The 223,191-nt window shown below is 64.8% G+C and carries 218 protein-coding genes, 4 tRNA genes and 2 pseudogenes (1 of these 224 only partly in view); 91 read left to right on the top strand and 133 right to left on the bottom strand.

Features of this window, described 5'->3' with window-relative positions:
* Positions 1-401, top strand: partial view of a penicillin-insensitive murein endopeptidase gene (gene mepA / locus P0652_RS13335; RefSeq protein WP_284179319.1) — the final stretch only. 574 nt of this gene lie to the left of the window's left edge; the window shows 401 of its 975 coding nt (coding positions 575-975); the start codon falls outside the window, past its left edge; the stop codon is at positions 399-401.
* A gap of 16 nt (positions 402-417) precedes the next feature.
* On the opposite strand, the gene P0652_RS13330 is transcribed toward mepA, so the two are convergent.
* Complete coding sequence (locus P0652_RS13330; protein WP_284179549.1) at positions 418-1,569, bottom strand: aminotransferase; 1,152 nt, start codon at positions 1,567-1,569, stop codon at positions 418-420.
* Between the two features lie 202 nt (positions 1,570-1,771).
* Here P0652_RS13330 and P0652_RS13325 point away from each other — a divergent pair, with 202 nt between their 5' ends.
* The 5 genes from P0652_RS13325 to P0652_RS13305 all read left to right on the top strand — a co-directional run bounded on the left by P0652_RS13325 (position 1,772) and on the right by P0652_RS13305 (position 8,888).
* The gene (locus tag P0652_RS13325) at positions 1,772-2,368 is read left to right on the top strand and encodes a TetR/AcrR family transcriptional regulator (protein WP_284179318.1); all 597 of its coding nucleotides are present in this window, start codon (positions 1,772-1,774) and stop codon (positions 2,366-2,368) included.
* 15 nt (positions 2,369-2,383) lie between these two features.
* On the top strand, positions 2,384-3,571 hold the full coding sequence (locus tag P0652_RS13320) for an efflux RND transporter periplasmic adaptor subunit (protein ID WP_284179317.1): 1,188 nt from the start codon (positions 2,384-2,386) through the stop codon (positions 3,569-3,571).
* Between the two features lie 4 nt (positions 3,572-3,575).
* Complete coding sequence (locus P0652_RS13315) at positions 3,576-6,716, top strand: efflux RND transporter permease subunit (RefSeq protein WP_284179316.1); 3,141 nt, start codon at positions 3,576-3,578, stop codon at positions 6,714-6,716.
* Positions 6,717-6,807: 91 nt separating this feature from the next.
* On the top strand, positions 6,808-8,433 hold the full coding sequence (locus tag P0652_RS13310; protein WP_284179315.1) for a GMC family oxidoreductase: 1,626 nt from the start codon (positions 6,808-6,810) through the stop codon (positions 8,431-8,433).
* Complete coding sequence (locus P0652_RS13305) at positions 8,430-8,888, top strand: MmcB family DNA repair protein (RefSeq protein ID WP_284179314.1); 459 nt, start codon at positions 8,430-8,432, stop codon at positions 8,886-8,888. The genes P0652_RS13310 and P0652_RS13305 overlap by 4 nt, the downstream gene beginning before the upstream one ends.
* On the opposite strand, the gene P0652_RS13300 is transcribed toward P0652_RS13305, so the two are convergent.
* A complete protein-coding gene (locus P0652_RS13300) occupies positions 8,842-10,365 on the bottom strand; it encodes an AMP-binding protein (RefSeq protein ID WP_284179313.1) in 1,524 nt (507 codons plus the stop codon). The two genes, P0652_RS13305 and P0652_RS13300, sit on opposite strands and share 47 nt — an antisense overlap.
* A gap of 542 nt (positions 10,366-10,907) precedes the next feature.
* Positions 10,908-11,444, bottom strand: coding sequence for an ActR/PrrA/RegA family redox response regulator transcription factor (locus tag P0652_RS13295; protein ID WP_284179548.1), 537 nt, complete (start codon positions 11,442-11,444; stop codon positions 10,908-10,910).
* Between the two features lie 381 nt (positions 11,445-11,825).
* Here P0652_RS13295 and P0652_RS13290 point away from each other — a divergent pair, with 381 nt between their 5' ends.
* The 5 genes from P0652_RS13290 (at position 11,826) to P0652_RS13270 (ending at position 17,064) form a co-directional block, all read left to right on the top strand.
* On the top strand, positions 11,826-13,439 hold the full coding sequence (locus P0652_RS13290; protein WP_284179312.1) for an ABC transporter substrate-binding protein: 1,614 nt from the start codon (positions 11,826-11,828) through the stop codon (positions 13,437-13,439).
* A gap of 89 nt (positions 13,440-13,528) precedes the next feature.
* Complete coding sequence (locus P0652_RS13285) at positions 13,529-14,554, top strand: ABC transporter permease (RefSeq protein ID WP_284179311.1); 1,026 nt, start codon at positions 13,529-13,531, stop codon at positions 14,552-14,554.
* A gap of 3 nt (positions 14,555-14,557) precedes the next feature.
* The gene (gene nikC, locus P0652_RS13280) at positions 14,558-15,448 is read left to right on the top strand and encodes a nickel transporter permease (RefSeq protein WP_284179310.1); all 891 of its coding nucleotides are present in this window, start codon (positions 14,558-14,560) and stop codon (positions 15,446-15,448) included.
* A 10-nt stretch (positions 15,449-15,458) separates the two neighbouring features.
* The gene (locus tag P0652_RS13275; protein WP_284179309.1) at positions 15,459-16,307 is read left to right on the top strand and encodes an ABC transporter ATP-binding protein; all 849 of its coding nucleotides are present in this window, start codon (positions 15,459-15,461) and stop codon (positions 16,305-16,307) included.
* A 1-nt stretch (position 16,308) separates the two neighbouring features.
* On the top strand, positions 16,309-17,064 hold the full coding sequence (locus tag P0652_RS13270) for an ABC transporter ATP-binding protein (RefSeq protein WP_284179308.1): 756 nt from the start codon (positions 16,309-16,311) through the stop codon (positions 17,062-17,064).
* A gap of 3 nt (positions 17,065-17,067) precedes the next feature.
* Here P0652_RS13270 and dgcA read toward each other — a convergent pair whose 3' ends face one another.
* Together dgcA and dgcN are read right to left on the bottom strand one after the other, a co-directional pair.
* On the bottom strand, positions 17,068-18,057 hold the full coding sequence (dgcA, locus tag P0652_RS13265) for an N-acetyl-D-Glu racemase DgcA (RefSeq protein ID WP_284179307.1): 990 nt from the start codon (positions 18,055-18,057) through the stop codon (positions 17,068-17,070).
* Positions 18,057-19,088 carry an N-acetyltransferase DgcN gene (dgcN, locus tag P0652_RS13260; protein WP_284179306.1) on the bottom strand — a complete coding sequence of 344 codons (1,032 nt, stop codon included), beginning with the start codon at positions 19,086-19,088 and terminating at the stop codon, positions 18,057-18,059. Before dgcN ends, dgcA begins: the two co-directional genes overlap by 1 nt.
* Before the next feature lie 251 nt (positions 19,089-19,339).
* Here dgcN and P0652_RS13255 point away from each other — a divergent pair, with 251 nt between their 5' ends.
* Complete coding sequence (locus P0652_RS13255) at positions 19,340-20,305, top strand: LysR family transcriptional regulator (protein WP_284179305.1); 966 nt, start codon at positions 19,340-19,342, stop codon at positions 20,303-20,305.
* Positions 20,306-20,363: 58 nt separating this feature from the next.
* Entirely contained in the window at positions 20,364-21,245 is an 882-nt protein-coding gene (locus P0652_RS13250) for a D-amino-acid transaminase (RefSeq protein WP_284179304.1), read from the top strand.
* Here P0652_RS13250 and tkt read toward each other — a convergent pair.
* Positions 21,242-23,242 carry a transketolase gene (gene tkt / locus P0652_RS13245; RefSeq protein ID WP_284179303.1) on the bottom strand — a complete coding sequence of 667 codons (2,001 nt, stop codon included), beginning with the start codon at positions 23,240-23,242 and terminating at the stop codon, positions 21,242-21,244. The genes P0652_RS13250 and tkt overlap by 4 nt on opposite strands.
* 487 nt (positions 23,243-23,729) lie before the next feature.
* Positions 23,730-24,368, bottom strand: coding sequence for a TetR/AcrR family transcriptional regulator (locus P0652_RS13240; protein WP_284179302.1), 639 nt, complete (start codon positions 24,366-24,368; stop codon positions 23,730-23,732).
* A gap of 191 nt (positions 24,369-24,559) precedes the next feature.
* Here P0652_RS13240 and P0652_RS13235 point away from each other — a divergent pair, with 191 nt between their 5' ends.
* On the top strand, positions 24,560-25,300 hold the full coding sequence (locus P0652_RS13235; RefSeq protein ID WP_284179301.1) for a DUF4386 family protein: 741 nt from the start codon (positions 24,560-24,562) through the stop codon (positions 25,298-25,300).
* Between the two features lie 104 nt (positions 25,301-25,404).
* Here P0652_RS13235 and P0652_RS13230 read toward each other — a convergent pair whose 3' ends face one another.
* Together P0652_RS13230 and P0652_RS13225 are read right to left on the bottom strand one after the other, a co-directional pair.
* On the bottom strand, positions 25,405-26,028 hold the full coding sequence (locus P0652_RS13230) for a GNAT family N-acetyltransferase (RefSeq protein ID WP_284179300.1): 624 nt from the start codon (positions 26,026-26,028) through the stop codon (positions 25,405-25,407).
* 49 nt (positions 26,029-26,077) lie between these two features.
* Entirely contained in the window at positions 26,078-26,806 is a 729-nt protein-coding gene (locus P0652_RS13225; protein WP_284179299.1) for an outer membrane protein, read from the bottom strand.
* Positions 26,807-27,045: 239 nt separating this feature from the next.
* Between P0652_RS13225 and P0652_RS13220 the strand changes: the two genes are divergently transcribed.
* Positions 27,046-28,242 (top strand): helix-turn-helix domain-containing protein, encoded by a 1,197-nt coding sequence (locus tag P0652_RS13220; RefSeq protein WP_284179298.1) that lies wholly within the window; start codon positions 27,046-27,048, stop codon positions 28,240-28,242.
* Positions 28,243-28,439: 197 nt separating this feature from the next.
* Here P0652_RS13220 and P0652_RS13215 read toward each other — a convergent pair.
* A tRNA-Leu gene (locus tag P0652_RS13215) sits at positions 28,440-28,524 on the bottom strand.
* A gap of 133 nt (positions 28,525-28,657) precedes the next feature.
* On the opposite strand from P0652_RS13215, the gene P0652_RS13210 reads away from it, so the two are divergent.
* Positions 28,658-29,629, top strand: a complete 972-nt coding sequence (locus P0652_RS13210) for a complex I NDUFA9 subunit family protein (protein ID WP_284179297.1) — start codon at positions 28,658-28,660, stop codon at positions 29,627-29,629.
* On the opposite strand, the gene P0652_RS13205 is transcribed toward P0652_RS13210, so the two are convergent.
* Positions 29,630-30,625 (bottom strand): 2-hydroxyacid dehydrogenase, encoded by a 996-nt coding sequence (locus P0652_RS13205; protein WP_284179296.1) that lies wholly within the window; start codon positions 30,623-30,625, stop codon positions 29,630-29,632.
* 169 nt (positions 30,626-30,794) lie between these two features.
* Here P0652_RS13205 and P0652_RS13200 point away from each other — a divergent pair, with 169 nt between their 5' ends.
* A complete protein-coding gene (locus P0652_RS13200; protein ID WP_284179295.1) occupies positions 30,795-31,337 on the top strand; it encodes an SH3 domain-containing protein in 543 nt (180 codons plus the stop codon).
* Positions 31,338-31,360: 23 nt separating this feature from the next.
* Here the strand turns inward: P0652_RS13200 and irrA are convergent, their stop codons facing one another.
* On the bottom strand, positions 31,361-31,870 hold the full coding sequence (gene irrA, locus P0652_RS13195) for an iron response transcriptional regulator IrrA (protein WP_284179294.1): 510 nt from the start codon (positions 31,868-31,870) through the stop codon (positions 31,361-31,363).
* A 228-nt stretch (positions 31,871-32,098) separates the two neighbouring features.
* Between irrA and fabA the strand changes: the two genes are divergently transcribed.
* The 5 genes from fabA (at position 32,099) to P0652_RS13170 (ending at position 35,739) form a co-directional block, all read left to right on the top strand.
* On the top strand, positions 32,099-32,620 hold the full coding sequence (fabA, locus tag P0652_RS13190; protein ID WP_284179293.1) for a 3-hydroxyacyl-[acyl-carrier-protein] dehydratase FabA: 522 nt from the start codon (positions 32,099-32,101) through the stop codon (positions 32,618-32,620).
* Between the two features lie 90 nt (positions 32,621-32,710).
* A complete protein-coding gene (fabB, locus tag P0652_RS13185; protein ID WP_284179292.1) occupies positions 32,711-33,931 on the top strand; it encodes a beta-ketoacyl-ACP synthase I in 1,221 nt (406 codons plus the stop codon).
* Between the two features lie 34 nt (positions 33,932-33,965).
* Positions 33,966-34,238, top strand: coding sequence for a DUF3303 domain-containing protein (locus P0652_RS13180; RefSeq protein ID WP_284179291.1), 273 nt, complete (start codon positions 33,966-33,968; stop codon positions 34,236-34,238).
* Between the two features lie 30 nt (positions 34,239-34,268).
* Positions 34,269-35,078: an enoyl-ACP reductase FabI gene (fabI, locus tag P0652_RS13175; RefSeq protein WP_284179290.1), complete on the top strand. Its 810-nt coding sequence runs from the start codon at positions 34,269-34,271 to the stop codon at positions 35,076-35,078.
* Positions 35,079-35,100: 22 nt separating this feature from the next.
* A complete protein-coding gene (locus P0652_RS13170) occupies positions 35,101-35,739 on the top strand; it encodes a DsbA family protein (RefSeq protein WP_284179289.1) in 639 nt (212 codons plus the stop codon).
* Here the strand turns inward: P0652_RS13170 and P0652_RS13165 are convergent, their stop codons facing one another.
* From P0652_RS13165 to P0652_RS13150, 4 genes are all read right to left on the bottom strand, one after another.
* Positions 35,740-36,501, bottom strand: coding sequence for a sulfite exporter TauE/SafE family protein (locus P0652_RS13165; protein WP_284179288.1), 762 nt, complete (start codon positions 36,499-36,501; stop codon positions 35,740-35,742).
* The gene (locus P0652_RS13160) at positions 36,498-37,829 is read right to left on the bottom strand and encodes an NAD(P)H-dependent oxidoreductase (RefSeq protein WP_284179547.1); all 1,332 of its coding nucleotides are present in this window, start codon (positions 37,827-37,829) and stop codon (positions 36,498-36,500) included. Before P0652_RS13160 ends, P0652_RS13165 begins: the two co-directional genes overlap by 4 nt.
* A gap of 92 nt (positions 37,830-37,921) precedes the next feature.
* On the bottom strand, positions 37,922-41,395 hold the full coding sequence (gene pyc / locus P0652_RS13155) for a pyruvate carboxylase (RefSeq protein WP_284179287.1): 3,474 nt from the start codon (positions 41,393-41,395) through the stop codon (positions 37,922-37,924).
* Between the two features lie 152 nt (positions 41,396-41,547).
* Positions 41,548-42,732: an NAD(P)/FAD-dependent oxidoreductase gene (locus P0652_RS13150; RefSeq protein WP_284179286.1), complete on the bottom strand. Its 1,185-nt coding sequence runs from the start codon at positions 42,730-42,732 to the stop codon at positions 41,548-41,550.
* Positions 42,733-42,996: 264 nt separating this feature from the next.
* Between P0652_RS13150 and amaB the strand changes: the two genes are divergently transcribed.
* Positions 42,997-44,529: an L-piperidine-6-carboxylate dehydrogenase gene (gene amaB / locus P0652_RS13145; protein ID WP_284179546.1), complete on the top strand. Its 1,533-nt coding sequence runs from the start codon at positions 42,997-42,999 to the stop codon at positions 44,527-44,529.
* A gap of 12 nt (positions 44,530-44,541) precedes the next feature.
* On the opposite strand, the gene P0652_RS13140 is transcribed toward amaB, so the two are convergent.
* Entirely contained in the window at positions 44,542-45,180 is a 639-nt protein-coding gene (locus P0652_RS13140) for a hypothetical protein (protein ID WP_284179285.1), read from the bottom strand.
* A 184-nt stretch (positions 45,181-45,364) separates the two neighbouring features.
* Here P0652_RS13140 and P0652_RS13135 point away from each other — a divergent pair, with 184 nt between their 5' ends.
* The 3 genes from P0652_RS13135 to P0652_RS13125 all read left to right on the top strand — a co-directional run bounded on the left by P0652_RS13135 (position 45,365) and on the right by P0652_RS13125 (position 50,462).
* Positions 45,365-46,552 (top strand): CaiB/BaiF CoA transferase family protein, encoded by a 1,188-nt coding sequence (locus tag P0652_RS13135; RefSeq protein WP_284179284.1) that lies wholly within the window; start codon positions 45,365-45,367, stop codon positions 46,550-46,552.
* A complete protein-coding gene (locus P0652_RS13130) occupies positions 46,552-48,213 on the top strand; it encodes a thiamine pyrophosphate-binding protein (protein ID WP_284179545.1) in 1,662 nt (553 codons plus the stop codon). Before P0652_RS13135 ends, P0652_RS13130 begins: the two co-directional genes overlap by 1 nt.
* Before the next feature lie 161 nt (positions 48,214-48,374).
* Entirely contained in the window at positions 48,375-50,462 is a 2,088-nt protein-coding gene (locus P0652_RS13125) for a transglycosylase domain-containing protein (protein WP_284179283.1), read from the top strand.
* On the opposite strand, the gene P0652_RS13120 is transcribed toward P0652_RS13125, so the two are convergent.
* The 4 genes from P0652_RS13120 to P0652_RS13105 all read right to left on the bottom strand — a co-directional run bounded on the left by P0652_RS13120 (position 50,463) and on the right by P0652_RS13105 (position 54,589).
* The gene (locus tag P0652_RS13120) at positions 50,463-51,644 is read right to left on the bottom strand and encodes a multidrug effflux MFS transporter (protein ID WP_284179282.1); all 1,182 of its coding nucleotides are present in this window, start codon (positions 51,642-51,644) and stop codon (positions 50,463-50,465) included. It abuts the gene before it with no gap.
* 20 nt (positions 51,645-51,664) lie between these two features.
* A complete protein-coding gene (locus P0652_RS13115) occupies positions 51,665-52,429 on the bottom strand; it encodes a M48 family metallopeptidase (RefSeq protein ID WP_284179281.1) in 765 nt (254 codons plus the stop codon).
* Between the two features lie 59 nt (positions 52,430-52,488).
* Positions 52,489-53,766 carry a polyhydroxyalkanoate depolymerase gene (locus tag P0652_RS13110; protein WP_284179280.1) on the bottom strand — a complete coding sequence of 426 codons (1,278 nt, stop codon included), beginning with the start codon at positions 53,764-53,766 and terminating at the stop codon, positions 52,489-52,491.
* 202 nt (positions 53,767-53,968) lie between these two features.
* Positions 53,969-54,589: a DNA-3-methyladenine glycosylase I gene (locus P0652_RS13105; protein WP_284179279.1), complete on the bottom strand. Its 621-nt coding sequence runs from the start codon at positions 54,587-54,589 to the stop codon at positions 53,969-53,971.
* A gap of 174 nt (positions 54,590-54,763) precedes the next feature.
* On the opposite strand from P0652_RS13105, the gene P0652_RS13100 reads away from it, so the two are divergent.
* Positions 54,764-55,285, top strand: a complete 522-nt coding sequence (locus P0652_RS13100) for an NUDIX hydrolase (RefSeq protein ID WP_284179278.1) — start codon at positions 54,764-54,766, stop codon at positions 55,283-55,285.
* 83 nt (positions 55,286-55,368) lie between these two features.
* Complete coding sequence (locus P0652_RS13095) at positions 55,369-56,094, top strand: 2-keto-4-pentenoate hydratase (RefSeq protein ID WP_284179277.1); 726 nt, start codon at positions 55,369-55,371, stop codon at positions 56,092-56,094.
* 6 nt (positions 56,095-56,100) lie between these two features.
* Here P0652_RS13095 and P0652_RS13090 read toward each other — a convergent pair whose 3' ends face one another.
* Positions 56,101-56,547, bottom strand: coding sequence for an Lrp/AsnC family transcriptional regulator (locus P0652_RS13090; protein WP_284179276.1), 447 nt, complete (start codon positions 56,545-56,547; stop codon positions 56,101-56,103).
* 135 nt (positions 56,548-56,682) lie between these two features.
* Between P0652_RS13090 and ocd the strand changes: the two genes are divergently transcribed.
* On the top strand, positions 56,683-57,726 hold the full coding sequence (gene ocd, locus P0652_RS13085) for an ornithine cyclodeaminase (protein ID WP_284179275.1): 1,044 nt from the start codon (positions 56,683-56,685) through the stop codon (positions 57,724-57,726).
* 1 nt (position 57,727) lies between these two features.
* Here ocd and P0652_RS13080 read toward each other — a convergent pair whose 3' ends face one another.
* On the bottom strand, positions 57,728-58,603 hold the full coding sequence (locus P0652_RS13080; RefSeq protein WP_284179274.1) for a MurR/RpiR family transcriptional regulator: 876 nt from the start codon (positions 58,601-58,603) through the stop codon (positions 57,728-57,730).
* Positions 58,604-58,732: 129 nt separating this feature from the next.
* On the opposite strand from P0652_RS13080, the gene P0652_RS13075 reads away from it, so the two are divergent.
* Genes P0652_RS13075 through P0652_RS13055 form a run of 5 tightly spaced genes read left to right on the top strand, consistent with a single transcriptional unit; the run spans position 58,733 to position 62,872 of the window.
* On the top strand, positions 58,733-59,509 hold the full coding sequence (locus P0652_RS13075) for a transporter substrate-binding domain-containing protein (RefSeq protein WP_284179273.1): 777 nt from the start codon (positions 58,733-58,735) through the stop codon (positions 59,507-59,509).
* 42 nt (positions 59,510-59,551) lie between these two features.
* On the top strand, positions 59,552-60,241 hold the full coding sequence (locus tag P0652_RS13070) for an ABC transporter permease (RefSeq protein WP_284179272.1): 690 nt from the start codon (positions 59,552-59,554) through the stop codon (positions 60,239-60,241).
* On the top strand, positions 60,241-60,951 hold the full coding sequence (locus tag P0652_RS13065; RefSeq protein WP_284179271.1) for an ABC transporter permease: 711 nt from the start codon (positions 60,241-60,243) through the stop codon (positions 60,949-60,951). The genes P0652_RS13070 and P0652_RS13065 overlap by 1 nt, the downstream gene beginning before the upstream one ends.
* Before the next feature lie 2 nt (positions 60,952-60,953).
* Complete coding sequence (locus P0652_RS13060) at positions 60,954-62,069, top strand: succinylglutamate desuccinylase/aspartoacylase family protein (protein ID WP_284179270.1); 1,116 nt, start codon at positions 60,954-60,956, stop codon at positions 62,067-62,069.
* Between the two features lie 11 nt (positions 62,070-62,080).
* A complete protein-coding gene (locus P0652_RS13055) occupies positions 62,081-62,872 on the top strand; it encodes an ABC transporter ATP-binding protein (RefSeq protein WP_284179269.1) in 792 nt (263 codons plus the stop codon).
* A 13-nt stretch (positions 62,873-62,885) separates the two neighbouring features.
* Here the strand turns inward: P0652_RS13055 and P0652_RS13050 are convergent, their stop codons facing one another.
* Both P0652_RS13050 and nhaA read right to left on the bottom strand, forming a co-directional pair.
* A complete protein-coding gene (locus P0652_RS13050) occupies positions 62,886-63,575 on the bottom strand; it encodes a L,D-transpeptidase (RefSeq protein WP_284179268.1) in 690 nt (229 codons plus the stop codon).
* A 147-nt stretch (positions 63,576-63,722) separates the two neighbouring features.
* Positions 63,723-64,886, bottom strand: a complete 1,164-nt coding sequence (gene nhaA / locus P0652_RS13045; protein ID WP_284179267.1) for a Na+/H+ antiporter NhaA — start codon at positions 64,884-64,886, stop codon at positions 63,723-63,725.
* 334 nt (positions 64,887-65,220) lie between these two features.
* Here nhaA and P0652_RS13040 point away from each other — a divergent pair, with 334 nt between their 5' ends.
* Positions 65,221-66,057 carry a CPBP family intramembrane glutamic endopeptidase gene (locus tag P0652_RS13040; RefSeq protein ID WP_284179266.1) on the top strand — a complete coding sequence of 279 codons (837 nt, stop codon included), beginning with the start codon at positions 65,221-65,223 and terminating at the stop codon, positions 66,055-66,057.
* Between the two features lie 30 nt (positions 66,058-66,087).
* Here P0652_RS13040 and P0652_RS13035 read toward each other — a convergent pair.
* A tRNA-Ser gene (locus P0652_RS13035) sits at positions 66,088-66,177 on the bottom strand.
* A 380-nt stretch (positions 66,178-66,557) separates the two neighbouring features.
* Between P0652_RS13035 and msrA the strand changes: the two genes are divergently transcribed.
* Complete coding sequence (msrA, locus tag P0652_RS13030; protein WP_284179265.1) at positions 66,558-67,214, top strand: peptide-methionine (S)-S-oxide reductase MsrA; 657 nt, start codon at positions 66,558-66,560, stop codon at positions 67,212-67,214.
* A gap of 82 nt (positions 67,215-67,296) precedes the next feature.
* On the top strand, positions 67,297-67,800 hold the full coding sequence (locus tag P0652_RS13025) for a TIGR00645 family protein (RefSeq protein WP_284179264.1): 504 nt from the start codon (positions 67,297-67,299) through the stop codon (positions 67,798-67,800).
* Positions 67,801-67,885: 85 nt separating this feature from the next.
* Here P0652_RS13025 and ptsN read toward each other — a convergent pair whose 3' ends face one another.
* From ptsN to P0652_RS12990, 8 genes are all read right to left on the bottom strand, one after another.
* A complete protein-coding gene (gene ptsN / locus P0652_RS13020; protein WP_284179263.1) occupies positions 67,886-68,350 on the bottom strand; it encodes a PTS IIA-like nitrogen regulatory protein PtsN in 465 nt (154 codons plus the stop codon).
* Between the two features lie 70 nt (positions 68,351-68,420).
* Positions 68,421-68,993: a ribosome hibernation-promoting factor, HPF/YfiA family gene (gene hpf / locus P0652_RS13015; protein ID WP_284179262.1), complete on the bottom strand. Its 573-nt coding sequence runs from the start codon at positions 68,991-68,993 to the stop codon at positions 68,421-68,423.
* A 132-nt stretch (positions 68,994-69,125) separates the two neighbouring features.
* A complete protein-coding gene (locus tag P0652_RS18800; protein ID WP_502947531.1) occupies positions 69,126-69,221 on the bottom strand; it encodes an iron-sulfur binding domain-containing protein in 96 nt (31 codons plus the stop codon).
* 3 nt (positions 69,222-69,224) lie between these two features.
* Positions 69,225-70,763, bottom strand: a complete 1,539-nt coding sequence (rpoN, locus tag P0652_RS13010) for an RNA polymerase factor sigma-54 (protein WP_284179261.1) — start codon at positions 70,761-70,763, stop codon at positions 69,225-69,227.
* 162 nt (positions 70,764-70,925) lie between these two features.
* Positions 70,926-71,777, bottom strand: a complete 852-nt coding sequence (lptB, locus tag P0652_RS13005) for an LPS export ABC transporter ATP-binding protein (RefSeq protein ID WP_502947526.1) — start codon at positions 71,775-71,777, stop codon at positions 70,926-70,928.
* A gap of 76 nt (positions 71,778-71,853) precedes the next feature.
* Positions 71,854-72,459: a lipopolysaccharide transport periplasmic protein LptA gene (gene lptA, locus P0652_RS13000; protein WP_284179260.1), complete on the bottom strand. Its 606-nt coding sequence runs from the start codon at positions 72,457-72,459 to the stop codon at positions 71,854-71,856.
* Positions 72,459-73,214: an LPS export ABC transporter periplasmic protein LptC gene (lptC, locus tag P0652_RS12995; RefSeq protein ID WP_284179259.1), complete on the bottom strand. Its 756-nt coding sequence runs from the start codon at positions 73,212-73,214 to the stop codon at positions 72,459-72,461. Before lptC ends, lptA begins: the two co-directional genes overlap by 1 nt.
* A gap of 78 nt (positions 73,215-73,292) precedes the next feature.
* Complete coding sequence (locus tag P0652_RS12990) at positions 73,293-73,907, bottom strand: ribonuclease D (protein WP_284179258.1); 615 nt, start codon at positions 73,905-73,907, stop codon at positions 73,293-73,295.
* Between the two features lie 188 nt (positions 73,908-74,095).
* On the opposite strand from P0652_RS12990, the gene P0652_RS12985 reads away from it, so the two are divergent.
* Entirely contained in the window at positions 74,096-75,043 is a 948-nt protein-coding gene (locus tag P0652_RS12985) for a ring-cleaving dioxygenase (RefSeq protein ID WP_284179257.1), read from the top strand.
* A 3-nt stretch (positions 75,044-75,046) separates the two neighbouring features.
* Here the strand turns inward: P0652_RS12985 and P0652_RS12980 are convergent, their stop codons facing one another.
* The 4 genes from P0652_RS12980 to pcaC are packed head-to-tail and all read right to left on the bottom strand — an operon-like array spanning position 75,047 to position 78,122.
* Complete coding sequence (locus P0652_RS12980; RefSeq protein ID WP_284179256.1) at positions 75,047-76,369, bottom strand: lyase family protein; 1,323 nt, start codon at positions 76,367-76,369, stop codon at positions 75,047-75,049.
* 38 nt (positions 76,370-76,407) lie between these two features.
* Entirely contained in the window at positions 76,408-76,974 is a 567-nt protein-coding gene (pcaG, locus tag P0652_RS12975; RefSeq protein ID WP_284179255.1) for a protocatechuate 3,4-dioxygenase subunit alpha, read from the bottom strand.
* A complete protein-coding gene (gene pcaH / locus P0652_RS12970) occupies positions 76,974-77,702 on the bottom strand; it encodes a protocatechuate 3,4-dioxygenase subunit beta (protein WP_284179254.1) in 729 nt (242 codons plus the stop codon). The genes pcaG and pcaH overlap by 1 nt, the downstream gene beginning before the upstream one ends.
* A gap of 33 nt (positions 77,703-77,735) precedes the next feature.
* Complete coding sequence (pcaC, locus tag P0652_RS12965; RefSeq protein WP_284179253.1) at positions 77,736-78,122, bottom strand: 4-carboxymuconolactone decarboxylase; 387 nt, start codon at positions 78,120-78,122, stop codon at positions 77,736-77,738.
* Between the two features lie 175 nt (positions 78,123-78,297).
* Here pcaC and uraH point away from each other — a divergent pair, with 175 nt between their 5' ends.
* The 5 genes from uraH to P0652_RS12940 all read left to right on the top strand — a co-directional run bounded on the left by uraH (position 78,298) and on the right by P0652_RS12940 (position 82,859).
* On the top strand, positions 78,298-78,654 hold the full coding sequence (gene uraH, locus P0652_RS12960) for a hydroxyisourate hydrolase (RefSeq protein ID WP_284179252.1): 357 nt from the start codon (positions 78,298-78,300) through the stop codon (positions 78,652-78,654).
* A gap of 4 nt (positions 78,655-78,658) precedes the next feature.
* Entirely contained in the window at positions 78,659-80,101 is a 1,443-nt protein-coding gene (puuE, locus tag P0652_RS12955; protein WP_284179251.1) for an allantoinase PuuE, read from the top strand.
* A 2-nt stretch (positions 80,102-80,103) separates the two neighbouring features.
* Positions 80,104-81,690 (top strand): glucose-6-phosphate isomerase, encoded by a 1,587-nt coding sequence (gene pgi / locus P0652_RS12950; protein WP_284179250.1) that lies wholly within the window; start codon positions 80,104-80,106, stop codon positions 81,688-81,690.
* 15 nt (positions 81,691-81,705) lie between these two features.
* Positions 81,706-82,293, top strand: coding sequence for a cysteine hydrolase family protein (locus P0652_RS12945; RefSeq protein ID WP_284179249.1), 588 nt, complete (start codon positions 81,706-81,708; stop codon positions 82,291-82,293).
* A 374-nt stretch (positions 82,294-82,667) separates the two neighbouring features.
* Positions 82,668-82,859 carry a hypothetical protein gene (locus P0652_RS12940; protein WP_284179248.1) on the top strand — a complete coding sequence of 64 codons (192 nt, stop codon included), beginning with the start codon at positions 82,668-82,670 and terminating at the stop codon, positions 82,857-82,859.
* Between the two features lie 58 nt (positions 82,860-82,917).
* Here P0652_RS12940 and pnp read toward each other — a convergent pair whose 3' ends face one another.
* From pnp to hslV, 26 genes are all read right to left on the bottom strand, one after another.
* Positions 82,918-85,080: a polyribonucleotide nucleotidyltransferase gene (gene pnp / locus P0652_RS12935; RefSeq protein WP_284179247.1), complete on the bottom strand. Its 2,163-nt coding sequence runs from the start codon at positions 85,078-85,080 to the stop codon at positions 82,918-82,920.
* 264 nt (positions 85,081-85,344) lie between these two features.
* Positions 85,345-85,614, bottom strand: coding sequence for a 30S ribosomal protein S15 (gene rpsO / locus P0652_RS12930; RefSeq protein WP_284179246.1), 270 nt, complete (start codon positions 85,612-85,614; stop codon positions 85,345-85,347).
* Positions 85,615-85,775: 161 nt separating this feature from the next.
* Positions 85,776-86,720, bottom strand: coding sequence for a tRNA pseudouridine(55) synthase TruB (gene truB, locus P0652_RS12925; RefSeq protein ID WP_284179245.1), 945 nt, complete (start codon positions 86,718-86,720; stop codon positions 85,776-85,778).
* Entirely contained in the window at positions 86,717-87,157 is a 441-nt protein-coding gene (gene rbfA / locus P0652_RS12920; protein WP_284179244.1) for a 30S ribosome-binding factor RbfA, read from the bottom strand. Before rbfA ends, truB begins: the two co-directional genes overlap by 4 nt.
* A 65-nt stretch (positions 87,158-87,222) precedes the next feature.
* Positions 87,223-90,297, bottom strand: a complete 3,075-nt coding sequence (gene infB, locus P0652_RS12915) for a translation initiation factor IF-2 (protein ID WP_284179243.1) — start codon at positions 90,295-90,297, stop codon at positions 87,223-87,225.
* 47 nt (positions 90,298-90,344) lie between these two features.
* Entirely contained in the window at positions 90,345-91,097 is a 753-nt protein-coding gene (locus P0652_RS12910; RefSeq protein WP_284179242.1) for an RNA-binding protein, read from the bottom strand.
* Positions 91,098-91,115: 18 nt separating this feature from the next.
* The gene (gene nusA, locus P0652_RS12905; protein WP_284179543.1) at positions 91,116-92,696 is read right to left on the bottom strand and encodes a transcription termination factor NusA; all 1,581 of its coding nucleotides are present in this window, start codon (positions 92,694-92,696) and stop codon (positions 91,116-91,118) included.
* Between the two features lie 42 nt (positions 92,697-92,738).
* Positions 92,739-93,428, bottom strand: coding sequence for a ribosome maturation factor RimP (rimP, locus tag P0652_RS12900; protein ID WP_284179241.1), 690 nt, complete (start codon positions 93,426-93,428; stop codon positions 92,739-92,741).
* Positions 93,429-93,582: 154 nt separating this feature from the next.
* Positions 93,583-94,305 (bottom strand): tRNA (guanosine(46)-N7)-methyltransferase TrmB, encoded by a 723-nt coding sequence (trmB, locus tag P0652_RS12895; RefSeq protein WP_284179240.1) that lies wholly within the window; start codon positions 94,303-94,305, stop codon positions 93,583-93,585.
* Between the two features lie 11 nt (positions 94,306-94,316).
* Complete coding sequence (gene metK, locus P0652_RS12890; protein WP_284179239.1) at positions 94,317-95,528, bottom strand: methionine adenosyltransferase; 1,212 nt, start codon at positions 95,526-95,528, stop codon at positions 94,317-94,319.
* 178 nt (positions 95,529-95,706) lie between these two features.
* Positions 95,707-96,171, bottom strand: coding sequence for a helix-turn-helix domain-containing protein (locus tag P0652_RS12885; RefSeq protein WP_284179238.1), 465 nt, complete (start codon positions 96,169-96,171; stop codon positions 95,707-95,709).
* 21 nt (positions 96,172-96,192) lie between these two features.
* Positions 96,193-97,836 (bottom strand): apolipoprotein N-acyltransferase, encoded by a 1,644-nt coding sequence (lnt, locus tag P0652_RS12880; protein WP_284179237.1) that lies wholly within the window; start codon positions 97,834-97,836, stop codon positions 96,193-96,195.
* Between the two features lie 111 nt (positions 97,837-97,947).
* On the bottom strand, positions 97,948-98,856 hold the full coding sequence (locus P0652_RS12875) for a hemolysin family protein (protein ID WP_284179236.1): 909 nt from the start codon (positions 98,854-98,856) through the stop codon (positions 97,948-97,950).
* Entirely contained in the window at positions 98,853-99,329 is a 477-nt protein-coding gene (gene ybeY / locus P0652_RS12870) for an rRNA maturation RNase YbeY (protein ID WP_284179235.1), read from the bottom strand. The genes P0652_RS12875 and ybeY overlap by 4 nt, the downstream gene beginning before the upstream one ends.
* Positions 99,329-100,399: a PhoH family protein gene (locus P0652_RS12865; RefSeq protein WP_284179542.1), complete on the bottom strand. Its 1,071-nt coding sequence runs from the start codon at positions 100,397-100,399 to the stop codon at positions 99,329-99,331. The genes ybeY and P0652_RS12865 overlap by 1 nt, the downstream gene beginning before the upstream one ends.
* A 2-nt stretch (positions 100,400-100,401) precedes the next feature.
* Positions 100,402-101,832 (bottom strand): tRNA (N6-isopentenyl adenosine(37)-C2)-methylthiotransferase MiaB, encoded by a 1,431-nt coding sequence (gene miaB, locus P0652_RS12860; protein ID WP_284179234.1) that lies wholly within the window; start codon positions 101,830-101,832, stop codon positions 100,402-100,404.
* A 47-nt stretch (positions 101,833-101,879) separates the two neighbouring features.
* Positions 101,880-102,686: a lyso-ornithine lipid O-acyltransferase gene (gene olsA, locus P0652_RS12855; RefSeq protein WP_284179233.1), complete on the bottom strand. Its 807-nt coding sequence runs from the start codon at positions 102,684-102,686 to the stop codon at positions 101,880-101,882.
* A gap of 65 nt (positions 102,687-102,751) precedes the next feature.
* Positions 102,752-103,282, bottom strand: coding sequence for a GNAT family N-acetyltransferase (locus P0652_RS12850; protein WP_284179232.1), 531 nt, complete (start codon positions 103,280-103,282; stop codon positions 102,752-102,754).
* Between the two features lie 9 nt (positions 103,283-103,291).
* Positions 103,292-103,990 carry a tRNA (adenosine(37)-N6)-threonylcarbamoyltransferase complex dimerization subunit type 1 TsaB gene (gene tsaB, locus P0652_RS12845; protein WP_284179231.1) on the bottom strand — a complete coding sequence of 233 codons (699 nt, stop codon included), beginning with the start codon at positions 103,988-103,990 and terminating at the stop codon, positions 103,292-103,294.
* Positions 103,991-104,008: 18 nt separating this feature from the next.
* The gene (locus tag P0652_RS12840; RefSeq protein WP_284179230.1) at positions 104,009-104,566 is read right to left on the bottom strand and encodes a NifU family protein; all 558 of its coding nucleotides are present in this window, start codon (positions 104,564-104,566) and stop codon (positions 104,009-104,011) included.
* Between the two features lie 106 nt (positions 104,567-104,672).
* Complete coding sequence (locus tag P0652_RS12835) at positions 104,673-105,167, bottom strand: universal stress protein (RefSeq protein ID WP_284179229.1); 495 nt, start codon at positions 105,165-105,167, stop codon at positions 104,673-104,675.
* A 68-nt stretch (positions 105,168-105,235) separates the two neighbouring features.
* The gene (gene trpS, locus P0652_RS12830) at positions 105,236-106,297 is read right to left on the bottom strand and encodes a tryptophan--tRNA ligase (RefSeq protein WP_284179228.1); all 1,062 of its coding nucleotides are present in this window, start codon (positions 106,295-106,297) and stop codon (positions 105,236-105,238) included.
* A gap of 68 nt (positions 106,298-106,365) precedes the next feature.
* Positions 106,366-107,934 (bottom strand): murein biosynthesis integral membrane protein MurJ, encoded by a 1,569-nt coding sequence (murJ, locus tag P0652_RS12825; protein WP_284179227.1) that lies wholly within the window; start codon positions 107,932-107,934, stop codon positions 106,366-106,368.
* 32 nt (positions 107,935-107,966) lie between these two features.
* Positions 107,967-108,731 (bottom strand): metallophosphoesterase family protein, encoded by a 765-nt coding sequence (locus tag P0652_RS12820; RefSeq protein WP_284179226.1) that lies wholly within the window; start codon positions 108,729-108,731, stop codon positions 107,967-107,969.
* A 10-nt stretch (positions 108,732-108,741) separates the two neighbouring features.
* Positions 108,742-110,052, bottom strand: a complete 1,311-nt coding sequence (gene hslU, locus P0652_RS12815; RefSeq protein ID WP_284179225.1) for an ATP-dependent protease ATPase subunit HslU — start codon at positions 110,050-110,052, stop codon at positions 108,742-108,744.
* Between the two features lie 79 nt (positions 110,053-110,131).
* Complete coding sequence (gene hslV, locus P0652_RS12810) at positions 110,132-110,689, bottom strand: ATP-dependent protease subunit HslV (protein ID WP_284179224.1); 558 nt, start codon at positions 110,687-110,689, stop codon at positions 110,132-110,134.
* Positions 110,690-110,882: 193 nt separating this feature from the next.
* On the opposite strand from hslV, the gene hisB reads away from it, so the two are divergent.
* The 7 genes from hisB to coaA are packed head-to-tail and all read left to right on the top strand — an operon-like array spanning position 110,883 to position 115,491.
* Complete coding sequence (hisB, locus tag P0652_RS12805; RefSeq protein ID WP_284179223.1) at positions 110,883-111,476, top strand: imidazoleglycerol-phosphate dehydratase HisB; 594 nt, start codon at positions 110,883-110,885, stop codon at positions 111,474-111,476.
* Entirely contained in the window at positions 111,476-111,958 is a 483-nt protein-coding gene (locus tag P0652_RS12800; RefSeq protein WP_284179222.1) for a DUF2628 domain-containing protein, read from the top strand. Before hisB ends, P0652_RS12800 begins: the two co-directional genes overlap by 1 nt.
* Positions 111,955-112,605, top strand: coding sequence for an imidazole glycerol phosphate synthase subunit HisH (gene hisH, locus P0652_RS12795; protein ID WP_284179221.1), 651 nt, complete (start codon positions 111,955-111,957; stop codon positions 112,603-112,605). The genes P0652_RS12800 and hisH overlap by 4 nt, the downstream gene beginning before the upstream one ends.
* A gap of 23 nt (positions 112,606-112,628) precedes the next feature.
* Entirely contained in the window at positions 112,629-113,366 is a 738-nt protein-coding gene (gene hisA, locus P0652_RS12790) for a 1-(5-phosphoribosyl)-5-[(5-phosphoribosylamino)methylideneamino]imidazole-4-carboxamide isomerase (RefSeq protein WP_284179220.1), read from the top strand.
* Entirely contained in the window at positions 113,366-114,157 is a 792-nt protein-coding gene (hisF, locus tag P0652_RS12785; RefSeq protein WP_284179219.1) for an imidazole glycerol phosphate synthase subunit HisF, read from the top strand. Before hisA ends, hisF begins: the two co-directional genes overlap by 1 nt.
* Complete coding sequence (locus P0652_RS12780) at positions 114,154-114,483, top strand: phosphoribosyl-ATP diphosphatase (RefSeq protein ID WP_284179218.1); 330 nt, start codon at positions 114,154-114,156, stop codon at positions 114,481-114,483. Before hisF ends, P0652_RS12780 begins: the two co-directional genes overlap by 4 nt.
* A gap of 36 nt (positions 114,484-114,519) precedes the next feature.
* A complete protein-coding gene (gene coaA, locus P0652_RS12775) occupies positions 114,520-115,491 on the top strand; it encodes a type I pantothenate kinase (RefSeq protein WP_284179217.1) in 972 nt (323 codons plus the stop codon).
* A gap of 15 nt (positions 115,492-115,506) precedes the next feature.
* Here coaA and P0652_RS12770 read toward each other — a convergent pair whose 3' ends face one another.
* The 4 genes from P0652_RS12770 to P0652_RS12755 form a co-directional block, all read right to left on the bottom strand.
* Positions 115,507-116,505 carry an adenosine kinase gene (locus tag P0652_RS12770; RefSeq protein ID WP_284179541.1) on the bottom strand — a complete coding sequence of 333 codons (999 nt, stop codon included), beginning with the start codon at positions 116,503-116,505 and terminating at the stop codon, positions 115,507-115,509.
* A gap of 73 nt (positions 116,506-116,578) precedes the next feature.
* Complete coding sequence (locus P0652_RS12765) at positions 116,579-117,157, bottom strand: Smr/MutS family protein (RefSeq protein ID WP_284179216.1); 579 nt, start codon at positions 117,155-117,157, stop codon at positions 116,579-116,581.
* Positions 117,154-118,359, bottom strand: coding sequence for a murein transglycosylase A (gene mltA / locus P0652_RS12760; RefSeq protein ID WP_284179215.1), 1,206 nt, complete (start codon positions 118,357-118,359; stop codon positions 117,154-117,156). The genes P0652_RS12765 and mltA overlap by 4 nt, the downstream gene beginning before the upstream one ends.
* The gene (locus tag P0652_RS12755) at positions 118,356-119,084 is read right to left on the bottom strand and encodes a Tim44/TimA family putative adaptor protein (protein ID WP_284179214.1); all 729 of its coding nucleotides are present in this window, start codon (positions 119,082-119,084) and stop codon (positions 118,356-118,358) included. The genes mltA and P0652_RS12755 overlap by 4 nt, the downstream gene beginning before the upstream one ends.
* A 156-nt stretch (positions 119,085-119,240) precedes the next feature.
* Between P0652_RS12755 and P0652_RS12750 the strand changes: the two genes are divergently transcribed.
* Both P0652_RS12750 and secB read left to right on the top strand, forming a co-directional pair.
* Positions 119,241-119,723: an FxsA family protein gene (locus P0652_RS12750; RefSeq protein ID WP_284179213.1), complete on the top strand. Its 483-nt coding sequence runs from the start codon at positions 119,241-119,243 to the stop codon at positions 119,721-119,723.
* 73 nt (positions 119,724-119,796) lie between these two features.
* A complete protein-coding gene (gene secB / locus P0652_RS12745; protein ID WP_284179211.1) occupies positions 119,797-120,255 on the top strand; it encodes a protein-export chaperone SecB in 459 nt (152 codons plus the stop codon).
* A gap of 15 nt (positions 120,256-120,270) precedes the next feature.
* On the opposite strand, the gene dnaQ is transcribed toward secB, so the two are convergent.
* Genes dnaQ through P0652_RS12720 form a run of 5 tightly spaced genes read right to left on the bottom strand, consistent with a single transcriptional unit; the run spans position 120,271 to position 123,977 of the window.
* The gene (gene dnaQ, locus P0652_RS12740; protein WP_284179210.1) at positions 120,271-121,011 is read right to left on the bottom strand and encodes a DNA polymerase III subunit epsilon; all 741 of its coding nucleotides are present in this window, start codon (positions 121,009-121,011) and stop codon (positions 120,271-120,273) included.
* 11 nt (positions 121,012-121,022) lie between these two features.
* Positions 121,023-121,613: a dephospho-CoA kinase gene (gene coaE, locus P0652_RS12735; RefSeq protein WP_284179209.1), complete on the bottom strand. Its 591-nt coding sequence runs from the start codon at positions 121,611-121,613 to the stop codon at positions 121,023-121,025.
* Between the two features lie 19 nt (positions 121,614-121,632).
* Positions 121,633-122,511, bottom strand: a complete 879-nt coding sequence (locus tag P0652_RS12730; protein ID WP_284179208.1) for a shikimate dehydrogenase — start codon at positions 122,509-122,511, stop codon at positions 121,633-121,635.
* 12 nt (positions 122,512-122,523) lie between these two features.
* Positions 122,524-123,147 (bottom strand): Maf family protein, encoded by a 624-nt coding sequence (locus tag P0652_RS12725; protein WP_284179207.1) that lies wholly within the window; start codon positions 123,145-123,147, stop codon positions 122,524-122,526.
* Positions 123,144-123,977 carry a pyruvate, water dikinase regulatory protein gene (locus P0652_RS12720; RefSeq protein ID WP_284179206.1) on the bottom strand — a complete coding sequence of 278 codons (834 nt, stop codon included), beginning with the start codon at positions 123,975-123,977 and terminating at the stop codon, positions 123,144-123,146. Before P0652_RS12720 ends, P0652_RS12725 begins: the two co-directional genes overlap by 4 nt.
* A 392-nt stretch (positions 123,978-124,369) precedes the next feature.
* Between P0652_RS12720 and hemE the strand changes: the two genes are divergently transcribed.
* From hemE to P0652_RS12680, 8 genes and pseudogenes are all read left to right on the top strand, one after another.
* Positions 124,370-125,389 carry a uroporphyrinogen decarboxylase gene (gene hemE / locus P0652_RS12715; RefSeq protein WP_284179205.1) on the top strand — a complete coding sequence of 340 codons (1,020 nt, stop codon included), beginning with the start codon at positions 124,370-124,372 and terminating at the stop codon, positions 125,387-125,389.
* A 5-nt stretch (positions 125,390-125,394) separates the two neighbouring features.
* Positions 125,395-125,811, top strand: a pseudogene (hemJ, locus tag P0652_RS12710) (protoporphyrinogen oxidase HemJ); the annotation flags it as partial.
* Between the two features lie 213 nt (positions 125,812-126,024).
* Entirely contained in the window at positions 126,025-127,290 is a 1,266-nt protein-coding gene (rho, locus tag P0652_RS12705) for a transcription termination factor Rho (protein WP_284179204.1), read from the top strand.
* Between the two features lie 36 nt (positions 127,291-127,326).
* On the top strand, positions 127,327-128,637 hold the full coding sequence (mnmE, locus tag P0652_RS12700) for a tRNA uridine-5-carboxymethylaminomethyl(34) synthesis GTPase MnmE (protein ID WP_284179203.1): 1,311 nt from the start codon (positions 127,327-127,329) through the stop codon (positions 128,635-128,637).
* 29 nt (positions 128,638-128,666) lie between these two features.
* The gene (gene mnmG, locus P0652_RS12695) at positions 128,667-130,523 is read left to right on the top strand and encodes a tRNA uridine-5-carboxymethylaminomethyl(34) synthesis enzyme MnmG (protein ID WP_284179202.1); all 1,857 of its coding nucleotides are present in this window, start codon (positions 128,667-128,669) and stop codon (positions 130,521-130,523) included.
* Positions 130,520-131,176 (top strand): 16S rRNA (guanine(527)-N(7))-methyltransferase RsmG, encoded by a 657-nt coding sequence (rsmG, locus tag P0652_RS12690; protein WP_284179201.1) that lies wholly within the window; start codon positions 130,520-130,522, stop codon positions 131,174-131,176. Before mnmG ends, rsmG begins: the two co-directional genes overlap by 4 nt.
* Positions 131,177-131,208: 32 nt before the next feature.
* Positions 131,209-132,009 carry a ParA family protein gene (locus tag P0652_RS12685; RefSeq protein WP_284179200.1) on the top strand — a complete coding sequence of 267 codons (801 nt, stop codon included), beginning with the start codon at positions 131,209-131,211 and terminating at the stop codon, positions 132,007-132,009.
* 12 nt (positions 132,010-132,021) lie between these two features.
* Positions 132,022-132,921, top strand: coding sequence for a ParB/RepB/Spo0J family partition protein (locus P0652_RS12680; RefSeq protein ID WP_284179199.1), 900 nt, complete (start codon positions 132,022-132,024; stop codon positions 132,919-132,921).
* On the opposite strand, the gene holA is transcribed toward P0652_RS12680, so the two are convergent.
* Genes holA through leuS form a run of 3 tightly spaced genes read right to left on the bottom strand, consistent with a single transcriptional unit; the run spans position 132,907 to position 137,127 of the window.
* A complete protein-coding gene (gene holA / locus P0652_RS12675; protein WP_284179198.1) occupies positions 132,907-133,917 on the bottom strand; it encodes a DNA polymerase III subunit delta in 1,011 nt (336 codons plus the stop codon). The genes P0652_RS12680 and holA overlap by 15 nt on opposite strands.
* An 8-nt stretch (positions 133,918-133,925) precedes the next feature.
* On the bottom strand, positions 133,926-134,528 hold the full coding sequence (locus P0652_RS12670) for a hypothetical protein (RefSeq protein WP_284179197.1): 603 nt from the start codon (positions 134,526-134,528) through the stop codon (positions 133,926-133,928).
* A 10-nt stretch (positions 134,529-134,538) separates the two neighbouring features.
* The gene (leuS, locus tag P0652_RS12665) at positions 134,539-137,127 is read right to left on the bottom strand and encodes a leucine--tRNA ligase (protein WP_284179196.1); all 2,589 of its coding nucleotides are present in this window, start codon (positions 137,125-137,127) and stop codon (positions 134,539-134,541) included.
* A gap of 142 nt (positions 137,128-137,269) precedes the next feature.
* On the opposite strand from leuS, the gene P0652_RS12660 reads away from it, so the two are divergent.
* Positions 137,270-137,944, top strand: a complete 675-nt coding sequence (locus tag P0652_RS12660) for a YggS family pyridoxal phosphate-dependent enzyme (RefSeq protein ID WP_284179195.1) — start codon at positions 137,270-137,272, stop codon at positions 137,942-137,944.
* Between the two features lie 7 nt (positions 137,945-137,951).
* Here the strand turns inward: P0652_RS12660 and P0652_RS12655 are convergent, their stop codons facing one another.
* Entirely contained in the window at positions 137,952-138,497 is a 546-nt protein-coding gene (locus P0652_RS12655; RefSeq protein WP_284179194.1) for a L,D-transpeptidase family protein, read from the bottom strand.
* A gap of 158 nt (positions 138,498-138,655) precedes the next feature.
* Here P0652_RS12655 and P0652_RS12650 point away from each other — a divergent pair, with 158 nt between their 5' ends.
* Together P0652_RS12650 and P0652_RS12645 are read left to right on the top strand one after the other, a co-directional pair.
* On the top strand, positions 138,656-139,342 hold the full coding sequence (locus P0652_RS12650; RefSeq protein ID WP_284179193.1) for a response regulator transcription factor: 687 nt from the start codon (positions 138,656-138,658) through the stop codon (positions 139,340-139,342).
* An 8-nt stretch (positions 139,343-139,350) separates the two neighbouring features.
* Positions 139,351-139,794, top strand: coding sequence for a Crp/Fnr family transcriptional regulator (locus tag P0652_RS12645; protein ID WP_284179192.1), 444 nt, complete (start codon positions 139,351-139,353; stop codon positions 139,792-139,794).
* A 3-nt stretch (positions 139,795-139,797) separates the two neighbouring features.
* Here the strand turns inward: P0652_RS12645 and xth are convergent, their stop codons facing one another.
* The 6 genes from xth to P0652_RS12615 form a co-directional block, all read right to left on the bottom strand.
* Positions 139,798-140,613, bottom strand: a complete 816-nt coding sequence (gene xth, locus P0652_RS12640) for an exodeoxyribonuclease III (protein ID WP_284179191.1) — start codon at positions 140,611-140,613, stop codon at positions 139,798-139,800.
* Positions 140,614-140,742: 129 nt separating this feature from the next.
* Positions 140,743-141,426, bottom strand: coding sequence for an outer membrane lipoprotein carrier protein LolA (locus P0652_RS12635; protein WP_284179190.1), 684 nt, complete (start codon positions 141,424-141,426; stop codon positions 140,743-140,745).
* Positions 141,427-141,521: 95 nt separating this feature from the next.
* Positions 141,522-144,104, bottom strand: a complete 2,583-nt coding sequence (locus P0652_RS12630) for a DNA translocase FtsK (protein WP_284179189.1) — start codon at positions 144,102-144,104, stop codon at positions 141,522-141,524.
* A 232-nt stretch (positions 144,105-144,336) separates the two neighbouring features.
* Positions 144,337-145,806 (bottom strand): ammonium transporter, encoded by a 1,470-nt coding sequence (locus tag P0652_RS12625; protein ID WP_502947525.1) that lies wholly within the window; start codon positions 145,804-145,806, stop codon positions 144,337-144,339.
* A 28-nt stretch (positions 145,807-145,834) separates the two neighbouring features.
* Positions 145,835-146,173: a P-II family nitrogen regulator gene (locus P0652_RS12620; protein ID WP_284179188.1), complete on the bottom strand. Its 339-nt coding sequence runs from the start codon at positions 146,171-146,173 to the stop codon at positions 145,835-145,837.
* Positions 146,174-146,487: 314 nt separating this feature from the next.
* On the bottom strand, positions 146,488-147,360 hold the full coding sequence (locus P0652_RS12615; RefSeq protein ID WP_284179187.1) for an acyl-CoA thioesterase: 873 nt from the start codon (positions 147,358-147,360) through the stop codon (positions 146,488-146,490).
* 148 nt (positions 147,361-147,508) lie between these two features.
* Between P0652_RS12615 and P0652_RS12610 the strand changes: the two genes are divergently transcribed.
* Positions 147,509-148,741 (top strand): FAD-dependent monooxygenase, encoded by a 1,233-nt coding sequence (locus tag P0652_RS12610; RefSeq protein WP_284179186.1) that lies wholly within the window; start codon positions 147,509-147,511, stop codon positions 148,739-148,741.
* A gap of 6 nt (positions 148,742-148,747) precedes the next feature.
* Here the strand turns inward: P0652_RS12610 and P0652_RS12605 are convergent, their stop codons facing one another.
* The 4 genes from P0652_RS12605 to P0652_RS12590 all read right to left on the bottom strand — a co-directional run bounded on the left by P0652_RS12605 (position 148,748) and on the right by P0652_RS12590 (position 151,180).
* Entirely contained in the window at positions 148,748-148,957 is a 210-nt protein-coding gene (locus P0652_RS12605) for a Trm112 family protein (protein ID WP_284179185.1), read from the bottom strand.
* A gap of 43 nt (positions 148,958-149,000) precedes the next feature.
* Positions 149,001-149,672 carry an LON peptidase substrate-binding domain-containing protein gene (locus P0652_RS12600; RefSeq protein WP_284179184.1) on the bottom strand — a complete coding sequence of 224 codons (672 nt, stop codon included), beginning with the start codon at positions 149,670-149,672 and terminating at the stop codon, positions 149,001-149,003.
* Between the two features lie 13 nt (positions 149,673-149,685).
* Positions 149,686-150,564, bottom strand: a complete 879-nt coding sequence (gene trxA, locus P0652_RS12595; RefSeq protein WP_284179183.1) for a thioredoxin — start codon at positions 150,562-150,564, stop codon at positions 149,686-149,688.
* A gap of 79 nt (positions 150,565-150,643) precedes the next feature.
* Positions 150,644-151,180: a prolyl-tRNA synthetase associated domain-containing protein gene (locus P0652_RS12590; RefSeq protein WP_284179182.1), complete on the bottom strand. Its 537-nt coding sequence runs from the start codon at positions 151,178-151,180 to the stop codon at positions 150,644-150,646.
* A 100-nt stretch (positions 151,181-151,280) separates the two neighbouring features.
* Here P0652_RS12590 and P0652_RS12585 point away from each other — a divergent pair.
* Positions 151,281-151,355: transfer RNA gene (locus P0652_RS12585), tRNA-Gly, on the top strand.
* Positions 151,356-151,394: 39 nt separating this feature from the next.
* On the opposite strand, the gene P0652_RS12580 is transcribed toward P0652_RS12585, so the two are convergent.
* Entirely contained in the window at positions 151,395-152,117 is a 723-nt protein-coding gene (locus P0652_RS12580) for a fused DSP-PTPase phosphatase/NAD kinase-like protein (protein ID WP_284179181.1), read from the bottom strand.
* A 118-nt stretch (positions 152,118-152,235) separates the two neighbouring features.
* On the opposite strand from P0652_RS12580, the gene ppa reads away from it, so the two are divergent.
* Positions 152,236-152,766, top strand: a complete 531-nt coding sequence (gene ppa / locus P0652_RS12575) for an inorganic diphosphatase (RefSeq protein ID WP_284179180.1) — start codon at positions 152,236-152,238, stop codon at positions 152,764-152,766.
* A gap of 9 nt (positions 152,767-152,775) precedes the next feature.
* On the opposite strand, the gene mtgA is transcribed toward ppa, so the two are convergent.
* Together mtgA and P0652_RS12565 are read right to left on the bottom strand one after the other, a co-directional pair.
* A complete protein-coding gene (gene mtgA, locus P0652_RS12570; RefSeq protein WP_284179179.1) occupies positions 152,776-153,441 on the bottom strand; it encodes a monofunctional biosynthetic peptidoglycan transglycosylase in 666 nt (221 codons plus the stop codon).
* Positions 153,442-153,496: 55 nt separating this feature from the next.
* Positions 153,497-154,384, bottom strand: a complete 888-nt coding sequence (locus P0652_RS12565) for an HpcH/HpaI aldolase/citrate lyase family protein (RefSeq protein WP_284179178.1) — start codon at positions 154,382-154,384, stop codon at positions 153,497-153,499.
* A gap of 54 nt (positions 154,385-154,438) precedes the next feature.
* On the opposite strand from P0652_RS12565, the gene P0652_RS12560 reads away from it, so the two are divergent.
* The 4 genes from P0652_RS12560 to P0652_RS12545 all read left to right on the top strand — a co-directional run bounded on the left by P0652_RS12560 (position 154,439) and on the right by P0652_RS12545 (position 157,235).
* Positions 154,439-155,161, top strand: coding sequence for a DUF429 domain-containing protein (locus P0652_RS12560; protein ID WP_284179177.1), 723 nt, complete (start codon positions 154,439-154,441; stop codon positions 155,159-155,161).
* Between the two features lie 36 nt (positions 155,162-155,197).
* Positions 155,198-156,181, top strand: coding sequence for a sodium-dependent bicarbonate transport family permease (locus P0652_RS12555; RefSeq protein ID WP_284179176.1), 984 nt, complete (start codon positions 155,198-155,200; stop codon positions 156,179-156,181).
* Positions 156,181-156,492, top strand: coding sequence for a P-II family nitrogen regulator (locus tag P0652_RS12550; RefSeq protein ID WP_284179175.1), 312 nt, complete (start codon positions 156,181-156,183; stop codon positions 156,490-156,492). The genes P0652_RS12555 and P0652_RS12550 overlap by 1 nt, the downstream gene beginning before the upstream one ends.
* Positions 156,493-156,596: 104 nt before the next feature.
* Positions 156,597-157,235, top strand: a complete 639-nt coding sequence (locus P0652_RS12545) for a carbonic anhydrase (RefSeq protein ID WP_284179174.1) — start codon at positions 156,597-156,599, stop codon at positions 157,233-157,235.
* Between the two features lie 6 nt (positions 157,236-157,241).
* Here the strand turns inward: P0652_RS12545 and P0652_RS12540 are convergent, their stop codons facing one another.
* Positions 157,242-158,186, bottom strand: coding sequence for a 2-hydroxyacid dehydrogenase (locus tag P0652_RS12540; protein ID WP_284179173.1), 945 nt, complete (start codon positions 158,184-158,186; stop codon positions 157,242-157,244).
* A 163-nt stretch (positions 158,187-158,349) separates the two neighbouring features.
* On the opposite strand from P0652_RS12540, the gene P0652_RS12535 reads away from it, so the two are divergent.
* Positions 158,350-159,543 carry an O-succinylhomoserine sulfhydrylase gene (locus P0652_RS12535; RefSeq protein ID WP_284179172.1) on the top strand — a complete coding sequence of 398 codons (1,194 nt, stop codon included), beginning with the start codon at positions 158,350-158,352 and terminating at the stop codon, positions 159,541-159,543.
* 13 nt (positions 159,544-159,556) lie between these two features.
* Here P0652_RS12535 and P0652_RS12530 read toward each other — a convergent pair whose 3' ends face one another.
* The 5 genes from P0652_RS12530 to P0652_RS12510 are packed head-to-tail and all read right to left on the bottom strand — an operon-like array spanning position 159,557 to position 162,876.
* Positions 159,557-160,402 carry a sulfurtransferase gene (locus tag P0652_RS12530; protein ID WP_284179171.1) on the bottom strand — a complete coding sequence of 282 codons (846 nt, stop codon included), beginning with the start codon at positions 160,400-160,402 and terminating at the stop codon, positions 159,557-159,559.
* The gene (locus P0652_RS12525) at positions 160,399-160,818 is read right to left on the bottom strand and encodes an OsmC family protein (protein ID WP_284179170.1); all 420 of its coding nucleotides are present in this window, start codon (positions 160,816-160,818) and stop codon (positions 160,399-160,401) included. Before P0652_RS12525 ends, P0652_RS12530 begins: the two co-directional genes overlap by 4 nt.
* A gap of 42 nt (positions 160,819-160,860) precedes the next feature.
* The gene (locus P0652_RS12520; RefSeq protein WP_284179169.1) at positions 160,861-161,391 is read right to left on the bottom strand and encodes a 2,4'-dihydroxyacetophenone dioxygenase family protein; all 531 of its coding nucleotides are present in this window, start codon (positions 161,389-161,391) and stop codon (positions 160,861-160,863) included.
* 17 nt (positions 161,392-161,408) lie between these two features.
* The gene (locus P0652_RS12515) at positions 161,409-162,122 is read right to left on the bottom strand and encodes an SDR family NAD(P)-dependent oxidoreductase (protein ID WP_284179168.1); all 714 of its coding nucleotides are present in this window, start codon (positions 162,120-162,122) and stop codon (positions 161,409-161,411) included.
* A 1-nt stretch (position 162,123) separates the two neighbouring features.
* The gene (locus tag P0652_RS12510; RefSeq protein ID WP_284179167.1) at positions 162,124-162,876 is read right to left on the bottom strand and encodes an SDR family NAD(P)-dependent oxidoreductase; all 753 of its coding nucleotides are present in this window, start codon (positions 162,874-162,876) and stop codon (positions 162,124-162,126) included.
* Between the two features lie 215 nt (positions 162,877-163,091).
* On the opposite strand from P0652_RS12510, the gene P0652_RS12505 reads away from it, so the two are divergent.
* Positions 163,092-164,597: a vWA domain-containing protein gene (locus tag P0652_RS12505; protein ID WP_349774986.1), complete on the top strand. Its 1,506-nt coding sequence runs from the start codon at positions 163,092-163,094 to the stop codon at positions 164,595-164,597.
* Between the two features lie 72 nt (positions 164,598-164,669).
* Here P0652_RS12505 and hmgA read toward each other — a convergent pair whose 3' ends face one another.
* From hmgA to ffh, 7 genes are all read right to left on the bottom strand, one after another.
* Positions 164,670-166,004 (bottom strand): homogentisate 1,2-dioxygenase, encoded by a 1,335-nt coding sequence (hmgA, locus tag P0652_RS12500; protein WP_284179539.1) that lies wholly within the window; start codon positions 166,002-166,004, stop codon positions 164,670-164,672.
* 165 nt (positions 166,005-166,169) lie between these two features.
* A complete protein-coding gene (locus P0652_RS12495; RefSeq protein WP_284179165.1) occupies positions 166,170-167,072 on the bottom strand; it encodes a dienelactone hydrolase family protein in 903 nt (300 codons plus the stop codon).
* 150 nt (positions 167,073-167,222) lie between these two features.
* Positions 167,223-167,603, bottom strand: coding sequence for a 50S ribosomal protein L19 (gene rplS, locus P0652_RS12490; protein ID WP_284179164.1), 381 nt, complete (start codon positions 167,601-167,603; stop codon positions 167,223-167,225).
* A 123-nt stretch (positions 167,604-167,726) separates the two neighbouring features.
* Entirely contained in the window at positions 167,727-168,425 is a 699-nt protein-coding gene (gene trmD, locus P0652_RS12485) for a tRNA (guanosine(37)-N1)-methyltransferase TrmD (protein WP_284179163.1), read from the bottom strand.
* Complete coding sequence (gene rimM, locus P0652_RS12480) at positions 168,422-169,006, bottom strand: ribosome maturation factor RimM (protein WP_284179162.1); 585 nt, start codon at positions 169,004-169,006, stop codon at positions 168,422-168,424. The genes trmD and rimM overlap by 4 nt, the downstream gene beginning before the upstream one ends.
* Positions 169,007-169,123: 117 nt before the next feature.
* Positions 169,124-169,465 carry a 30S ribosomal protein S16 gene (rpsP, locus tag P0652_RS12475; RefSeq protein ID WP_284179161.1) on the bottom strand — a complete coding sequence of 114 codons (342 nt, stop codon included), beginning with the start codon at positions 169,463-169,465 and terminating at the stop codon, positions 169,124-169,126.
* 41 nt (positions 169,466-169,506) lie between these two features.
* Positions 169,507-171,063, bottom strand: a complete 1,557-nt coding sequence (gene ffh / locus P0652_RS12470) for a signal recognition particle protein (protein WP_284179160.1) — start codon at positions 171,061-171,063, stop codon at positions 169,507-169,509.
* Between the two features lie 255 nt (positions 171,064-171,318).
* Here ffh and P0652_RS12465 point away from each other — a divergent pair, with 255 nt between their 5' ends.
* A complete protein-coding gene (locus P0652_RS12465; RefSeq protein WP_284179158.1) occupies positions 171,319-171,936 on the top strand; it encodes a LysE family translocator in 618 nt (205 codons plus the stop codon).
* A gap of 12 nt (positions 171,937-171,948) precedes the next feature.
* On the opposite strand, the gene P0652_RS12460 is transcribed toward P0652_RS12465, so the two are convergent.
* Both P0652_RS12460 and P0652_RS12455 read right to left on the bottom strand, forming a co-directional pair.
* Positions 171,949-172,644, bottom strand: a complete 696-nt coding sequence (locus tag P0652_RS12460; RefSeq protein WP_284179157.1) for a GyrI-like domain-containing protein — start codon at positions 172,642-172,644, stop codon at positions 171,949-171,951.
* 55 nt (positions 172,645-172,699) lie between these two features.
* Positions 172,700-174,094, bottom strand: a complete 1,395-nt coding sequence (locus tag P0652_RS12455) for an esterase-like activity of phytase family protein (protein ID WP_284179156.1) — start codon at positions 174,092-174,094, stop codon at positions 172,700-172,702.
* A 161-nt stretch (positions 174,095-174,255) separates the two neighbouring features.
* Here P0652_RS12455 and dapF point away from each other — a divergent pair, with 161 nt between their 5' ends.
* The 3 genes and pseudogenes from dapF to ftsY all read left to right on the top strand — a co-directional run.
* Positions 174,256-175,131, top strand: coding sequence for a diaminopimelate epimerase (gene dapF, locus P0652_RS12450; RefSeq protein WP_284179155.1), 876 nt, complete (start codon positions 174,256-174,258; stop codon positions 175,129-175,131).
* 3 nt (positions 175,132-175,134) lie between these two features.
* Complete coding sequence (gene mtaB, locus P0652_RS12445) at positions 175,135-176,412, top strand: tRNA (N(6)-L-threonylcarbamoyladenosine(37)-C(2))-methylthiotransferase MtaB (protein WP_284179154.1); 1,278 nt, start codon at positions 175,135-175,137, stop codon at positions 176,410-176,412.
* A gap of 72 nt (positions 176,413-176,484) precedes the next feature.
* Positions 176,485-177,450 (top strand): annotated as a pseudogene (gene ftsY / locus P0652_RS12440) (signal recognition particle-docking protein FtsY); the annotation flags it as partial.
* Here the strand turns inward: ftsY and P0652_RS12435 are convergent.
* The gene (locus P0652_RS12435) at positions 177,451-178,146 is read right to left on the bottom strand and encodes a fumarylacetoacetate hydrolase family protein (RefSeq protein WP_284179153.1); all 696 of its coding nucleotides are present in this window, start codon (positions 178,144-178,146) and stop codon (positions 177,451-177,453) included.
* A 164-nt stretch (positions 178,147-178,310) separates the two neighbouring features.
* Here P0652_RS12435 and P0652_RS12430 point away from each other — a divergent pair, with 164 nt between their 5' ends.
* The gene (locus P0652_RS12430; protein ID WP_284179152.1) at positions 178,311-178,949 is read left to right on the top strand and encodes a septation protein A; all 639 of its coding nucleotides are present in this window, start codon (positions 178,311-178,313) and stop codon (positions 178,947-178,949) included.
* Between the two features lie 24 nt (positions 178,950-178,973).
* Here P0652_RS12430 and P0652_RS12425 read toward each other — a convergent pair whose 3' ends face one another.
* Genes P0652_RS12425 through ccmA form a run of 5 tightly spaced genes read right to left on the bottom strand, consistent with a single transcriptional unit; the run spans position 178,974 to position 181,779 of the window.
* Positions 178,974-179,543, bottom strand: coding sequence for a DsbE family thiol:disulfide interchange protein (locus P0652_RS12425; RefSeq protein ID WP_284179151.1), 570 nt, complete (start codon positions 179,541-179,543; stop codon positions 178,974-178,976).
* On the bottom strand, positions 179,540-179,707 hold the full coding sequence (gene ccmD, locus P0652_RS12420; protein WP_284179150.1) for a heme exporter protein CcmD: 168 nt from the start codon (positions 179,705-179,707) through the stop codon (positions 179,540-179,542). Before ccmD ends, P0652_RS12425 begins: the two co-directional genes overlap by 4 nt.
* Complete coding sequence (locus P0652_RS12415; protein ID WP_284179149.1) at positions 179,704-180,462, bottom strand: heme ABC transporter permease; 759 nt, start codon at positions 180,460-180,462, stop codon at positions 179,704-179,706. The genes ccmD and P0652_RS12415 overlap by 4 nt, the downstream gene beginning before the upstream one ends.
* Positions 180,463-180,472: 10 nt before the next feature.
* Positions 180,473-181,138, bottom strand: a complete 666-nt coding sequence (ccmB, locus tag P0652_RS12410; protein ID WP_284179148.1) for a heme exporter protein CcmB — start codon at positions 181,136-181,138, stop codon at positions 180,473-180,475.
* A complete protein-coding gene (ccmA, locus tag P0652_RS12405) occupies positions 181,135-181,779 on the bottom strand; it encodes a heme ABC exporter ATP-binding protein CcmA (protein WP_284179147.1) in 645 nt (214 codons plus the stop codon). Before ccmA ends, ccmB begins: the two co-directional genes overlap by 4 nt.
* Positions 181,780-182,044: 265 nt before the next feature.
* Here ccmA and acnA point away from each other — a divergent pair, with 265 nt between their 5' ends.
* Positions 182,045-184,741: an aconitate hydratase AcnA gene (gene acnA / locus P0652_RS12400; protein WP_284179146.1), complete on the top strand. Its 2,697-nt coding sequence runs from the start codon at positions 182,045-182,047 to the stop codon at positions 184,739-184,741.
* Between the two features lie 181 nt (positions 184,742-184,922).
* Positions 184,923-185,669 carry a DUF1223 domain-containing protein gene (locus tag P0652_RS12395; protein ID WP_284179145.1) on the top strand — a complete coding sequence of 249 codons (747 nt, stop codon included), beginning with the start codon at positions 184,923-184,925 and terminating at the stop codon, positions 185,667-185,669.
* Between the two features lie 16 nt (positions 185,670-185,685).
* Here the strand turns inward: P0652_RS12395 and ggt are convergent, their stop codons facing one another.
* The 4 genes from ggt to P0652_RS12375 form a co-directional block, all read right to left on the bottom strand.
* Complete coding sequence (gene ggt, locus P0652_RS12390) at positions 185,686-187,443, bottom strand: gamma-glutamyltransferase (protein WP_284179144.1); 1,758 nt, start codon at positions 187,441-187,443, stop codon at positions 185,686-185,688.
* 89 nt (positions 187,444-187,532) lie between these two features.
* Positions 187,533-188,357 carry a C40 family peptidase gene (locus P0652_RS12385; protein WP_284179143.1) on the bottom strand — a complete coding sequence of 275 codons (825 nt, stop codon included), beginning with the start codon at positions 188,355-188,357 and terminating at the stop codon, positions 187,533-187,535.
* Positions 188,358-188,492: 135 nt separating this feature from the next.
* Complete coding sequence (rlmN, locus tag P0652_RS12380; protein WP_284179142.1) at positions 188,493-189,719, bottom strand: dual-specificity RNA methyltransferase RlmN; 1,227 nt, start codon at positions 189,717-189,719, stop codon at positions 188,493-188,495.
* A gap of 10 nt (positions 189,720-189,729) precedes the next feature.
* Positions 189,730-190,335: an invasion associated locus B family protein gene (locus P0652_RS12375; protein WP_284179141.1), complete on the bottom strand. Its 606-nt coding sequence runs from the start codon at positions 190,333-190,335 to the stop codon at positions 189,730-189,732.
* A 340-nt stretch (positions 190,336-190,675) separates the two neighbouring features.
* Between P0652_RS12375 and P0652_RS12370 the strand changes: the two genes are divergently transcribed.
* On the top strand, positions 190,676-191,215 hold the full coding sequence (locus tag P0652_RS12370; RefSeq protein ID WP_284179538.1) for a sigma-70 family RNA polymerase sigma factor: 540 nt from the start codon (positions 190,676-190,678) through the stop codon (positions 191,213-191,215).
* Between the two features lie 13 nt (positions 191,216-191,228).
* On the opposite strand, the gene P0652_RS12365 is transcribed toward P0652_RS12370, so the two are convergent.
* Positions 191,229-191,570, bottom strand: a complete 342-nt coding sequence (locus P0652_RS12365) for a YkvA family protein (protein WP_284179138.1) — start codon at positions 191,568-191,570, stop codon at positions 191,229-191,231.
* Positions 191,571-191,734: 164 nt separating this feature from the next.
* On the opposite strand from P0652_RS12365, the gene P0652_RS12360 reads away from it, so the two are divergent.
* The gene (locus P0652_RS12360; RefSeq protein WP_284179137.1) at positions 191,735-192,520 is read left to right on the top strand and encodes an SDR family NAD(P)-dependent oxidoreductase; all 786 of its coding nucleotides are present in this window, start codon (positions 191,735-191,737) and stop codon (positions 192,518-192,520) included.
* A gap of 7 nt (positions 192,521-192,527) precedes the next feature.
* Here the strand turns inward: P0652_RS12360 and P0652_RS12355 are convergent, their stop codons facing one another.
* The 4 genes from P0652_RS12355 to P0652_RS12340 form a co-directional block, all read right to left on the bottom strand.
* Positions 192,528-192,833, bottom strand: coding sequence for a 4a-hydroxytetrahydrobiopterin dehydratase (locus P0652_RS12355; protein WP_284179136.1), 306 nt, complete (start codon positions 192,831-192,833; stop codon positions 192,528-192,530).
* Between the two features lie 32 nt (positions 192,834-192,865).
* The gene (gene thpR, locus P0652_RS12350; protein WP_284179135.1) at positions 192,866-193,399 is read right to left on the bottom strand and encodes an RNA 2',3'-cyclic phosphodiesterase; all 534 of its coding nucleotides are present in this window, start codon (positions 193,397-193,399) and stop codon (positions 192,866-192,868) included.
* 107 nt (positions 193,400-193,506) lie between these two features.
* Positions 193,507-194,073: a hypothetical protein gene (locus P0652_RS12345; protein WP_284179134.1), complete on the bottom strand. Its 567-nt coding sequence runs from the start codon at positions 194,071-194,073 to the stop codon at positions 193,507-193,509.
* Between the two features lie 91 nt (positions 194,074-194,164).
* A complete protein-coding gene (locus P0652_RS12340) occupies positions 194,165-194,824 on the bottom strand; it encodes an arylesterase (RefSeq protein WP_284179133.1) in 660 nt (219 codons plus the stop codon).
* Positions 194,825-194,974: 150 nt separating this feature from the next.
* Here P0652_RS12340 and P0652_RS12335 point away from each other — a divergent pair, with 150 nt between their 5' ends.
* The 3 genes from P0652_RS12335 to P0652_RS12325 all read left to right on the top strand — a co-directional run bounded on the left by P0652_RS12335 (position 194,975) and on the right by P0652_RS12325 (position 199,213).
* A complete protein-coding gene (locus P0652_RS12335) occupies positions 194,975-195,649 on the top strand; it encodes an ABC transporter ATP-binding protein (RefSeq protein ID WP_502947530.1) in 675 nt (224 codons plus the stop codon).
* A 2-nt stretch (positions 195,650-195,651) separates the two neighbouring features.
* Positions 195,652-198,213 carry an ABC transporter permease gene (locus P0652_RS12330; RefSeq protein ID WP_284179131.1) on the top strand — a complete coding sequence of 854 codons (2,562 nt, stop codon included), beginning with the start codon at positions 195,652-195,654 and terminating at the stop codon, positions 198,211-198,213.
* 205 nt (positions 198,214-198,418) lie between these two features.
* Positions 198,419-199,213, top strand: coding sequence for a Bax inhibitor-1/YccA family protein (locus P0652_RS12325; protein ID WP_284179130.1), 795 nt, complete (start codon positions 198,419-198,421; stop codon positions 199,211-199,213).
* 54 nt (positions 199,214-199,267) lie between these two features.
* Here the strand turns inward: P0652_RS12325 and P0652_RS12320 are convergent, their stop codons facing one another.
* Positions 199,268-199,639 (bottom strand): DUF2794 domain-containing protein, encoded by a 372-nt coding sequence (locus tag P0652_RS12320; protein ID WP_284179129.1) that lies wholly within the window; start codon positions 199,637-199,639, stop codon positions 199,268-199,270.
* 324 nt (positions 199,640-199,963) lie between these two features.
* Positions 199,964-200,572, bottom strand: coding sequence for a peroxidase-related enzyme (locus tag P0652_RS12315; protein ID WP_284179128.1), 609 nt, complete (start codon positions 200,570-200,572; stop codon positions 199,964-199,966).
* A 160-nt stretch (positions 200,573-200,732) separates the two neighbouring features.
* Here P0652_RS12315 and P0652_RS12310 point away from each other — a divergent pair, with 160 nt between their 5' ends.
* Entirely contained in the window at positions 200,733-205,499 is a 4,767-nt protein-coding gene (locus P0652_RS12310; protein ID WP_284179127.1) for an NAD-glutamate dehydrogenase, read from the top strand.
* A gap of 93 nt (positions 205,500-205,592) precedes the next feature.
* On the opposite strand, the gene purH is transcribed toward P0652_RS12310, so the two are convergent.
* The 4 genes from purH to P0652_RS12290 all read right to left on the bottom strand — a co-directional run bounded on the left by purH (position 205,593) and on the right by P0652_RS12290 (position 211,111).
* Positions 205,593-207,185, bottom strand: a complete 1,593-nt coding sequence (purH, locus tag P0652_RS12305) for a bifunctional phosphoribosylaminoimidazolecarboxamide formyltransferase/IMP cyclohydrolase (protein WP_284179126.1) — start codon at positions 207,183-207,185, stop codon at positions 205,593-205,595.
* A gap of 99 nt (positions 207,186-207,284) precedes the next feature.
* A complete protein-coding gene (locus P0652_RS12300) occupies positions 207,285-209,033 on the bottom strand; it encodes a heparinase II/III family protein (protein WP_284179125.1) in 1,749 nt (582 codons plus the stop codon).
* A complete protein-coding gene (locus P0652_RS12295) occupies positions 209,030-210,370 on the bottom strand; it encodes an RsmB/NOP family class I SAM-dependent RNA methyltransferase (RefSeq protein ID WP_284179124.1) in 1,341 nt (446 codons plus the stop codon). Before P0652_RS12295 ends, P0652_RS12300 begins: the two co-directional genes overlap by 4 nt.
* A gap of 27 nt (positions 210,371-210,397) precedes the next feature.
* Positions 210,398-211,111, bottom strand: coding sequence for an RluA family pseudouridine synthase (locus P0652_RS12290; protein ID WP_284179537.1), 714 nt, complete (start codon positions 211,109-211,111; stop codon positions 210,398-210,400).
* 66 nt (positions 211,112-211,177) lie between these two features.
* On the opposite strand from P0652_RS12290, the gene P0652_RS12285 reads away from it, so the two are divergent.
* Entirely contained in the window at positions 211,178-211,387 is a 210-nt protein-coding gene (locus tag P0652_RS12285) for a DUF1674 domain-containing protein (RefSeq protein WP_502947524.1), read from the top strand.
* Positions 211,388-211,401: 14 nt separating this feature from the next.
* Here P0652_RS12285 and P0652_RS12280 read toward each other — a convergent pair whose 3' ends face one another.
* The 6 genes from P0652_RS12280 to tsaD form a co-directional block, all read right to left on the bottom strand.
* On the bottom strand, positions 211,402-211,938 hold the full coding sequence (locus P0652_RS12280; protein WP_284179122.1) for a L,D-transpeptidase: 537 nt from the start codon (positions 211,936-211,938) through the stop codon (positions 211,402-211,404).
* A 147-nt stretch (positions 211,939-212,085) separates the two neighbouring features.
* Complete coding sequence (acs, locus tag P0652_RS12275) at positions 212,086-214,032, bottom strand: acetate--CoA ligase (RefSeq protein WP_284179121.1); 1,947 nt, start codon at positions 214,030-214,032, stop codon at positions 212,086-212,088.
* 147 nt (positions 214,033-214,179) lie between these two features.
* Positions 214,180-214,596 (bottom strand): EVE domain-containing protein, encoded by a 417-nt coding sequence (locus P0652_RS12270; protein WP_284179120.1) that lies wholly within the window; start codon positions 214,594-214,596, stop codon positions 214,180-214,182.
* 12 nt (positions 214,597-214,608) lie between these two features.
* Entirely contained in the window at positions 214,609-215,136 is a 528-nt protein-coding gene (locus P0652_RS12265) for a L,D-transpeptidase family protein (RefSeq protein WP_284179119.1), read from the bottom strand.
* Between the two features lies 1 nt (position 215,137).
* The gene (locus tag P0652_RS12260; protein ID WP_284179118.1) at positions 215,138-216,127 is read right to left on the bottom strand and encodes an NAD(P)H-dependent glycerol-3-phosphate dehydrogenase; all 990 of its coding nucleotides are present in this window, start codon (positions 216,125-216,127) and stop codon (positions 215,138-215,140) included.
* Complete coding sequence (tsaD, locus tag P0652_RS12255) at positions 216,124-217,179, bottom strand: tRNA (adenosine(37)-N6)-threonylcarbamoyltransferase complex transferase subunit TsaD (RefSeq protein ID WP_284179536.1); 1,056 nt, start codon at positions 217,177-217,179, stop codon at positions 216,124-216,126. Before tsaD ends, P0652_RS12260 begins: the two co-directional genes overlap by 4 nt.
* A 208-nt stretch (positions 217,180-217,387) precedes the next feature.
* Between tsaD and hemC the strand changes: the two genes are divergently transcribed.
* The 5 genes from hemC (at position 217,388) to P0652_RS12230 (ending at position 222,191) form a co-directional block, all read left to right on the top strand.
* Positions 217,388-218,317: a hydroxymethylbilane synthase gene (gene hemC, locus P0652_RS12250; RefSeq protein WP_284179117.1), complete on the top strand. Its 930-nt coding sequence runs from the start codon at positions 217,388-217,390 to the stop codon at positions 218,315-218,317.
* A 2-nt stretch (positions 218,318-218,319) separates the two neighbouring features.
* Positions 218,320-219,036 (top strand): uroporphyrinogen-III synthase, encoded by a 717-nt coding sequence (locus P0652_RS12245; protein ID WP_284179116.1) that lies wholly within the window; start codon positions 218,320-218,322, stop codon positions 219,034-219,036.
* 134 nt (positions 219,037-219,170) lie between these two features.
* Positions 219,171-220,463, top strand: coding sequence for a hypothetical protein (locus P0652_RS12240; protein WP_284179115.1), 1,293 nt, complete (start codon positions 219,171-219,173; stop codon positions 220,461-220,463).
* 9 nt (positions 220,464-220,472) lie between these two features.
* Positions 220,473-222,047: a heme biosynthesis protein HemY gene (locus tag P0652_RS12235; protein ID WP_284179114.1), complete on the top strand. Its 1,575-nt coding sequence runs from the start codon at positions 220,473-220,475 to the stop codon at positions 222,045-222,047.
* 68 nt (positions 222,048-222,115) lie between these two features.
* Positions 222,116-222,191 (top strand) — tRNA-Thr (locus tag P0652_RS12230).
* Here the strand turns inward: P0652_RS12230 and P0652_RS18795 are convergent.
* Complete coding sequence (locus P0652_RS18795; RefSeq protein WP_502947529.1) at positions 222,144-223,151, bottom strand: recombinase family protein; 1,008 nt, start codon at positions 223,149-223,151, stop codon at positions 222,144-222,146. The two genes, P0652_RS12230 and P0652_RS18795, sit on opposite strands and share 48 nt — an antisense overlap.
* Between the last annotated feature and the right edge of the window lie 40 nt (positions 223,152-223,191).

Here is a 223,191-nt window from a genome sequence, read left to right as displayed (position 1 = left end):
CCGTCTATACGCGCAGCCATCTCGCGCTGATCCGCCTGGCAGCGCGTGAAGGCAAGGTGAGCCGGATCTTTGTCAACCCCGCCATCAAGGTCGCCCTGTGCCGCGATGCCGGGGCCGACAGGGCCTGGCTCTCCAAGGTGCGGCCAATGTGGGGGCATAATTTCCATTTCCACATCCGCATGGCCTGCCCGAAGGGCGATGCCTCCTGTGTCGACCAGCCGCTTCCGGCAGACGGGGATGGCTGCGGCACGGAACTGCAGGACTGGCTGAAAAAGCAATATGCGGCGATGAACAAGCCCAAGCGGCCACCGGGACCGGCCAGCAAGCCCAAGCCGCCGCCGAAGCCATGGACGCTGGACGACCTCCCGGATGAGTGCCGGCAGGTTGCCGTATCGCGCTAGCGAACAGCCCAGACGATCAGCCCTTGCGCAGCACGCCGGCGAGCCGCTCGAGCGCGGCATCGAGCGTCGACTGGCGTTTGGCAAAGCAGAGCCGCACCACTGTCCGGACCGGATCCTCGGCGTAGAAGGCCGAGACCGGGATCGCCGCGACGCCGTGTTCGGCAACCAGCCTCTGGCAGAAGGCGGCATCGTCGGTCTCGCCAAGCGGGGCGATGTCGATATTGAGGAAATAGGTCCCGCGCGAATTCAGGACCGGAAAGCCGAGATCCTGCAGGCCGCCGGCCAGATAATCCCGTGCCTGCTGGAAATCGGTACGCATCGCGTGGAAGAAGCTGTCCTCCTTGCCGAGGCCGTAAGCTACCGCAGCCTGCAGGTTCGGTGGCGTCGTGAAGGTGAGGAACTGGTGCGCCTTGGCAAGCACCCGCATCAGTGCGGGCGCGGCCATGACCAGCCCGACCTTCCAGCCGGTCAGGGAGAAGATCTTGCCCGCCGAGCTGATCTTCACGACGCGCTCGCGCATGCCCGGCAGGCCGATCAGCGACTGGTGGCGGATGCCGTCGAAAACAACATGCTCCCAGACCTCGTCGCAGACGGCGATGGCATCATTCGCCATGCAGAAATGCGCGAGCATCGAGAGATCCTCGAGCGGGCAGACCGTGCCGGCGGGATTGAGCGGGTCATTGAACAGCACGAGCTTGGTCCGCGGCGAGAACGCGGCTGCCAGATCTTCGGCCGTGAACCGCCAGTGCGGGGGCCTGAGCGTCACGAATTTCGGCACGCCGCCTGCCCGGAGCACGAGCGGCAGATAGGCATCGTACATCGGCTGGAAGAGTACGACCTCGTCGCCCGGGTTGATCAGCGAGAAGAGCGCGCCAGCCAGAGCCTCGGTCGCACCCGATGTCACCATGATCTCGCTGTCAGGATCGAAAGCGAGGCCCTGATGGCGGGCGAAATGGGCGGCGGTGGCCTGCCGCAATTCGGGGATGCCCATCATAGGGGGATACTGGTTCCAGCCCGAGACCAGTGCTTCCGCCGCTTTCGCGCGGATATCCTCGGCGCCGGGATCATCCGGGAAGCCTTGCCCGAGATTCACCGCCTGATGCTCGCGGGCCAGGCGCGACATGGTCTCGAAGATCGTGGTCGGCAGTCCGGCATAGACCGGATTCATGGGTTTGGACACGCGGCACCCTCTTCGGCAGCAGGCTCTGGTGCGGTTCTTTAGCCGCAGCCCCGGGACTTGGCCAGCCCGCCCCGCCGGAGGGGCACCATCATCGGGCGCACTCGCCCAGCACGACCGCACTCATGGCTTGACTGACACATGATTCCTGATAAAATTCGAAAATCATCAGTTATCAATCATAATCTGTGCAATGAACATCCGTCATCGCCTCTCTGCAGAAGCCACGCGGGAACGCATTATCGCTGTCGCGGAGGAGCATTTCCGGCGCGTCGGCTATGCCAAGACCGCTGTAGCCGACATTGCCGCCGCGCTCGGCATGTCACCGGCCAATATCTATCGCTTCTTTCCGTCGAAGAGCGCCATCAACGACGCGATCTGCGCCAAGATGATGCACGAGGTGGACGACATGGCACGGGAGATTCTGGCCCGTCCACTGCCGGCGCCGGAAAAGCTCCGCATCTTCCTGCTCGAACTGCACCGGCACAACAAGTCAACGCTGACGCATGAACACCGCATCCACGACATGGTCGAGGTCGCAATGGCCGAGAACTGGCCCGCCATTAAGGCCCATATCGATTCCATGGTTGGCGTCATGGCCGAGATCATCGGCGAAGGCATCCTCTCGGGACATTTCCGCACCGTGCTGCTGCCGGAATTCGCGCAGACCGCTTTAGAGGCGTCCGCGAAGATCATTCACCCCACTCTGATCGCCCATAGCGCGGATGAGGATCAGGAGGAGCAGACCGGCCGCCTGACCGACCTGATCCTTGCTGCCCTGCGCCCGTAACCCATCGAGCCCCCCATGACCGATCCGACCCCCGCCGCCGAGACCCCGCCCGCCGCCGAACCGCACCAGCCGAAAACCCGGCTCGGCGCCAGGGCACGCCGCTTCATTCCGCTTGCCGTGATCCTTTTGGCCGGGGCCGGTGCCGCCGGCTGGGCCCTGACCGGGAAGCCGCCCGAAAAAACGGTTGCGGCATCCCCCGATCTCCTTGTCCGCCCGGTTCAGGTGCAGGCCGTCCGGCTGCAGGAAATCGTGCAGCCGAAGGTCCTCGTCGGAACGGTCCGGGCGCGGATCGAGACGGACCAGGGCTTCCGCGTCGCCGGAAAGATCGCCGCACGCAAGGTGCAGGTTGGCGACCGGATTTCCGCCGGCACCGTGCTGGCCAGTCTCGACGACACCGATTTCCGGCTGAACCGCGAGAGCGCCGAGGCCGACCTTACGGCAGCCCGATCGGCAGCCCGGCAGGCCGAGCTGGAACTCGAGCGGATCCTCGATCTTCGCGCCCGAGGCTGGTCCACCGAGCAGGCCAGCGACCGCCAGCGCACGACGCGCGACGAGGCGATCGGCCGGGTCCGGCGTGCCGAAAGGCAGGTCGAACTGACCACCAATTCGCAATCCTATGCCGATCTTCGGGCGGAATCCGACGGCATCGTCATCAGCGTCGCGGCGGAAGTCGGCCAGGTGGTTGCCGCCGGCCAGACCATCGTCCGCATCGCCCGCGATGGCGATCGCGAGGCGCTGGTCGCGCTGCCGGAACAGGAACTGGCGCTGGCCCGGCAGGGCCGCGCCGAGGCGGAACTCTGGTCGGAACCCGGCAAGCGCTACCCCGCCACCTTGCGGGAATTGTCGCCCAGCGCCGATGCGGGAACGCGCACCTTCGCGGCGCGGTTCACGCTTTCCGGAATCGCGCCCGATGCCCCGCTCGGCATGACGGCCACGATCACGCTCGCACCGCCGGAATCGGTCCGTATGGCCCGGATCCCGCTTTCCGCAGTGCTGAACGAAGGCCAGGGAACCGAGGTCTTCGTGGTCGAGGCCGGAACCGGCCAGCTGGTCCGCCGGAAGGTGGAGCTGCTGGCAACAGATGGCCGGCTGGCCACAATCCGCTCGGGCCTCTCCGAAGGCGACCAGGTGGTCACGATGGGGGTCCATACCTTGCGCGCCGGCCAGAAGGTCCGGGTGCTGACGGACGCACGGCAGGGGTAATCACATGCGCGGCATCAATCTCTCGGCCTGGGCCGTCCGGCACCAGACGCTTGTGCTTTTCCTGATCCTGCTGATCGGCGCGGTCGGAACCCTGTCCTACATGCGCCTCGGCCGGGCCGAGGACCCGTCCTTCACGATCAAGGTCAGCGTGATCACCGTGGCCTGGCCGGGCGCAACCGCGTTCGAGATGCAGAACCAGGTGACCGACCGGATCGAGAAGAAATTGCAGGAACTGCCCTATTTCAACCGCGTCCTGACCTACAACAAGCCGGGCTTCGCTGCCTTGCAGATGGAGTTCAAGGATTACACGCCCGCGCGGCAGGTGCCCGAACTCTTCTACCAGATGCGGAAGAAGCTGGGCGATCTGAAACCCGAGCTGCCCTCGGGCGTGATCGGGCCGAATGTCAATGACGAGTTCGGCGATGTCGATTCCATCCTCACCATGATCACCGGCGACGGCGCTGACTATGCCCAGCTCAAGCGGATTGGCGAGGACCTGAAGCGGGCCTTGCTGAAGGTGCCGAACGTCACCAAGGTGACGCTCTACGGCGCACAGGACGAGCAGATCTTTGTCGAGTTCAGCCATACCAAGCTGGCAACCCTCGGCATTCCCGCCAGCGCGATCTTCGACGCAATCGCCCGGCAGAATGCCGTCACGCCCGCAGGCACGTTCGAGACGCAGGCCCAACGAATCCCCGTCCGCGTGACCGGTGCGCTCACCGGCACGGAGGCCGTGGCAGCGATCCCGGTCGAGGCGAATGGCCGGACGATCCGGCTTGGCGATATCGCCAATGTGACACGCGGCTTCGAGGACCCGAGCGATTTCCTGATCCGACAGGATGGCAAGCCCGCGATCGGCGTCGGCGTCGTCATGCTCAAGGGCGCGAATATCCTGACCCTCGGGAAGGATATCGAGAAGGCGCTGTCCGAATTCCAGGAAACGGTGCCGGTCGGGTTCCAGATCGACCGGATCGCCAACCAGCCGAAGGTGGTCGGCGATTCCGTCTACGAATTCGTCAAGGCCTTCGTCGAGGCGCTTGTGATTGTCCTTGGCGTCTCTTTCCTGACTTTGGGCTGGCGGACCGGAATCGTGGTGGCCACCTCGGTGCCGCTCGTGCTCGGCATCGTGTTCACCGTGATGGATTTCGCCGGGATCGACCTGCACCGCATCTCGCTCGGCGCCCTGATCATCGCGCTTGGCCTTCTCGTTGATGACGCCATCATCGCGGTCGAGATGATGATCGTCAAAATGGAGGAGGGCTGGGACCGGATGAAGGCGGCCGCCTATGCGTGGGATTCCACGGCCTTCCCGATGCTGACCGGCACCCTGATCACTGCAGCGGGCTTCCTCCCCGTGGGGCTCGCGAGCTCGGCGGTCGGCGAATATACGGGCAGCATCCTGTATATTGTCGGAATCGCGCTCGTCGCCTCGTGGTTTGTCGCCGTGATCTTCACCCCCTATCTCGGCGTGAAGATCCTGCCCGATTTCAAGAAGGGCCATGGTGAAGGCCATGCCTCCCTGTACGAAGGGCGCTGGTACATGCTGCTCCGCCGGATCGTCACCTGGTGCGTCACGCACCGGATCAAGGCGCTCGGGGCCACGGCTGCCGTCTTCGCGATCGCCGTTGCCGGCTTCTCGCGGGTGCCGCAGCAATTCTTCCCGCTGTCGGAGCGGCCGGAACTGTTCCTCGAGATGCGCCTGCCGGAGGGGTCGTCGATCACCGCGACCAACGCCGTCGCCCGCGAGGCCGAAGCTTTGCTCAAGGGCGATCCCGATATCATCCATGCCACGACCTATATCGGGCAAGGCTCGCCGCGGTTCTGGCTCGGGCTGAACCAAGTCCTGCCGAACGAGGCCTTCTCGCAGATCGTCATCCTCTCGAAGGATGTCCCGGCGCGGGAGCGGATCAAGACCCGGCTCGAAACCCGGGTCCGGGAAGGGGCGCTCTCGGCCGCCCGGGTGCGCGTCGACCGGTTCAATTTCGGCCCGCCAGTCGGGTTCCCGGTACAGTTCCGCGTTGTCGGCACAGATCCGGCCGAGGTGCGCCGCATCGCCTATCAGGTCCGGGATACGATGCTCCGGAACAACAAGGCGATCGACCCGCATCTCGACTGGAACGAGCTGATGCCGGCCATCCGCCTTGTGGTCGATCAGGACCGGGCCCGCGCCTTCGGGCTCGATCCGAGCGCGATCGCGCAGACCCTGCAGACGCTGATCTCGGGTGTCACGGTGACGACGATCCGCGACGGCACCGAACAGGTGCAGGTCGTCGCCCGCGCCGTGCCGGGCGAGCGGCTTGATCCGACCCGGTTGGGCGATTTCACCCTCACCGCCCGCAATGGCGTGCCGGTGCCGCTCGCCCAAGTGGCGCGGATCACGCAGGATTACGAGGAACCGATCCTCTGGCGCCGCAGCCGCGACATGTCGATCACTGTCCGGGCGGACATTATCGACGGCGTCCAGGCGCCGGATGTCACCACCGAGATCTGGACCGCGCTGAAGCCGATCCGCGATGCGGTTCCGCTGGGCTACCAGATCCAGATCGGCGGGGCGATCGAGGAATCGGCCAAAGCCAACGAATCGATCTTCAAGCTGTTCCCGGTCATGTTCATGGTGATGCTGCTGCTGCTGATGGTGCAGCTGCAGAGTTTCACCAAGGTCTTCCTGGTGCTGATGAGCGTGCCGCTCGGCGTGATCGGTGCTTCGCTGGCGCTGAACCTGTCGGGCATGCCCTTCGGCTTCGTGGCGCTGCTCGGCCTGATCGCGCTCGGCGGGATGGACATGCGCAACTCGATCATCCTTGTCGACCAGGTGCAGCATGACATGGATCGTGGCCTGCCTATGCGGGAAGCCATCGTTGAATCGGTGATCCGGCGGGCGCGGCCGGTCATCCTGACGGCCATGACGGCTATCCTGGCGATGATCCCGCTCTCACGCAGCGCCTTCTGGGGACCAATGGCCGTCACGGTGATGGGGGGGCTTTTCGTGGCCACCTTCATGACGCTGCTCTTCCTGCCTGCCCTCTACTCCTTCTGGTTCCGGAAGCGGATCCGGGACGAGGAAAAGGCCAGCCGGCGCGCGGCCGACATCACGCCGGCCAATGACAGCGAAGGATCGGAGCCAAGCACGCAGGCTGCGGCCTGACGGTCTCAAACGATGCAGAACGGGGCGGCAAAATCGAACCTTGCCGCCTTCCCGGGGCCTGCCTAAACCTGTTCCCCGGGGAGAACGAGCAATGGGCACAATCCCGGCAGATCCGGCAGGGGAATTCGACGACATCATCGTGGGCGCCGGTACGGCCGGCTGCCTGCTGGCGAACCGGCTGAGCGCCGATCCCGCGCGCCGGGTTCTCCTGCTCGAGGCGGGTGGAAACGATCGCTACATCTGGTTCCACATTCCGGTCGGCTATCTCTTCCTGATCGGGAATCCGCGGGCCGACTGGCTGTTCAAGACAGCGCCGGTGGCCGGGCTCAACGGCCGCTCGCTGCTCTACCCGAGGGGCAAGGTGCTGGGCGGCTGCTCGGCCATCAACGGCATGATCTACATGCGTGGCCAGTCAACGGATTACGATGGCTGGGCGCAATTCGGCCTGTCGGGCTGGAGCTGGGACGATGTGCTGCCCTATTTCCGCCAGCACGAGGATTTCTTCGCCGGGGCCGATGCCCTGCATGGCGCGGGCGGCGAATGGCGCGTCGAGCCGCCCCGCGTGCGCTGGGAGATCCTCGACCGCTTCCGCGATGCCGCGGAGCAATGCGGCATCCCCAAGGTCGAGGATTTCAACCGCGGCTCGAACGAGGGCTCGGCCTATTTTCAGGTCAACCAGAAGAAGGGCCTGCGCTGGAGCGCCGCGCGGGGTTTCCTCGATCCGGTCCGGAGCCGGCCGAACCTTACCATCCTGACCGGGGCCGAGGCTGAGCGGATCCTGTTTGACGGGAACCGGGCTTCCGGCCTGGCCTTCCGCCAGGATGGCCAAAGTCGGATCGTCCGGGCGCGGCGGAGCGTCGTGCTGGCGGCCGGCGCCGTCGCCTCGCCGAAACTGCTGATGCTCAGCGGGATCGGGCGCGGCGAAACCCTGCGCGGCTTCGGCCTCGATGTCGTGGCGGATCGGCCCGGCGTCGGGCAGAACCTGCAGGACCATCTCCAGATCCGGCCGATCTACAAGGTCCGCAATGTCCGGACGCTCAATGCTGATTATGCCAACCTGATGAAGCGCGCCTGGATGGGCGTGGAATTCGCATTGTTCCGCAGCGGGCCGATGACCATGGCGCCCTCGCAACTCGGCGTGTTCACCCGGTCGGATGCCCGCTATGCCATGCCGAACCTGCAATTCCATGTCCAGCCGCTCTCGCTCGACAAGTTCGGCGAGGGGCTGCATCCCTTCCCGGCCTTCACGGCCTCGGTCTGCAACCTGCGGCCTACGAGCCGGGGCGAGATCCGGCTGGCCAGCGCCGACCCGTTCGAGGCGCCGGTAATCGACCCGAATTATCTGGCCACCGAGGAAGACCGGCAGGTGGCGGCGGATTCGCTGCGGCTGGTGCGGCGAATTGTGACCTCCGAGGCTTTGCGCCCCTATGAGCCGGAGGAATACCGCCCCGGCCCGGAGATCCGGAGCGAGGCAGACCTGATCCGCGCGGCGGGTGATCTCGGCACGACGATCTTTCACCCGGTCGGAACGGCCCGGATGGGCCGACGGGACGACCCGTTGGCCGTGGTCGATGAACGCCTCGCGGTGATCGGCGTCGAGGGCCTGCGCGTGATCGACGCTTCCGTGATGCCGACGATCACCTCCGGCAATACGAATTCGCCCACATTGATGATCGCCGAGAAGGGCGCGGCCATGCTGATGGCCGACACGCGATGAGCGGCGGGCCGGCCCGTGACGGGCTCGCCCGGCTGCTGGCGCGAGGCCTTGCCCGGCATTTTGCCCAGAGGGGGCTGTCGGTCTTTCCGGAATTGTCCCTGCCGAACGGGCGCCGGGCCGATCTCGTTGCCCTGTCGGAACGCGGGGCCATTCACATCATCGAGATCAAGTCGTCGGTGGAAGATTTCCGGGCCGACACCAAGTGGCGGGACTACCTGCCCTATTGCGAGCATTTCTACTTCGCGACCCATCCCGATATGCCGCTGGCGATCTTCCCGGAGGAGACAGGCCTGATCCTCGCCGACGGATTCGGCGCGGAAATCCTGCGCGAGGCTCCGCCCCGGCCGCTGGCTGCCGCGACCCGGAAGGCACTCACGATCCGGCTGGCGCGCGTGGCATCCGCCCGCCTCAGCAGCCTGCTCGACCCGGAGGGTCGTTACCCGGACATGATGTAGCGGCCTGGCCATAGAGGCCCGCATAGCGAAGCCGAAAATGGTGCCTGCCCGATTGGGCCAGCGCCTCGGCCGGCAGACGGGCATGCAGCTCGATCCGGTGCGGCACCATAAAGTCCGGAAGCGTCTGGCGGCAGAATTCGCGCAGCAGGTGCGGCGTCACGCGCGGACGTGCCACCGCGACAAGCACGACGGCCTCTTCGAGAAGCGGGTGCGGAACACCGAAGGCGAAAGCCTCGTCAACAAGCCCGCTATCAAGGACCTGCTGCTCGAGATCCTCCGGCGCGAGGATGCGCCCGGCCGTGCGGATGAGATCCTTCGGGGAGGGCAACCGGAACAGCCGCCCGTCTGCCTCCCGCCAGCCGATCTCGCCCTGGTCGAACGGCGGATCCGTTGCCGGCTCGCTGCCACAAGGCCGGCAGGGGATGCCGCTGTCGCCGGAATGCACCAGATACCCGGCCTGCCCGGGCCGAGCCTCCCCCCGCGGCCGGCGCATGACACGGATTTCGGTCCCTGGCAGGGGATAGCCGATGCAGCCGGGGGGCGGGAGTTCCGAGCCGATGCGAAGCCGTGCCGCAGCGAGGTGAAAAGATGTTCCGTAGACGCAATCGATCGGTGCAGCATCGATCCGGCTGCGGGTCTGGCCAAGCATGGCCCGGCCGAGGCTTCCGGACGTGGCGACCAGATGCCGGATGGAGCCGCTTTCCCCGGCTCCGTCCGGCCGGGCGAGCCAGCGCCGCCATGCCTGCACGGTCGTGAAGCAGGCCACGGGGCCGCATTCTTCGGGGATAACTCGGGCATTCTCCGGATCGGCCAGCCAGACGGGCCGGCCTGCATCGAGGAGGCCCAGACCGACGACGAGGCCGGCCCAATGCGTCATCGGCATGGCGAGGAGGCCGGAGAGAGCTGGGGCCAGATCAAGGGACCTCACCAGACGCCGCGCATTGGCCAGGACCGGCCCGATCCCATGCAGGTAGCCCGCCTCGCCCGTCAGGGACCCTGACGCCATCAGGACCTGCCCGCGCATTGCGAAGCGCAACGGGCTTTCCCGACCGGCTTCCCCCGGAGGCCGGCTCCGGGGCCATTTCCGTGGGAGTGTTTCGATGAAATGGATGCGCTCCGGCGACAGCCCGACCTCCTTGCCGCCGGCCATGGACGGCTCAAAGGTCAGGCAGGCGGAGGGACGCCAGAGACGGACGATATGACAGAGATCGGCCGTAGACAGATCGGGCGGGAAGGGCATGGCGGTTGCCCCCAGCGCGAGGACCGCCAGCAAGGCGACCCAGCCGTCCATGCCTTGCGGAAGAAGAAGGAGGATGCGATCGCCCGGCAGGACACTTCGCCTCGCGAGGATCGTCGCCCAGAGCTTGACCCGGGCATCGAGATCCGCGCGGGACAGATCGCCCGAGGCATCCGCGAGCGCCAGCTCAGCGCCGGTTGTGGCGAGATCACGGGAGAGCAAGGCAGGCCATTCGGCCATGAACCCCTCCGGCTATCGGACTCTTTGGGATGACGGGAGAGAAGAGCGCCCTGCCTGTCAGCAGGGGGTGACAGGCAGGGCGCGAGGCGCCATGGAGGGGCAGGAAACCCGCCATGCACCTACATTCCGGCTCGTCCTGTAGCGGGGGCGAAGTGAGCGAGCCGAAACGGGAAAGCAAGCCACCGGACCATCCGGGCGCAGCCTGCAGAAAAGGGGCGGTCAGTCCCGCGGATAGGGTGAACCGGAACCGGGCAAAACCCCTGCCCGCAGATGGGCAAGCCGGCGGCGCCGATCGGGAAGATTGCGGTACTCATGGATTGCAAAGGCCTGCGCCATTACGCCCTCCCCGGGGCTTGGAAACATGCAATGGAAACGCGTGATCAAACAAAGAGCAGAAAAACAGACGTCGAACTTGTCCTATGGTTGTCCTATCTTTCTAAAGCTGTCAAGCCTCCCTGCGACGACTGCGTCAAATCAGTCGCCACGCATGGATCCAGGCAGGAAAGAAGGGCAGGCCGGGCCGGATTCCCGGCCCCGATCACTCAACGCGGCGCGCGTTTCGCAAGGATGCGCTGGAGCGTCCGTCGATGCATGTTCAGCCGGCGCGCGGTTTCGGAGACATTCCGGTCGCACAATTCGAAAATCCGCTGGATATGCTCCCAACGCACGCGATCAGCCGACATGGGGTTTTCCGGCACGGCAACGCGGACCCGTTCCTCGCCGACAAGGACGGCAAAGACATCCTCGATATCGGCCGGCTTCGGCAGATAATCAGCCGCGCCGCGCTTGATGGCCGCCACGGCGGTCGCGATATTACCGTAGCCGGTCAGGACCACGGCCCGCGCATCCGGACGATGCCGCTTCAGCGCGACGATAACATCCAGCCCGTTGCCATCGGGCAGGCGTGATTCCACGACAAGGCAATCGGGTGCATTCCGGCTGATCACGGCGATAGCCTCGCCGATCGATTCGATGACCTCGACATCGAAGCCGCGGGGCTCCAGCCCCCGCAGCAGCCGCGACACGGCAAGCCGGTCATTGTCGACGATGACGAGGGTCCGGCGGCCCGCTGCCGCCATACCGCCAGTGCTTCCGCCTATTCCGGTCGGATCGGTTCCAATGCGCAACGACATCACGCCTCCACGTCGATGTCCCGGTGCCTTCAGGGCAAGATTCCGGTGTTCAACGCGGTTTACGGCAAATGGTCCGGTTTGGATGAGTCCCGCGGCCAGAAAGGCGCGAATTCTTGTCAGCCGCCCGCCGGTCACAGGCAGTTCAGGCCCGATCCCGCCGCTGCGCAGAAAAAACAAGAGGCCGTCCCCATGGCGGAAGCGGCCCTTGCCGGCCCAAAATCGGGGCTGGCGCCGTCAACAGCCATTGACAATGGCGTCAACAGATTCTCCGATCCGCAGATAAGCCGAACGCGCTCAAGCGCCCGGCCCAATTCGGGAGCGTCTGTCATGAAAATCAACCTGTCCCGCCGCCATGCGCTGGGCCTTTCCGCTGCCCTGATGGCGGCTTCTTCCCTGACCGCCATGGGCCCGGCCCTCGGCCAGACGCCGAAGGACACGGTCGTCATGGCCAAGCAGATCGACGATATCATCTCGCTCGATCCGGCCGAAGCCTTCGAGTTCTCGGGCGTCGAGGTCGGCGCGAATGTCTATGACAAGCTGATCGGCGTGGACATCAAGAACGGCAATGCGCTGGTCGGCGATCTCGCCCAGAGCTGGACCGTTTCGGATGACAACCTGACCTATACGTTCAAGCTGCGCCCGGGCGTGAAGTTCCATTCCGGCAACCCGCTGACCGCGGCCGATGTGGTCTATTCCTTCCAGCGGGCGATCGTGCTCAACAAGTCTCCGGGCTTCATCCTGGCGCAGTTCGGCTTCACCAAGGAAAACGTGCTCGAGAAGGTGAAGGCGGTGGATGACAGCACCGTGAGCATCACGGTGTCGAAGCCCTTCGCGCCGACCTTCTTCCTGAACTGCCTGACCTCGGGCGTCGCCTCGATCGTCGATTCGAAGACGGTAAAGGCCAACGAGAAGGACGGCGATTTCGGCAATGCCTGGATGAAGGCCAATTCGGCCGGCACCGGTGCCTATATCGTCCGCGCCTGGCGGCCGAACGAGCAATATGCGCTCGAGGCCAATCCGAACTGGTTCAAGGGCGCGCCGAAGAACCGCCGTGTCATCGTCCGCCATGTCGCGGAGCCGGCCTCCCAGCGCCTGCTGCTCGAAAAGGGCGATATCGATTTCGCCCGCAACCTTTCGAAAGACCAGCTGGCGGCCGTCAAGGGCAACCCGCAGATCACGACCGTGCAGGGCGACAAGGGCTATATCCTCTATCTCGGGCTGAACACGAAAAACCCGAATTTCGCCAAGCCGGAAGTGCGTGAGGCGGTGAAATGGCTCGTCGATTACGAAGCCATCGAGAAGAACATCGTGCAGGGCACGTTCCAGCAGCACCAGAGCTTCCTGCCGAAAGGCTTCCTCGGGGCGATCACCGACAAGCCGTACAAGTTCGACGTCGCCAAGGCGAAGGAGCTGCTCGCCAAGGCCGGCCTGCCGAACGGCTTCACCGTGACGATGGATGTCCGCTCGACCTCGCCGATCACCGATATCGCGCAGGCGATCCAGGCGGGATGGGCACAGGCTGGCATCAAGCTGGAGCTGATCCCCGGCGATGGCCGCGCCACGCTGACCAAGTATCGCGCCCGTCAGCACGACATCTATATCGGCCAGTGGGGCCCGGATTATCTCGATCCGCATACCAATGCCGAGACTTTCGCGATCAATGTCGACAACACGGATAACGCGAAGTCGAAGACGCTGGCCTGGCGCAATGCATGGGACATCCCCGAAATGACCAAGACCACGCAGGCCAACGTGCTCGAGCGCGATGCCAACAAGCGCAAGGCGGTCTACGAGGCCCTGCAGCGCGAGCACCAGAAGACCTCGCCCTTCGTGATCATGTTCCAGCAGATCGAAGTGGCGGCGGCGCGGTCCAACGCGAAGGGCTTCGTCGTGGGTCCGACATCGGACACGAACTTCTACCATACGATCTCGAAGGAATGAGCGGGCGCCTGATGGCGTGACGCTCCCCGAATCGCCGCCCGGCCCCGTGCCGGGCGGCGATTTCCCTTCCGCCCATCGCGAGACATCCCATGTCCCATGCCCTCAGCCGGGGTGCCCGAACTGTCGCCAGGGAGCTGATCACCGTGCTGGTGACGATCCTCGGCCTGCTCGCTGTCACCTTCTTCATCGCCCGGGTCATGCCGGTCGATCCGGTCCTCGCGGTCGTGGGGGACAATGCAAGACCGGATGTCTACGAAAAGGCGCGCCAGGATATGGGGCTCGACAAGCCCGTCCTCGTGCAGTTCTGGCTTTATCTCCAGAAAGTGGTGCAGGGTGATTTCGGCAAGTCGGTCCTGACCTCGAACCTCGTCATCGAGGATATCAAGCGGGTCTTCCCGGCCACACTGGAACTGGCGACGCTGGGCACGTTGATCGGCATTTGCCTCGGCATCCCGCTCGGCGTGCTGGCGGCGACGAAACAGGGGCGATGGCCCGACCATATCGCCCGGTTCATCGGGCTTTTCGGCTATTCCATCCCGATCTTCTGGCTTGGCCTGATGGGCCTGCTGATCTTCTATGCCAAGCTGGGCTGGGTTTCCGGCCCCGGGCGGATTGCGGTGTCCTACCAGGATTTCGTGCAGCCCATTACCGGGGTTCTCCTGCTGGATTGCGCGTTGCAGGGCGAATGGGATGCGTTCCGGAACGCCGTCTCGCATCTCGTCCTGCCCTCGGCCGTGCTGGGCCTGTTCTCGACGGCCTATATCAGCCGCATGACACGCTCCTTCATGATCACCGAGCTGCAGCAGCCCTATGTCATGACGGCGCGGGTCAAGGGGCTGAGCGAGCGCCGCGTGGTCTGGGGCCATGCGCTGCGCAACGCGATCGTGCCGCTGCTGACTGTGATCGCATTGTCCTATGCCAACCTGCTCGAAGGCTCGGTGCTGACCGAAACTGTCTTCGCCTGGCCGGGCCTCGGCCGCTACATCACCAATTCCCTGCTCAATGCGGACATGAATGCCGTGCTGGGAGGAACCATCGTCGTCGGGCTGATCTTCGTCGGCATCAACCTGCTGAGCGACATGATCGGGCGGGCCTTCGACCCGCGGGCGAGGTAAGTCATGGCCGGTCTCTATGCCTACTTGACGACAGAAACCCCGGCCTCGCGGCGGCAGGCCCGGATCGGGCAGGCCTACCGGCAATGGCTGGCGCTGCGGAAAAACCCGCTTGCGCTGATCGGGCTGATCATTGTGGTGGCATTACTGCTGATCGCGGCCTTCGCGCCGCTGATCGCGCCTTATGACCCGCTGGCCCAGAACCTGTCGCAGCGCCTGCTGCCGCCCTCAGCGACGCACTGGTTCGGCACGGATGCGCTGGGGCGCGACATTTTCAGCCGGATCATCCATGGCGCGCGGATCACCCTCGCCATCGTCGTGCTGGTCGTGATCTCGGTCGGACCTGTCGGGCTGATGATCGGTACCGTGGCCGGCTATTTCGGTGGCTGGGTGGATACCGTGCTGATGCGCGTGACCGATGTGTTCCTGGCCTTTCCGCGCCTGGTGCTGGCTTTGGCCTTTGTGGCCGTGCTGGGGCCGGGCATCGAGAATGCCGTGATCGCCATTGCCTGCACGGCCTGGCCTCCCTATGCCCGGGTGGCCCGGGCGGAGACGCTGGTCATCCGCAATGCCGATTACATCGCCGCGGTCCGGCTGCAGGGCGCAGGGCATGGACGGATCATTCTCAAGCATGTCGTGCCGATGTGCCTTTCGTCGGTCATTGTCCGGACCACGCTGGACATGGCCGGCATCATCCTCACGGCGGCCGGTCTCGGCTTTCTCGGCCTCGGCGCGCAGCCGCCCTTGCCGGAATGGGGCGCGATGATCGCCACCGGGCGCGAGTTCATCTTCGACCAATGGTGGGTCGCGGCCTTTCCGGGCCTCGCCATCTGCCTTGTCGCGCTCGGCTTCAACCTGCTCGGGGATGGCCTGCGGGACGTTCTCGATGCCCAGTGAGGAGCGGCGAATGACCGAAGAACCGCCTCTCGTCGAGGTCAGCAATCTCCGGGTCCGGTTCCATACGCCAACCCGCATTGTCGAGGCTGTGCGCGGCCTGTCCTTCAGCCTTGGCCGCGAGAAGCTGGCAATTGTCGGCGAATCCGGTTCCGGCAAGTCGATGACCGGCCGGGCCCTGCTTGATCTCGTGCCATGGCCCGGCGAAGTGCAGGCCGATGCGATGCGCTTCAAGGGGCAGGACCTCATCGGCATGTCGGGCGAGGCCCGGCGGCGCCTGCGCGGGCGCCATCTCTCCATGGTGATGCAGGATCCGAAATTCTCGCTCAACCCGGTGATGAGTGTGGGCCGGCAGATCGCCGAGGCGTACCAGCTGCATCGCCGGGCCGGCAAGAGCGAGGCCCGGGACCGGGCGCTGGCGATGCTCGAGGATGTGCTGATCCGGGAGCCCGCGCGCGTCTTCGATCTTTACCCGCATGAAGTGTCGGGCGGGATGGGACAGCGCGTGATGATCGCGATGATGCTGATCGGCGAACCGGATGTCCTGATCGCCGACGAACCGACCTCGGCGCTCGATGTGACGGTGCAGGCGCAGATCCTCGACATTCTCGAAAAACTGGTGACCGATCGCGGCATGGGGCTGATCTTCATCAGCCATGACCTGCCGCTGGTCTCCGCCTTCTGCGATCGGGTGATCGTAATGTATGGCGGCCGGGTTATGGAAAGCCTGCCGGCGCGGGAACTGGCGAAGGGCCAGCATGCCTATACGCGCGGGCTGCTGGGCTGCCTGCCCGATCTCGACCGGCCGGTCCGGCGGCTGGCGACCCTGCAGCGCGATGAGTCCTGGCTGCGGGGAGGCTGAGATGGGACCCGGTTCGATTATCGTCCGCAACCTCAACGTGCGCTTCGGCGAGGCGCATGTTCTCAAGGACGTGTCCTTCATGGTCGGATCCGGAGAAAGCTTCGGCCTTGTCGGCGAATCCGGCTCGGGAAAATCCACCGTCCTGCGCGTCCTGTCAGGCCTCAACCGGAACTGGGACGGTGTGGTGGAGATCGACGGGAATCCCCTGCCGCAGCGGCCAGACAAGGCGTTCTTCCGCTCGGTGCAGATGGTGTTCCAGGACCCGTTCGCCAGCCTCCATCCCCGCATGACGATCGATGCGATCCTTGCCGAGCCGCTGGCCATCCACGGGCTCGACCAGCCGGACCGGCGGATCGAACGCGCGCTGGCGGAGGTTGGGCTGGATGGCGGCTTCCGCTTCCGGTTTCCGCATCAATTGTCGGGCGGGCAACGCCAACGTGTGGCGATTGCGCGGGCGCTGATCCTCGAGCCGCGGATCCTGCTGCTGGACGAGCCGACCTCGGCGCTGGATGTCTCGATCCAGGCCGAAGTGCTGAACCTGCTCCAGGACCTCAAGCTTCGGCTCGGCCTGACCATGCTGCTGGTCAGCCACAACCTCGCCGTGGTTGGCCATATGTGCAGCCGCGTGGCGGTGATGAAGCTTGGCCGGATTGTCGAGGAAGCCGATATCGAGTCCCTGCGCAAGCAGGGCGGGCAGGATGCCTATACGCAGGAACTGATCGCTGCTTCACGGCGTGTCGCCCTCGCCTCCGCCTGAGGCTCAGGGCGGGTTGGCACCCACGGCGCCCAGCGGCGGCACGAGTTCGCTGCCCTGATAGATCAGGCCGGGCTCACGGTCCTTCGCCAGCAGGAGCGGGCCGTCAAGATCGACGAATTCCGCGCCCTGCGCGAGAAGGATGGCCGGCGCCATGGCGAGCGATGTGCCGAGCATGCAGCCGACCATGATCTTCAGACCCCGCGCCCGGGCGGCATCGCGCAATTCCAGCGCGTCGGTCAGGCCGCCGGTCTTGTCGAGCTTGATGTTGATCGCATCATACCAGGGCGGAAGATGGCCGAGGCTGGCGGCATCATGGATGCTTTCATCGGCGCAGATGACAATCGGCGTGCGGATATCCGCCAGCGCGGCATCCTCTCCCGCCGGCATGGGCTGCTCGATCAGCGCAACGCCGGCCCTCTCGCAGGCCGCGAGATTGGCGCCAAGCGTTTCCCGGTGCCAGGCCTCGTTCGCATCGACAACAAGCGTCGAAGCCGGCGCGCCGGCACGCACGGCAGCGAGCCGCTCGGCATCGCCCTCGCCGCCGAGCTTGATCTTCAGCAGCGGGCGTGCAGAAGCCTTGCGTGCCGCCTCGAACATGGTGTCCGGCGTCCCGAGGCTCAGCGTGTAGGCGGTGGTGACGGGCCGGGGCGGCGGCAGGCCGGCAAGCTGATGCAGCGGCAGGCCGGCCCGGCTCGCCTCGAGCTGCCAGAGCGCACAATCCAGCGCATTGCGGGCGGCGCCGGCGGGCAGGAGCGTGCGGATCCCGGCGCGGCTCACGCCGGCCTCGATCTGCGGGCGCAAGGCCTCCAGGGCTGCGACGACCCCCTCGATGCTCTCGCCATAGCGCGCATAGGGCACGCATTCGCCATGGCCGATGGCCGGCCCCTCCTGCAACGCGACCACCACGACCACCGCTTCGGTGCGGCTACCGCGCGAAATGGTGAATGTGCCGGCGATCGGCCAGCGTTCAACGCGGATATCGAGCTTCGGCATCAGCGGGCCTTCCCGTTTTCAGAATGCGGAAACTCCGCAAGAACCTGATCGATGATCGATTCCACGCCGAAGCGGATCGGATCGGTCGCGGGCAGTTTATGGCGGTCGGCGGTTTCCGCAATCAGGGCGCGGGCCTCCGCTTCGCCAAGCTTCTCGGTGTTTATGGCGATGCCAACCGGGCGGATGCCCGGATTGGTGAGCGACCCGCAGCGGATTGTCAGGTCGATCACGTCGGCAATGCCTGGCAGCGTTTGCTTGACGCCGCGCATCGTGGTGCGGGTCGGTTCATGGCAGACCACGAAGGCATCCGGCTGGGCCCCATGCAGCAGGCCGAGGCTGACGCCGGCGAAGGACGGGTGGAACAGAGAACCCTGACCCTCGACCAGGTCCCAATGGGTCTCGGCAGCCGCCGGGCAGATCCATTCAACCGCGCCGGAGATGAAATCCGCCACCACGGCATCAATGGCCACGCCACGGCCGGAGATGAAAACGCCGGTCTGGCCGGTCGCCCGGAAATCGGCATCCATGCCGCGTGCGCGCATGCCGCGCTCGAGCGCCAGCGCGGTGTATTTCTTGCCGACCGAGCAATCCGTGCCGACGGTGAGCAGGCGCAGGCCGGGCCGCTTCGTGCCCTTGCCGGTATCGAAGCGCTGGTCCGAATGCCGGACATCCAGCAATTGTCGTCCGTGACGGGACGCCGCCTCGCGGATCTCCGGCTTCGAGCCGAGCCGGGTATGCAGGCCGCTGGCCACATCCATCCCGGCCTCGATGGCGGCGACGATCTCGGCCGTCCAGTGATCCGGCAGGATGCCGCCCGCATTGGCCACGCCGACGATCAGCGTCCGGGCCCCCTTGCCCGCTGCTTCGGCAATCGACATCTCCGCGATGCCGAGATCGGCCTTGCAGCCCGGCAGGCGCCGCTGGCCCAGGCACCATTCGGGTCGCCAGTCGACAATGCCATGAGCCGTCTTGGCGGCAAGCTGATCTCCGACATCGCCGAGGAACATCAGATAGGGAGGGGTAACGAGCATGGGTCCGGTCCTTGCTGGAACATGGCCGGATCATGCTCGCGAGACGCCTCCGAGGCCAATGCAAGTTTCGCAAGGCCCCGGGAGCAGAAGGCCCACGTAGCTGCCCGGTCCGGCGCCGTCGAGACCGGCGAGGCGATGACGGCTCCGTTGTCGATGCAAAATTTGCATTGGCCATGGCGAGGCCCGCGCCCCTACGATAGAGAGCACAGGACAGGGCCGGTCCCGCCCGGTCGAACGTGGAGACAACACGGATGGAGATCCGGTGGCTTCAGGATTTTCTGGCGGTCGCGGAAACCGGGAACTTCACCCGGGCGGCCGCCTTGCGGAACACGTCGCAGGCGGCCTTCAGCCGGCGGATCCAGCAGCTTGAATCCTGGTTCGGCGTGCCGCTCATCGACCGCTCGATCCTGCCGACGCAACTCACCCGCGAGGGCGAGCAGTTCCGCGTCATGGCGAGCCGGCTGCTGGCCGAGATCCTCGATGCCCGGGCCGACCTGCAGGGTATGCCGGACCAGCGGCCGGACCATCTCCGGATCGGGCTGCCTTTCGCGCTGGCCACGGCGCGGTTCCCGGCCTGGTGGTCGGAATGGGGCCGCGATCTCCGGCTCACCGCCGCGCTGACCGTTGGCAATGTGCATGATCTCGGAATCGGGCTTCTCTCGGGCGCGACCGAGTTGATGATCTGCTTCCATGCCGCGCAGCAGCCGATCCATCCCGAACCGGAACGGGTCGATGCCATCGAGATCGAGACCGACTTCCTGCGCCCCTTCATCAGCCCGGCCTTGCTGCGCCGCGAGGGTTATGCCCTGCCGGGCGAGAAACAGACGCCTTTACCGCTGCTGATGTATTCGAGCGGGGTCTATTTCTCGCGCCTGGTTGATCTGATCATCGAGAATGCCGGCGGCCTTCCCAACGGGCACCGCGTTATCGAGAACGACATGGCTGATGTGCTCCGGGACATGGCGATTGCCGGGCATGGTATTGCCTGGTTGACGGAAAGCACCGTGGCCGCCGGCCCGGCAGATTCGCTGGTGCCGATCGGCGGGGCGCGCTGGTCGATGCCGCTCTCGGTGATGGCCTTCCGGGACCGGGCAAACCCGAATGCCGCCGTGGCCCGGCTCTGGAGCCTGCTGAGCCGGAAGCGGGCGGGCCCGGCCCAGACACGGTCTCGGCCAAATCTCGTTGCCGCACGCCCCAGGCCGGGGCCGTCACCATGACCGGCACCGCATTCCGGACTGCCTGCCCCACCATTCCCGTCTGCCCGAAGGACCTGCCATGACCCGCCTGCATGCTCCCCGCATCGTCTATGTCAACGGGGCGTTCCTGCCCTTCGAGGAAGCCCGGATCCCGATCATGGATCGCGGCTTCCTGTTCGGTGACGGCATCTACGAGGTAACTGCTGTGCTGGAGGGGCGGCTGATCGACAACGACCCGCATCTCCTCCGGCTGGACCGCTCCCTTGCCGGGATCGGCATCCGCAACCCCTATTCCCTCGCGGAATGGACGGCGATCCAGCGCCAATTGATGCGCGACAACGCGCTGGAAGAGGGGCTGATCTATATCGAGGTGACACGGGGCGTCTACGAACGCGAGTTCACCTGCCCGCCGGATATTCCACCGACTGTGGTGATGTTCACGCAGGTCAAGCCTGTCCGGGACAATCCCAACCTGACGCGAGGCGCGGCGATCATCACCGTGCCGGATCTCCGCTGGGCCCGGCGGGACATCAAGTCCACTGCCCTGCTCGCGCAGGTGCTGGCCAAGCAGGAGGCCAAGGCCGCCGGCGTGGCCGAGGCCTGGATGGTGGAAGATGGCTTCGTCACGGAGGGCGCCTCCTCGACGGCCTTCCTCGTGACCGAGAATGACGAGATCATCACCCGACCCCTGTCACAGGCTGTGCTGCCCGGAATCACCCGGATGGCCATCATCGACGTAGCCAAGGCGATTGGGCTGCGGCTTGTCGAGCGACCCTTCTCGGTCGAAGAGATCGCGACAGCACGCGAGGCTTTCTTCACCAGCGCCTCGACCATTGCGATGCCGGTGGTGCAGGTCGACGGCCGGCAGGTCGGCGGCGGCCAGCCGGGACCGGTGGTGCGGGCCTTGCGCGAACGCTACCTCGCCGCAGTGATGGAGCAGCCGCGCGAGGACGCCCGCTAGGCGAGGCGTTCCCGCGCCTCCTTGGCCACGGCCTCGGCCGTGATCCCGAAATGGCGATAGAGTTCATCCGCCGGGCCTGAGGCGCCGAAGCCCGTCATGCCGACAAAGCCGCCCTCCTCGCCGATCCAGCGTTCCCAGCCGAATTTCACGGCCGCCTCGACGGCGACGCGCACAGTGCCGGGGCCGAGCACCGCCTGCCGGTACGCGCGGTCCTGCGCCTCGAACAGGCTCCAGCAGGGCATGGATATCGCAGCGGTGCCGATGCCTTCCGCCTCGAGGATGGCCCGGGCCGCCAGCGCGATCTGCACTTCCGAGCCGGTCGAGAGCAGGGTGACGCGGCGCGGGCCAGCTTCCGCCTCGGCCAGGATATAGGCCCCGCGTGCCGAGCGGTTCTCGGCGCCGCCATCCCGCCGCAGCTGCGGCAGGCTCTGCCGGGCGAAGACAAGCGAGACCGGGCCAGTGCGGTGTTCCAGGGCGATTTCCCACGCCTCCGCCGCCTCGACCGCATCGCAGGGGCGGAGGACCAGCATGTTCGGCATGGCCCGCAGCGAGGCGATAATCTCGACCGGCTGGTGGGTCGGCCCGTTCTTGCCGATGCCGATGGAATCATGGCTGAAGACGAAACGGACCGGCAGGCCCATCAGCGCCGCCATCCGCATGGCCGGCCGCTCGTAATCCGAGAAGGGCAGATAAGTGACCGCCACCGGGATGAAGCCGCCATGTGCCGCCATTCCATTGGCCAGCGCGCCCATCGCATGTTCCCGCACGCCGCAATGGATGTATCGTCCGGCCGGATGCTCCGCCGTGAAGGCGGCGAGCTGGCGTTTGTGGTTGGTCGGCGCCTCGAGATCGGCGCAGCCTGTCATCATCTCGGGCAGGATTTCATAGAGCGCGCCGGCGATGGTGCCGGAAGCAGCGATCGAGAATTCCGGCTGACCGGCTGCGGCTGACTCGGCCTTGAGCCGGTGCAGCGCATCGCGCCAGCCCGATTGCAACCGACCCTCGACGCGGCGGGTGAATTCCTCCCGCAGCGCCGCAGGGGCGGCATCAAGCCGGGCCTGCCACAGGCGGGATGCCTCGGCGCCACGAAGCCCGGTTGCGCGCCAGGCCGAAGCGACCGGGGCGGGAATGTCGAAGCTGCCGCCGGTCCAGCCGAACCGGGCAGCCATGGCGGCGCGATCCTCGGGGAAAAGCTTGCCGGAATGCCCGCCACGCTGGCCCTCCAGCCGCGGCACGCCGCGGGCAATCACCGTGCGGCAAGCGATCATCGAGGGGCGGGGGTCAGCCTTGGCTGCCGCAATGGCGGCGTCGATCGCTGCCATGTCGTGGCCGTCGATCTCCACGACGTGCCAACCGGCCACGCGGAAGCGCTCCGCCACATTCTCGGAAATCGAGAGCGTGGTCGCCCCGTCATCGGTGATGGCGTTGTCATCCCAGAAGAAGGTGAGATGACCGAGCCGGAGATGGCCGGCCAGCTGGATCACCTCCTGCCCCACGCCTTCCTGCAGGCAGCCGTCGCCGACAAAGGCCCAGGTCCGGTGGTTGACGAGATCCTCGCCGAAACTGGCGCGAAGATGGGCCTCGGCGATCGCCATGCCGAGGGCATTGGCAATGCCCTGGCCGAGCGGGCCGGTCGTCGTCTCGATCCCGGCCGGCGGGTCATATTCCGGATGGCCGGCACAGGGCGAGCCGAGCTCGCGGAAGCGCTTTACCGCGTCCAGCGAGATGTGGTGGTAGCCCGAGAGATGGAGCAATGCGTAAAGCAGCATCGAGCCATGGCCGTTCGACAGGACCACGCGGTCGCGGTCCGGCCAGAGCGGGTTGGCGGGGTCGAAACGCAGATGCCGGGCATAAAGTACCGTCGCGATCTCGGCCATGCCGAGCGGTACGCCCTGATGCCCCTCGCCCGCCGCGAGAATGGCATCGACCGCGAGGAAGCGGATGGCATGCGCCATGGCCTCGGCGGGGAGGGAGCGGGCATCCGGCTGGGTGTTCATAGGTTTCCTCGGCGCGAAGGCCAGTGATCGGACCCCCGCCGGGCGGCAGGGCCATGGCCTTTCCTGTTGCCGCATCGTGCAATCCGTCTTCGCCGAGAACAAGGGTCTTCGAAAGCCAGCCATACGATGATTCATCACGTGGCTCTCCGGGCTGGTTCTTCACTGGCCGCCTTGTGCTGCCGTGACCCCGGCTTTTCATCCGGTTGTGGCAGAGGATCACGGCCGCTTCGCGCCGCCATGGCGGTCGCTCAGATTCAACGAGGCAATGCCCTGAAGCGGACATGCACAAACGATCGGCGCGGTATCGCCTGCGTTCCCGTGCTCCGTTAGGCTCAAGGAACAACGCTGCTGACAGGGGGATCGCAACCGCACCTATATGGCGGGCACGTGTCCTATCTGCGCACTGCGAGCCGTTCCGAAATGGCGAAGGATGTCCGTAGCTTCTTCGATACCGCGCCGTGAACTCACAGCACAGCACGTTGCGAAGCTAGACTTCCCGATAAATGCTTCGAACGAGCTGGACCAAGGATCTCTCGATGCGATCCCATGTCGACGGGACATGAGCGGGCAGTCCGATGACGGTGTCCGTGTTTCGGCCGGCAAGGACGATCTGGCTGCTGGCGGCGATCAGAAGCGCGTTCACAGCGGACGCATCGATGCCAGCGGGTGGCACAAGATTGCCCCGCATGCGTGCCATCCAATCGCCCAGCATGCGTGTACGGGATGCCGAGAGGGATCTTGCAAAGTTTTCGGAACCGGTGAGTTCCCAGAGCAGGGATTGCTGCGCAAGCGGTTCCGTTCGCATGATGTGAAGCAATCGCAGGGCAAGTCGTTCGATGAGGTCGGCATAGCTCGTCGCGGGCTGTTCCGGCAACGTCTCGAGGAGCTTCTCCTGCCACCATTGCGCCAGTCGGATACCAAGCGCTTCCAGCAGCCCATCCAGACCGCCAAAATAGCGATAGATCAGCTGCTTATCGACACCTGCCTCTCGCGCGACCACATTGACGCCAAAGCCGCCCGGCCCGGCAGCGAGCAAGATGGCCTGAGCCGCCTCGAGGATCCGCGCCTCTGTCGCCCGCCGATCGCGGCTACGCCCGGTGTCTTCGCCTGGGTTCCGCTCGGTCAATGTTGTTGTCCCCCTCACGTCACCAACCAGTGATATTCGAGCTCAACCGAAACGGCAATCAGGCCTGCAGTCACATCACCGATTGGTGACTTGACGTATCACCAGTCGGTGACTTACAGATGTCACCGAACAGAGACATTTGCCGCCGTCACATCTGGCTGGCCTGACATTCATGACATGAGGGACTCATCGTGACTCACAAAGCGCGCATTCTCGGCCTTTCCACCATTGCCCTGGCCATCGGCTTCAACCTGCCGTATGCGCATCTCGCGACGGTCTTCGACTATCCCGACATCCTTCGGCGTCCGGCGGGCGAGGTCCTGGCCCGCTTTGCTGACGGCGGAGCATCCCTGGTCCTGACCTGGCACGCCTTCGCCTGGGCTGCCCTGTTGTTGACGCCGCTGACGGTCGCGCTCGCCTTGACAGCCGAGAACAGGGCCTCGTCCGAGCGCCTTGCGTTTCTCGCGGCCATCACGGGCGCATTGTCCGGAATAGCCCAGGCCATGGGGCTTTGGCGGTGGGTCTTCGTGGTGCCCGGCCTTGCACGAAACCATCAGGGTGGTGATGCGTCGGCGCGGGCCAGCGCCGAATCCACCTTTGCAACCCTGAATGCCTATGGCGGTGTCGCAATCGGCGAGCATCTGGGCCAATGGCTGCTCGTCTTCTTTGTTCTGGCTCTGTCGACGATCCAGTGGCGGCAGCAACGACGCCTGTCCGGCGGCACGGGGTTTCTCACCGCTTCGGCGATTGCGATCGGCACGACCGAAGGGCTTGCGATCGCACTCGGCCGAGATGGAGATCTGTTTTCCCTCTTCACCATCGCCGGGTTCCTCGGCCTGACGGCCTGGCTCATGCTGATTGGCATCCGTCTTTTGCCAGGCACACGCAACGATTCCGCGCCAGTTTCGGAGAACCGGGATCACGGAGGCTGAATGTCGTGTTTCTGTTCCCGCACCGGCAGCTTCGCGCGCGGCCACGCACCGGACGATTGACCGAATCCTGATGGCGTAAGGGGTTTGCAGGTCTCAGCGGGAGGTCACGATCCCTGGTCACTCCTGGCGATCATCGTCGTCGCGCTTCCAAACCCGAAGATGTGGCGGAATGGCCCAAGCTTTCGAACGGCGACGGCGCGAAAGCCCTCGCGTTCGTACAGTTGCCGGGCCCGCGGGTTCGTATCGATGACATCGAGACGCACCGACGAACATCCGTGGGCCCTGGCTTTTTGTTTGATCGCGTTCAGGAGGAAGGTGCCCACGCCTTGCCCTCTCGCGCGCTCTGTCACAAAGATTCCGTCCATCAGCAGCGTGCCAGCCTGGGGCTTCCGCATCAGAAGGGAAAGAATCGCCCCGCGCCAGACAGCCCCGACAAATCCAAAATGCCGCCTCAGGACCTTGAAATCGATGCTGAAGAATGCCCCCATCGGCGTCTTGTAGCCAGCGACGCCAAGCAGTTCTCCATCCCTTCCGCGTGCGACAATCGATGAAGCGGGGTTGAGCAGCTCTGACAGCAGGGCAATCGCCTTGTCGGGCGGGCCGATGGCAACACCCAACTTTGGGCCGAATGCAGCCCAGTACATCCGGGCGATCTCGTTTCTGTCTTGATCCGGGAACCCGTCAAATACAGCAAGAGATGGCTCGACTTCGTTGTTGGCAGAGTTCATGGGGCAACCTTGGTGCTTCAATCTCGCGGATATGCGGAATCGGCACGCTTCAGAAATGGTAGTTGAGGCCGACCTTTGCCGTCAGGTTGCCCGAACGGACCTTGGTCGCTCCGCCGGGGAGCGTCACGCGGGACTCGCCGAAGGCGGCGTAATCGACCTCGCCCTTGAGAGAAATCGCCCGGGTCAGTTTCTGCTCGATGCCGACGCCAACCAGAAACCCGGCGCGCGTGAGGTCCTTGCGGCCCCGCGGTGTCAGGCCCACTGCCGGGCTATGCAGCCGGGTCTGGGCGATTGCCACGCCCGTCATTGCATAGACAAGCGTCGAGCCGAAGGCATAGCCCGCCCGGACCTTGACCGCATGCCGGGCATTCTGCTCGGCGGACAGATGGGTCGTCGACTTCTTCCGGTCGGTCGTGCCAAGGCTGCTTTCTGCTTCGACACCGTAGACGACATTGCCGGACTGAAAGTTGTAGCCAGCCTGGATTCCGAAGGTGGCACCGGAGAGCGATTGTGTGTTGTTCTTGCCAGAAAAATTGAGTGCGGGGATATTCGGGGTCGCACCCGAGCTCTTGAACCCCCGACCGATCAGACCACCATGAATGCCGAGATAGGCCCCGGACCAGTCGGTTGCGCGCGTGGGGTTGGCAGCCATGGCCGGATCGACACGCCGGCTTGCGGTCACGGGATCCGCGGCATGGGCCGGCATCTGGAAAACGGGAGAGCCTGCGCAACACGCGCCGAGAAGCGCAGCGGCAACAGCTTTGGCTTGGGTGGTCATCAATCATTCCTAACATGTGTTCGGGTGGCCTGAATGGCGACCCGGCTCCGAGGAGGACGCTGCCCGCCACCTGCATCGCTTCCGTGGAAATCTCGACCGAACGCGTTTGTTCGGACACCCATCATGTCCGAGCCGGCCCGCTCGGACATGCGAGCCCGATGGAATGCCGGTGTTCGATTGACCCAAAGGACCGGGACTGTGCTAGGAGCCTGCCGCCGGACCATACGAGACGAGAACCGATGCCTCCGCAGAACACGCTGATCGGTCAGATCTTCATTGGCGCACTCATTCTCCACCAGATCTTCGTCGTTGTGCTGCTGCTGGTGCGAAGGGAAGACCGGAAAGACCACTCGCTGGCCATGGCCGTCTTTTTCGGGGCCAACCTCCAGACGAGCATCCCGGTTTTCCTTGGCTATTTCTGGCCGGGGCTACCGCCGATCGTCATTGGCAACATAGCCTTTCCGTTCGTCATGCTGCTGGGCCCTGCTGTCTTCTTCTATGCCCGCGCGCTGGTCAGCCCGAGCATCGTGCAATTGCAGCGGAAGGACTGGCGGCACCTGCTCCCGTTCTTCATCTCGATTCCAACCGTTCTCCTGCTCATGATCTTCGCGAGCAATGGTTCCATCGAGCAAGGAAGCCCCGCATTCTCGCAGGGTGCCGTCATCATCTATGCGTCGCTCAGCCTCACGTTGATCGCGCTCTTCATTGTTGCGACAAGCTGGTACGTGATCCGCATCGTACGGTTGCTGGCCCGGTATCGACGCAGCCGTTTCGACTATTTCTCATCGTTGCAGGGGCGGAGCCTGACCTGGTTCGAATGGATGATCGGGGCCCTGACCGTGATCTGGGTCATCAATGTTGTTATTCTGCTCGACGACACATTGATCGGAGCGCTCGGGTTCTCGAATGACCTCGAGGCGGGGATCGAGGCAGCATGGGTCTACGTGTTTTCGTTGATGGTGCTCTGGCAGCCGGCCATTTTCACGCCACGACCGGCCAAGGAATTCGATCCTCAGGACTCCGCTGATCAATTGGACGATCGGCAAAGTGGTGCGACCAAATATAGTCGATCGGGTCTCGACAAAGAACGAATTCAGCGGATCAGACAAAAACTTGATCGATCCATGAGCGACGAAAAACTCTATCGGAATCACAACATCACGTTGAGAAATTTGTCAGATATTACAATAATACCAGAAAATTATATCAGTCAAACGCTCAATATGGAACTGAATTCCAATTTTTATGACTATATAAATTCCTGGCGGGTCAAAGAGGCTTGTGAATTGCTCATCGGGACGAGCAAGAGCATCATCGAGATTGGTGAGGATGTTGGCTTCAATTCAAGATCAACATTCAACCTTGCCTTCAAGAAGCAAACCGGTTTTGCGCCGTCCGAATACCGGGCCACGCAAAAAAGAGAGCAGGTCTCTTGATGAATGACCCGTCGGGAGACGCGATGCCCCGAAAGAATGCAGGCACATTGCATGTCGCCTCAAGCCGAGGCCAACAAGGCGCGCGGCAATCAACAATTGGCGATGGCGGCCGGTGAAGCAAAGCGAACCCCAAACAGCAAAAAACCGGCCTTTCGGGCCGGTTTTTGGGTACTTGCGGTTGGTGCCGAAAGTCAATTTGGTGCCCAGGAGAGGACTCGAACCTCCACGGCTTTCACCACTGGTACCTGAAACCAGCGCGTCTACCAATTCCGCCACCTGGGCAACGGCGCCTCAATGCCGGCCCGCGCGGCGATTGTCAACCGGCTCTGTTCTTCTTGATAAGGTCGTTGTGATTGATCGACGACGACGAAAGGACTAGAGCAGCGGAGCACCCGGGAGAATGAGGTTGGCATCCATGACGCACGGTTCGCGGCTCGTCACGATTTTCGGTGGTTCCGGCTTTGTCGGCCGGCATCTGGTCCGGGCGCTGGCCCGCGAGGGCTGGAGGATCCGCGTTGCTGTGCGCCGGCCGGACCTTGCCGGCCATCTCCAGCCGCTGGGCGCCGTCGGGCAGATCCATGCCGTGCAGGCCAACCTGCGCTACCGTGATTCGGTTGCGCGGGCTTTGCAGGGCGCGGATGCGGCGGTGAACCTTGTCGGCATCCTCGCGGAGAGCGGCCGGCAGAGTTTCAATGCCGTGCAGGCGCAGGGTGCGCGAGCCGTGGCGGAAGAGGCGGCGAAAGCCGGCATCGCCCGGTTCGTCCAGCTGTCCGCCATTGGCGCCGATGCTGATTCGGCCGCGGCCTATGCGCGCACCAAGGCGCAGGGCGAGGCCTTCGTCCGGGCTGCCATCCCGGAGGCCGTGATCCTGCGGCCCTCGATCGTGTTCGGTCCGGAGGACCAGTTCTTCAACCGCTTTGCGCGGATGGCGCAGTTCCTGCCGTTCCTGCCGCTGATCGGCGGCGGAGAGACGCGGTTCCAGCCCGTCTTTGTGGGCGATGTGGCCCTGGCGGCGGCGAAGGCGCTGGATGGCAGCGCCCGTGCCGGCACGACCTACGAACTGGGCGGGCCGGATATCCGCAGCTTCAAGGCGCTGCTCGAATACATCCTCACCGTGACGCATCGCCGCCGCCTGCTTCTGCCGGTGCCGTTCCCGCTGGCGCGGCTGCAGGCCAGCGTGCTGGAAGCGCTGCCCGGCAAGATGCTGACGGTCGATCAGGTGACGATGCTCGAGACCGACAATGTCGTCAGCTCGGTGGCGGAAGCCGAGGGCCGCACGCTGGCCGGTCTCGGCATCAGCCCGGCATCCTTCGAGGCGATTGTCCCGACCTATCTCTATTCGTTCCGGCCGCATGGCCAGTTCGACCGGCCCGAATCCGCAGGCTGATCAGCCCGGCAGGGCCAGCACGCGATCCGGCGGGGTATGGCCGTCGATGAAGGTCTTGATATTGATGATGACCTTCTCGCCCATCTCGTTCCGGCTTTCGACCGTGGACGACCCCATATGCGGCATCAGCGCGACCTTGCCCAGTTCTGCGAGCCGGATCAGCCGCGCCGAAACAGCGGGCTCGCTCTCGTAGACATCCAGCGCGGCGCCGGCGAGCAGGTCCTGCTCGAGCATGTCCGTCAGCGCCTCGGTATCGACGATCTCGCCGCGCGCCGTGTTCACGAGAATCGCATCCGGCTTGAGCAGGCGCAGGCGGCGGCCGGAAAGCAGGTGAAAGCTTGCCGGCGTGTGCGGACAATGGACAGTGACAATGTCCATCCGCGCGAGCATGCGGTCGAGCGAGTCCCAATAGGTGGCCTGCAACTCCTCCTCGACGCGTTTCGCGGCCGGGCGGCGGTTGTGGTAATGCACCTGCAGCCCGAAGGCGCGGGCGCGCCGGGCCACCGCAAGGCCGATGCGGCCCATGCCGATGATGCCCAGCCGCTTGCCATGGATGCGATGGCCGAGCATCCAGCCAGGCGACCAGCCATGCCATTGCCCGCCGGGAATGACGCGCACGCCCTCGACAAAGCGGCGCGCAACCGCCACGATCAGCGCCATCGTGAAATCGGCCATGTCCTCGGTGAGGACGCCGGGCGTATTGGTAACAGTGATGTGCCGCTTCATGGCTGCAGCGACATCGATATTGTCGGTGCCGTTGCCGAAATTGGCGATCAGCTTCAGCTGGGGCCCTGCCTCGGCAAGCAGCTCGGCATCGATCCGGTCGGTGATGGTCGGCACGAGGACCTTCGCCCGCCGGACAGCCGCCACGAGCGCCTCGCGCGACATCGGCTCGTCGGTTTCATTCCGGACGAGATCAAACAGCTCGGCCATCCGCGTTTCGATGCCCTCGGGCAATCGGCGGGTCAGGATGACAAGCGGTTTCTCCCGGTTCATGAGCGCTCCCGTCCAGTGGCGGCCCATGGGGCACGCTGCCGTTTCGATCTGATTAGCGTGCAATAAACGGGACGTTAACGCGCGTCGACAAAAAACGAAGGGTGACAGGCGGCGCATGCCCCGGACTTGCCGTATTGGCGGGCGAAGCAGGCGCAGAATGAGGAACGGGATGATGCGTCATATGGGGTCAGGATCGGTCCGGCTTGCCTTCAGCCTCGGAATTGCCGCGCTCGCTTTCGCCGCCGCGCCGGTGCAGGCCGAGGATCCCGCGACGACAGGCTCGGTGACCAAGCTGCCGATCCCGCGCTTTGTCAGCCTGAAGCCGTCCGATACCCCGATGCGGGAGGGGCCGAGCAAGGACCACCGGATCAAATGGGTTTTCAAGCGCGAGGGCCTGCCGGTGGAAGTGATCGGCGAGCACGATCACTGGCGCCGCGTGCGGGATTCCGAAAGCACGGATGGCTGGGTGTATTTCGGCCGGCTGTCCAACCGCCGCACGGTGATCATCCGGGCGGGCAAGAGCTCGGCCGAGCAGAACCTCTATCGTGACGACCGCGAGACCAGCGCTGTGGTCGCGCGGCTGCAGCCGGGCGTGATCGCGAATGTGCAGAACTGCTCGCGGGACTGGTGCAAGGTCGGCGTCGAAAGCTATTCGGGCTATGTGCGGAAGGATGCCGTCTGGGGTGTCTATCCGGACGAAACCATCAAGTGACGGTCAGGATGCCCTGAAAGCAATCAGGAGGCCTTGCGTCGCAGCCGGACAACGACTTCCACGCGGGCGATTTCCATGCCTTCCGGCGGTTCCGGCAAGTTGTTGACCGCGAGATCGTGGCCGGGAATATCCACCAGCGTATCACCGCCCTCGACGAAGAAATGATGGTGGTCGGAGGTGTTGGTGTCGAAATAGGTCCGGCCGCCATCCACCGCGATCTCGCGCAGCAACCCGGCCTGGGTGAACTGGTTCAGCGTGTTGTAGACTGTGGCGAGGGAAACCGGCACGCGGGCGCGCTGGGCCTCTTCGAACAGGGTTTCTGCCGCGAGATGCCGATCGCCGCGGCCGAAGAGCAGCCAGCCAAGCGCCACGCGCTGGCGCGTCGGGCGCAGGCCCGCATCGCGCAGGCGCTCCTTCAGGTCATGGACAGGGCATCCGGCAAGGCTCGCCGGCAGGCGTGCCGCCTCTGACGCCGCCCTTGCGCCGTCCAGACCCCGGATCACATTGACCATCCGCGCCACAGGTCGCTCCATCTGATTGCCACTCCTACCTATCGCTTTAACCCCGTCGAAACAAGGTCGTCCGGTTCATCCTGCCCCAAAGGCCTAACGAACCCGTATTCCTGCGCGCCTTCGGGGCAAAAATGCAGCGAACATCAAAAATCGATTCAGTGCGGCACGGATTTGGACTAGACGGGAACGGATTTGACCGATTTATGACGTCAAAGGCCTCGCATGGCCGGGACGCATCGAAGGGCGACAATGAGCAACGAGACTGGCGAACGGCAATCCAGCTTTTCCTACGAAGAGCTTCTGGCATGCGGGCGTGGCGAGTTGTTCGGCATGGGCAATGCCCAGCTTCCGGCGCCGCCCATGCTGATGTTCGACCGGATTGCCCTGATCTCGGAGACCGGCGGCGCCTATGGCAAGGGCGAGATCCGTGCCGAACTCGATGTCCGGCCTGATCTCTGGTTCTTCCCGTGCCATTTCAAGGGTGATCCGGTCATGCCGGGCTGCCTCGGCCTCGACGCACTCTGGCAGCTGACCGGATTTTTCCTCGGCTGGCTCGGCCTGCCGGGCCGGGGCCGCGCTTTGGGCGTCGGCGAAGTGAAATTCGCCGACCAGGTCCTGCCGAGCGTGAAGAAGGTCGTCTATGGTGTCGACGTGAAGCGGGTCTTCAAGGGCAAGCTGGTTCTCGGCATCGCCGATGGCTGGCTTGAAGCCGATGGCAAGCGCATCTACACGACGACCGACATGCGGGTCGGGCTATTCCAGCCGACCTGACCGCCTCTTGCGGAACGGCACCAGACAGGCCACTTGAACCGGGGCGGCACACGGATAGCGGCCCCGATGGCGAAAGACGGAGTGAGCAGAATGAGACGCGTTGTCGTCACGGGCATGGGCATCGTTTCGTCCATCGGCAACAATACGCAAGAAGTCCTCGCCTCGCTGCACGAGGCGAAGTCGGGCATCACGCCGGCCGCCGAATTCACCGAGCATGGATTCCGCAGCCAGGTCTATGGCAAGCCGACGCTTGATCCCTCGACCATCCTCGACCGCCGCGCGATGCGCTTCCATGGCGGCGGCACCGCCTGGAACCAGGTCGCGATGGAACAGGCGATCCGCGATGCCGGGCTTGAGGAGAAAGAAGTCTCGAACGAGCGCACAGGCATCATTATGGGGTCGGGCGGGCCGTCGACGCGGACCCTGATGGAAGCGATCGACAAGGCGCGTGAAAGCGGCAATTCGAAGCGCGTCGGCCCGTTCGCCGTGCCGAAGGCAATGTCCTCTACAGCCTCCGCCACTTTGGCGACCTGGTTCAAGATCAAGGGCGTGAATTATTCGATCTCCTCCGCCTGCGCGACCTCGAACCATTGCATCGGCAATGCCTACGAGATGATCCAGTGGGGCAAACAGGACCGTGTCTTCGCGGGCGGCTGCGAGGAACTCGACTGGTCGCTCTCGGTCCTGTTCGACGCGATGGGCGCGATGTCCTCGACCTACAACGATTCCACGGCCTCGCGCGCCTATGACAAGAACCGCGACGGGTTCGTCATTGCCGGCGGTGCGGGCGTGCTGGTGCTTGAGGAATACGAGGTGGCCAAGGCCCGCGGGGCACGGATCCTCGCCGAGATTGTCGGCTACGGCGCGACCTCGGACGGCTATGACATGGTTGCCCCATCTGGCGAGGGCGCTGTGCGCTGCATGCGCCTGGCGCTTGGCGATCTCAAGGCGCCGATCGACTATATCAACCCGCATGGCACCTCGACCCCGGTCGGCGACATCAAGGAAATCGAGGCAGTCCGCACGGTCTTCGGCGCGAAGGCCCAGTCGATTCCGATTTCCTCGACCAAGTCGCTGACCGGGCACAGCCTCGGCGCGACAGGCGTGCAGGAAGCGATCTATTCGGTTCTCATGATGCGGAACGGCTTCGTCTGCGAGAGCGCGCATATTACCGAACTCGACCCGGACATGGCTGACATGAACATCGTCCGGAAGCGGATCGACAATGCCAAGCTGGGCCACGTGATGTCGAATTCCTTCGGGTTCGGCGGCACGAACGCGACCATCATCCTGAAACATCCGGAGGCGTGAGGCCCGTCCGCCTCGGCCAGCAGGGGAGACGCCGATGCTGTTCATGGTGATCGAGCATTTCGACCAGGCCCGGGTAAGGGAAATCTATGCCCGCTTCCACGAGAAGGGACGGATGATCCCGGATGGCCTTTCCTATGTCAGCAGCTGGATCTCTGCGGATTTCTCGCGCTGCTTCCAGGTCATGGAAACCGACGATGTGACCAAGCTGCAGGAATGGGTTCTCGCATGGGGCGATCTCGCCCGGTTCGAAATCGTGCCGCTGGCCGGGTCGAAGGAGACCTATGCCGCGGTGCAGAAACATCTCTGATCCTCGTCAAGAACAAGGAGCCGGGCGCGCATGACGTCGCTGATGGCAGGAAAGCGCGGCCTCATCATGGGGGTCGCCAACCAGAATTCGATTGCCTGGGGCATTGCCCGCACGCTCGCCGAACACGGCGCCAGCCTGGCCTTCACCTATCAGGGCGAAGCGCTTGGCAAGCGGGTGAAGCCGCTGGCGGAAAGTCTTGGCTCGAGCCTCGTGCTGCCTTGCGATGTCGAGGACATTGCCTCGGTCGATGCGGTGTTCGACACGCTCAAAGCGGAATGGGGCGGGCTTGATTTCGTCGTCCATGCCATCGGTTTCTCGGACAAGAACGAGCTGAAAGGCCGCTATGCCGACACGACGCGCGAGAATTTCGTACGGACGATGGTGATTTCCTGCTTCTCCTTCACCGAGATCGCCCGGCGGGCGGCGGCCATGATGCCGCCGGAAGGCGGCACCTTGCTGACGCTGACCTATGGCGGCGCGAATCGCGTCTCGCCCAATTACAACGTGATGGGCGTGGCAAAAGCGGCGCTGGAAAGCTCGGTGCGCTATCTCGCCGCCGATCTCGGTCGGGACAATATCCGCGTCAATGCGATCTCGGCGGGCCCGGTCCGGACGCTGGCGGGCGCCGGCATCACCGATGCCCGATTCACCTTCTCCTACCAGACGAAGCATTCGCCGCTGCGGCGGCCGATCACGCTCGAGGAGCTGGGCGGCTCGGCGCTCTACCTGCTCTCGTCGCTGTCGGGCGGGGTGACAGGCGAGATCCATTATGTCGATTCCGGCTATTCGATCATGAAAATGCCAAGGGCCGACGACATGAAGGCCGAAGCCGAGGGCTGAGCCCGGCCCAGAGGAGCAGAGCATGATCTCCCGTCGACTCATCCTGGCCGGGCTTGCCGGTATGCCAGCCATGGCGATCGCACAGGCGAACGAACCGGAATTCTACCCCGTTCCGGTCGAGTTGATCGCGAATCTCGAGCGCCTGCAGGGGGCCGTCACGCTGGGCCCGCGCAATGCCGAAATCCGGCTGTATGAATTCTTCGACTATAATTGCGGCTGGTGCCGCCGGACATCGGTCGATTCCCGCGCCCTGATCAAGGCGAACAAGGACCTTGCGGTCGTGCTGGTCAATTATGCCGTACTCGGCATTCCCTCGATCAGCGCGACGCGGGTCGCCCTCGCCTTCTCGCGCCAGAAGGCGGACCGCTATCTCGATTTCCACGAGGCGCTGTTCAGGCGCCGTGGCACGATCGACGGCCAGATTGCAATGGATGTCGCCGGCACGTTCGGAATCGACCGGAAGCGCTTGCTCGACGATGCCGATTCCGATGCCGTGACCGCCGCCATGCGCGCGGCGTCGCAGCTTGGCTCGACGCTCGGCTTCCAGGCGACGCCGTCTTATCTCGTCGGAACGGAAGGGTTCACGGGCTTCCTCGATCGTGCGGCCAAGCAGAAGGCCGTCGAAGCCTGGCGGCGTTGCGAGAAGACGCGCTGCGCCTGATCAGAAACCGGGGATGCGCAAACCGGCGGCCCGGCGGAGCAGATCCAGCGCGATCAGCGTCAGTACGACCTTCAGGATGGTCTGAAACAGGCGCTCCGGCATTTTTTCCAGCAGCCGCGTGCCCATCACCGTGCCGATGAAGCCGCTGACGATCATCGCCGCGATCAGGGGCAGCCACGGCATGAGCGCCACGCCGATCAGGCTGAAGGCGATCACCTTGAGCAGGTGCTGCGCCGTCATCATCACCGCATGGGTGGCGATCAGGCCCTTGCGGTCGAGCTTGAGCGGCAGCAGCAGCGCCTGCGCGAAGGAGCCCGTCGCCCCGACGAACATCGTCAGGATCGAGGCGAAGGCACCGCCGACCACCAGACCCGCCGAGGAAAGGCCCGGAATCTGCGGCTTCGGCACCCAGACCATCACCAGAATGAAAACCCCGAGCGTGCCCAGCAGGAAGCGCTCGGGCAGGCTGACGAAGAGCCACGCGCCGAGCGCCACGCCGATCAGGGCGCCGACAAGGAACCGGGCAATGGCCGGCCAATGGGCATGCTTGCGCTGGAGAATGGCCCGGCCGAGATTCGAGCCGACCTGCACCACGCCATGGACAGCAATCACGACATTCGGCGCGACCGTGCCGGCCAACGCACCCAGCATCGCCACCCCGCCGCCAATGCCGAACGCCGCCGTGAGCGCGGAGGTGAAGAACGAGACGCCGATCAGCAGCAGGGCCGTCGCCAGATCGATCCCCGGCGGCAGGAAGATCATGCGTCCCCCCAGATCAGGGCGTCCATCTCGGAACGCATCTGCACAAGCACGGAATCCGCGGGCAGGCTGACCTTATCCCGCGTGATCAGCTCGCCCTTGGCGATCGGCGCCAGCACCGTGCCGCCATGGAGCATGCCGACCGGCCAGGCCCTGGCGGCACGGGCATCGGCAACGGTCAGCGTGAAGGAGCGGTAGCAGGTCTCGCCAATCGCATCGAGCTGCTCGCCCGGCGCCAAAGCCCGCTTGGCCCGGGCACAGACTTCGGCGCTGGGCGTGGGCAGGGGAAACATCTCCGCCTCGCCATAGAGCACAGCCCGCGCGGCCGAGAGCGGCACTTCGAGGCTGGTCAGGTGGTGCGGCCGGTAGAAGGTGTAGTAGGGGCCCTCGCCGCCCATCCGGAGGTCATGCATCCGTTCGCAAAGGCGCGGATGGTCCATCTCGACGACGATGAAGACGCCGGGTGCAACACCCTTGCCCACCGTGTAGTCCACCACGCCCTTGCGCGTCAGGATGCCGCCATCGGCCTTGGGCACCAGCACCTTCTCGAGCATGGCGAGCGTGGCTTCCGGCCCATGCATGCCCGGCACGTCGACGGTGAGTCCGGTAGCGTTGGCGATGGCCGCCATTTCCACCATCGTCTTGGAGCCGTCGATGAACTCCACCAGCATGCGGGGATTCATGTTCCGCCGCTCGGCCTCGGCCCGGTAATCATCCGGCACCGCATCCGGGTTGAACGGGTTGTTCTTGCCCTTGCCGGCGGCAATGACCGGATAGCCGAGGGCGGTAGCGAAATTGATCAGTTCCATCGTCGCGGTAGGTTCATCCCCCGCGCCGATTGTGTAGACGATGCCGGCCTGATCGGCCTCGCGCTTGAGAAGGGGGCCGATCGTGACATCGGCCTCGACATTCATCATCACCAGATGCTTGCCCTGGCGGATCGTGGCCCGGCCCAGCTCCGCCCCGGCGGCCGGGCGGCCGGTTGCATCGATGACGACATCGATCAGGCCGCTGCGCAGCATCGTATGGGCATCGTCGATAATCGCGATGCCCCCGGCCTCGATGGCACGGTCAAGCGCCGGCAGGCCATCGACGGGAATGCCCAGGGTTTCCGGAAGCCGGGCGATGCGGATCGCCTCCTGCGCGTTCCGGCCAGACCGATCGACGATCGCTCCGATCCGCATGCCCTGCATCCGGGCGATCTGGGTGACGAGATCCGTCCCCATCTCGCCACAGCCGATCACCCCGACGCGGATCGGCTGGCCGGATTGCTCCCGGGCCGCGAGATCCGCCGCCAGCCCGCGCGCCGCGATTGCCGGCGCCTGTCGCATCGTCATGATATCCCCAAGCGTCCCCGGGCGTTGTCTTCGCCCTTTCCTGCCGAGGGACGGTTTTTTGCCAGCGCTGTCAATCGCAAAAAGGTTCAGGCCATCACAATCAGGAGGTCCTTGGCATCCACCTGGCCGTGTGGCTTGATCAGCACCTCGGCGATCGTTCCATCAGCGGCGGCATGGATCGCTGTCTCCATTTTCATCGCCTCGAGCGTGAGCAGGATATCACCTGCCTTGACGCTCTGCCCCGGCTCGACTGCCACCGAGGAGACCGAACCCGGCATCGGCGCGGAGACATGCTTCACGTTGCCATCCTCAGCCTTGCGGCGGGCGGTGACCTTCGCGGCGGCGGAGCGGTCCGGCACCTTGATGATGCGCGGCTGGCCGTTGAGTTCGAAGAAGACCTTGACCTGCCCCTCGTCATCCGTGGCGCCGATCGTCTGGAGCCTGACCACGAGGGTCTTGCCCCGCTCGATCTCGATCGTCGCATCGTCATTCGGCTTCATGCCGTAGAAATAGGTCCCGGTCGGCAGCACCGAAACCGGCCCATAGCGCTCCTGCAGATTGGCAAAATCCACGAAGACCTTGGGATACATCAGGTAGGAGGCCAGCTCGTCATCATTGACGGGTCGGCCGATCTTCGCCTCGACCTCGGCCTTGGCGGCATCAAGGTCCTTGGGTTCGAGCAGCGAGCCTGGCCGGACAGTGATCGGCTTTTCGGCCTTGAGCGCCTTCTTCTGGAGCGCGGGCGGCCAGCCTCCGGGCGGCTGGCCGAGATCACCGCGCAGCATCTCGATCACGGAGGCGGGGAAAGCGACCTCCCGGGCCGGATCGAGGATATCGGCCGGGGTCAGGCCCTGGCTGACCATCATCAGCGCGAGATCACCGACGACTTTCGACGAGGGCGTGACCTTGACGATATCGCCGAAAAGATCATTCGCCGCGCGATAGGCCTTGGCCACCTCGTGCCAGCGCGTTTCGAGGCCCAGCGAGCGCGCCTGTTCCTTCAGGTTGGTGAACTGGCCGCCGGGCATCTCGTGCAGGTAGACCTCCGAGGCGCCACATTTCAGGTCGCTCTCGAAGGCGGCATATTGGGTGCGCACGGCCTCCCAGTAGAAGCTGATCTGGCGGATCGCCTCCGGGTCGAGCCCGGTGCCCCGCGTTGTCATGGCGAGCGCCTCGACGATCGAGCCGAGGCACGGCTGCGACGTCGTGCCGCTCATCGCATCCATCGCACAATCGACGATATCGACACCGGCATCCACCGCCGCGAGGATCGACGCCGCAGCGATGCCGGATGTGTCATGCGTGTGGAAATGGATCGGCAGGCCGACCTCTTCCTTGAGCGCCTTGATCAGGATGCGCGCCGCAGCGGGCTTGAGCAGGCCCGCCATGTCCTTGAGCCCGAGAATGTGGCAGCCCGCTTTCTCGAGCTGCTTGGCAAGATCGACATAGTACTTGATCGGATATTTGGCCCGGGCCGGATCGAGGATATCGCCGGTATAGCAGATCGCGCCCTCCGCCAGCTTGCCGGACCTAAGCACCGCATCGATCGAGACACGCATGTTCTCGACCCAGTTGAGGCAGTCGAAGATGCGGAACAGGTCCATGCCGGCCTCGGCGGCGCGGTCGACAAAATCACGGACCACGTTGTCGGGGTAGTTCGTGTAGCCGACACCGTTGGCGCCGCGCAGCAGCATCTGCGTCAGGATGTTCGGCACGCGCTCGCGGACCATTCGCAGCCGCTCCCACGGATCTTCCTGCAGGAAGCGCATCGCCACATCGAAAGTGGCGCCGCCCCAGCATTCCAGACTGAAAAGCTGCGGCAGGCCTCCTGCATAGGCGGGCGCGATGGCCGCAATGTCGAAGGTGCGCATCCGCGTGGCCAGCAGCGACTGGTGACCGTCGCGCATCGTCGTGTCGGTGATCAGGACGCGCCGTTCGCCGCGGATCCATTCGGCGAAACCGCGCGGGCCGAGCTGGTCGAGCTTCTGGCGGGTGCCGAACACGACTTCGCCGGCGAAGGTCGGCGGCACCGGCACGCGGGCATCGGCGGGCGGGCGCGGGCGATCGCGGGTTTCGGGATGCCCGTTGACCGAGACATCGGCGATATAGGTCAGCAGCTTGGTCGCCCGGTCCTTGCGGCGCTCCTGGCGGAAGAGTTCCGGCGTCTCGTCGATGAAACGGGTCGTGTATTCGTTGGCAAGGAACTTCGGATGCGCCAGCACGGCTTCGAGGAAGGTGAGATTGGTCGCCACGCCGCGGATCCGGTATTCGCGGAGGGCTCTGTCCATGCGCATCACGGCCTCGCGCGGTGTCGGCGCCCAGGCGGTGACCTTTTCCAGCATCGGATCATAGTACCGGGTGACGATGGCGCCCGAATAGGCGGTGCCGCCATCGATGCGGATGCCGAAGCCCATCGCCCCGCGATAGGCGGTGATGCGACCGTAATCCGGAATGAAGTTGTTCTCCGGGTTCTCGGTGGTGATCCGGCATTGCAGGGCATGGCCATCGAGCCGGATACCGGCCTGATCGGGCACGCCGGTCTTGAGCGTGCCTTCGGCATCACGGGCGCCGATGGCATGACCCTCGAGGATGCGGATCTGCGCCTTCACGATGTCGAGCCCGGTCACGACCTCGGTGACGGTATGCTCGACCTGAATACGCGGATTGACCTCGATGAAGTAGAATTTGCCCGTCTCGGCATCGAGCAGGAACTCGACAGTTCCTGCCGCGACATATTCGGTGGCCCGGCCAATCCGGAGGGCGGCCGCGCAGAGAGCCTGCCGCGTGGCCTCGTCGAGATAGGGCGCCGGTGCGCGTTCGATCACCTTCTGATTCCGGCGCTGGATCGAGCAATCCCGCTCGAAGAGATGGACGAGGTTGCCGTGCCGGTCTCCGAGGATCTGGACCTCGACATGCCGGGCGCGGCGCACGAGCTTCTCGAGATAGACCTCGTCCTTGCCGAAGGCTGCGCGCGCCTCGCGCTTGGCGGTGAAGACGGCATCGAGCAGACCGTCCTCGCTCTCGATCGGGCGCATGCCCCGGCCACCGCCACCCCAGCTGGCCTTGAGCATGACGGGATAGCCGATCTCGGCCGCCAGCCGCTTGATCTCGGCCGGATCATCCGGCAGGGGCGGCGTCGCCGGCATGACCGGCACCTCGACCGATTGCGCGAGATTGCGCGCATCGACCTTGTTGCCGAGCTGGCGCAAGGTCTCGGGCGATGGCCCGATGAAAATGATGCCCGCCTCGGCGCAGGCCTCGGCGAATTCGGGGCTTTCCGACAGGAACCCGTAGCCGGGATGGATCGCGTCGGCGCCGGATTCCCGTGCCACGCGGATCACCTCGGTGATGGAGAGATAGGCCTCCAGCGGGCCGAGAGGCTTCGCGAGATGCGGGCCACGGCCGACAAGATAGGCCTCGTCCGCCTTGAAGCGGTGCAGGGCGAGTTTGTCTTCCTCGGCATAGATGGCGATGGTCCGGATGCCGAGTTCGGTGGCGGCCCGGAACACGCGGATCGCAATTTCGCTGCGATTGGCGACGAGAAGACGACGGATCGGCATGAGCAACTCCCCCGGGACGCGCAGCATGATTGCGCGTTTTTTGCAGCGCGTCATGCCTCTTCGCGAAGGAAAGGGGCGAAGTCGACCCGGTCAGCCTTGCAGTTTCGGCATGCAATGCATGCAAAAACCCGATGGCTTCGGACAAAACCGGATCAGATCACGTTGCGCTCGAGCAGCGGGCGATTCGCCGTGAGACGGGCAAAACCGAGATCGCCGAGATCGAGGCTGCGATAGGCGCCCTCGACGATCAGCTCCGCCAGACCACGCCCGACCGCCGGCGATTGCTGGAGCCCGTGGCCGGAAAAGCCGCAGGCGAGATAGGCATTGGCGAGGTCACCCAGCCGGCCAACCACGGCATTGTGATCCAGCAGGTTCATATCGTAATGCCCAGCCCAGGCCCGGCCGGGCCGGATCGCCTCGAAAGCCGGGATGCGCGTTGCCAAGGCCGGCCAGATCACGTCCTCGAAGAGCGGCCAATCCACCTCGAAATCATGGGCGAAATCAATGGGCTCCGGCTCATCGGGCGAATAGCCGGTGATGAATCCGGTGCCTTCCGGCCGCCACCAGACACCGCTCGTATCGATGACCAGTGGATGGGCCGGAAACTCGCCTTTTGCGGCGAAGGAGAAGACCGAGCGCTTCTTGGCATAGACCGGTACTGGACATCCGGCCTGCTCGCACAGGAAGCGCGCGCCGGAAGCGCCGGCCGCGTTGACAAAGGCGCCGCAGGTGATGGCCTCACCGGAATCGAGTGTCACCCCTTCGATCCGTTCGCCCTTACGCAAAAGGCTGACCACGCGGGCCTTGCGGTATTCAACACCGGCGGCGCGGGCCGCCTTGCGGAAGGCCTGCATCAGGCCGTAGCCATCGAACCAGCCCTCGCCAGCAAGGCCCAACGAGCCAATGGTGATATCTTCGGTCGAGAGATAGGGAAAACGCGCCGCCAAAGCCGCCGGGTCGAGCAGGGCGATCCGGGCGCCAAGGCGGGTCTGGTCGACATTGTTGGCCTCGAAGACCGGGCGTGTTTCCTCGGTGCCGAGATAGAGATAACCGCCCTCGTGCAGGCCGATCTCGGGGCGTTCGCCTTCCACGGCGAGCCGCTCGCCGATCCCGCGCAGGAAATCGATGCCATAGAGCGAGATCGCAATGTTCACAGGTTGCGAGAATTGCTGCCGGATAGACCCGGCCGAAAGCGCCGAGGCCGAGAACTGGTAGGTCGGGTCGGGCTCGACCACGAGGATCCGGCCCCGGAAACCGGGATGGGTGGCGAGGTGCCAGGCAATGGAGGAGCCGATCACGGCACCCCCGGCAATCACGATATCGGCTGTATCCGTCATGGGAATTTCTGCCCGGGACATTTCGCCCGGCTGGGCCGGGCCAATCGGGATGGAGGGATGATTCCCCGTTTCTTCGCGTGTTTCGCCGGGGTTTCAAAGTGAATTCTCCCGTTGCGGTGCGAAAATCCGCGAAAGAAGGCATTCCCCTGCCGGAGGGCTTGGTTTAGCGTCGGGCCAAATCACGATCTGCCGGAAGCGCCGAACCGCACCGGCCATTCAGGGAAAACCCGCATGTCCAATTTTCTGGCCCAGGAATTCGCTTCCATGGTCTCCGCCCCGAAACAGGAAGCGGAGATCCTGCTTGAGGGTTTCGGCATTCCCGCAGCCCGGCTGCATGGCGGGACCCTGAAGGTCCGTTCGCCGATCAATGGCGACACCCTCGCGGAGATCGCGGAGAATTCGGCCGAGGATGTCCGCGCCGCGATCGGGCGGGCGAGCCAGGCCTTCCTCGCGTGGCGGCAGGTGCCGGCACCGAAGCGCGGTGAATTTGTGCGGCTGATTGGCGAGGAATTGCGGAAGGCCAAGACGCAGCTCGGCCTGCTCGTCACGCTCGAGGCGGGGAAGATCACCTCCGAAGGCCTCGGCGAGGTGCAGGAAATGATCGATATCTGCGATTTCGCCGTCGGGCTGTCGCGCCAGCTCTACGGTCTGACCATTGCCACCGAGCGGCCCAACCACCGGATGATGGAGACCTGGCACCCGCTGGGCCCGGTCGGGGTGATCACCGCGTTCAATTTCCCCGTCGCGGTCTGGGCCTGGAACGCGGCGCTCGCCTTTGTCTGTGGCGATCCGGTGATCTGGAAACCCTCGGAAAAGACCCCGCTCACGGCACTGGCTGTCGGCGAAATCGTCAAACGGGCTGCACAGCGGTTCGAAGATGAGGGCAACGGCACGATTCCGGCCGGCCTGTCGGAAATCGTGATCGGCGCCGCCCCGGTGGGCGAGGCCCTGGTTTCGGATGCGCGGGTGCCGCTGGTCTCGGCGACCGGCTCGACGGCGATGGGCCGCAAGGTCGGCCCGAAACTGGCCGAGCGCTTCGCGCGGGCCCTGCTGGAACTCGGCGGCAACAATGCCGCCATTGTCACGCCGAGCGCCGAACTCGATCTCGCGTTGCGCGGCATTGCCTTCGCGGCGATGGGCACGGCCGGCCAGCGCTGCACCACCTTGCGGCGCCTGTTCCTGCATCGCTCCGTCGCCGATGCGCTGCTGCCGCGGCTGATCAAGGTCTGGGCTTCGGCGAAAATCGGGGATCCGCGGGTTGCCGGCACGCTGATCGGCCCGCTGATCGACGAGGCGGCCTTCCAGGGCATGGAAAGGGCGCTGGCCGAGGCGCGGGCCCTCGGGGCCACCGTGCATGGCGGTGGCAGGGCCGAGGGCGTGGCCGGCGGCGTCTATGTGAAACCCGCGCTGGTGGAGATGGCCGGTCAGGCCGGGCCGATGCTGCACGAGACCTTCGCGCCGATCCTTTATGTGACACGCTATGACACGATCGAGGAAGCCATCGCACTCAACAATGCCGTGGGGGCGGGCCTGTCCTCGTCGATCTTCACCCGCGACATGCGCGAAGCGGAACTCTTTGTCTCGGCTGCCGGCTCGGATTGCGGGATTGCCAACGTCAATATCGGGCCTTCCGGCGCCGAGATTGGCGGGGCCTTCGGCGGCGAGAAGGAAACCGGGGGCGGGCGCGAGGCCGGCTCCGATTCATGGAAAGCCTATATGCGGCGGGCCACGAACACGATCAATTACGGCAACGCCCTGCCTTTGGCGCAGGGCGTCAAGTTCGACGTGGATGGCTGACCCCGCCGGGGGTCAGGCCCGGGATTCGCGGACCTCGAAGATCCACGCCGCTACGGCGCCGTAGATCACATGGCCTGCGAAGCTCATGAAGGACAATTCGCCGCCCTCGCCGAGCAGGTAGAAGGACAACCCGCCCAAAGGTGCCATCAGGCCGAGCGCGTTAAGCCAGGTGAAGGTGCCCCAGGCGATCGAGTCGCGCAGCCGCTCGTTGCGGTTGATGAAGCGCGTTGCGATGAAGAGGCTTACAATGACCCAGAACACAAGGTGCCAAGCTGTTCCCGCACCCTTCGCAAAGTAATAGGCCACACCGAGGCTGAAGGTCAGGAAGACAACGGCATCCAGAACAAGGCTCCAGTTCTTCAAGTGGCGCGAGATCACGAAATAGAGGATCGGGTATCCAAGGATGCCGACGGCGTAATGCAGGACCTCGCGCACATAGTAATTCACCGAGAGACCGAAATTGTGCTGGAAGATCGCATCGATCAGACCCGCCGGCTCGAGCGGATAGCCGAGGACAGCCTTGGTCAGGACACGCGCCCAGACTTCCCAGATCAAAAGGCCGACAAGGCCCCCGAGGGCCAGGTTCACGATGGTGCGGGTCCCCGGGATGGTGATGGTCCGCGTGTTGGCTGGCATGGTCGAAGCGTTCATAAGTTCCCCCGTTCCGGGCCCCCATGGCCCTTGCAGTCCGTAATGCTCCTATGCATGTGCCGGCGCAAAAAGGGAAAACACAGTTGTTCACGCCTTGGCGAGAATGGCGTGACAGCCATGCCCTCCGAGTGGACAAGCGGTTCGAGGCTTGCGGGCGCGAGCGGAGTGTGATCCTCCTTCAGTCATGACACAGATTGCTGCTTCCCGCCCCCTCGAGGGGCTTCGCGTCCTCGAACTGGCGCGGATCCTGGCCGGCCCGTGGATCGGCCAGCTTCTGGCCGATCTCGGCGCCGATGTCGTCAAGGTCGAGCGCAAGGGCGCCGGCGACGATACCCGTAGCTGGGGGCCGCCCTTCGTGGCGGCGAAGGATGGCGGTGATCTCGGCGCGGCTTATTTCCACTCTTGCAACCGCGGCAAGCGCTCGATCGAGGCCGATTTCGAGAACCCGGACGATATCGCCATGATCCGCCAGCTGGCGGGTGCGGCGGATGTCGTGGTCGAGAATTTCAAGGTTGGCGGGCTGAAGAAATACGGCCTCGATGCGGATTCACTCCGGGCGATGAAGCCGTCATTGATCTATTGCTCGATCACGGGGTTCGGGCAGGACGGGCCCTATGCGCCGCGCGCCGGCTACGATTTTCTGATTCAGGGCATGGCCGGGGCGATGGACATTACCGGCCAGCCGGACGGGCAACCGACCAAGGCCGGCTATGCAACGGCGGATATCTTCACCGGCATGTATGCGACGGTGGCGATTCTCTCGGCCCTGCGGCGGCGCGATGCCGGCGGCGGCGGCGCGCATATCGACTGCGCATTGCTCGACAGCCAGATCGCGGTTCTGGGCAACCAGGCCATGAATTATCTCGTCGGAGGCAGGGCGCCCACGCGGCTCGGCAATGCGCATCCCAACATCGTGCCCTACGAGGTCTTCCCGGTGGCTGATGGCTACATCATCATCGCCAGTGGCAATGACGGGCAATATCGCAAGCTTTGCGAGGCGCTCGGCGCGCATGATCTTGCCAGCCACCCCGATTATGCGACCAATCGCGGCCGGGTGGCCAATCGGGCCGTGCTGGTGCCGATGCTTTCCGCGCATACCGCCCGGTTCGGCAAGGCGGAATTGCTGGCGGCGCTGGAGCGTGCCGGCGTGCCTGCCGGACCGATCAACCGGCTCGACGAGGTCTTCGCCGATCCGCAGGTGCTGGCCCGCGGCATGAAGATCGACCTGCCCCGCACGGAAGCCGAGGCCGGCCATGTGCCGACCGTGCGCACGCCGATCCTGATCGATGGCGTGCCGCAGGTTTCACGCCGTCCCTCCCCGATCCTGGGCGAACATACCCGGGAAGTTCTCGAAGACCCGAACTGGACATGATGACCATGCCGCGCACCGGAGCCCAAATCCTCGTCGATCAACTGGCCAGGCAGCAGGTCACCGACATTTTCTGCGTGCCCGGCGAGAGCTATCTCGCCGTGCTCGATTCGCTGCATGACGCCGCGATCCGCGTGACTGTCTGCCGGCAGGAAGGTTCGGCGGCGATGATGGCCGACACCGTCGGCCGGCTGACCGGGCGGCCGGGCATCTGCTTCGTTACGCGGGGGCCGGGTGCGACCAATGCGAGCCCGGGCGTGCATATCGCGCATCAGGATTCGGTGCCGATGATCCTCTTTGTCGGCCAGATCGAGCGCGGCGCCCGCGAGCGCGGCGCGTTCCAGGAGTTGGATTACCGCGCTGTCTTCGGCAGCATGACCAAGTGGACGACCGAGATCGACGATGCCGCGCGTATCCCGGAAATCCTCTCGCGCGCCTTTCATGTGGCGATGTCCGGCCGGCCGGGGCCGGTGGTGATCGCGCTGCCGGAGGATATGCTGGTCGAGCCCGCCGAGGTCGCGGATGCGCCATTCGTGAAGCCGGCGGAGACTGCCCCGTCGCTTTCGGCCATGGCCGAACTCCAGAAGCGGCTCTGGGCCTCGAAGTCGCCGGTGATGCTGCTGGGTGGCACGCGCTGGACGGAGGCCGCCGTCCGGACCGTGACCCGCTTCGCCGAACGATTCGAGCTGCCCGTGGCGGTCAGCTTCCGGCGGCAGATGCTGTTTCCGGCGGATCACGCGAATTTCGCCGGGGATCTCGGGATCGGGCCCAATCCGGCTTTGCTGAAGCGGATCCGCGAGTCGGACCTCGTGCTCGCCGTGGGGGCGCGGATCGGGGAAATGCCGAGCCAGGGCTACACGCTGTTCGGCATTCCCGGCGATGGAAGCCGGCTCGTCCATGTCCATCCCGGGGCGGAGGAACTCGGCCGCGTCTATGCGCCGGCCCAGGCCATCCATGCCGACCCGGCGAGTTTCGCGGCGGCCCTCGAGGGCGTGCATCCGCCGCGGGTGATCCCGTGGAAGGGGCAGGCGGAGGAGGCCCATGCCAGCTTCCTGGGCTGGACCACGCCGAAGCCGATTCCCGGCCGGTTGCAGATGGGCGATGTCATGCTCCATCTACGGGAGGCCCTGCCGCAGGACACGATCCTCTGCAATGGCGCCGGCAACTACGCCACATGGCTGCATCGCTATTACCGGTTCAACCGGTACCAGACCCAATCCGCCCCGACCTCGGGCTCGATGGGCTATGGCGTGCCGGCGGCGGTCGGCGCGAAGCGCCTCTTCCCGGAGCGTACCGTCGTGGCTTTTGCCGGCGATGGCTGCTTCCTGATGAACGGACAGGATTTCGCCACTGCCGTGCAATATGGCCTGCCGATTATCGTGCTGGTCATCGACAATGGCATGTACGGGACGATCCGGATGCACCAGGAGCGCGAATATCCGGGTCGTGTCTCGGCAACGGCGCTGAAAAACCCGGATTTCGCTGCCTATGCGCGGGCTTTCGGCGGCCATGGCGAGCGCGTGGAGACGACAGCGGAATTCGCTCCGGCCTTCGAGCGAGCGCGCGCTTCTGGCAAGCCTGCCATCCTGCATTGCCTGATCGATCCGGAAGCGATCACCCCGACCACGACAATCACCGCTTTGCGGGAAGCGGCCAAGGCCTGATCCTGAGCCCATCGCCTGACCTGCCGTTCCGCCCTGCTTCTGCCGGAATCTCCGCGCATCCCCCGGAAAGGCGAGGATACTAACCTCGCCTTAAGGGCGCGCGGGCACGATGGCGCGCGGGAAGGCTGGCTTTCGGGCCGGCAAGGGAGATCCGGGACGGTATGGGACGGGCAGGCGGCCCCAGGGAGCGGCGTGAGCCGCGCTTCGATGATGGCGGGTTCGGCAGCGAAGGCGGGTTGCGCCTGTCTGCCGAGGATCGGCCCGTGAAGCGCGCGCGCGGCAAGGGCCCGGCCCCGAAGCGTAGCCGGCGCCGCGGTCGCGGTTTCTTCGGCACGCTGTTCTACTGGAGTTTCGTGATGGGCCTCTGGGCCCTGCTCGCTTTGGGCGGTGTCGTGGCCTATTTCGCGATGAAATTGCCGCCGATCGACCAGCTCAGCGTGCCGAAACGGCCACCGAACATCGCCATCCTTGCCAGCGACGGCACGCTGATCGCCAATCGCGGCGAGACCGGTGGCTCGACCGTGCCGATCGCCGAATTACCGCCCTATGTCGGCAAGGCTTTTGTTGCGATCGAGGATCGCCGCTTCTACCAGCATTTCGGGATCGACCTCGCCGGTCTCGCGCGGGCCGTGGTCAAGAATGTCGCGGCCCGGCGCGCCGAGCAAGGCGGATCAACCCTGACACAGCAGCTCGCCAAGAACATCTTCCTCACGCAGGAGCGGACCTTGTCCCGCAAGGCTCAGGAAGCCTTGCTCGCCTTGTGGCTGGAGCGGAACTACACGAAGGACCAGATCCTCGAACTCTATATGAACCGGGTGTATTTCGGCGCCGGAGCCTATGGCATCGAGGCGGCCAGCCAGAAATTCTTCGGCAAGAGCGCGCGGGCCGTCACCCTCGGCGAGGCCGCCGTGCTGGCGGGTCTGGTGCAATCCCCCTCGCGGCTTGCGCCAAACAAGAACCCCGAAGGCGCGGCAGACCGTGCCGCGCTCGTCATGGCCAAGATGGTCGAAGCCGGCTTTGCGACGCCGGAACAGGCGAAGAGCTCGAAATTCAACACGGCCGATGCCCGCAAGCGTGCCAAACCCGGCCAGGGCAATTATGCGGCGGACTGGATCATGGATATCCTCGACGACCATATCGGTGCGGTCGAGACCGATATCATTGTCCGCACAACGATCGACCCGAAACTGCAGGCCATGGGCGAGCGCGCCTTCGCCACGGCCTTCGAGCCAAAGCGCGGCAAGCTCAATGTCGAGCAGGCGGCCCTGGTGGCGATGGCTCCGGATGGCGCCGTCCGCGCCATGCTGGGCGGCCGGGATTATGCCGAGAGCCAGTTCAACAGGGCCATCGCCGCCAAGCGCCAGCCGGGCTCGTCCTTCAAGCCGTTTGTCTATCTCGCGGCTCTTGAAAAGGGGATGACGCCGGAGACCGTGCGCGAGGATGCGCCGATCAATATCCGCGGATGGCGGCCCGAGAACTACACGCAGGAATATTTCGGGCAGGTCAGCCTGACGCAGGCTCTGGCCATGTCGCTCAACACCATCGCCGTGAAGCTCAATGTCGAGGTCGGGCCGCGGCAAGTGGTGCGGACGGCACAAAGGCTTGGCATCAATTCGGCGCTCAAGGCCAATGAATCGCTCGCGCTCGGCACATCCGAGGTCACGCCGCTGGAAATCACCGGCGCCTATGCCGTCCTGGCCAATGGCGGCACTGGCGTCGTGCCCCATGTCATCCTCGAGGTGAAATCAACCGCCGGGCAGATCATCTATCGCCGGCCGCCACCGGCGCTCGGGCAGGTCGTCGATCCGGCCCATATCAGCATGATGAACCGGATGATGCGGGAAACGCTCGTCAGCGGCACCGCCCGCAAATCCGACATTCCCGGCCATCCCGCCGCCGGCAAGACCGGAACAACGCAGGATCACCGCGATGCCTGGTTTGTTGGCTATACTGGCCAGCTGGTTGCCTCCGTCTGGGTAGGCAATGATGACAGCCAGCCGATGAAAAAGGTCACCGGCTCGGGGCTTCCGGCCGAGATCTGGGCAGAATTCATGCGGCAGGCCCATCGCGGGTTGCCTTCACAGCCCCTGCCGGGCGCCCGCGATTCCGACCCGCTGGGCAGCCTGCTTCAGGCGAATGCCACACCCGCCGCACCGCCAGCTCCTGTGCGGGAGAACCCCGGCGCCTGGCAGAACCAGGGCCCGACGGCCAAGGAGCGGAGCCTGCTCAGCCGGCTTTTCGGGCCGTAATCAGCTCCGCCGCACCAGCGGCAGCAGGGCGACGGAGGCGAGGCCGAGAACGGCAACCGCACCAGCCAGCACCATCGGCCCCTTGTCGATCCAGGCGCCCACCTGCGCCCCGACCACGGCTGCAAAGCCCATCTGGATGACACCGAGCAGCGACGAGGCCGCGCCCGCCCTTTCCGGAAAATGCATCATGGCGCCGGCATGGCTTTGCGGCAGCGTGAAGCCGACGCCGGCCGCATAGGCCACCATCGGCAGGGTGATTGCGGCGGGGCCGAAACCGAGCAGCAGGCCGGCCACCATGGCGAGGCCCCCGCCGGATTGCAGCAGGGCGCCGGTCAGCAGCATGCGGCGCTGGTCATAGCGGAGGGCCAGCCGCTGCGCGAGGAAAGCCCCGGCCATGTAGCCCAGCACCATGACCACGAAGGAAACGGCGAAGAGGAAGGGCGTCAGCCGGAAATGCTGCTGATAGACGAAGCTTGAGCCTGAAATGAAGGCGAAGAGCCCGGAATAGCAGGCAGCGGCTAGCAGCGCGAAGGGCAGGAACCGCCGGTCACGCAGCAAAGCGCCGAACCCGCCGACCACGGTGAAGATGGTCAGCGGCGTGGTGGCGCGCTGGCGCAGGGTTTCCGGCAGGGCGGATACAACCACAGCGGCGAGGCCCGCAGCGAGCAGCGCAGTGGCCACGAAATTGGACCGCCAGCCGAAGCCGAGTTCGAGCCCGACACCGAGGATCGGGGCAATGGCAGGGACAACGCCCATGATCGTGCCCATCCGGGCGAGTTCCTGCGCCGCCCGCCGGCCTTCATGCAGGTCGCGCACCATGGCGCGCGCCACGACCAGTGGCGCGGCGGCGCCGAGGCCCTGCAACCCGCGCGAGGCGATCAGAACTTCGAGCGAGGGCGCCATGGCCGAAATCAGATTGGCACAGCCGTAGAGAGCGAGGCCGAAGAGCACGACCTTCTTGCGGCCGATCCGGTCGGAAACCGGGCCGTAAAGCGGGAGGCCTGTCGCGAAGCCGATCAGATAGGCCGAGAGCGTCAGCTGCGCCTGGCCGCTGGCCACATCGAAATGCCGGGCAATCGAGGGCAGCGAGGGGAGATAGAGATCGGTCGACAGGGGGCCGAGCGCGGTCAGGAAGCCGAGCAGGATGGTCAGCGCGAAGCGGTCGGTGGAAAGGGTGGCCAAGGCAGATCCGGATGGGGCGCTCAGGCGCCGTAGAGATGAAGCTGGGCGCCATGCCGGTTGAGCCAGGTCTCGGCGCGTCGGAAGTCGGGATAGAGGAAGGCGACATGCCGCCAGTAGCGGATGGAATGGTTCATTTCCATCCGATGCGCAACCTCATGCGCGGCGAGATAATCGAGAATGTCCGACGGCGCGAAGATCAGGCGCCAGGAAAACGCAAGGTCGCCCCGTGATGAACAGGAACCCCAGCGAGACCGTGTATCCTTGATGGTAATCCGTCCCACAGAGACCTCCAGCCGTGTGGCATGGCGGTGGACGGCGGCACGGAGGTCAGCCTCGGCAAGGCCTCTGAGGAAACGCTCGGTGCGGGTGGCGAGATGGGCCGGATCGCCATGGACCAGCAGGCGAGGCTCCGCGCCGGACCCGTCCAGCCGGGTCTCGCCGCGGAAGGGCAGGCAGTGTTCGATCCGGTGCGGCACACCGCGCACGGGCAGAAGCGCGCCGGACTCAAAAGGGATGCGGGCGGGCTGGCTCCGCAGGCGGGCCTCAAGCCAGCCGCGATGATCCTGAAGAAACTGCTCGGCGCGGCCCTTGCCGACCGAATAGGGCAGGGTGAGCGCCGGCGTGCCGGTCCTCCGGTCAATCTTCAGGATCATCCGACGGGCATCCGGCCGGTAGCGCACCGGAACCGTGACGATTTCACCGCCGATCCGCACCTGCAGGTCCGGCAGCGTCCTGGTGCGCCGGGCTGGGCGCAAGCCGAAAAAATCCTTGAGCGAGGGGGCCATGAGCACTCCGAACCGGCCGAAGCTGGCCGATTCGGACGCTGGCATCAATGCCTGCCGGCTCAGCGGGCGTTGACCACGCGCTTGAGCGGCTGGATCTGGGCGGAGCCATGCTCGCGGGTAAACTCCACGATGCGCGGCGCGATGAACTTGCGGAAGCGCGAGCCGTTGAAGACGCCGTAATGGCCGACATCCTTCTGGAGATGGTAGAGATGTTTCTCCTTCGGGAGGTTCACGCAGAGATCATGCGTGGCCCGCGTCTGTCCGACACCGGAAATGTCGTCCTTCTCGCCCTCGACCGTCATCAGCGCGCAGTTGCGGATGGCGCCGAGATCGATCCGCTCCTCGCGGTGGAACATCTCGCCCTTCGGCAGCGCATGCCGGACGAAGACTGTATCGACCGTCTGGAGATAGAATTCGGCAGTAAGGTCCATCACCGCCATGTATTCGTCGTAGAATTCGCGGTGCTTCTCTGCGGAATCACCGTCGCCATCGACCAGATGGTTGAACATGTCCCAATGGGCGGTGAGATGGCGGTCGAAATTCATCGCCATGAAACCCGAAAGCTGCAGATAGCCGGGATAGACCTCGCGCATCACGCCGGGATGCGGGAACGGCACGCGGGAAATGCAGTTGTCGCGGAACCATTGCATGCCCCGGCGCTGGGCCAGCTTGTTGACCTCGGTCGGACTCTCGCGGGTATCGATCGGTCCGCCCATGAGAATCATCGAGCGGGGCGAATGAGGGTCCTGCTCGGCCTCGAGCCGGGCGATCGCCGCCACGACCGGCACCGAAGGCTGGCAGACAGCGAGAACATGCACATCCGGCCCAAGGAACCGGATCATCGCCTTCACATAGTCGATGTAATCGTTGAGATCGAAGGTCCCGGCGGCCAGCGGCACAAGGCGTGCGTCGACCCAGTCGGTGATATAGACCTCGAAATGCGGCAGGAACGCTTCCACCGTGCCGCGGAGCAGCGTGGCGAAATGGCCCGACATCGGGGCGACGATCAGGAGCTTGGGCTGCCGGCCGGCGTTGGCGGGCAGGGCACGATCGAAATGGATCAAGTTGCAGAACGTATTCCGCCAGACAGCCCGTTCGATCACCTCGATGGTCTGGCCCTCGAACTGGGTCGTGGGCAGGTCGAAGGCCGGCTTGCCGTAGCGGCGCGTCGTCCGCTCAAACAATTCGCAGGCGGCTGCCATCGAGCGACCATAAGGCGTATGGGTCAGCGGGTTGATCGGATTGCGGTAAAAAAGCCGCATTGCATCGCTGGCCGCGCGCGCCGGACCGAGGATCGCATGTGCGGCCTCGTAGAAGAAATATCCGCTCTTTTTCATGGGCCTGCACCCCTCAGGTGGTGGCCATGACCTGCATGACCAGGAGAGAAATGTCGCATTCTCCGGTAAAGGTTCCAATGCGACTTTGGGAAGGTTCGCCTCTCCGGGCGTTTCTTTCGTTCTATTGTGAACAATCCGTCACGGCAACCCGCTTCAATGCGACCCCGCCCTGCGAAAATGCGGGAGCTCCGGGGTCGAAGGTTCAGCCCGGACGGATAAAGGCGCCGCGGGCACGCTCCGCTTCCGCCCGGATCACACATTCCGCAGCGTGATCATTGATCAGCCCCATAGCCTGCATGAAGGCGAAAACCGTGGTTGGCCCGACAAAGGCCCAGCCACGCCGCTTCAGATCCTTCGACAGCGCGATGGAGGCGGGCGAAACGGAAACGGTCTGCGGCGGGGTCGTTTCGTCCGGTCGAGGCTCGAACTGCCAGAAATAGGCTGCGAGCGAGCCGCATTCGGCGGCCAGATCGACCGCACGGCGGGCATTGTTGATGACGGCCTCGATCTTGCCGCGATGGCGGACGATGCCCGGATCGGCGAGAAGCCGGGCGAGATCAGCCTCGCCATAACGGGCGACAAGGTGGAAATCGAACCCGTCGAAGGCGGCACGGAAATTTTCCCGCTTGGCGAGAATCGTGCGCCAGCTCAGCCCGGACTGAAAGGATTCGAGACAGAGCTTTTCGAAGAGGCGGATATCGTCTCCTACAGGAAAGCCCCATTCCGAATCATGATAAGCAAAGAATTCCGGCGCGGCGCCACACCAACGACAGCGCGGCCGGCCATCGGGGCCGGAGATGGTCCTGGCGGGAGAGTCAGGCATCGGAACCTCGCTTGGCCATGACCTTGTCTTCTTCTTATCGCGTCGTGGATCGCGAAAGAGCAAGGCTTGAAACAGCGCCGCCAACGGGATACCTGCCTGTTGTGACAAATGTGACATTGACATGACAGTCGCGCCGGGAAAGGCCGGCTTTCGCCGCTGACCGGAAAAGGGCTGATGGAGCCGAAACGCGATCCGCATTCCCAGGAACCGCCCTCGCCCGGCTCCATGCCCGAACTGGCCATGCCCGATATCGAGACGGCTTCGCTCCGGCTGCGGTTGCAATATGCGGCCCTGCCCTACCGGTTCCGCAAGGACGGACAGATCGAGATCTTGCTCGTCACCTCCATCAGCACGCGGCGCTGGATCATTCCGAAGGGATGGCCGATGGGCAAGCGGCCACCGCACAAGGTGGCGGCGCAGGAAGCCGCCGAGGAGGCCGGCGTCGAAGGCCGGATCGGCAAGAACTCGATCGGCCATTACACTTACGAGAAGATGCTCTCGAATGGCGCGTTCGTGCCCTGCAGGGTCGATATCTTCGCCCTCGAGGTCTGCAAGCAGAAATCGGCCTGGCCCGAACGGAAGCGCCGGGACCGGAGATGGCTCGTGCCGGAAGAAGCGGCGAGCCTTGTCGGCGATGCCGAACTGGCGCCGATCCTGCGCAACTTCGCACCGGTGCCAGGCGCCGCCGGGAGCTAGACGCCGGGCCCCGCCGGGTCCTACGCTGACGCGAAGCCTGAAGGGGCGGATGGTCGAAGCCAAATACCGGAAGGAAATGCGACGTGAACGCTACCGAATTCACCCGTTGGCTGGTCGAAGCGCGGCAGAAGGGCATCCTGCTCGGGCCAAGCCCCGAACCGGCCTCGCTGGAGGAGGCCTATACCGTCCAGAGGCTGACCTGCGAGGCCCTCGGCGAAAGCGTGGCGGGCTGGAAGGTTGCTGACCATCCGCGGCTCGGGCCGATTGCCGCGCCGATCTTCGCCGGAATGTCGAAGGCCGAAGGGGCGTCGTGGCCCTTCGGGCCGGGCCTCGGTGTCGAGATCGAGATCGCGCTCCGGCTGAACCGGGATCTGGCGCCGGGCGATTACAGCCGTGCGATGATCGCGGAGGCGATCGAGGGTTATTCCATCGGCGTCGAACTGGTGGGGGCGCGGCTCGCAGAGCCGGACCGCAACCTCTACGCCTTTCTCGGCGACCTCATGGCCAATCGCGGCTATGTCATGGGCGCCGAATTCAAGCCCTGGCAGGAACTGGCTGTGCCGGGCCGTGCCTGCCGGTTCCGGATCGACGGAAAGCTGGTCCATGACGCGCCTGCCGCGCCGCCGGCTTTGGACCCGCTGGGCGCGACGGCTGCCTGGCTTTCGCGCGGGAATGATACGCTGGGCGGGCTGAAGGCCGGGCAATTCGTGACCACCGGCTCCGTCTGCGGCATCATTCCGGTGCCGGGGCCAGGCGTGGCAGTCGCGGAGATCGAAGGGCTCGGCGCCGTGCGGCTCACCCTGGCCTGATCGCGTTCAGGCGGAAGCAAGTCCCGCCTGGCTGCTGCGCGGCGTCGCCAGCAGCAGATGGGTTTCCGAGGCTGCGATGCCGGGCGTCATCCGCATTCGGTTGAGCACGTCGTCGAGCGCGGTCAGGCTTTCCGTGCTGATCTCGGCGATCAGGTCCCATTTGCCGCTGGTCGTATGGATGGCCGTCACCTCAGCGAGACCGGTCAGCGCCGCGACGACACGATCCTTCGCGCGGCCTTCGACCTCGATCAGCGTGATGCCGCGGACCGGGGCGGAATGGACATCGGCCCGGAGGATCACCGTGTAGCCGACGATATCGCCCTGCTGCTCCAGCCGCTCGATCCGGGCCCGGACCGTTGCCCGCGAGACATCGAGCTCAAGAGCGAGATCGGAAATGCCCCGGCGACCATTCTGGCGCAGCAGGGTGATGAGGCGGCGGTCCAGCACATCCATGGCAGGCCTGCATGATCATAATGGCAAACAGTATATGCCATTATGATAGCTTATTTTGACGCGACTGCCAATCTGGCCTGTTCATTCCGCCGGAACCTGCGGCTAGGCTCGGGGGAAACAAGGGGAGTGCCGGCCATGGATCGCAAGCTCAATCTCGTCCGTTTCGTCAGCGTCGAGCGGATGATGCGCATCATCCTCGCACGCGGTGTCGAGTCGGTCCTGCGCGCGCTTGCAGCCTCAATCGAGGAGGATTTCCGGCGCTGGGAGCATTTCGACAAGACCGCCCGCGTCGCGTCGCACAGCCGGGAGGGCGTGATAGAACTGATGCCGACCAGCGATGGCGGGCAATATGCGTTCAAATATGTCAATGGCCACCCGCGAAACACCCGCGACGGGCTGCAGACCGTGACGGCCTTCGGAATGCTCGCCGATGTGGCGACCGGCTATCCGGTCCTGCTGAGCGAGATGACCATCCTGACGGCCCTGCGCACCGCAGCGACATCAGCCATGGCTGCCCGCCACCTCGCCCCGGCGGGGGCGCGCGTCATGGCGCTGATCGGCAACGGTGCGCAATCCGAGTTCCAGGCGCTGGCCTTCAAGGCCGTGCTCGGCATCGACCGGCTACGCCTGCATGATATCGACCCGACCGCCAGCCGGCGTTGTGCCGCCAACCTCGCCCGCTATGGCTTCGTGATCGAGATCTGCGACACGCCCGAGAGCGCGGTACTCGGCGCCGATATCATCACCACCGCCACGGCCGACAAGGCCAACGCGACGATCCTGACCGATAACATGGTCGGAGCCGGGGTCCATATCAACGCTGTGGGCGGGGATTGCCCTGGCAAGACCGAGTTGCATGCCGATATCCTGCGGCGTTCCTCGATCTTCGTGGAATATCCGCCGCAGACGCGGATCGAGGGCGAGATCCAGCAATTGCCAGAGGATCATCCGGTCACGGAATTATGGCGCGTCGTGGCCGGGCTGGAACCGGGCCGGCGCGAGGCACGCGAGATCACGCTGTTCGACTCGGTCGGCTTCGCGATCGAGGATTTCTCTGCCCTGCGTTGGCTGGCCCGGGCGGCGGACGAGAGCGGGGAGTATGACGAACTCGACCTGCTCGCCGACCCGGACGAACCGCGCGACCTCTTCGGCATGCTGCTCCGGGCGGAGGCAGCCTGAACTAACGCGCCTTCGGCGGCTGCGAAACGAGGTAGGCCGAGATGGCGTCGGTCAGCCGTGCGGCCTTGGCGAGATTGTCAGCGTTCGAGACCATCAACGCCGCGACCAAAGCCTCGATCACCAGCAGGGCGGCCACATTGCTAGAGGACAGGACGGGATGCGTCGCCTGGGCGATCAGCGTCTCGCTCGCCAGGGGCACGAGCGGCGAGGCTGCCGAATCCGTGATCGCGAAGATTGTCACGCCCTGATCCGCAGCATACCGGGTGAGATGGACGACATCCGTTGCGTAGCGCGGAAACGAGATCGCGACGAGCGCGTCCTCCGGACCGAGATTCATCAGACGTCCGGCCGCATTTTCCGTGCCGCCATATTCGACCACATTGACGATATGGTGGCAGAAGGGCTGAAGGCCGAGCGCAAGAAAGCCGGCGAGATGCGCCGAGAGCCCGAAACCCATCACATAGACGCAGCGTGCTGTTGTCAGCCTTTCGACGATCCGCGCGATCGTGCCTGGCACAAGGCCCTCGGCCGTGCCGCGCAGGTTGGCCAGCGTATCCTCGAGGCCCTCGCGCATGGGCGCGGCGCCCTCGGCGCGATCAAGCGCGCCGCGCAGCTTCTCCACCGGGCGGAGGACGGATTGCAGCGTATCGGCAAGCGCCGCCCGCAGGTCAGGGAAACCGCCATAGCCGAGATGGCGGGCAAAGCGTGACAGGGTCGCCGTCGAGACGCCGCTCGCCGCCGCCAGATCCTCGATCGACAGGGATGCGCCCCGGACTGGATTGCGGAGCAGGTGTTCGGCAATGGCCCGGTTCGAGACCGAGCCGGAAGCCTGCTGCTCCAGCAATTGCTGGCCAAGCGGGGAGGCGGCGAAGGCCATGTCGCTGACACCCTGGGCGTCATTTTGTGAATGAAGAGATTTTTTCATGTGTTGACTGTATGAAAATTATTCGCCACAGTGAAGCCGGATCGGACAAGCAATCCACTGCATTCCAACGGGAGATCCTGCATGCTGAAGCGTACCTTCCTGTCGGCCGCCGGCGCGGCCGCCCTCGCCCTCATTCTGGCCCCGTCGGCCATCGCCCAGGCCCCGAAGCTGCGCATCGGCGTCGAAGGCAATTACCCGCCCTTCTCGATGATCGCGCCGGACGGCAAGCTCGGCGGCTTCGACATCGATATTGCCAACGCGATCTGCGCCGAGATGAAGGCGGAATGCGTGTTTGTCCAGCAGGAGTTCGACGGGATGATCCCGGCGCTCAACGCGAAGAAGTTCGACATGATCGTCGCTTCGATGACAATCACCGAAGCACGCAAGAAGTCGGTCAATTTCTCGGACCCCTATTATGACGTGCCCTCGCGCTTCGTGGCCAAGACCGGCGCCTTTGCCGACCATTCCCCGGCCTCGCTCAAGGGCAAGAAGATCGTCGTGCTGCGCAATTCGCCGCGCGCCGCCTATCTGGCCGAGAACTACAAGGGCAGCGAGATCGTTCTCGCCGGCAAGGAAACCGAAGTCTATATGGAGCTCGCTGTCGGCCGCGCCGACGTGGCCTTCGGTTCGTCGGTGGTCTCGGCAGAGGCCTTCCTGAAGAAGCCGGAAGGCAAGGGCTTCGCGCAGCTCGGCCCGGCGATCCGGATCGGCGCCGGCTCGGGCGTCGGGATCGCCGTCCGCAAGGATGACGAGGCCTTGCGCACCCGCATCAATGCGGCCCTCGCGGCCCTGAAATCGAGCGGGCGCTACAAGGCGCTGGCCGACAAGTATTTCGATTTCGACATCTCGGGCTCCTGATCCCGAATTCCGGCGACCCTCGCGCGAAGGCGGGACGTTCTCATGTTCCTCCATGGCTATTTTCCCGCCATCCTCGAGGGTCTCCGCTCGACCCTGCTGATCTCGGCCACGTCGCTGTCGATCGCCTGCCTGTTCGGGCTGATCGGCGCGGGGGCGAAGCTCTCCGGCTCGCGCATGGCCGGGCTGGCAGCGGATGTCTACACGACGCTGATCCGCGGCCTGCCCGAACTCGTGCTCCTGCTGCTGATCTTCTATGGCGGGCAGATCATGGTGAATGCGCTGGCCGACCGGGCGGGCCTCGGCTATTTCGACATCAATCCCTTCCTGGCCGGCACCCTGACGCTCGGCTTCATCTTCGGCGCCTACCTGACCGAGACGTTCCGCGGCGCGATCCTTGCCATCCCCCGGGGGCAGATGGAGGCCGGCAAGGCCTATGGCATGACCCAGGGCCAGATCCTGCGCCGGATCATCCTGCCACAGATGGTCCGCCACGCCATTCCCGGCTTCACGAATAACTGGCTCGTCATGATCAAGGCGACGGCCTTGCTCTCGATCATCGGGCTCGATGACATGGTCCACCGCGCCAATCTCGCCTCCGCCACGACGCGGGCGCCCTTCACCTTCTATGCGACGATTGCCGGGCTCTATCTGGCCGTGACCACGATCTCCATCCTGCTGCTCGGCTGGCTGGAACGGCGCTTCTCGCTCGGCGTGAGAAAGGTCGAATTCTGATGATCGACTGGGCCCTCATCGCCGAATCCTGGCCGCTCTATCTCAACGGGCTGAAAATCAGCCTGATCCTGATGGCGATCTCTGTCTCGGCCTCGTTCCTGCTCTCGGTGCCTTTGGCCATTGCCCGCGTGTCGCGCAATCCCTGGCTGTCGAAGCCGGTCTTCCTCTACACCTATGTGATCCGGGGAACGCCGCTGCTGGTGCAGCTCTACATGATCTATTTCGGCCTCGCGCAGTTCGAGTGGCTGCGCGAGAGCATGGCCTGGCCGCTTTTCCGGAATGCGTGGTTTTGCGCCTGGCTCGCCTTTGCGCTCAACAGCACGGCCTACACAACCGAAATCCTTGCCGGCGCCCTGCGCCAGACGCCCAGCGGCGAGCTGGAAGCCGCCCGGAGCCTCGGCATGTCGACCGCGACGATCTATACCCGGATCCTGCTGCCGAGCGCGATCCGCCGGGCGCTGCCGCAATATGGCAACGAGCTGGTCATGGTCATGCATGCCACCTCGATCGCCAGCGCGGTGACGATTGTCGAGCTCACCCGTACCGCGCGTGACGTCTACTACAACCATCTCGCACCGTTCGAGGCCTTCGGGCTCGTCGCCGTGTTCTATTTCGTCATCACCTTCGCCCTTGTCGGGCTGGTCAAGCTGCTCGAGGGACGCTTCCTCCGGCATCTCCGGCCAATGTCCATTCCGTCGAAAGCAGCCTGACCATGCCCACCGAAACAATCGCCATCCCCTCGGGGAGCCCGGGCACCGAATACAGCCTCACCGTGCACCGGTTCGGCCGCCGCAATGCCCGGCCGCATGTCTACATCCAGGCGGCGCTGCATGCGGACGAAATCCCCGGCATGATCTGCGCGCAGGTGCTGCGGCGCGAACTGGCCGCGCTCGATGCGGCCGGCGCGCTGGTCGGGCAGGTGACGCTCGTGCCGGTCGCCAACCCGATCGGTCTCGCCCAGCAGGTTCTCGGCCTGCCGGTCGGCCGCTTCTCGCTGTCCGATGGCGGCAATTTCAACCGCGACTTTCCGGATCTTGCGGCACTGCTTGTCGCTCGCGTGGGCGACCGGCTGACCATGGACGAGACCCTGAACGGACGCACGGTGCGCGAGGCCTTTGCCGAAGCCCTGTGGCAGCAGCCGCGGAGCAGCGCTCCGCAGCATCTGAAGGCGGCCTTGCTCCGGCTTGCGCTGGATGCCGATCTTGTCCTTGACCTGCATTGCGATGCCGATGCCGCCCTCCATCTCTACACACAACCGCGTTCACTGCTCGCTTTCACCCCGCTCGCCGCGCTTCTGGGCGCCAAGGCGATCCTGCTGGCGGATGTTTCCGGCGGTGATCCGTTCGACGAAGCGCTGAGCCGCCCCTGGGCGGAACTGGCCAAGGCCAGGCCGGACCGGCCATTGCCGGACGGCTGCCATGCCGTGACGGTGGAGTTGCGCGGCCAGTCGGATGTCGCCCAGGATCTGGCCGAGGCCGATGCCCACGCAATCCTGGGTTTCCTCTGCCATGCGGGCGTGCTCGACGGCGAAAAGCCCGATCTGCCGCCCCTGCTGTGCCGGCCGACGCGGCTTGAGGCCTCGGAGCCGATCATCGCGCCGGCTGGCGGCATCCTCACCTATCGCCGGAAGGCCGGTGAAACAGTGAAGGCCGGAGAGATCCTGGCGGATATCATCGATCCGATCACCGGTGCCCTGACTCCGGTCACGACGCTTTCGGCCGGCATGTTCTACGCACGCTCCGCCGAGACTTTCGTGACGCCGGGAAAACGTCTCGGCAAGGTTGCCGGAGACAGCCTCCGGCGCAGCGGCCGCCTCCTGAGCCCATGAAGGAGTTCCCCATGTCCAAGGAGATGGCCGCCGGGCCGGTCGAGAAGCTGCGCGCGGAGGAGCTCCGGAAGAGCTTCGGCACGGTCGAGGTGCTGAAAGGCGTGTCCCTTGCCGCCAAATCGGGCGATGTCATCGCGATGATCGGCTCATCCGGTTCGGGCAAGAGCACGGTTCTGCGCTGCCTGAACCTGCTCGAGAAGCCGAATGCCGGGCGGATCATCGTCAGCGGCGAGGAGTTACGCCTTGTCCCTGATCGCCGGGGCGAGCTTGATGCCGAGGATCCGCTGCAACTCCAGCGCATGCGGGCGCGCCTCGCCATGGTGTTCCAGCAATTCAACCTCTGGGGGCATATGACGGCCCTCGAGAATGTCATCGAAGCGCCGATCCGGGTGCTCGGCCTTTCGCGGGCGGAGGCTGTCGCCCGCGCAGAGCATTATCTGGCGCGGGTCGGCGTCAGCCATCGCAAGGATGCCTATCCCTCGCATATGTCGGGTGGCGAGCAGCAGCGCGTGGCGATCGCCCGGGCCCTCGCGATGGAGCCGGAGGTCATGCTGTTCGACGAGCCGACCTCCGCGCTCGATCCCGAACTGGTGGGCGAGGTTCTCCGCGTGATGCGCTCGCTCGCGGAAGAAGGCCGGACCATGCTGGTGGTCACGCACGAGATGGGCTTTGCGCGCGAGGTGGCGAGCCGGGTGATCTTCCTCCATCGCGGGGTGATCGAGGAAGAAGGGCCACCTGCCGAGATCCTGTCGAACCCGCGCAGCGAAAGGCTGCAGAGCTTCCTGGCCAACAGCCTCAAATGATGGCTGGCCTCACTCAGGCCGGCAGGACAATCACCTTCGTCTTGACCGGCGTCCGGTCATAAAGGTCGATCATGTCCTGCGTCAGCAGGCCTGTGCAACCGCTGGTCACGCCGCTGCCGATCGATTCCGGATCGCTGGTGCTGTAGAGCGTGTACAGCGTGTAGACGCCATTCTGATACAGATACAGCGTGCGCGCACCGAGCGGGTTTTCGGGGCCGCCCGGCATGCCGCGGGCATATTTCGCGACTTCCGGCTGGCGCTTGATCATTTCCCTCGGCGGCGTCCAGGTCGGCCATTCGGCCTTCCGCCCGACATAGGCTTCACCACTCCAGAGGAAGCCTTCGCGTCCGACATTGGCGCCATAGCGCGTGGCATTGCCCTCGCCCTCGATCCGATAGACGTAGAAGTTCTTGGGATCGACGATGATCGTGCCCGGCGCCTCGTCGGTCTCCATACGCACGGTGCGGCGGAAGTATTTCGGATCAACCTGGCTGATATCGACCGCCGGGATCGGAAATTTCTTGTCCGGCACCGCGCCGTAAAGTTTTTCCGCCTCGGCGAGGCTCATGCCGTCATTCGTGACGCAACCGCCCAGAGCCAGCGCGCCCAGACCGGCCGTCGCGCCAAGGAGGAACGAGCGGCGGTGGAGGTTGCCGGCGGGCTGCAGGCCCGCATCCTTGCTGTCCTTGCCCGTGATAATCATCGCGGAATTTCCCCTGTCCTGCCTTCCGACCAGAGAAAACTCCGGTACACACGCCTGAACCCGACATTTCTGCCTGAGATTGGCGCTTTATGCCACAATTGGCAAGTTGATCAAGCAGGGATCCTTCCCGGACCGCTCCGGCCCGGCTCAGTCTCGCCTGTCGGCGGGAGCCAGCCGCAGGACCAGCCAGCCGATCGTTCCCGCCAAGAGCGAACCCGCGAGAACGCCGATCTTGGTCTGATCCTGAAAGCCCGGCGAGCCGGGGAAGGCCAGCAGGCCGATGAAAAGGCTCATCGTGAAGCCGATCCCGCAGAGGAGCGAGATGCCGTAGAGCTGCAGCCAGGTCGCCCTGGCCGGCAGGTCGGCAAGACCGGTCCGGATGGCGATCCAGGCGAAGCCGAACACGCCGATCTGCTTGCCGACAAACAGCCCAAGCATGATGCCCAGCGGGACGGAGGCGAGCAGGGCCGACGGACCGACCCCCGCCAGCGAGACGCCGGCATTGGCAAATCCGAAGACCGGAATGATCAGGAATGCGACCCAGGGATGAAGCGCATGTTCAAGCCGGTTCAGCGGTGGCTCCTCCTCGTCAACCCCACCCGGTGGCGGCGTCAGCGGGATCGTCAGGGCGAGCATGACACCCGCCAGCGTCGCGTGGACGCCCGATTTGAGGACGAACGCCCAGAGCAGCCCGCCAAGCAGGAGATAGGCAGGCAGTTTCCGATGCCCGAAGCGGTTGAGGGCCACGAGCGCCACAAGCACGCCCAGCGCGCCCAGCAGGGCGAGCAGGTTCAGTTTGGCCGTATAGAACAGGGCGATGATGATGACGGCGCCGAGGTCATCGAGAATGGCCAGCGCGGTCAGGAATACCTTGAGTGAAATCGGAACGCGCGATCCCAGCAGCGAAAGCACGCCGAGGGCGAAGGCAATGTCGGTCGCCGCCGGGATGGCCCAGCCGCGCAATGTTTCCGGCGATTGGACATTGAACGCCACGTAGATCAGCCCGGGGACCACCATGCCGCCCAAGGCCGCGAGACCGGGCAAGGCGCGGCTTGGCCAGGTCGAGAGCTGGCCGACAAGAAACTCGCGTTTGATTTCCAGCCCGACCAGCAGGAAAAACACCGCCATCAGCGCGTCGTTGATCCAGTGCAGGACCGACAGCCCGCCAATGTAGCGGCCGAGGGTCGAGAAATAGACCGGCGCAAGGGGAGAATTCGCGATGACGATGGCAAGGAAGGCAACACCCATCAGGATGATGCCGCCTGCGGCTTCACTCTTCAGGAAATGACGGATGGCGAAAGGCTGGCGCATGGATACGGGTTCCCTGCGAAGGCGGCCCGACCTCCGTAAACCCTGCCTGCCCGACGCCCGGACAATGCACCCGGGACGGGTTCTAGCGTGCAATCGTTAAATTTCAACTGCCTGGGGCAAGCATCGATCCCCGATGAACAACAAGCCCGGAAAGCGCCCGCTTGCTTGCCAGCCTCATTCCCGCTCGGGACTTTGGCGGAGAATCGGAAGCCCGGCGAGGACTTTCCGGTTGCGTTGGCGGACACACTTCATGAAGTATAGGGCCACCCGCTGAAGATCGCCGCCGAGGAAATTCTCCATGTCCGGAGCAGAAAACATCGACCGGCCTCTCTGGTTGCGTATCCTGCAATCCCCGCTCGCCCGTCTCTTGCTGCTCGGCGGCCCGATCTTTGTCATGATGGGCCTCAGCAGTGGCTTCATGGCCTATTTCAAGGGAGACCCGCTGAAAGCGATTGCGGCTGTGATGGGTATGGCGAGCGCGGCGATCGCCTTCTATGCCGGCTGGACCCGTTTCATCGAGCGGCGCCCGCTGAGCGAGCTTTCCCTTTCAGGCGCAGGCCGGGAATGGGGAACGGGAATGTTGATCGGCGCCGGGCTCTACACCGCTTGTATTCTCGTCTTGATGGCGCTCGGGATGTACCGCATCGACGGTCTGAACCCCTGGACCTTCGTGATTCCTGCAATCGCGATGGCGCTGAGTTCCGGATTTTTCGAGGAACTTTTCTTTCGTGGTATTCTCTTCCGCTCGGTCGAAGACATGGCTGGCAGCTGGATCTCGCTCGCTGTTTCTGCGCTCGTGTTCGGATTTGTGCACCTGGCAAACCCGGCTGGCACGATAACCGGCGCAATCTACATCAGCATTGAAGCGGGCATCCTGCTTGCCGCCGCCTTTATGCTGACCCGCCGACTTTGGCTCAGCATCGGCTTCCACATGGCCTGGAACTACACGCAGTCAGCCATTTTCTCCGGCATCGTTTCCGGTTCGATTTCCGAGCCGGGATTGATCCGCTCCAACATCCGCGGGCCGGAAGTCTTGACCGGAGGCAGTTTCGGGCTGGAATCGTCGGTCCTTGCCTTCGCGTTCTGCACCATAACGGGCCTTGTGCTGCTGTTCATGGCGATCAAGCGCGGGCGGATCGTGCCGCCGAGCTGGAAACGCAGCGCTTCTTAGCTGCGCGCAATTTCCCAATTTTATGAATGATGGCGGACAGGGAGGGATTCGAACCCTCGATAGAGTTGCCCCTATACACGCGTTCCAGGCGTGCGCCTTCAACCACTCGGCCACCTGTCCGTACGCGCGCCGGGAAGGCGCACGCAATTTCCTTTGCTTCGGACGCGATGCCCCGGGGCATCGCTGGTGCGCCTTCAACCACTCGGCCACCTGTCCGTACGCGCGCCGGAAAGGCGCACGCAATTTCCTTTGCTTCGGACGCGATGCCCTCGGGCATCGCTGGTGCGCCTTCAACCACTCGGCCACCTGTCCGTACGCGCGCCGGGAAGGCGCGGGTATCACGCCGCTGGGCGACGCAAGCCCGGCCTTATGGCGGGGTGCGGCGGAAAATGCAAGGCTTGCGAAGCGCATGCTCGCGATGGTTTCACGTTTGGTTGACAGGGGTTGCACGGCTGCATGCGAGGCCCCAGCTTGCAACAAGCCAGCGAAAGGGAAATCCGATGTTTTTCCGCAAGAAATCCGAAATGCCGAGCGCCGCCACCGCCCTGCCGGGTCGGGAGGCTCCGATCGCCACCGCCAGCCGGCACCATGTGCTGGGCCACCCGCTCAAGGGACCCTATCCCGAGGGTCTGGAAACGGCCATTTTCGGGCTGGGCTGCTTCTGGGGCGCGGAACGCAAGTTCTGGCAGCTCGGTGCCGGCATCTGGACAACCGCGGTCGGCTATGCCGCCGGCTACACGCCGAACCCGACCTATGAAGAGGTCTGTTCCGGCCTGACCGGCCATAACGAGGTGGTTCTCGTGGTCCATGATCCGGCTCAGATCAGCTACGACATGCTCCTGAAGACGTTCTGGGAGAATCATGACCCCACCCAGGGCATGCGGCAGGGCAATGATATCGGCACGCAATACCGTTCCGGGATCTATGTGGCCAGTCCGGCCCAAAGACAGGCAGCGGAAGCCTCGATGGCCGCATTCCAGACGGCGCTGGATGCCCGCGGCTACGGCCGGATCACGACCGAGATCCGCGAGGCGGGGCCGTTCTATTTCGCCGAAGAATATCACCAGCAATACCTGGCCAAGAACCCGGCCGGCTATTGCGGCCTCGGCGGCACCGGCGTGTCCTGCCCAATCGGACTGGCTCAAGCTGCAGGGTGAGCCTGCCGGAACAGGCATGCCGCTTCTCATCGGCCGCGCCGGATGCTAAGGGCTGCCTGTCTTTTCCCGGCCAGGTGCCCCCATGATCGAACGTGTGCTCGAACAATTCCTTTTCCGGAGCCGCTGGCTGCTGGCGCCTTTCTACGTGATGCTTGTCGTCTCGCTCTGCGTGCTGCTGCTCAAGGCCGGCCAGGAGACGGTGCATTTCGTCGTTCACGCCCTGAGCGCAACCGAATCCGATGTCATTCTGGGCGTTCTTGCGCTGGTCGACCTGACGCTGACCGGATCGCTGATCATCATCGTCATTTTCTCGGGCTACGAGAATTTCGTGTCCAAGATCGAGGTTGATGATGCGAAGGACTGGCCGGAATGGATGGGCAAGATCGATTTCTCGGGACTGAAACTCAAGCTCCTGTCGTCGATCGTGGCGATTTCCGGGATCCAGGTGCTCAAGGCCTTCATGAATGTGAAGAACATCAGCGACCGCGACCTGATCTGGCTCGTGGTCATCCACATGGTCTTCGTGGGTTCGGGCCTGCTGATGGCGCTGACCGACAAGATCTCCGGCGAAGCCAAGAGCCCCTGACGATCAGGGGCCGGTGGAGACCTGAACCACCGGCGAGGCCGGCTTCGGCGCGTGCTCCGGGGCCGATGCCCTATCGAGGCCACGCTCAGGCGGCGCGGGACGTCGTCTCGGAGGTCAGGATCGCATAGATCGCCGCAGCATCATCGGTCTGTCGCAGTTTCTGCGGCACGCCGGGCGCCCGGAACAGCCGGGCAATCCGCGCCAGCGCCTGGAGATGGTCCGCGCCGGCATCTTCGGGTGCAAGAAGCACGAAGACGAGATCCACCGGCTCACCGTCCAAAGCCTCGAAATCGACCGGCCGTGCGAGCTGGGCGAAGAACCCGACCAGCCGGCCGAGGCCGGCCATGCGGCCATGCGGAATGGCAATGCCCTGTCCGATCGCCGTCGTGCCCAGCCGCTCACGCTGGAGCAGCGTCTCGAAGACGAGGCGCTCGTTCAGGCCGGCCACGCGCGCGATATGGCCGGCAAGATCCTGGAGGATCTGCTTCTTGCCGTTCCCCTTGAGGCCGGCCAGCACCGATTCGGGCGTGATCAGAGAGGTGATCGTCATGGGCACCCTCTAAGCAGAATGCGTGCCGGAAGGCCAGAGCCAACTCGACCCTGGCCCCGGCGGGGCAAGTTCAACCGATATCAACCCAGCCGTAATGCCCGTCCTCGCGCCGGTACAGCACGTTGATCCGCTCGGTGCCGGCATTGCGGAAGACGAGGACTGGCGCCGTTCCCTTTTCGAAGGCGGCAACGGCACCGGTGATCGAGAGCCGCATCGCGCCGGCCAGAGGCTCGGCGATGATGGCCGCGCCGCCACCGGTGACTTCGATCACGTCATCCTCGGCATCATCATGGCCATTGACCATCGGAGCCGGCATCCCGGCAAAATCCGCCGCGTTGAGGCGGTCGGTGCCGTGCCGGTCGCGCTTGCGCTTGAAGCGGCGAAGCTGCTTGGCAATCCGCTCCACCGCGATTCCGACGCTCTGATAGGCATCCGTGGCCTCGCCCGTGACATGCATGACCGGGCCGTGATCGAAATGGACTGCACATTCGGTCTTGAAGCCGATCCCGTCCTTCGCGACGGTGACATGACCCGAATAGCCGGCATCGACATATTTGCGCACCGCATCGTTGAGCCGAGTCTCTGCCTGTGCCCTGAGCACATCACCGAGATCGATATTCTTGCCGGAAACACGTATCGCCATGGATTAGACCTCAAATAAGAGCCTGGCCACCCGGGAGAGGGAGGCCGATTCGGGTGCGATGTGGCCAAGCCGGCCACAGGGTTCCGTGAGGGATGCTGCGCCTGATTCCTCCTCTGGTTCTGAAAGGAGAGGCTACGTCCGGGCTTCGCGCAAAGTCAACGACAGCCCGTGCTGCCCTGCAACAGGGCACTGCCCGCAAGCCGGGCGGGATGCAGCAAAATTCGGCAGGATTCAGCCGGCGCGGCTGCGCGGCAGGGCGGCCATCTTCTCGCGGCGACGTACGGAGGACGACGCTATGCCGAGGCCTTCCCGGTACTTGGCCACGGTGCGCCGGGCGATATCGATGCCCATCTCGCGCAGCCTGTCGACGATCGCGTCATCGGAGAGCACGGCCTGCGCCTCTTCCTGATCGATCAGCTGCTTGATCCGATATCGCACGGCCTCGGAGGAAACCGAGGCGCCGCCATCGGAAGAAGCGATCGCCGTGGTAAAGAAATACTTCATCTCGAACAGGCCACGTGGCGTCGACATGAACTTGTTGGCCGTTACGCGGCTGATGGTCGATTCGTGCAGGGACACGGCATCGGCGATCATCTTCAGGTTGAGCGGCCGGAGATGGGCGACACCATAGGTGAAGAACGCATCCTGCTGACGGACGATCTCGCTCGCCACCTTGAGAATGGTGCGGGCCCGCTGCTCGAGGCTGCGGACGATCCAGTTGGCATTGGTCCAGGCCTCGTCGATAAAGGCCCGCACTTCCTTCTCGGCACCCTTGCCGGCCACGCGGGCATAGAAGGTCTTGTTGGCGACGACGCGGGGCAGCGCATCGGAATTCAGATCGACCTGCCAGCCGCCATCCGGGGTCGCGCGGACAAACACATCCGGCGTGACGGGATCCACCGGGTTGGCGCCGAAGATCAGGCCCGGCTTGGGATCAAGACGGCGGATCTCGGCGATCATGTCCGCCAGATCTTCCTCGTCGACGCCACAGACGCGCCGGAGCTGGCCGAATTCACGCTTGGCCAGGAGGTCGAGATGGTCGACCAAGGCCGCCATGGCGGGGTCCAGCCGGTCCTTCTCGCGCAGCTGGATCCGGAGGCATTCGGCCAGATTTCGGGCCCCGACCCCGACCGGATCGAAACCCTGCACGATTTCCAGCGCCAGCTGGCAGCGCGATTCGGGCACGCCGAGGCGCTGGCTGATATCACCGAGCGATTCGAGCAGATAGCCGGTCTGGTCGATCTGGTCGATCATCTGCGCCGCGATCACGCGGGTCAGATCATCGGTGTCGGTGCAGCCGAGCTGGTTTTCGAGATGCTGGTGCAAGGTCGTTGCGCTGGCGCAATACGCCTCGAGATTGTGATCATCATCATCCAGCGATGCCCCCTTCCCGCTGCCACCGGAGAGATTCCAGAAGGGGGAATCCGGCTGGGGCAAGGCCTGGTCGGGCACCGCCTCGTCCGGGAAGGCGTTCTCGAAATCGGTTCCGGTCTCGCGCTCCAGCGTGGCGCGGTCGGCGGGCAGGTCCTCGCGGGCCCAGTCTCCGGGCTCGGCCGTGGTGGCGGTCGAATCCGGCCGCTCCTCCTGGCTGATCGGCGCCTCGTCGGCCCGGGCATCCCGTTCGAGCAGCGGGTTCTTCTCGAGTTCAGCCTCGACATAATCCTGCAGCTCGACGGTAGAGAATTGCAGGAGCTTGATCGCCTGCAGCAGCTGCGGCGTCATGACCAGAGACTGGCTCTGGCGCATCATCAGTTTTTGACTGATCGACATCCCGCTCTACCGCCTGCCTGTCCCTGTCGTGCGGCGCGTCGAATCGGCCCGCCTTCGTGATCGGCACAGATATTGCACACTCGCTTGTGCCTTCGTGAAGTGCAAGCGCGAAGTTGGGTTAATGTTGCACTGCGTCAACGCATCGCTGCCAGAGGATTCCGGCTAGAGGCGGAAATCCTCGCCGAGATAGAGGCGGCGGACTTCGGGAGAGGCAATGATCTCGTCCGGCGTGCCTTCCATCAGCACCTGGCCGGAATGGATGATGTAGGCGCGGTCGATCAGGCTCAGCGTCTCGCGGACATTGTGGTCCGTGATGAGCACGCCGATGCCCCGCGCCTTGAGGTGGAGCACGAGGTCCTGGATATCGCCGACGGCGATGGGGTCAATGCCGGCAAAGGGCTCGTCCAGCAGCATGAAATTCGGCCGGCCGGCCAGCGCGCGGGCAATCTCGCAGCGCCGCCTCTCGCCGCCCGACAGTGCGATGGAGGGCGATTTCCGCAAGCGGGTGATCGAGAATTCGTCCAGCAGCGCATCAAGCTGCTCCTCGCGCCTACGGCGGTTGGGCTCAACCATTTCGAGCACGGCGCGGATATTGTCCTCGACGGTCAGGCCCCGGAAGATCGAGGCTTCCTGCGGCAGATAGCCGATACCGAGCCGCGCGCGGCGATACATCGGCAGGCGGGTGATGTCGAACCCATCCAGCTGGATCTGCCCCTGATCGGCCGGGACAAGGCCGGTGATCATGTAGAAGACGGTGGTCTTGCCGGCGCCGTTGGGGCCCAGAAGGCCCACCGCCTCGCCCCGGCGGACATTGAGGCTGACATCCCGGACGACCTGCCGCTTGCCATAGCTCTTCCCGAGCGAATAGGCCGCGAGCATGGCCTCGCCGGGGTCGCGGCCGGTTTCGTCGACCCTCCGAGGCAGCCGCGCGCCACGGATAGTCGGGGCCGCCGGAATGGCGGGCGCCGCGTCCTCAGCCGAGCCCCGCTTTCGCTTCAGCCACCTGTCCAGCACGCCCTGCCCCTGTTGCCCCTGCCGCCCGAATGCCTGCTTATGCCGGTCTTCGAGGGGCCGTGGCAATGCCCCTGTCTCAGTTCGTCCGCGGGCCGCATTCGCCAGCGGCCTTCTTCTTGTCGTCGCTGCCGGGCGTGAAGACGCCCTGAACGCGTCCCTTTGCCCCGGCATCGACCGTTGCCCGCCCGGACTTGACGTCATAGACCGCGCGCTCGCCGCGCTGGACATTGTCGCAGTCGGAAATGATGACATTGCCGGTCAGGGTCACGGTTTCGGCCTGGGCGTCATAGGTCATGAACTTGCCGGTGGCGGCCTGCGTGCCCGAACTGACGCTGACCGGGCCTTCGAAATCGATCTTGCGGATCGAATTCTGGCCCGCCGGCGCCGACTGGCTGTTGCCGCCCGCACTTTTGTTGGTGATGTAATGGACAATCATCTGCGACGAGCGGACTGTGGTCTGCCCCTGCACGACCACGACATCGCCGGAATAGACCGCGCGGTTCTCCTTGTCGAAGACTTCAAGGCGATTGGAATCGATCTTGATCGGCTCCTTCGAGCTTGAGCCGAACCCGGCAAAGGGTGCGCCGGTGCCGCTCTTCGCCTTCTGCGCGAGGGCAGGGTTGGCGGCAGCGATGAAGATCACGGCTGCGCCGAGGGCCGCCTTGCGAAACATGTCGGTCATCATGGGTCCTTGCCGGGCGCGGGGGCGCCGGTCTCCTGCTTGTCCGGCCCGGACGAGGAACCGGGATTGACGAAGATGCTGCGGACGCGGCCCTCGAAGACAAGCTTGCGCCCGTTCTCGTGCACCTGCATGCGGTCGGCCGCGACATCACCCTGATTGGTTTTCACCTCGACCGGCTTGTCGGTGACGATCAGCCCCGAGCGGAAATCGATCTGCGCATCCTTGAGGCGCGCATCCATGCCCGTCTCGGTGCGGACCGAGACGCCGCCATCGACATCGAGCTTCTCGCCCTTGCTGTCATAGGTCCCGCGCGCGCCGGCGAGATCAGCCCAGCCCTCCTTGCCGGTCTGCATCCGGGCCTTGAGGCCGTCGAGCTCGACCATGTTCGGGGTCTTGATATCCTGCGTGGCGGTGGTGGCATTGAGCTCATAGGAACTGCCATCGCGCTTGAAGCCGGAGAGGCGCGGCTTTTCCATCACGATCTTGCGGCCCTGGATGCCAACCGTGTCGGTCGACACATCGGGGACGGCCAGAATGCCGGCCACCGTCCGGACCACCAGGAAAGCGATCGTCACGAAGGCCAAAACGGGGATCATCCGGCGCCAGAACCGGACATGCCGGGAATGGCGGGCTGCGGCGCGGAAGGCGGGGTGATCCTGCAGATGTGGCGGCAGATCAGCATCGACAGCCGGCGCGAGCCCGCGCCCGAACCGGCCCTGCTCCCGTCCCGTCGTCATGCCGCCTGTGATGGCCATGACCTGCTTCCGTCCTTCACATGGTGCCGTGGTCTGAGGATATGGGGAACAAACACGCCAATTTCTTGTCGATCGGCCTCAGCTATGCGCGAAAATATCCGTTTCCGGCCAGCCATCCAGATCCAGCTGGGACCGGGTCGGGAGAAAATCGAAGCAGGATTGCGCCAAAGCCGTGCGGTTCTCGCGCGCGAGCATCATGTCGAATTTCGCTTTGAGACCATGGAGATAAAGCACATCCGAAGCGGCATAGGCCAGCTGGGCATCGGTCAGCGTCTCGGCGGCCCAGTCGGACGATTGCTGCTGCTTGGACAATTCGACGCCGAGCAATTCGCGGGTGATGTCCTTCAGGCCATGCCGGTCGGTATAGGTGCGCGTCAGGCGCGAGGCAATCTTGGTGCAATAGACCGGCGAGGGCATCACGCCGAAGGTCAGGCGGAGCACCGCCAGATCGAAGCGCGCGAAATGGAACAGTTTTAGCGTCCGCGGGTCCGACAGCATCGCGACGAGGTTAGGCGCGGATTTCTGCCCCGGCGCGATCTGGATCACGTCGGCGGTGCCGTCACCGGTCGATAGCTGGACAACGCAGAGCCGGTCACGATGGGGCACGAGACCGAGGGTCTCGGTATCGATCGCCACGACGGCGCCGGAGGGGATAGGCTTGGCAAGGTCGCCGCGATGCACGCGAATGGTCATCTTTGATATTCCAGGGGGATGCAGGAAGGGAGATAACTGTCCTTAGTTGAAAATCCCTTCCTTGCCAAATTGCAGGGCCTCTGACCCGATCCCCAAAGTGAAATTGCATTGATGCAATGGCTTATCCAAGCGATCGGACTATATATGCGTTAACGCAATGAATGCGGGGTCACACCCAGGAGTTCCCGATGCAACTGCATGGCATCCATCACCTCACAGCCATCACGGCCGATGCCCGGGCCAATTACCGCTTCTATACCGAGATCCTCGGGCTGCGGCTGGTGAAGAAGACCGTCAACCAGGACGATGTCTCGGCCTATCACCTGTTCTATGCCGATGGCGAGGCGACGCCAGGCACCGACCTGACCTTCTTCGAATGGCCGGTCCCGCCCGAACGGCGTGGCACGCATTCGATCACGCGGACCGGTTTCCGTGTTTCGGGAGAGGCGAGCCTCGCCTATTGGCAGGCCCGGTTCGAGGCGCACCAGATCCGGCATGGCGCGGTCCATATGCTGGACGGGCGCGCCTCGCTCGATTTCGAGGATCACGAGGGCCAACGCTTCCGTCTCGTGGCGGATGGCGGGGCCGGCGAGGCTTTCCCGTGGTCGAGGAGCCCGGTCCCGGCCGAGCACCAGATCCGCGGTCTCGGTCCGATCGAGATCAGCGTGCCGGATATCACGCCGACCGAGCGCTTCCTGACGCTGCTCTACGAGATGCGGCGTGAGCGCAGCTACACGCGGCCGGACGGGGTCGAGGTCGTGGTCTTCGCGATGGGCGAAGGCGGGCCGGGTGCGGAATTCCATGTCGCGATCGAACCGGGCGCGCCGACCGCCCGGCAGGGCGCCGGCGGCGTGCATCACGTGGCCTTCCGGGCGCGCGACGAGCAGGAATATGCCTATTGGGTCGATCGCTACAAGCAGCTCGGCCTGCCTTCGTCCGGGCCGGTGGACCGGTTCTATTTCCGCTCGCTCTATGTGCGGGAGCCCAACGGCATCCTGATCGAGATCGCGACGGACGGGCCGGGCTTCGCCACGGATGAGCCGAAGGAGAGCATGGGTGAATCGCTCTCGCTGCCGCCCTTCCTCGAGAAAAGGCGCGCGGAAATCGAGCGCAACCTCAAGCCGATCAGCGCCTGAGGTTCAGGTATCAAGGCCGGCGAGGATCCTGTCGATCAGCATCCTCGCCGGCTCGAGCTGGTTCAACGGATCCCGCAGGGCCTCCCAGTCGACAGCGACCGGCGAGCGTTCTTCCAGGACCGCCAGCAACGGGCGGGTGTCCTGGGCCATCGCCTGGATCCCCTCCCGCACGATTGCAGCCGCCTGGTTCCTGTCGGAGGCTGCCGCCAGCGCGAAGGTCGCGGCTTCCGCCATCACAAGTTCGCGCGTGGCCGCCAGATTGGCCACCATGCGACCGGTATCGACGCGAAGCCGTGACACGGCCTCCCGCGCGAGGCGAAGGGCAGCACCGGTCGTCGCCATCAGGGGTGGCAGGGTCAGCCATTCAAGCGTCCAGGCAGCGCCATCGCGCTCGGTGGCGTGAAGGGCCGCCTGGGGCAGGCCCGACCCTTGCCCCGCCGCTGACCGGCCCAACGCCACAAGCACTTCGGCGATCACCGGATTCTGCTTCTGCGGCAGGGTGGAGGAGCCGCCTGCGCCTTCAAACCCGAGCTCGCCGGTTTCCGATTGCGCGAGGCTGACGAGATCGGCGCCGATCCGGCCGATCGAGGTGGCGATCAGCACCAGCAGCAGGCCGAATTCTACGAGCCGGTCGCGGCCGCCATGCCAGGGCTCCGCCCGGCCGAGGCCGAGATCATCGGCAAGGGCATCCATGATCTCCAGCCCGCGCGGCCCGAAAGCGGAGAGATTACCCGCGGCACCGCCGAGCTGGACCACCTGCAACCGGGGCCGGATCTCGTGCAGGCGCTGGCGGTGGCGCTGGAGCGGCTGCAGCCAGTTCGCCACACGGAGGCCGAACAGGGTCGGCGCCGCGATCTGGGTGCGCGTCCGGGCGAGGCAGGGCGTATCGCGATGGGCGCGGGCCAGTTCGGCCAACGCTGCGACAAGAGCCTCAAGGCGCGAATCGAAGAGGTCGATCACAGCGCGCAGCCGCAGCACCAGGGCAAGATCGGCAATGTCCTGCGAGGTCGCGCCCCAGTGGAGCCAGGGCGCGAGATCCGGGTCGATCTGCTTGCGCAGCGCCGCAACAAGGCCGGGCGCCACCACACCATCGCGCGCAGTGGCGGCGCGGAGATCGCCCGGATCGATCATCACCCGGTCGAGCGCGGTCTCCAGCGCGAGAGCCGCTTCGGCGGGAATCATCCCCGCCTTGCCCTGCACGCGGGCGAGCGCCTTTTCGGCCGTGATCATCGCGCCGATCTCGGCGGCATCGCTCAGCAGTGGCTGCAGCTCGGGATCGTCGAAGAGATCGCCATACAAAGCCGATTCAAGGGTGTGGATGGCCATCCGGATCCGTCCTCCGCCGGTCTGCTCGATCGAACCGGCTACATGTCGAAGAAGACGGTTTCATTCTCTCCCTGAAGGCGGATGTCAAAGCGATAGTGGCCGGGCCCTTGATTCGCAGCCACCAAAGTGGCGCGGCGGGCGGCCGAATCGACGCGCTGGAGCGCCGGATCGCTGGCGTGGAGCGCCGCATCCTCTGGGAAATACATGCGGGTATGGAGGTGGATATTGATCCCGCGGGCGAAGATCAGCAGGCTGCAATGCGGCGCCTGGTTCTGGCCGTTGCGCCAGGGCAGGGCCGGCGGGCGGATGGTCTCGAACCGGTAGAGGCCGGTCTCGTGATCGGCGCCGGCGCGGCCCCAGAGCCCCTTGGCTCCAAGCTCGCCACGGGCATTCGGCTGCCACAATTCGATCAAGGCATCCTTGACCGGATTGCCGAGCCCGTCATGGACAATGCCGTCGATGACGATCCGCTCACCCTCGGCGGCGATGACATTCAGCGCCTCATTATGCCGCATGGCCAGCCCGGCCTGAGCCGGCAGCAGGCCGATATGGACATAGGGGCCGGCGGTCTGGGACGGGGTTTCCTTGAGATAGTTGACCGGCATCACATGCCCTCCGGACGGTTCTCGAAGAAGGTCTGCTGGCGCCCGCGCAGGACGATGTCGAAACGGTAGACGAGGCAGTCGAAGGAGCGCATCTCGCCCATGTCGAGCTTTGCGACCAGTTGCTCGATGGCACGGTCATCGCGGATTGTCCGGACAATGGGACAAAGCGGAATCAGCGGATCACCCTCGAAATAGAGCTGGGTGATCAGCCTCTGCGCGAAGGCCTCGCCGAAAATCGAGACATGGATATGGGCCGGGCGCCAGTCCGAGCCGTGATTCGGCCAGGGATAGGGACCAGGCTTGATGGTGCGGAAGAAATAGCGGCCCTCGTCATCGCTCATGCAGCGGCCGCAGCCGCCGAAATTCGGATCGAGCGGGGCGAGATAGCGGTCATTCCGGTGGCGGTAGCGGCCGCCGGCATTGGCCTGCCAGACCTCGAGCAAGGTGCGCGGCACCGGCCGGCCTGTCTCGTCCATCACGCGGCCATGCACGATGATCCGCTCACCGATCGCCTCGCCCGGCGAACCGGTGGCGGCGGCGTAGTTGCGGATCAGGTCATTGTCGAGCTCGTGCAGCATATCGGCCTTGAAGACCGGGCCGGATTTTTCGGCGGGCCCCTGGTCCAGCGAGAGCAGGGCGCATTTCGGCGAGCGGAGCACCGAGGTCTTGTACCCGGGCGTGTAGGCCGGCGGGTGCCAGCTCCTGTCACGGCGCATGTAATCCGTCATGTCGCGTTTCCTGTCGTGTCTCTCCGGCCGGTCTCAGGCCGGCCTGGCTTCCGCCGCCATGGCGGCATAGGTCTGCTTGGCGATCTTGAAGGCCGTGTTGGCGGCGGGCACACCGGCATAAACCGCGACATGCATCAGCGCCTCGCGGATATCCTCCATCGTCGCGCCGGTATTCGCCGTGGCCCGCACATGCATCGCCACCTCATCGTGATGGCCGAGGGCAGCCAGCAGGGCGATGGTGATCATCGAGCGCTCGCGGCGCGTCAGATGATCGCCGGCCCAGACGGTACCCCAGGCGCCTTCGGTGATGAAATCCTGGAACGGGGCGTCAAACGGGGTCGTATTGGCATTCGCCCGGTCGACATGGGCATCACCCAGCACGCCCCGGCGGGTTTTCGTCCCGGTTTCTTTTCGGCTCATGGCACGTCTCCGATCGACGGGATCATGATCGGCCCGTTCCGGATTTGTAAATCCGGAAAACCGGTGCAGGCTCTGCCTGCCGCACGAAGTTCGCATAGCGGATCATCGATGCCCTCGCTTGCGATGCCTGATGGCGCTCTTTACCCTCTGGCCGGTTCATCAGGAGTGATTCACGATGGGGCGCCTTTCGACGCATGTCCTTGATACAGCGCATGGTTGCCCGGCGGCGGGAATGCGCATCGAGGTTCTGGAGGCGCGGCCCGGCGGCGGCTGGGAAAAAATCGCCGATCTCGTCACGAATGCCGATGGCCGCACGGACGCGCCTGTTCTTGCCGGCGGCGCCTTCCGGACGGGGTCATTCCAGCTCCGCTTCCATGTTGCCGCCTACTTCCGTGGGCGGGGCGTAACCCTGCCCGATCCGCCTTTCCTCGACATCGTGCCGCTGCATTTCGGCATGGCGGAGCCGGACGGGCATTATCACGTGCCGCTGCTCTGCTCGCCCTATGCCTATTCCACCTATCGCGGGAGCTGAGATCATGGCCGGCGAAGCGCCCTATCCGCGAGACCTGATCGGCTATGGCAGGCGCCCGCCGCATGCCCGATGGCCGGGCGGCGCGCGGGTCGCCGTCCAGTTCGTGATCAATTACGAGGAAGGCGGCGAGAACTGCATCCTTCATGGCGATGCCGCATCGGAAGCCTTCCTCTCCGAGATTGTCGGCGCGCAGCCCTGGCCGGGCCAGCGGCACATGAACATGGAATCGATCTACGAATATGGATCTCGATCCGGCTTCTGGCGGCTCTACCGGATGTTCACCGAGCGAGCCCTGCCGGTGACGGTCTTCGGGGTGGCCAGCGCCATGGCCCGACATCCGGAGGCGATACGCGCGATGGCGGAAGCCGGGTGGGAAATCGCCACCCACGGCCTCAAATGGATCGATTACCGCGATTTCACGCCCGAGGAGGAGGCCCACCACATCGCCGAGGCGGTGCGGATCCAACGGGAGATGACAGGCGAACGTCCGCTCGGCATGTATCAGGGGCGCACCTCCGCACAGACGCTCCGGCTGACCATGGCGGAGGGCGGGTTCCTCTATTCGGCCGACAGCTATGCCGACGAGCTGCCCTACTGGGTCAGCGGGCCGAATGGCCGGGGCGGCGAAGGGCCGTTCCTGATGGTGCCCTATACGCTCGATGCAAACGACATGCGCTTTGCCACGCCGCAGGGCTTCAACAGCGGCGACCAGTTCTTCAGCTACCTGAAGGACAGTTTCGACCTCCTCCATGCCGAGGGCGAGATTGTGCCGAAAATGATGTCGATCGGCCTGCATTGCCGGCTGGTCGGCCGGCCGGGCCGGGCCGCGGCCCTGGCGCGGTTTCTCGATTACATCCTGGATCATGATCGCGTCTGGGTGGCGACCCGGCTCGATATCGCACGGCACTGGGTGATGAGCCACCCGCCCGCCGGCGGCTGGCGGCCCTCCACGCTCTCCCGGCCGCTTTTCGTCGCGCGGTTCGGCGGTGTCTTCGAGCATTCACCCTGGGTGGCCGAGGCGGCTTTTGCCAACGGGCTTGATCCGCGCTGCGATACGCTGGACGGGCTGCACGCCGCCATGGTCCGGGCCATGCAGGCTGGCACCCGCGCGCAGCAGGACGCCCTGATCCGCGCGCATCCGGATCTTGCCGGGCGGCTCGCGCTTGCTGGGGAACTCACCCCGGAATCGACGCAGGAACAGGCCTCGGCCGGGCTCGACCGGCTCACGCCGGAAGAACTTTCCGCCTTCACGGCGCTGAATTCGGCCTATCTCGAGCGGTTCGGCTTCCCCTTCATCATGGCGGTGAAGGGCCAGAACAAGGCGTCGATCCGCGGCGCATTCGAAAAGCGGATCGGGCATGATCCAGGCACGGAATTTGCCACCGCGCTCGACGAGATCGGGAAAATCGCCCGTTTCCGCCTGTCCGACATCCTGGAAAGCCGCTGACCATGACCGATTCCCTTGCTGCCTGCTGGGCTGATCTCGACGCCCACAAGGCCCGCCTCGCGCAGGACCGGACAACCGACCTCTTCACCCGGGATTCAGAACGGTTCGTCCGTTTTGCTGCCGAGTTCGAGGACATGCTGCTCGACCTTTCGAAATGCCGGGTCGACGAGGCGGCGATGACGAGCCTTGTCGCGCTCGCCCATCATGCCGGGCTCGCCCAGGCGCGTCAGGCCATGTTCGCCGGCGAGCCGATCAACGCGACAGAAGGCCGGGCCGTCCTGCATATCGCCCTTCGGCAACATGAGGGAACGCGGCTGACGGGCGGCTCGGATGTGATGCCCGAGGTGCTGGCCACACGGCAGGCCTGCTTCCGTTTCGCGGAGGGTGTTCGGAATGGCACAATCGCCACCGTGACCGGCGCGCCTTTCACCGACATCGTCAATATCGGGATCGGCGGTTCCGATCTCGGCCCGGCCATGGCTGTCGAGGCCCTGCGCCCCTATCATGATGGGCCGCGGGTGCATTTTGTCTCGAATGTCGACGGCGCCCATCTCGCCGACACGTTGCGCGGGCTCGAGCCGGCGGGCACGCTCGTCATCGTGGCCTCGAAAACCTTCACCACGATCGAAACCATGACCAATGCCCGCTCGGCGCGGGAATGGATGGCCTCCGCCCTCGGCGAAGCGGCGATCGGCCAGCATTTCGCGGCCGTTTCGACCGCGCTCGACAAGGTTGCTGCCTTCGGCATCCCGCCCGAGCGGGCCTTCGGCTTCTGGGACTGGGTCGGCGGACGCTACTCGATCTGGTCCTCGATCGGGCTGCCATTGATGATCGCGATCGGTCCGGTGCGGTTCAGCGCCTTCCTCGCCGGCGCCGAGGCGATGGACCGGCATTTCGAAACGGCGCCGCTGCGCCACAACCTGCCGGCCCTGCTGGGGCTGATCGGGGTGTGGCATCGCCGCATCTGGGGCCATGCCAGCCGCGCCATCATTCCCTATGACCAGCGGCTGCACCGGTTCCCGGCCTATCTGCAGCAGCTTGACATGGAGTCGAACGGGAAATCCGTCCGCAAGGATGGCCATGCGGTGGATGGCGTCACGGGCCCGATCGTCTGGGGCGAGCCCGGAACGAATGGCCAGCACGCCTTCTTCCAATTGCTGCATCAGGGCACGGATGTCATCCCGGTCGAGTTCCTGCTTGCCGCCGAGGGGCACGAGCCAGCCTATGCCCATCACCACCAGTTACTGGTGGCCAATTGCCTCGCCCAGTCGCAGGCCCTGATGGTCGGGCGCAGCCTCGCAGAGGCGAAGGGCAACCCGCATCGCGTCTTCCCCGGGGACCGCCCCTCCGTCACCCTGCTCTACCGCAAGCTCGATCCCTACACATTGGGGAGGCTGATCGCACTTTACGAGCACCGGGTCTTTGTCGAGGCGACGATCTACGGGATCAATGCCTTCGACCAATGGGGCGTGGAGCTGGGCAAGGAACTGGCCACGCAACTGGCAGAACCGCTGGCCAGCGGCCGCAACCTCGGGTCGCTTGACGGCTCGACGGCGGGGCTGATAGCGAGGATCAGAGGGGATCACTAGAAGCAGGAGGCCGTATTGCTGGCGCTCTCTCCCCGGACTGTTCTTCTCCCCATTGATTTCCAGGAAGGCTTCTTCAGCCCGCGCATGCCACCCCTCGGGGGCAGCGCGTTCGAGCGGCAGGGACTCGCTCTCATTGCCGCCTGGCGCGCGAAAGGCTGGCCGATCCTCCATGTCCGGCATGATTCCGCCGAGCCGGGCTCGTGTTTCCGGCCCGGGGATCCCGGCAACACGCTCCGGCCCGGCTTCTCGCCGGCCGAGGGTGAGGCGCTGGTAACGAAATCGGTCAATTCGGCCTTCCTGAACACCGATCTTGACCTGCGCCTGAAGCGGCTTGGCGCGGATGCCGTCCTCGCCTTCGGCATCTCCACCGATATGTGCGTCTCGACGACGGTGCGGACAGGGAACAATCTCGGCTGGCGGATGATCGTGGCCGCCGATGCCTGCGCCGCTTTCGAACAGAAGGATCTCGACGGCACCATCCTGCCGGCGGCGGAGATCCATCGCTTCCATCTCGCCACCCTGCGCAACGAGTTCGCGACCGTGGCTGATTCGACGACAATCCTTGCAGCAATGGAAAGTCTACCGAGAACAAGCAGAGCCTAGAGTTGCGCAAAGATTCCGATTGACTCAAGGGATCTAGCGTATCCACAGGGCAGAGACAGGCGGATTCTTCTTGTTTCTCAATAGCTTCCGAAGAATCGCAGAATTGTCCCCACGATTCACAAGTTAGTCACCAGATGTTGCGACCATCATGTGGATACCCAACTAGATATTGACGGCCTTGAAACGGCACAGGTAACTTCCCGTTAACTTGGAAACGAAAGGGGCCGCCCAATGCGCCAACATTGGAACGGCCCGGGTCGTTTACCCCTAGGTTGCACCTAGCTGGGGAAGTCGTGTCTATCGACAACAGGAGTAAACGCTCCTGCAGACTCGGCGTCAAGTGGCTAGGTGAGCTCTCTCGAAGGAGGTGCCCAATGGCACACCAGACTCGCCGTTCGCCTGATTTCCATGACGCCATTCAGATCTGGCAGATGCTTCACCTCGGGATGTTCCAGCACGACATCGCTGCAAAATTCGGCTTCAATCAAGGTCGGATTTCGGAAGTGAAAACCGGGAAGCTGCATCCAACCGCACGCGAAGAAGCGATGCGGCGTTTGTCTCGCTAAACAAAAAGAGGGCCGCGCTTGCGGCGCGGCCCTGATTCATGGCTCTCCGGGAGAGCGCTTACTCGGCGGAGCCTTCGGCGGCACGGGCGGCATCGCGCTCGGCCTTCTGCTTGGCTTCGAGATCCTCGCCGGTTTCCTGATCGACGATCTTCATCGAGAGCTTGGTCTTGCCGCGCTCGTCAAAGCCGAGGAACTTCACCTTCACCTTGTCGCCTTCCTTGACGACATCGGTGGTCTTGGCGACCTTGCGCGGGGCGAGCTGGGAGATATGGACCAGCCCGTCGCGTGCGCCGAAGAAGTTCACGAAGGCGCCGAAATCGGTCGTCTTCACAACGGTGCCGTCATAGATCTGGCCGACTTCCGGATCCGAGGCGATCGACTTGATCCAGTTGATCGCGGCCTTGATCTTCTCGCCTTCCGACGAGGCGACCTTGATCGTGCCGTCATCCTGGATGTCGATCTTCGTGCCGGTTTTCTCGGTGATCTCGCGGATCACCTTGCCGCCGGAGCCGATCACTTCGCGGATCTTGTCCGGGTTGATCTTGATGGTCTCGATGCGCGGCGCATACTGGCCGAGCTGACCACGCGGCTGGGTGAGGGCTTCGGCCATCTTGCCCAGGATGTGCATACGCCCGCCCTTGGCCTGCGACAGCGCGACCTTCATGATCTCCTCGGTGATCCCGGCGATCTTGATGTCCATCTGCAGCGCGGTGATGCCATTCTCGGTGCCGGCCACTTTGAAGTCCATGTCGCCGAGATGGTCCTCGTCGCCCAGGATGTCCGAGAGCACAGCAAAACGCTCGCCCTCGAGGATGAGGCCCATGGCGATACCGGCCACCGGCGCCTTCAGCGGCACGCCGGCATCCATCATTGCGAGGCTCGAACCGCAGACGGTCGCCATCGATGAGGAGCCGTTCGACTCGGTGATCTCCGAGACAATACGCATCGTGTAGGGGAATTCGTGCTGGGCGGGCAGCATCGGGTGCAGCGCGCGCCAGGCGAGCTTGCCATGGCCGATTTCCCGGCGGCCGGGCGAGCCCATGCGACCGGTTTCACCGACCGAATAGGGCGGGAAGTTGTAATGGAGCAGGAAGCGCTCCTTGCGGGTACCTTCCAGCTCGTCGATGAACTGCTCGTCATCGCCGGTGCCGAGGGTCGCGACCACGAGGGCCTGCGTCTCGCCACGGGTGAAAAGCGCCGAGCCATGGGTGCGCGGCAGCATGCCGACTTCCGAGACGATCTGCCGGACATCCGTCAGGCCGCGGCCGTCAATGCGGCTCTTGGTGTCGAGGATGTTCCAGCGCACGATCTTGGCCTGGACTTCCTTGAACACGGTCTTGAGCTGTTCCTTGTCGAATTTCGCTTCGCCACCTTCCGGCGCGAGCACGGCAAAGACCTTCGCCTTGGCGGCATCGACCGCCTTGTAGCGGCCCTGCTTGTCGATGATCTTGTAGGCTTCCCGGAGATCCGCCTCGGCGACCTCGAGCACGGCCTTCTCGATATGCGAGAGGTCGGTCGGGGTGTAGTCGCGCGGTTCCTTGGCGGCCTTCTCGGCGAGGCTGATGATCGCGTCGATCACCGGCTGGAAGCCGGCATGGCCGAACATCACGGCGCCGAGCATCACTTCTTCCGAAAGTTGCTGGGCTTCCGACTCCACCATCAGGACGGCGTCGCCCGTGCCGGCCACGACGAGATCGAGGACGGTGTCCTTCATCTGGTCGAGCGTGGGGTTCAGAACGTATTCGCCGTTGATATAGCCGACGCGGGCGCCGCCGACCGGGCCCATGAAGGGGACACCCGAGAGGGTCAGCGCGGCCGAGGCGGCCACCATGGCCACCACATCCGGATCATTCTCGAGATCGTGGCTGAGCACCGTGACAACAACCTGCGTCTCGTTGCGGTAGCCTTCGACGAAGAGCGGGCGGATCGGGCGGTCGATCAGGCGGGAAACCAGCGTTTCCTTTTCCGAGGGGCGCCCTTCGCGCTTGAAATAGCCGCCGGGAATCCGGCCGGCCGCGAAGGCCTTTTCCTGATAGTTCACGGTGAGCGGGAAGAAGTCGATGCCCGGCTTCGGCTCCTTCGCCGAAACAACGGTGGCGAGAACGGTGGTCTCGCCATAGGTAGCGAGAACGGCGCCATCGGCCTGGCGAGCAATGCGGCCCGTCTCAAGCGTCAGGGTGCGGCCGCCCCACTGGATGGTCTTGCGTTGGATATCAAACATGATCTGTCCTGTTCAGGCGCACGCGACGAGCGGCGCCGGTCATGCACGTCGGTCCGGCCTTGAGGCCACGACGCGCGTGGTTTCGAGAGAGGTTGGGAAACCACCCGAATCCATGAGCAAGACGGCGGGACGCTTCCCTGGCCTTCGGGCCTGAAGCGTCCGGCGATCCTGCCATGGCCTTCGCCTGTTCCCCGCGCCGGGCCGGCCCCTGCCGGTCCGACGCGAGCAGAGGCGGCTTGCGCCCCTGCCCGTTCGGTTGCCCGCTTAGCGGCGGATGCCGAGACGCTCGATCAGCGTCCTGTAGCGGGCCTCGTCCTTCTTCTTGAGATAATCAAGGAGCGAACGACGCTGCGACACGAGCTTGAGCAGCCCGCGGCGCGAATGGTTGTCCTTCTTGTGCGTCTTGAAGTGCTCGGTCAGTGTCGAGATACGGCTCGTCAGGATGGCCACCTGCACTTCCGGCGAGCCGGTATCGCCCGCCTTGGTCGCATAGTCGGAAATCAGCGCAGACTTGCGCTCGGCTGTGATCGACATCGGATGCCTCCATGAGGTTCGAGAAACGGCCCGGCCGGGATGTCGTCCAGCAGGGTCAGGTCAGACGCATACAAAGCGTCGTGGCAGGAACGCTGTCGCTGCCATGGCCGCGTGCATAGCAGGAAATTCATGAAAAGCCAGCGAAAAGACCGGCCAGATCGTCAGGCGAGGTTGAACACGCGGTGCGGACGCAGCTCGCCCTTGTCGATTTCACCGATCGCGATCAGCTCATGGCCAGCCACAACGGCGACATGGCCGAGGACTGTCGGGGCGTCGCGCCCGCGCAGGATGACGCTCTGGCCGCGCTTGAGGCGGGCGGCATCGTGGCGGGAGACCTGGAGCTCGGACAGTTCGGCAAGGCCGCGATCAACCGGTGACAGCAGGGCCGCGACATGGGCCTCCTGCTCGGCCGGGTCGGGCAATGTACGGGTCAGATCCTCGGCCGGGATGAATTCCTGCTCGAGGAAAGGGCCGACGCGGGTACGGCGCAACGCCGTGACATGGCCGAAACAGCCGAGGGCGCGGCCAAGATCGCGGGCAATGGCCCGGACATAGGTGCCCTTGCCGCATTCGGCCTCGAGCGTGGTCGAGTTGCCGTCATGCGCGACGATCGCGAGACTGTCGATCAACACCTCGCGCGCCTCGAGTTCGACCTCCTCGCCGTCGCGGGCGAGGTCATAGGCGCGCTCGCCATCGACCTTGATCGCCGAGAATTTCGGCGGCACCTGAAGGATCGCACCGGTAAAGCGCGGCAGCATGGCCTCGACTTCGTCCTGAGAGGGGCGAAGGTCTGAGGTGCGCGCCGGCGTGCCCTCCGTATCATCGGTCGTCGTCTCGACGCCCCAGGTCACGGTGAAGCGATAGGCTTTCTTGCCGTCCATCACATAGGGGACGGTCTTCGTCGCCTCGCCGAGGGCGATCGGCAGGCAGCCGGAGGCCAGCGGGTCGAGCGTGCCGGCATGGCCGGCTTTCTTGGCCCGGAAGACGCGCTTCACGATGGCGACGGCATGGGTCGAGGTCATGCCGACCGGCTTGTCGAGGATCAGCCAGCCATGGACATCGCGTTTTTTCGGGCGCTGGCCCGGGGGGGAAAGGGTTTCGGTCATTCCGTTTCGGTTTTCTTGTCATCGTCAGCGGCAAGGTCGCGGCGGACGCGGTCATCGTGGAAGATCTTCTCGATCCGGGCCGCTTCGTCATAGCGGTCATCGACGCGGAATCGCAGTTCGGGTGAAAATTTCAGCTCGCGCAGGCGGCGGGACACTTCGAGGCGGAGCTCTTTTGCGTTGCGGTTGAGGGCAGCGACCGCCTCGGCCTCGCCGGTCTCGCCGAGGACGGCCTTGCCGCCCAAAGGCATCACCAGCACAGTGCCATGGCGGAGATCGGGCGACATGCGGACTTCCAGCACCGAGATCAGCATGCCCGAGAGTTCCGGATCATGAATATCGCCGCGCGCCAGCACCTCCGCCAGGGCATGGCGGACCTGCTCGCCGACACGGAGCTGGCGCTGCGAGGGCTGGCCGGGATTGGGATTGGGACGAACCATGTTCCGCTCCAAAAGAGAAAGGCCGGGTCAGCCCGGCCTCCCATAGATGCAAGAGGCCTGAAAGGTCACAGCGAGCGCTGGATTTCCTCGACGCGGAAGCATTCGATGATGTCGCCCGCGCGCATGTCCTCGTAATTGGCGAAGGCCATGCCGCATTCCTGGCCGGACTGGACTTCCTTCACCTCGTCCTTGAAGCGCTTCAGTGTCTTCAGCGTGCCCTCGTGAACCACCACGCTGTCGCGGATCAGGCGCACCTTGGCACCGCGCTCGACCTTGCCGTCGGTGACGATGCAGCCCGCGATATTGCCGACCTTGGTGATGTTGAAGACCTGCTTGATCTCGGCATTGCCGAGCATGGTCTCGCGCAGGGTCGGGGCCAGAAGGCCGGACATCGCCGCCTTCACGTCATCCACGAGGTCATAGATGATGTTGTAGTAGCGGATTTCCACGCCTGCACGCTCGGCCGATTCCCGGGCTTCCTTGTGCGCGCGCACATTGAAGGCCAGCACAACCGCGCCGGTGGCATTGGCGAGCGTGATGTCGGATTCGGTGATGCCGCCGACGCCCGTATGCAGCACGCGGGCGCGGACCTCGTCATTGCCAAGCTTCTCGACCGAGGCCGCGATGGCTTCGACCGAGCCCTGAACGTCGCCCTTGATGACCAGCGGGAATTCCTTGCGGCCCGCCGCATCCTTGGCCTGCTTCATCATGTCGACAAGGCTGCGCGACTGGCCGGCCCCGCGGGCCGCCGCCTGGTCGCGTTTCTGGCGCTCGCGGTAATTCGTGATCTCGCGGGCGCGGGCCTCGCTCTCGACCACGGCCACCCGGTCACCCGCTTCCGGGGCGCCCTGGAAGCCGAGGATCTCGACCGGCAGGGACGGGCCAGCCTCGGCCACGTTATCGCCCTTGTCGTTGATCAAGGCGCGGACACGGCCCCACTGGGCGCCGGCCACGACGATATCGCCGGTGCGCAGCGTGCCGCGCTGGACGAGCACGGTGGCGACGGGGCCACGACCGCGGTCGAGCCTCGCTTCGATGACCGAACCTTCGGCGGCCCGTTCCGGGTTTGCCCGGAGTTCGAGCACTTCGGCCTGCAGCTGGATGATCTCGAGCAGCTTGTCGAGATTGAGCTTCTGCTTGGCGGAAACCTCGATTTCCAGCGTGTCGCCACCCATGCTCTCGACCTGCACGTCATGCTGGAGCAGTTCCGTGCGGACGCGCTCGGGTTTCGCCTCCGGCTTGTCGATCTTGTTGATCGCCACGATCATCGGCACCTTGGCGGCCTTGGCGTGGTTGATGGCCTCGATCGTCTGCGGCATCACACCATCATCGGCGGCGACAACCAGAATAACGATATCCGTCACCTTGGCACCACGGGCGCGCATGGCGGTGAAGGCCGCATGGCCCGGCGTGTCGATGAAGGTGATCTTGCCGCCCAGCGGGCTGGTGACCTGATAGGCCCCGATATGCTGGGTGATGCCGCCCGCTTCGCCGGAGACCACATTGGTCTGGCGGATCGAGTCGAGCAGCGAGGTCTTGCCGTGGTCGACATGGCCCATGATCGTGACGACCGGGGCGCGGTAGACCATGGTGGAATCATCATCGGGAATATCGAAAAGGCCTTCCTCGACATCCGCCTCGGCAACGCGCTTCACGGTATGGCCGAGATCCTCGGCAACGAGCTGGGCCGTATCCGCGTCGATCACGTCGGTGATCTTGTGCATCTGGCCCTGCTTCATCAGGAAACGGATGACATCCACCGCGCGTTCCGACATGCGGTTCGCCAGTTCCTGGATGGTGATGGTCTCGGGAATGACCACCTCGCGGATGATCTTTTCCTTGGGCTCGTTATTGGCCATGCCCTTCATGCGCTGCACGCGGCGCTTGAAGGCGGCCACCGAACGCTGACGTTCGTCCTCGTCCGATGTCACGGAGGTGACCGTCAGGCGACCGCGCGACTTCTCGGCGGCACCCTTGGTGCGCTCCGGCTTGGCCGGGGCGGGCACCTTGACGCCGCTGCCGCGACGCACGCGGCCTTCCTCGTCCTCATCGGGCCGAGGCGCGCGGGGCGGCACATTGCCGACCTCGCGCTTGGGACGCATGTTCTCCAGTTCCTCGATCGGGGCTGCGCCACCGATCGGCGGACGGCCACCCGGCGGACGCGAGCCCGGAGCCGGCGCCTGGCCAGGCCGGGGCGCAAAACCAAGACGGACCGTTCCGGCCGGGCGCTGGCCTTGCGGGCGGGCCCCCTCGAAACGCTGGCCTTCCGGCCGGGGACCATCACGGCGGATGCCGTCACGCGGGGGGCCGCCCTCACGGCGGAATCCGCCTTCACGCGGCGCGCCATCCTGCGGGCGACGCTCGCCACCATCAGCCGGGCGACCGAAACGCGGGCCATCAAGGCGCGGCGGCCGGGTGCCGAAATCACGGGCAGGAGCCGCCGAGCGCGGCTGGTCCTGGCGCATACCGGAATCCTGGCGCATGCCGGAATCCTGGCGCATGCCAGGGGTCGGGCGGGGTTCGTAGCGGCGGGTTTCCGGGGCGGCGGCCGGAGCAGCAACCGCCGGCTGGGGCGCCGGAGCAGCGGCCTGCGGTGCAACCGGCGCAGGGGCGGGCGCCGAAACAACCGGCGCCGGAGCGGCTACCGGCTCAACCTTCGGAGCGGCTGCCTGGCTCGCGGCCTCGTCGGCGCGGCGGCGCTCTTCTTCCTCGCGGCGACGGGCTTCAGCCGCTGCGCGTTCACGCTCCTCGCGCTCACGGCGCTCTTCTTCCTGGCGACGACGATCCTCTTCCTCGCGACGGCGGGCCTCCTGGAGGACCTGCGCGCGGGCATCGCGTTCGTCATCGGTGAGCGTGCGCTGCTGCGACGAGCCGAGTCCGAGCCGGACCGCATTCGCCTTGGCCTCAACGGCCGGGCGTTGCGGGGGCGGAGGCGCACTCTTGGTCTCGACAACCGGAGGCTTGGTTTCCCGCGGCTCGAAACCGCCGCCGGGACGACGCTTGACGGTCTCGACCACGACGGATTTCGTCCGACCATGGGAGAAGCTTTGCTTGACGACGCCCTGCTCCACGGGACGCTTCAGCGAAAGCGTCTTCGATACCGAGAGCGTCTTGTCGCCCGTGCCGTTATTCTCACTCATTCGTGTCGCAATCCTCGACGATCGATCTGTGGTTTTGCCTGCCCGGGTCATCCCCGGGCCGGCGGGTTCCCGGTTCCGCTTGATGCACCCAGCGAACTGGGATCCGGCGTGGCGCCGCCTTCATCCTGCAAGGGAGATGCCGGAACGCCGTGACGGCCGGCATCCGGAACCGCTTGCGGAACCGCCGGGCCATGCGCCTGAAATTCAACGAACCTCAGCGCCCTTTCGAGAAAAACGGAAGCTGCATCATGAACCGAGAGCGCCGCATGTATCACATGTTCACGCCCTATGGACAGACCTAATTCGTCGGAAGCAAAGGCATGAATCACTTTTGGGTCGCTCCTGCGGGGTCCGCGGCCCCTGCAGAGCCCCTGGAGCCGCAGCTTCTCGGCTTCGGAACCGTCCTTCGCCTGCACCAGTGCAAGGAAGGGAGGCCGCATCCCTTCGATCTTGGCGAAGCCGGACGTCACCGCTCCGGCCTTGTTGCAGAGCGCGAGCATCTGCAGGGCATCCTCGCGGAGCAGGTCTGCCGTCCGGTCGATCAGGTCGGGCGTCGCAATGACCGGCTGGCGGAAATGCCGAGCAAAGACCTTGCGCTCGATCGCCTGGCGCAGCGTCTCCCGCCGGGCCGTGATCCAGACCCCGCGGCCGGGCAACCGGTTGCGGATATCCGGCACCACGAGGCCATCCGGCGCGCGAACGAAGCGCAGGAGCTGGTCTACGGGCCGGACTTCCCGCGTCGCCGCGCAGAGGCGGGAGCGGGTATTCCGGTCGGGGCCGTCATCCAGCGCCTCGTCCATGTGCAGGGCCTCTTCGCATCAGGCCTCTTCGGCCATCTCCTCGACCGGCTCTTGCTCGGTCACCCAGCCGGCAGCGACACGTGCGGCCATGATCATGGCCTCTGCCTCGTCGCGCGAGACATCGAGGCCCGAGAGGAAACCGGTGAAGCGCGTGGTCTCGCCGCCCTTCTTTTCCGTCCAGCCGACAAGATCGTCGGTTGCGCAACCGGCAAGATCCTCGACGGTCTTCACATCGTTCTCGCCGAGGGCCACCAGCATGGCCGAGGTCAGGCCCGGAATCTCGCCCAAGGCATCCTCGACGCCGAGTTCACGACGGCGGGCCTGACGCTCGGATTCGATCCGCTCGAGATAGGAACGGGCGCGGTTCTGCAACTCGTCGGCGGTCTCGCCGTCGAAACCCTCGATGGCCAGCACGTCCGAGCGGTCGACATAGGCGATTTCCTCGATCGTGGCGAAGCCTTCCGAGGCCAGGAGCTGGCCGACCATCTCGTCGACATCGAGCGCCTCGCAGAAGAGCTTCGAACGCTCGGCGAATTCCTTCTGGCGGCGCTCGGATTCCTCTGCTTCCGTCAGGATATCGATGTTCCAGCCGGTCAGCTGCGAGGCCAGACGGACATTCTGCCCGCGACGCCCGATGGCAAGGCTGAGCTGGTCATCCGGCACGACAACCTCGATGCGCTCGGATTCCTCGTCGAGGACGACCTTCGACACTTCGGCCGGCTGCAGCGCGTTGACGATGAAGGTGGCGACATTGTCCGACCACGGGATGATATCCACGCGCTCGCCCTGCAATTCCTGGACGACGGCCTGGACGCGGCTGCCGCGCATGCCGACGCAGGCGCCGACGGGGTCGATCGAGGAATCGCGGCTGATCACGGCGATCTTGGCGCGCGAGCCCGGGTCACGGGCCACAGCCTTGATCTCGATGACGCCGTCATAGATTTCCGGCACTTCCTGCATGAACAGCTTCGCCATGAACATGGGATGCGTGCGCGACAGGAAGATCTGCGGGCCGCGCGTCTCGCGCCGGACATCGAACAGGTAGGAGCGGATGCGGTCCCCCGGGCGGAAGACCTCGCGCGGAATCAGCTCGTCGCGGCGGATCACCGCCTCGCCCTTGCCGAGATCGACAATGACGTTGCCGTATTCGACACGCTTGACGACACCGTTGATGATCTCGCCGATCCGATCCTTGAACTCGTCATACTGGCGGTCGCGCTCGGCCTCACGGACCTTCTGCGTGATGACCTGCTTGGCGCTCTGGGCCGCCATGCGGCCGAATTCCACCGGCGGCAGCGGCTCGGACAGCGAATCGCCGACCTGTGCGGCCGGGCTCTTCTTGCGGGCATCGGCGAGATTGATCTCGCGGGCATCATTTTCGACCGCGTCGACCACCTGCATGATCCGTGTCAGGCGGACCTCACCGGTCTTGGGGTGGATCTCGGCGCGGATGTCGGTTTCCGAGCCATAGCGCGACCGGGCGATCTTCGCGTAGGCATCTTCCATCGCCCCGAGAACAATCTCACGGTCGATCGATTTCTCGCGCGCCACGGCATCCGCGATCTGCAGAAGCTCAAGGCGATTGGCGCTGACTGACATCATGTCCTCCGTCGGGGATGGGAGAGCGGGGCAAGCCCGTTCTCAATGGCGCTTGTCTTTCTTTTTCGGCCCGGAGGCCGGGAACTTCTTCTGGGGCTTGGCCGGACGCGGCGCGCGCGGCGGCAGCACGGCCATTTCCGGCTCGGCCGCCGCATCCTCGTCACCTGCTTCGATCCCGTCTGCCAGAAGGGCTTCCTTGCCGCGGCGGAGCGATTCCTCGATCACGGCATCGGTCAGGACGAGGCGGGCCTCCTGGATGTCGCGGATCTCGAGCGAGTGGCGGGGTTCCGCGCCCTCGGGGACATCCGGCAGCAGGATGGCGACCTTCTCACCCTCCACGCCATCGATGAAGCCGCGAAAGCGTTTGCGGCCATCAACAGGAACGGCCATCTCGATGCGGGCATCATAGCCGATCCAGCGCGCAAAATCGCTGATCCGCACGAGCGGGCGGTCAATGCCGGGCGAGGAAATCTCGAGGTGATAGGCGGTGCTGATCGGATCCTCGACATCGAGGACAGGCGCTACCGCGCGGCTGACGATCTCGCAATCATTGACGCCCATCGTCCCGTCCGGACGCTCGGCCATGATCTGCACCGTGCACCCGTTCAGGCCCGAGATCTTCACCCGGACCAGCCGGTAGCCGAGGCTCCGGATGATCGGCTCGACGATCCGGCCAACGCGGCTGGCCATGCCGTTTTCGGTGATGAGCCGGGGCTCGTTCAGTTCGTCCATTCAGGCGGGCCTCTGGCGGGGCTCAAACAAAAAGAGCGGGTCCGTCGCCGGCCCACTCTGTTTTCGCGTGTAACCCCGCGTAAACTGAGATTGATTGTGCTTCTATAGCTCTGCCGCCGGCCGATGGCAAGCCCGGCCCGCCAGACCCGGCCGCTCAGGCCTTGCGAAACCGGAAATAGCCAGGCACGCGGCCTTCGCGGATCGCCTTTTCCTCGTAGCGGGTGCGATGCCAGCTGGTCCACGGCTCCGACCAGTCTGCCGCAGTCTCCGCCAGCCAGACGAGATCCGTCCGCGGCAGGACCCGCGCCAGAGTCCAGCCGGCATAATCGTCAATATCGGTCGCGAAGCGGAACTCGCCGCCGGGCGCGAGGGCGCGGACCACCGCATCGAGAAAGGCAGGATCGACAATCCGGCGCTTGCGCTGGCGCCGCTTCGGCCAGGGATCGGGATAAAGCAGGTCGATCCGCGTCAGGCAGGCCTCAGGCAAGGAAGCCAGCACATCGCGGCCATCTCCGCGCAGCAGGCGGATGTTATCCAGCGAATCAGCCTCGATCGCGGCCAGAAGCTTGGCAACACCATTGAGGAAGGGTTCGACGCCGAGATAGCCGATACCGGGGTTCTGACGGCCCTGCGCCGCGAGATGCTCGCCACCGCCGAAGCCGATCTCGAGCCGGAACTCCGTCATCGGGCGCGAAAAGAGCGGACCGGGGCCTTCGGCCAACCTGTCGAGCGGGATGGTCAGCGCGGGCAGCTGGCCTTCGATCCGCGCCGCCTGGGCCGCGCGCAGGGCCTTGCCTTTCGAGCGGCCATAAAGCTGACGGCGAGGAGACCTTGCAGGCCCCTCGCCATCGGAGTTGTCTCGATCCGCCGGGTTCACGGGGATGTCGATCAGGCAATGGCCTTCTTCAGGGCCGGCACAAGATCCGTCTTTTCCCAAGAGAAGCCACCATCCCGCGAGGCCTTGCGGCCGAAATGGCCATAGGCCGAGGTGCGGGCATAGATCGGCTTGTTCAGGCTGAGATGCGTGCGGATGCCGCGCGGCGAGAGATCCATGATCTCCGGCAGGACCTTTTCGAGCTTGGCTTCATCGGCCTTGCCATTGCCGGTTCCATGCAGGTCAACATAGACCGACAGCGGCTTCGAGACGCCGATCGCATAGGAAAGCTGGATCGTGCAGCGATCAGCAAGGCCAGCCGCCACGACGTTTTTCGCCAGATAGCGCGCGGCATAGGCGGCGGAACGGTCGACCTTGGTCGGATCCTTGCCGGAGAAGGCACCGCCGCCATGGGGCGCAGCGCCACCATAGGTGTCGACGATGATCTTGCGGCCGGTCAGGCCGGCATCGCCGTCCGGGCCGCCGATCACGAAGGCGCCAGTCGGGTTGACGTGCCAGACGGTATCCTTGGAAATCCAGCCGGCGGGAAGCGTTTCGCGGATGATCGGCTCGACGATCTTCTGCACGTCCTTCGAGGTCAGCTCGGGATCGAGATGCTGGGTGGAGAGGACAATCTGCGTCACGCCGACCGGCTTGCCGTTCTCGTATTTCACCGTGACCTGGCTCTTGGCATCCGGGCCCAGCTTCTCGCAGTTGCGCTCGCCGGCCTTGCGGGCGGCGGTCAGGACTTCGAGGATCTTGTGGGAATAATAGATCGGGGCCGGCATCAGATCCGGCGTTTCCTTGCAGGCGTAGCCGAACATGATGCCCTGGTCGCCCGCGCCTTCGTCCTTGCCCGCACCGGCATCGACACCCTGCGCGATATGCGCGGATTGCGGATGCAGCAGCACGTCGATCTTGGCCTTCTTCCAGTGGAAGCCATCCTGCTCGTAGCCGATGGAGCGGATCGCCTTGCGAGCGGCCGACTTCACTTTCGACTTCATCGTCTTGTCGTCGAGGCTGGTGCGGACCTCGCCGGCGATCACGACGCGATTCGTGGTTGCCAGGGTCTCGCAGGCCACGCGGACCTGGGAGGCATCCATGCCGGCCTTGGCGGCTTCGCGGAAGAAGAGATCCACCACTTCGTCGGAAATGCGATCACAAACCTTGTCCGGATGGCCTTCCGATACCGATTCCGAGGTGAACAGATACGACGAGCGCGCCACGTGCGACTCCCTGCTGATGGGTTACGGCCAGCAATGGCCCGGGCTTGGCCGGGCGGATAGGCCGACGGGCGCGTTCCTTGTCGCAGAATGCCGGTCCGGTCAAGTCATTTTGGCGAACGAGTTCGCCAAAACGAACAATGCAGCCGACATAGCAAACAAGAACGCGCCGGAACCGGGTTCAGCCCTTGCGCTGGCCCTCGACCAGCGTCGTCACGAGATCGACAACGCGCCGCCGGACCTTGGGATCCTCGATCGAGGTGAAGGCCTTGGCCAGCGCGATTCCCTCCGGCGTGGAGAGGATATCGACGCGGTATTCCGACTGGGCCGGTTCGGCGAAGCCTGCCGCCATCGCCAGGGACTCGTCACGGGGGGAGCCCTCGAAGAAATAGGCAACCGGCACGCCGAGGACCTGCGCAATGCTCTGCATGCGGCTGGCGCTGATGCGATTGGCGCCCTTCTCGTATTTCTGGACCTGCTGGAACGTAACGCCGAGGGCCTCGCCCAGTTTCTCCTGGCTCATCCCGACGGTGATGCGGCGCATCCGGACCCGGCTACCGACATAGCGATCGACGGGGCTGGGCGCTTTCTTCATCCCGATATCGTCATTCATCATTGTGACCTCAACTAGGAATTCTTCCACCATCGACCGATGCATTCCCGGATATCAGGACAAACGATCCCTGCGATCCCTGAACCGCGACAAACCCGACAGCAGCAATAAACAAAACAAGATTACGATAGAAACGCGCTCACCATATCGGCGATACACAGTGCTTGCTAGCCCCTTCGGCAACGGAGAATCAAGCACATCGGCGATGCCCAGGCCGATCCTCGCCAGGATGCGCCCGTGCGGATCGACCACAGCCGAGATGCCGCTGTTCGCGGCGCGCACAAGCGGAAGGCCGAACTCGATGCTCCGGAGCCGCGCCTGGGCGAAATGCTGGTACGGCCCGGAGGTCTGCCCGAACCAGCCGTCGTTCGTGACAACAACCATCACTGCCTCGCCGGTTGGCGGAAGGGTGATCTCGCCGGGGAAGATCGCCTCGAAACAGATCAGCGGCAGGATGGCGGGGAGGCCCGGAATGGCCAGCGGGCGTCGCTCGGGGCTGGCGGTGAACCCGCCGATGACCGAGACGAATTGCTGCAGCCCGATCGAACGCAACCAATCCTCGAAAGGGAGATATTCGCCGAACGGGACCAGATGGACCTTGTCATACCCCGCGATGATACCGGTCTTGTCGAGGACCTGCATCGCATTGAAATAGCGGAAGCGGGGCTGGGCCTGGCCGGTTTCCTCGGCGCGGATCGCCCCGGTGATCAGATGCGTGCGCGCCGGCAGGAACCGCCCGATGGCCGCCAGCGCCTCCTGATTGCGTTCCAGAACATAGGGGAACGGCGATTCCGGCCAGAAGAGATGGGTGACATCCGCAATGCCGGTGGCATGGGCGCCGCGGGCGGCATCGCTCAATTCCAGATAGCGCCGCAGCAGATCGGGGCCGAGCGTCTCGAAGGTCTTTGCATCCTGCGGGATATTGGGCTGCATGATCCGGAGCCGGATCTCGGGCATCACCGGGAGCAGGGCGAAATCGACGCCCTGCCCGCCCGTAGGCTTGAGCCGGAGCAGCCCGAAACCCGCCATCCCGGCCAGGACGAGGACCGCGAGGACGGACGGGCCCCAGCGGCCCCTGCGGCCGAGGCCGGTTGCCAGCGTTGCGGGCGCAGCAAACAGCGCCAGCGCCAGCAGGCCGAGCCCGCTCGCCCCGATCCATGACGCGGATTGCGCCAGCACGATATGATTGGCGAAGGCCTGGCCGAAACTGTTCCAGGGAAAGCCGGTGAGAACCCAGCCCCTGAGGTTTTCCGCAACGCCGAGACCGAAAGCGAGCGCGAGGATGCGCCCGGCCCCGCGGGACCAGAGCAGGAAGGCAAGGCACAGGCCGAAGGCCGGGAAAAGGGCGAGGAACGCTGGCAGGCCAAGCACACCGAGGGGCAGCAGCCAGATGAATTGCGGCCCACCGGTAACAAAGGCAGCGCCCAGCCACCACAACCCCGCCGCGAAGTAGGCAAGCCCGAATCCCCATCCAACGAGCCAGACCTGGATCAGGCGGTTGCGGATGCCGAGTTCGCCCTGAAAGACCGCATCGACTGACCAGACCAGAGCGGGAAAGGCCAATGCGAGGGCCGGTAGCAGGTCCAGAGGCGGCAGGGCGAGGGCAGCGACAAGCCCCGCAAGGAGCGCGACGAGGAAACGGGTCCGCCGGCCGGCCAGCACGATCCCGTGGTAGAGGCCCTGCACCCGGTCCACCATGCTGTGCCCCCCTGCTCCCGGGCCGTCACGGAATTCCGGACGATCTTCTCGGTGATTCGATGGTTACAGGACTTGTCACGGCGTCAGCGCCGCTGGCAAGTCCTTTCACACTCATTCCCCGGCAGCGTCGGCGACTTCCGGGGCCGGAGCGATGCTAAGGCGTCGGATCCTCCGGGAATCCCCGTCAAGGATGGTGAAGATCAAGCCATTGTCGGAGGCGATGCTTTCACCCACGACGGGCACACGCCCGAGGAATGCCGTGACGTAGCCGCCGATGGTGCCGATCTCGTGCTCGTCGCTGATCGGCTCGAAGGGCACCTTGAGCAGGGCCGTCACTTCCTCCAGCGTGGCATAGGCGTTGATCGCGATGGCGCCGCCTTCGAGGGGCTCAATGCCGGAATCCTCGGCAATATCGTGCTCGTCCTCGATCTCTCCGACGATGATCTCGATCAAGTCCTCCATGGAGACAAGACCGTCCGTGGCCCCGTATTCATCGATGACCAGAGCCATGTGGATCCGCTTCGACTGCATCTCGAGCAGCAGGTCGAGGGCCGGCTTCGAGCCGGGTGCAAACAGGACGGGGCGGATCAGCCCGATTTCCCGCACCCGGGCATCGAGCGGGATCGAATCAAGCCGTGCGAACATATCGCGGATATGGATCATCCCGCGCGGGTCATCGAGCGTCTCGGTATAGACCGGCAGCCGCGAATGCGCGGCAGAGGCGAAAAGGGCCCGCAATTCGGCGAGGGTTGCGTCATCCGGCACAGCGATGATGGCGCTGCGCGGCACCATGACATCCTGGATGCGGATATCCCGCGCGGTGAGAAGGTTGCGCAGGATTCGCTTTTCCTCGACGGTAAAATCATCGTCGTCGCCGGCCTCCCCTTCCTCGAGGGCGTCCTCGAGATCATCGCGGATCGAACCGGGCGCCTTGAGGCCGAGCGCCACCTTCAGACGGTCGAACCAGCTGTCACCCTTGGCGCCCTCGCGGACATTGCGATCAAGATCCTCCTGGCTCATCCCTGTGCCTCCGGACGATCGGCATAGGGATTGGCGATGCCGAGGCCGGCGAGGAGCGCGATCTCGCGCGCTTCCATGGCCTCGGCCTCCTCGTCCTCCTGGTGGTCATGGCCAAGCAGGTGGAGGGTGCCGTGAATGACAAGATGGGAGACATGGTCAGCCAGCGACTTGCCCTCGGCCTCAGCTTCCGAGCGACAGGTCTCGTAGGCGAGGATGATATCTCCGAGGACCGGTGCCGGCTGGCCGGGGATCTGCGGCGCCGGGAAAGAAAGCACGTTGGTCGGCTGGTCCTTGCCACGATACTGGGCGTTCAGTTCGCGTACAGCGGCGTCATTGCCGAGCAGGACGGAGATCCCGACATCATCGGTTTTCTCGGCAACGAGGGTGGCCAGAACGGCGCGTTCAACCACGGCTTCCACCCCCGGGATGGCGTTCCAGCCAGGGGATTCGATCAGGATGTCTATGTCGGGCATCAGCGCATTGCAGCGGGATTTCCAGCCCCGACCTCCTCATAGGCTTGCACGATCCGGCGCACGAGATCGTGCCGGACGACGTGCTGATGGCCGAACCGGACATGGCCGACCCCCTCGACATTCTGAAGGAGAGCGATGGCTTCGCCAAGTCCGGATTTCTGCCCCGGTGGCAGGTCGATCTGCGTCGGATCGCCGGTGATGATCATCCGCGAGCCTTCGCCGAGCCGCGTCAGGAACATTTTCATCTGCATCGATGAGGTGTTCTGCGCCTCGTCGAGCAGGATCAGCGCGTTGGACAGGGTGCGGCCGCGCATGAAAGCAAGCGGCGCGACCTCGATCACGCCGGTTTGCAGCGCGCGCTCGACCAGCCGGCCTTCCATGAAATCGTAGAGGGCGTCATAGATCGGCCGGAGATAGGGGTCGACCTTGTCGCGCATGTCTCCCGGCAGGAAGCCGATCTTCTCGCCGGCCTCGACCGCGGGGCGGGAGAGAATCAGCCGCTCGACATGCCCGGCCTCGAGCAACTGCACCGCGTGGCCCACGGCAAGCCATGTCTTGCCGGTGCCGGCCGGACCTTCGGCGAAAACCAGTTCGTGCCGGGCCAGGACCCGCAGATAGGAATCCTGGGCAGCATTCCGTGCCTTGGTGATGCCGCGCTTGCGGGTGGTGACATGGCCGAAGCCGGAATAGGCCTCGCGTGACTTCGCCACCGTTTCGGGTTCCGGCGGCGGCAAGCGATCCGGAAAGAGGCCGCGCTGCGTGGCCGTCTCCTCGATCGCACCGTCGACATCACCCGTCCCGACGGCCCGGCCGCGCTTGACCGTGGCATAAAGGGATTCGAGCACGCGGCGGGCATGCTCGACCTGCTCGCGCGGACCGCGCAGCAGGATCTGGTTGCCATTGACATGCGCGACAATGTTCAGCCGTCGCTCGAGATGGGCGATGTTCTGGTCGTAATTGCCGACGACGAGGCTTGCAGCCCGGTTATCGTTCAGGGTGAGGGATTCCTCCACCCCCTCAAGGGAAGCCTGTACGGAGGCCGCAAGGCGCGATGGCTCGCTGAGGCGCATGGTCAAGCGGCTTGATCCTCCCGTTTGGGCTGCGATTCGGCGACAAGCCGGCCCTGCAGCGAATTGGACGTCACGTCGAGCAGATCGACCGACCAGATCCGCCCGAGGACGGACTCGGCGGGCACCCCGTCCGGCAGGTCGACATGGACAGCCTGCAGCCAGGGCGATTTCCCGGTGAGCTGGCCGGGATGGCGCCCTGCCTTTTCGAAGAGCACATCAGCCCGCCGGCCAAGGGTCGAGCGGTTGAAGGCATTCTGCTGGTCCAGCAGCAGCGCCTGGAGCGCATGCAGGCGGGCGGTTTTCTCGGCTTCCGGCACATCGTCGGCGCCCTCGGCGGATTTCGTGCCCGGCCGCGGGCTGTATTTGAACGAGAAGGCCGAGGCGAAGCCGGTCTCCCGAACGAGCGCCATGGTATCCTCGAAGTCAGCCTCGGTCTCGCCGGGAAATCCGACAATGAAATCCGATGAAAGGGCGATATCGGGCCTTGCTGTGCGCATCCTGTCGATGATCCGGCGATAGAGATCCCGATCATGCTTCCGATTCATCGCCTTGAGAATGCGGTTCGAGCCGCTTTGCACCGGCAAATGCAGGTAAGGCATCACTTTCGGATTGTCGCGATGGATCGCATAGAGATCGTCGGTCATGTCCAGCGGATGGCTGGTCGCATAGCGGATCCGGTCCAGCCCGTCGATTTGCGACAGCGCGTCCATCAACCCGGCCAATGAAAGCGTGCCGCCCTCCGGGCCCTCGCCGTGATAGGCATTCACGTTCTGGCCGAGCAGCATGATCTCGCGGATGCCAGCCTCGACCATGATGCGGGCCTCGGCGAGAATCGCCGTTGCGGAACGCGAGGTTTCGGCGCCCCGGGTGAAAGGCACGACGCAGAACGAGCAGAACTTGTCGCAACCCTCCTGCACGGTGAGAAAGGCCGACGGGCCTTTTGCAGCAAGCCGGCGGGCCCCCGGAGGCGGCAGGGCGTCGAACTTGTCGACGGCCGGAAATTCCGTATCGACCACGCGTCGACGCCGGGCATCGGCGAGCAAGCCGGGTAGGTTCTGGTAGCTCTGCGGGCCGACCACCAGATCAACCGCTGGCTGGCGATTCATGATCTCGCGGCCCTCGGCCTGCGCGACGCAGCCTGCCACGGCGATCAGCGTGGATTGTCCGGCTTCCGCCCGCTCGGATTTCAGCCGGCGCAGGCGGCCAAGCTCGGAATAGACCTTCTCGGACGCCTTTTCGCGGATATGGCAGGTATTCAGAATGACGAGATCCGCCTCCTCGACGCGATCGGTTGTCGCATACCCTTCCAGCGCCAGCAGATCGGCCATGCGCTCGGCGTCATGGACATTCATCTGGCAGCCGAAAGACTTGATATGGACGCGCTTTGTCGCGTCGGGAATCGCGGTTTCGGGCGAAGTCGGGCGGTTGGACATCTGGCTTCTTTACCGCCCGCAACGGCATTCGAAAAGGGCGATGGCTGTCATAATCCCTCGCCACGCAGGGTGCGGGCATGGGTCGTGCGGATCTCGGCCTCAATCTCGCGGGTGAGCGACTTCCGGTCCGAGCCGGGGCCGACCTCGCGCGCGGTCAGGAAGGTCACGCGGCATTCGATGCCGGGCAGTGTCAGCAGATCGGCGAGATGGGGCACCAGGTCCATGTCGCCATGCCAGGCGATATGGGGATGATCGCCACGCCCGATCGGCAGGCCGCCGATCTTCGGATAGGCAATGTTGAGCGGCTGGATGTAGGAGGCCCCCTCATTGCGGCCGGATGCCGCCTGGGCGGCACCGATCAGCGCCGAGCGGAAGGGCAGCACGCGCCGGCCATCACTGGTCGTGCCTTCTGCGAAAAGCACGAGCGCATCGCCGGATTCGAGCCGGGTCGCGATGGTGCGGTTGACTTCCGCCGTCTTGCCGCGCCGCTGGCGCTCGACAAAGACCGAGCGTTGCAACCGCGCCAGCGTGCCAAAGACCGGCCATTCGCCGACCTCGCTCTTGGCGATGAAGGACACGGGCCGAAGCGAGGAAATCACGATGATATCAAGCCAGGAGAGGTGATTGGCGGTGATGAGGAGCGGCGAGCGCCGGTCTGCCTCGCCGCGCCGGACCACCCGCACCCCCAGCACCTTCAGCAGGTAGCGATGGAAATAGACTGGCATCCACCGGGCGAGGGGCGGGGCAAGGCGCAGGGCCAGCCATTGCGCAGGCAGGCCGAGGGCAAAAGCCGGCGCCAATGCCAGCAGCCGCAGCGTGATCAGGATGCGCCGGGTCAGCCCTGTTTCGATCATGCGCGTGCCGTTTCCATTTCCGCTCGCGCGGCGATAGCAGGAAGACGGGGCCAAGGAAACCGGCTTCAGCCGAATCGTGGGGTCGGGTCGAAGCGGCCAAGATCGGCCTGCATGGTGAAGGCATCATGGCGGGCCGAGCCGGGCGAGCCGGAATAATAGCCCTTCCGCCGCCCGACTTCCACGAAGCCGGCCTGACGATAGAGCGCGAGCGCCGGACCGTTATTCTCGGCCACTTCGAGGAACATCGTCCGGGCCCCGGCCTGTGCGGCATGGCCCATATGCCGGTCGAGAAGGGCGGACGAAAGGCTGAGGCCGCGGACTTCAGGGTCGAGCGCAATGGAGAGCAGCTCGGCTTCGTCCGCAGCTACCCGGCTGATGGCGAAGCCGGTGACCACGTGACCAAAGGGCGCCTGCGAGACGAGAACGTCGGCAATCGCGCGGTCCAGGATCATCTGCTCGAATTCCTCGCGCGACCAGCCGATGGCGAAACCTTCGGCATGGATGGCCGCCATCCGCCCCGCATCGAGCACCGAAGCGCGCCGCAGGCTGTGGCGGGCAAGGCCGGAACGGAACCAGGGCCAGAGCCAGAACCACATGATCGCCCCTCAGGCCCTCTGGAGGCGGGCCTTGTCCTGCAGGGTCACATTGGCCTCCCGCAGGTAGAGCGGCTTGGCAGGCGAGGTGGCAAGATCGGCCACCGCGCCAAGGCGGGCGACCCAGGCGATTTCAGGCGAGGGCCGCTGCTGGATGGCTGGGCGCTGGCCCGGCCTGTTCTCGAGGATCGCGCCGCGCCGCGCCTGCGCCAGTTTCTCGGCGGCGTTGCCGACAAAGACGACCGGACCGTCACCGATCTTCCGGGCCGCTTCCTCGACCGGATAGACGCCGGGGCCCGCCATGGTGCGCCCCCCGATGGCGAGAGACTGGAAATAGACGAGCCCGTTCCGCGCATCGATCGCCGCAGCGACGGGCGAGCGGTCACCCGAAAAGAGAATCGGGGCGGCAAAGGCGGAGAGCGTCGAAACGCCGACCACCGGGCGCTGGTGGATCAGCCCGAAGCCGCGAGCCGCCGAAATGCCGATCCGGAGGCCGGTGAAGCTGCCCGGCCCGATGGTGACGGCGAAGCGTGACAGGTCGGCGAAGGCTATGCCGGACCGGTCGAGCACGCGGCGGACCAAGGGCATCAGCGCCTCGGCATGGCCGCGCTCCATCGGCTCGGTTTCCTCGGCGAGGATCCTGCCCTCGCCCGGCGCGAAGACAGCTGCCGAAGTGGCGCCGAGCGCCGTGTCGAGGGCCAGGAGATACACGCCGTCTCTCCGGTGCTGTCAGGCCGCCTCGACGGACTGGACATCCGGCAGGAAGTGGCGAAGGAGGTTCTGGATGCCGTGCTTCAGCGTGGCGGTCGAGCTGGGGCAGCCCGAGCAGGAGCCCTTCATGGTCAGATAGACCACGCCGTCGCGGAAACCGCGGAAGGTGATATCGCCGCCATCGCCGGCCACAGCCGGGCGGACCCGGGTTTCAAGCAGTTCCTTGATCGTCGCCACGGTCTCGGCATCTTCGGGGGCGAAGAATTCCTCACCCGCATTCTCGGCGGGTCCCCCTTCGGCAAGGATCGGCGCACCGGAGAGATAATGCTCCATGATGGCGCCGAGAATGGCCGGCTTGAGATGCTGCCATTCGCCGCCGCTTTTTGTCACGGTCACGAAATCCGAACCGAAGAACACGCCGGTCACGCCGGGAATGCCGAACAGGGCAACGGCCAGTGGCGAGGCGGATGCCTCGTCCGGGGTGCGGAATTCACGCGTGGAACCAGCGAGAACATCGCGTCCCGGCAGGAATTTCAACGTCGCGGGGTTCGGGGTGGCTTCCGTCTGGATGAACATGGGGGCCTCTTCGCGTGTGGTCGGAGCCGGAGGTCAAGGAACCGGTGCGCCACGCCTTCGATATAGGATGTCGATCAAACCGAGGGAAGAGGACATCGGCCCGGCCTCAGGCCAGAGCCTCGAAATCCGCCTCCGCCAGCCCTCCGGGCACAATCGTCACCGGCACGGGGAAATTGGCGGCAACCCGGCCGGCAATATGCGAAACGAGAGGCCCCGGACCTTCCTTGCCGATGCCCGCTGCCAGAACAAGGATGGCAATATCCTCGTCAGCCTCGATGAGGCCCATCACTTCCTGCGCAGGCTGGCCGGTGCGGATGACACGCTCGGGCTCGAAGCCCGCCTCGCGCCGGACCAGTTCCGCAGCCTTGTCCAGCCGCTGCCCGGCTTCGGCTTCCGCCTCGGCCCGCATGAGATCCCCCACGCCGAGCCAGGGCTGGCCTTCTTCCGGGATAACGATGGCCAGCATGATGATGCTGGCGCCGGAACGCCGGGCGCGGCGTGCCGCAAACAATGCGGCACGGTCACATTCCGGCGTTTCATCGATCACGATGAGGATTTTCGGGCGATGACCTGGCTCGTAGGCCCGTCGTCGGATTGGCATGCGTGACCCCGCCTGTGGCCGGCTTCGCGCGCATGGTGCCAAACCACCGGACGGGAGGCAAGCGCTGCTCAGCGGCCGAGAAAGCCCATGATCTCGCGGACCTGCCGGAGAACCGGATCTGCAAGGGCCCGGGCACGCTCCGCGCCGTCAAGGAGAATGGCGTCGATGGCAGAGGCATCATCAACCAGACGCCGCATTTCCTCGCCGATCGGCGACAGCTTCTCGACGGCGAGATCGACCAGCGCGTTCTTGAAGGTCGAGAACTGCCCGCCGCCGAATTCGCCAAGGATCGAGGCCGTCTCGCGACCGGACAGGGCAGCGAAGATCGTCACGAGATTCTCGGCCTCGGGCCGCGCGGCCAGGCCGGCCACCTCGCCCGGCAGGGGTTCGGGATCGGTCTTGGCCTTGCGGACCTTCTGGGCGATTGCATCGGCATCGTCGGTCAGGTTGATGCGCGAATAATCTGACGGGTCGGATTTCGACATTTTCTTCGTGCCGTCGCGCAGCGACATCACGCGGGGCGCGGGACCGGCGATCAGCGGCTCCGGCAGCGGGAAGAATTCTCCCGATTCAAGACCCAGAGCGCGGATACGGTCGGCGAAATCGAAGTTGAATTTCTGCGCGATGTCGCGCGTCAATTCGAGATGCTGCTTCTGATCCTCGCCGACCGGCACATGGGTCGCCCGGTAGGCCAGGATGTCCGCCGCCATCAGCGTCGGGTAGGCATACAGGCCGACGCTGGCATTCTCGCGGTCCTTGCCCGCCTTTTCCTTGAACTGGGTCATCCGGTTCAGCCAGCCGATCCGGGCGATGCAGTTGAAGATCCAGGCCAGTTCGGCATGGGCCGAAACCTGGCTCTGGTTGAAGATGATCTGTTTTTTCGGGTCGATCCCGGCGGCAATGAAAGCAGCGGCGACCTCGCGCGTGGCGCGGCGCAGCTCCAGGGGAGCCTGCGGCAGGGTGATGGCGTGCATGTCCACCACGCAATAGACGCATTCATGCTCGTCCTGCAGGTCGACGAACCGCTTGATGGCGCCGAGATAATTGCCGAGATGAAGATTGCCGGTGGGCTGGACGCCGGAAAAGACGCGCGGCCGATAGGGCGTGAGCGGAGCGGCTGGTATCGTCACGCGATCATCCTCGAATTGGTTTGCGCTGCGCCTCTATCAATCAGCGCGAGCCTCGACAAGCCGCGATTTCAGGAGGACCGGGCCCGGCGGCGGATGGCGGCGAGGGAATAGACGCCCAGCAGCCGGGTCAGCATGCCGAAAACGACGATGCCCCCGAGGCAGAGCGCAGCCAGCACCGCAACACGGAGGCCGAAGCCCCGGCCGGGCTCCAGCAGCGGCGCGGCATGGGGCAGGATTGCATGGACGCACCAGCCCATGGCCAGTGCACAGAGGAGCGTGGCCGCCACCCGCCAACCTGCCCGGGGCTGGAAGGCCAGTCTTCCGCGCGCCATGGCGAGGAGCAGGAGCGCATTGGCCCAGACCCCGGCAACCACGCCGCCTGGCGCGGCCAGGACCGGATCCACTGTCCGGAGGAACCAGGCGGCGATGCCGTTCACAGCCAGCGCCAGCAGCGCCACCATCACTGGCCGTCCCATTTCCTCACGGGCGAGGAAGGATGGCAGGACAACCTTGATGAGGATGAAGGCCGGAAGGGCCAGGACAAGGACTTTCAGGATACGGGCGGTATGGCGGGCATCCTCGGCAAGGAACGCGCCGTGGCGGAACAGGATCGAGACAATCGGTTCGGCGAGAATCCAGAGGCCGATCGTCGCCGGGAAGATCAGCAGGGCGGCAAAGATGACCGATTCGGTCTGGGCCTGCGCCATCGATTCACTATCACCCTGCTGGAACCCGCGCGAAACATGCGGAAGCAGAACCACGCCGATGGCCGAGGCGACAAAGCCGAGCGGCAGCTGGAACAGGCGGTCGGCGAAATAGAGCATCGAGAGGATCCGCGGCTCGAGCGAGGCGGTCTGGCTCGCCATGACCATATGGACATGGCCTGACCCGGCGACGACCATCGCCGGCAGCATGCGAACCAGCAGCGACCATGCGCCAGGGTCAATCCGCCCGGCCAAGGCATCCCACGGGCGGGGCGATAAAGCGAGGCCGAGGCGGCGCGCCGCCACCCAGAGCATGACGAGCTGCGCCAGCCCGGCGACAAGGACGGTGCTGACAAGGACAAGCCCTGATTCGCGGGGGCCGGCCGTGGCTCCGGCGAGGATGACCGCCAGAACCAGAATCATCATCAGGTTCAGTGCAAGAGGCACGAGGGCTGCCATCGCGAATCGGTCAAGCGCGTTGAGCAGGGCGGCAATGGCCGCGCCGAGGATGACAAATCCGACAAAGGGGAAGGCGATCCGTCCGAAGAGCACCGCATTGTCGAGCTTGCCCGGATCGGCCGCGAAACCATGCGCGAGCAGCGTCATGATCTGCGGCATGAAAAGCTCGGCGACAAGGACCAGCAGGATTGTCGCCACCATCAGGATGGACAGCAGATCATCAAAGAAGCCCTGCATCGCCTGCTGGCCGCCCTCCCGCTCAAGCCGGGCAAGGCGCGGGACGAGCGAGGCGTTGAACGCGCCCTCGCTCACCATCTTGCGGATCAGGTTGGGGATGAGGAAGGCCGCGACATAGATATCGGCGATCGGCCCGGTGCCGAGTGCAGCGGCGATCATCACGTCCCGCACGAACCCTGTCACGCGGGAAGCGAGGGTCGCCGAGCCGACAATCGTGAAAGGAAGGGCGAGCGACATGGCGGAACGTTGGGCGAAACCGGCTGCCGTCGTCAAGCAGCGGAGCCGCCAAGGGCTGCCGGCATCCAGCCAGAGCGCAAGGGAGCGGCCCAATCCGGCCGGCCATTCTCCTGGGCGCGACGAGCAGCCGCCTCGTTATCATAGGGAAGGGCGCGGAAGGTGACATCCGGCTGGCCGGAGGCGGTGAGCGTCAGCAGGGCATAGCAGGCGAGCGGGGTTCCGGACTCGGAGACATGGGCCCGGCCGGTGACATCCTGATAGCCCGCACAGCCGACGCTGCCGGGATTGAGGATCCAGCGACGGTCTGGCAGGCGCAGGAGATCCGGACGGTGGCTGTGGCCGAAAAGGACGATGCTCGCCTCAACCAGGCCGAGGCGGCGGGTGATCTTGTCGGCCGGAGCCCGGACTAGGCGTCCCTCGGCAATATCCTCGACCACATACCGGTCATCATGCTGCGGCGTGGCATGGAAGGCGCAGATTCCCGGTGCCGGGCTGGCCTCGAAGGGCAGGGCGCGCAGCAACGCCCGGCTCTCCGCATCGAGCGCATCGAAGGCGAAACGATCGGAAGGGCCCAGCCCATCGGGTGATTCGCTGCCGGCAAGCCGGTCATGATTGCCGCGGACGCCTGGAATGGCGTGCTTCCGCATCAGATCGAGCGTCTCGCGCGGCCAGAGCGGGCCGGAGACACGGTCTCCGAGATCGAAGAGCATATCGGCGCCCTGACGGTCGATATCGCGCAGGACCGCCTCGAGCGCGAGGACATTGCCATGGATATCGGCGAGAATGGCCAGCCTCATCGCAGTGCCTTCACAGGATGAAGCGAGAGAGATCGGCGTTGCGGGCGAGGTCGCCGACCTCGCGGCGGACCCAGTCGCCGTCGATCACAATCGTCTCGCCGCCGCGATCGGTCGCGGTGAAGCTGATCTCGTCAAGCACACGCTCCAGAACCGTCTGCAAGCGGCGGGCGCCGATATTCTCGACATTGCTGTTCACCTCGAAGGCGGCGCGGGCCAAGGCGGCGATGGCATCTTCGGTAAAGGAAAGCGACACCTGCTCGGTCGCCATCAGCGCCACGGATTGCTTGATCAGCGATGCCTCGGTCTCGCTCAGGATGCGGCGGAAATCCTCCTCGCCCAGCGGCTTCAGCTCGACGCGGATCGGCAGGCGGCCCTGCAGCTCGGGCAGGAGATCCGAGGGCTTGGCGACATGGAAGGCGCCGGAGGCGATGAAGAGGATATGGTCGGTCTTGACCGGGCCGTGCTTGGTGGCGACGGTCGTGCCCTCGATCAGCGGCAGGAGGTCGCGCTGGACGCCTTCGCGCGAGACATCGCCACCGCCGCGTCCCTCGCGGACCGAGATCTTGTCGATTTCGTCCAGAAAAACAATGCCATTCTCCTCGACGGATCGAATCGCCTCCGCAACGATCCGGTCCTGATCGATCAGCTTGTCGCTTTCTTCCGCCAAGAGCGGCTCGTAGGCCTCGCGTACCGTCATCCGACGCGGTTTCCCGCGCGACCCGAAGGCCTTGCCGAGCATGTCGCCCAGCGAAACCGCGCCAATCTGGCCCCCGGGCATGCCGGGAATGTCGAACATCGGCAGGCCGCCGGCTGGCCCGCCCTGCAATTCGACCTCGATTTCCTTGTCAGCCATCTCGCCGTTGCGGAGCTTGCGGCGGAATGCATCCCGCGTGGCGGGCGAGGCCGTCGAGCCGACAAGCGCGTCAAGCACGCGCTCCTCGGCCGCGACATGGGCCTTCGCCTCGACATCCTTGCGGCGGGCGTCCCGCTGGAGGCCGATCCCGACCTCGACCAGATCGCGGACGATCTGCTCGACATCGCGGCCGACATAGCCGACCTCGGTGAATTTCGTCGCCTCGATCTTGAGGAAGGGCGCCCCGGCCAGTTTCGCGAGGCGGCGGGCAATCTCGGTCTTGCCGCAGCCGGTCGGGCCGATCATCAGGATGTTCTTCGGCAGGACCTCCTCGCGCATCTGGCCTTCCAGCTGCTGGCGGCGCCAGCGGTTGCGCAGGGCAATGGCGACAGCGCGCTTGGCGTCCTTCTGGCCGACAATATAGCGATCCAGCTCCGAAACGATCTCGCGGGGCGAAAAAGCGGTCATGCAGAATGTCCTGGTTGGCCCACGGGCGGGGCAAGACGGATACGCTCGGGCATCGGGGCCAACCCGCCGCGTCGGTCGATCATGCCTCGATGCTCTCGATCACGAGGTTGGCGTTCGTGTAGACGCAGATCTCGCCGGCAATCCGCATCGAGCGGCGGACGATCTCCTCGGCGCCGAACTCCGTATCGGCGAGGGCCCGCGCGGCGGCCAAAGCATACATGCCGCCGGAACCGATGCCCATGATGCCGCCCTCGGGTTCGAGCACATCGCCCGTGCCAGAGAGAACGAGGCCGGTGGTGCGATCCGCCACCAGCATCATTGCCTCGAGCCGGCGGAGATAGCGGTCGGTGCGCCAGTCCTTCGCCAGTTCGACACAGGCGCGCATCAGCTGGCCGGGATATTGCTCGAGCTTGGCCTCGAGACGCTCGAACAGCGTGAAGGCATCCGCCGTGGCCCCGGCAAAGCCCGCGATCACCTCGCCCTTGCCGAGCCGCCGGACCTTGCGGGCATTGCCCTTGATGATCGTCTGGCCGAGGCTGACCTGCCCGTCGCCGCCGATCACCGTCGCCCCGTCCTTCCGGACCATCAGGATCGTGGTGGCATGCCAGCCTGTGGCGGGGTTGGACGGTTCGGACACGGGCGACTCCTGATTCAGATCCCGCCAATGTAGGGATTGTCGCCAAGAGTTGCCAAGGTCGGACTTGGACGGGCCTGACATGCAGGGATCGGACTTGCAGCGCGGCGGCGATCCGGAATTGCCGTCCGGAGCCTTTTTCGGTAAAGGCGGCAGCGAGGATCCGGGCCCTGGCCGGACAATCGTGGAGTGAGCCATGCGTCGCGCCGACATCAAGCGGGAAACCGGTGAGACGAAGATCGAGGTCGGGCTCGATCTCGACGGGACCGGACGGGCCGATATCGCCACCGGGATCGGCTTTCTCGACCACATGCTGACGCTGCTTGCCCGCCATTCGATGATTGATCTGCTGGTCCGCGCCGAAGGCGACCTGCATGTCGATGACCACCACACGACGGAGGATGTCGGCATCGCGCTCGGCCAGGCTTTCGCCAGGGCGCTGGGCACGAAAGCCGGAATCACGCGCTATGCCGATTGCCTGATGCCGATGGACGAGACGCTGACGCGCGTCGCGCTCGACATTTCCGGCCGGGCTTTCCTCGTCTTCAAGGTTGATTTCCCGACCGAGAAGATCGGCACCTTCGATACCGAACTGGTGCGGGAATTCTTCCAGGCCTTCGCCTCCAATGCGGGCATCACCCTGCATGTCGAGTGCCTGCATGGGGTGAACAGCCACCATATCGCCGAAAGCGCCTTCAAGGGCCTTGCCCGGGTGCTACGGCTCGCCACCGAGAAGGATGCGCGCGCGGCGGATCGCGTGCCCTCGACCAAGGGGACGCTGTCGGTCTGATGGCTTGCTACACCGTTCACCTCAAGAGCCGCATCGCCGATCCGGATCTGGCCCGCGAGAAAGCTGTCTTCGTGCGGGACGGCTGGAATATCGCGGCGTTCGGGTTCGGGCCGTTCTGGCTGATCGCCAAGGGGCATGCCGTGATCGGCATTGTCGCGTTGCTGCTCCAGCTGGCGCTGCTCGGCATTGTGGCCGCCCTTGGCCTGCCGCCGGGTTTCCAGTTGGCCGTGATGGCCCTGATCTCGCTTTCCTGGGGGCTCGAAGGCGCAAGCCTGCGCCGGCTCGCGCTGCGCCTGTCGCGCCATCACGAGGCCGGGCTGGTGATCGCTCCGAGCGAGGATGAGGCCGAACGGCGGTTCTTTGCCGGTGAGGAGCGTCTGGATGCCCCCCGATCGGGGAAAGCCACCCCGGAGGGCTTCGTGCCGCACGGGCCGGCCAATCCGGTCATGGGCCTCTTCCCGCAGGCACGAGGTCCGGCGTGAAGATCGCCCTGATTGATTACGGCGCGGGGAATCTGCATTCCGCCGCCAAGGCCCTGATGCGCGCCCTCGACGAGACGGGCCAGCGCGGCGAGGTCTTCATGGGGGCCGATCCCGATGTGATCGCGACGGCGGACCGTATCGTCCTGCCTGGCGACGGCGCCTTCCGGGATTGCCGCGAGAACCTCGCCATTGTCAGCGGCCTGGAAGCGGCGCTTGACCACGCTGTCCGCGGCAAGGGGCGGCCGTTCCTCGGGATCTGCGTCGGCATGCAGCTGCTGGCGACACGCGGGCTCGAACGCGGCATTACCGCCGGGCTTGGCTGGATTCCGGGCGATGTCGTGCGGCTTGCGCCAGCCGATCCGGCGCTCAAGGTTCCGCATATGGGCTGGAACACGTTGGCCATGACCTCCGGCCACCCGGTACTGGACGGGATTTCGCTAGGTCCGCAGGGGCTCCACGCCTATTTCCTGCATTCCTACCATCTCATTCCGGAGGGCACCGGCAACCTGATCGCCACGGCGGAATATGGCGGGCCGGTTTCGGCCATAGTCGGCCGCGACACGGTGATCGGCACGCAGTTCCACCCGGAAAAAAGCCAGGTCCTCGGTGTCAAACTGCTTGCCAATTTCCTCAAATGGGCGCCATAGCGGCGCTTTCGACCGGAAGCGCCATGATCCTCTACCCCGCCATCGACCTCAAGAATGGGCAATGCGTTCGCCTCAAGCAGGGCGACATGGCGCAGGCCACCATCTTCAATGATGACCCGGCCGCGCAGGCCGCCGCCTTCGAGGCACAGGGTTTCGAGGCTTTGCATGTCGTCGATCTCGATGGCGCCTTCGCCGGCTCGCCGGTCAATGCGCGGGCGGTGGAGGGCATCATCGACCGCGTGCGCTTCCCGGTGCAACTGGGCGGCGGCATCCGCGAAATGGCGCAGGTGGAAGCGTGGCTCGCGCGCGGAATTGCGCGCGTGATTATCGGGACGGCCGCGCTGAAGAATCCCGGCTTCGTCCGCGAGGCGGCTCGCGCCTTTCCCGGCAAGGTCGCCGTGGGGATCGACGCGCGCGACGGCCGCGTGGCCGTGGAGGGCTGGGCCGAAACCTCCGACCTGCTGGCCGTCGATCTCGGCCGGCGCTTCGAGGATGCCGGCGTGGCGGCGATCATCTACACCAATATCGCGCGCGATGGCATGCTGTCAGGGCTCGATTTCGAGGGCACGGTCGGGCTGGCCGAGGCTTTGTCGATCCCGGTCATCGCCTCGGGCGGGCTGGCCTCGATCGTGGATGTCGAACGGCTTGTCTCGCCGGAATGCGGCCGGCTGGCCGGCGCCATTACCGGCCGCGCGCTTTATGATGGCCGGCTTGATCCGGCGGCGGCACTGGCCCTGGTCAGCCGGAGGAGGGCGGCCTGATGCTGAAGAAGCGCGTCATTCCCTGCCTCGACGTCAAGAATGGCCGCGTCGTCAAGGGCATCAACTTCGTCGATCTCGCCGATGTCGGCGATCCGGTCGAGAGCGCCAAGGCCTATGACGCTGCCGGCGCGGATGAATTGTGCTTTCTGGACATCACCGCCAGCCACGAGAATCGCGGCACGCTGCTCGATGTCGTCCGGCGAACAGCGGAAAACTGCTTCATGCCGGTGACGGTGGGCGGCGGGGTCCGGGATGTCGAGGATGTGCGCGCGCTGATGCTGGCCGGGGCGGACAAGGTCTCGATCAATACGGCTGCCGTACGCGACCGGTCGATCGTCGGGCGGGCGGCGGAGAAGTTCGGCGCCCAGGCTATTGTTGTCGCGATCGACGCCAAGAAGGTCAGCGGGGATGGAGAATCCCCGCGTTGGGAGATCTTCACCCATGGTGGTCGCAACCCCACGGGGATCGATGCGATCGCCTTCGCGCGCGAGGTCGCGGATCTCGGCGCGGGCGAGATCCTGCTGACTTCGATGGATCGCGACGGCACGAAGGCCGGGTTCGACCTGGCCCTGACGCGGGCCGTCAGCGATGCCGTGACTGTGCCGGTTGTGGCTTCCGGCGGAGTGGGCACGCTGGACCATCTCGTCGAGGGGATCCGGGAGGGCGGCGCCAGCGCCGTCCTGGCTGCCTCGATCTTCCATTACGGCACCTTTTCGATTGCCGAAGCCAAACGGCACATGGCACAGGCCGGGCTGCCGATGCGGCTGGACGGGCTGGAGGGCATCCGATGAGCCAGTTCACGCTCGAGGCACTTGATGCCATTGTCGCGGCCCGCTCGGCCGATGATCCGGCACAATCCTACACGGCGCGGCTTGCCAGCGAAGGCATGCCCCGCGCCACGAAGAAGCTGGGCGAGGAAGCCGTCGAGACCGTGATCGCTGCACTTTCGGGCGACCGGCGGGAATTGACGAAGGAAAGCGCTGACCTCCTCTATCATCTGCTCGTCGTGCTTCGGATCGCGGGTGTCGGGCTGGACCAGGTGATGGCCGAACTGGAGGCCCGGACTGCGCAATCCGGGCTCGCGGAGAAAGCCAGCCGGCCAGGCGGCCGGGGATAACGCCGCATCAGACGGCGGGAAGGGGGGCTCTACGCCATGGATGTCGAAATCTCGAAGCTGTCGCCCGATGTCGACCTGTCGCCATTCCGTCTGTTCAGCCGCGAGGAATGGGCTTCGTTGCGCGCGGATACGCCGCTGACGCTGAGCCTCGAGGAGATCAAGGGGCTAACCTCGATCAATGACCGGCTGGGCCTCGACGAGGTGGTGGATATCTACCTGCCACTCTCGCGCCTGCTGGCTCTCTATGTCGCGGCCACACAGGGCCTCTTCAAGGCGACGCAGCGCTTCCTCAATGCCGGTGGCGACGCCAAGGTTCCCTATATTATCGGCGTGGCCGGGTCGGTGGCGGTTGGGAAGTCCACCACGGCCCGCGTGCTCGAGAAGCTGCTGGCCCGCTGGCCGAACACGCCCAAGGTCAGCCTTGTGACGACGGATGGCTTCCTTCTGCCGAATGCCGAGCTGCGGCGGCTCGGGCTGATGGAGCGCAAGGGGTTTCCCGAGAGCTATGACACGCCGGCGCTGCTGCATTTTCTCGCGCGGATCAAGGCCGGGGAACGCAATGTCACCGCGCCGCTCTACTCGCATCTCGTCTATGACGTGGTGCCGGGCGAGCAGATCGAGATTGATCGGCCGGACATCCTGATTGTCGAGGGGCTCAACGTGCTGCAGCCGCCGAAACTGCCGCGCGACGCCAAGCCAATCCCCTTCGTCTCGGATTTCTTCGATTTCTCGATCTATATCGATGCGGAGGAAGAGCTTCTCCGGCGCTGGTATGTCGACCGGTTCATGACCCTGCGCAAGACCGCGTTCCGCAAACCGGAAAGTTTCTTCCGGCGCTATGCCGAGATTTCCGAAGAGGAAGCCCGGCAAACAGCGTTCGGCCTCTGGGACCGGATCAACCTGCCGAACCTGCGCGAGAACATCTTCCCGACGCGGCCCCGCGCCGATCTCATCCTGCGCAAGGGCAGCAACCACATGATCGAGGAAGTGGCGCTCCGGAAACTCTGAGCGCCTCCCTCTTCGTCAGGCGAGAAGGCCCGCCTGTTGTGCGAGGCCGCGCAGAGGCTCGGCCGGGCGGGCGCCGATCTTCTGGATGACATGGCTGGCCGCCAGCGCGCCGAGCTGGCCGGCCTTTTCGAAACCCATGCCCTGCGTGTAGCCGAACAGGAAGCCTGCCGCGAAGGCATCACCCGCGCCGGTTGCGTCGACCAGCTGCTCGATCGGGCGGGCGGGAACCGTGACCGTGCGATTGCCCTCGATGATGACGGCGCCCTGCTCCGACCGCGTGACGGCCGCGCGCTTCACATCGTTGCGGAGCGCCGAGAGAGCGGTGCCGAAATCGCCGGTTTCATACAATGCCTTCAGTTCGCTCTCGTTGGCGAAGACAAGATCGACCTCTCCGCCGCGCATCAGGGCAATGAACTCGTCCCGGTAACGATTGACGCAGAAGGAATCCGACAGGGTCAGCGCGACTTCGCGACCGGAAGCATGGGCCAGTTTCGCGGCCTTTCGGAAAGCGGCCTTCGCATGGGGCGGATCCCAGAGATAACCTTCGAGATAGGTCACCTTGGCCTTCGCCACCGTCGCGGGGTCGATTTCCGCCTCGGTAAGGTTCTGGCAGGCGCCGAGATAAGTGTTCATCGTGCGCTCGCCATCCGGGGTGACAAGGATGAAGCTGCGTGCGGTTGCCGGTCCATCCAGTGCCGCCGGCGTACCGAAGGCGACGCCCGAGGCCACGATGTCATGGGCGAAAACATCGCCGACCGGATCGGTCTTCACGCGGCCGATAAAAGCCGCCGCCCCGCCGAACGAAGCGAGGCCGACCACCGTATTCGCGGCCGAACCGCCGGAAATGATCGTCGCCGGGCCCATTGCCGCGTAAAGCCGCTCGGCCTGGGCTTCGTCGATGAGGGTCATCGACCCCTTGGCGACGCCCTGGGCCACGAGGAAATCTTCCTCAGCCCGGGCAATCACGTCGACAATGGCGTTGCCGAGGGCGAGAACGTCGAATTCGCGGTCCATCTGGAAATCCTTTGTGGCTCGGGACGCGTCGTCCACGGCCCAGGCGGGTGAATGGCCGAGCAGGGCGGAGAAATCAAGTGTCGCGGCGGCGACGAAGCCGGACATAGAGGGCGCCTTCGCCACCATGTTGGCGGGCCGAAACCTCGAAACCGACGACCAGAGGGCGGAGATCGGGGTCGGACAGCCAGTGAGGAACGAGGCGCCGCAGGATTCCCCGCTCGCCGCCAGGGGAATCGGGGCCCCCGCCCTTGCCTGTAATGACGAGGAGGAGCTTCGAGCCCAGCGCATGATGGCGGTGCAGGAACATCCGGAGAGCCTGATGCGCCTCCGCCTGCCGCATCCCGTGCAGGTCGAGGCGGCCATCGACCTGGCGGCTCCCGCGGGAAAGATCCTTGAGGAGGCGACGTTCCACACCGGCCAGCGGAAGCAGGCGCGGGCGGGCGGGCGTCTTCGGAGCAGGAAGCAGCGGCGCCACCGGAACCGGCTTCTCCTCTGGCTCAGGCCGAGGCTCCGGAACCGGGAGGGTGCGGCCCGGCATCGGCTTGGCACTCTGCACGACATGGGCCCAGAGCGTTCGCTCTTCCGCAGTCAGCCCGCGACGGAGCCGCCGGGCTGGTTTCGGCGGAACATCGCCGTCACGCCGCCGCTTCACGGCGACATCTCGCGCGGGACGAGGATGATGAACCGCATCGGATCTCGGAAAAGGCCAGCGCGATCTCCGGCCGCAGAACCGGACCCGACGAAAAAGTCGCCGCGTGCCGGCCCGACAATGGCGGAGCCGGTGTCCTGCGCGATCATCAGGCGCGCGATGCGCTTGCGTCCACCTTCGGGAACCAGCGGCGAGACCTCGATGAAGACCGGGAGGCCATAGGGCCAGATGGAACGGTCGACGGCGAGCGAGCGGCCCGCCACAAGCGGAATGCCGGCGCCGCCGATCGGCCCCTCATCCGGGGAGAGGCTCTCGTCGAGCTGGAAAAACACGTAGGAGCGGTTCTCCTCCATGAGCGCGCGGGCTTCGGCGGGATTTTCACGCAGCCAGCCCATCAGCTTCGCCAGCGTCATCGTTTCGAGCGCCATGATGCCGCGTTCAACCAACTTTCGCCCGATCGAGGTATAGGGGTGGCCGTTCCGGCCGGCATAGCGCAGGCGGCCGACGCCGCCGTCGACCCAGCGGAGGCGGGCGGAACCCTGGACCTGTGTGATGAAGAGCTCGGGCTTGTCGCGCAGCCAGGCGATTTCCAGCCCCTGGCCAGCCAGGGCACCTGCCCAGATCGCCTTGCGGTCGGGATAGGGTTCCGGGCCGCCGGGCCCGCGGCGCCAGGCCTGGAGGTCTGCATCGAGCGGAGACGGCGCAGGCTCGCCCTGCGGAACCGTGACAAGATCAGCCGGACGGCGCAGAACCGGCTCCGGAAACCCATCCCGCTTCTGCCGGGAGGCTTCAAGTTCGGGCTCGTAATAGCCGGTCAGGAAACCGGCACCGCTGAGCGGGATGATCTCGGCCGGCCTGAAATGCCGCTCGAAGAACTGTCGGGCCTGGCCATTATCGGCCGCAAGCACGTCCCTTCCGGCAAAGGCAAGGTCACAAGCCCGCTGGAGCGCGGCAGGGCGCGGTTGCCCCGACCTCAAGGCCGGGATGCCGGCCGGGCAGGTGCGGAGGAAGACAGAGAAGGCTTCGGCGTGGTTGTCATCGCTCCAGCCCGGTACGGCGGCCCAGTCGAGCACGCGGGTCCGGGTGCCGTCGGGTAGCAGGCTGGACAGAACCGATCCGGCAGGTTCAGCGGAGACCGACATGGACGAGAGGGCCCCGATCATCGCGGCAAGGCAGCCCTGGGCAACCTTGCCGGCAGGCTTCATTGCGCCGATTCGGTTGCCACAAGCCGCCAGTTCGGATCACGGGCCGTGGTTTCCCGGGCGAAAGTCCAGATATCGACCACGTCGGCCACCTTTTCCGCATTGCCATCGATCACCGTGCCACCGGCATCCCGGGTGGCGGTGATCAGCTTGGACTGAAAGCGGACGGTGACCTGCGCCGTACGGGCCCGCAGCGTCGCATCCGAGATCTCGGCCTTGTCGATCGAGACGAACTGGGTTTCCACCCGCTCGTTCCGGGTTTCGCGTTCGCGGATCGCAGCGTCGAAGCCTTCGAAGACATCCTTGGCCAGCAGATCCTTGAGGGTGCGGCGGTCACCATTCGCAAAGGCCAGCACGATCATCTCGTAGGCCGAGCGGGCGCCACCGACAAACTCCTTCGGATCGAAGCTCGGATCGGCCTGCATGATCTCGATGAGGCCTTTCTGGGCCGGGCTGTCCTTGGCCACTACACCCTCGAGGCGGGCTTCCGGGGGAAGAGCCTCGGTTGGCGCATCGCGGCGGAGGCCGGGCATGGGCACCACGTTCGAGCTGCCATTGGGGCCAGGGCTGTTGTCCTGCTGGGGGACGTCGGCGGGCGGGCGCCGGTCAAACAGGTCTCGCGGCGGCTTTTCCGTGCCGGTCCGCGTGCCCAGGACGGAGCGCAGCTTGTAGATCACGAAAACGGCCAGCCCCAAAAAGACCAGCGTGAGGATATCGAAATTCTGCATTGGTTCTTCCCGGCAAACCGCCATCGCATTCCGCATTGGCCAGGAAACGATGTTTCCCTGAATGTCATATAGGGCCTGTTCGCCCGCTTCGCTATCCTCTAGATGATCGCATGATCGCCGGAATTCGGCATCCCCCTGAGGCAGCGACGGCTCGTCATGCTCCGATCGTCCTTTCCAGCCCTGCGCCCCCTGCTCATCCTGGTTGCAGGCTGGATGCTGCTCGAATTCGTCCTGCTGGAGCTGCTTGCGGCACGGCTGGGCTGGGGCTTGGTGCTGGCCATCGTGAGCCTGAAGGGCGGCCTTGGCCTGATCGCGCTTGTCCTGATCACGGTTCTCGCCGGACGCGCGGCACGCGGTCACCAGGGGCTGGATCGCCTTGCCGCGCTTGGCTTCCCGATGGCATCCGGGATCCTGATCGCGCTACCGGGACTGATTCCGATGCTGTTCGGCATCGCGCTGTTCTCGCCAAGCCTGCGGAAGGGCGTGGTTGCCTGGTGGCAGCGACGCTCCGGCAAGGCAGAAGATCCGCGCTTTCTCGAGCTTCCGGCATCGGAATGGAAGGAAATCGCGGCGAAAAAAACCCGCCGCAAGGCAAAATCCGTCAAAGGCCCGCTTGAGGGCCAGCCGCCATCCGTGTAAGCGGGGGCACGGGTCGAACCGGATTGAACGGCGCACCGGTGACGGCGCGCATTGCGAAAACAGGACGAAAACGATGGCCGATGGCAATGGCGGCGCGCCGCATCTCGAAGCGCTTGCGCAATATGTGAAGGATCTCTCCTTCGAGAATCCAAACGCTCCGCAATCGCTGCGGCCCCAGGAAACACCGCCGAACATCTCGATCCAGGTCAACGTCAATTCCAAGCCGATTGGCGAGGACGATTACGAGATCGAACTGATCCTCGAAGGGGCGGCTGGCGAGGGCGACGGCATGCTGTTCCGCTTCGAGCTGAATTTCGGAGGGGTCTTCCGCCTGATGAACATCCCGAAGGAACATATCAGCCAGGTGCTCATGATCGAGTGCCCGCGCCTGATGTTCCCGTTCGCGCGCGCTGTCCTGGCCAATGCGGTACGGGATGGCGGTTTCCCGCCCTTCCTGCTCCAGCCGATCGATTTCGGCGGTCTCTATCAGGCGCGCATGCAGGAATTGCAGCGCGGCGGCATGAACAGCTGATCAATCCATCCTTCATCAGCTGGTCTTGGCCGGGTCGCCCGACGGGTCAGGCGCTCCGGCGAGATACTCATTCCAGAGCGCTCTTGCGCCGATCTGGGCGACAAACTCGGCATGGAGCCTGCGCTCGTCTTCCGAGATCCGCGCGTGGTGCTGCATGAAGCCGCGTTTCCGGTCGGCTTCACGCACGGCCGCAATGGCGCCCGTCGCCGGCGCCGAAAGATCTGCCGTCAGCCCCAGGGATGACTGGCGGCCGCCGGTCAGTTCGGCATAGACCTCGGCGAGAATCTCCGAATCGAGCAAGGCGCCATGCTTCGTGCGCCTGGAATTGTCGATTCCGTAGCGCTGGCAGAGCGCATCGAGCGAGTTCTGCTGGCCAGGATGGCGCCGGCGTGCCAGCATCAGCGTGTCGATCACGCGTGTCTGCACAATGGGCGGGTGCCCCAGTCGCTTCAGCTCGTAGTTCAGGAAGCCGATATCAAAGGCGGCATTGTGAATAACGAGCGCCGAATCGCCGATGAAGTCGAGGAATTCCTGTGCGACATCGCGGAAGACCGGCTTGTCGGAGAGGAATGCATCCGAAAGCCCGTGAATAGCGAAGGCATCCGGCGACATCGGTCGCTCAGGATTGAGATAGCGATGGAAGACCCTGCCGGTGAGAAACCGGTTCACCATCTCGACGCAGCCGATCTCGACAAGCCGGTCACCCTTGAACGGGTCAAGGCCGGTCGTTTCGGTATCGAGCACGATCTCGCGCATTCAAAAGTCCCTCACCCGATTGTCGATGCCAAGGCCCGGATGAGCGCGTGGACATCCCGACGCGCGGCATCGAGGCCGAGGCCGGTATCGATCATGGCATGGGCGCGGCGGCGTTTCTCCGCCGGGGGCATCTGCCGCGCGAGAATGGCGTGGAAAAGCGCCTCGCTCATGCCCGGCCGGGCCAGCACGCGACGGGCCTGCTCCTCGGGCGAGACATGGACCACGAGCACAGCGTCGCAGCGTTGTTCGGCTCGTGTTTCAAAAAGAAGCGGGATATCGAGCACGACGAGCCGGTGTCCAAGCCGAGCAGCAGTGTCAAGAGCCGCCAGCTCGGCAGCCCGGACCAGCGGATGGACGATGGCCTCCAGCTCCGGAAAACGATGCGGGGATGCGCGAAGGACTGCCGACAAGGCCGCGCGGTCGACCTTCCCCTCCCGCGTTGTGCCCGGGAAAGCAGCCTCGACCAAAGCGACGGCCGGGCCGGCATAGAGGGCATGGACGGTCGCATCGGCATCATGGACGGGGATTCCCGCTTCTCGGAAGAAGGCAGCGGTGGTCGACTTGCCGCTGCCAATCGATCCCGTCAGGCCGAGCCGAAACATGCCGCAATCCCTTTTGCCATCAATGCTGCGCCAGCAGATCAGCGAAGACATGCTGCCGCAGGGCTTGTGTGACCGAGGGATGCTGGCCGAACCAGCGTTCAAACCCGGGCACGGCCTGATGGAGCAGCATGCCGAGACCGTCCAGCGTTCTCAAGCCACGGTGATTGGCTGCGGCCAGAAGAGGCGTTTCGAGCGGGACATAGACGATATCCGCCACGATGCCAGAGGGTTTCATCGCTGACAGATCGATTTCGAGCGGAGACTGGCCATTCATTCCCATGCTGGTGGTATTGACCAGCAGATCGACGGTTCCGAGATGCGCACCGCGATCGGACCAGTCGAGAATCGTGAGTGGCGCCGCCGGCAAAACAGCCCGGATATCGTCACACAGGGTTTCCGCCCGCTCTCGGGAACGATTCGACACCGAAATGGCTTTCACATTCCGATCGAGAAGAGGGGCGATCAGGCCACGCGCGGCTCCCCCGGCTCCGATGATCCGGATTTCCGCCGGTTCACGGTCCCATTCCGGCCATGTCTCCGAGAGATGCGCGACAAATCCGATCCCGTCGGTATTGTCCCCATGGAGTTCGGGACCCTCGAACCAGAAGGTATTGACCGCGCCGGCGATCCGGGCCCGCTCCGTCACGCGGTCGCAGGCCATGAACGCTTCTTCCTTGTGCGGCACGGTGACGTTCCCGCCGGCATAGCCCTCGGCCCGCAACTCGCGGAGCACGGCCGCGACCGCTCCGGGCATCACCTCGCGGCGGTCATAGGCGCCGTCGAGGCCAAGCTGCTTGAGCCAGTAGCCGTGGATCAGCGGCGACCGGGCATGGGTGATCGGGCGGCCAATGATGACGGCCCGTGTTCCCGGATGGCCGGTTCTGGCTGGATCATTCATTGATGTGGGCTCCTACGCGGCAAGACAATCGAGGTCCCGCAGGGCGTGCAAGACCGGGATCAAGGGTAGTCCGAGGATCGTGCTGTGGTCACCTTCGATCGAGTCGAAGAGATGGATTCCCAGCGCCTCGAGCTGGTAGCCACCGACAGTGGTGGTGACGAGCGGACCCATGCTGTCGAGATAGGCGTCGAGGAACGCTGCCGAGAAATTCCGCATCTGCAGCGATGCCGAGGCGATGCCGGCCCAGAGTACAGAATCGCCCCGGCGAAGCACCGCCGCCGAATGGAGAAAATGCGCGGTCCCGCGCAAGGAGAGCAGCTGGGCTCTGGCATGATCCAGGTCCGCCGGCTTCATCAGCAAGCGCCCCTGATGGTCGAGCGTCTGGTCTGCGGCGAGAAGCAGTTCCTCCGGATGCTTGCGCGCGGCGGCTTCCGCCTTGGCATGCGCCAGCGCAATGGCAATTTCGGCCGGCGTCCGGCGTGTTTCCAGCAACGTGGCGGCGATCGCACCCTCGTCAACAGGCGCGCGCACCACCACCAGCGGAATTCCAGCTGCTTCCAGCATCTGACGCCGCGTTGCGGAGCCGGAGGCGAGCAGCAGCGGCTGGCCCCGCTTCCAGAAAGTCGACCCGTTCATTGCGCAACCAACCCCAATCGATGCGTGCGGTAGAGATCGATGATTGCGGCAGCGGTTTCCTCGATCGACCGTCGCGTGACATCGATCACCGGCCAGTTGTTGCGGTCGAACAGGCGGCGGGCCTGTGCGATTTCCTCCGTTACGGCCTGGCGGTCAATATAGGTCGAATCCTTGCCATCCGCCGCCAGGGCCAGCATCCGGTTCTGCCGGATCTGGACGATGCGCTCCGGGGAGGCCACGAGGCCGACAATCAGCGGCTTGACCAGCGTCTCGATATTGGGCGGAAGCGGTACATTCGGGACCAGCGGCACATTGGCCGTCTTGATCCCGCGATTGGCGAGATAGATGCTTGTCGGCGTCTTCGAGGTTCGGCTGACGCCCACCAGGACGACATCGGCCTGATCGAGATTTTCGGTCAATTGGCCGTCATCATGCATCATCGTGAAATTGAGGGCATCAATCCGGCGGAAATATTCAGCGTTCAGCATGTGCTGGGCGCCGGCCTTGGGGGTTGTCACCACGCCGAGATAGGACTGGAACAGGTTATGGACCGGCTCGAGGACTGAAAGGCTTGGACATCCCTGTTCCTCGCAGGCTCTCTGCAGGCGGGCCGCCAGTTCCTGGTCAACCATCGTGTAGAGCACGATTCCAGGCTCGTTCTCGATATCGAGGATGACCCGGTCGAGCTGCCTTTCATTGCGCACGAGCGGATAGACATGCTCAATCGGCGAAATACCGGCATAGAGCGCCGTTGCCGCGCGGGCCACGGTAATCAGCGTCTCGCCGGTCGAATCCGAGACCAGATGGAGATGAAAGAAGTTCCGGCCCATGATCCCTGTCCGAAGTCCCGGGGCGATGGCGATATCAACCGGGTTGTCCACATCCCTGTTTACGGCGGGGGACAGTCGAGCGCAATCGAGCCCCTTGCGGGAAGGCAGCCGAAGGCCCTGTGGGAAAGGCGGAAATCCATCCCCAGAGACCGGGTTGGGGATTCTTGCGGAGAGAGGATGTGAAGATCGGGGAGAAACCGGTCATTGCCGGATCATTCTGCTCCAAGCGGCTGGGATTCCTTGAAAAACGATCGGCTCGGGACGCCTTGTCTTTCCCATGTGTCCAGTCCGGTTGACATTCCTCTGTGGACGATCTTGCGGATGCCCTTTGAGGCGTGCCAGAAAGAGAAACAGAGAAGAATCCTCTTCCTTTCTTGTTTTCGGGAGCCTTCGTGAAGCCCTTCCTCGATGTTCTGGCCGGAAAGGCTACTGCGCGTCCCCCCATCTGGCTCATGCGTCAAGCCGGTCGTTATCTACCGGAATATCGCGCCATCCGTTCTCAGGCACGGGACTTCCTGCATTTCTGTTATTCGCCGGAACTCGCGATCGAAGCGACGATGCAGCCGATCCGGCGGTTCAGTTTCGATGCCGCCATCATCTTTTCGGATATTCTCGTCATCCCGGATGCTCTCGGTCAGAGTGTCCGCTTTGCGGAGGGCGAGGGACCGCGTCTCGAAGCGATGGAGACGCCGGAGGCTCTCAAAGGCCTTGCATCCGCTCTTGACGAGGAGAAGCTGGAACCGGTCTACAACGCCCTTCGCGGTGTGCGCGCTGCCCTGCCACCATCTGTGGCGCTGATTGGCTTCTGTGGCGCTCCCTGGACGCTGGCGACCTATATGATCGGCGGTCGAGGGACCCCGGATCAGGCGCCGGCCCGGCATTTTGCCTATCAGCATCCGGAGGCCTTCCAATCACTGACGGACCTGCTTGTCGAAGCCTGTACGCGCCATCTGTGCTTGCAAGCAGAAGCTGGCGCCGAGGCGCTTCAGATCTTCGATTCCTGGGCAGGCAACCTGCCTGAGAGGGAATTGCGGCGCTGGAGCGAGGCTCCGATCGGGCGGATCATTGCCGGCGTGAAGGCCCGCCACCCCTCCGTCCCGATTATTGCATTCCCGAGGGGTATTGCCGGTGGTTTCTCGCGATTCGTTTCCGAAACGAACTGCGATGCGATCAGCCTGGATACGGCCTGTGCGCTTTCCGATATCCGGAAGCAACTCCCGCCCGGCATGGTGACCCAGGGCAATCTCGACCCTCTGGTCCTGATCAACGGCGGCAGTGGCCTGGATGCGGCGGTTGACCATATCCTCGAATCGACGGCGGGCCTGCCGCATGTCTTCAATCTGGGTCACGGGATCCTGCCGCCCACGCCGATCCCGCATGTTGAAGCCATGTTGCGGCGGGTGCGGGGCTGATGGATCTCTGGCTCAAGGCTCTGCATGTTCTGGCGATCATCTCGTGGATGGCTGGCCTGCTCTATCTACCGAGGCTGATGGTCTATCATTCGGAAGCACAGGCACATTCCGATGCCAGCGAGCGCTTCAAGGTGATGGAGCGCAAGCTGTACCGCTACATCATGCGGCCAGCCATGGTCGTTGCCTGGGGGACCGGCCTTTGGCTGGCCTGGTCGAGCTTCGGGTTCCGCGGCGGCTGGTTGCATGGCAAGCTGCTGCTGGTTGCGCTGATGACCGGCCACCACCATTTGCAGGGAGCATGGGTTGCGGCTTTCGCGCGTGACGAGCGACGCCACACGGGACGGTTTTACCGCATGCAGAATGAGGTTCCGACGTTGCTGATGGTCGGTATCGTCGTGCTGGTCATCGTCAAGCCCTTCTGAACAGCAGGCCGGCAGGCTGAGCGCAGGGTCCTGCGAAAGACGTCTTGCCGAATCCTGATAAAGCGTTTATCGGACTTGCATCGCTCGCCCCCTTCCTGCGGCTGAGCGGCTCCGGCTGTCAGTGATCTGGCATGCCAGACTGGCCTTTTCCCAAGATGCGTAACGGCCCGTCTTCGTTTTTCCCCGTTCGACTATTCCAATCAAGGTTTGACAATGCCGGAGATCAAGCTCCACGACCTGAAGCGCAAATCACCTACCGAACTCCTCAGCTTTGCGGAGGAACTGGAGGTCGAGGGCGCCAGCACCATGCGTAAGCAGGAGCTGATGTTTGCCATCCTGAAGCAGCTCGCCGCCAATGATACCGAGATTATTGGTGAGGGCGTTGTCGAAGTCCTGCAGGATGGTTTCGCCTTCCTTCGTTCGCCGGATGCCAATTATCTGGCCGGGCCGGACGACATCTACATCTCTCCCGCGCAAATCCGCCGCTTCTCGCTGCGGACCGGCGATACCGTGGAGGGGCTGATCCGGTCCCCGCGGGACGGAGAGCGCTATTTCGCGCTGCTGAAGGTCAATACGATCAATTTCGAAGACCCGGAGAAGGCGCGCCACAAGGTCCATTTCGACAATCTCACGCCGCTCTATCCCGACCAGCGGTTGCGGCTTGAGAATCCCGACCCGACGAAGAAGGACATGTCGGCCCGGGTGATCGACATCGTCGCGCCGATTGGCAAGGGCCAGCGTGCGCTGATCGTCGCACCGCCCCGGACAGGCAAGACCGTCCTCTTGCAGAATGTCGCCCAGTCGATCACGACCAACCACCCGGAATGCTATCTGATCGTCCTGCTCATCGACGAGCGGCCGGAGGAAGTGACCGACATGCAACGTTCCGTCCGTGGAGAGGTTGTCTCGTCGACTTTCGATGAACCGGCTACGCGGCATGTCCAGGTAGCGGAGATGGTGATCGAGAAGGCCAAGCGCCTCGTCGAACATGGCCGGGATGTGGTGATCCTGCTCGATTCGATCACCCGCTTGGGCCGGGCTTACAACACCGTCGTGCCGTCTTCCGGCAAGGTTCTCACCGGCGGTGTCGATGCGAATGCGCTGCAGCGCCCGAAGCGGTTTTTCGGTGCTGCCCGCAATATCGAGGAAGGCGGCTCGCTGACAATCATTGCAACCGCGCTGATCGATACGGGCAGCCGCATGGACGAAGTGATCTTTGAGGAATTCAAGGGTACAGGCAATTCGGAAATCGTGCTCGACCGGAAGGTAGCGGACAAGCGCGTATTCCCGGCGCTGGACATTCTCAAATCCGGCACCCGGAAAGAAGAGCTCATCACGCCGCGCGAACAACTCCAGAAGACCTATGTCCTGCGTCGCATTCTCAACCCGATGGGTCCGCAGGATGCGATCGAGTTCCTGCTCGACAAGCTTCGGCAGACCAAGCAGAACAGCGACTTCTTCGAGTCGATGAACACCTGACACGCGCCATTTGGGGCAGGGGTCCGGGACGGAGCAATGGATACGATCTATGCGCTCAGCACGGGCCCCTCTGTTGCCGGGATTGCGGTAATCCGCGTTTCTGGGCCAGAGGCAATGGGCGTTGCGTCGCTTTTTGGATTTGCGCTGCCGAAACCCCGGCAGGCATCCTTGCGGCAGCTTCGGGAACCGGGGTCGGGCGAGGTGCTGGACGAGGGGCTGGTCATCGCCTTTCGCGCGCCGAACAGTTTCACCGGGGAAGACCTGGTCGAGCTTCATGTCCATGGCAGCCGGGCTGTCGTGCGCTCGATTGTGCAGGCCTTGTCCGGACAGCCGGGATTTCGTCCAGCGGACCCTGGAGAGTTCACTCGGCGGGCCTTCACCAACGGGAAGATGGATCTTCTAGATGTGGAGGCGCTCGGTGATGTCCTGCAGGCCGAGACGCGTGCCCAGGCCCGGCTGGCGGAATCCAACCGGCATTGGCTGCGCGAGCGCATTGCCGGCTGGCGCGATTCGTTGGTCGAGTTGCGTGGGCTCACCGAGGCCCTGATCGATTTTGCGGACGAAGATGACGTTCTCCGGACATTCGATTCGAACCTGCAACAATCTATTCTGGATCTGCGGCAGAGCCTTCTTGACGCGGCCGCCCCCGCGCCTGCGGCTGAGATCATCCGCGGTGGCTATCGCGTTGCGTTGCTCGGCCCCCCCAATGCCGGCAAGTCTTCCCTGCTGAACGCCCTTGCCCGGCGTGACATAGCGATCACCTCCGAGATCGCTGGAACGACGCGGGACGTCCTTGAGGTGAATCTCGATCTTGGAGGGCTGTCGGTTGTCCTGATCGACACTGCCGGGCTGCGCGAGACAGACGATCGACTTGAGCAGGAGGGCATCCTGCGGACGCGTCGCGCTGCAAATTCGGCCGATCTGAGGATCTGGCTGCAGCCGGCCGATGTTCCGGAAGTTCAACACGATCTCCGGCAGGAAGCCGAGCTTCCGGTCACGACGAAGATCGATCTGATCGATTCTTCAACGAAACAATATCACGGTCTCGCTGTGTCTGCGTTGACGGGCCAAGGGCTTGATGGACTGATCGGGGAACTGGGTGTACGGGCACGCGAGGCTGCGTGGATAGGCCAGGGAGAAGTTGCGCTTGTGCATGAGCGCCAGAGGAAGGCGTTGTCTGAAGCGGCGGATGTGCTGGGCCAAGCTGCCGCATTTGGCTCGGAAGCTTTGGAGTTAAGAGCGGAAGGGTTGCGCCGGGCCTCTGTTGCGTTGGACCGGCTCGTCGGTCGGATCGAGCCGGATCATGTCCTTGACGTTGTGTTCAAGCGGTTCTGTATAGGGAAGTAGTGTTTCACGTGAAACAGCGGGGTCCGGATATGGGTGAACGAGGCTATGATGTCATCGTCGTTGGCGGTGGGCATGCCGGCACCGAGGCTGCCGCAGCCGCTGCGCGGGTGGGCGCTCGCGTTGCGCTGGTTACCTTGCGCCGTGACCGGATCGGGGAGATGTCCTGCAATCCTGCGATTGGGGGGCTCGGCAAGGGGCATCTGGTTCGTGAGGTCGATGCCCTCGATGGTATTATGGCTCGGGCTATCGATCGCGCGGGCATTCATTTCAAACTCCTGAACCGGAGCAAGGGCGCCGCCGTGCGTGGGCCTCGCGCTCAGGCGGACCGGGCGCTTTATCGCCAGGCCGTTCAGGACGTTCTCAGCGAGCAGGAGCGGCTCGATATCATCGAAGGCGAGGTCGCGGATATTGATCTGGATTCGATTCGCGTCCGATCCGTTTGCTTGTCAGATGGACGGGTTCTACCGTGCCGTTCAGTTGTTGTGACAACCGGTACATTCCTGCGGGGAGTGATCCATATCGGGAACCGGCAAATCCCTGCTGGCCGCGCCGACGAACCGCCGGCACGCCTTCTGGCCGAGCGGCTGCAAGCCCTCGGGTTTGCCCTGGGCCGACTGAAAACGGGTACACCAGCAAGGCTCGACGGGCGCACGATTGATTGGGCGCGCTGTGAAGAACAGAAAGGCGATTCACCTCCGGAACCATTTTCCACGCGGACCGATCGGATCGAGGTTCCGCAGGTTTCGTGCTACATCACCCGGACCACAGCCGAAACGCAGGCGATCATCGAGAAAAGCCTTCACCTGTCGGCCATGTATTCGGGGGGAATTTCCGGGCGGGGACCGCGCTACTGTCCTTCCATCGAAGACAAGATTGTCCGGTTTGCAGACCGAACCTCGCACCAGATCTTCCTGGAGCCGGAAGGCTTGGACGATCCTACTGTCTACCCGAACGGACTTTCGACCTCGCTTCCGGAAGCGGTACAGGATGCAATGGTTGCTTCGATTCCCGGCCTTGAGAAGGCTCGGATCCTTCGGCACGGCTACGCGATCGAGTATGACTTCATTGACCCGCGCGAGCTCACCGCCACGCTCGAGAGCAAGCGTGTCCAAGGATTGTTCTTTGCGGGACAGATCAATGGAACGACTGGCTACGAAGAAGCTGCAGGGCAGGGCCTCGTGGCCGGACTCAATGCAGCGCGACGGGCCGGTGGCTCGGAGGGCGTGAGCTTCGACCGAAGCCAGAGTTATCTCGGTGTGATGATCGATGATCTGACACGCTTGGGGGTCACCGAGCCCTACCGGATGTTCACGTCGAGGGCAGAGTTTCGGTTGTCACTCCGTGCGGACAATGCCGATGCGAGACTGACCGACGAGGGTGTCGCACTTGGGCTTGTCGGTCATGAACGGCGCGCCGCGCATGAAGCCAAGATGGACCTGCTTGAAGACTATCGTAGCGTCCTGAGGGCGATTCGGCTTACGCCGAACGAGGCGAGGTCTGCTGGACTGGATGTGAATCTGGACGGAGTGCGTCGTGACGGATTCTCTCTTCTGGCCTTGCCTGGTGTGGATCTTGAGCGGCTCATCCCTCTCATGCCCCAACTTGGCGGATGTCCATCCTGGGCGCGGGACCTTCTGGAGACGGAGGGAAAGTACAGCGTTTACCTTGCGAGGCAGGCTGAGGATCTTGAGCGGGTAGAACGGGATCGGGGTATGGTTATTCCTGGCGACTTCCGTTTCGAGCATGTCCTCGGTTTGTCGAACGAATTGCGGCACAAGCTGGAATCGATTCGCCCACGTTCCATTCACGAAGCGGGACAGATTGAAGGTATGACTCCCGCAGCGCTGGTGCTGTTGGCCGCCATCCTCAGGAAGCGTGCGGCGTGATCGGACGGGGCGATGATCTGGCTGGAGAGGCGATCCTGACAAAGGCCGGGATCGATGTTTCACGTGAAACACGCGAGCGGCTTGAGGCCTATGTCGGAATGCTCCGGGAATGGCAGGCACGGATCAACCTCGTCTCGCCGACGACCCTTGATTCTCTCTGGGAGCGACACATTGTCGATAGCCTGCAATTGCACGCTTTGAAGCCGCGAGCTCTCTGCTGGGCCGATATGGGGTCAGGTGGTGGTTTGCCTGGCATCGTGATCGCGTGCGCCTTGGCTGGCCGGGCGGGCGCGCAAATTCATCTGATCGAGAGCAATCATAAGAAAGCGGCCTTTCTCAGAGCGGTATCCGTGGCGCTTGAGCTACCCACGACAATTCATGCCATGCGGATCGAAGAGGCTATTCCGCGTCTTCCGGCGATCGATGTCCTTACTGCCCGTGCTCTGGCTCAGTTGAGTGATTTGATCGCCTACGGGAATCTCCTGTTGAAAAGCGGGGCAATAGGGCTCTTTCCAAAGGGCCGTGACTACCAGTTAGAATTGACCGATGCCCTTCGAAGCTGGCAATTCTCTTACCAGCTGCACGACAGCATCACCGAGCCGGCCTCGCGGATCATCGAACTTGCTTTCGACCCGCTGCGCCAGCCAGGATAAGCTTCGCTCGTGTGGCAACAAGGAGGAGTTCCATGAAGCCACGCGTCCTTACAGTAGCCAATCAGAAAGGTGGCGTGGGGAAGACCACGACGGCCATCAACCTGGGTACTGCGCTCGCTGCCATCGGCGAACGCGTGTTGCTTATCGATCTGGACCCCCAGGGTAACGCATCCACCGGTCTCGGTGTGGATATGCGCGATCGTGATATCTCCGCGTATGACGTTCTGCTCGGCGATGTTTCGCTGTCCGATGCGGCGCGGGTAACCGATGTTCCCCGTGTTTCGATCGTGCCAGCCACCATGGATCTGCTCGGAGCCGAAATAACCTTGGCGACGCAGAAGGACAGAACTGATCGTCTCAAGAAGGCGATCCAGACCCTTTCCAGCATCGGTCAACCATCACCCTTCACTTATATACTGATTGACTGCCCGCCATCACTGAACTTGCTGACGATCAATGCCATGGCTGCTGCTGATGGCGTGCTTGTGCCACTCCAATGCGAGTTCTTTGCTTTGGAAGGGCTTAGCCAGCTGCTCAAAACCATTGATCAGGTCCGAAGCACCGTGAACCCCGATCTCGATATCCACGGCGTCGTCCTAACCATGTTCGATCCGCGCAACAACCTGGCCGGTCAGGTCATCCGCGATGTCCGGCAGTATCTCGGCAAGAAAGTGTTCGAGACGGTGATTCCCCGGAATGTCCGGGTTTCGGAAGCGCCGTCCTATGGCAAGCCGGTGCTGCTCTATGACCTGAAATGTGCGGGCAGCCAGGCCTATCTCAAACTCGCCTCCGAGATCATCCAGCGCGAGCGTCTGCTCGCGGCGGCCGAGTAAGGGAGGTTCGAGATGGCAGACGAGCAATCCAGGATGCGTCTCGGTCGTGGTCTGGCAGCGCTGCTGGGCGATGTCGGCAACGAGACGGCTGCAGAAACGCGGAACCGGGCCCAGCGTCGGGTGCCGGTAGAGTTCCTGCGACCGAACCCATTGAATCCGCGGCAGACATTCGGCGAGGAAGAACTCGAGGAACTGGCTTCTTCGATTCGGGAGCGTGACATTATCCAGCCGATCATCGTTCGGGGTGTTCCCGGGTCGATCGATGCGTTCGAGATCATCGCCGGGGAGCGCCGCTGGCGGGCGGCCCAGCGGGCGGGGCTTCGGGATGTCCCGATCGTGCTTGTCGAAGCGGATGACAAGCAAGCGTTGGAATTCGCGATCATCGAGAACATCCAGCGCGCCGATCTCAATGCATTGGACGAAGCGCGCGGCTACGAGAACCTGATCGCGCAACATGGTTACACGCAATCCGATCTTGCCAAGGTGATGGGGAAGAGCCGTTCGCATGTGGCCAACACGTTGCGTCTGGCGCGGCTTCCTGATTCCGTGAAGGAGAAAGTCGCGAGCGGCCAGGTTTCCGCAGGACATGCCCGAGCCTTGCTCGCGGTTGCCGATCCCGAATTGATGGCTCGAAAGATTATCGATCAAGGGTTGACGGTCCGCGATATCGAGCGTGTCGCGCAGCGGGAAAACCGCGGCGAAGACGCTCCGGCGCCGTCGACGAAAAAGGCCAGTGCTCGGGATGCCGATACGGCAGCGCTTGAGCTGCGCCTCGCCGAGATCCTCGGTCTGACCGTGGAAATCGACCATCGCGGCGAGAAGGGCGGGGTGCTGAAAATCCGATATCGCACGCTCGAGCAACTCGAATTGCTCAGCCATAAACTCGCCAGCGGCGGTCTACCGGCGGCGTGACGCCAAGGCAATCGACCAGAGCGCGCGAACTGTTACCGTTTCCTCGATGGCCGGGGTCTTGCGCATCTGCGCCTGCGTCTGGGCCAGAATGTCGATGGCACGACCCAACTGGTCCATGGGCCAAAGTTTTTGCTGGATCCGGATGCGATCCTGACGCTTGAAGAAGATGCGCTCGGCGCGGAAGGCGGCCTCCATGTTGCCGCTCGCCATGGCAAGGCGGCGCAGCAGGCCGGCATGGCCCAGGGCCATGGCGATCAGGCCAGACGGGGCGATACCCTCCGCGAAACACCGGAGGGTGGCGGATTCCACCTCCTCGAGCTTGCCCTCGAAGGCCCGGTCGATCGCCTCGGCAGGCCCCAGCTCCGAAGTGTCGACCAGCATGGTCGCAACGTCATCCACCTCGATCGCGACGCGACCGTGGCAATAGAGAATCAGCTTCTCGATTTCGCGATCGGTCAGGCCGAGATCGGAGCCGACGAGGTCGCACAGGGCCGCGGATGCAGCTGCGGTGATGCTTAGTCCTGATGCCTTGACGCGGTCCTCGATCAGAGCCTGGATTTCCGATCGGCTGGCAGGGTAACAGGCAATGGCCGCAGCGCTTTCGTGCTGTTCGAAGGCGACCCGGATCGGGGCATTCTTGGCCAGTTCGTCAGCGAGGAAGAGGATCGGTGTCTCGAGGCCGTGCGTCTCGAGGACGAGTGACCATATGGCTTTCGAAAGCTTTCCGGCCCCGGAAATGGTGATCAGCCTCCGGGCCGAGAACATGCTGAAGGCCTGAGCCTCGTCCATCAGCTTACCGGGATCGCCATTGAGCGCTTCGGCATCAAAGTCGAGGCGTTCCAGCGAATCGCTTGTTTGGCCGGCAAATGACATGATGATCTGGTCAGCCCGGATCCGGATACCGCCCTCATCCGGCCCGAAAATCAGGATAGCGCGTTTGGCAAGGCAATCCCTGCTCGTGAAGCGCGGGAGCTCGGAAGGCCGGATGGCGACCATGCCGCCCGTCAGCTTTCGTCGCCGGGCTCTGCACTCGGCTGGTCGGGATCCGGCGGGCTCAATGGTGGCACGGCATTGCCCGCGCCTGTGGCCGAATCACGCGCCAAGGCGGCGCTGATGATGATCCGGAGGCGTTCAGCCAGTGATTTCGCCACCTTTTCCTCTGCATCCCGTTCCGCCCGGAGTGTGGCATAGCGAAGCTGCGAACGGTCGAACGACGCCGAGGCATAGGTCTTGCCTGAGGTCCGAATGCGGCCACCCTGTTGCTGGTCGACAAGCACATAGACCGCCTCGATTTGCAGCGTGGCGATTTGCGCGCGGCCGGTCGACGCGTCGATGATGCTCGAGGCCTTCGATTGGTGCGTCTTGACCTTGAGGACATAGCGTCCGCCGGTGGTGGGCGCGTTGCCGCCCGTGAGCAGGAAATCGAGCTCTGATTTCAGCTGGTAGCCAAGATAGCCATCAATCCTGTCAACCGAGACCTGCGCCAGTTCCGTCGCAATGCGGGACTGCCCGCCGATCGAGGGCTGGTGGACAGGCTGGATGCATCCACCGAGCCCGAGGCCCAGAAGCCCGGTCAGCAGCAGGACCCGCGACGATGACCGAAGCATGGCGTTCTCCTCAGGCCACAATATTCACGATCCGCTTCGGGACGACAATCACCTTTCTGATCGCCTGGCCACCCAGCCAATGCGCCAGATCGGGATGCGCCCGCAGGATCGCCTCGACGGCATCGTTGGCGGCTTCGGCGGGGATCTCGATCTCGCCGCGCTTCTTGCCGTTGACCTGCACCGGGATGGAGATGACCGTATCCCGCGCGAGGGCGGGATCGACATCCGGCCAGGGCGCATTCGCGATCAGGCCTTCGCCGCCGAGCAGGGTCCAGCATTCTTCAGCCAGATGCGGCATCATCGGCGCGAAAAGCTGGACCATCATCCGCGTGGCCTGACGGATATCCGCGCCCTTCTCGCCGGCCGCGAGTGCGGCGGCGATGGTGTTGGACAGGTCATGCACATGGGCGATGCAACGGTTGAAGCGCAGGCGCTCCAGATCCTCGCCCACGGCCAGCACGGCCTTGTAGGCGGCTTTCAGGACCGGCGTGACGGCATTGCCGCCGCCGCCTTCCGGCAGACCCTCGGCCTCGCCGACAAGGCGCCAGACCTTCTGGACGAAGCGTGAGGCGCCCTGCACGCCCTCCTCGCTCCAGATGACATCGCGCTCGGGCGGTGAATCCGACAGCATGAACCAGCGGGCGGTATCGGCGCCGTAGCTGGCGATGATGTCATCCGGGTCGACGACGTTCTTCTTGGATTTTGACATCTTCTCGATCGAGCCGATGGCGACTTCCGCACCGGAGGCGAGAAGGAAGGCCTTGCGTTGGCCGTCGATGCTCTCGATCCGAACCTCGGCCGGCGGCACCCAGGCACCATCCAGGTCCTTGTAGGTCTCATGCACGACCATACCCTGTGTGAACAGGCCCGCGAAAGGTTCTGACAGGTTGGCATGGCCGGTCGCGGTCATGGCGCGCGTGAAGAAGCGCGAATAGAGCAGGTGAAGGATCGCATGCTCGATCCCGCCGATATACTGGTCGACCGGCAGCCATTTGGCGATGGCGGACATCGTGGTCGGCGCATCGGTATTGAACGGGTCCGTGAAACGGGCGAAATACCACGAGGAATCCACGAACGTGTCCATCGTGTCGGTTTCGCGCCGGGCTGGCTTGCCGCAGGACGGGCAGGCACAGTGCTTCCAGCTCGGATGCCGGTCGAGCGGATTGCCGGGTTGGTCGAAGGAGACGTCTTCCGGCAGCTTGACCGGCAGATCCTGATTCGGCACCGGAACGATCCCGCAATCATCACAATGGATGACCGGAATCGGGCAACCCCAGTAGCGCTGGCGCGAGATGCCCCAGTCACGCAGCCGGTAATTGACGGTCCGCGTGCCGGTCGATTCGGATTCGAAATGACGGATAATCCGGCCTTTGGCCTCGTTGACCGTCAGGCCATCAAGGAAACCCGAATTGAACAGGATGCCCTCGCCATCCTGCGCCGGGGCGGCAGGATCAAACGCCGCATTGGCAGCGGCATCGGTCAGATCAGCCGGACGGACGACCGGGAGGATCGGCAGGCCATATTTCGTCGCGAAGTCGTGGTCGCGCTGGTCATGGGCCGGGCAGCCGAAAATTGCGCCGGTGCCGTAATCCATCAGGATGAAATTGGCGATATAGACCGGCAGCGTCTCGCCCGGCTTCAGTGGATGGGCGACGCGGATGCCCGTATCCATGCCCTTCTTCTCGGCGGTATCGAGCGTGGCCTGCGAGGTGCCCATGCGGCGGCATTCCTCGATGAAGGCCTGGATTTCCGGGTCCTTCGCGCCGGCGGCACGCGCGACCGGGTGATCGGCCGCCACGGCGAGAAAGCTCGCGCCGAACAGCGTGTCCGGGCGGGTGGTGTAGATCTCGATATCCGACAGGCCGGAGGGTGCGGTCTCGGGCATGACAGCCCAGCGCATGGTCAGGCCTTCCGAGCGGCCGATCCAGTTCGCCTGCATCAGCCGGACCTTTTCCGGCCAGCGCTCCAGCGAGCCGAGGGCCTGCAGCAATTCCTCTGAATGATCGGAAATCCGCAGGAACCATTGGGTGAGTTCGCGCTGCTCGACCAGCGCACCGGAACGCCAGCCGCGGCCATCGATCACCTGCTCGTTGGCGAGCACGGTCTGGTCGACTGGGTCCCAGTTGACCTTCGAGGTCTTCCGCGCGACCAGCCCTGCTTTCAGGAAGTCCAGAAACATCCGCTGCTGGTGCTTGTAATAGGTCGGGTTGCAGGTCGCGAATTCGCGGCTCCAGTCGAGCGAGAGGCCCATCGACTTGAGCTGGCCCTTCATCGTGGCAATATTCGCGTAGGTCCAGGCGGCGGGATGGGTTTTCTTCTCCATCGCCGCATTCTCGGCCGGCATGCCGAACGCATCCCAGCCCATCGGGTGGAGCACGGCAAAGCCCTTCGCGCGGCGGTAGCGGGCGACAACATCGCCCATGGCGTAGTTCCGGACATGCCCCATGTGGATACGGCCGGACGGATAGGGAAACATTTCCAGGACGTAGTATTTCGGCCGGGGATCGTCGGTCCGCGTTTCGAAGACCTTCTGATCCTCCCATACCGACTGCCAGCGGCCTTCGGATTCGCGGAAATTGTAGCGGCTTGTCTGGGTCATGGTTCCGGTACGGCTGGACAGGGGGCTATGTGCTTGAGCGAATAGACGTCCGAAGCGTTGGGTATGGACATCATAACGGCTTTACGGTCAACGACGATTTCAGCGAAACGGCCCGCCGATCGGGCGAAGAAAGGACTTTCCGATGACCGCGCATGACGATGTCGTCCCGCAACTGGCTATTGTTCGCGATTCCATCCGCCGGGCGGAGCAGGATTTCGGCCGTCCCGCCGGATCGGTCGCGCTGGTGGCCGTGTCCAAAACCATGCCGGCTGAACGGATCCGCCCGGCTCTGGAGGCTGGCCACCGTATCTTCGGCGAGAACCGCGTCCAGGAGGCGCAGTCGAAATGGCCGGCCCTGCGCGAGGCCTTCCCCGATCTCGAACTGCATCTGATCGGTCCGCTCCAGACCAACAAGGTCAAGGAGGCGGTGGCGCTGTTCGATGTGATCCAGACGCTGGACCGGCCGTCTTTGGCCGGGGCGCTCCGGAAGGAGATCGAGCGGCAGGGTCGCTCGCCGCGCCTTCTGGTGCAGGTGAATACCGGCGCCGAGCCGCAGAAGGCCGGGATCGACCCGCGCGAGGTGCCCGCGTTCCTGCGCGAATGCCGCGAGGTTCATGGCCTCGCGCCCGAGGGGCTGATGTGCATTCCGCCGATCGATGCGCCGCCCTCGGCCCATTTCGCACTGCTGGCCCGATTGGCCCGATCGGAGGGCCTGCCGGTCCTGTCGATGGGGATGAGCGCCGACTACGAAGCGGCGATCCAGCTCGGCGCAACGCATGTGCGCGTCGGCTCCGCGATTTTTGGGGCCCGCACCTGATCCGGCCTTAGCGGATCACGAACCGCGACCGCCTGTCGAGGCGCAGCATCAGCCGGTCCAGCCAGGCCCTTGGCAAAGCCAGGCAGCCGGCGGTCGGGCCACCTTCCGGGCGCGCCAGGTGCAGGAAGATCGCGCTGCCCCGGCCCTGCCGCCGGGGAAGCCGGTTCCAGTCCAGCTCGACCACGACATCATAGAGCGCATCCTGCCGCATCATGTCCTCGTGGCTGGCGCCATAGGGCTTCCGGACGAGGCGGTTATAGGCGCGGTCGCCAGGCGTCTCGCACCATCCGTCGCCCGGACGCAATGGCCGGACGGGAAGTTCGGTCTGTGGCCGGAACCGGCGGTCCGCCCGCCAGAACCCACGGACAGGGCGGAGGATCGTGGCCGGTGTCGCTCCGTCACCCTCGCGCTTGTCATGGCGGATGCCCGTCCGTCCGATCCGGCACGGCCAGCGGATCATGCCGAATCGCAGGGTGGCCGCATGCGGGATCCGCCCGTTCCGCGTGAAGCCGGTTCGGTCGATGAAGAACGTCCGAGGTCGCTGTTTGAGCATTTCGAGGCATTATCCCTTCACATCGCCGCACATTCGCGTGAATCATCGGAATGCCCTTTGATTCGAGGGAATAACTTGCCATCTCGTGGCGAAGTGAAGCAACGTATCCGGGGCCTGCGCGGGGGAATGTCAGCGTTGGCCCCAAACGGGGGAGAGTGATGAGCAACGTCCGCAAAATCCTGGTCTGCGATGACGATAACGAATTGCGGTCGGCGCTTGTCGAGCAGTTGCAGCTCTATGACGAATTCCAGATCAAGCAGGTGGATACCGGTGCCGCAGCCGTCCAGATGGCGAAGAACGACCATTTCGATCTTGTCGTGATGGATGTGGGCCTGCCGGATCTCGATGGCCGCGAGGCTGTGAAGATCCTGCGGAAGGCGGGGTTCCGGTCGCCCATCATCATGCTGACCGGCCATGATGGCGAGGCGGATACGATCCTCGGCCTTGAAGCCGGCGCCAATGATTATGTGACCAAGCCGTTCCGGTTTGCCGTTCTGCTGGCGCGCATCCGCGCCCATCTGCGGCAGCACGAGGCCAGCGACGATGCCATCTTCACGATCGGGCCGTATTCCTTCCGGCCCGGCGCCAAGCTGCTGGTGACGGACAAGGGCTCGAAGATCCGCCTGACGGAGAAGGAAACCGCGATCCTGCGCTTCCTTTACCGGGCGGGCCAGCGTGTCGTGGGCCGCGATATCCTTCTCCAGGAGGTTTGGGGTTACAATTCCAATGTCACGACGCATACGCTCGAGACGCATATCTACCGCCTCCGCCAGAAAATCGAGGTCGATCCCGGTCGGGCACGGATCCTCGTCACGGAAAGTGGCGGCTATCGCCTTGTGCCCTGAGGATCGCGATGCGCCTCGATGATCTCATCCTGCTGCTGCGCGATCTGCCGGTTTTCGAATCGGTGGATCCGGAGGCCTTGCGCCTGCTGGCCTTTTCCGCCATCCGGCGGCACTTGCGGACGGGCGACATCCTGTTCAGGCGCGGCGACCCGGCGGATGGCGGGTTTCTCGTGGTGAGCGGAGAGATCGTCCTGGACCGGAGCGACGACGGCGCGCCCTCGCCGCATGTTTTCGGACCGGGCTCGCTGATCGGGCAGCTTGCCCTCGTGGCTCCCCTCCAGAGGCCCGCAACGGCTGTGGTGCGCGATGGGGCAACCGTCATGTATTTCTCGCGCGAGCTGATGACGAAAGTCCTCGAAGCGCATCCCGAGAGCGCGCTCGCCATGCGCAATTACCTTGCGCGTCAGACGCGCCAGCTGGCCGACCGGCTGGCGCGCGTCACCGGACTCTGAGCCTCAGTCGATCTGAATCCGCGCCAAGACGGGAACATGGTCCGAGGGGCGTTCCCAGCCACGGGCCTCGCGGTGGATCGAGATGTCCGCCTCGCCGCCGGCCAGTCCGCGCCCGACCCAGACATGGTCGAGTCGCCGGCCCTTGTCCGCCTTGTCCCAGTCCGGCGAGCGATAGCTCCACCAGGAATAGACCTTGCGCGGTTCGGGCCATTGTGCCCGGACCACATCATGCCAATCTCCAGCGGCCAGAACCTCCGTCAGGCCGCGCGTCTCCACGGGCGTATGGCTGACGACATCCAGCAGCTGCTTGTGGCTCCAGACATCGTGCTCGAGGGGGGCTATGTTGAAATCACCCACGATGACGCTGCGTGCATCTTCCGCACGAAGGGATTCGGAGAATCGCTTCAACTCCTCGACGAACGCCAATTTGTGCGCGAATTTAGGGTTCTCGTCGGGATCGGCAATGTCGCCACCTGCCGGCACGTAGAAATTGTGCAGGGTGATGGCCTTGCTGCCCTCGCCGATCCGCGCGGCGATATGGCGGGCATCTTCGCGCTCGCACATCGGTCGCGCAGCCAGCGGCGTCAGTGGGCGTTTCGACAGGATCGCCACGCCATTATAGCCCTTGATGCCGATATAGGCCTTGTGCCGGTAGCCCAGCTTGTCGAAGGCCGCGGTGGGGAACACGTCATTCGGGCATTTGGTTTCCTGGAGGCAGAGGACGTCCGGCGCCTGTTCCGTCAGGAAGCGGCCGACGAGATCGATGCGCAGCCGGACCGAATTGATGTTCCAGGTGGCAATGGACAGGGTTTCGGGCATGAGGGCTCCCGCGATGAGCGCATGGCCCTTCTTAGCCGAGCCGCCATGGGTGGCGAAAGGGATGTTGGTTGCGTTTCGTCGCGCTGGTCCGGTTTTCCCCTGTGGCGCCCCGGCCGGAAGCGCGGCGCCTCAATTCTTCGGCTCGACCAGACGCTGCTCGTCGATCACGAAGAGCGCCTTGTCGGGAAGGGCGGCGAGGTTGAGGTTGGACAAGGCCACGCGGGTGTCGCTGCCCTGCGGATCGGTCACGATCCATTCTTTCAGGGCGTAGGTCTCGCCATCGAAGATCACGCGGATGCGCGATGTGCCGCCGAGCGTGCTCTTGTCCTCGATCGTCAGGATGATTTCCGGGCCAAAGCGCTTGAGATCGATGACCTTGGTATCCTTGGCGATATCGATTTTCGGCTGCAGCAGGAACTTCAGCGGTGTCTGACCGATAAAGTAATCGTCCCAAGTTTTCAGCTTGCGATCGAGGATGCGCACGGTCCGGCCATCCGCGACGATTTCCAGTGTGGCCGGCGGGGCATATTCGAAGCGCATCCGACCGGGACGCAGCAGATAGAGGACGCCGTCAAACTTGCGGCCATCCGGGGCGGTCTGGATGAAATTGGCCTGCATGCCACGCATGGCGTTGAAATAGGCGTTGATGCGGTCAAGGCTCGGCGGCGGCTCGACCTTCTGCGGCTGGGTGGGCTGGCCGGCTGCCGATGTAGCGGGGCGTAGCGGCGGCAGCGGCGCCTGTTGCGCGAGACCTGCTGCCATGCCGGAGAGCCAGATCAGGCCAGCAAGAGACCAGGAGAGCGGTTTCGACATGGAGAGTCGCGATCCTTCGTGAAGCGTGGCGCGAGGCCCGAGCGTGACCGTCCTAGGATCCGCTTGTGGCGGAATGGAGACAGGACTTCGCCATCCTAGTCTTCCCGTGCCGATTCGAGAAGGATTTCCCGTTTGCCGGCATGGTTGGCCGGGCCGACAATGCCCTCGCGTTCCATACGCTCGATGATCGAGGCGGCACGGTTGTAACCGATCTGGAGGCGCCGCTGGACATAGGATGTCGAGGCTTTCTTGTCGCGCAGGACGACGGCCACGGCCTGATCGTAGAGATCCGCGCTCTCGTCGCCGAATTCGCCCTTGTCGAAGACCGGGGAATCCCCTCCACCTTCGGCCGCGCCACCCTCGTCATCGAGATCTGTCGTGACGGCATCGACATAATCCGGTCGGCCCTGCGTCTTGAGATGGCTCACCACCTTCTCGACTTCCTGGTCGGCGACGAACGGGCCATGCACGCGGCTGATGCGGCCGCCACCGGCCATGTACAGCATGTCGCCCTGGCCGAGCAGCTGCTCGGCGCCCATCTCGCCAAGAATAGTGCGGCTGTCGATCTTCGACGTGACCTGGAAGGAGATCCGGGTCGGGAAATTGGCCTTGATGGTCCCGGTGATAACATCGACCGAGGGGCGCTGCGTGGCCATGACGATGTGGATGCCGGCGGCGCGGGCCATCTGGGCGAGGCGCTGCACTGCCCCTTCGATTTCCTTGCCGGCGACCAGCATGAGATCGGCCATCTCGTCGACAATCACGACGATATAGGGGAGCTTTTCCAGCTCCATGATCTCTTCCTCGTAGAGCGCCTCGCCGGTTTCGCGGTCATAGCCGGTCTGGATCGTGCGGGTCAGGCATTCGCCACGTTCGCGCGCTTCCTCCATCCGGGCATTGAAGCCGTCGATGTTGCGGACGCCGATCTTCGACATCTTGCGGTAGCGTTCTTCCATCTCGCGCACGGCCCATTTGAGGGCGACGACCGCTTTTTTCGGATCGGTCACGACCGGCGAGAGCAGATGCGGGATCCCGTCATAGATCGAGAGTTCCAGCATTTTTGGATCGATCATGATCAGGCGGCATTCCTCCGGCTTCAGCCGGTAGAGCAGCGAGCAGATCATGGTGTTGATGGCCACGGACTTGCCCGAGCCGGTCGTGCCGGCGACCAGCAGATGCGGCATCCGGGCGAGATCGACGATGACCGGTTCGCCGCCGATCGTCTTGCCGAGGCAGATCGGCAGACGGAGCTTGGATTTCTCGAAATCCTCCGAGGCGAGCAATTCCCGCAGCAGCACGGTGTCGCGCTTGGCATTCGGCAATTCGATGCCGATCGCGTTGCGGCCAGGGACTACCGCCACACGGGCCGCAACCGCGCTCATCGAGCGGGCGATGTCCTCGGCAAGCCCGATCACGCGGGACGATTTGGTGCCCGGCGCCGGTTCAAGCTCGTAAAGGGTCACGACCGGGCCTGGCCGGACATTGATGATCTCGCCGCGGACGCCGAAATCGTCCAGCACGCCTTCCAGCAGCCGGGCATTCTGTTCGAGCGCATCGGTCGAGATCTGCGGCGTGGCGTTCCGCTTCGGCTCCGCCAGCAGCGAGAGCGGCGGAAACTGGAACTCCATCTGGTCGAAGATCGAGGACTGGGCCTCGCGGATCTCGCGCTTGCCCGCCTTCAGCGACCCGACCGGTGCCGTCACGCGGCCGGGATTGTCGGGAAGGTCAGGCAGGATATCCGCCGGCAGGGGGTTCTGCCGGCCGGCCGGCATCGGCCGGGGCTCGAGCGGGGCCATATCCTCGTCTTCGTCCTCGTCGAAATGGGCGACAGGATCGAGTAACGGCTCGGCGGCCATCTGGCCGAAGCCCGGCTCGATCCGGCGCGGTGCCACAGGTGCCCTTGTCGGCTCCACCGGCGTCCTGACCGGCGGCGGCGCCGTGCGACGGGCCTCGAAGCGCGCGCGTCCCCGGGCCCAGAGAGGTCCGAGCCGGGCGAGGAAGCCGCGCACCATGTAGAAGGCATGCAGGATCGCCCCGATCGACAGGATCGCTGCGGAAGGTTCGTCCGAATCGCGTTCGTCGTCAGGCTCGTCGACCTCTTCCTGGTCGCGGACAAGCCCGCGGCTCAGCAGGCTGAAGGCGAGAATCGTGAGTGCGCCGAAGGCAAGCCCGGCAATCAGTCGGCCGAAGCCCTGGCTGCCCATACCGAGAAAGGCAGTCAGGCCGAGAAGCACGTCACCGAGGGCGCCGCCGAGGCCGCTTGGCAGCGGCCAGCGCTCGGTTGTCGGCAGGGCTGCGGCGAAGATCGCCGAGGACATCAGGCCGAGGATGGCGATCAGCAGGCGCCAGTGCAGGCCTGCCGTTTCCCGGGTCCAGAGAAGACGGCTGCCTACGAGGCCGAGCGCTGCCGAAAGACCGACGCTGCCGATCCCGAAAAGCTGCATGGCTAGGTCCGCCGCGACGGCGCCGGGAAAGCCCAGCCAGTTTCGGGCCTTCACCGTAGTGGCATTGGAGAGGCTGGGATCCGCCACCGACCAGGAGGCGAGGGCCAGCCCGAGCAGGATCGCGATGGTCAGCAGGACCAGCCCCGTCAGATCGACCAGGCGGCGCGACAGACCCTCGCGCATGTCGTGGGAGAGCACATCCAGCGATGATGGAGCGAGGCGCGTGGTCCGCATCTCAGGGCCGTTCCTTACGCGAGACTGACAGATCGGGGCGTCCGGATCCGGCCCTCCTGAGGGTTGACCGGGTCTGACCGCCACCCTTTGTTATTGCAGCGCCCGGTTAAGGTTTTGTTTGCACACGGGCGCAGCGTGGCGACGGCGCATAAAAAAAGCGGGCTCCGTAGAGCCCGCTTCGAAGTCCGATCCGGCGAGAGGGAGGAGAATTCCCGCCGGGTCGCTGAACTCATCAGGAATTGTAGGCGCGCTCGCCATGCGAGGCGATATCGAGGCCTTCCCGCTCCTGTTCCTGCGGGACGCGCAGGCCGACCACGAGATCGACAACCTTGAACAGGATCGCCGAGCCGATGCCGGAGAAGAGCAGCGTGAAGACCACGGCCTTGATCTGGGCAAGCACGGCCGGACCGAATTCATAGGCCGCGATGGCGAGTTCGCCCGGCTTGGATTCGTAGTCCGGGATGCCAGCGCCGCCGAGGGCCGGGTTCACGAGGATACCCGTGCCGATGGCACCGATGATGCCGCCGATGCAGTGGACACCGAACACATCGAGGCTGTCATCATAGCCCAGCGCGTTCTTGATCGTGGTGCAGGCAAAGAAGCAGACGGCGCCAGCAACAAGGCCAAGGACGATCGAGCCCATCGGGCCGGCAAAGCCCGAGGCCGGGGTGACGGCGACGAGGCCGGCAACCACACCCGAAGCCAGGCCGAGCAGCGAAGGCTTGCCCTTGATGGCCCATTCCACGAAGAGCCAGGAGATGCCCGCCGCCGCGGTTGCGACGAAGGTGTTCACCATGGCGAGGACGGTCGTGCCATTCGCTTCGAGGTTCGAACCGGCGTTGAAGCCGAACCAGCCCACCCAGAGCAGGGCCGCGCCCACCATGGTCAGCGTCAGCGAATGCGGGGCGAGCAGGTCCTTGCCGTAGCCGATGCGCTTGCCGATCATGATCGCGCCGACAAGGCCCGCAATCCCGGCATTGATGTGAACGACAGTGCCGCCGGCGAAGTCGAGCGCGCCCCACTTGAAGAGCATGCCGGCATCGGCCTTGACTTCGTCGAGCTTCGCCTGCGCTGCCTTCTTGGCCGCTTCGTCGGTCGCCGCGGCAACAGCCTTGGCCGCATCAGCGATCGCATCCGGGCCGGCCCAGTACCAGACCATGTGGGCCATCGGGAAGTAGATGAAGGTCACCCAGAGCGCCACGAAGAGCATCAGCGCCGAGAACTTCACGCGTTCGGCAAAGGCACCGACGATCAGCGCCGGCGTGATGCAGGCGAAGGTCATCTGGAAGGCCATGTAGAGCATTTCCGGAATGACGACGCCGTTCGAGAAGGTCGCCGCCGGCGATTCGAGCGTCACGCCCGCCAGGAAGGCCTTGGAGAAGCCGCCGACATAGTCGTTCAGGCCGCCGCCGCTGGTGAAGGCCATCGAGTAACCGTAGAAGACCCAGATCAGCGTGACCAGGCAGACCGTGGCCAGAACCTGGGTCAGGACCGACAGCATGTTCTTCGAGCGGACAAGGCCGCCATAGAACAATGCGAGGCCGGGGATCGTCATCAGGAGCACGAGGATGGTGGCAACCATCATCCAGGTGATGTCACCCTTGTTGAATGATGGCGCGGCGGCAAGGGCCGGCACCGCGGAAAGCGCAAGGACGGCACCCGCCGTCATGGAGCGCTTGAAGAAGGTCTCAAGCTTCGACATTTGGACAACCTTTTCTCTGGATACGGGATCAGAGCGCTTCGCCGTCGCGCTCGCCGGTACGGATGCGCAGGGCGCGTTCGACCGGCTGGACGAAGATCTTGCCATCGCCGATCTGGCCGGTTCGGGCCGACTGGGTGATGGCTTCGATCACCTTGTCCGCCAGAGCCGTGTCGATCGCGACTTCGAGTTTGATCTTCGGAAGAAAGCTCACGGCATATTCCGCGCCGCGATAGATCTCCGTATGGCCTTTCTGGCGGCCATAGCCCTTAACTTCCGTAACGGTCATCCCGTGCACGCCCAAGGATGTAAGCGCATCACGCACTTCCTCGAGCTTGAACGGCTTGATGATGGCGGTGACGAGCTTCATGCCTCTCTCCTTGCCGGGGTTTCGCCTCAACTGCCGCTGTTTCACGCCCCCAAAGTTCCCCAGGGAAGCCAGCGATCAAGTGTGTAACAAGTGGCGTGCCAGAATCAGGGGCATGAAGGCTGTTTGCGTGATTCCGCATGAATTCCGGGTGCGATGCGGCAGAATCAGGCGCCCCGGGCGGGGTATGGACCGTCAAAACGAGGGCACAACGCCACTCTTTCAGGCGGAATGATCAAGAAGAGATCAAATTTAACGCATGCTGCCTAAAATATAGGCGCAAAAGCTTGCGTCGCACGCATTCAAGCCGGGCGCGTTCAGTCCGGCCCCGGCCCGGACTTGCGAAGCCGCATCAGCCCTTCCTGCATGACCGAGGCGACAAGCCGGCCATCCCGCGTGTAGATCAGCCCACGGCCCAGTCCGCGCGACGCGCCTGACCAGGGGCTGTCTTGTGCATAGAGCAGCCAGTCATCCGCGCGGAACCGGTCATGGAACCAGATCGCGTGATCGAGGCTGGCTGCCTGGATCTCCGGATCGATGACGCTGCGCCCATGCGCAACCGCAGCGCCGTCGAGCAAGGTCATGTCAGAGGCATAGGCGAGAATGGTGGAATGGAGGTCGTCACCGTCCGGCAGCATGCCGGATGCCCGGAACCAGACATTCTGGTAGGGCGGGCCCGGGTTGCGCAAAAAATAGGCGTCCGGGCTCGTGGGACGCAATTCGATGGCCCGCTGGCTCTTCCAGTAGCGCTGGCGGATCTCGGTGAGATGCGGCACGAAGCGCGCCCGGATCTCCTCCTCGTCGGGGAGCGATTCGGGGGGCGGCACATCCGGCATCGGCATGGCGTGGTGCAGGCCGTCCTCCGGACTCTGGAACGAGGCCATCATCGCGAAGATCGATTCGCCGTTCTGGATCGCACGAACCCGGCGCGTGGTGAAGCTGCGCCCGTCGCGGATCCGGTCGACCTCGTAGAGGATCGGGCGGGTCGGATCGCCACCCAGCATGAAATAGCCGTGCAGCGAATGGACCGGCCGGTTCTCGACCGAACGCATGGCAGCCACGAGCGACTGGGCGATGACCTGGCCGCCGAAGACACGGTACCGGCTCGAATCCGGCGAAACGCCCCGCCAGAGATTGGTATCGAGCTGCTCGAGATCCAGGATGTGAAGGAGGGTTGCGATCGGGGACATCGGCCTCGCCGGTTCTCGGGTTGCGCTTCGTTCGGGCGCGAACGTGGCCGGCCCCTTGCGGTGCGTCAAGCCTTGCGCGGCCGATCCCCACATCCGGCTTTTCCCGGATCGCCTCCACGCCTATACAAGCACTCGATGAGGAGGCTGCATGTCTGATCCAATCATCGTCTATGGCGCAGGCCCGGCTGGCTCTTCGCTGGTCCTTGCCCTGCTCGGGGCGGGCATCCCGGCCTCGCGGCTCGCCTGGCTTGTCGAGTCCGGGCCGGACCAGGCTCGCCGGACGGCGCCGGAAGCCCGCTACATCGCGCTGCATGCCGGCTCTCGCAGCCTGCTCGAACAGCTCGGCGTTTGGCCCGTGCTGGCCCCCCTGACCTTCCCCATGGAGACCATCCGGATCACCGATTCAGCGCTGGAGGAAGCAATCCGGCCTGACCTTCTCGGCTTCAGCCCGGCAAGTCCCGATGCGCCCCTCGCTCATCTTGTGCCGCTCGACCGACTGGCCGCGACCCTCGCCGAGGCCTGTGCAGCTGCCGGATGCACGCCACAGCCTGTCGCGTTGCGGGGCCTCGACCAGAAGGCAGGACAGGTCCGTCTGACACTTCGCCATGGCGATGGCCGTGAAAGCCAGCAGGACGGCGCGCTCGTCGTGGCTGCCGATGGCGCTCGCTCGCGCCTCCGGATGCTTGCCGGGATTCCGGTCCATGGCTGGCCCTATGACCAGATTGCCATCGTCGCCACGATCCGGCATTCGCTGGATCACGAGGGCGAGGGCCTTCAGCATTTCCTGCCGGCGGGTCCTTTCGCCATGCTGCCGCTGGATGCGGGTCGCTCCTCGATTGTCTGGTCCGAGCGGGCGGCGGACGCGGAGCGGATCCTGCGCGGCGGGGAACGGGCCATCCTCGAGGGGATCCGGCAGCGAGCCGCCGGGCGCCGGGGCGAGATCACCGCGCTCGAGGCGTTCACCTCCCATCCGCTCCAGCTCCGTCTGGCCCGGCGCTTCCATGCGGGGCGGGTGGTTCTGGCTGCCGATGCCGCGCATGTCGTCCATCCGCTGGCGGGGCAGGGGCTCAATCTCGGTCTGGCGGATGTCGCGGTACTGGCGGAGCAGATCGTGGATCGGATGCGGCTCGGGCTTGATCCGGGCGCGCCGGACATGCTGGAGGCCTATCAGTCCGCTCGACGCCCGCCGGCCGTTGCCATGGCCATGACCACGGAGAGCCTCAACCGGCTGTTCTCGCGGGAATCCGGGCTGCTTCGCCTTGTCCGCGATGTCGGCGTCGGGCTGGTCGAACGCTGGCCGGGCCTCAAGGACCGGCTGGTCGAGAACGCGGCCGGGACGGCGCAGGGCGCGCCACGGCTCATGCGCGGCGAGGCGCTCTGACGGCGTTCAGTCGTCGAGGCGCCGCGCTTCCTCGGGCAGCATGATCGGGATGCCATCACGGATCGGATAGGCCAGCCGGGCCGGCCGGCTGACCAGTTCCTGATGGACGGCATCATAGTCGAGCGTCGACTTGGTGACCGGGCAGACCAGCAATTCAAGCAGCTTGGGGTCGATCCCGCGCTCGGTGGAACCGGGTGTCAGATTGGTATTGGTCATGGGAAGGGCAGCCTGTCTTTCGGGTTCGTCAGCCATGGGGCACCTATTGCATGCGGGTTCCGCCGTCGCCGGCGTCACGGACCAGATCCATCTCGGTCAGCGCCACCAGCATGTCCGCCCGGGATTCGAGATCCGGCGCTTCCAGCAGGGCCTGTTTCTCCGCAACGCCGAAAGGTGCCATCATCGACAGGGCGTTGACCAGCGCCTCGTTCGGGGCCGCATGGATGTTGTCCCAGTCGATTTCCAGCCTGTTGGCTTCCGAAAACCGGCGCAATGCGTCGATAACCGCCTGGCGGCGGACCCGCTCCTCGCCTCGGCGCGCCTCAAGATCGGCCTCGAAAGCGCGGAAATCGGCGCGGACCTGCCGGAACAGGGTATCAGCCGGGATTTCCTCGACCAGCCGGAACCGGCAGATCCCGGTCAGCTGGACCAGGTAGCGGCCGTCGCCGGTTTCCGCGAACTGCGTAATCCGCCCGGCGCATCCCACCTGATAGAGTGACGGGAGGCCGATCTGCGCTGCCTGCGAGGCATCGGGCTGGATCATGCCGATCAGCCGGTCAGCGCGCAGGGCCGCATCGATCATGGCGAGGTAGCGCGGTTCGAAGATGTTGAGCGGCATCTGCCCGCGCGGCAGCAGCAAGGCACCCGGGAGCGGAAAGACCGGGAGCGTTCCCGGCAATTCGCCTGCATCGAGATATGCGACATTGCTGGCCATGCCCGGACCCGCCTCAGGAGAACAACGTGGCCGAGAGCATGCGGCGCCCGGCCAGCGTTGCCTCGTCCATCGGGCCCCAGGCCTCGAAGAACTGGATGAGCTGTTTCCGGGCACCATCGTCGTTCCAGTTCCTGTCCTTGCGCAGGATAGCGATGAGGTGCTCCGCGGCTTCCAGCCGGCGGTTCTTGGCATTCAGCGCCAAAGCAAGGTCGAACCGCGCCTGATGATCGGCCGGGTTGGCCTCGACCTGCCGGACGAGATTCGCAATATCGCCGAGCGATTCGACCTGCCGTGCGAGATCGAGTGCGGCGCGCGCGCCGGCAATCGAGGCATGGGAAGCCTGCGCCGGCGGAACGGCAGCGAGAATGCGGTCGGCCTGATCGAGATTGCCGGCGAGGACCTGCGCGCGGGCGAGGCCGCCGAGGGCATCGGCATTCTCGGATTCCTCTGCAAGGATCCGGGCGAAACATTCGGCTGCGCCGGCTGCATCGCCATCCTCCAGAAGGGCATTGCCCTCGGCGACCAGCGTGGCGATATCGGCGCCGAGCGGTCCGACAAGGCGCTCGATGAAGCCGCGGATCTGGCTTTCGGGCAGGTTGCCGACAAAACCGTCGACCGGCTGGCCACGGGAGAAGGCGAAAACCGCCGGGATGGATTGCACGCCGAGCTGGCCGGCAATCTCGGGATACTGGTCGATATTCATCTTGACCAGCTTCACCTTGCCCTTGGCGGCCTTGATCACCTTCTCGATGGCGGGGCCCAGCTGCTTGCAGGGGCCGCACCAGGGCGCCCAGAAATCAACAAGGACCGGCTGTTTCACGGATTCCTGCAGGACATCCTGCCGGAAGGTCGCGGTTGTCGTGTCCTTGATCAGATCGGCTGCTTCGCTCATCAGCCCGGTTCCTTCTGCTGTCCGTCTTGTTCCTGCTTACATGGGGCCTTGGCCGGGTCCACGCAACTGCCTTGCACCGTCAGGCCGGCGGTTCCGCGATTTCCCGGTAAGGAAGCGAGCGCACCGTAATCGCGTGGCCCGTCGCCTCGACATAGCGGCGCAGATCGGTTCCGGTGATCGAGGTCGTCATCGTGTTGACCAGGGGATGGACGTTGATGACCGGCACTTCCGCCAGCCTTTCCTCGAGGATGAAGTGCACCCGGCCCGACCGGTCATTGACCAGCGCGAGCGGGCTGACCGAGCCCGGCAGGATGCCGAGCGCATCGAGCAGCTGCTCGGCGCTGGCAAAGGAAACGCGGCCTTTCGCGCCGATGACCTTGTCGATCTGCTTGAGATCGAGCGGGGAGGATTCTTCGGCCGTCACGAGGAAGAGATTGCTGCCCTTGTCCTTGAGGAAAAGGTTCTTGGTATGCGCGCCGGCAATCTCGCCGCGCAGGGCGCGCGATTCCTCGACCGTGTGCAGCGGCGGGTGCTCGACCGTAGAGGCGCGGATACCGAGTTCCGCCAGCAAGGCGAGCGCGGCATTGGTTGCGGGCGGGGCGGGGGAATCCGTCATGGGGGAAAATCTTTCGTCACCGAACTAGAAATTCGGGCTTGTCAGCTCGAACAAGTTGGGGCATAGAGCCGTCCTCCGGCGATTTCAACCGGACACGGATGCGGGTGTAGCTCAGGGGTAGAGCACAACCTTGCCAAGGTTGGGGTCAAGGGTTCGAATCCCTTTACCCGCTCCAGTTTCCCGGCCCCAGGAAACACAGTCCTTCCCGGACCAGTCACTCCCGACGCAACAGGGTATCGGCCACCAGGCTGTGAAGCCGTTTGGGCCTGAAGCTCTTCTGCAGCTGCTCCGGATCGTAATCCTCGCGGACCCAGTCCATGAAGGCCTTGCCACGCTTCTCGCCGTTCTCGGCATAATCCTCGAGGAATGCATCGAGGATGCCGGTCTTGGCATAGCGGAAATGGCCCTTCAGCAGCGACAATTCGCGCCGGGCCTTGCTGACTTTCGCGCCCTCGACCACCAGCAGATACAGCGCCGCGAACAGCCCGGCGCGATCCGCGCCTGATTTGCAATGGGCCAGAACCGGATAGTCGAGGCTGGCGAAGAAGGCCGGGAGGCCAAGCAGGGATTCGCGATCCGGCGCCTCGCGGGAGCGCAGCACGAAATCGACGATAGTGATGCCATGGCGCTCGGCTGCATCACGCTCGAGCTGCCAGGCCCCGTGTGAACGGCCACCCCGCAGGTTCACGATGGTCTTCAGCCCTTCCTCCGCCATCCGCGCGATATCGCGCGGGGAAGGCTGTGCCGAGCGCAGCAGGTTCCGCCCGACGCGATGCCGGTTGAGATGGACAATCCGGAGGATGCCGTGATCGACAAAAAGCAGGTCGAGCCAGGCGCGGAGCCGCTCGCGCGCCGAGCCGATCGGCCGGTTCCAGCGGGCCTCACGCTTGAGGCGACGCCATTCATAATACTCGTCGGAATGAACCGGCTTGGGCATGGTGGCGGGCTTAGCATCCCTTCCGCCAGTGTCAAACCAGGCGTCTTGGTCTTCCGGCGATATTGTGCATCGCAAACATTACGATTAGAGCGTCAGGAAAGAACAGGAGTTTGTCCCCATGCGCCTTGATGCCATCGCCATCGGCAAGAACCCGCCTTACGACATCAATGTGGTCGTCGAAGTTCCTATCGGCGGGGAGCCGATCAAGTACGAGATGGACAAGGAAGCCGGCACGCTGGTTGTCGACCGGTTCCTCTACACCCCGATGCGCTATCCCGGGAATTATGGCTTCGTGCCGCATACGCTGTCCGAGGACGGTGATCCGATCGACGTGCTGATCGCCAATACCCGGCCGATCATTCCCGGTGCTGTCATCAATGTGAAGCCGATCGGCGTGCTTCGCATGGAAGATGATGGCGGCGGTGACGAGAAGATCATCGCGGTTCCCTCGCCCAAGCTGACGCAGCGCTATGCCAAGGTGGAGAACTACTCCGACCTCCCGGAAATCACCTGGAAGCAGATCGAGCATTTCTTCCTGCACTACAAGGATCTCGAACCCGGCAAGTGGGTGAAGCTGCTTGGCTGGGGTGATGCCGCCGAAGCCCGGCGCTTCATCGTCGAGGCGATCGAGCGGGCGCGCCTCGCCTGAGGAAGCTCCCTAGCCGCGTGGCAGAACGCAACCGGCGAGGTCTCCGACCGCGAGGCTCCTCGCCGAGACCCGCCGCGCGGACGCGGAGTCTCTTCGTGGGTCCCGCCGGCGTGGATCCGGCAGGATCGAGACGAGCCGGGCCGATTCCGTCGGCGTGAGCCGCAAGGCCGGCTTACCGAAATGGTGGCGGGCCGCGGCTTCGATGCCGAAAACGCCTTCCCCCCATTCCGCAATGTTGAGATAGACTTCCATCACGCGGGCCTTGCCCCAGGCGAGATCGACCAGAAGCGCCAGCGGAATCTCGAGCCCCTTCCGGATGTAGGAGCGGCCGGGCCAGAGATAGACATTCTTGACGACCTGCATCGTGATCGTCGAGGCACCGCGCGAGGGACCGTCCGGATCCTCCAGGACTTCCGCCAGCGCACCGAAATCCACGCCGTGATGCAGGCAGAAGCGCTGGTCCTCCGAGGCGATGGCCGAGCGGATCACTGATGGCGCGATGGCCTCCAGCGGCACCCATTGTCGCGTGACAGGCATCTGCCCCAGCCAGCGGCCGAGCATCAATGTCGAAGGAATCGGCAGGAAGCGACCGAGCAGCAGGCTCAGCGCAATCAGGGCGATGAGCCCGATCATGATGCGCGTCATGATCCGGCGCAGGCGGTGGAGCCGCTTCATCCTGCCATTCTAGGCACAAGCGGTCAGGCCGACCACCCTGTATCTGTCCGCAGCCTCACTCGGCGAGGGCGAGGACCTGCTTTGCCACGCGGTAATGGAGATCCTCGACCATCCGGCCGTTGACGACGAGCACCGCGCGCCCGACATTCTCCGGGTTCTCGAAGGCCTTCACGATGGCTTCTGCCTCCGCGCGTTCGGCTTCGGTGGGCGAGAAGGCCCGGTTGGCGATATCGATCTGCGAGGGATGGACCAGCGTCTTGCCGTCGAAGCCGAGGGCGCGGCCCTGATGGCACTCGCTCTCGAAGGCGGCCTTGTCCTCGATCCGGCCGAAAACGCCATCGAGGACAACCAGATCCTGCGCCCGCGCGGCCAGAACCGTCGAGGACAGAGCCTGCAATAGCGGCAACCGTGACGGAGAGGGTGGCAGCCGCATCTCCTTTCCAAGGTCATTCGTTCCCATGACGAGCGCTTCGAGCCGGCCATGGCTTTCGTCCTGCGGTGTTACGATATCGCGCAGATTGAGGATGGCCTGCGGGGTTTCGATCATCAGCCAGAGCCGGAGCGAGGCCGGGGCGAAATGGTGATCGAGCAGGCCTTCCGCGCGGGCGACATCGGCACCGGTCCGGATCTTGGGGAACAGCACCGCATCCGCGCCGGCCGCGGCGATCTCGGCGAGATCATCGGCCAGCCATTCGTGGGTCTGTTCCCCTTCCGGCAGGCCATTCACCCGCACGATCACGGTTCTCGGCGCAAGGATGCGGCTTTCCAGCGCGGCACGCGCGCGGCGCCGGGCTTCGGCCTTGGCGTCAGGCGCCACGGCGTCCTCGAGGTCGAGGATGATGGCATCGGCCGGGAGGGTCGCCGCCTTCGCAATGGCGCGCTCGTTGATGGCAGGCACATAGAGGACCGAACGAAACTTCCGGGGCGGGGGGTTTTCGATCATGAGGCACCTGCCAATATCGATGCGGAACCTTGGGATTAACGCGGGAGGGCGAGCTTGCCAACCGGAAGCGACTGGATCGCCGGGATTGATGGCTGCCCGTCCGGCTGGATGGTGGTGATCGGTCGGGTTTCCGGGCCCATGACACTCCGCCATGTCGTCCTGCCCCGGCTGGCGGATCTTGAAGGCATCGCACCCCGACTGGCGGCCGTCGCCATCGACATGCCGATCGGGCTGCCGGACCGGATCGAGGGTTCCGGGCGAAAGGCGGAGCGGGCTGTCCGGCCGTTGCTCGGTGCCCGGCAATCCAGTGTCTTCTCCATCCCGGCCCGGGCGGCGGTGAAGGCGGAGGATTACCGGCAGGCCTGTGACGCGGCTTTCGCCTCCTCCAATCCGCCGCGCAAGATCGCGAAACAGGCCTTCAACCTCTTCCCCAAGATCCGCGAGCTGGATCGGTGGCTGCGCGACCCCCGGCACCCCGGCTTTCCCGTGGTCGAAACCCATCCCGAGCTGGTTTTCCGCCGGTTGAAGGGCCGCCCGCTCGAGCATCCGAAGAAGACCGCCGAGGGCAAGCGGGAACGCTGTACGCTGCTAGCTGCTGCCGGGATTCCTTCCGAAGCCCTCGATGCCGCGCCACCCAGAGGCGCCGGAACAGATGACCTGCTGGACGCATTTGCCTGCCTGCTAACGGCCCAGCGCGTGGCTTCGGGCCTCGCCCGGGCCCATCCCGACCCGTTCGACCGCGACCGGTTTGGCTTGCCCATGGCGATCTTCGCGTGATTGACGGCACAGACCTCGTCCGGCAAAGGGTGCGGCATGTCCGGACTTGATCTCGCGCTTGCCAATCTCACCTCGCCGATGGTGCTGTTCTTCGTGCTGGGTTTTGCCGCGGCGCTGGCCCGGAGCGACCTCTCCGTGCCCGAGGCCATCGCCAAGGCGCTGGCGCTCTATCTAATGCTGGCCATCGGTTTCAAGGGCGGTGTCGAGATTAACAGGACCGGCATTGACAGCCGCATGCTCGGAGCGATCGGAGCCGGCGCGCTGCTCTCTGCCGCCATACCGCTCGTCGGGTACGGCCTGCTTCGTCTCACGACACGCCTTTCGGCTGTTGATGCGGCCGCCGTGGCAGCGCATTACGGCTCGATCTCGATCGTCACCTTTGTGGCCGGCACGGAAGCCGTGCGCCTCGCCGGCTGGCCCTTCGAGGGCTATCTCGTCGCGGTCGCCGCGATCATGGAAACCCCTGCCATCATGGTGGCGCTGCTGCTGGCCCGGCGCGCTGCGCCGGATCGGCGGGGCGAGCCCGTCGGTGCGCTGCTGCGCGAGATCGGCCTCAACGGCTCGATCGTCATGCTGATCGGCTCCTTCATCATCGGCGCCATCACCGGGCCGAAGGGCCTCGCGATGATCGATCCCTTCATCGGCGCGCCGTTCCGGGGCATTCTCTGCCTCTTCCTGCTGGATATGGGGCTGGTTGCCGGGCGGGGGCTGCGCGAGGGCGGAAAACTGCTTTCGCTCCCGGTGATCGCCTTCGGTCTTTACATGCCCCTGATTTCTGCCGCGCTTGCAGCCGGCTTCTGCCTCGTCCTTCCGCTCTCGCCCGGGGGCGCTGCCTTGCTGATCACGCTTTCGGCCTCGGCCTCCTATATCGCCGTGCCGGCCGCGATGCGCCTCGCCTTGCCCGAGGCGCGGCCGGCGATCTACCTCACATTGTCGCTGGCGGTGACGTTCCCGTTCAACCTGACGATCGGCCTGCCCCTCTATCTCTTCCTCGCCGCACGTGTTTCCGGAGGCGCCTGATGGATATGCATCCCAAGAAGCGGATCGAGATCATTGTCGAGGCGCCGGCCATCCACCGGCTGACGGCCGCGCTCGAGACGGCGGGCGTGACCGGCTATTCTATCCTGCCCGTCCTGGCGGGGCGCGGCAGCACCGGCAGCTGGACGCGTGACGGGCTGGTCGGCGGTGCTGGCCAGATGGTCATGCTGATCTGCATCACCGATGCCGGCCGGGTGGAGGCCATCCTTGCCGATGTGATGCGACTGCTGTCGCGGCAGATCGGAATTGTCACGGTCGGGGATGTCGCGGTCGTGCGCGGCGAGCGCTTCTAGAACGCGGCGATTCATCGGAAAAGCGGGGAATTCGACCGATATTCTCTGGCTGCATTGCAGCAAATTCTGCTTGCGGAAACGCGGGAACCCGCCATAACGGCGCCATGAGCGCGCCTCTTCCCACCACGCCGTTCCCGCAGCGCCTGCTGGACGGCTATGCCGCCTTCAAGAGCGGGCGGCTGCCGCAGGAGCGTGAACGCCTGTTCGACATGGCGGAAAACGGGCAGAAGCCCGAGATCATGATCATCGCCTGTTGCGACAGCCGGGTTTCCCCGGAGGTGATCTTCGATGCGCGGCCGGGCGAGGTTTTCGTTGTCCGCAACGTGGCCAATCTCGTGCCGCCCTATTCGCCGGATGGCGAGCTGCATGGGACCTCGGCTGCACTGGAATTCGCGGTGCAGGCTCTCCGGGTGAAACATATCGTCGTGATGGGCCATGGCCGTTGCGGCGGCGTCCATGCCTATGTGCGGCGTACGCGCAATCCGGACAGCGAGGATGCGCTGTCGCCGGGCGACTTCATCGGCAAGTGGATGACGCTGATCTCGCCGGCGGCGGAATCGCTTCCAGCCCAGGTTGAGGAAAGCGACCATGATTATGCCGAAAGGCTGGCCGTGGCCTCGATCCGAAACTCGGTCGAGAACCTGCTCACCTTTCCTTGCGTGAACATCCTCCACGGACGGGGCAAGCTGCACCTGCATGGCGCGATGTTCGACGTGAAGACCGGCCTTTTGCGAACGCTCTGACCCTGTTCAGTAGCCGGACTGGCGGTCAACCTCGTTCGGCAGGGTCTCGCCCCGTTCGAAGCGGGCGATATCAGCGAGAATGCCGCCCACCAGCCCTTCCGGCGTTGAATCCGCCGCGACATGCGGCGTGATCACGATCTTCGGATGCGTCCAGAGCGGGCTTGTCGCCGGCAGCGGCTCGGTTTCGAAGACATCGAGGCTGGCTCCGGCGAGCAGGCCGGATTCAAGCGCAGCGAGGATATCCGCTTCCACCTGAAGCAGGCCGCGGCCGGCATTGATCAATACCGGCCCGCCGAGAACGCCATCCCGGGCGAGGCGCTCGAACAGCGTGCGATCCAGAATTCCGCGCGTTTCCGGTGTCAGCGGAAGCAGGACGACAAGCATGTCCGTCCGGGCGAGGAAGGCGGGCAGGGCGTCCTTCCCGACAAAGACCGGGCAATCGGCCTCCGGCTGGGGCCGCCGCGCCCAGACCGCAACATCGAAGCCGAGGCGTTGCAGGACCTCGGCGGAATCCCGGCCGAGTACGCCATATCCCATCAGGCCGACGCGGACTTCGCGCGCGGCGGGCTGGGCCAGCTGGCGCCATTCGCGGCGGGCCTGCTGGGCCTGATAGGCCGGCATCTGACGGAGATGGAACAGGGCCTGCAGCACGACCCACTCCGTCATCCGGACGGTCAGATCCGGGTTGACGATGCGGATGATCGGCACATCCGGCAATGTCGTGTCCGCCAGCAGCGCATCGACGCCGGCGCCGAGATTGAAGATGGCGCGCAGGTTCGGCAGGCTGGCCAGAAGGCCGGGCCGGGGCTTCCAGACGGCGGCATAGTGGATGGAGGCCGGGTCGAATTCCTGCCCGACGGACATCACGGCACGCCGGCCTTCGCCGTGCTTTTCGAAGGCCTGGATCCAGGGCGCAGGGTCCCAGCCCTCGGCGGCAAAAAGGATCGTCATCGCTCACCTCATGTTTGAAGCGTGATAGGGGCTTCCGGGGGTCGAGGGCAACCGGCCCGGCCGGGTACTCCCACAATAATCCGACAAACAGGACGTTCGTTCGTCTTTACGAACGATTTGGGCTGGGTTATGGGTCGGCATCCTGCCGTCCCGGAGACCCGCCATGGCCGATCCGCATTCCACCCCGAAGCGCCATTTCGAAACGGAACTCGTGCACGGGGGCACCCTGCGCTCCCAGTTCGCCGAGACCTCCGAGGCTTTGTTCCTGACGCAGGGGCATGTCTACGAGAGCGCGGAGCAATGCGAGAAGCGCTTCATCGGCGAGGATCCCGGCTATATCTATGCCCGGTTCTCGAACCCCACCGTGGCGATGTTCGAAAAGCGCATGGCGCTGCTGGAAGGCGCGGAGGCCGCGCGGGCCACGGCCACAGGGATGGCGGCGGTCACGGCGGCGCTGATGGGTCTCCTCCGGGCGGGGGACCATATCGTTGCCGCGCGGGCGCTGTTCGGATCCTGCCGCTATGTGGTGGAAGAGCACCTGCCGCGCTACGGGATCGAATCCACCTTGATCGACGGCACCGACCTTGCGGCCTGGCGCGCGGCGATCCGGCCGAACACGAAGGTGTTCTTCCTTGAAAGCCCGGCCAACCCGACGCTCGAGGTCATCGACATCGAGGCCGTGGCGGCGATCGCGAAATCGGCCGGCGCCAAGCTTGTCGTCGATAATGTCTTCGCCACGCCAGTCTGGCAGAAGCCGCTGGCGCTCGGGGCGGATTGTGTCACCTATTCCGCGACCAAGCATATTGACGGGCAGGGCCGCTGCCTCGGCGGTGTGATCCTCGCTTCCGAGGAGTTCATCAACACGCATATCCATACCCTGTTGCGCCAGACCGGGCCGGCCATGTCGCCGTTCAATGCCTGGGTGCTGCTGAAGGGCCTCGAGACCCTTTCCCTGCGGGTCGAGCGCCAGACCCGCAGTGCCAGCCTGCTGGCGGATTGGCTGGCCGACCAGAAGAAGGTCACGCGGCTGATTTTCCCCGGCCGCAAGGACCATCCGCAGGCCGAGATCATCGCCCGGCAGATGGGCGGGCCTTCGACACTGATCGCGCTGGAGGTCGAGGGCGGCAAGGCGGCGGCCTTCCGGTTCCTCAACGCGCTGCGGATCTTCCGGATCTCGAACAATCTCGGCGATGCCAAGAGCCTTGCTGTCCATCCGGCAACGACCACGCATCAGCGTTTTACCCCGGATGTCCGCGCCTCGATGGGCGTAGGTGATGGGCTGGTGAGGCTTTCGGTCGGGCTGGAACATCCGGATGACCTGAAGGCCGATCTCGCCGAAGCGCTCCGCGTTGCCTGACGGCGCGGCGGCCTCAGGCCGTCGCGACCGGGCGCGCGGGATCCTGTGTCCATTCGGTCATGGAGCCATCATAGAGCCGCGCCGTTTCGCCGAGGATCTCGCTCAGGACGAACCAGTTCAGCGCTGCGGTGTGCCCGGTATTGCAATAATGGATGACCGGCTGGCCGTGGATCTCCGCGAAGGCGGCGTCCAGCGCAGCACGCGGCAGCAGGCGGCCGGTCCCGGGATCAAACAGGCTCGTATAGTCGCGCGAGCGGGCGCCGGGAATATGGCCGGCAATCCGGGCTTCGGGGGCCTTCTCGCGGCCGGCAAAATAAGAAGCATTCCGGGCATCGACCAGCGGTGAGCCCTGATCCAGCGCCTCGATCACGTCCTCTGCCAGCGCACGCAGGCCCGGCTTCCAGCGGATCGGATAGGGTGCACATGCCTTGATTGTGGCGCCGGGCCCGCTCTCGACCGGCTTTCCCGCAGCCTGCCAGCCTCTCGTGCCTCCGTCGAGAATGGCTACACCCGCATGGCCGGCCAGCCGCAGCGTCCAGCAGGCGCGGGCCGCGGCTGCGAAGTCGTTGGCGCTGGCCCCGAGCGGGATCAGGATAATCTGGCTCCCGGGGGCGATTCCGAGCGCCCCGAACAACCGGGCGAGATGATCCGCCTCCGGCAGCAGACCGGGCACCTGCCCCACCCGCTGGCGCCAGCCATCGGCAGCATAATCGGAGAAGACAGCACCCGGGATATGCGCTTCCTCGAAGGCGGCGCGGCCGCCATCGGCCGGAAGCCGGATATCGAGCAGCACCGTCTCCGGCTTGCCTGCAAGGGCTTCCAGCGCCTCTGCCGAGACAAGGCCTGACAGGCCGGTCATTCCGAGGCCTCGACATGGAATTCGTGGGTGATCTTCGCGGTCTTCCCCAGCATGATCGAGGCGGAGCAGTATTTCTCCTTCGAGAGCGAGATGGCCCGCTCGACCTTGGCCGGCGAGAGGTTCCGGCCCTTCACGCGGTAGACCAGATGCAGCGTGGTGAAGACCTTCGGGTCCTCGTCGGCGCGGCTGGCGCTGACCTCGACCACGCAATCCGCAACGTCCTCCCGGCCTTTCCGCAGGATATTGACCACATCGAAGGCGGTGCAGCCGGCCATGCCAACCAGCAGCAGTTCCATCGGCCGGAAGCCGAGGTTGCGGCCCCCGTATTCGGGCGCACCGTCCATGATGACACCGTGACCGGACCCGGCTTCGCCGAGGAAGGCCATGCCTTCGATGAGTTTTGCCCGTGCCTTCATGCCAACCCTGCCTTCCTGTTCCTGATAATCACGCCGGCCGCTTCAGCGGATGAACTGGTCGACATAGCCTTCGCCAAGCCCGTTGGCTGCGTAATGCTTGCGGCATTTGTCGATCCGCGTGAAGACGTCGTCATAACCGGTGCACTTGCCGTCCGGATCACAGTAGATCATCGCGCCGTTGACCTGGAACATCGTGATCATCTCCTCGACATGCGGATCAACGACCAGCGTGTGCGTCTCGCCGGGCGCCTCGTAGACATAGGAACCCTCGGTTGCAACCCAGTCATGCTCAAGATAGCGCCATTGACCCTTGAGCACATAGCCATGCACCGGCTGCGGGTGCCGATGGCGCGAGAGGACGCCGGCACGGCGCACGCGCAGCAGGTTCATCCAATAGCCGCGGCTGGCCGACATGCAGAGCGGGCGGAACCAGACATTGTCATCCACCGGCACCCAGATCCGTTCGTCCTGCGGGATGACGTTCGGCACGACGAGTTCAGGCGGGCTCTCCTTCGGCATCGGGTGACGGTAGGGCTGCCACTTTTCGGAATCGAGCGGGACGGGGGCTGTCATGGCGGGTCCTCAAGGGGTCAAAGGGTGAGATAGCCGCCATCAACCGGCAGAATCGTGCCGGTGATGAAGCGGGCGGATTCGGAGGCGAGGAAGACGACCGCGCCGGCCACATCATCCGGCTTCCCCCATCTCTTCATGGGGGTCCGATCCAGGATCGGCGCGGAGCGGGCAGGGTCTTCCACGAGCGGGCGCGTCAGCTCCGTGTCGATCCAACCCGGCGCGACGGCATTGACGCGGATTCCCTCCGGTGCCCAGGCGGCCGCGAGGCTCTTGGTCAGCTGGCCGACGCCGCCCTTCGAGGCGGAATAGCCCGGGACGAAGGGCGAGCCCTGGAAGGTCAGCATCGAGGCCGTGTTGATGATCGAGCCGGCGTTCCGGGCAAGAAGCGGCCTTGCGGCCAGGCAACAGCGCATCGTGCCGACGAGGTTCACCTCCAGCGTGAGCCGGAAGGCCTCGATTTCGAATTCCCGGCCGCCGCGCTGGATCGTGCCGGCGCAATTGACCAGCAGGTCCAGCCGGTCGAGGCCGGAAAAGACTGTAGCGACCGAGCCATCGGCGGTGACATCCATCATCATGGCCTTGATGGCGGGGTCCGGCGCGAAGGCAGCGCATTCCGCTTCGGTGAGGCCGGTCGCTAGGACCGAATATCCCGCCGCCGCCAGGGCGCGGGCAATGCCCTCGCCGATGCCGCGCGTGCCCCCCGTGACGACGGCAACCGGTAGGACCGCCACCTCAATAGGTCCCGCGGCCACCGGAAATGTCGAAAACCGCACCCGTCGAGAAGGCACAATCCTCCGAGGCCAGCCAGCAGGCCATGGCGGCGATCTCGTCGACCTGCACGAAGCGGCCCATCGGGATCTTCGAGAGCATGAACTGGATGAATTCAGGCTTCATCTGGTCGAAGATCGCGGTTTTCGCTGCAGCCGGGGTGATACAGTTCACCAGGATGTTCGATGTGGCCAGCTCCTTGCCGAGGGATTTCGTCAGCGCGATCAGGCCGGCCTTGGAAGCCGAGTAATGCGAGGCGTTGGGGTTGCCCTCCTTGCCGGCGATCGAGGCAATGTTGACGATCCGGCCATAGCCGCCCTTCAGCATTTCCGGCACGATGGCCCGGCAGACAAGATAGGGCGCTACGAGATTGACCTCGATGACCTGCCGCCAGACGGCCGGTTCAAGCTCCCAGAGGCGGGCATTGCCGCCGGTAATGCCGGCATTGTTCACGGCAATGTCGATCCGGCCATGGCGCGACAGGACATTGGCTGTCGCCGCCGCCACGGAGGTCTCGTCCGTCAGTTGCACGAGATCGGCCGTGACCGGCCCCAGCGGAGCCAGAGACCCCGCTGCATCGCCGAGGGCAGCCTCGTCCATATCCCACAACACAGCCACGCCGCCCGAGCGCAGCACGCGTTCGGCAATGGCATAGCCGATGCCACGCGCACCACCGGTGATGATCGCCACGCGATCCCGAAGATCCAACTGGTTCATTTCACTCCCACGAAAGGCTCTGGCGCGATGATTGCGTCTTGTCCGGCAAGGATAGCCTCAGCCCGCCCGGGGAAACAATCGGGAATTGGCCTTCCCGTGCCTCTGCGCGCTCCAGGGCTGGTGCTGGCTCATGATTAATGAGGTCTTACCGCAAGCCCCTAAATATCTACCTGACATTTAAGCGAATTTTCGCGCGGCAATGTTAGATCTGGCAAATGTCGACGCCGCTTAAGGCGTTCGGTGAGGGGATGAGGTCCTGCATGTCCGGTCTGTTGAAGCTGTTTCGTGCGTTCCGGCGCGACACGAGTGGAAATTTCGTCAGCCTTTTCGCCCTCGGTGCCGTATCCGTTATCGGGGTGACCGGGCTGGCCGTTGATTATTCCCGGGCCGTGCAGATGCGCGCGTCCATCTTCGCCGCTGCGGATTCCGCCGCCCTGGCCGCTGCCCGCACCATGGGCACGGCGTCCGAGCGCGAGAAGGTGGCCAAGGATGTGTTCGCAGCCAATACGATCAAGCTCACCGATGCCTTCGCACTGACCATGTCTCCCGAGAACATCACCAAGGATGGCGCCAATTATGGCTATCGCGTCCGGGCGAGCGGTTCGGTCAAGACGTTCTTTGGCGGCATTTTCGGCCTTGAACAGGTCAGCATGGATGTGCTGGCAGAGGCGATCAGCACCATCTCGTCGAAGACCGAGATCGCGCTTGTCCTCGATACGACCGGCTCGATGAGCGGCTGGAAGATGGACACGCTGAAGAAGGCGGCCGGAGACATGGTCGAGACTCTCAGCAAGCTGTCGGCCAAGCCAGACCAGCTGAAATTCTCGGTGGTTCCTTTCGCCGAATACGTCAATGTCGGCCTTGCGAACCGGAACAAGTCCTGGATGAACGTGCCGGCTGATTATCAGGATCCGCCTCAAAAGAACTGCTGGAAGCAAAAGCCGGTGATCGGCGAGAAGAATTGCACGCAGGTCTGGGTTCCCCCGAAACCGGGTAAGCCGCCGGGTACGTGTTACAATGATGGCGTCCCATATTCCTGTGGGGGCTCGCAGCCCAAGGCCGGGCATTACAAGCAGGTTTGCGAAAAGATCTACGGGCCGGAAGAGGAAAAGTGCAATACGTCTCAGGGTGCCTGGCACAAATGGCACGGCTGCGTCGGCTCGCGTAACCATCCCCTCGACACGCAGGATGGCAGCTATGGCAACAAGATTCCCGGCCTCATGGATACCTGGTGCAGCGACCCTTTGCTGGAGCTGTCCTCCGACTTTTCCAAGGTCAAGAATACGGTCAAGAATCTCAGCCCCAGCGGCAACACCTACATCCCGGCTGGCCTGATCTGGGGCTGGCGGACCTTGTCTGCGCAGGAACCCTTTTCGGCTGCAACAAGCACGCCGACCGAGCAGGTGCGCAAGTTCCTGGTGCTCATGACCGACGGTATGAACACAAAGTCGCCGACCTATCCCCAGCATTGGGGCAGTGACACCGCCAAGTCGAACGATCTCGTCAATAAAATTTGCGCAAACATCGCAGCAGACAAAACCAGCGAGATTCAGATTTATACAGTCGCCTTTGATGTGTCTGACGCAACAATCAAGACACTTCTCAAGGACTGCGCCATCAATACGAAGGGACAGTTCTTCGATGCGAAGGATAAGGACCAGTTTTTGGCGGCCTTCTCGAAAATCAGCGATATCATCGCCGAGTTGCGCCTGAGCAAGTAAGGCGCATTGGCTTAAATGCAGAAAGGCCGGGGTGACCCGGCCTTTTTCATGTTCACGCGCCAGCCGATGCCGTTACCAGTTCGGCTCCTTACGCGTCGGGTCGAAATGGCGCTCGAGCCCGGCCCAGCAATCGAGATATTCGGTATCGATGGCCTGGAGTGTCGAGGCATAGGCCGTCAGCCGCTGGGGCAGCCGGGTTTCCAGCATGAAGGCCATGGTGCCGGCGAGCTTGACCGGGACCATCGGCTCGTTCGAGGCCTTCCCGAAAGCCGGCGCATCCGGCCCGTGCGGCAGCATCATGTTGTGAAGGCTCATCCCCCCCGGCACGAAACCCTTCGGCTTGGCGTCATAGACGCCGTAGATCAGCCCCATGAACTCGCTCATGATGTTGCGGTGATACCAGGGCGGGCGGAAGGTGTTCTCGGCCACCATCCAGCGCTCGGGGAAGATCACAAAATCGATATTCGCCGTGCCTGCCTCGCCGGAGGGCGAGGTGAGCACCGTGAAGATCGAGGGATCGGGATGGTCGAACTGGATCGCGCCGACCGGCGAGAAATGCCGGAGATCATATTTGTAAGGATAGTAATTGCCGTGCCAGGCAACCACGTCGAGCGGTGACTGTCCGATATCGGTCACGAACATCTCGCCGCACCATTTCACATAAAGCTGGGCGGGGCCGACCTTGTCTTCGTAGGCGGCAACTGGCGTCTTGAAATCGCGGGCATTGGCGAGGCAGTTCGCCCCGATCGGGCCCCGTTCCGGCAGAGTAAAGGCACCGCCGTAATTCTCGCAGACATAGGCCCGGGCCGGGCCATCGACCAGTTCGCAGCGAAAGATTACGCCGCGCGGGATCACGCAGATTTCGCCGGGCTCGATCTCGATGATCCCGAATTCGGTGCAGAAGCGCAGCCGGCCCTCCTGCGCAACGACCATCAACTCGCCATCGGCGTTGAAGAAATACTCGTCCGTCATCGACTGTGTCACGAGGGCGATATGGGCCGCCATGCCGCTTTGCCCCTCCGCATCCCCTGCCGTAGTGATTGTGTGCAGGCCGGTGCGGAAATTCAGGCCTTCCGCGGGCAGCGCGATCGGCATCCAGCGCATCTGGCCGATCGGCAGCGCTGATTCCTCGCGATTCGGCGCGCTCCGGAGCATGCCGAGGCCGGCCTTGCGGTAGCGCCCCTGATGCTTCACGCCGGGCTGGATCCGGTAGAGCCAGGAGCGCTCGTTGGTCGAGCGCGGTGCCGTGAAGGGCGAACCGGAAAGCTGCTCGGCATAGAGTCCGTAATTGCATTTCTGGGGCGAGTTGCGGCCCAGTGGCAGGGCATCGGGCAGCGCCTCCGTCTCGAAGGAATTGCCGAAACCCGTCATGTAGCGAAGTCCGCTCCGGGCCTCTTCCCGGATCATGGCTCCGGCCCGTGCTTGCGCATGGATGTTCATGGATCTGCCTTCCTGCGATCATTTCCCCGCAAGCAAGCCGGACATGGCGATTCCCGCCCTTCGGCCACCTGCCAGTGCAAGAATGCCGGGCTTCGGGCGGATTGGCAAGAAATTTGTTGCAAGCGCAACTAATCAGCCGGTCGGTGCCGGCGCACCGAGATGGCGGGCCAGGAAGGCCAGGCTGCGTTCCCAGGCCAGCTTCGCCGCCGCAGCATCATAGCGCGCGGCGTTGGTATCGTTGTTGAAAGCGTGGTCGACGCCGTCATACAGGTGAAGCTCGAAGCTCTTGCCCGCCGCTTCAAGCGCCGCACGGTAGGCGGGAATGCCGGCATTGATGCGCTCGTCCTTGCCCGCATAGTGGAGTTGCAGCGCGCCCCGGATGCCGGCCACCCGCTCGGCCGGGATCTGACGGCCGTAATAGCTGACGCCGGCTGCCAAAGCCGGCTCTATGGCGAGAACCGCATTGACCATGCCGCCGCCCCAGCAGAAACCCATCGCTCCGACCTTGCCGGTGGAAAGCGGATGCGAGCCGAGGAAACGCACTGCCGCCGCGATCCGGCGGGCGGCGGTCTCGGCATTGAGCTGGCCGATCATCTCACGCGCCTTGTCCTCGTCAGCCGGTGTTCCGCCTTCGGGGGAGAGCGCATCGATCCCAAGGGTAAGATAGCCCGCCAGCGCGCCGCGCCGGGTCATGTCGCGGATATGCGGGTTCAGGCCGCGATTCTCGTGGATCATCACCATCGCCGGTCGCCGGGCGCGGTCCTTCGGGCCGACGAGATAGCCGGTCAGCCCGGCATCGGAACCGGGAATGGCGACCTTTTCCTCGGCCACAAGGCGCGGATCATCCGGCCGCACTGTTTCCGCGCGGGCATAATCGTTCTGGAGCAGAGGCAGCAAAGCCGTCGCCGCCGCAACCGAGCCGGCCAGGCCCGTCAGACGCTCGAAGAAGGCGCGGCGATCCATTGCGCCATGCGTGAAGCGGTCATACAGGCGAATGACATCGTCAGACAGTTTCGGCGTGTTCGGATCGGACATGGCGGTTCTCCCCGGCCCCCGGCGTTGTTCCCCGGGACGATGCGAGCATGTCACATCCGATCCGGGAGTCGAGACGGGCGCTTCATCAACCCTTCGTGAGGCCAAGCGGGTGCAAGAAAAAAGCGGCCCGGAGGCCGCCTTTTGTGAACGTCAGTTGGCCGGGGTTTCTTTCCGGTCCGTGCGCTCGGCGATACGCGCCGACTTGCCGCGGCGATCGCGCAGGTAATAGAGCTTTGCCCGGCGGACCTTGCCGCGGCGGACCAGCTTGATCGAATCGATGTTCGGCGAATAGAGCGGAAACACGCGCTCGACGCCTTCGCCATACGAGATCTTGCGGACGGTGAAGCTCTCGTTGAGGCCGCCGCCATTTCGGGCGATGCACACGCCTTCATAGGCCTGCACGCGGCTGCGTTCGCCTTCCTTGACCTTCACGTTCACGATGACCGTGTCGCCCGGGGCGAAATCCGGGATCTTCTTCTCGCCGAGAACGCGCTCGGCTTCTTCTTTTTCAAGCGTAGCAATGATGTCCATGGGACCAAACCTTTTCCGTTTCGCCTTATCCTGGCGGGCGTTTCGGGACGCTGTTGTGAGTTGAGTTGCGGGCGGTACACGATCCCGCAGGAAATGTCACCCCCCGAGGCCGAAAAAACGCAGTTAGCGGCGATATTTGGCCCAGAGATCCGGCCTGCGGATCCGGGTGATCGCCTCTGCCTGCTCCTGCCGCCAGCGGGCAATGGCGGCATGGTTGCCCGAGGTCAGGATGGCGGGAATATCCCCGCCTTCCCAGCTTCGCGGCCGGGTGTAATGCGGGTATTCGAGCAGCCCCTGCTCGTGGCTTTCCTCGAGATCCGAGCCATCTCCGCCCATGACCCCGGGCAGCAGCCGGATAACGGCATCGAGCACAACCTGAGCCGCGATCTCGCCGCCGGACAGCACATAATCGCCGATCGACAGTTCCTGCAGGCCGCGCCCGGCAATGACCCGCTCGTCAACGCCTTCAAAGCGTCCGCAGACCAGCACCGCGCCCGGCCCGCCCGCCAGGCCGCGCGCGAGGGCCTGATCGAAAACGCGCCCGCGGGGCGAGAGCAGGAAACGGGGCCGTGTATCCTCCGTCGGCACGGCCGCGTCGATTGCCGCCGCCAGCACATCGGCGCGGATGACCATGCCCGGTCCGCCGCCGGCCGGCGTGTCATCCACTGCCCGGTGGCGGCCAATGCCGTGGTCGCGGATGTCCTTGACCGCAAGCGACCACAGCCCGCGCTGGAGTGCATCCCCTGCCAGCGACAGGCCGAGCGCGCCGGGGAACATGTCCGGCATCAGCGTCAGCACGGTGGCCCGGAAGGCCTCCATCATCCCTCCTCGCCCATGCCGGGCGGTCGGCGTTCGGGCTTTGCCAGAAAGGCGGGGTCGATCACGATCCGCCGGCCGGGAATATCGACAACCGGCGTGGCGACGCGCGTGAAGGGCTGAAGCCACGTGCCGCCACCCGAGGCCGGGCGGATTTCCATCAGATCGCCGGCGCCAAAATCATGCATCGCGAGGACGGTGCCGACCAGAGCGCCGGCCTGATCGTAGACCGGCAGGCCGATCAGGTCGGCATGGTAGAACTCGTCCTCCTCGTCGGGAGGCGGCAGGCTGGCGCGATCGACATAGAGGAGCAGGCCGGTCAGCGCCTTGACGCGATCCCGGTCATCCTCGCCGACGAATTTCACGACGAGCATGTCATCCTTGAGAAAACGGCCCTGCTCGATCTCGAACACGCGCCCGTCCTCCGAGAAAAGCGGGCCGTAATCGGCAATGGCCATCGGATCGGCCGTGTAGGCCTTGACCCGGCATTCGCCGCGGACGCCATGCGGGGCGCCGATCACCGCCAGCGCGACACGGCTTTCCGGCGCGGGCGGTTTCGGCGCAGAACGGGAGCGGGGTTTCTTCATGGCCTGTCCTTGATCCGCCGGGCAGCAGCGCCCGGCCGATACGAGAATGCCCGAGCAGGGCCCGGGCATGGAAGCTCGCCGCTGGGCGAGCCCGTTTCTCGATGGGGCGATAGCCGATTACTCGGCTGCGCCTTCGGCCTTGGCGGCGGCGCGCTCGGCCATCTTCTTGCCCGGCTCGGCCTTCTGCGGGTTGTTGCGCGCTTCACGCTTCATGACGCCGGCGGCATCGAGGAAGCGCAGCACACGATCGGTCGGTTGGGCGCCCTTGGCGAGCCAGGACTTGGCCTTTTCGAGATCGATCACCACGCGCTCGGCCGAATCCTTGGCCAGCATCGGGTTGTAGGTGCCGATCTTCTCAAGGAAGCGGCCGTCACGCGGGGCGCGGGCATCCGCCACCACGATGCGATAGACCGGACGCTTCTTGGCGCCGCCACGGGCGAGACGAATTTTCAGAGACATGGGTTACTCCTGGATTTGCTCTGTTTCGGTGAAAGGAAAACTTACTTCTTGCGGAACGGGTTGAAGCCGCCGAGACCGGGTAGGCCGCCGCCGGTTCCAAGGCCGGGAAGGCCGGGTTTGGCGAGGCCAGGGAGAACAGGCTTGCCGCCGGGGCCCTGCATCTGCTCGAGTTTCTTCTGCGCCTCGGCGAGGGCTTCCGGCGAGAGGCCGCCGCCACCGGGAGGCGCCATCTTGGACAGGTCCGGCATGCCGCCGCCCAGCCCGAACATGCTGGCAAGGCCGGCCATCGGCCCGCGCTTGCCCGAGCCCATGGACTTCATCATGTCGGCCATGGTCCGGTGCATCTTGAGCAGCTTGTTGATCTCCTCGGCATTGGTGCCGGAGCCGGCCGCGATGCGCTTCTTGCGCGAATGCTTGAGAAGATCGGGATTGGCGCGTTCGGACGGCGTCATCGAATTGATGATCGCGACCTGACGCTTGACCATCTTGTCGCCGATGCCGGCCTGCGCGATCTGGTCCTTCATCTTGGCGACGCCGGGCAGCATGCCCATCAGCCCGCCCATGCCGCCGAGCTTTTCCATCTGGCGGAGCTGCTCGCGCAGGTCGTTCAGATCGAACTTGCCCTTCCGCATGCGCTCGGCCATGGCCAGCGCCTTGTCCTGGTCGATATTCGCCGCCGCCTTCTCGACGAGGCTGACGATATCGCCCATGCCGAGGATGCGGTTGGCGATCCGGCCGGGATGGAAATCCTCGAGGGCATCCATCTTCTCGCCGACACCGATCAGCTTGATCGGCTTGCCAGTGACGGCGCGCATCGACAGGGCCGCACCGCCGCGGCCATCGCCGTCGACGCGGGTCAGCACGATGCCGGTCACCCCGACGCGGCCATCGAAGGCGCGGGCGGTGTTGACGGCGTCCTGGCCGGTCAGCGCATCGGCGACGAGCAGGATCTCGTGCGGGCGGATGCGGTCCCGTACGCGGACCACTTCCTCCATCAGCTCGTCATCGAGGGTAACGCGGCCGGCCGTATCGTAGATCACGACGTCGAAACCGCCGAGGCGGGCGGCCTGTTCGGCGCGCTCGGCGATCTGGATCGCGTTCTGGCCCGCCACGATGGGCAGGACATCGATGCCGTTGTCGCGGCCGAGCACGGCGAGCTGCTCCATCGCTGCCGGGCGGCGCGTATCGAGCGAAGCGAGCAGGACCTTCTTCTTCTCGCGCTCGGTCAGCCGCTTGGCGATCTTGGCGGTGGTCGTTGTCTTGCCGGAGCCCTGCAGGCCGACCATGAGGATGCCGACGGGCGGCGTGGCCACCAGATCAATCGGGCGGGCATCGGAGCCCAGCATCTCGACCAGCTGGTCATGGACGATCTTGACGACCATCTGGCCGGGCGTGACGGACTTGACCACATCCACGCCGACCGCGCGGCTGCGGACCTTTTCGGTAAAGTCGCGGACGACATCGAGCGAGACATCGGCCTCGAGCAGGGCCCGACGCACCTCGCGCATGGCCTCGGCCACATCCGCCTCGCCGAGCGCGCCGCGGCGCGTCAGCTTGTCGAGAATGCCCGAGAGACGACCGGAAAGGCCTTCAAACATGCGTTTCACCCGTTTCGAACCGGCCCCTCCACCGGCCGGATGGCAGGCTTGGGGGCATGACCTTGCTCCAAACAGTTCCGCGCCCGGGGGCGCCTCGCGCTGCCGGACGTTGACCTCCGGGCCCGAGGCCCGGTCGGCGGATCAAAGCTGATCTCACCAGATTGGAGGCTGCTCGATACAGCCAAAGGCGCCACTGGTCAAGGAAGGTAGCCGGGTCTAGCCTGAGCCGGTCGATTCCATGCCCGAGGATTGCCGATGACCTTCGAAACCTGGTTGGCCTTTTCCGGTGCGTCGCTGGTGCTCCTGCTCATTCCGGGGCCGACGATCCTGCTCGTCATGTCCTATGCCCTCGGGCAGGGCTGGCGGGTCGCGCTGCCGATGGCGGCCGGTGTGGCCTTGGGCGATTTCACCGCCATGACGCTCTCCATGCTGGGGATCGGCGCCCTGCTGATGACCTCGGCCACGATCTTCACCGTGCTGAAATGGGCCGGCGCGGCCTATCTCGTCTGGCTCGGAATCAAGCTGTTCCGGGCCGGGGGCACGCTCGAGGCGCGGGCGGAGACGCGTCCGACATCGCAGCTGAAGATGCTTTCCCATGCCTGGCTGGTCACGGCACTCAACCCGAAGAGCATCACCTTCTTCGTGGCCTTCCTGCCGCAATTTCTCGATCCGAAGCAGCCGCTCCTGCCGCAGATGGTGATTTTCGAGACGACGTTCCTCATCCTCGCCTTCGCCAATGCGTTCGGCTATGCGCTGGTTGCAGCGCGGGCGCGGGATGTTTTCCGCCAGCCCTCGGCCATCCGTCTGTTCAACCGGATTGGCGGCGGGCTGCTGGTCGGGGCCGGAATCGCGACCGCCGCCAGCCGGCAATGAGCCGGCGCCGGCCTATTTCAGGAAGATGATGATCTTCGCCTTCATGCCGGGATCATCGCCGCGTTCCGGCAGGTTCTCGTATTCCTCGAGGTAGCGGCCGGTGGAAACAAGGCCCTTGTCGTCCAGCCAGGCCGTCAGCGCCTCGTAGGCATTGTCGATCTCGTCATTCGCGCCTTCATAGGGGAAGATGACAGAGCGCCCGCCGGGCGAGAGCGTGGCGTCGATGCCCTCGGCAAAGGTCTTGCCGGCTTCCGGCGCTGCGGCGAGCGGCACCATGGCCTCGAAGGTGAAGCCGAGATCGTCGCTGTCGATGAAATGAGCCATCGGGTTGCCCTGCCGGGCGAGGCCCAGCCGCTTCGCTTCGGCCTCTAGCCGGTCGATCGCCTTGCGGATCGCGACATGCGCCTCGTCCCAGGGGCTCTGGCCCCGGAAACGCAGGACGGGCTGCGGCACGATTTCCTTCATCTCGCCGCCTGCGGCATCGGCCTGCGGCTTCGGCGCGTCGGTCACGGGTGGGTTGGCCGGAGCGGCAGGCGGCGCTCCGGGCGCGGCGGCCGGGGGCGCGGGCGGGGCAGGGCTCTGCTGGGCCAGCACGATTGCGCAGGAAAGGGCGATCGCCACAGCAAGGACCATCGACCTGGCAAAGGGCTGGCCAGCTGCCGTCCGGACCGGAAGAAACCCCTTGGCGCGAACCCCAGGCAACGTCATGGCCCGACCTCATTCTGGCAACGAATATCCGGCACGGCGCAGGACAGGCGACCTGTCAGCGCAGCACAGGTGCCGGTAATGTAACGCGGAACATCTGTGTACGCACGCCGTCGATGCCGAAATCATTGTCGTTGACGAGAATCAGCTCGTCCGGTGCCATAACCGCAACACCCTCGATCTTGGCGGGCAGGCCGGGAACCGAGTCGGTATCGAGAATGAGGATCTTGGGAAGCGGCTTGAGGCCGCGCAAAGCCAGCGTCTCGCCTGACAGGGCTTCCAGGCTCGGGTTCATCTCGGCGGAGTCGAATTCCGGCGGCACGCGGTTCGCCTCGTCCAGCGCGACGATGAAGAGGCGCGAGGTCTTGTCGATCCGCTCGAGGATGAGCAGCCGATCCGGGCGGAGCGCGACAATCTCGCTGACATGCACGTCCTGCTGACTGCGTTCCCGCCCTTCCCGATCGGCCCGGAAGGCCGCAGGCATATCCAGCTGGTAGAAGAACTGGCCGGCAATCGCGCCGGTCTCGCGCTCGATCTTCCAGAGACGGACATTGCGCGAGGTCTGCAGGACCTGAACATCCGGATTGGCCAGGGGAGACTGCATCATCACATAGAGGAACTTCTCGTCCGGCGAGACGGCGAGGCCCTCGAAGCCGCGATTCTGGCCCTTCTGGCGCATGATCGGCGGCAGGTTGGGGACGATCTCGTAATCGGCATCCTTGAAATCCGCCGCGGCATTCGACGGCACCAGCCGCCGGCGCACCGTGCCGTCGGGCGCGACTTCGAGCAGCGAGGGGCCGAATTCCTCGGCGACCCAGTAGGACCCGTCCTGCAGGCGGATAAAGGCCTCGGGATCAATCCCGGAGGGGTCCGGCGGCAGGGCCCGCCCATCAGTGGCGAAAATGCCCTCGGCACGACCATTGCCACCGGCCGCGTTCGGCCGGCCTGAAACCGGGCGTCCCGACTTGCCCTTGAAGGGCACAAAGACATTGATCCGGGCCACCTGGTCCTGGCCGATATCGACCGCATAGATCGAGGGGACGAACCCGGCGAGCGGGTAGATACGGCCATTCCGGTCGGCCGGGCAGGCCTGTTCCGGCTCGATGCCGATCATGCGCTTCGCATCCACGCAGGGAATGCTCGGACCGCGATCGGTCATCAGCCAGAGCCGGCCGGGCGGATCCTTCGGGTGCCGGAAGGCGGCCGAGCCGAGCGCCACCGTCAGGTTCATGGCCTTGCCGTTCGGAAAGGTCACCACACCGAGCGGAAGGTTCGCGATCTGGATCGCCGTGGCCACGGTCCGGGGCGGAGCGGGGGGCGTGTCGGGCTGGGCCCTGTCGCTCGACGGGCTCTGGCCGAAAGCGGCGGCAATGAGGGCGGGAAATCCGGCCAGAGCCGCCAAAGCGACAAAAGCCGTTGATCGCCCATCCAGAACCGCGCTATGGCGCCGCATCGATACTAGCCACCTTCCGAGGAGTGCGCGTGCGGCCGGCACGCGTCCCGACGCATAACGACCTATTGTAACGCTATCTGCATGCAGGCCCAAGGCAAGACAAGTCCTTCTTTGGTCCGGCCGGCAGAATCCTCGCGGCACATATGGGAGAGGATCTCGCAATGACCAGTTCCGCCGCCCTCCCCGAAAGCTTGCCCTTCCGCAAAATGCAGGGGCTCGGCAATGATTTCGTTGTGATCGATGCACGGAAGCGGCCCCTTGCGCTGACGCAGCCCCAGCTCGCCCGCATCGCCGATCGCCGGTTCGGCGTCGGCTGCGACCAGCTGATCCTGCTCGAGGATACCCCGCAGGCCCATGTCCGGATGCGCATCTTCAACCCGGATGGCGGCGAGGTCGGTGCCTGCGGCAATGCCACGCGCTGCATCGCGGCGCTCGTCCATGCCGAGGAGGGGCAGGACCCGGTGCGGATCGAGACCCGGGCCGGCATTCTCGTCGGCCAGGTTCTCGGCGCCGAGGTTGCGGTTGATATGGGCCTGCCGCTGCTCGGCTGGGGCGAGATCCCGCTGGCGGGTTCCGGGCCTGACACCCTGCGCGTGCCTTTCGACGGCGCGGCTGTCGATCCGCGTCTGCCGGGTTGGTTCAGCGCGGTCAATATGGGCAATCCGCATGGCATCTTCCTTGTCGACGATGCCGATGCGCTCCCACTCGAAACGATCGGACCCCGACTGGAAACCGATCCGATGTTTCCCGAGAAAGCGAATATCTCGCTCGTCTCGGCCGAGGGGCCGAACAGGTTCCGGGTCCGCGTCTGGGAGCGGGCAGCCGGGATCACGCTGGCCTGCGGCACGGCCGCCTGCGCGGTGGCCGTGGCCGTATGGCGTCTCGGGCTGGTGGAAGGAGCGGTTTCAATCCGCCTGCCGGGCGGCACGTTGCGCATCGACCGTGATGCAAGGGGCCATGTCATCATGACCGGGCCTGCAGCCACCAGTTTCACCGGCTCCCTTGACGGCGCCTGGCTCGCTGCGGCGCGAGGCTGAACCATGCCGGTCGAGGTCGTCACGCTCGGCTGCCGCCTCAATACTTTCGAGAGCGAGGGGATGCGCAAGGCTGCCCGAGCGGCAGGGCACGAGGACCTCGTGATCGTCAATACCTGCGCCGTCACCGCGGAAGCTGTGCGGCAGGCCCGCCAGACCATCCGCCGCCTTCACCGAGAGAAGCCGGACGCGCGGATCGTCGTGACCGGCTGCGCCGCCCAGACCGAGCCGGAAACCTTCGCCGGAATGGCGGAAGTGGCGCAGGTCATCGGGAATGACATCAAGCTGAAGGACGAGACCTGGGTTGATTCCGTGCCTCCGAAGCCGGCGGATTTCGGGCTCGATGCCCTCGAAAGGGTCCGCGTCAACGACATCATGAGCGTCCGGGAAACCGCGGGGCATCTCGTCGACGGATTTGAGGGGCGGGCACGGGCCTTCGTGCAGGTGCAGAATGGATGCGATCATCGCTGCACCTTCTGCATCATCCCTTTCGGACGGGGGAATTCCCGCTCGGTGCCAATGGGCGAGGTGGTGGCGCAGATCAGCCGTCTGCTGGCCGGCGGCTATCGCGAGGTGGTGCTGACCGGCGTCGACCTGACCTCCTATGGCGCAGACCTCCCCGGCACGCCGCGACTCGGCGCGCTTGTCGAGGCGATCCTCGCGCATTGTCCGGGGCTTGAACGGCTGCGCATTTCCTCGATCGATTCCATCGAGGCGGATGACAAGCTGGTGAGGCTACTGAAATCCGAGCCGCGGCTGATGCCACATCTCCATCTCTCGCTGCAGGCGGGCGACAACCTCATCCTCAAGCGGATGAAGCGCCGGCATTCCCGTGAGGATGCGATCCGCTTCTGCACCGAATTGCGGGCCGAGCGGCCGGATTTCCTGTTCGGCGCCGATATCATCGCGGGTTTTCCGACCGAGACCGAGGCAATGTTCGCAAACTCGCTCGACCTCGTCGATGCCTGCGGCCTGACCTTCCTGCATGTCTTTCCCTATTCGCCGCGGCCGGGCACGCCTGCCGCCCGCATGCCGCAACTCGACAAGGCGACCATCAAGGACCGCGCGGCCCGGCTGCGGGAAAAGGGCGCGCAGGCCCTGGCCGCGCATCTCGCTCGGTCGGTCGGACGGGTCGGGCCGATCCTTGTCGAGCGAGCCGGAACAGGCCGGCTGGATGATTTCACGCTGGTGCGGTTCGAGGGTATGGCCGAACCGGGAACGCTTGCGCAGGTCCGGATCACCGGGCATGACGGGTCCACGCTGAGCGGCATATTGGTCGCCTGAAGCCGGAAGGGGCACCGCATGAGCGAGGACAGCAAGAAGCCCGGCTTTTTCGGCCGGCTGTTCGGTCGGGAAGTGGCGCCCGCAGCCGAGGCCGCGCCGAAACTCTCCTGGTGGAAACGGCTGCGGGCCGGGCTCGGCCGGACCGCCTCACAGCTTGGCTCTGGCATCACCGCCATCTTCACGACCCGCAAGCTCGATGCGGATACGTTGCAGGATCTCGAGGATATCCTCATCCAGGCCGATCTCGGCGTCGAGGTCTCGGCCCGGATTGTATCGGCCATCGGCAAGGACCGCTTCGATCGCACGGTCTCACCGGAAGACATCAAGGCCGCGCTGGCGGCGGAGGTGGAAGCCGTGCTCGAGCCGGTGGCGCGGCCATTGGTGATCGATGCCGGCCGCAAGCCCTTCGTCATCCTCATGGTCGGGGTGAACGGCTCCGGCAAGACAACCACGATCGGCAAGCTGGCGGCGAAATTCCGGGCAGAAGGTCGCTCCGTCATGCTTGCGGCCGGCGATACGTTCCGCGCTGCTGCCATCGACCAGCTTCGCGTCTGGTCCGAGCGAACCGGAGCCGCCTTCATGGCCCGGGAGCAGGGCGGCGACGCTGCTGGCCTTGCCTTCGACGCTCTTACCCAGGCCCGGGCCGAGGGGAGGGATGTGGTTCTCATCGATACGGCGGGCCGCCTGCAGAACAAGCAGGGGTTGATGGACGAGCTGGCCAAGATCGTCCGCGTGATCCGCAAGGTCGACCCCGAGGCCCCGCATGCCTGCCTGCTCGTGCTGGATGCCACTGTCGGCCAGAACGCGATCTCTCAGGTCGAGGCGTTCCGGCAGATTGCCGGCGTGACCGGTCTCGTCATGACCAAGCTGGACGGGACGGCGCGGGGCGGGATTCTCGTCGCCCTGGCGGAGAAATTCGGTCTGCCGGTCCATTTTATCGGCGTCGGCGAGGGGGTCGAGGATCTCGAGCCCTTCGAGGCGCGTGATTTCGCGCGGGCGATCGCCGGGCTCGACGAGGACGAGTCCCGGCCCGGCTGATCAGACCACCGCGACGCGGATCCGCTCGAGCCCGTCGACCGAGACCTCCATCGTATCGCCGCGCATTACCGCATCCACGCCCTCAGGCGTGCCGGTGAAGATCAGGTCACCGGCATGGAGCTCGAAATAACGGGAAATGATGGCGATCTGCTCGGGGATCGACCAGATCATCGCGGCGAGCGTTGAATCCTGCCGGATGGCGCCATTTACCGCGAGGCGGATATGCCCCTTGATGTCGAGGTTGCCCCCCCGGGTGATCGGGCCGACCGGGCCGGACTGATCCGCCGATTTTCCGATTTCCCATGGCCGGCCGAGCTTCTTGGCTTCGGCCTGCAGGTCACGGCGGGTCATGTCGAGGCCGACAGCATAGCCGAAGACATGCAGGAGCGCTTCCGATTCCGGAATGTCGCGGCCGCCTCGGCCGATCGCCACGATCAACTCGGCCTCATGATGATAGTCCCGCGTACCGGAGGGGTAGACGATCTCGGCCGTCTGGCCAGGCTCTACCGGAACGATCGCCTCGGCGGTCTTCATGAAGAAGAAGGGCGGCTCCCGATCCGGGTCGAAGCCCATTTCCCGCGCATGGGCCGCATAGTTGCGGCCGATGCAGAAGGCCCGGCGGACGGGGAAGCGCTCCTGCAGGCCAAGAACGGCAAGGCTGGGGCGCGGCGCGAGCGTTGGAACCGGAAGGGCCATGGGCAACTCCAGAGAGGCTGGTGTCGTGCCGGGCGCAGGAGGCAGCCCCGGCCGGCGGCATGCGAGGGATCCCGGTGCGCGAAAGCACTTTCGCGCGGCCCGAGGGTGTCGTAACTGGTGTCGTAACTCTTGCCTGCCCTGTCGAAAAGCGAAATCCGAGCCGAATGGACAAATCCTCATCCGCCGCCAATCCCTGGCTGAAGCTCCTGCTCGAAATGGGACCGCTCGTCCTGTTCTTTGCCGCCAATTCACGTCCGGACTGGTTCCGCGGGCCTGTCGGTGCAGTTTTCGGCCCTGCCGTGATCAATGCGGAAAAGGCGCCGATCCTGATTGCGACGGCGGTCTTCATGGTGGCCATGGCGGTTTCGCTGGCGGCCGCATGGTGGCTGCATCGCCGCCTTCCGATCATGCCGCTTGTTTCCGGTGCGGTCGTGCTGGTCTTCGGCGGGCTGACCCTGCTCCTGCAGGATGATCTCTTCATCAAGCTCAAGCCGACCATCGTGAACTGCCTGTTCGGCGCCGTGCTTCTCGGCGGCCTCGCCTTCGGCAAGCCGCTGCTGCCCTATGTGCTGGACAGCGTGTTTCAGCTCGATGAAGAAGGCTGGCGCAAGCTGACCTTCCGCTGGGGTGTGTTCTTCTTCGTCCTGGCTGCGATCAACGAGATTGTCTGGCGTACGCAAACCACCGATTTCTGGGTGGCGTTCAAGGTCTGGGGCGTGATGCCGCTGACCATTGCCTTCACGCTGGCCCAGACGCCGATGATGATGCGGCACGGTTTCGACCCGGAAGGCAAGCGCGACTGACACGCGAGGCGGCTGGAGCGCCTGTCAGCCGCGCTGCCCGGCCAGGGCCTTTTCGATTTCCGGCAGCAGGCGGGCCCGGATCGATTCCTCGGTCAGCGGGCCGACATGTTTGAAGACGATCCGGCCATCGGCGACGACGAAGGTTTCCGGAACGCCGTAAACGCCCCATTCGATCGATATCCGGCCATCCTTGTCCGCGCCGACCGCGCGATAGGGGTTGCCGAGCCGCCCGAGGAAGCGCCGGGCATTCTCCGGATTGTCCTTCTGGTTGATGCCGTAGATCGGGAAGCGTGTATCCCGGGCGAGGGCCATCAGCAGCGGGTGTTCCTGATGGCAGGGTGCGCACCAGGAGGCGAAGACATTGACCACGGCGACGCCCTTCCCGGTGAAGGCGGCCGGGGTCAGGCCCGGAATATCCGACCCCTCGATGGCGGGAAGTTCCGTCACCGGAACCGGCTTGCCGATCAAGGCCGAGGGCAGTTTCGACGGATCGCCCGCGAAAAGCTGGAGGGCAAAGACGCCGGCAAGGCCGAGGAAGATGGCGAGTGGCAGGAAATAGATCCAGCGTCGCGTGGCCGGAGCAGGCTTCGTCATGAGGGTCGCTTTCCGCCGTCGGGGAACAGGGCTTCGAGCCGCTGGAGCCGGGCCCGCGCCGCGCGCAGCGACAGCCACGAGGCGAGAATCACGCCGCCGAGGATGATCGCCGTCGCAGCATAGGCGGCGAGAATGAAACCGGCATGGGCGCCCGGATCGATCATGCGCGTTCTCCCGGAATTCCGGCGGCCAGGCGCTGCAGCCGGTCGATCCGGCGCAGGGTGAGTTCAGTTTTCATGCGGACCAGCAGCAGAACGAGATAGAGCCCGAGATAGCCGAGGGCCATGATCAGCAGCGGCTTCAGCATGGAGGGATGGATCGTGGGGCCATCCAGCCGGAAGACCGAGGCCGGCTGGTGCAGAGTATACCACCAGTCGACGGAGAATTTGATGATCGGCAGATTCACGGCGCCGACGAGGGTCAGGATGGCCACGGCGCGTGCGGCGCGCAAAGGATCATCGACTGCGCGCCAGAGCGCCATGATGCCGAGATAGATCAGCAGCAACACCAGAACCGAGGTCATGCGGGCATCCCATTGCCACCAGGTGCCCCAGGTCGGCTTGCCCCAGATCGAGCCGGTGATCAGGCAAACGAGGGTGAAGGCAGCGCCGAGCGGTGCGGCTGCCTTCTGCGCGACATCGGCCATGGGATGGCGGAAGACCAGCGTGCCAAGGGCGGAGAAAACCATGCCGGCATAGACAAACAGGGCCAGCCAGGCCGCAGGCACATGGATATACATGATCCGGACCGTATCGCCCTGCTGGTAATCGGCCGGCGAGAGGAAGAAGGTGCCGTAGAGCCCGTAGGCGAAGAGCCCGAGGGTCACGATCACCAGTGGCCCGAGCAGCCGGTCGGCCCAGCGGTTGAAGACCGCGGGATTGGCAAGCTGGAGCCATGAAGTGGGGCGGGCATCGTTCATTGCAGGCTCTCTATTGCCGGGCATGGCGAAGGGCAGCGGCTGCGCTGACCGGTGCGATGACGAGCATCAGCAGCGTCATGCCGCCGAGCAGCATCATCGGGGTCGTGTAGGGCCGGCCGAGGGCCGCTTCCTTCACGAGCGTTGCCCCGAAAATAAGGGTCGGGACCGTCAGGGGCAAGACCAGCACGGAGAGCAGCAGGCCGCCGCGCTTTAGGCTGACGGTGAGGGCGGCACCGATCAGGCCGATCAGCGTCAGGGCCGGCGTGCCAATGAGCAGCGACAGCGCCAGCGGGGCCATGGCCTGCGGTTCGATGGCCAGCATCAGGCCGAGCAGCGGCGCCGCAAGGCTGAGCGGGAGGCCGGTGACCAGCCAATGCGCCAGCGCCTTGGCCAGAACGATCAGTTCCAGCGGAGTCCCGCTCAGCAGGAACTGGTCGAGCACACCCTCCTCTTCGTCGGCCTGCAGCAGCCGGTCCAGCCCGAGCAGTGTGGCCAGCAGGGCCGACAGCCAGAGGAAGGCCGGCGCGATCCGGCTGATGAAACGCTGGTCTGCGCCGATCGCGAAGGGGAGGAGCGAGACAAGGATGAGGAAGAAGACGAGGCCGAGTTCAGCGCCAGCGCCGACGCGCCGGGCCAGCCGGAGATCCCGCAGGAGGAGGGCGGTCCAGGCGTTCATGAGGCCTGACCTCCCAGCGAGACATGGCGGATATCCGGCAGATCAAGCGGCTGGTGGGTTGCCGCGATCACCAGCCCCCCGGCTTCCGCATGGGTGGCAATGAGCCGGCGGACAAGCGCCTGGCCATCATTGTCGAGCGCGGTGAAGGGCTCGTCCAGCAGCCAGATCGGGCGGGGCGCGACGAGAAGCCGCGCCAGCGCGACGCGGCGGCGCTGCCCGGCGGACAGGACTTCGACGGGCAATTCCGCGAGCGGCCCGGCTCCGACCTCGACGAGGGCTGCTTCGGCCCGGCCCGGGTCGCCGCCCAGCAGGCTGGCCATTGTGGCGACATTGTCATGCGCTGTCAGACCGTCACGCAGTCCCTCGTGATGGCCGCTGTAGTGCAGGCATTCACCGGGCGTGGCGTCTTCCGGCAAGGGCGACCAGCGGATCGTGCCGGCATCGGGCCTGAGAAAGCCGGCAATCAGGCGCAGCAGGGTGGATTTTCCGGTGCCGTTCGGCCCCGTCAGTTGCAGCACCTGCCCGGGCGCTAGGTCGATATCGAGGTCGCGGAACAGGGTCCGGTAGCCCCGCGCCATAGCGAGGCCGCGGATGGCCAGGGCCGGTGCCGGGACCCTCCCGGGCGTCGAAAGCGGGGCCATGTTCCTGTCGCCCAAGGCGAATCCAAACGTTCCGGGGTTACGCAAAAGATCAACATCGTGCCTGTAGCGGGATTTTTAGAAATGATCTATAGACGCGCTTATGGCTGCGTCGCGCGCTCGGGTTGAAGCGCGGGGTCCGGGCACACCCGGGCGGCGCACGCGAAATTCGCGCTCGGAATCAGGGTCCAACTCCTTGTTCCCGAGGTCGGTACGGCTCCCCCGGCCACCCCGAAACGTGAACCCTGACTCAAGGATTTCCAGCCCGATGTCGCTCGACAGCTTCAAGTGCCGCAAGCAGCTCACGGTCAATGGCAAGACCTACACCTATTATTCCCTGCCGGATGCCGAGAAGAACGGCCTCGCGGGAGTGAGCAAGCTTCCCTATTCGATGAAGGTTCTGCTCGAGAACCTGCTCCGCCACGAAGATGGCCGTTCGGTCACCAAGGCCGATATCGAGGCTGTTTCGGCCTGGCTCGACAACAAGGGCAAGGCGGAAAAGGAAATCGGGTTCCGGCCGGCCCGCGTGCTCATGCAGGATTTCACCGGCGTGCCGGCTGTGGTCGATCTCGCCGCGATGCGTGACGGGATGGAAGCTTTGGGCGGTGATCCGAACAAGATCAACCCGCTGGTTCCGGTCGATCTCGTGATCGACCATTCGGTGATTGTCGACGAATTCGGCTCGGCCAAGGCCTTCGACCGGAATGTCGAGCTCGAATACGAGCGCAACATGGAGCGCTACAACTTCCTGAAATGGGGCCAGGGCGCCTTCGCGAATTTCCGCGTCGTGCCGCCAGGCACCGGCATCTGCCACCAGGTCAATACGGAGTATCTCGCCCAGACCGTCTGGACCCGCCGCGACACCGATGGCTCCATGCTGGCCTATCCGGATACCGTGGTCGGCACGGACAGCCATACGACCATGGTCAACGGCCTTGCCGTTCTCGGCTGGGGCGTCGGTGGCATTGAGGCGGAAGCTGCGATGCTCGGCCAGCCGCAATCGATGCTGCTGCCGGAAGTGATCGGCTTCGAGCTGACGGGCAAGGTCAACGAGGGCGTGACCGCCACTGACCTCGTGCTCACCGTGACGCAGATGCTGCGCAAGAAGGGCGTTGTCTCGAAGTTCGTCGAATTCTTCGGCCCGGGTCTCGACACGCTCAGCCTCGCCGACCGCGCCACCATCGCGAATATGGGCCCGGAATACGGCGCGACCTGCGGCTTCTTCCCCTGCGATGCGGAAACGGTGAAGTACCTCACCATGACCGGCCGCGAGAAGGATCGCATCGCTCTGGTCGATGCCTATTGCAAGGCGCAGGGCCTGTTCCGCGAGAAGGGCGCCCCGGCGCCGGTCTTCACCGACACGCTCAGCCTCGATCTCACCACCGTGCTGCCGTCCATGGCCGGCCCGAAGCGCCCCGAGGGTCGCGTTGCCCTGACGGATGTTGCGGCAGGCTTCGCCACGGCTCTCGCCGGGGAATACAAGAAAGCCGGTGACGAGGGCCGCAAGGCGCCGGTCGAGGGCAAGAATTTCTCGATCAGCCATGGCGACGTGGTGATCGCGGCGATCACGTCCTGCACCAACACCTCCAACCCGAGTGTGCTGATCGCGGCCGGCCTTCTTGCCCGGAACGCGCTGGCCAAGGGGCTGACAACAAAGCCCTGGGTCAAGACCTCGCTCGCCCCGGGCTCGCAGGTCGTGGCCGAATATCTCGAGAAGGCCGGCCTCCAGAAGGATCTCGACGGGCTTGGTTTCAACCTGGTCGGCTTCGGCTGCACCACCTGCATCGGCAATTCGGGCCCGCTTCCGGCGGAAATCTCGAAGGCGATCAACGACAATGGCATGATCGCGGCGGCGGTGCTCTCGGGCAACCGCAACTTCGAGGGCCGTGTATCGCCGGATGTGCAGGCGAATTACCTCGCCTCGCCGCCGCTGGTCGTCGCCTATGCCCTCGCCGGCTCGGTGACCAAGGACCTCTCGAAGGAGCCGCTCGGCGAGGGTTCGGATGGCAAGCCTGTCTACCTGCGCGACATCTGGCCGACGACGCATGACATCCAGGACTACATCGCGAAATACGTCACGCGCGAGCTGTTCGAGACGAAATATGCCGATGTGTTCAAGGGCGACAAGCGCTGGCAGGGCGTGAAGACCACGACCGGGCTCACCTATGCCTGGAATTCCGGTTCGACCTACGTGCAGAACCCACCCTATTTCAAGGGTATCACCAAGACGCCGGTCCCGGTCACCGATGTGAAGGGCGCCCGGATCCTTGCGCTGTTCGGCGACAAGATCACGACCGACCACATCTCGCCGGCCGGTTCGATCAAGGCCGCCTCGCCGGCTGGCGGATATCTGCTCGAGCGGCAGGTCCGCCCGGCGGATTTCAACCAGTACGGCACGCGGCGCGGCAATCATGAAGTCATGATGCGCGGCACCTTCGCCAATATCCGCATCAAGAACTTCGCCGTGAAGGATGATGCCGGCGCGACCCCGGAAGGCGGCTATGCCATCCATTATCCGTCGCGCGAGAAGATGTTCATCTACGATGCCGCGATGCGCTACGAGCAGGAGAACGTGCCGCTGGTTGTTTTCGCCGGCGTCGAATACGGCAACGGTTCGAGCCGCGACTGGGCGGCGAAGGGCACGGCGCTGCTGGGCGTCAAGGCCGTGATCGCGCAGAGCTTCGAGCGCATCCATCGCTCGAACCTCGTCGGCATGGGGATCGTGCCCTTCGTGTTCGAGGAAGGCACGTCCTGGCAAACCTTGGGCCTGAAGGGCGATGAACTCGTCGACATTCCCGGCCTGACCAGCATCAAGCCGCGCCAGAAGGTGGTGGCCAAGGTGACCCGTGCCGATGGCTCCAGCTTCGACCTGCCGCTGATCTGCCGGATAGATACGCTCGACGAGATCGAGTATTTCAAGAACGGCGGCATCCTGCATTACGTGCTGCGACAGCTCGCGGCCTGACCGGCCTCCTGCCGGCTCCGACCCTGCCGGACGCGCCCCTTGCGGTGCGTCCGGTCGCGCTTTCGGGTGCGCGCAGATGCTGGAAAGCCCGGAGGTCGACTTCTACACCGGGTTGTGATTGGTCCTTGAAGGCAAATGGGTGTTTGTGCTTCCTCAACATCCTTGTGGTCTTGTGGGTCTCATGTCGCTCTGCCGCCGTCGCTTTTCCGCCCTTGCCCTCGGTGCCCTTCTGGCGCCGGCAACTGGCCGTGCACAGAACGGTGCCACGTCGCTCTCGGTCGTTGAACTCTTCACCAGCCAGGGCTGCTCGTCCTGCCCGCCGGCGGATGCGCTGATGGTTGAACTGGCCGGGCACGCGACGACCCTGCCCATTACCTACCCGGTCGAGATCTGGGACTATCTCGGCTGGAGGGACACGCTGGCCAGGCCGGCTTTCACCAAGCGCCACCGCGCCTATGCGGCGATGGTGGCCGGCAAGCGCGTCTATACCCCGCAGGCGATCGTCAACGGCCGTGGCCATTGCGTCGGATCGGATGGCCGGGCGATTTCGCGCCTCAAGCTCATGCCAGCAGCCAATGCCGCAAAGGTCACGCTGGTACGTGACGGGCAGGACTGGGCCTATCGCATCGCGCTCGGGCAGCCGGCGAACGATATCCGGCTTGTTCTCGTGCCCGTCGTTTCCCGCCAGCAGGTGCAGATCGGCAAAGGCGAGAATTCCGGCCGGTCGATCACCTATGCCAATGTCGCACGGGCGCTGGTTGATCTCGGCCCGGTTGCCGGTGCCGAAGCACGCGGCATCCTCCGCGAGAGCCAGGTCGCTATTGACGGCGCTGACGGCTTCGCCCTGCTCGTGCAGAGCGGCACGCTGGAGGCTCCGGGGATTGTACTTGGCGCCGGCTATGCGGGCGTGGATGGCGTGAAGGCCTGATTTTCCGGGCCCCGCCTCAATAGCCGATTGCTGCCGTTCCGCGCTGGCGTGGATCCGAGGCGCCGGTAATGCCGTCTCGCGAAACCAGGATCGAGTTGGCCGAGCCGCTCGTCGTGCCGGGACGAACCGTATGGCCGCGCTCGGCCAGCAGGCGCAGCGTGTCTGGCGAGAGGCCATGCTCGACGGCAAGCGCATCCGGCCGCCATTGATGATGGATTCGCGGGAAAGCCACGGCCTCGGCGATGTTCATCCCATGATCGATGACATTCACGATCACCTGGAGGACCGTCGTGATGATCCGGCTGCCGCCCGGCGACCCGGTGATGAGGAACAGCTTGCCGTCGCGGAAGACGAAGGTCGGCGTCATCGAGGAAAGCGGCCGCGCGCCGGGCGAGACGGAATTGGCATCGCTCCCGACAAGACCATAGGCATTCTGGGCGCCGGCCCGGGCCGAGAAATCATCCATTTCATTGTTGAGCAAAACGCCGGTCCCCTCGGCCACCATCGCCATCCCGTAGGAGAAATTCAGCGTGTAGGTGTTCGATACGGCATTGCCTTCGGAATCGAGCACCGAGAAATGCGTGGTCTGGTCCGGTTCGTGCGGCAGCGGATTGCCGGCCGCGACCTCCTCGGCCTTGCGGGCGCGTTCGGGCAGGATCGCAGCGCGCTGGCCTTCCGCATAGGCCTTGGCTGTCAGGCCCCGGGCGGGAACCTTGACGCGATCCGGATCGCCAAGGAAATGCGCGCGGTCGGCATAGGCCGGTTTCATCGCCTCGGCCAGAAGGTGGAGCGAGGAAGCGCTGCCGGGCCCGGTCGCCTTGAGGTCGAAGCCCTCGAGAATGTTGAGGATCTGGATCAGGTGAATCCCGCCCGACGAAGGCGGTGGCATCGACACGATCTCGTGGCCGCGATAGCTGCCCCGAACCGGCTGGCGGAGCACCGGGCGGTAAGCAGCCAGATCCGCCTCGGTCAGGATTCCGCCTGCTGCCTGTGCCGAGCGGGCGATAGAAGCGGCGATCCGGCCGGAATAGAATGCGTCCGGCCCTTGCTGGCGGATTGCCTCCAGCGTCGTCGCGAGGTCAGCCTGGACGAGCCGGTCGCCGCGCTGGAACGGCTTGCCATCTTTCAGGAAGATCGCGGCGGAGGATGGGAAACGTCCCAGTCGCGCCGCGGCGGCGGGCAGCGAATCGGCGAGATCCTCCTCGACAGCGATGCCTTCGCGCGCCAGCCGGACCGCCGGTGCGACCAGATCCGCCAGCGTGAAGCGCCCCGAGCCGTATTTCTCGTGGGCCAGGGCCAGCCCGCGCACGGTGCCGGGCACCCCGATGGAGAGCCCGGAATCCCGCGATTTTTTCGGGTCCGGCTCGCCTTTCGAATCGAGAAACATGTCCCGGGTCGAACCGGCCGGTGCGGTTTCGCGGTAATCGATGGCGATGGTCTCGCCGGTTTTTGCCAGATGCACGAGCATGAAGCCGCCGCCGCCGAGATTGCCGGCCCGGGGCAGGGTGACAGCCAGAGCGAAACCGGTGGCGACCGCGGCATCGATGGCATTGCCGCCGGCCTTGAGGATTTCAAGACCGATCTGGCTGGCCTGCCGTTCCTGGCTCGAAACCATGCCCTTGCGGGCCAGAACCGGCAACATCCGGCTCTGCGCGGAAAGGATTGGCTGTCCCGGTGCTGGGACGCCGGTCTGGGCGGGCGCCAGGGCAGGAAGGAAGGAAAGCGACGAGAGCGAACCGGCAAGAAGAAGGCCGAAACGAAGTGCGCGCTGCATGGAAGACCTCTCCGGGACAATGCGCCCACAGTAGCGCATCGGTCCGGAAGGTCGAGCCCTTCCCGGATCGTCGGGTTGATCCCGCCTTGTCAGCTCCGCGCGGGGATCGGCACGGCCTGGCGGGTTTCGGCCGATGTCTTGACGATCTTGGCCGGGGCCACGGCGAAGCGCGGTGTCCAGCGCAGGGCCTTGTAGTCGAATCCGGCCTCGATCGTCGGCTTGACCACGGAGAAATACGGCGAGATGTCGAAATCACGCGGTGCGTAGAGCGAATGGTGATGGATGTGCAGGATTTCCCGCCTTGCATAGCGGGACCGGACCTTGCGGCGCTCTTCCGTATTCTCCACCCGCGCCAGGATCGGGTAGCGGACCGACTGGAAGGCCTCGGCGATCAATGTCGAGCAGATCGCGCGCGACGGGTCGCCCGAGCCGAGCGCCAGCATCCGGCGGCGATAGCGGGTCGGGATCGGCAGCGGGATCAGGAAGCGCGCAAGGTCGAGCACGTTCTTGATGTCGTATTCATGCCCGATCCGGGCCCGGAGAAAGGCGATTACCCTGTCCTGATCCTCGATCTTGAGCGCCACAGGGCGGCAGATGCGGATATGCCAGTCGCGGTACTTCGACAGCGGCGCCGTAATCACGCCGTGCGACATCTCGGCTTCGATCAGCACATGGGGCTCGCCGTCGGGTTCGGCCTTGCCAAGGCAATCACCGACATAGATCGCCGAATGCGACCAGGTGGACTGCGTGAGATACTTGATGACGGATGAGACGCGGTTATTGCCTTCGACCAGCAGAACATCCGTCGGCTTCAGCACCGAGCGCAACACGTCGAAATCAGGCGACGTGGCGGGCTTGTATCCTGCCAGTGGCTTTTCGAGAAACCTCGCGATTGCGCGGCCAAGCATATTCATGACACGCTCCCAACTCTTTCTTTGGAAGCAGCGTAAGTCACGAGTTTTCGCCAAATGCTTGCTATCCGCCAATTCCCGACTGCGGATCCATACCTAATTCGGATTAACTCTAAGGCTTGGTGAAACGCGACCCGTTCAATCCGTGCCGAGGGCCAGCTGTTCCTCGAGCATCAGCCGTGCCCGCGCCCGCATTTTCTCGGTGTCGCTCTTGAGCTGGCCGCAGGCGGCGAGGATGTCGCGCCCGCGCGGCGTCCGGATCGGCGAGGCATAGCCGGCATCGAAGATCACTTCCGAAAACCGTTCGATCTGCGCCCAGTCGGAGCATTCGTATTGCGTGCCCGGCCACGGATTGAACGGGATCAGGTTGATCTTGGCATGGATGCCGCGCAGCATCCGCACCATGGCGCGCGCTTCGGAAAGGCTGTCATTCACGCCTTTCAGCATCACATACTCGAAAGTGATGCGGCGGGCATTCGAGACGCCGGGATAGGTGCGGCAGGCCTCAAGCAGATCGGCGATCGGGTATTTCCGGTTGATCGGCACCAGCTCGTCGCGCAGTGCGTCGTTGGTTGCGTGGAGCGAGATGGCCAGCATGGCGCCGGTTTCCGCACCGAGCGGGGCAATGTCCGGCACGACGCCCGAAGTCGAGACGGTGATTTTCCGCCGCGACAGCTGCAGGCCCTGCGGATCGGTCAGGACGCCGATCGCCTCCCGGACATTGGCGTAGTTGTACAGGGGCTCGCCCATGCCCATGAAGACGATGTTCGAGACGAAGCGGCCGCCATCCTTCGGCACGAAGGCGCCTTCCGGCGGCGTCCTGCCGGGATAATCGCCGAGACGGTCCCGGGCGACCATGACCTGCGCCACGATCTCCCAGGCTTCGAGATTGCGCACCAGCTTCTGCGTGCCCGTATGGCAGAACGAACAGTTGAGCGTGCAGCCAACCTGGCTGGAAACGCAGAGCGTGCCTCGATCGCGCTCGGGAATATAAACGCATTCAACCTCGGCGCCCCGGTCTCCCACGCCACGCGGCGGCAGGCGCAGGACCCATTTGCGGGTTCCGTCGGCCGAGACCTGTTCCCGCACGATTTCCGGCCTGGCCAGCGTGGCGTGCTGCACGAGGTGGGTCTGGAGCTGCCGGGCGACATTGGTCATGTCGCCGAATTCCTGCGCGCCGCGGACATAGATCCAGTGCCAGAGCTGCGACAGGCGCATCCGGCGTTCCTTTTCCGGAACTCCGGCCTGTTCCAGCAGCGCAGCCAGCCTTTCGCGCGACAGGCCGACAAACGTCGGACGGTCCCCGGCAAGGGGAAGGATGGGCGCGGGACTGGCCTCGGCGTCGGGGAGTGCGGCTTCGGTCATGACGGGCCGATCAGGGGCATTCTTTCGCCACAGCCTCGATGGCGCGGGCGAAGCCGTTCATGGAATAGCGGTCGGTCGTTTCATTGCCGCGGGCCGAGGCCACCTTGATCGAGATGTTCTGTGCCCGCTTCATCTGCTCGATGAGCTGGGCTTCCTGGGCCGGGTTCTTGAGGAACGCGCTTTCGCCCGAAGTTACAAGGGCAAAGGTGGCCGTTCCGATGCTCAAGCTACCGTCCTGGCCGTTCTTGGCCGTAAAGCCAAGCTTGAAGGCCACCTCGTTGCGGGCGCCATCGGCGGCCCTGGTGGAAATGAAGAGATAGCCGGGATCGCGCTTCAGGGCCTTGGGCAGGCGTTCCTTCGGCTCGGACAAGGCGTAGCACATCTTCTGCTTGTCCTTGCCCGTTGTCAGAGCCCGCCAGTCGTTGAAGGTGCCGATCAGGAAAGTCTGGGCGCCACCGGCCGGTGCCGCATTCGCCGCAGGGCGATTGGCCGGGGCGGCAGCGGGGCGATTGGCCTGAGCCAGGGCGCCGGTAGCCACCATGCACATAGCGAGGCTGGCCCATACCGCTGCCATGCGCGGCCCGACCAAACCCTGTCTCGAAACGAAGGTCTTCATCGTTCGTGACGTCTCCCTCTACGGTTGCCTTGTGCCGGATCCTGCGCTCCGGATGGCGCAAGGCCGAGAGCGATTCCACGGTTCCGGTCCGCTAAATGCCTGATATGGCGTGAATAGGGCATGAACTTCGAAGCCCGATCCGGCTTCCCTTAGCGCAAAGTCCGGGCAACGACAAACGTTCTTGCCTCCCGCAGCGCGGCAAAACGGCCCGGGATCGGGTAGCCGGCGGGAAACCCGGCCCTATGTGGTTGTTTGTTCGGCACCGGAGCGTTACACCGTTGCCCAGACCAAGGGGAATCGAGGATTCTGCGTGCCGGCCGCCGATCATTGGGCCTTGCTGATGCGTGCCGTTGCCGAGCGGCGGGACAAGGCGGCCTTCACAGAGATCTTCGATTACTTCACGCCCCGTCTCGAGGCGTATCTCATCCGGCTGGGGCTTGATTCCGGCGGTGCGGAAGAGATTGCGCAGGATGTGATGATCACGCTCTGGCGCAAGGCAGAGCTGTTCGACGCCGAGAAATCCTCGCTGGCCACGTGGCTTTACCGGGTCGCCCGGAACCGCCGGATCGACCTGTCGCGCCGCAGCCGCACCGATTACGTCGATCCGCAATCACCGGCCATTCTCGACATCCCCGAGGAGCGGCGGTTCGAGTCTGAAATCGATGGCCAGCAGCGTGACGACATCGTGCGGTCTCTGATCACCGGTCTCCCGGTCGAGCAGCGCGACCTTGTCCTGCTGGCCTTCTATGAGGGATTGTCGCATTCGCAGATCGCCGAACGAACCTCCCTGCCGCTCGGGACCGTGAAATCCCGGTTGAGGCTGGCCTTCACGCGGCTGCGCCGCGCGCTCGAGGCCGGTGGCATTTCTGAATCGCGTTGAGCGCGGGGTTCGCTCAGTCTTGCTCCCGATCGAGCGTCTCGCGGGCCCTTGCGCGATGTTCCGGCTTCAAGGCGCCCCGCACCGAAGCGAGGGCCGTCGCGAGCACGGCGGCGTCATCGGTGAAGCCTAGAACCGGCAGGACATCCGGCACCGTGTCCACCGGCAGCACGAAATAGGCGAGAGCGAGCAGGAGAATCCAGCGGATGCGGGGTGGGGTGGCCGGGTCCCGGACGCAGAAATAGGCTGCCAGCAGATCCTCGGCGAACGGCAATTGCCGCGCCAACCGGCGCAGCTTCTCGCGCATGCGCTGGAGCATATCCTCCTCGTCGCGCAGGGCGCGGCGAGCTGCGTCCATTTCGCTCTTGGAAAAGGGGGTCTGCCAAAAATTTTCCATGCCTACCTCGATTTTCATCAGCGTTTCTTGGAAATGAGGCAACACAATGAAGGCGAGCGGCCGACCATTCTTGCGAAACGCAGGGTTTGAGCCTAATCCGCCCCAGATCAGGAAGGAATATGCCCATGCGCCTCGATTCTTCAATCGCCGCCATCGTCACCGGCAGCGCGTCCGGCCTCGGCGAGGCCACGGCCCGCCATCTCGCCAGCTTCGGCGTCCGGGTCGGCGTGCTCGATCTCAATCCCGAGCGGGGCGAAAAGGTTGCGGCGGAAATCGGCGGCGTTTTCGCGCGCTGCGACGTGACGGATGATGCCTCCGTCGCCGAGGCGCTCGCCCAGGTCCGTGGCCGGCATGGAGTCGAGCGCATCCTCGTCAATTGCGCCGGGATTGTCGCCGGACGGCGCACTGTCAGCAGGGACCGCGAGACCGGCGCCCTTGTCGCGCATGATCTCGGCAGCTTCACCAAGGTAATCTCGATCAACCTGATCGGCTCCTTCCGGATGATCGCGCAATGTTCGGTCGCCATGGCCGGGCTCGAACCGCTTGATGCCGATGGCGGGCGCGGGGTGATTGTCAGCACGGCTTCCGTGGCGGCGGAGGACGGGCAGATCGGCCAGGCCGCCTATTCCGCCTCCAAGGGCGGTGTCGCCGGCATGACCCTGCCGATTGCCCGCGACCTCGCTTCCCACGGGATCCGCGTCATGTCGATCATGCCGGGGATCTTCCATACCCCGATGTTCGACCAGATCTCGGAAGAGTACCGCAAGTCGCTGGCGCAGCAGGTGCCGTTCCCGCAGCGGCTCGGCAACCCGGCGGAATATGCCAGCCTCGTCGAGAGCATCTGCCGGAACGACTATCTCAACGGCACGTCGATCCGCCTCGACGGGACGATCCGCCTCGCGCCGAAATGAGTGGTGTTCAGGCGGCCAGGCGTCCGGCGGCGATGGCTTCCATCCGCCGGGCAAGTTCGATGTCGAGTGCGGTCAGGCCACCGGCATCATGCGTGGTGAGCCGGACCTTCACCTCGCGATAGACATTCGACCATTCGGGATGGTGATCGAGCTTTTCGGCCTCGATTGCCGCTTCTGTCATGAAGCCGAAGGCGGCGCGGAAGCCGGGGAAGCGATAGGTTCGCACGATTGCCTTGCCGCCGCTCTCGAGCTGCCACGCGGCCAGTTCGGCGAGGGCGTTGCCGCGCTCGGCATCGGTCAGGGATTTGGCCATCGCATTCGCTCCTGTCGGTGGCCGGCCCGTCCTCACTGGAGAGGGTAGGCCGCCTCAACGATATAGGGCCCGCCGCCGAAGGTTTCACGGGCGGAAAAGAGCGAAAAATGCTCGGCGGTAAAGCGGCAGGGCGGGAAGGGCGCGTGGGCAGCCAGATAATCCGCGACATCCAGCACCGAGGCTGCGCGGAGACGCGCGAGGGTGACATGTGGTGTGAATTTCCGAGGTTCCGGCTTGAGGCCGAGGCGCCGCAGGCAGCGCTCGCTCTCGGCCTGAAGCTCGATCAGGGCCCGGTTGGGCGCCACACTCGCATAAAGTGTATGCGGCTTGTCCCCTCCGAACACGCCAAGGCCCGTCAGGGCTACGGGAACGGATTCCCGGCCGATCTCGGCCAGTTCATCCTCGATGTCCCGGGCGAAACGCCGATCGATATCACCGATGAAACGGAGGGTGAGGTGGTAATCCGACGGGTCAACCCATCGGGCACCCGGAAGGCCCCAGCGGAGCCCCGACAACAGGGACGCAACACCTTCCGGCAACTCGAGACCGACAAAGAGACGAGGCATGACCGTTCCCCCTCGAATCACGCATCCGAGGTCACGGTAACACGATTTCGGTAAAGAAAAGCCTCTTCGGAATCCTCGTCCCGCAGGTCTTTATTTCGCCAGCGAAATTATGCCTTTGGCTTGCGGAAAATCCGGAGGGTCTCATAGCCCGGCTCTTCCGTGAACCCGGTCCGCGCAGCCCAGTCCGGGATCAGCCGCGAAGCCGCGTCATAGGCGAAGGAACCGGTATAGAAGAGCACCAGCCCGCCCGGCCGCACGAGGGCCGTCAGGGCGCCGAGGACACCCTTGTCGTCGAGGGCGGCGAAGGCGGCATTGTTCTCCGACCAGAACTCGCAGAGATGGAACAAGGTCACGATGTCGAAAGCCGGCAGAAGTCGGACGTTGATCTGGTAAATGTCGCTGTAGAGGACCTTGTAGTATTTACCCAGATGCGGGTTCTCCGTCACAAGCCGGATATAGGAGCGGTATTCCGGCTCGGTGGCGGTGATGCCGATCACGGCATTGTCGCTGGCCGGGGCCTGCAGCCCGACATGGTGGTGATCGCCGGTGCCGAAATGGAAGATTGTCTGCCCGGCGAGCCCCTGCTCCTTGAGGTAGGACGTGAAATGCACGTCACAGGGGCACTGCCGCACATCAAGCGGCCAAGGATCCTTCCAGAGTTCAAGCCGTGCCATGTCATCCTCCCCGCAGGTCCTGCACCGGTTTTTCCTGCCGGTAGAGAAGCGGGGCGCGCTTGGCAAGCCGATTCGCCCGGGCGGACCTGTTTCAGCGCGCGGGCAGGGCAGCGAGGGTCTTCTCCACAACGGGCAGGATCCGCTCGACAATCACGCGCACGCCGGACGGGTTGGGATGGATGCCATCGGCGAGGTTGAGATCCGCCCGACCCTGCACCCCGTCAAGGAAGAAGGGGTAAAGCGGGATGCCGTGCCTTTCAGCGAGGCGCGGATAGATTGCATCGAAGGCTGCCACGTAATCCGGGCCATTATTCCGGGGCGCCATCATCCCGGCAAGCAGGACCTGGATGTTCCGCGACCGGAGTTTGGTGATGATCTCGTCGAGCGCCTGCTCTGTGATGCGCGGATCGATGCCGCGGAGAGCATCATTCGCGCCAAGTTCGAGGATCACGAGATCGGTATCCTCGGCGACGCCCCAGTCAAGACGTTCGAGCCCACCGCTGGCGGTATCGCCTGACACGCTGGCATTCTCGATCACTACATTGTGACCGCGTGCCTTGAGAGCGGCCTCCAGCCGGCTGGGGAATGCGTCGTTCTGGGCCAACTGGTAGCCGGCTGAAAGGCTGTCGCCAAAGGCTACGAGCCGCAGCGTGCGGGCTGCTGCATCCGACGGATCTGCAGCCATGGCCGTGGCAAGGCCCAGCAGCAACAGGCCGGCCCGCCACGCGGCGGAAAGAGAACCGAACGCCATTCTCACTGCGTATCTCCTGACAAAAGCCATGTTCCTTCCCACATTGGGCTCAACCCTTTTTCGCAGACGGACCCTTGCAAGATGTTATCTCCCCTTCTCCAGGACAAGCCCGAACGCCTCGAGCCGGCAGCGACGCCGCCCGCCATCGCGATGCGCGACGTGGATCTCAGCCTCGGGGAAGGCGCCTCCCGCGTGCATATCCTGCGCGGTGTGTCGCTTTCGGTGGCACAGGGCGAGGCGATCGGTCTTGTCGGGCCGTCGGGCTCCGGCAAGTCGACGTTGCTGATGACAGCGGCCGGGCTCGAACGTCCGGATTCGGGCAGCGTCACGATTGCCGGCGAGGAGATCACCCGCCTGAGCGAAGACCGGCTGGCGCAGTTTCGCGGCCGGCGGATCGGCATCGTCTTCCAGGCCTTCCACCTGATTCCCACCATGACCGCGCTCGAGAATGTGGCTGTCCCGCTGGAACTGGCCGGTGACCGCGAGGCCTTCGACAAGGCCGCTGCCGAACTGGCCTCGGTCGGGCTTGGCCAGCGCCTCGACCATTATCCCGGCCAGCTTTCGGGGGGCGAGCAGCAGCGCGTGGCTCTGGCGCGGGCTCTTTCACCCCGGCCGGCCATCCTCGTCGCCGACGAGCCGACCGGCAATCTCGACGAGGGCACTGGCCGCGAGATCGTCGACCTGCTCTTCGCGCTCAAGCGCGACCGCGGCACGACCCTGCTTCTGGTGACCCATGATCTCGGCCTTGCCGAACGCTGCGACCGGATTGTCCGGCTCAAGGCAGGCAAGATTGTCGAAGAACGCGCACCGGCTCTGGCGGAGTGATCATGTCCGGTTCGGCTCGCCTGATCCTGCGCCTTGTCGCGCGTGAAATCCCGCATTCCCTCCGTCATTTCGGCATCCTCATCGCGTGTATCGCACTCGGTGTCGGCGCCATCGTCGCGGTAGTCTCGCTGTCGCGTGCGCTCAATGAAGGGTTGTCGCGAGAAGGCCGCGTCATCCTCGGGGCCGATGCGGCCTTCACGCTGATCCAGCGGGAAGCGACGCCGGCCGAGAAGGCCGCCATCGGCCGGTTCGGCAGGCTGGCCGAGCTCACCCAGTCGCGCGCCATGGCCGTCAGCGAGGCGGGCGAAAGCGCGCTGGTCGAGATCAAGGCTGTCGATGATGCCTATCCGCTGGCCGGGCAACTCGAGCTTGCAGGCGCCGATGGCCCCGAAAACCGTGCTCTCGGCATGTTGCTGGCGCCCGATGCCGCCGGCCTGCCGGGGCTGGTCGCCGATCCCGTCCTGACGGGCCGGCTCAATATCGCCCTCGGAGACCGGGTCCGGCTGGGCACCCAGACGTTCCGCATTGCCGCCCTGCTGACCAGTGAGCCGGACAAGCTTTCCGGCGGGCTTGGCTTCGGCCCGCGCGTTATCATGAGCCGGGCGGCGCTTGACCGCACCGGCCTGATCCAGCCCGGCTCGCTGACCCGCTTCTCCTACCGGCTCGACCTCGGGCCGACCTCCAGCGAAGCGCAACTGCAGGAGGCTGTCGATGGCATCGCCGCCGCGGTGCCGGATGCCGGCTGGCAGGTGACGACCCGCCTTCGGGCCTCGCCGCAATTGCAGCGGCAGGTCGACCGCTTCACCCAGTTCCTGACCCTTGTCGGATTGACGGCGCTGCTGATCGGCGGTGTTGGCGTGGCCAATGCCGCGCGTGCCTTTGCCTCCCGGCAGGTGATGCGGATTGCCACGCTGAAGAGTCTCGGCGCCACCCGCTCCTTTGTCTTCCTGTCCTCGCTTGCGCAGGTCATGGCCTTCGCGCTCATCGGGACCCTGCTTGGGCTCGTCGTCGGAACCGCGCTGCCGGCGTTCGCAATTCTCGCTTTCGGCCATCTTCTGCCCTATCCGCTCGCGCCGGGCGTCTACGGGGAGGAATTGCTGCTCGGCCTCGCTTACGGGCTGGTGGCTGCCCTGACCTTCTCGATCCTGCCGCTGGCACGGGGCAAGGCTGTCGCGGCCTCGGCGCTCTTCCGGGATTCGTTCGGGATCGCGCGGTTCCGGCCGAGCCTTTTCGATCTGGCATTGCTGGCGGCCGCGACGACGGGTTTCGGGGCGCTGGCCATCCTCTTCGCCTCGGAGCGGCGGATCGCCACGATCTATCTTGTTGCAGCCGTTGCCTCGATCATCATGCTCAGGATCATCGCATGGCTCGTCATGCGTCTGGCCAAGATCGCGCCGCGGCCGCGCAACCCGATCCTGCGGATGGCGCTCGCCAACCTGCACCGGCCTGGCAGCCTGACGCCTTCGGTCCTGCTCTCCCTTGGCCTCGGCCTGACCCTGCTGGTTGCCCTGACGCTGATCGACATCAATCTCGGCCGGCAGTTTCGTTCGACCCTGCCGGGAAGCTCGCCGTCCTTCTTCTTCATCGACATTCCCGCGCGCGACATGAATCGTTTCGCGGATTTCCTCGCAAAGGAGCAACCCGGCGCGACGATCGAACGGGTGCCGCAATTGCGTGGCCGCATCATCGAGATCAACGGGACGCCCGCATCGGAATACAAGGCGGCGGAGCGTGTCTCCTGGGTGCTCGACGGTGACCGGGGCATCACCTATTCCGCCAAGCCGCCGGAAGGTTCCGAGATCGTCTCCGGGCGCTGGTGGCCCGAGGATTACCGCGGCCCGCCGCTGGTCTCGTTCGGGCGTGATATTGCCGAAGGGCTTGGCCTCAAGGTCGGGGACAAAATCACCGTCAACGTGCTGGGACGCCGCATCACGGCGGAGATCGCCAATTTGCGTGAGATCCGCTGGCAGCGCCTCGGCATCAACTTCATTCTCGTCTTTTCGCCAAACACGTTCCAGGGCGCGCCCTACACGTTCCTCTCGACGCTGACGCCGGCAGCGGGCGCTGATCCGAAGGCGGAGATCGAGCTGACCCGGAAGGTGGCGCAGGGGTTCCCGGCGATCTCGTCGGTGCGGGTCCGGGATGCGATCAACGCCGTCGAGCAGATCGTTTCGCAACTGGCCCTCGCCATCCGGGCCTCGTCGGGAATCGCGCTCGTCGCCAGCATCCTCGTCCTGGCCGGCGCGCTTGCCGCCACGGCCCGCACCCGGCAACAGGAGGGCGTCATCCTCAAAACGCTCGGTGCGACACGGTCGACACTGCTGAAGGCACTGCTCGTCGAATACGCAGCCCTCGGCGCCATCGCGGCTGTTTTCGGCCTGTTATGCGGAGCAATCGGCGCGCGCTTTGTGGTTGTCGAGATCATGCGACTCGATTTCGTGGTTCCCTGGTTGACAATCGTCTCGATTGCGATTTCTGCGTTCGCGGTCACGATTATTTTGGGCTTGATCGGAACCTGGCATCTTCTTGGACAAAAACCTGCGCCATACTTGCGGCATGCCTAAGGTTTGGTTCAGGTTATCATTGCCGTTTTTCTGACAAACTTCTTGAAGCAGGGCCGCCAAGGCTGCCCTGCGACATCGCTTTGCTCGTTTCAACATGAAACCCCTTGAGAAATTGCGGGAAGCTTGCCATATTAGTGCAGCTTCGCATGTCGCGAGGTACCGTTTGTCTCCGGCCGGTGTGCCGGTCTGCACTCAAGAGGGTTCGATGGCCGATTACGATCGCAACGCTTATGCCCCTTATGCCACGGGCATGGGCCGTTCCATGAGCGCTGCCCAATATGATCAGGGCCTGCGCTCCTACATGCTTGGCATCTACAATCACATGTCGATTGCGCTGGCCATTTCGGGCCTCGTCGCGATCGGCGCGTTCATGCTCGGCACCACCACCAATCCGGCCGGCGCGGCGGGCCGCGCGTTCGGCCAACTGCTGACGCCGTTCGGTGCCGCCATCTGGGCGAGCCCGCTCAAGTGGGTGATCATGCTGGCGCCGCTCGCCTTCGTGTTCCTGCTCTCCTTCCGCTGGGAGCGCATGAGCTACACCGCGCTGCTGGGCACGTTCTACGGCTTCGCGGCCGTCATGGGCCTGTCGCTTTCGTCGATCTTCGTGATCTACAAGCTCGGCTCGATCGGCCAGGTGTTCTTCATCACCGCGGCCTCGTTCGGCGCCCTGTCGCTGTTCGGCTATACGACGAAGAAAGACCTTTCCGGCATGGGCAAGTTCATGCTGATGGGCCTTTTCGGGCTGATCATCGCCGGCCTCGTCAACATCTTCATGAAGTCGTCCGCGCTCCAGTTCGCCATCAACGTGATCGGCGTTCTGGTCTTCGCCGGCCTCACCGCCTGGGATACGCAGCGGCTGAAGGAAGAGTATGACGTCGTCGCCGGTGACGAGACGCTCATGCAGAAGTGGTCGCTCATGGGCGCGCTGACGCTGTACCTGAACTTCATCAACATGTTCCAGATGCTCATGCAGCTCATGGGCGTGCGGAACGAAGAATAAGCCAGTCCTTCGGAGGATTGCGGAAGCCCCGGGAAACCGGGGCTTTTTTTATGCCTATTCGCCTACGAGGCGGGCGGGCTTTTCGAGGACGCGCAGGACACGTTCAAGATCATGGCCACGCTTCAGGATGCGGCCGCCCTGGGCGATCACGGAATAGGCCCCCTGCTTCTCGGCGCGCTTCGGATCCTTCTCGATCCGGTAGAGCGGGGTCTCGCCTGTGCGGCGCAGGATGGCGAAGACCGCCCGCTCCCGGCCGAACATGATGGCATAGTCGCGCCATTCGCCCGTGGCGACATTTCGCCCGTAGACCATCAGGATGGCTGAAAGCTCCTTCCGGTCAAAGCGGACCGTTTCGGGCACACGCGGCGGCGTGAAGGGCACGACCGTCGCATCGCTGGTTTGCCTGCGTATTTCCGTCTGGTTCATTCCGGACTCCCGAATCCCAGTCTTGAAGAATCCGCCGCGGCTGGCAAGCCGGCTTATTGCCTGAGGACCCTTCTCCTCCACCGGGCTTTCGCTCACGCGCTGGTGATGGATTTCACATTTTGGCCTGATTTCGACCATGGGGCAGCCCCAACGACCGGGAAAACTGCAATCAATGCCAAAGCGCAGTCCCGAGCAGGACCCTACGCCCCCCAGCCCCCTTGCTCCCGACCTCGACCGAAAGGTTGCGCCAAAGCTGGCATGGCGGCTCGAGCCCCCCGCGCGAGCCGCCTTTTCTTTTTGGCGAAAGCCGTCCTCCCGCCCTGCTCAGACCTTCTGCCGCGCCTGCCCGTGATATTCGGGGTTCGGCTGCATGCCGGTGGCCGAGGCCATGCGGTTCGACATGGCATAGAACGAGGCCGTTGCGGCGAGATCCCAGATATCCGCATCGGACAGGCCGTGATCGCGCAAGGTCTGCCGGTCCGGTTCGCCGATTTCGGCCGAGGCCCGACACATCTTCACGGCGAAGTCCAGCATGGCCCGCTGCCGCGGAGTGATATCCGCCACCCGGTAATTGAAGGCGATCGCCTCGCCCAGTTCCGGCCGGCCGGAGAGCTGGCGAACTGCCGCTCCATGCGCGACCAGGCAATACCAGCACCGGTTCTCGGCAGAGACGGCCACGGCAATCATCTCGCGCTCGAGTTTGCTCAGGCCGGATGGCGCCAGCATCAGCTCGTTATAGAACGACACGAAGGATTCCAGCTTCGGCATGGCATGCGCGTAAGCCAGCAGGACGTTCGGAACGAAGCCCAGCTTTTCGATGCATTTTTCGAAATACGAGGCCATTTGCTGGCTCAGTTCGGCCTGTTTCAGGTCCAAAGCGGTGACTTCCGACGGATTTCTATGCCGGTTGTCGACTTTTTTTGTATTTTTCATGTCTTGCACGCTTGCCTCCCAAAGCCGCCGGGCGCATTAGACGAAGGGCGTAGTCCCGCTCCGGCCAACACCATCACAACCAGAATGATCGCCCGAGAGTCTACCTGCAAGTCCGCAAGGATCGTTGCGCCTTCCCCTGCCCCCAGCGGAGCCCCTTCCCATGTCTTCTGCTTCCAAGCCGGCGACGATTTCGCCCGGCGCCTCGCCTGCGTCCAAGGATCTTGCCGCCCTGATTTTCGCGCGGGTTGATGCCGAGGATCTCGCCCCCCTGTTGCAGGAGGTCCGGGAATGCCTTGCCGAGTCGACCAGAGCCTTCCTGGCACACCGGAATGTCGGCCATGCCGCGATCCGGGTCGAGCCGCTCGACCTCCCGGCCGGCGCCGGCACGCTGATCGAGGTCATCAATGATGACATGCCGTTCCTGCTGGATTCGACGCTCGCGGACCTGACGGAGCGCGGCTATCCGCTCGCCCTCGTCGCCCATCCGGTCCTCGCGGTCGAGCGCAGGCCGGATGGCCACCTCGCGCGGCTGATCGGACCCTCCTCCGGCCGCGAACTCGCCCCCGTGCAGCGCGAGAGCCTGCTCCATATCCATCTCGGCATCGCGCTGGATGCTGCCGAGCGGCAGGCGCTGGCCGAAAGCCTTGCGGTGATCTTCACCGAGATCCGCGCTGCCGTGACGGACTGGATCCCGATGCGGACCCGGATCGCCGAGATCGCCACGCGTTACCGGGCGACGCCGCCCCTGCTGCCGGCAGACGAGATCGCCGAGGCTGTCCAGTTCCTGGATTGGCTGCTGGCCGAGAACTTCACCCTTCTTGGCGTGCGCGAATATCGCTTCTCGGACCCGGACATCTCGTCCGACCCGATCCCGACGGAAGGGCTCGGCATCCTGCGCGACCCGGATGTGAAGGTCTTGCGGCGCGGCCGCGAACTCGTGGTCATGACACCCGAGATCCGGACCTTCCTCAAGGAGCCGACGCCGCTTTTCGTGGCCAAGGCCAATGTGAAATCGCGGATCCATCGCCGCGTCTATCTTGATTATGTCGGCGTGAAGATCCTCAATGCCAGTGGTGAGCTGGAGGGCGAGCTGCGCGTTGTCGGGCTGTTCACCTCGACGGCCTATACCGGCTCGGCCCGCACGATTCCCTATCTGCGACATAAGGTCGCCCGTGTGATCGAGCGCGCCGGCTTCGACCATGCCGGCCATTCCGGCAAGGCGCTGATCAACGTTCTCGAAAGCTATCCGCGCGACGAGCTGTTCCAGGTCGATCTCGACACGCTGTTCCGCTTCACGCTTGATGTGCTGGCGCTGTCGGAGCGGCCACGCCTCCGGGCACTGGCCCGCGTCGACCGCTTCGATCGCTTCGTCTCCGTCATGGTCTATGTGCCGAAGGACCGCTACGACACGCAGGTCCGGCTCCGGATCGGCGAATTCCTGGCGCGAATCTACGAGGGGCGCGTCTCCGCCGCCTATCCGGCCTATCCCGAAGGGCCGCTCTCCCGGACGCATTACATTATCGGCCGGTTCGAGGGCAAAACGCCGGTCATCGACCGCGAGACGCTTGAAGCCGGGATCCTCGCCATTGTCCGGACCTGGGCGGATGACTTCCGTGACGCGCTGGCACGGGAAGCGCCGGAAGGCAAGGCCGGCTCCTGGGGCCGGATCTGGACCGGGGCGTTCAATGCAGCCTACCGCGAGGCCTTTACCGCCAGCGAGGCGATCGCCGATATCGGCATGATGGAGCGGCTGTCTTCTGCGCTGCCCTTCGCCTTCAACTTCCTCCGGCGCAGCGGCGAGCCGGATTCCCGCGCGAATCTCAAGGTGTATTCGCATGGCAGCCCGATTCCGCTGTCCCGACGGGTGCCGATCCTCGAGAATCTCGGTTTCACCGTCATCAACGAGCGGACCTACCGCGTCGTGCCGGAAGGCGGCGCCACGCATTGGCTCCACGACATGACGCTCGAGCGGGCGCGCGGCGGGGCGATCGACCTGCCGCGGCTCGAAGCCAATCTCGAGGCGACCCTTTTCGGAATTTTCGCCGGCACGCTCGAATCCGACCGGTACAATGTGCTGGTCACCGAGGTCGGCCTGACACCGCGCGAGGCGGATATCCTGCGTTCCTACGCGCGCTATCTCCGCCAGATCGGGGTGCCCTACGGCCAGATCTACATCGCGGATGCGCTGGCGCGCTATCCCGCTGCGACGCAGAGCCTTGCCCGCCTTTTCGCGCTGCGTTTCGACCCTGACCTCAAGGAGCGGCCCGAGGATCGCTCGCGTCTGGTCGATGCCATGCAATCGGCCCTGCTGTCCGAGGTGGACAAGATCACCAGCCTTGATGATGACCGCATCTTCCGGCGGATGCTCAACCTGATCCAGGCAACCCTGCGGACGAATGCCTATCAGGAAGGCCGGCCAACCATCGCCGTCAAGTTTGCCTGTGACCAGATCGAGAGCCTGCCCCTGCCGAGGCCACTCTACGAGATCTTCGTGGCCTCGCCGCAGGTCGAGGGGCTGCATCTGCGCTTCGGCAAGGTTGCGCGCGGCGGGTTGCGCTGGTCCGACCGCCCGATGGATTTCCGCACCGAGATTCTTGGCCTGGTCAAGGCGCAGCAGGTCAAGAATGCTGTCATTGTGCCGGTCGGGGCAAAGGGCGGCTTCGTGCCGAAAAACCTGCCACCGGCTTCCGACCGCGATGCCTGGTTTGCCGAGGGCACGTCCTCCTACAAGACCTTCGTTTCTGCCCTGCTCGACCTGACGGATACGATCCTGGGCGATACGATCGTCCCGCCGGCGCGCACGATCCGCTATGACGGCGACGATCCCTATCTCGTCGTGGCGGCGGATAAGGGCACGGCCACGTTCTCGGATACCGCCAATGCCATTTCGGAGGCACGCGGGCACTGGCTCTCGGATGCCTTCGCCTCGGGCGGTTCGGCCGGGTATGACCACAAGAAGATGGGCATCACCGCGCGCGGCGCCTGGGAGGCGGTGAAGCGCCATTTCCGCGAGATCGACATCGATATCCAGACGATGCCCTTTACCGTGGCCGGCGTCGGCGACATGTCCGGCGACGTGTTCGGCAACGGGATGCTGCTCTCGCCGCAGATCCGTCTCGTTGCGGCCTTCGACCATCGCGACATCTTCATCGATCCCGATCCGGATGCCGCGAAGGGTTTTGCGGAACGGCAGCGGCTCTTCGAGAAGCCGCGTTCGAGCTGGCAGGATTATGATCCGAAGCTGATCTCGAAAGGTGGCGGGGTCTTCTCCCGTTCGCTCAAGAAGATCCCGCTCTCTCCGGAAATCCGGACCCTGCTCGGCCTCGAGGGTGTCGACGCGACACCTCAAGCGGTGATGACGGCCATCCTGAAGGCGCGGGTCGATCTGCTCTGGTTCGGCGGAATCGGCACCTATATCCGTGCCAGCACAGAGAGCGATGCCGATGCCGGCGACCGCGCCAATGACGCGATCCGGATCACGGCAGCGGAACTCGGGGCGCGGGTTATTGGCGAAGGCGCGAATCTCGGCATGACCCAGCTCGGCCGAATCGAGGCGGCACGCCGCGGCGTGCAGATCAATACCGATGCGATCGACAATTCGGCCGGCGTGAATTCCTCCGACGTCGAGGTCAACCTGAAGATCGCGCTCTCGAAGCCTGAAGCGGATGGCCGGCTTGACCGCGAGGCACGCAATGTGCTGCTCGCCTCGATGACCGACGAGGTGGCGCGGCTGGTGCTGCGGAACAACTACCTGCAATCCCTTGCCCTGTCGCTGACGCAGAGGCTCGGAGCGGCGGCGAATGCCGAACTGATCGACCTGATGCGGGCCCTCGAAGCCGAGGGCCGGCTCGACCGGAAGGTCGAGTTCCTGCCCGGCGATGCCGAGATCGACGCGCGCTCCGCCCGGAACGAGGGGCTGACCCGGCCGGAACTGGCGGTGCTGCTCGCCTATGCGAAGCTGGCGCTTTACGACCAGCTCCTGGCCTCGAATGTTCCGGATGATTCCTATCTCGTCGAGGAAGCGCGCCGTTACTTCCCCAAGGAGGTGCAGGAGCGCTTCCCCGATTCGATCGAAAGCCATCGCCTGCGCCGGGAGATCGTGGCCACGCAGCTTTCCAACGCCGTCGTCAACCGGGGCGGGCCCGCCATCGTGACCCGGCTCGCTGCGCGGACAGGCCGGCCGGTGCCGGATATCGCGCGGGCCTATGCCTTGGCGCGGGATGTGTTCGGCATCCTCGAGATGAACCTCGCCATTGATGCGCTCGACACGAAGATCGGTGGTGCGGTGCAGCTGGGCCTTTATGCCGCTGCCCAGCAGCATGCCACCGAGCGCATGCTGTGGTTCCTGCGCAATGTCGACTTCACGCCCGGTCTTTCTGTGCTGGTGACGCGCTTCCGCAAGGGTGTCGTCGAGGTCGAGAAGAAGCGCGATTCGCTGCTTTCCGACGCGGCCAAGGCGCATCGCGAACAGGCTCTCGCTGCGCTCTCTGCCGATGGCGTGCCGGCTGCACTTGCGGGCCGGATTGTCGATATTCCGGTTTCCGCTGCGGCGCTTGATGCCACGCTGATCGCGGAGCGGACGGGCGTGGATGTGGTCTCGGCAGCCCGGACGATTTTCGCTCTGGCTGACCGGCTGGATCTGACCGGGATGCGCAGCGGCGCGCAGGCCGTCCAGACGACCGACCCTTACGAGCGGCTGGCGCTTGACCGCGCCCTGTCGGCCATCGAGGAGGCGTCGCGCAAGATCGCCGTCGAGGCCATTGCCAAGCATGGCCCCGGCGAAAAGGGCGTTGCCCTGTGGGCGAGTGCCAAGGGCGAGCTGCTCGAGCGCACGCTTGCGACGATCCAGGGACTGGTGACCGGCCCGCTCAATCAGGCCAAGCTCACTGTGCTCGGCGGCTTGCTGGGCGATCTCGTCCGGGAATGACCGCAGCGGCCGCGGCCTGAAACGGAAAAGGGCGCCTTCGTGCGCCCTTTTCTGTCTGGAACAGCCTTTGCCAGCCGGTGCCGGATGGCGGGCTTAATGCCGGAAATGCCGGGTTCCCGTGAAGACCATCGCGAGCTCGGCCTTGTTGGCCGCCTCGATCACCTCGTTGTCGCGCATCGAACCGCCCGGCTGGATGACAGCCGTCGCACCCGCAGCGACCAGCGCCTCCAGCCCGTCAGCGAACGGGAAGAACGCATCCGAGGCCGCGACCGAGCCGATGGTGAGCGGCGTATCGCTGCCGAGAGCCCGGGCGGCCTCGCCGGCCTTCCACGCTGCGATCCGCGCTGAATCCACCCGGCTCATCTGGCCGGCGCCAATGCCGACCGTGACCCCGCCTTTGGCATAGACGATGGCGTTCGACTTCACATGCTTGACCACGCGATAGGCGAAGCGAAGGTCCGAAAGCTCGGCCTCGGTCGGCTGGCGGTTTGTGACAACCCGCAACTCCATATCGTCGACCACGGCATTGTCCCGAGTCTGGACAAGGCGGCCACCGGCGATCGAGCGCAGGACGATGTCGTCGGCGCGCGGATCGGGCAGGCCTTTCGTGAGCAGCAGCCGCAGGTTCTTCTTGGCGGCGACGATGGCGATGGCTTCCTCGCTCGCTTCGGGCGCGATGATCACTTCCGTGAAGATCTCGGTAATGGCGCGGGCCGATTCGGCATCGAGGGCGCGGTTGGTGGCGACAATCCCGCCGAAGGCCGAAACCGGATCACAGGCGAGCGCGCGCCGGTAGGCCTCCTCCAGCGTGCCGCCCTCGGCGACGCCACAGGGATTGGCATGCTTGATGATGGCAACGGCGGCTGTGCGGGCCGGGTTGAATTCGGCGACGCATTCGAAGGCTGCATCGGCATCGTTGAGGTTGTTGTAGGACAGGGCCTTGCCCTGCACCTGCCGCGCGGTAGCGACACCGGGCCGCGCCTGCTGCGGCTTGAGCACGAGCCAGGCCTTCTGATGCGGGTTCTCGCCATAGCGCAGCTCGGTTGCGGTCGCATCGACCTCGCGCGCAAGCTGCGGCCCGTCGCGCGTCTCGCCAGCGAACCATTCGGCGATCGCCCGGTCATAGGCGGCGGTATGGGCGAAGGCCTTGGCGGCAAGGGCCCGGCGGAAGCTGCCGCGCGTTTCCCCGCCATAGGTATCGAGTTCCGCCAGAAGTGCCCCGTAATCCTTCGGGTCAACCACGACACAGACGCCGTCATGGTTCTTGGCCGAAGAGCGGATCATGGCCGGACCGCCGATATCGATATTCTCGATGATGGTTTCGAAATCGGCCCCGCGCGCGAGGGTTTCGCGGAAAGGATAGAGATTGCCGACCAGAAGGTCGATCGGGGCAATGCCATGCGCCAGCAGGGCTGCCTCATGTTCCGGATTGCCGCGCATGGCGAGCAGCCCGCCATGGACCTTGGGATGTAGCGTCTTCACCCGGCCATCCATCATTTCCGGGAAGCCCGTCACCTCGGAAATGTCGAGGACATCGATCCCCGCAGCCAGCAGCGCGGCGCGCGAGCCGCCCGTGGAGATCAGCGTGACGTCACGCGCCTTCAGCGCCCGGGCGAGTTCGACAAGTCCGGACTTGTCGAACACCGAAAGCAGGGCGCGCTGGACGGGGCGGGTCTTGTTGGGCATGGGGAACGGCTCCGGACAATGGTCCGCGCGCGATAGCACATGCGTTTGCACCGCACCATGCCGATTGCCGAAAAACTGTGCCGGCAAGGCTTTGTCGCCTCAACCTTGATAGGGCACGAGCCGCCAGTGGATATCGAGGGAGCCGGAAATCGGGACGTCGAGGATGATGGCCTCGGTCCTTGGATTCAGGATTTCCTGATCGTAGCAGCGGCTCTCCTCGAGATGCAGCGGCAGGCCGGGCGCCTCGAAAAGCCAGAGATCCCGTCCCGGCTGCTGATGGGGCAGCCTCAGCATGACACCATCCTGGCGTGACAGCATGACGGGCAGGATGCGCGGGTGGAGGTGGAAGGCCAGCGTGATCCGCCGGTTCTGGCCGCGGCCATCAGTCTGGATGATCCGGTCGAGGCCCTGTAGCCCACCGCCGCCCAGAAGCGTGAGGTGCCGCTCGACCCGATAGCCGAGGCTTTCCGCCAGCCCGTCATGGCGCAGCACGAGATATTGCATGCCCGGCGTCACCACCCGCTCGACCGGCCCGGCCTCGCCGGCCGAGGTCAGCCCGTAGGCGCGGCCTTCCAGGAGCGAGGTCTGGGGCGCGAGGCTGACGAAGGACTGGTCATCGATCAGGAGCGTCGAATGCGCCGCGCCGACCCGGAAGGACCGCGCCACATCGCCTTCGGCCCAGGCAGGGATGCCACAATTGACGATCAGCTTGTCCGCCTTGGTCGAGAACTCGAAGGCAAGGGCGCTCGCGGTCGCGTTCTCGTCGAAGCCCGGCGGTGGTTGCCGCCCGGTATCGGCGATGACGATACCGTTCTCGTCCTCGAGCCGCTCGAAGCCGCTCTCTGTCGCTGAATCCAGCCGCGCCACCCGCCCGGATCCGAAGCGCGTTACCTGTGAAACCAGATCGCGCAGGGCAAGGCCGCCGCCGTTGAACAGCGCGAGGCCGCCATCGGGCTGCTGCATCATCCGGATGAAGCTGATGAGCCTCAGCAGGTTCGGACCGAGCATTTCGGGCGGGCCGGAATGGCGTGCCCGATAGAGCGCCAGCAGCGGAATGAGGTTCGCCGCCAACCGTACAGCCGTGGCGGGGTTGCGATCAAGCGGCCCGCCATCGCGGGCGAGGCTCCGCTCCAGATTGTCCTGAAACAACGATTCGGCCTGTCGCAGGGCCGAGGCCGGCCGGTCAAGCGCGAGGGCATGGAACAACAAGGCAATGGCCGCCTCGAGGGCCAGCATCCCGATCTGCGGTTGAGTCGCGAGGACGCGCGCCATGGCGGCATCCCGCTGGAGATGGTGCAGGAGCACCTGGTATTCGCTGAAATCCGCCTGGTCGGTCATCAGGGCGGAATGGGTGATCCAGGCGATGAGCCGGCGCGGCACAGCCTCGGGATCCTCGGCGGCAGGCCATGCCGCTTGCTGCCGCTTCGCCATCCACCGGCGGGCAAGTTGCCGCGCGCCCTTCCGGATCTCCGGATCGCCGCTGGCATCGAAATGACGCAGCCACTCGAATCCGTGCAGGCCGATCGAGAAGGACCGGCAGGGAGGCGGGAGATCGAAGGGCGAGCGCCCGCCCGTCAGCAACGTCCGGCCGCCGAGGACGATCTGCCCGGACAGGAAATCCCCCGCGATGCTGGGATCGGCCAAATGGAGATGAGGGGGGACGAACAGGAAGCGCGTGGCATGGAACCGGCGTCGCCCGAACCAGCTGCGCGCCAAGGCAAGGCGCCAGGCCAGGCGACGCTGCTGCAGGGTAATCGTACGAGCGGATTTCCGCGAGCCCGCATGGCTTTCCGGCGGATCCGTCAGGCTGGGCTCGTCAGACTCGGCAGGAACCTGTTCACGCATCATGCCAAACGACGCAGCCTTGCGGCAAAAAACCCATCAACTCCGCCAATGCCTGTCATCGCCGACGGCAGCAGCCTCAGGAAACCATCAGGGTTAATTGCTTCCGAGGCAAGACCAAATTCCTGACCGTCGACAGGAATGGCACGAAATTGTTCATGGCTGCCCAGGAAACGCGCAATCTGGAGCTCGCCTTCTTCGGGCTCCAGTGAGCAGGTTGCGTAGACGAGCAGGCCGCCCGGGCGCACCAGGCTTGCCGCATGGGCCAGAAGCCGTGTCTGCTGGGTGGCGAGGGCGAGGATATCCGCCAGGGTCTTCGTCCAGGCGATTTCGGGGTGCCGGCGGATGGTACCGGTGGCCGAGCAGGGCGCATCGAGGAGGACGGCGTCATAGGGCCCGTCGGCAACGGCCATTGCGTCCATGACACGCAGATCCGCCTGCATTTTCAGCCGATCGAGGTTTTCCCGCAGCCGTTCCGCGCGCTGTGCGCTGCGCTCCACAGCGGTCACGATGGCGCCGGCATGGATCAGCTGTGCCGTTTTCCCGCCGGGTGCGGCGCAGAGATCGAGGACGCGCTTGCCCCGGAGGTCGCCGAACAGTCGGGCCGGCATGGCGCTCGCAGCATCCTGCACCTGGAAATGACCGTCCGCAAAGCCGGGAAGACTGGTCACCGCCCGGTCTGACCGGAGCCGCCAGGAACCGGTCTGGAGCGGCTCGACCATGCCATCCAGCGCCTTGGCCGCTTCCGGTGCGAACAGGGTCAGGTCGATGCTTGGTGGCTGCGCATGCTGGGCAGCAATGGCCAGGGCTGCCGGCGGGCCATAGGCCTGGCGCCAGCGTTCCAGCAACCAGGCCGGGCTGTCCTCGCCTTCGATCGGACGGGCGAGAATATTTTCCTTCTCGGCTGCAACCCGCCGCAGCACGGCATTGGCCAGCTTGGCGAAATGCCGGGCCTGCGGGTCCTGCTTGCAGAGTTCGATGGCGACATCGACGGCCGCGTGATCGGGGATATCGAGGAAGAGGATCTGGGCCGTGGCTGTCTGGACCGCTTCGCGCAGAAGCCCGGCATCGGGCCATTCGCCCTGGCTCAGCCTCTCGGCCAGCACGCGCCGGATCGTGCCGAACCGCCGGAAGGTGACCATGGCAATGGCCCGCACGAGGCTGCGATCCGCGTCGCCGAGGGCCGCCTTCGGGGCGGAAAGCTGCAGCGCCTCATCCAGTGATCGCCGTTCGCGCACGGTTCGCCGCACCGCGCCGGCGGCCCAGAGCCGGACGGCGAGTCCGGGATGGCGCTCGCGGTTGCGGGGGCCATCGATGGCGGGCTTTCGATCCTGGGGTGCCACGTCGGTCCTTTCGGCAAGGCGCCCGGGCTACAGGATATCGGGCAGGGTTTCCAGTGCCGATTGATCGAAGCCGAGGGCGGCGAGGAAGGTCGCCATGGCCGCGGGGAGGGGTGCGATCACCTCCAGCGGCTCCTGACGCGGCCTCGGCAACCGGATGCGCCAGGCATGCAGGAGCAGGGTCGGACTGGCCGCCATCGCGCGGTCTCCGCCATAGACCCTGTCGCCGGCCAGCGGCCAGCCCATGGCGGCACAATGGACGCGAAGCTGATGCGTGCGGCCCGTCACAGGCTGCAGGGCCAGCCAGGACAGACCGTCCCGCGTGGCAAGCCGGCGCCAGCGCGTCTCGGAAGGCTGGCCGGCCGGATCGACCTTCATCCACCAGGAGCGCCGGTCATGCGAGCGCCGGGCGAGCGGCAGCTCGATCACCCCGGCGGTCTCGGCCGGCATGCCGCAGGCGAGGGCGAGATAGGTCTTGCGGACGCGCCCCTGCGCGAAGGCCTGGCCGAGCTGCCGGAGGGCAGCGGGGTTGCGCCCCAGCACGAGACAACCGGTTGTCTCCCGGTCGAGCCGGTGGGCCAGTTGCGGCAGAATCGGACCGTCCAGCTGCAGGTCGGGCAGGAAGTCATCCAGCGTCTGGCCGCCTTTCGGCCCGCGATGGACCGCGAGCCCCGAGGGCTTGTCGAGGACCAGACAATCGGCATCGGAAAACAGGATGCGATCGATCAGATCGCGGGAGGTCATGCGCATGAGCGGTCTCTGCCCTCTGGCCATCGGGCCGGCACGGCGCTATGTCGAGGCAAGGTGGTGATGATGACCGAGGAAAACCAAAACCAACCCCCCGTCAAGGTGCTCAGCCCGGCGGCGCAGCGCGCGCTGGCCGAAGCCGCCGAACGGCGTGCTGCGCTCGAGGCGCGCGAGGCTGAATTGACCCGGACCCCCGAGATCAAGGGGCGCGGCGGCAAGGACCCCGTTCGCTACGAGGATTGGGAAGTGAAGGGTATTGCCAGCGATTTTTGAGGCGAGCCCCGCCTTCAGGGAACGACATGGATCCGCGCGCCTACCCGCACGCGCGGCATCAGGTCGAGGATGTCCTCGTCGAGCATGCGGATGCAGCCATAGGACGCATAGGAACCGATCGAGGCGCGCATCGAGGCAGAGGTGCCGTGGATGGCATATTCGCCGGGCGCGATGGTCAGCGCCGCAGCCCCCATCGGATTGTTCGGCGCGCCGCCCGGAATCACATCCGGCAGGCCCGGCCGGTCCCGGCGCACTTCCGCCGGCGGAGACCAGGCGGGGCGGACATGCTTGCCGTCGATCACCCTTGTGCCGAACCATTGCTTGCCGGGCTTGCCGACTGCAACGCGATAGCGGATCGCCGTGCCGTCACCCTGCACGAAATAGAGCTGGCGCTGGCGCGTCGAGACCACAACGGCTCCCGGTTCATAGCCTTGCGGGAAGGCGACGAGGGCGGCCGTGCTGGCGGATGCGGTGTTCGGCAACGCAACGCCGGCCACAGAGCCGGCGGCCAGGCTTCCTCCGAGGCGGACAAGTTCGCGGCGCGACAGCATGAGAACCTCCATTCGTCTTTGCGAATGAAGGGGTGGAAATGCTTGCCGAAATCCTGAAACGGTTTGAAAACCATAGATTTAGGCTAACGAAGCCTTAAATGCAAAGGGCGCCCGCAGGCGCCCTCCCAACTTGTCCAGCGCGGGCGCTCAGCCGCGCTTGTTCTGCCGGTTGGCGATCAGGTCGTCGACGACGCTCGGATCGGCGAGGGTCGATGTGTCGCCGAGCGCGCCGAAATCGTCTTCGGCGATCTTGCGCAGGATGCGGCGCAAGATCTTGCCCGAGCGGGTTTTGGGCAGGCCGGGGGCGAACTGGATCTTGTCCGGCGTGGCAATCGGACCGATCTCGTTGCGGACGGTGACGACCAGCGCCTTGCGGAGATCCTCGCTCGGCTGGATGCCGTTCATCAGGGTCACATAGGCGTAAATGCCCTGGCCCTTGATGTCGTGCGGATAGCCGACCACTGCGGCTTCCGAGACAGATTCGTGCGCCACCAGCGCGCTTTCCACTTCCGCCGTGCCCATCCGATGGCCGGACACGTTGATCACGTCATCGACGCGGCCTGTGATCCAGTAATAGCCGTCGGCGTCGCGGCGGCAGCCATCGCCGGTGAAGTACTTGTTCGGATAGGTGGAGAAATACGTCTCCATAAAGCGCTTGTGGTCGCCGTAGACCGTCCGCATCTGGCCGGGCCAGCTGTCGGCGATGCAGAGATTGCCCTCGCAGGCGCCCTCGAGCACCTTGCCCTCGGCATCCACGATCTCCGGCTTCACGCCGAAGAACGGCCGCGTGGCCGAGCCGGGCTTCAGCTTCGTGGCGCCCGGGAGCGGCGTGATCAGGATGCCGCCGGTTTCCGTCTGCCACCAGGTGTCGACGATCGGGCAACGGCCATCACCGACGACATGGTAGTACCATTCCCAGGCTTCGGGGTTGATCGGCTCGCCGACCGAGCCCAGCAGGCGCAGGCTCTGGCGCGAGGTCTTCTTCACGGCTTCCTCGCCGGCGCCCATCAGCGAGCGGATCGCGGTCGGGGCGGTGTAGAAGATGTTGACCTTGTGCTTGTCGATGACTTCCCAGAACCGCGACACGGTCGGGTAGTTCGGCACGCCCTCGAACATCAGGGTCGTCGCGCCGTTCGAAAGCGGCCCGTAGACGATGTAGGAATGCCCGGTTACCCAGCCCACATCGGCCGTGCACCAGTAGATGTCGCCGTCATGGTAGTCGAAGACGTATTGATGCGTCATCGACGCATAGACGAGATAGCCGCCGGTGGTGTGCAGAACGCCCTTCGGCTTGCCGGTCGAGCCCGAGGTGTAGAGGATGAAGAGCGGATCTTCCGCATTCATCGCCACCGGCTCGCAGGTATCTGCGACCTTGGCGGCTTCCTCGTGGTACCAGACGTCCCGACCTTCCTCCATGTGGACATGGCCGCCGGTGCGCTTCACCACGATGACCTTCTCGAGCGCCGGATGCACCTTGTTGGCGGCAACATCGACATTCTTCTTCAGCGGAACGGCCTTGCCGCCGCGCAGGCCCTCGTCGGCGGTGATCACGACCTTGGAATCGCAATCCTCGATCCGGCCCGCCAGCGCGTCCGGCGAGAAGCCGCCGAACACGATCGAGTGCACGGCGCCGATGCGGGTGCAGGCCAGCATGGCATAGGCCGCTTCGGGGATCATCGGCAGGTAGATGGTGACGCGATCGCCTTTCTTGACGCCATGGGCCTTGAAGACATTCGCCATCCGGCAGGTTTCGCGATGCAGTTCGGCATAGGTGATCAGCCGGGAATCGGCCGGATCATCGCCTTCCCAGATGATGGCGACCTGATCGGCGCGCTTGGCGAGATGACGGTCGATGCAATTGACCGAGACATTGAGTTCGCCATCCTCGAACCATTTGATCGAGACATTGCCCGGGGCATAGGAGACGTTCTTGACCTTGCTGTACGGCTTCATCCAGTCGAGGCGCTTGCCCTCCTCGCGCCAGAAACCGTCAGGATCCCGCGCGGAGGCTTCGTATTTGGCCCGGTAGGCGGCGTCATTGAAGAACGCGCGCGACTGCCAGCTCGACGGAACGTCGTAAATCTTCTCGGACATTTGACTCTCCCAAACCGAAAGGCGCCCAGCAAACACCGAATTGCAGGGGTTATTCTTGCTTGGTCCTGTTCTTACCCGATCATGCGGAAAGGCGGAAGATTGCCGCGTCTCCGCAATTGGACCAAAGCGAAAGGTTGTAGAGCCGTCTCAGAGACCCGCCATCTCGCCGATGATCCGCCATTCCTCGTCCGTTACAGGCTGGACCGAGAGGCGCATGCAGGTGATCAGGCTCATCTTTGCCAGCGAGGGGGTCGCCTTGACCTCTTTCAGCGAGACCGGGCGGGGCAGGGGCCTCACGGCAGCGAAATCCACCCAGACCCAGGGTTCGCCCGGCGCGGCGGTGGGATCGGGATAGGCCTCGCGGATCACCTTGACGATGCCGACGATCTCCAGCCCCTCATTGGAATGGTAGAAGAACACTTCCTCGCCCAGCTTCATCTTCATCATGTTGAGCTTGGCGAGATGGTTGCGCACCCCGTCCCAATGCGTGCCCGCGGCCCCGGCAGCCACCTGCTGGTCCCAGGACCATTTGAACGGTTCGGATTTCACCAGCCAGTGGGCCAACGTCTTTCCTCCTCAGGGTCGAATCTCGACGGGAGTACCGATATCGACAAACTTCCATAAATCTTCAATCTCGGTATTGGTGACCGCAACGCAACCATTCGTCCAATCCAGCAACCGGTGAAGCCCGCCAAGGAAGCCTAGGCCATTCCGAATGCCATGAATCATGATGTCCGATCCCGGTGGAACATGGCGGGCGGCTGCGACGGCGGAATCGACAGCATTGGGATACGAAATCCTTAGCGCTAGATGATAAGCGCTCCGTTGGTTACGAAAATCGATGAAGTACCTGCCTTCTGGTGTCTTTTTATCGCCCTCTTGTTGTTTATGACCCGAGGGATTCCTTCCAAGTGATACAGTATAGCTACGTATTTCTGTATTTTTTCTGATTAATTTCAGGCTACGTTCAGATTTTCTGATAATTATCAAATCTGCCCGCTCGGATCTATCAACAAGAGGAGGTGCATTGCGTGAAATTTTACTCAGGTCGAATGCGACGAAGCTCGAAAAAAGTACAACGATAACGAGTGCCAACCGCCGCACGTCATTCTCCTCTCAGCGGACGCGCCATCAGATGGCGCACGGCATCGCCGACGGAAAGTCTCTCCTCGAGGATGGCCGTGACGGCGTCGACGATCGGCATCTCGAGCCCGCGCGCCTTTGCGGATTCGGCGAGAATCGCGGCGGTGAAGGCACCCTCGGCAAGCTTGCCACTTCCGATCGCCTCGCGCGGGGTGCGGCCCTGGCCCAGCGCGAGGCCGAGCGCGTAGTTCCGCGATTGCGGCGAGGAGGCGGTCAGGACCAGATCGCCGAGGCCAGACAGGCCCATCAGCGTTTCCGGCCTTGCGCCGTAGGCCCGGGCGAAGCGCTGCAATTCGGCAAAGCCGCGGGTGATCATGGCCGCCCGGGCGCTGTCGCCGAGGCCAAGGCCGGCGACGATCCCGGCAGCGATGGCCAGCACGTTCTTCGCCGCGCCGCCGATCTCTACGCCCCGGATATCCGTGGTGTGATAGAGGCGCAGGCCCGGTGAGGACAGGAAGCGGGCCAGAGCCTCGGCATCGGTCGCATCGGCCATGGCCAGCGCGATCGCAGTCGGCAGGCCCCGCGCGATGTCGGCGGCGAAAGACGGGCCGGAGAGGATGCCGAAACGGTGTGCACCGAGCGTTTCCGCGAGGATTTCAGTCGCAAAGGCGCCGGTTCGCTGTTCCATGCCCTTGGCGGCGGAGATCACCGCACGGCCCTGCGGCAGGACGAGTGCCACGGCCTCGCTGACCTGCCGGAGTGCCTGAGTCGGCACAGCCATAACGAGAATGCCTGCAAGAACAGCCTCGGAAAGGTCGGCCGTAGCCCGGATCCCTGTCGGCAGGCTGGCGCCGGGGAAAAGGGCGCCGAGATCGCGCCCCGCATCGAGCGCGGCCATCGCTTCGGCGTCGCGTCCCCAGAGCGTAACCTCGCGGCCGGCTTGCCGGAAGGCCAAGGCGAGTGCCGTTCCGAAGGCACCGGCGCCGATAACCGAAACCCTGTTGCCCTTCACGCGCGGGCTCCCGGCTTCGCGCGGCTCTCGTCCAGCGGCCAGCGGGGGCGGGCGGCGGCGTCCAGATCGTCAATCAGGCCGCGCTGCAGCCGTTCGATCCCGGCCCAGGCGATCATCGCGCCGTTATCCGTGCAGAGCGCGGGCGGTGGGATGACGAGCCGCAGCCCGGCCTCGGTGGCCGAGCGCTGCAGGGCGTGGCGGATGGCGCGGTTGGCTCCGACGCCGCCGGCGATGACAAGGGCCGAGGGCTGGCCGATTTCCTTGCGGAAATGCCGGATCCCGATCCGCGTGCGGTCGATCACGCAATCGACCACAGCTGCCTGGAAGGAAGCGCAGAGATCAGCCACGTCCCGGTCGCGCAAAGGCTGGATGGCTTCCGCGGCGAGGCGGACGGCAGTCTTCAGCCCGGAAAGCGAGAAATCGGGCTCGGGCTTGCCGAAAAGCGGCCGCGGCAGCTGGAAACGCTCGGGATCGCCCTCCCGCGCGGCCTGCTCGACGGCGGGGCCACCGGGAAAGCCGAGGCTGAGCATCTTCGCGACCTTGTCGAAGGCCTCGCCGATCGCATCGTCGATCGTGGTGCCGATACGGACATAGTCCCCCACCTCGCGCACGGCCACGAGCTGGGTATGCCCGCCGGATGCAAGGAGCAGCAGGTAGGGAAAGTTGAGATCATCGGTCAGGCGGGGCGTCAGCGCATGGGCCTCGAGATGGTTGATCGCCAGCAGCGGCTTGCCGAGGCCAAGGGCGATGGCCTTGCCGGTCGTCAGCCCGACCAGCACGCCGCCGATCAGCCCGGGTCCGGCCGCAGCGGCGATGCCATCCAGGGCGGAAAAGCCGATGCCCGCTTCCTCCATGGCCTCGCGGATCAGGCGATCGAGAATTTCCACATGTGCCCTGGCCGCGATTTCGGGCACGACGCCGCCATAGGGCCGGTGTTCGACGATCTGCGAGCGGATCCGGTTCGACAGGATCTTCCGCGTGCCATCGCGCGCGCACTCGACCACGGCAGCAGAGGTCTCGTCGCAGGTGGTTTCGATGCCGAGAACGCGAATCATGCGCAGATGCAGGTCCTGTTGCGGGTCCGATGCCGGATCCGGACAGAGATCACGGGATTTCGTCTCTACGATGGCCGGCGAGGGATTGCAAAAGGATTGGGCGACGGATTCGGACGCCCTTCCGGCATTCAGGTGTTCCATTCAATTGACACCGGCGCGCCGCTGGCCTTTGCTGGCCATCCTTTGACCGCGTGGACCCTGTCTCATGAGTGATCTCGACCGCCCCTTCATCATCGGCACGCGCGGCTCGCCGCTGGCGCTTGCGCAGGCGCGCATGACGCGGGAGGCCCTGATGGAGGTGGCCGGTCTCGCCGGGGACGCGATCCTCACCGAGATCATCTCGACCACGGGGGACCAGACCCAGGACCGCCCGCTGTCGGAGATCGGCGGGAAGGGCCTGTTCACGAAGGAAATCGACATGGCCCAGCTCGAGGGGCGGGTCGATATCGCCGTCCATTCGGCCAAGGACCTGCCGACGCTGCTGCCGGATGGCCTCGAGATTGCCGGTTGTCTGCCGCGCGAGGATTGCCGTGATGCCGTGATCGCGCCGCGCCACGGCACCCTGGCGAAGCTGCCGCACGGGGCGCGTGTCGGCACCGTCTCGCTGCGCCGGCAGGCCCTGATCCGGCGGATGCGCCCCGACCTGCGCGTCGAGGCCCTGCGCGGCAATGTGGGCACGCGGTTGGAAAAGGCGAGGACGGGAGAGTTCGATGCGGTGATCCTCGCCATGGCCGGGCTCAAACGTCTCGGCCTCGATGGCGCCGTGACCGAGGTGCTCGAGCGGACGGAATTCATCCCGGCCGTGGGACAAGGCGCCGTGGCGTTGGTGACACGGGTTGGCGATGCTCGTGTGCGCCGCGTCGTCGATGCGATCATCCATGGCCAGACGGGCATCGAACTGGCTGCAGAACGGGCTTTCCTGACGGTGCTGGACGGCTCCTGCCGGACGCCGATCGGCGGCAATGCCACGGTGGATGGCGGGCGGGTGATCTTCCGGGGCATCGTGCTTTCTCCGGACGGGATTTCCGCGCAATCCGTGATGGAAGAGGCGCCTCTGGCCGAGGCTGCCCAACTCGGCGAGCGCCTCGGCCATATCCTGAAAGGTCGCCAGCCCCAGGGTCTGGCTCTGGCCTGATCATGGCGCGCGTGCTGGTCACCCGCGCGGCAGACCAGGCCGAGGACACGGCACGCCGCTTGCGTGAACAGGGCCATGTGCCGGTGATCGCGCCGTTGCGGCGGGTCGAGCGGCTTGTCGAGCGGCTGGATGGCGACGCGCCCGCCAGGATTGTCGTGACGAGCGCCAACGCGCTCCGGGACATTGCCGTTCCGCCGGGCTGGCTGGCGGTCCCGGTCATTGCTGTCGGCGAGGCCACCGCCCAGGCCGCGCGGAATGCGGGGTTCCCGAAGGTCTCGGCAGCCGGTGGCGATGCCCGCTCTGCGGCGTCCCTGCTGCTGGCTGGCGGTGTGAGCGCCGAGCCCGTGGTGTTCCTAGCCGGTTCACCCCGAAAGCCGGATTTCGAGGCGATGCTTGAGGCGGCAGGCCAGGCTGTCCGCGTGGTCGAAATCTATCGCATGATCGAGGATGCCAGCCTGCCGGCGGGAATTCTCGAGGAATTCACGGCGGGCAGCCTTGACGCGGTCCTCCATTTTTCGGCCGAAAGCGCCACGACCTTCATCAAGGCGCTCGCTGTTGCAGGGCTGCCACTCCCGGCCCTTTCCCCCCGGCATCTCGCGCTGTCCGCCGATGCGGCCCGCCCGCTGGTCGAGGCCGGGCTTTCCCGTTCGGCCCTTCTCGTCGCGCGCTGCCCCACGCAGGACGCCCTGCTGGATCTGCTCGGCCCGCCGCTGGGCTGACCATGCGTCTATCCGTCTTTACAATTGACCTTGCCGGCACTTTTCGGTTCATGGAACAAGGTTCGTCATCGTTCCGTCCATCCCCGGTGTGAAGGATGCACGGGTGGGCGGAAACAGGATCGGGAAGCCTTGCAATGACCGACAGACCGGACGGGGAAACCACCAGCGGCACGACAGCGAAAGCCGGAAAGGGCCGCCAGAAAGCCCCGCCGGTGCTGGATCTTCCCGCCGAGGCCGTGAACGAGGTCAAGCCGGACGAGCCAGCAGCCGAAACTGCTGCCTCCTCTGGCCCGAATCCCGCCGTTGATCTGCCGCTGATGGAAGCACCATCCGGCGTCGAGGCGCCGGCCACGGCATCGCCCGAACCGGGGCCGCAGCCGGCAACCCAGCCTTCGCGGCTCATGCCTGTCCTTGCAGGTCTCGTCGCCGGACTGGTTGGTGGTGCCGCGGCATCGCAGTTCCTTCCGCACCTGTCCGGTGCGCAGCCCGCCACCGATGCCGCGCTGGTCGGTCGGGTGGCCCAACTGGAGCAACAGGCTCGTGCGATCCGGCCTGCCGAGGCCGTGCCGCCGGCCGTTGCCCAGAAAATCCAGCAACTCGATTCGCTCCTTGCCGAGCTTCCGAAACGGGAAGCGGCGCTGAAAGCCGAGATCGCGTCGCTTCGGCAGGCGCTGGAAAGCCGGCCGGCAGCGATCGCGTCCCAGCCGGCAGGGCCCTCCCCCGCGATCGAAGCGCTGACGGATCGTCTCGGGAACCTCGAGCAGGGTGTCCGGACCCTTCCGCAGGGCGTGAGCCAGCTCTCGGCCCGAGTTGATGCGCTGCAGCCGAGGCTCGAAACCGTCACGCGGGATCTCCAGAACCTTTCCGGCCGGATCGGCGGTCTCGGCGCCCGGGATGCCCTTTCCGGTGCCAATGCGCGGCTGGCGGCGGTGACGCTCGCCGAAGAGGCTTTTGCGGGGGCGCAGCCACTCGCCCCGGCGCTGGACCTTCTCAAGGGATTGCTGCCCGATACGGCGCCGCTCGCGTCGCTCCAGCCTTTCGCCGAGCGCGGGCCGGACGCACCGGCGGCGCTGGTAGCCGCCCTGAAGGCGGCCTTGCCGAAACCGCCATCGCCGGAGGAGGGCAAGCCGGTTTCCTGGACGGAGCGCATGCGGCAATCCGCCATGTCCTTCGTCGATATCCGAAAGACCGGCAATGTCACCGGCGTCGATGACCAGTCCGCCATCCGCCGGGCCGAACAGGCGGTCCTGCGCGGTGACCTTGCCGGCGCCCTTGCAGCGACGAGCCGGCTTTCTCCAGCCATGGCGCCTGCTCTCGCCGAATGGCGGGCCTCACTCGAACGGCAGGTCAAGGGGCGGGAAGCCCTCGCCCAGCTCCGCCGGGAGGCGCTGACCTTCCTCGCGCAGACCGTGCAGGCAGCGAAGTAGGGGCTGGCCATGATCAAGTTCCTTGTTTTCCTGGTCCTCCTTGCCGGTCTGGCCTTCGGGTTCAGCACGCTGGCCGATACGGAAGGCCATGTCCTGCTGCAGTTCGGCGATACCGAATACCGGGTTACCCTCGTCACGGGGCTTGTCGCCCTCCTGGCCCTGACCGCCCTGCTGATGGTTCTTTGGACTGTTCTGCGGCTCATCTTCCGGCTGCCGAGCCTGATCGGCCTGGCCAATCGCGTGCGGCGGCAGGCCAAGGGCCAGCAGGCCATTGCACGGGGCCTGATTGCCGTCGGATCCGGTGATTCCCGGCTGGCTTTGCGCCATGCGCAGGAATCGCGCCGGCTGCTTGGCCAGGAGCCCCTCGCTCTGCTGCTCTCGGCCCAGGCGGCGCAGCTTTCCGGAGACCGCAAGAGCGCCGAAGATGCATTCCGCGCCATGGCGGAGCGTGCCGATACGCAATCCCTCGGGTTGCGCGGCCTGTTCATCGAAGCCGAGCGCCGCAACGACAGCGCTGCTGCCCTTGGCTATGCAGACGAGGCCCTGCGGCGTGCGCCGGATTCGCCCTGGGCCAATGACGCGATGCTCGGATTCCGGGCTGCTGCCGGAGACTGGCGGGGCGCGATCGCGCTTGTCGACCAGGCGATTTCCCGTCGGCTTGTCGATCGTGAGGAGGGCCGTCGCCGGCGCGCCGTCCTGCTGGCGGCCGCGGCCCTGCAGGCGCAGGAGAGCAACCCGGACGATGCCCTGTCGCTGGCGCTGGAATCCCTCCGCATGACGCCTGGCCTCGTCCCTTCGGCTACGGTTGCCGCACGACGGCTCGCCGCCCGGGGCGATTATGCCAAGGCGACGCGCATCCTCGAGGCGGCCTGGAAAGAAGCACCGCATCCCGACCTCGCCGAAGCCTATCTCGGCGTGCGGCAGGGCGATTCGGCCCTGGACCGCCTCAAGCGCGCCCGTACCCTGGCCAAACTCATGCCGCATGCCCGCGAGTCGCGTTTCGCCGTCGCACGGGCGGCGCTCGATGCGCGGGAATATGCAGCGGCCCGCGAGGCTCTTGACCGGCTGGTGCTGGAAAAGCCCTCGGTCCGGGCCTGCCTGCTCATGGCCGAACTTGAAGAGGTCGAATCCGGCAATCAGGGGCTCGTGCGCTCCTGGCTGGCCCGGGCTTCCCGGGCACCCCGCGATCCTGCCTGGGTGGCGGATGGCGTTGTTTCCGATGATTGGGCACCCGTGGCACCGCTTTCCGGGCGCATTGGCGGCTGGGAATGGCGCGAGCCACCTCAGGCGCTCGAGACGCATGTCCGCGCGCGCATCGATGCGGACCGCTTCGAGCAGCAGGCGGATGCCCCCGCCATCGTTCCGGTCGAGATCCTGCCGGCTGTGGCGCCGGAGCCTCCATCATCGACCGTGGCCGAGCCGGTTGTCGCCGGGCAGGACAAGCCAGGGCCGGCCCCGGAGGAAAGTGCCACCGCGCCCGCCGAGGCCGAACCGCAACCTTTCCGTCCCATTGTCCCCGACGATCCGGGCCCCGAGCCTGGTGAACCGCCCCGGCGGCAGGGTTTCCGGCTGTTCGGAAACTGAGGGTTTTCAACCCGCCTGCATCTGCGGGGTTGCAAGGGTGCCCGACTAGGGCTATGTGCAGCCACGTTGCCGCAATAGCTCAGTTGGTAGAGCACGTCATTCGTAATGATGGGGTCGGGGGTTCGATTCCCTCTTGCGGCACCATTCCTGAACAGAACTGCGAACCGGGGCATGGTTTGAGGTTTTGTTTTTCAGGCCCCTTTCGAAGTTGTCGTTTCGGCCGATTACCCGGATTTTATCGACTGAAACCTCGATTTTGTCGACGATCGAGGTGATCCAGAGCTTGCGGGCGGCGGTGTCGCCTTCCGAAACCCTTTTTCGCAATTCGGTGGTGAATTCGGCCACGACAGCTGCATCGAAGGTGACCGGCGTTGAAGAGGTCGCAAGCGCCCTGTCTCGCGCGGCATTGGCCGAATCGCGCTTCTGCTTCAGGTTGTTTAGCATTGCGGCCAAGGTTGGTTCAGTGGGGTCAATGGCGCCTGCGGCGATCCCCTTGTAGAAGTTCTGCAAGGCCTTCTCCGCAGTAGCAGCCTCGATCTGAAGGTCGGCAATGCGCTGATTGACCGAGGCCTGCCGGGATTGACGCTTGGCCGCGATGGCTTCGAGGATGGAAAGCACCCGGTCTGGCTTAAGCAGCCTTTCGGCAAGAGCTTCGGTCACAAGCGCTTCTGCCTTGGGGCGGGAAATGGTGATGCCCTCGCAGACAAACTTTCCCTTTTTCGTCGAAGCAGAGCATTTGTAATAGGTATAGAGCGTCCCCCGCCGCGATGTGCCGGTCGTGGGCGACATGGCCCCGTCGCACAAACCACACCGGATGATGCCACCGAACAGGCTCGGCGCGCTGTCAAGGCGCGGCCCGCGCCGGGTGGGTTCGCGGCATTGCAGGAGTTCCTGCACACGATCGTACGTCTCCCGATCAATGATGGCCGGGATTGCAACATGGATCAGCTGGTCATCCGGGTTGAATGACCCATCCTTGCGCCGGACATTCCAGGGCCGAGAGCCCGTATAGGCTTCACGGATCAGGATTTCATGGATGGTGCCGGTTCCAAAAACATTGCCTGATCGGGATCTAAAGCCGCGACGATTGAGTTCTTCGGCGATTTTCTTAACGCCGAGTGGCCCCGATCCAGCATCGCCTTCA

The organism is Rhabdaerophilum sp. SD176 (genome assembly GCF_030143245.1).
Lineage (GTDB): Bacteria > Pseudomonadota > Alphaproteobacteria > Rhizobiales > Beijerinckiaceae > Rhabdaerophilum.
The sequence above is the reverse complement of the archived record's forward strand: the minus strand, read 5'-3'. Positions and strand labels throughout refer to the sequence as shown.

Bases quoted from the DNA above. Each gene is read 5' to 3' on its own strand.
- P0652_RS13330 (WP_284179549.1), bottom strand. From the start codon at position 1,569: ATGAATCCGGTCTATGCCGGACTGCCGACCACGATCTTCGAGACCATG.
- P0652_RS13325 (WP_284179318.1), top strand. From the start codon at position 1,772: ATGAACATCCGTCATCGCCTCTCTGCAGAAGCCACGCGGGAACGCATT.
- P0652_RS13320 (WP_284179317.1), top strand. From the start codon at position 2,384: ATGACCGATCCGACCCCCGCCGCCGAGACCCCGCCCGCCGCCGAACCG.
- P0652_RS13315 (WP_284179316.1), top strand. From the start codon at position 3,576: ATGCGCGGCATCAATCTCTCGGCCTGGGCCGTCCGGCACCAGACGCTT.
- P0652_RS13310 (WP_284179315.1), top strand. From the start codon at position 6,808: ATGGGCACAATCCCGGCAGATCCGGCAGGGGAATTCGACGACATCATC.
- P0652_RS13305 (WP_284179314.1), top strand. From the start codon at position 8,430: ATGAGCGGCGGGCCGGCCCGTGACGGGCTCGCCCGGCTGCTGGCGCGA.
- P0652_RS13300 (WP_284179313.1), bottom strand. From the start codon at position 10,365: ATGGCCGAATGGCCTGCCTTGCTCTCCCGTGATCTCGCCACAACCGGC.
- P0652_RS13295 (WP_284179548.1), bottom strand. From the start codon at position 11,444: ATGGCGGCAGCGGGCCGCCGGACCCTCGTCATCGTCGACAATGACCGG.
- P0652_RS13290 (WP_284179312.1), top strand. From the start codon at position 11,826: ATGAAAATCAACCTGTCCCGCCGCCATGCGCTGGGCCTTTCCGCTGCC.
- P0652_RS13285 (WP_284179311.1), top strand. From the start codon at position 13,529: ATGTCCCATGCCCTCAGCCGGGGTGCCCGAACTGTCGCCAGGGAGCTG.
- nikC (WP_284179310.1), top strand. From the start codon at position 14,558: ATGGCCGGTCTCTATGCCTACTTGACGACAGAAACCCCGGCCTCGCGG.
- P0652_RS13275 (WP_284179309.1), top strand. From the start codon at position 15,459: ATGACCGAAGAACCGCCTCTCGTCGAGGTCAGCAATCTCCGGGTCCGG.
- P0652_RS13270 (WP_284179308.1), top strand. From the start codon at position 16,309: ATGGGACCCGGTTCGATTATCGTCCGCAACCTCAACGTGCGCTTCGGC.
- dgcA (WP_284179307.1), bottom strand. From the start codon at position 18,057: ATGCCGAAGCTCGATATCCGCGTTGAACGCTGGCCGATCGCCGGCACA.
- dgcN (WP_284179306.1), bottom strand. From the start codon at position 19,088: ATGCTCGTTACCCCTCCCTATCTGATGTTCCTCGGCGATGTCGGAGAT.
- P0652_RS13255 (WP_284179305.1), top strand. From the start codon at position 19,340: ATGGAGATCCGGTGGCTTCAGGATTTTCTGGCGGTCGCGGAAACCGGG.
- P0652_RS13250 (WP_284179304.1), top strand. From the start codon at position 20,364: ATGACCCGCCTGCATGCTCCCCGCATCGTCTATGTCAACGGGGCGTTC.
- tkt (WP_284179303.1), bottom strand. From the start codon at position 23,242: ATGAACACCCAGCCGGATGCCCGCTCCCTCCCCGCCGAGGCCATGGCG.
- P0652_RS13230 (WP_284179300.1), bottom strand. From the start codon at position 26,028: ATGAACTCTGCCAACAACGAAGTCGAGCCATCTCTTGCTGTATTTGAC.
- P0652_RS13225 (WP_284179299.1), bottom strand. From the start codon at position 26,806: ATGACCACCCAAGCCAAAGCTGTTGCCGCTGCGCTTCTCGGCGCGTGT.
- P0652_RS13220 (WP_284179298.1), top strand. From the start codon at position 27,046: ATGCCTCCGCAGAACACGCTGATCGGTCAGATCTTCATTGGCGCACTC.
- P0652_RS13210 (WP_284179297.1), top strand. From the start codon at position 28,658: ATGACGCACGGTTCGCGGCTCGTCACGATTTTCGGTGGTTCCGGCTTT.
- P0652_RS13205 (WP_284179296.1), bottom strand. From the start codon at position 30,625: ATGAACCGGGAGAAACCGCTTGTCATCCTGACCCGCCGATTGCCCGAG.
- P0652_RS13200 (WP_284179295.1), top strand. From the start codon at position 30,795: ATGATGCGTCATATGGGGTCAGGATCGGTCCGGCTTGCCTTCAGCCTC.
- irrA (WP_284179294.1), bottom strand. From the start codon at position 31,870: ATGGAGCGACCTGTGGCGCGGATGGTCAATGTGATCCGGGGTCTGGAC.
- fabA (WP_284179293.1), top strand. From the start codon at position 32,099: ATGAGCAACGAGACTGGCGAACGGCAATCCAGCTTTTCCTACGAAGAG.
- fabB (WP_284179292.1), top strand. From the start codon at position 32,711: ATGAGACGCGTTGTCGTCACGGGCATGGGCATCGTTTCGTCCATCGGC.
- P0652_RS13180 (WP_284179291.1), top strand. From the start codon at position 33,966: ATGCTGTTCATGGTGATCGAGCATTTCGACCAGGCCCGGGTAAGGGAA.
- fabI (WP_284179290.1), top strand. From the start codon at position 34,269: ATGACGTCGCTGATGGCAGGAAAGCGCGGCCTCATCATGGGGGTCGCC.
- P0652_RS13170 (WP_284179289.1), top strand. From the start codon at position 35,101: ATGATCTCCCGTCGACTCATCCTGGCCGGGCTTGCCGGTATGCCAGCC.
- P0652_RS13165 (WP_284179288.1), bottom strand. From the start codon at position 36,501: ATGATCTTCCTGCCGCCGGGGATCGATCTGGCGACGGCCCTGCTGCTG.
- P0652_RS13160 (WP_284179547.1), bottom strand. From the start codon at position 37,829: ATGCGACAGGCGCCGGCAATCGCGGCGCGCGGGCTGGCGGCGGATCTC.
- pyc (WP_284179287.1), bottom strand. From the start codon at position 41,395: ATGCCGATCCGTCGTCTTCTCGTCGCCAATCGCAGCGAAATTGCGATC.
- P0652_RS13150 (WP_284179286.1), bottom strand. From the start codon at position 42,732: ATGACGGATACAGCCGATATCGTGATTGCCGGGGGTGCCGTGATCGGC.
- amaB (WP_284179546.1), top strand. From the start codon at position 42,997: ATGGTCTCCGCCCCGAAACAGGAAGCGGAGATCCTGCTTGAGGGTTTC.
- P0652_RS13140 (WP_284179285.1), bottom strand. From the start codon at position 45,180: ATGAACGCTTCGACCATGCCAGCCAACACGCGGACCATCACCATCCCG.
- P0652_RS13135 (WP_284179284.1), top strand. From the start codon at position 45,365: ATGACACAGATTGCTGCTTCCCGCCCCCTCGAGGGGCTTCGCGTCCTC.
- P0652_RS13130 (WP_284179545.1), top strand. From the start codon at position 46,552: ATGACCATGCCGCGCACCGGAGCCCAAATCCTCGTCGATCAACTGGCC.
- P0652_RS13125 (WP_284179283.1), top strand. From the start codon at position 48,375: ATGGGACGGGCAGGCGGCCCCAGGGAGCGGCGTGAGCCGCGCTTCGAT.
- P0652_RS13115 (WP_284179281.1), bottom strand. From the start codon at position 52,429: ATGGCCCCCTCGCTCAAGGATTTTTTCGGCTTGCGCCCAGCCCGGCGC.
- P0652_RS13110 (WP_284179280.1), bottom strand. From the start codon at position 53,766: ATGAAAAAGAGCGGATATTTCTTCTACGAGGCCGCACATGCGATCCTC.
- P0652_RS13105 (WP_284179279.1), bottom strand. From the start codon at position 54,589: ATGCCTGACTCTCCCGCCAGGACCATCTCCGGCCCCGATGGCCGGCCG.
- P0652_RS13100 (WP_284179278.1), top strand. From the start codon at position 54,764: ATGGAGCCGAAACGCGATCCGCATTCCCAGGAACCGCCCTCGCCCGGC.
- P0652_RS13090 (WP_284179276.1), bottom strand. From the start codon at position 56,547: ATGGATGTGCTGGACCGCCGCCTCATCACCCTGCTGCGCCAGAATGGT.
- ocd (WP_284179275.1), top strand. From the start codon at position 56,683: ATGGATCGCAAGCTCAATCTCGTCCGTTTCGTCAGCGTCGAGCGGATG.
- P0652_RS13080 (WP_284179274.1), bottom strand. From the start codon at position 58,603: ATGGCCTTCGCCGCCTCCCCGCTTGGCCAGCAATTGCTGGAGCAGCAG.
- P0652_RS13075 (WP_284179273.1), top strand. From the start codon at position 58,733: ATGCTGAAGCGTACCTTCCTGTCGGCCGCCGGCGCGGCCGCCCTCGCC.
- P0652_RS13070 (WP_284179272.1), top strand. From the start codon at position 59,552: ATGTTCCTCCATGGCTATTTTCCCGCCATCCTCGAGGGTCTCCGCTCG.
- P0652_RS13065 (WP_284179271.1), top strand. From the start codon at position 60,241: ATGATCGACTGGGCCCTCATCGCCGAATCCTGGCCGCTCTATCTCAAC.
- P0652_RS13060 (WP_284179270.1), top strand. From the start codon at position 60,954: ATGCCCACCGAAACAATCGCCATCCCCTCGGGGAGCCCGGGCACCGAA.
- P0652_RS13055 (WP_284179269.1), top strand. From the start codon at position 62,081: ATGTCCAAGGAGATGGCCGCCGGGCCGGTCGAGAAGCTGCGCGCGGAG.
- P0652_RS13050 (WP_284179268.1), bottom strand. From the start codon at position 63,575: ATGATTATCACGGGCAAGGACAGCAAGGATGCGGGCCTGCAGCCCGCC.
- nhaA (WP_284179267.1), bottom strand. From the start codon at position 64,886: ATGCGCCAGCCTTTCGCCATCCGTCATTTCCTGAAGAGTGAAGCCGCA.
- msrA (WP_284179265.1), top strand. From the start codon at position 66,558: ATGTTTTTCCGCAAGAAATCCGAAATGCCGAGCGCCGCCACCGCCCTG.
- P0652_RS13025 (WP_284179264.1), top strand. From the start codon at position 67,297: ATGATCGAACGTGTGCTCGAACAATTCCTTTTCCGGAGCCGCTGGCTG.
- ptsN (WP_284179263.1), bottom strand. From the start codon at position 68,350: ATGACGATCACCTCTCTGATCACGCCCGAATCGGTGCTGGCCGGCCTC.
- hpf (WP_284179262.1), bottom strand. From the start codon at position 68,993: ATGGCGATACGTGTTTCCGGCAAGAATATCGATCTCGGTGATGTGCTC.
- rpoN (WP_284179261.1), bottom strand. From the start codon at position 70,763: ATGTCGATCAGTCAAAAACTGATGATGCGCCAGAGCCAGTCTCTGGTC.
- lptA (WP_284179260.1), bottom strand. From the start codon at position 72,459: ATGACCGACATGTTTCGCAAGGCGGCCCTCGGCGCAGCCGTGATCTTC.
- lptC (WP_284179259.1), bottom strand. From the start codon at position 73,214: ATGGCCATCACAGGCGGCATGACGACGGGACGGGAGCAGGGCCGGTTC.
- P0652_RS12990 (WP_284179258.1), bottom strand. From the start codon at position 73,907: ATGACCATTCGCGTGCATCGCGGCGACCTTGCCAAGCCTATCCCCTCC.
- P0652_RS12985 (WP_284179257.1), top strand. From the start codon at position 74,096: ATGCAACTGCATGGCATCCATCACCTCACAGCCATCACGGCCGATGCC.
- P0652_RS12980 (WP_284179256.1), bottom strand. From the start codon at position 76,369: ATGGCCATCCACACCCTTGAATCGGCTTTGTATGGCGATCTCTTCGAC.
- pcaG (WP_284179255.1), bottom strand. From the start codon at position 76,974: ATGCCGGTCAACTATCTCAAGGAAACCCCGTCCCAGACCGCCGGCCCC.
- pcaH (WP_284179254.1), bottom strand. From the start codon at position 77,702: ATGACGGATTACATGCGCCGTGACAGGAGCTGGCACCCGCCGGCCTAC.
- pcaC (WP_284179253.1), bottom strand. From the start codon at position 78,122: ATGAGCCGAAAAGAAACCGGGACGAAAACCCGCCGGGGCGTGCTGGGT.
- uraH (WP_284179252.1), top strand. From the start codon at position 78,298: ATGGGGCGCCTTTCGACGCATGTCCTTGATACAGCGCATGGTTGCCCG.
- puuE (WP_284179251.1), top strand. From the start codon at position 78,659: ATGGCCGGCGAAGCGCCCTATCCGCGAGACCTGATCGGCTATGGCAGG.
- pgi (WP_284179250.1), top strand. From the start codon at position 80,104: ATGACCGATTCCCTTGCTGCCTGCTGGGCTGATCTCGACGCCCACAAG.
- P0652_RS12940 (WP_284179248.1), top strand. From the start codon at position 82,668: ATGGCACACCAGACTCGCCGTTCGCCTGATTTCCATGACGCCATTCAG.
- pnp (WP_284179247.1), bottom strand. From the start codon at position 85,080: ATGTTTGATATCCAACGCAAGACCATCCAGTGGGGCGGCCGCACCCTG.
- rpsO (WP_284179246.1), bottom strand. From the start codon at position 85,614: ATGTCGATCACAGCCGAGCGCAAGTCTGCGCTGATTTCCGACTATGCG.
- truB (WP_284179245.1), bottom strand. From the start codon at position 86,720: ATGACCGAAACCCTTTCCCCCCCGGGCCAGCGCCCGAAAAAACGCGAT.
- rbfA (WP_284179244.1), bottom strand. From the start codon at position 87,157: ATGGTTCGTCCCAATCCCAATCCCGGCCAGCCCTCGCAGCGCCAGCTC.
- infB (WP_284179243.1), bottom strand. From the start codon at position 90,297: ATGAGTGAGAATAACGGCACGGGCGACAAGACGCTCTCGGTATCGAAG.
- P0652_RS12910 (WP_284179242.1), bottom strand. From the start codon at position 91,097: ATGGACGAGGCGCTGGATGACGGCCCCGACCGGAATACCCGCTCCCGC.
- nusA (WP_284179543.1), bottom strand. From the start codon at position 92,696: ATGTCAGTCAGCGCCAATCGCCTTGAGCTTCTGCAGATCGCGGATGCC.
- rimP (WP_284179241.1), bottom strand. From the start codon at position 93,428: ATGGACGAACTGAACGAGCCCCGGCTCATCACCGAAAACGGCATGGCC.
- P0652_RS12885 (WP_284179238.1), bottom strand. From the start codon at position 96,171: ATGGTGGAAGAATTCCTAGTTGAGGTCACAATGATGAATGACGATATC.
- lnt (WP_284179237.1), bottom strand. From the start codon at position 97,836: ATGGTGGACCGGGTGCAGGGCCTCTACCACGGGATCGTGCTGGCCGGC.
- P0652_RS12875 (WP_284179236.1), bottom strand. From the start codon at position 98,856: ATGAGCCAGGAGGATCTTGATCGCAATGTCCGCGAGGGCGCCAAGGGT.
- ybeY (WP_284179235.1), bottom strand. From the start codon at position 99,329: ATGCCCGACATAGACATCCTGATCGAATCCCCTGGCTGGAACGCCATC.
- P0652_RS12865 (WP_284179542.1), bottom strand. From the start codon at position 100,399: ATGCGCCTCAGCGAGCCATCGCGCCTTGCGGCCTCCGTACAGGCTTCC.
- miaB (WP_284179234.1), bottom strand. From the start codon at position 101,832: ATGTCCAACCGCCCGACTTCGCCCGAAACCGCGATTCCCGACGCGACA.
- olsA (WP_284179233.1), bottom strand. From the start codon at position 102,686: ATGATCGAAACAGGGCTGACCCGGCGCATCCTGATCACGCTGCGGCTG.
- P0652_RS12850 (WP_284179232.1), bottom strand. From the start codon at position 103,282: ATGTGGTTCTGGCTCTGGCCCTGGTTCCGTTCCGGCCTTGCCCGCCAC.
- P0652_RS12840 (WP_284179230.1), bottom strand. From the start codon at position 104,566: ATGTTCATCCAGACGGAAGCCACCCCGAACCCCGCGACGTTGAAATTC.
- P0652_RS12835 (WP_284179229.1), bottom strand. From the start codon at position 105,167: ATGCCAATCCGACGACGGGCCTACGAGCCAGGTCATCGCCCGAAAATC.
- murJ (WP_284179227.1), bottom strand. From the start codon at position 107,934: ATGTCGCTCGCCCTTCCTTTCACGATTGTCGGCTCGGCGACCCTCGCT.
- P0652_RS12820 (WP_284179226.1), bottom strand. From the start codon at position 108,731: ATGAGGCTGGCCATTCTCGCCGATATCCATGGCAATGTCCTCGCGCTC.
- hslU (WP_284179225.1), bottom strand. From the start codon at position 110,052: ATGACCGCTTTTTCGCCCCGCGAGATCGTTTCGGAGCTGGATCGCTAT.
- hisB (WP_284179223.1), top strand. From the start codon at position 110,883: ATGCGTCGCGCCGACATCAAGCGGGAAACCGGTGAGACGAAGATCGAG.
- P0652_RS12800 (WP_284179222.1), top strand. From the start codon at position 111,476: ATGGCTTGCTACACCGTTCACCTCAAGAGCCGCATCGCCGATCCGGAT.
- hisA (WP_284179220.1), top strand. From the start codon at position 112,629: ATGATCCTCTACCCCGCCATCGACCTCAAGAATGGGCAATGCGTTCGC.
- hisF (WP_284179219.1), top strand. From the start codon at position 113,366: ATGCTGAAGAAGCGCGTCATTCCCTGCCTCGACGTCAAGAATGGCCGC.
- P0652_RS12780 (WP_284179218.1), top strand. From the start codon at position 114,154: ATGAGCCAGTTCACGCTCGAGGCACTTGATGCCATTGTCGCGGCCCGC.
- coaA (WP_284179217.1), top strand. From the start codon at position 114,520: ATGGATGTCGAAATCTCGAAGCTGTCGCCCGATGTCGACCTGTCGCCA.
- P0652_RS12770 (WP_284179541.1), bottom strand. From the start codon at position 116,505: ATGGACCGCGAATTCGACGTTCTCGCCCTCGGCAACGCCATTGTCGAC.
- mltA (WP_284179215.1), bottom strand. From the start codon at position 118,359: ATGAAGCCTGCCGGCAAGGTTGCCCAGGGCTGCCTTGCCGCGATGATC.
- P0652_RS12755 (WP_284179214.1), bottom strand. From the start codon at position 119,084: ATGCAGAATTTCGATATCCTCACGCTGGTCTTTTTGGGGCTGGCCGTT.
- P0652_RS12750 (WP_284179213.1), top strand. From the start codon at position 119,241: ATGCTCCGATCGTCCTTTCCAGCCCTGCGCCCCCTGCTCATCCTGGTT.
- secB (WP_284179211.1), top strand. From the start codon at position 119,797: ATGGCCGATGGCAATGGCGGCGCGCCGCATCTCGAAGCGCTTGCGCAA.
- dnaQ (WP_284179210.1), bottom strand. From the start codon at position 121,011: ATGCGCGAGATCGTGCTCGATACCGAAACGACCGGCCTTGACCCGTTC.
- coaE (WP_284179209.1), bottom strand. From the start codon at position 121,613: ATGTTTCGGCTCGGCCTGACGGGATCGATTGGCAGCGGCAAGTCGACC.
- P0652_RS12730 (WP_284179208.1), bottom strand. From the start codon at position 122,511: ATGAATGATCCAGCCAGAACCGGCCATCCGGGAACACGGGCCGTCATC.
- P0652_RS12725 (WP_284179207.1), bottom strand. From the start codon at position 123,147: ATGAACGGGTCGACTTTCTGGAAGCGGGGCCAGCCGCTGCTGCTCGCC.
- P0652_RS12720 (WP_284179206.1), bottom strand. From the start codon at position 123,977: ATGGGCCGGAACTTCTTTCATCTCCATCTGGTCTCGGATTCGACCGGC.
- rho (WP_284179204.1), top strand. From the start codon at position 126,025: ATGCCGGAGATCAAGCTCCACGACCTGAAGCGCAAATCACCTACCGAA.
- mnmE (WP_284179203.1), top strand. From the start codon at position 127,327: ATGGATACGATCTATGCGCTCAGCACGGGCCCCTCTGTTGCCGGGATT.
- mnmG (WP_284179202.1), top strand. From the start codon at position 128,667: ATGGGTGAACGAGGCTATGATGTCATCGTCGTTGGCGGTGGGCATGCC.
- P0652_RS12685 (WP_284179200.1), top strand. From the start codon at position 131,209: ATGAAGCCACGCGTCCTTACAGTAGCCAATCAGAAAGGTGGCGTGGGG.
- P0652_RS12680 (WP_284179199.1), top strand. From the start codon at position 132,022: ATGGCAGACGAGCAATCCAGGATGCGTCTCGGTCGTGGTCTGGCAGCG.
- holA (WP_284179198.1), bottom strand. From the start codon at position 133,917: ATGGTCGCCATCCGGCCTTCCGAGCTCCCGCGCTTCACGAGCAGGGAT.
- P0652_RS12670 (WP_284179197.1), bottom strand. From the start codon at position 134,528: ATGCTTCGGTCATCGTCGCGGGTCCTGCTGCTGACCGGGCTTCTGGGC.
- leuS (WP_284179196.1), bottom strand. From the start codon at position 137,127: ATGACCCAGACAAGCCGCTACAATTTCCGCGAATCCGAAGGCCGCTGG.
- P0652_RS12660 (WP_284179195.1), top strand. From the start codon at position 137,270: ATGACCGCGCATGACGATGTCGTCCCGCAACTGGCTATTGTTCGCGAT.
- P0652_RS12655 (WP_284179194.1), bottom strand. From the start codon at position 138,497: ATGCTCAAACAGCGACCTCGGACGTTCTTCATCGACCGAACCGGCTTC.
- P0652_RS12650 (WP_284179193.1), top strand. From the start codon at position 138,656: ATGAGCAACGTCCGCAAAATCCTGGTCTGCGATGACGATAACGAATTG.
- P0652_RS12645 (WP_284179192.1), top strand. From the start codon at position 139,351: ATGCGCCTCGATGATCTCATCCTGCTGCTGCGCGATCTGCCGGTTTTC.
- xth (WP_284179191.1), bottom strand. From the start codon at position 140,613: ATGCCCGAAACCCTGTCCATTGCCACCTGGAACATCAATTCGGTCCGG.
- P0652_RS12635 (WP_284179190.1), bottom strand. From the start codon at position 141,426: ATGTCGAAACCGCTCTCCTGGTCTCTTGCTGGCCTGATCTGGCTCTCC.
- P0652_RS12630 (WP_284179189.1), bottom strand. From the start codon at position 144,104: ATGCGGACCACGCGCCTCGCTCCATCATCGCTGGATGTGCTCTCCCAC.
- P0652_RS12625 (WP_502947525.1), bottom strand. From the start codon at position 145,806: ATGTCGAAGCTTGAGACCTTCTTCAAGCGCTCCATGACGGCGGGTGCC.
- P0652_RS12620 (WP_284179188.1), bottom strand. From the start codon at position 146,173: ATGAAGCTCGTCACCGCCATCATCAAGCCGTTCAAGCTCGAGGAAGTG.
- P0652_RS12615 (WP_284179187.1), bottom strand. From the start codon at position 147,360: ATGTCCCCGATCGCAACCCTCCTTCACATCCTGGATCTCGAGCAGCTC.
- P0652_RS12610 (WP_284179186.1), top strand. From the start codon at position 147,509: ATGTCTGATCCAATCATCGTCTATGGCGCAGGCCCGGCTGGCTCTTCG.
- P0652_RS12605 (WP_284179185.1), bottom strand. From the start codon at position 148,957: ATGACCAATACCAATCTGACACCCGGTTCCACCGAGCGCGGGATCGAC.
- P0652_RS12600 (WP_284179184.1), bottom strand. From the start codon at position 149,672: ATGGCCAGCAATGTCGCATATCTCGATGCAGGCGAATTGCCGGGAACG.
- trxA (WP_284179183.1), bottom strand. From the start codon at position 150,564: ATGAGCGAAGCAGCCGATCTGATCAAGGACACGACAACCGCGACCTTC.
- P0652_RS12590 (WP_284179182.1), bottom strand. From the start codon at position 151,180: ATGACGGATTCCCCCGCCCCGCCCGCAACCAATGCCGCGCTCGCCTTG.
- P0652_RS12580 (WP_284179181.1), bottom strand. From the start codon at position 152,117: ATGCCCAAGCCGGTTCATTCCGACGAGTATTATGAATGGCGTCGCCTC.
- ppa (WP_284179180.1), top strand. From the start codon at position 152,236: ATGCGCCTTGATGCCATCGCCATCGGCAAGAACCCGCCTTACGACATC.
- mtgA (WP_284179179.1), bottom strand. From the start codon at position 153,441: ATGAAGCGGCTCCACCGCCTGCGCCGGATCATGACGCGCATCATGATC.
- P0652_RS12565 (WP_284179178.1), bottom strand. From the start codon at position 154,384: ATGATCGAAAACCCCCCGCCCCGGAAGTTTCGTTCGGTCCTCTATGTG.
- P0652_RS12555 (WP_284179176.1), top strand. From the start codon at position 155,198: ATGTCCGGACTTGATCTCGCGCTTGCCAATCTCACCTCGCCGATGGTG.
- P0652_RS12550 (WP_284179175.1), top strand. From the start codon at position 156,181: ATGGATATGCATCCCAAGAAGCGGATCGAGATCATTGTCGAGGCGCCG.
- P0652_RS12545 (WP_284179174.1), top strand. From the start codon at position 156,597: ATGAGCGCGCCTCTTCCCACCACGCCGTTCCCGCAGCGCCTGCTGGAC.
- P0652_RS12540 (WP_284179173.1), bottom strand. From the start codon at position 158,186: ATGACGATCCTTTTTGCCGCCGAGGGCTGGGACCCTGCGCCCTGGATC.
- P0652_RS12535 (WP_284179172.1), top strand. From the start codon at position 158,350: ATGGCCGATCCGCATTCCACCCCGAAGCGCCATTTCGAAACGGAACTC.
- P0652_RS12530 (WP_284179171.1), bottom strand. From the start codon at position 160,402: ATGACCGGCCTGTCAGGCCTTGTCTCGGCAGAGGCGCTGGAAGCCCTT.
- P0652_RS12525 (WP_284179170.1), bottom strand. From the start codon at position 160,818: ATGAAGGCACGGGCAAAACTCATCGAAGGCATGGCCTTCCTCGGCGAA.
- P0652_RS12520 (WP_284179169.1), bottom strand. From the start codon at position 161,391: ATGACAGCCCCCGTCCCGCTCGATTCCGAAAAGTGGCAGCCCTACCGT.
- P0652_RS12510 (WP_284179167.1), bottom strand. From the start codon at position 162,876: ATGAACCAGTTGGATCTTCGGGATCGCGTGGCGATCATCACCGGTGGT.
- P0652_RS12505 (WP_349774986.1), top strand. From the start codon at position 163,092: ATGTCGACGCCGCTTAAGGCGTTCGGTGAGGGGATGAGGTCCTGCATG.
- hmgA (WP_284179539.1), bottom strand. From the start codon at position 166,004: ATGATCCGGGAAGAGGCCCGGAGCGGACTTCGCTACATGACGGGTTTC.
- P0652_RS12495 (WP_284179165.1), bottom strand. From the start codon at position 167,072: ATGTCCGATCCGAACACGCCGAAACTGTCTGACGATGTCATTCGCCTG.
- rplS (WP_284179164.1), bottom strand. From the start codon at position 167,603: ATGGACATCATTGCTACGCTTGAAAAAGAAGAAGCCGAGCGCGTTCTC.
- trmD (WP_284179163.1), bottom strand. From the start codon at position 168,425: ATGATGGAGGCCTTCCGGGCCACCGTGCTGACGCTGATGCCGGACATG.
- rimM (WP_284179162.1), bottom strand. From the start codon at position 169,006: ATGAAGAAACCCCGCTCCCGTTCTGCGCCGAAACCGCCCGCGCCGGAA.
- rpsP (WP_284179161.1), bottom strand. From the start codon at position 169,465: ATGTCTCTGAAAATTCGTCTCGCCCGTGGCGGCGCCAAGAAGCGTCCG.
- ffh (WP_284179160.1), bottom strand. From the start codon at position 171,063: ATGTTTGAAGGCCTTTCCGGTCGTCTCTCGGGCATTCTCGACAAGCTG.
- P0652_RS12465 (WP_284179158.1), top strand. From the start codon at position 171,319: ATGACCTTCGAAACCTGGTTGGCCTTTTCCGGTGCGTCGCTGGTGCTC.
- P0652_RS12460 (WP_284179157.1), bottom strand. From the start codon at position 172,644: ATGACGTTGCCTGGGGTTCGCGCCAAGGGGTTTCTTCCGGTCCGGACG.
- P0652_RS12455 (WP_284179156.1), bottom strand. From the start codon at position 174,094: ATGCGGCGCCATAGCGCGGTTCTGGATGGGCGATCAACGGCTTTTGTC.
- dapF (WP_284179155.1), top strand. From the start codon at position 174,256: ATGACCAGTTCCGCCGCCCTCCCCGAAAGCTTGCCCTTCCGCAAAATG.
- mtaB (WP_284179154.1), top strand. From the start codon at position 175,135: ATGCCGGTCGAGGTCGTCACGCTCGGCTGCCGCCTCAATACTTTCGAG.
- P0652_RS12435 (WP_284179153.1), bottom strand. From the start codon at position 178,146: ATGGCCCTTCCGGTTCCAACGCTCGCGCCGCGCCCCAGCCTTGCCGTT.
- P0652_RS12430 (WP_284179152.1), top strand. From the start codon at position 178,311: ATGGACAAATCCTCATCCGCCGCCAATCCCTGGCTGAAGCTCCTGCTC.
- P0652_RS12425 (WP_284179151.1), bottom strand. From the start codon at position 179,543: ATGACGAAGCCTGCTCCGGCCACGCGACGCTGGATCTATTTCCTGCCA.
- ccmD (WP_284179150.1), bottom strand. From the start codon at position 179,707: ATGATCGATCCGGGCGCCCATGCCGGTTTCATTCTCGCCGCCTATGCT.
- P0652_RS12415 (WP_284179149.1), bottom strand. From the start codon at position 180,462: ATGAACGATGCCCGCCCCACTTCATGGCTCCAGCTTGCCAATCCCGCG.
- ccmB (WP_284179148.1), bottom strand. From the start codon at position 181,138: ATGAACGCCTGGACCGCCCTCCTCCTGCGGGATCTCCGGCTGGCCCGG.
- ccmA (WP_284179147.1), bottom strand. From the start codon at position 181,779: ATGGCCCCGCTTTCGACGCCCGGGAGGGTCCCGGCACCGGCCCTGGCC.
- acnA (WP_284179146.1), top strand. From the start codon at position 182,045: ATGTCGCTCGACAGCTTCAAGTGCCGCAAGCAGCTCACGGTCAATGGC.
- P0652_RS12395 (WP_284179145.1), top strand. From the start codon at position 184,923: ATGTCGCTCTGCCGCCGTCGCTTTTCCGCCCTTGCCCTCGGTGCCCTT.
- ggt (WP_284179144.1), bottom strand. From the start codon at position 187,443: ATGCAGCGCGCACTTCGTTTCGGCCTTCTTCTTGCCGGTTCGCTCTCG.
- P0652_RS12385 (WP_284179143.1), bottom strand. From the start codon at position 188,357: ATGAATATGCTTGGCCGCGCAATCGCGAGGTTTCTCGAAAAGCCACTG.
- rlmN (WP_284179142.1), bottom strand. From the start codon at position 189,719: ATGACCGAAGCCGCACTCCCCGACGCCGAGGCCAGTCCCGCGCCCATC.
- P0652_RS12375 (WP_284179141.1), bottom strand. From the start codon at position 190,335: ATGAAGACCTTCGTTTCGAGACAGGGTTTGGTCGGGCCGCGCATGGCA.
- P0652_RS12370 (WP_284179538.1), top strand. From the start codon at position 190,676: ATGCGTGCCGTTGCCGAGCGGCGGGACAAGGCGGCCTTCACAGAGATC.
- P0652_RS12365 (WP_284179138.1), bottom strand. From the start codon at position 191,570: ATGGACGCAGCTCGCCGCGCCCTGCGCGACGAGGAGGATATGCTCCAG.
- P0652_RS12360 (WP_284179137.1), top strand. From the start codon at position 191,735: ATGCGCCTCGATTCTTCAATCGCCGCCATCGTCACCGGCAGCGCGTCC.
- P0652_RS12355 (WP_284179136.1), bottom strand. From the start codon at position 192,833: ATGGCCAAATCCCTGACCGATGCCGAGCGCGGCAACGCCCTCGCCGAA.
- thpR (WP_284179135.1), bottom strand. From the start codon at position 193,399: ATGCCTCGTCTCTTTGTCGGTCTCGAGTTGCCGGAAGGTGTTGCGTCC.
- P0652_RS12345 (WP_284179134.1), bottom strand. From the start codon at position 194,073: ATGGCACGGCTTGAACTCTGGAAGGATCCTTGGCCGCTTGATGTGCGG.
- P0652_RS12340 (WP_284179133.1), bottom strand. From the start codon at position 194,824: ATGGCGTTCGGTTCTCTTTCCGCCGCGTGGCGGGCCGGCCTGTTGCTG.
- P0652_RS12335 (WP_502947530.1), top strand. From the start codon at position 194,975: ATGCGCGACGTGGATCTCAGCCTCGGGGAAGGCGCCTCCCGCGTGCAT.
- P0652_RS12330 (WP_284179131.1), top strand. From the start codon at position 195,652: ATGTCCGGTTCGGCTCGCCTGATCCTGCGCCTTGTCGCGCGTGAAATC.
- P0652_RS12325 (WP_284179130.1), top strand. From the start codon at position 198,419: ATGGCCGATTACGATCGCAACGCTTATGCCCCTTATGCCACGGGCATG.
- P0652_RS12320 (WP_284179129.1), bottom strand. From the start codon at position 199,639: ATGAACCAGACGGAAATACGCAGGCAAACCAGCGATGCGACGGTCGTG.
- P0652_RS12315 (WP_284179128.1), bottom strand. From the start codon at position 200,572: ATGAAAAATACAAAAAAAGTCGACAACCGGCATAGAAATCCGTCGGAA.
- P0652_RS12310 (WP_284179127.1), top strand. From the start codon at position 200,733: ATGTCTTCTGCTTCCAAGCCGGCGACGATTTCGCCCGGCGCCTCGCCT.
- purH (WP_284179126.1), bottom strand. From the start codon at position 207,185: ATGCCCAACAAGACCCGCCCCGTCCAGCGCGCCCTGCTTTCGGTGTTC.
- P0652_RS12300 (WP_284179125.1), bottom strand. From the start codon at position 209,033: ATGATGCGTGAACAGGTTCCTGCCGAGTCTGACGAGCCCAGCCTGACG.
- P0652_RS12290 (WP_284179537.1), bottom strand. From the start codon at position 211,111: ATGACCTCCCGCGATCTGATCGATCGCATCCTGTTTTCCGATGCCGAT.
- P0652_RS12285 (WP_502947524.1), top strand. From the start codon at position 211,178: ATGATGACCGAGGAAAACCAAAACCAACCCCCCGTCAAGGTGCTCAGC.
- P0652_RS12280 (WP_284179122.1), bottom strand. From the start codon at position 211,938: ATGCTGTCGCGCCGCGAACTTGTCCGCCTCGGAGGAAGCCTGGCCGCC.
- acs (WP_284179121.1), bottom strand. From the start codon at position 214,032: ATGTCCGAGAAGATTTACGACGTTCCGTCGAGCTGGCAGTCGCGCGCG.
- hemC (WP_284179117.1), top strand. From the start codon at position 217,388: ATGAGTGATCTCGACCGCCCCTTCATCATCGGCACGCGCGGCTCGCCG.
- P0652_RS12245 (WP_284179116.1), top strand. From the start codon at position 218,320: ATGGCGCGCGTGCTGGTCACCCGCGCGGCAGACCAGGCCGAGGACACG.
- P0652_RS12240 (WP_284179115.1), top strand. From the start codon at position 219,171: ATGACCGACAGACCGGACGGGGAAACCACCAGCGGCACGACAGCGAAA.
- P0652_RS12235 (WP_284179114.1), top strand. From the start codon at position 220,473: ATGATCAAGTTCCTTGTTTTCCTGGTCCTCCTTGCCGGTCTGGCCTTC.